Source organism: Haloechinothrix aidingensis, assembly GCF_013450155.1.
GTDB lineage: Bacteria > Actinomycetota > Actinomycetes > Mycobacteriales > Pseudonocardiaceae > Haloechinothrix > Haloechinothrix aidingensis.
In genome coordinates, this window is sequence record NZ_JACCKD010000004.1 from 57,672 (window position 1) to 283,494 (window position 225,823).

Annotated in this window: 242 protein-coding genes, 4 tRNA genes and 1 riboswitch (2 of these 247 only partly in view); of the genes, 76 read left to right on the plus strand and 170 right to left on the minus strand. The window is 69.4% G+C overall.

Translation table 11 applies throughout. The annotated features are described in order from the left end of the window. From H0B56_RS11590 to H0B56_RS11630, 9 genes are all read right to left on the minus strand, one after another. Positions 1 to 170: the beginning of a tripartite tricarboxylate transporter TctB family protein gene (locus tag H0B56_RS11590; protein ID WP_180893032.1), read on the minus strand. The gene continues 241 nt to the left of window position 1, outside the view; 170 of the gene's 411 nt are visible here — the first part of the coding sequence; it begins with the start codon at positions 168 to 170; its stop codon lies off the left edge, out of view. 105 nt (positions 171 to 275) lie between these two features. Continuing rightward, positions 276 to 1,316, minus strand: a complete 1,041-nt coding sequence (locus H0B56_RS11595) for a tripartite tricarboxylate transporter substrate-binding protein (RefSeq protein ID WP_180893033.1) — start codon at positions 1,314 to 1,316, stop codon at positions 276 to 278. Positions 1,317 to 1,558: 242 nt separating this feature from the next. Beyond that, on the minus strand, positions 1,559 to 2,275 hold the full coding sequence (locus tag H0B56_RS11600; RefSeq protein WP_246361099.1) for a hypothetical protein: 717 nt from the start codon (positions 2,273 to 2,275) through the stop codon (positions 1,559 to 1,561). A 75-nt stretch (positions 2,276 to 2,350) separates the two neighbouring features. Continuing rightward, a complete protein-coding gene (locus tag H0B56_RS11605; protein ID WP_343063860.1) occupies positions 2,351 to 3,964 on the minus strand; it encodes a PH domain-containing protein in 1,614 nt (537 codons plus the stop codon). Further along, positions 3,961 to 4,446, minus strand: a complete 486-nt coding sequence (locus H0B56_RS11610; protein WP_180893034.1) for a PH domain-containing protein — start codon at positions 4,444 to 4,446, stop codon at positions 3,961 to 3,963. The genes H0B56_RS11605 and H0B56_RS11610 overlap by 4 nt, the downstream gene beginning before the upstream one ends. A gap of 10 nt (positions 4,447 to 4,456) precedes the next feature. Then, on the minus strand, positions 4,457 to 5,326 hold the full coding sequence (locus tag H0B56_RS11615) for a class II fructose-bisphosphate aldolase (protein ID WP_180893035.1): 870 nt from the start codon (positions 5,324 to 5,326) through the stop codon (positions 4,457 to 4,459). Then, positions 5,304 to 6,272: a hexose kinase gene (locus H0B56_RS11620; protein WP_180893036.1), complete on the minus strand. Its 969-nt coding sequence runs from the start codon at positions 6,270 to 6,272 to the stop codon at positions 5,304 to 5,306. The genes H0B56_RS11615 and H0B56_RS11620 overlap by 23 nt, the downstream gene beginning before the upstream one ends. Then, on the minus strand, positions 6,269 to 7,180 hold the full coding sequence (locus H0B56_RS11625) for an ROK family protein (protein ID WP_343063861.1): 912 nt from the start codon (positions 7,178 to 7,180) through the stop codon (positions 6,269 to 6,271). The genes H0B56_RS11620 and H0B56_RS11625 overlap by 4 nt, the downstream gene beginning before the upstream one ends. A 29-nt stretch (positions 7,181 to 7,209) precedes the next feature. Beyond that, positions 7,210 to 8,106 (minus strand): SIS domain-containing protein, encoded by an 897-nt coding sequence (locus H0B56_RS11630; RefSeq protein WP_180893038.1) that lies wholly within the window; start codon positions 8,104 to 8,106, stop codon positions 7,210 to 7,212. 178 nt (positions 8,107 to 8,284) lie between these two features. Between H0B56_RS11630 and H0B56_RS11635 the strand changes: the two genes are divergently transcribed. From H0B56_RS11635 to H0B56_RS11660, 6 genes are all read left to right on the plus strand, one after another. Further along, positions 8,285 to 9,067 (plus strand): DeoR/GlpR family DNA-binding transcription regulator, encoded by a 783-nt coding sequence (locus H0B56_RS11635; protein ID WP_180893039.1) that lies wholly within the window; start codon positions 8,285 to 8,287, stop codon positions 9,065 to 9,067. 161 nt (positions 9,068 to 9,228) lie between these two features. Next, positions 9,229 to 10,464: an extracellular solute-binding protein gene (locus tag H0B56_RS11640; protein ID WP_180893040.1), complete on the plus strand. Its 1,236-nt coding sequence runs from the start codon at positions 9,229 to 9,231 to the stop codon at positions 10,462 to 10,464. After that, the gene (locus H0B56_RS11645; protein WP_343063862.1) at positions 10,457 to 11,404 is read left to right on the plus strand and encodes a carbohydrate ABC transporter permease; all 948 of its coding nucleotides are present in this window, start codon (positions 10,457 to 10,459) and stop codon (positions 11,402 to 11,404) included. Before H0B56_RS11640 ends, H0B56_RS11645 begins: the two co-directional genes overlap by 8 nt. Position 11,405: 1 nt before the next feature. Continuing rightward, a complete protein-coding gene (locus H0B56_RS11650) occupies positions 11,406 to 12,239 on the plus strand; it encodes a carbohydrate ABC transporter permease (RefSeq protein ID WP_343063863.1) in 834 nt (277 codons plus the stop codon). Positions 12,240 to 12,253: 14 nt separating this feature from the next. Continuing rightward, positions 12,254 to 13,354: an ABC transporter ATP-binding protein gene (locus tag H0B56_RS11655; RefSeq protein ID WP_180893041.1), complete on the plus strand. Its 1,101-nt coding sequence runs from the start codon at positions 12,254 to 12,256 to the stop codon at positions 13,352 to 13,354. 131 nt (positions 13,355 to 13,485) lie between these two features. Continuing rightward, positions 13,486 to 13,686: a DUF397 domain-containing protein gene (locus H0B56_RS11660; protein WP_246361100.1), complete on the plus strand. Its 201-nt coding sequence runs from the start codon at positions 13,486 to 13,488 to the stop codon at positions 13,684 to 13,686. Between the two features lie 29 nt (positions 13,687 to 13,715). Here H0B56_RS11660 and H0B56_RS11665 read toward each other — a convergent pair whose 3' ends face one another. Then, positions 13,716 to 14,441 carry an aspartate/glutamate racemase family protein gene (locus H0B56_RS11665; RefSeq protein ID WP_180893042.1) on the minus strand — a complete coding sequence of 242 codons (726 nt, stop codon included), beginning with the start codon at positions 14,439 to 14,441 and terminating at the stop codon, positions 13,716 to 13,718. Between the two features lie 266 nt (positions 14,442 to 14,707). Between H0B56_RS11665 and H0B56_RS11670 the strand changes: the two genes are divergently transcribed. Continuing rightward, positions 14,708 to 15,514: a TetR/AcrR family transcriptional regulator gene (locus tag H0B56_RS11670; protein WP_180893043.1), complete on the plus strand. Its 807-nt coding sequence runs from the start codon at positions 14,708 to 14,710 to the stop codon at positions 15,512 to 15,514. 86 nt (positions 15,515 to 15,600) lie between these two features. Here the strand turns inward: H0B56_RS11670 and H0B56_RS11675 are convergent, their stop codons facing one another. Then, on the minus strand, positions 15,601 to 16,251 hold the full coding sequence (locus H0B56_RS11675) for a TetR family transcriptional regulator (RefSeq protein WP_180893044.1): 651 nt from the start codon (positions 16,249 to 16,251) through the stop codon (positions 15,601 to 15,603). 152 nt (positions 16,252 to 16,403) lie between these two features. Between H0B56_RS11675 and H0B56_RS11680 the strand changes: the two genes are divergently transcribed. The 6 genes from H0B56_RS11680 to H0B56_RS11705 all read left to right on the plus strand — a co-directional run bounded on the left by H0B56_RS11680 (position 16,404) and on the right by H0B56_RS11705 (position 22,217). Further along, the gene (locus H0B56_RS11680; protein ID WP_343063864.1) at positions 16,404 to 17,330 is read left to right on the plus strand and encodes an alpha/beta hydrolase; all 927 of its coding nucleotides are present in this window, start codon (positions 16,404 to 16,406) and stop codon (positions 17,328 to 17,330) included. Then, positions 17,327 to 18,163 carry an SDR family NAD(P)-dependent oxidoreductase gene (locus tag H0B56_RS11685; RefSeq protein WP_180893046.1) on the plus strand — a complete coding sequence of 279 codons (837 nt, stop codon included), beginning with the start codon at positions 17,327 to 17,329 and terminating at the stop codon, positions 18,161 to 18,163. The genes H0B56_RS11680 and H0B56_RS11685 overlap by 4 nt, the downstream gene beginning before the upstream one ends. Positions 18,164 to 18,178: 15 nt before the next feature. Continuing rightward, on the plus strand, positions 18,179 to 19,105 hold the full coding sequence (locus H0B56_RS11690; protein ID WP_180893047.1) for a ferritin-like domain-containing protein: 927 nt from the start codon (positions 18,179 to 18,181) through the stop codon (positions 19,103 to 19,105). Between the two features lie 26 nt (positions 19,106 to 19,131). After that, positions 19,132 to 20,625 (plus strand): flavin-containing monooxygenase, encoded by a 1,494-nt coding sequence (locus H0B56_RS11695; protein WP_180893048.1) that lies wholly within the window; start codon positions 19,132 to 19,134, stop codon positions 20,623 to 20,625. Between the two features lie 84 nt (positions 20,626 to 20,709). Beyond that, positions 20,710 to 21,612 carry an RNA polymerase sigma factor SigJ gene (sigJ, locus tag H0B56_RS11700; RefSeq protein ID WP_180893049.1) on the plus strand — a complete coding sequence of 301 codons (903 nt, stop codon included), beginning with the start codon at positions 20,710 to 20,712 and terminating at the stop codon, positions 21,610 to 21,612. 23 nt (positions 21,613 to 21,635) lie between these two features. Further along, positions 21,636 to 22,217, plus strand: coding sequence for a peroxiredoxin-like family protein (locus H0B56_RS11705; RefSeq protein ID WP_180893050.1), 582 nt, complete (start codon positions 21,636 to 21,638; stop codon positions 22,215 to 22,217). A gap of 118 nt (positions 22,218 to 22,335) precedes the next feature. Here H0B56_RS11705 and H0B56_RS11710 read toward each other — a convergent pair whose 3' ends face one another. After that, positions 22,336 to 23,523: an IS481 family transposase gene (locus H0B56_RS11710; RefSeq protein ID WP_180893051.1), complete on the minus strand. Its 1,188-nt coding sequence runs from the start codon at positions 23,521 to 23,523 to the stop codon at positions 22,336 to 22,338. Positions 23,524 to 23,676: 153 nt separating this feature from the next. Then, positions 23,677 to 23,750 (minus strand) — tRNA-Ile (locus H0B56_RS11715). Positions 23,751 to 25,156: 1,406 nt separating this feature from the next. Between H0B56_RS11715 and H0B56_RS11720 the strand changes: the two genes are divergently transcribed. After that, on the plus strand, positions 25,157 to 25,639 hold the full coding sequence (locus H0B56_RS11720; protein ID WP_180893052.1) for a hypothetical protein: 483 nt from the start codon (positions 25,157 to 25,159) through the stop codon (positions 25,637 to 25,639). Positions 25,640 to 25,790: 151 nt separating this feature from the next. On the opposite strand, the gene H0B56_RS11725 is transcribed toward H0B56_RS11720, so the two are convergent. The 3 genes from H0B56_RS11725 to H0B56_RS11730 are packed head-to-tail and all read right to left on the minus strand — an operon-like array spanning position 25,791 to position 27,025. Then, the gene (locus tag H0B56_RS11725; protein WP_180893053.1) at positions 25,791 to 26,357 is read right to left on the minus strand and encodes a RipA family octameric membrane protein; all 567 of its coding nucleotides are present in this window, start codon (positions 26,355 to 26,357) and stop codon (positions 25,791 to 25,793) included. 1 nt (position 26,358) lies between these two features. Further along, entirely contained in the window at positions 26,359 to 26,739 is a 381-nt protein-coding gene (locus tag H0B56_RS23620) for a DUF7701 domain-containing protein (RefSeq protein WP_425484526.1), read from the minus strand. After that, positions 26,645 to 27,025: a TIR domain-containing protein gene (locus tag H0B56_RS11730; protein ID WP_180893054.1), complete on the minus strand. Its 381-nt coding sequence runs from the start codon at positions 27,023 to 27,025 to the stop codon at positions 26,645 to 26,647. Before H0B56_RS11730 ends, H0B56_RS23620 begins: the two co-directional genes overlap by 95 nt. A 223-nt stretch (positions 27,026 to 27,248) precedes the next feature. On the opposite strand from H0B56_RS11730, the gene H0B56_RS11735 reads away from it, so the two are divergent. Then, positions 27,249 to 28,079, plus strand: coding sequence for a helix-turn-helix domain-containing protein (locus H0B56_RS11735; RefSeq protein ID WP_180893055.1), 831 nt, complete (start codon positions 27,249 to 27,251; stop codon positions 28,077 to 28,079). A gap of 217 nt (positions 28,080 to 28,296) precedes the next feature. Here the strand turns inward: H0B56_RS11735 and H0B56_RS11740 are convergent. After that, positions 28,297 to 28,368 (minus strand) — tRNA-Asn (locus tag H0B56_RS11740). 140 nt (positions 28,369 to 28,508) lie between these two features. Between H0B56_RS11740 and H0B56_RS11745 the strand changes: the two genes are divergently transcribed. After that, a complete protein-coding gene (locus H0B56_RS11745) occupies positions 28,509 to 28,721 on the plus strand; it encodes a hypothetical protein (RefSeq protein WP_180893056.1) in 213 nt (70 codons plus the stop codon). 6 nt (positions 28,722 to 28,727) lie between these two features. Here H0B56_RS11745 and H0B56_RS11750 read toward each other — a convergent pair whose 3' ends face one another. From H0B56_RS11750 to dnaG, 3 genes are read right to left on the minus strand one after another with little or no spacing between them, the layout of a single operon-like run. After that, a complete protein-coding gene (locus H0B56_RS11750; RefSeq protein WP_180893057.1) occupies positions 28,728 to 29,489 on the minus strand; it encodes a trans-aconitate 2-methyltransferase in 762 nt (253 codons plus the stop codon). A 25-nt stretch (positions 29,490 to 29,514) separates the two neighbouring features. Next, a complete protein-coding gene (locus tag H0B56_RS11755; RefSeq protein WP_343063865.1) occupies positions 29,515 to 30,036 on the minus strand; it encodes a hypothetical protein in 522 nt (173 codons plus the stop codon). Beyond that, entirely contained in the window at positions 30,033 to 31,940 is a 1,908-nt protein-coding gene (gene dnaG / locus H0B56_RS11760) for a DNA primase (RefSeq protein WP_180893058.1), read from the minus strand. The genes H0B56_RS11755 and dnaG overlap by 4 nt, the downstream gene beginning before the upstream one ends. Before the next feature lie 111 nt (positions 31,941 to 32,051). Here dnaG and H0B56_RS11765 point away from each other — a divergent pair, with 111 nt between their 5' ends. Continuing rightward, positions 32,052 to 32,993, plus strand: coding sequence for an RNA polymerase sigma factor SigJ (locus H0B56_RS11765; protein WP_180893059.1), 942 nt, complete (start codon positions 32,052 to 32,054; stop codon positions 32,991 to 32,993). A 19-nt stretch (positions 32,994 to 33,012) separates the two neighbouring features. On the opposite strand, the gene H0B56_RS11770 is transcribed toward H0B56_RS11765, so the two are convergent. The 6 genes from H0B56_RS11770 to H0B56_RS11795 all read right to left on the minus strand — a co-directional run bounded on the left by H0B56_RS11770 (position 33,013) and on the right by H0B56_RS11795 (position 39,466). Next, positions 33,013 to 33,585 (minus strand): carboxymuconolactone decarboxylase family protein, encoded by a 573-nt coding sequence (locus tag H0B56_RS11770; RefSeq protein WP_180893527.1) that lies wholly within the window; start codon positions 33,583 to 33,585, stop codon positions 33,013 to 33,015. Between the two features lie 69 nt (positions 33,586 to 33,654). Further along, the gene (locus tag H0B56_RS11775) at positions 33,655 to 34,821 is read right to left on the minus strand and encodes a hypothetical protein (protein WP_180893060.1); all 1,167 of its coding nucleotides are present in this window, start codon (positions 34,819 to 34,821) and stop codon (positions 33,655 to 33,657) included. A gap of 46 nt (positions 34,822 to 34,867) precedes the next feature. Next, on the minus strand, positions 34,868 to 35,986 hold the full coding sequence (locus H0B56_RS11780) for a serpin family protein (RefSeq protein ID WP_180893061.1): 1,119 nt from the start codon (positions 35,984 to 35,986) through the stop codon (positions 34,868 to 34,870). Beyond that, entirely contained in the window at positions 35,979 to 37,253 is a 1,275-nt protein-coding gene (locus H0B56_RS11785; protein WP_180893062.1) for a deoxyguanosinetriphosphate triphosphohydrolase, read from the minus strand. The genes H0B56_RS11780 and H0B56_RS11785 overlap by 8 nt, the downstream gene beginning before the upstream one ends. Before the next feature lie 110 nt (positions 37,254 to 37,363). Continuing rightward, positions 37,364 to 37,987: a YdcF family protein gene (locus H0B56_RS11790; RefSeq protein ID WP_180893063.1), complete on the minus strand. Its 624-nt coding sequence runs from the start codon at positions 37,985 to 37,987 to the stop codon at positions 37,364 to 37,366. A gap of 78 nt (positions 37,988 to 38,065) precedes the next feature. Next, complete coding sequence (locus tag H0B56_RS11795; protein ID WP_180893064.1) at positions 38,066 to 39,466, minus strand: glycine--tRNA ligase; 1,401 nt, start codon at positions 39,464 to 39,466, stop codon at positions 38,066 to 38,068. A gap of 182 nt (positions 39,467 to 39,648) precedes the next feature. On the opposite strand from H0B56_RS11795, the gene H0B56_RS11800 reads away from it, so the two are divergent. Further along, positions 39,649 to 40,032, plus strand: coding sequence for an ArsR/SmtB family transcription factor (locus H0B56_RS11800; RefSeq protein WP_180893065.1), 384 nt, complete (start codon positions 39,649 to 39,651; stop codon positions 40,030 to 40,032). Between the two features lie 69 nt (positions 40,033 to 40,101). Further along, entirely contained in the window at positions 40,102 to 40,521 is a 420-nt protein-coding gene (locus H0B56_RS11805) for a Fur family transcriptional regulator (RefSeq protein ID WP_180893066.1), read from the plus strand. A 60-nt stretch (positions 40,522 to 40,581) separates the two neighbouring features. Here the strand turns inward: H0B56_RS11805 and H0B56_RS11810 are convergent, their stop codons facing one another. From H0B56_RS11810 to H0B56_RS11865, 12 genes are all read right to left on the minus strand, one after another. Continuing rightward, on the minus strand, positions 40,582 to 41,016 hold the full coding sequence (locus H0B56_RS11810) for a YbjN domain-containing protein (RefSeq protein ID WP_180893067.1): 435 nt from the start codon (positions 41,014 to 41,016) through the stop codon (positions 40,582 to 40,584). Positions 41,017 to 41,023: 7 nt separating this feature from the next. Continuing rightward, positions 41,024 to 41,857 carry an isoprenyl transferase gene (locus H0B56_RS11815; protein WP_180893528.1) on the minus strand — a complete coding sequence of 278 codons (834 nt, stop codon included), beginning with the start codon at positions 41,855 to 41,857 and terminating at the stop codon, positions 41,024 to 41,026. Between the two features lie 45 nt (positions 41,858 to 41,902). Then, the gene (gene recO / locus H0B56_RS11820; protein WP_180893068.1) at positions 41,903 to 42,688 is read right to left on the minus strand and encodes a DNA repair protein RecO; all 786 of its coding nucleotides are present in this window, start codon (positions 42,686 to 42,688) and stop codon (positions 41,903 to 41,905) included. A 66-nt stretch (positions 42,689 to 42,754) separates the two neighbouring features. Beyond that, positions 42,755 to 43,747, minus strand: a complete 993-nt coding sequence (locus tag H0B56_RS23470) for an RDD family protein (RefSeq protein WP_180893069.1) — start codon at positions 43,745 to 43,747, stop codon at positions 42,755 to 42,757. A gap of 217 nt (positions 43,748 to 43,964) precedes the next feature. Next, a complete protein-coding gene (era, locus tag H0B56_RS11830; RefSeq protein WP_180893070.1) occupies positions 43,965 to 44,873 on the minus strand; it encodes a GTPase Era in 909 nt (302 codons plus the stop codon). After that, positions 44,870 to 45,220 (minus strand): cytidine deaminase, encoded by a 351-nt coding sequence (locus H0B56_RS11835; RefSeq protein ID WP_180893071.1) that lies wholly within the window; start codon positions 45,218 to 45,220, stop codon positions 44,870 to 44,872. Before H0B56_RS11835 ends, era begins: the two co-directional genes overlap by 4 nt. A 79-nt stretch (positions 45,221 to 45,299) precedes the next feature. After that, positions 45,300 to 46,649 (minus strand): hemolysin family protein, encoded by a 1,350-nt coding sequence (locus H0B56_RS11840; RefSeq protein WP_180893072.1) that lies wholly within the window; start codon positions 46,647 to 46,649, stop codon positions 45,300 to 45,302. Between the two features lie 6 nt (positions 46,650 to 46,655). Then, positions 46,656 to 47,231, minus strand: coding sequence for an rRNA maturation RNase YbeY (gene ybeY / locus H0B56_RS11845; RefSeq protein ID WP_180893073.1), 576 nt, complete (start codon positions 47,229 to 47,231; stop codon positions 46,656 to 46,658). Beyond that, positions 47,231 to 48,298, minus strand: a complete 1,068-nt coding sequence (locus tag H0B56_RS11850; RefSeq protein WP_180893529.1) for a PhoH family protein — start codon at positions 48,296 to 48,298, stop codon at positions 47,231 to 47,233. Before H0B56_RS11850 ends, ybeY begins: the two co-directional genes overlap by 1 nt. Positions 48,299 to 48,429: 131 nt before the next feature. After that, on the minus strand, positions 48,430 to 48,783 hold the full coding sequence (locus H0B56_RS11855) for a histidine triad nucleotide-binding protein (protein ID WP_180893074.1): 354 nt from the start codon (positions 48,781 to 48,783) through the stop codon (positions 48,430 to 48,432). Between the two features lie 105 nt (positions 48,784 to 48,888). Continuing rightward, on the minus strand, positions 48,889 to 50,712 hold the full coding sequence (locus H0B56_RS11860; protein ID WP_180893075.1) for an AMP-binding protein: 1,824 nt from the start codon (positions 50,710 to 50,712) through the stop codon (positions 48,889 to 48,891). Then, positions 50,705 to 51,448 (minus strand): helix-turn-helix domain-containing protein, encoded by a 744-nt coding sequence (locus tag H0B56_RS11865; RefSeq protein ID WP_180893076.1) that lies wholly within the window; start codon positions 51,446 to 51,448, stop codon positions 50,705 to 50,707. Before H0B56_RS11865 ends, H0B56_RS11860 begins: the two co-directional genes overlap by 8 nt. A 294-nt stretch (positions 51,449 to 51,742) precedes the next feature. On the opposite strand from H0B56_RS11865, the gene H0B56_RS11870 reads away from it, so the two are divergent. From H0B56_RS11870 to H0B56_RS11900, 7 genes are all read left to right on the plus strand, one after another. Next, positions 51,743 to 52,579 carry an ATP-binding cassette domain-containing protein gene (locus H0B56_RS11870; protein WP_180893077.1) on the plus strand — a complete coding sequence of 279 codons (837 nt, stop codon included), beginning with the start codon at positions 51,743 to 51,745 and terminating at the stop codon, positions 52,577 to 52,579. After that, on the plus strand, positions 52,576 to 54,576 hold the full coding sequence (locus H0B56_RS11875) for an AMP-binding protein (protein ID WP_180893078.1): 2,001 nt from the start codon (positions 52,576 to 52,578) through the stop codon (positions 54,574 to 54,576). Before H0B56_RS11870 ends, H0B56_RS11875 begins: the two co-directional genes overlap by 4 nt. Then, positions 54,573 to 55,445, plus strand: coding sequence for a branched-chain amino acid ABC transporter permease (locus tag H0B56_RS11880; protein ID WP_180893079.1), 873 nt, complete (start codon positions 54,573 to 54,575; stop codon positions 55,443 to 55,445). The genes H0B56_RS11875 and H0B56_RS11880 overlap by 4 nt, the downstream gene beginning before the upstream one ends. 1 nt (position 55,446) lies before the next feature. Next, positions 55,447 to 56,499 (plus strand): branched-chain amino acid ABC transporter permease, encoded by a 1,053-nt coding sequence (locus H0B56_RS11885; RefSeq protein WP_180893080.1) that lies wholly within the window; start codon positions 55,447 to 55,449, stop codon positions 56,497 to 56,499. Positions 56,500 to 56,541: 42 nt separating this feature from the next. After that, positions 56,542 to 57,729 carry an ABC transporter substrate-binding protein gene (locus tag H0B56_RS11890; protein WP_180893081.1) on the plus strand — a complete coding sequence of 396 codons (1,188 nt, stop codon included), beginning with the start codon at positions 56,542 to 56,544 and terminating at the stop codon, positions 57,727 to 57,729. Positions 57,730 to 57,860: 131 nt separating this feature from the next. Beyond that, complete coding sequence (locus H0B56_RS11895) at positions 57,861 to 58,586, plus strand: ABC transporter ATP-binding protein (RefSeq protein WP_343063895.1); 726 nt, start codon at positions 57,861 to 57,863, stop codon at positions 58,584 to 58,586. Between the two features lie 12 nt (positions 58,587 to 58,598). Then, on the plus strand, positions 58,599 to 59,780 hold the full coding sequence (locus tag H0B56_RS11900) for a phenylacetate--CoA ligase family protein (RefSeq protein ID WP_180893083.1): 1,182 nt from the start codon (positions 58,599 to 58,601) through the stop codon (positions 59,778 to 59,780). A gap of 46 nt (positions 59,781 to 59,826) precedes the next feature. On the opposite strand, the gene H0B56_RS11905 is transcribed toward H0B56_RS11900, so the two are convergent. The 4 genes from H0B56_RS11905 to hemW form a co-directional block, all read right to left on the minus strand. Beyond that, a complete protein-coding gene (locus tag H0B56_RS11905) occupies positions 59,827 to 60,591 on the minus strand; it encodes a 16S rRNA (uracil(1498)-N(3))-methyltransferase (protein ID WP_180893084.1) in 765 nt (254 codons plus the stop codon). Positions 60,592 to 60,714: 123 nt separating this feature from the next. Beyond that, on the minus strand, positions 60,715 to 61,899 hold the full coding sequence (dnaJ, locus tag H0B56_RS11910; protein ID WP_180893530.1) for a molecular chaperone DnaJ: 1,185 nt from the start codon (positions 61,897 to 61,899) through the stop codon (positions 60,715 to 60,717). An 84-nt stretch (positions 61,900 to 61,983) separates the two neighbouring features. Continuing rightward, positions 61,984 to 63,009 (minus strand): heat-inducible transcriptional repressor HrcA, encoded by a 1,026-nt coding sequence (gene hrcA / locus H0B56_RS11915; RefSeq protein WP_180893085.1) that lies wholly within the window; start codon positions 63,007 to 63,009, stop codon positions 61,984 to 61,986. A gap of 94 nt (positions 63,010 to 63,103) precedes the next feature. Beyond that, complete coding sequence (hemW, locus tag H0B56_RS11920; protein WP_180893086.1) at positions 63,104 to 64,408, minus strand: radical SAM family heme chaperone HemW; 1,305 nt, start codon at positions 64,406 to 64,408, stop codon at positions 63,104 to 63,106. A 367-nt stretch (positions 64,409 to 64,775) separates the two neighbouring features. Between hemW and H0B56_RS11925 the strand changes: the two genes are divergently transcribed. Genes H0B56_RS11925 through H0B56_RS11950 form a run of 7 tightly spaced genes read left to right on the plus strand, consistent with a single transcriptional unit; the run spans position 64,776 to position 71,186 of the window. Further along, positions 64,776 to 66,455: a nitrite/sulfite reductase gene (locus tag H0B56_RS11925; protein ID WP_180893087.1), complete on the plus strand. Its 1,680-nt coding sequence runs from the start codon at positions 64,776 to 64,778 to the stop codon at positions 66,453 to 66,455. Then, positions 66,452 to 66,613, plus strand: coding sequence for an Insertion element protein (locus H0B56_RS22835; RefSeq protein WP_246361101.1), 162 nt, complete (start codon positions 66,452 to 66,454; stop codon positions 66,611 to 66,613). Before H0B56_RS11925 ends, H0B56_RS22835 begins: the two co-directional genes overlap by 4 nt. Next, on the plus strand, positions 66,610 to 67,311 hold the full coding sequence (locus tag H0B56_RS11930) for a phosphoadenylyl-sulfate reductase (RefSeq protein WP_180893088.1): 702 nt from the start codon (positions 66,610 to 66,612) through the stop codon (positions 67,309 to 67,311). Before H0B56_RS22835 ends, H0B56_RS11930 begins: the two co-directional genes overlap by 4 nt. A 12-nt stretch (positions 67,312 to 67,323) precedes the next feature. After that, a complete protein-coding gene (gene cysD / locus H0B56_RS11935) occupies positions 67,324 to 68,268 on the plus strand; it encodes a sulfate adenylyltransferase subunit CysD (protein WP_180893089.1) in 945 nt (314 codons plus the stop codon). A 2-nt stretch (positions 68,269 to 68,270) separates the two neighbouring features. Beyond that, a complete protein-coding gene (locus H0B56_RS11940; RefSeq protein ID WP_180893090.1) occupies positions 68,271 to 69,584 on the plus strand; it encodes a sulfate adenylyltransferase subunit 1 in 1,314 nt (437 codons plus the stop codon). Beyond that, positions 69,581 to 70,399 (plus strand): CbiX/SirB N-terminal domain-containing protein, encoded by an 819-nt coding sequence (locus tag H0B56_RS11945; RefSeq protein ID WP_180893091.1) that lies wholly within the window; start codon positions 69,581 to 69,583, stop codon positions 70,397 to 70,399. Before H0B56_RS11940 ends, H0B56_RS11945 begins: the two co-directional genes overlap by 4 nt. Positions 70,400 to 70,421: 22 nt before the next feature. Further along, positions 70,422 to 71,186, plus strand: a complete 765-nt coding sequence (locus tag H0B56_RS11950; protein WP_180893092.1) for an enoyl-CoA hydratase-related protein — start codon at positions 70,422 to 70,424, stop codon at positions 71,184 to 71,186. Between the two features lie 63 nt (positions 71,187 to 71,249). On the opposite strand, the gene H0B56_RS11955 is transcribed toward H0B56_RS11950, so the two are convergent. Both H0B56_RS11955 and H0B56_RS11960 read right to left on the minus strand, forming a co-directional pair. Next, positions 71,250 to 71,639: a barstar family protein gene (locus H0B56_RS11955; RefSeq protein ID WP_343063866.1), complete on the minus strand. Its 390-nt coding sequence runs from the start codon at positions 71,637 to 71,639 to the stop codon at positions 71,250 to 71,252. 64 nt (positions 71,640 to 71,703) lie between these two features. Continuing rightward, entirely contained in the window at positions 71,704 to 71,883 is a 180-nt protein-coding gene (locus H0B56_RS11960) for a hypothetical protein (RefSeq protein WP_180893094.1), read from the minus strand. A gap of 128 nt (positions 71,884 to 72,011) precedes the next feature. Here H0B56_RS11960 and H0B56_RS11965 point away from each other — a divergent pair, with 128 nt between their 5' ends. Both H0B56_RS11965 and H0B56_RS11970 read left to right on the plus strand, forming a co-directional pair. After that, the gene (locus H0B56_RS11965; RefSeq protein ID WP_180893095.1) at positions 72,012 to 72,977 is read left to right on the plus strand and encodes a zinc-binding dehydrogenase; all 966 of its coding nucleotides are present in this window, start codon (positions 72,012 to 72,014) and stop codon (positions 72,975 to 72,977) included. Between the two features lie 216 nt (positions 72,978 to 73,193). Beyond that, on the plus strand, positions 73,194 to 74,201 hold the full coding sequence (locus tag H0B56_RS11970) for an alpha/beta fold hydrolase (RefSeq protein ID WP_180893096.1): 1,008 nt from the start codon (positions 73,194 to 73,196) through the stop codon (positions 74,199 to 74,201). 11 nt (positions 74,202 to 74,212) lie between these two features. On the opposite strand, the gene H0B56_RS11975 is transcribed toward H0B56_RS11970, so the two are convergent. From H0B56_RS11975 to H0B56_RS11990, 4 genes are all read right to left on the minus strand, one after another. Next, positions 74,213 to 75,262, minus strand: a complete 1,050-nt coding sequence (locus H0B56_RS11975; RefSeq protein ID WP_180893097.1) for an NAD(P)H-dependent flavin oxidoreductase — start codon at positions 75,260 to 75,262, stop codon at positions 74,213 to 74,215. Between the two features lie 83 nt (positions 75,263 to 75,345). Beyond that, positions 75,346 to 77,214, minus strand: coding sequence for a translation elongation factor 4 (gene lepA / locus H0B56_RS11980; RefSeq protein ID WP_343063867.1), 1,869 nt, complete (start codon positions 77,212 to 77,214; stop codon positions 75,346 to 75,348). Positions 77,215 to 77,334: 120 nt separating this feature from the next. After that, positions 77,335 to 77,709 carry a VOC family protein gene (locus tag H0B56_RS11985; RefSeq protein WP_180893099.1) on the minus strand — a complete coding sequence of 125 codons (375 nt, stop codon included), beginning with the start codon at positions 77,707 to 77,709 and terminating at the stop codon, positions 77,335 to 77,337. Positions 77,710 to 77,755: 46 nt separating this feature from the next. Continuing rightward, positions 77,756 to 78,622: an EamA family transporter gene (locus H0B56_RS11990; RefSeq protein WP_180893100.1), complete on the minus strand. Its 867-nt coding sequence runs from the start codon at positions 78,620 to 78,622 to the stop codon at positions 77,756 to 77,758. Between the two features lie 232 nt (positions 78,623 to 78,854). Here H0B56_RS11990 and rpsT point away from each other — a divergent pair, with 232 nt between their 5' ends. Further along, a complete protein-coding gene (gene rpsT / locus H0B56_RS11995; RefSeq protein ID WP_180893101.1) occupies positions 78,855 to 79,115 on the plus strand; it encodes a 30S ribosomal protein S20 in 261 nt (86 codons plus the stop codon). Positions 79,116 to 79,208: 93 nt separating this feature from the next. Here the strand turns inward: rpsT and holA are convergent, their stop codons facing one another. Further along, positions 79,209 to 80,186: a DNA polymerase III subunit delta gene (holA, locus tag H0B56_RS12000; RefSeq protein ID WP_343063868.1), complete on the minus strand. Its 978-nt coding sequence runs from the start codon at positions 80,184 to 80,186 to the stop codon at positions 79,209 to 79,211. Between the two features lie 337 nt (positions 80,187 to 80,523). After that, positions 80,524 to 80,659: riboswitch (SAM riboswitch) on the plus strand. A gap of 12 nt (positions 80,660 to 80,671) precedes the next feature. Between holA and thrC the strand changes: the two genes are divergently transcribed. Beyond that, positions 80,672 to 81,949, plus strand: a complete 1,278-nt coding sequence (gene thrC, locus H0B56_RS12005; RefSeq protein WP_180893103.1) for a threonine synthase — start codon at positions 80,672 to 80,674, stop codon at positions 81,947 to 81,949. Here thrC and H0B56_RS12010 read toward each other — a convergent pair. Next, the gene (locus H0B56_RS12010; RefSeq protein WP_281373648.1) at positions 81,943 to 83,517 is read right to left on the minus strand and encodes a ComEC/Rec2 family competence protein; all 1,575 of its coding nucleotides are present in this window, start codon (positions 83,515 to 83,517) and stop codon (positions 81,943 to 81,945) included. The two genes, thrC and H0B56_RS12010, sit on opposite strands and share 7 nt — an antisense overlap. Before the next feature lie 127 nt (positions 83,518 to 83,644). On the opposite strand from H0B56_RS12010, the gene H0B56_RS12015 reads away from it, so the two are divergent. Continuing rightward, entirely contained in the window at positions 83,645 to 84,250 is a 606-nt protein-coding gene (locus H0B56_RS12015) for an SdpI family protein (RefSeq protein WP_180893105.1), read from the plus strand. A gap of 174 nt (positions 84,251 to 84,424) precedes the next feature. On the opposite strand, the gene H0B56_RS12020 is transcribed toward H0B56_RS12015, so the two are convergent. Both H0B56_RS12020 and H0B56_RS12025 read right to left on the minus strand, forming a co-directional pair. Further along, positions 84,425 to 84,601 carry a DUF397 domain-containing protein gene (locus H0B56_RS12020; RefSeq protein ID WP_180893106.1) on the minus strand — a complete coding sequence of 59 codons (177 nt, stop codon included), beginning with the start codon at positions 84,599 to 84,601 and terminating at the stop codon, positions 84,425 to 84,427. Beyond that, positions 84,598 to 85,440, minus strand: coding sequence for a helix-turn-helix domain-containing protein (locus H0B56_RS12025; RefSeq protein ID WP_180893107.1), 843 nt, complete (start codon positions 85,438 to 85,440; stop codon positions 84,598 to 84,600). The genes H0B56_RS12020 and H0B56_RS12025 overlap by 4 nt, the downstream gene beginning before the upstream one ends. A 143-nt stretch (positions 85,441 to 85,583) precedes the next feature. Here H0B56_RS12025 and H0B56_RS12030 point away from each other — a divergent pair, with 143 nt between their 5' ends. Both H0B56_RS12030 and H0B56_RS12035 read left to right on the plus strand, forming a co-directional pair. Continuing rightward, a complete protein-coding gene (locus H0B56_RS12030; RefSeq protein WP_180893108.1) occupies positions 85,584 to 85,760 on the plus strand; it encodes a hypothetical protein in 177 nt (58 codons plus the stop codon). A 566-nt stretch (positions 85,761 to 86,326) separates the two neighbouring features. Continuing rightward, a complete protein-coding gene (locus tag H0B56_RS12035) occupies positions 86,327 to 86,590 on the plus strand; it encodes a hypothetical protein (protein ID WP_180893109.1) in 264 nt (87 codons plus the stop codon). Positions 86,591 to 86,937: 347 nt separating this feature from the next. Here the strand turns inward: H0B56_RS12035 and H0B56_RS12040 are convergent, their stop codons facing one another. From H0B56_RS12040 to H0B56_RS12170, 28 genes are all read right to left on the minus strand, one after another. Further along, on the minus strand, positions 86,938 to 87,699 hold the full coding sequence (locus H0B56_RS12040) for a phage antirepressor (protein ID WP_180893110.1): 762 nt from the start codon (positions 87,697 to 87,699) through the stop codon (positions 86,938 to 86,940). Between the two features lie 413 nt (positions 87,700 to 88,112). After that, positions 88,113 to 89,054: a hypothetical protein gene (locus H0B56_RS12045; protein WP_180893111.1), complete on the minus strand. Its 942-nt coding sequence runs from the start codon at positions 89,052 to 89,054 to the stop codon at positions 88,113 to 88,115. Beyond that, positions 89,051 to 89,281: a holin gene (locus tag H0B56_RS12050; protein ID WP_180893112.1), complete on the minus strand. Its 231-nt coding sequence runs from the start codon at positions 89,279 to 89,281 to the stop codon at positions 89,051 to 89,053. The genes H0B56_RS12045 and H0B56_RS12050 overlap by 4 nt, the downstream gene beginning before the upstream one ends. A gap of 9 nt (positions 89,282 to 89,290) precedes the next feature. Continuing rightward, entirely contained in the window at positions 89,291 to 89,992 is a 702-nt protein-coding gene (locus H0B56_RS12055; protein ID WP_180893113.1) for a peptidoglycan-binding domain-containing protein, read from the minus strand. A gap of 1 nt (position 89,993) precedes the next feature. After that, positions 89,994 to 90,125 carry a hypothetical protein gene (locus tag H0B56_RS23240; RefSeq protein WP_281373642.1) on the minus strand — a complete coding sequence of 44 codons (132 nt, stop codon included), beginning with the start codon at positions 90,123 to 90,125 and terminating at the stop codon, positions 89,994 to 89,996. Between the two features lie 65 nt (positions 90,126 to 90,190). Further along, positions 90,191 to 90,478, minus strand: a complete 288-nt coding sequence (locus tag H0B56_RS12060; protein WP_180893114.1) for a hypothetical protein — start codon at positions 90,476 to 90,478, stop codon at positions 90,191 to 90,193. Next, positions 90,475 to 90,936 (minus strand): hypothetical protein, encoded by a 462-nt coding sequence (locus tag H0B56_RS12065; RefSeq protein ID WP_180893115.1) that lies wholly within the window; start codon positions 90,934 to 90,936, stop codon positions 90,475 to 90,477. Before H0B56_RS12065 ends, H0B56_RS12060 begins: the two co-directional genes overlap by 4 nt. An 11-nt stretch (positions 90,937 to 90,947) precedes the next feature. Next, positions 90,948 to 94,331, minus strand: coding sequence for a hypothetical protein (locus H0B56_RS12070; protein WP_180893116.1), 3,384 nt, complete (start codon positions 94,329 to 94,331; stop codon positions 90,948 to 90,950). Continuing rightward, on the minus strand, positions 94,331 to 96,004 hold the full coding sequence (locus H0B56_RS12075) for a phage tail tape measure protein (RefSeq protein ID WP_180893117.1): 1,674 nt from the start codon (positions 96,002 to 96,004) through the stop codon (positions 94,331 to 94,333). The genes H0B56_RS12070 and H0B56_RS12075 overlap by 1 nt, the downstream gene beginning before the upstream one ends. Positions 96,005 to 96,015: 11 nt before the next feature. Then, positions 96,016 to 96,309, minus strand: a complete 294-nt coding sequence (locus H0B56_RS12080) for a phage tail assembly protein T (RefSeq protein ID WP_180893118.1) — start codon at positions 96,307 to 96,309, stop codon at positions 96,016 to 96,018. Positions 96,310 to 96,329: 20 nt separating this feature from the next. Next, positions 96,330 to 96,734 (minus strand): hypothetical protein, encoded by a 405-nt coding sequence (locus H0B56_RS12085; RefSeq protein ID WP_180893119.1) that lies wholly within the window; start codon positions 96,732 to 96,734, stop codon positions 96,330 to 96,332. 25 nt (positions 96,735 to 96,759) lie between these two features. Further along, the gene (locus tag H0B56_RS12090; RefSeq protein WP_180893120.1) at positions 96,760 to 97,200 is read right to left on the minus strand and encodes a phage tail tube protein; all 441 of its coding nucleotides are present in this window, start codon (positions 97,198 to 97,200) and stop codon (positions 96,760 to 96,762) included. A 3-nt stretch (positions 97,201 to 97,203) separates the two neighbouring features. After that, on the minus strand, positions 97,204 to 97,626 hold the full coding sequence (locus H0B56_RS12095) for a tail completion protein gp17 (protein WP_180893121.1): 423 nt from the start codon (positions 97,624 to 97,626) through the stop codon (positions 97,204 to 97,206). After that, entirely contained in the window at positions 97,623 to 98,000 is a 378-nt protein-coding gene (locus H0B56_RS12100) for an HK97-gp10 family putative phage morphogenesis protein (protein ID WP_180893122.1), read from the minus strand. Before H0B56_RS12100 ends, H0B56_RS12095 begins: the two co-directional genes overlap by 4 nt. Further along, positions 97,997 to 98,242, minus strand: a complete 246-nt coding sequence (locus tag H0B56_RS12105; RefSeq protein ID WP_180893123.1) for a hypothetical protein — start codon at positions 98,240 to 98,242, stop codon at positions 97,997 to 97,999. Before H0B56_RS12105 ends, H0B56_RS12100 begins: the two co-directional genes overlap by 4 nt. After that, positions 98,239 to 98,565, minus strand: coding sequence for a phage head completion protein (locus tag H0B56_RS12110; RefSeq protein WP_180893124.1), 327 nt, complete (start codon positions 98,563 to 98,565; stop codon positions 98,239 to 98,241). The genes H0B56_RS12105 and H0B56_RS12110 overlap by 4 nt, the downstream gene beginning before the upstream one ends. Then, entirely contained in the window at positions 98,562 to 99,116 is a 555-nt protein-coding gene (locus tag H0B56_RS12115; protein ID WP_180893125.1) for a hypothetical protein, read from the minus strand. Before H0B56_RS12115 ends, H0B56_RS12110 begins: the two co-directional genes overlap by 4 nt. 16 nt (positions 99,117 to 99,132) lie before the next feature. Then, positions 99,133 to 99,432: a hypothetical protein gene (locus tag H0B56_RS12120; protein WP_180893126.1), complete on the minus strand. Its 300-nt coding sequence runs from the start codon at positions 99,430 to 99,432 to the stop codon at positions 99,133 to 99,135. Positions 99,433 to 99,503: 71 nt separating this feature from the next. Continuing rightward, the gene (locus tag H0B56_RS12125) at positions 99,504 to 99,890 is read right to left on the minus strand and encodes a hypothetical protein (protein ID WP_180893127.1); all 387 of its coding nucleotides are present in this window, start codon (positions 99,888 to 99,890) and stop codon (positions 99,504 to 99,506) included. A gap of 12 nt (positions 99,891 to 99,902) precedes the next feature. After that, positions 99,903 to 101,132, minus strand: coding sequence for a phage major capsid protein (locus H0B56_RS12130; RefSeq protein WP_180893128.1), 1,230 nt, complete (start codon positions 101,130 to 101,132; stop codon positions 99,903 to 99,905). Between the two features lie 109 nt (positions 101,133 to 101,241). After that, a complete protein-coding gene (locus H0B56_RS12135) occupies positions 101,242 to 101,892 on the minus strand; it encodes an HK97 family phage prohead protease (RefSeq protein WP_180893129.1) in 651 nt (216 codons plus the stop codon). A gap of 232 nt (positions 101,893 to 102,124) precedes the next feature. Continuing rightward, the gene (locus tag H0B56_RS12140; protein WP_180893130.1) at positions 102,125 to 104,113 is read right to left on the minus strand and encodes a phage portal protein; all 1,989 of its coding nucleotides are present in this window, start codon (positions 104,111 to 104,113) and stop codon (positions 102,125 to 102,127) included. Position 104,114: 1 nt separating this feature from the next. Beyond that, the gene (locus H0B56_RS12145) at positions 104,115 to 104,354 is read right to left on the minus strand and encodes a hypothetical protein (protein WP_180893131.1); all 240 of its coding nucleotides are present in this window, start codon (positions 104,352 to 104,354) and stop codon (positions 104,115 to 104,117) included. A 16-nt stretch (positions 104,355 to 104,370) separates the two neighbouring features. Beyond that, positions 104,371 to 106,131, minus strand: a complete 1,761-nt coding sequence (locus H0B56_RS12150) for a terminase TerL endonuclease subunit (protein WP_180893132.1) — start codon at positions 106,129 to 106,131, stop codon at positions 104,371 to 104,373. Then, positions 106,100 to 106,594: a phage terminase small subunit P27 family gene (locus H0B56_RS12155; RefSeq protein WP_180893133.1), complete on the minus strand. Its 495-nt coding sequence runs from the start codon at positions 106,592 to 106,594 to the stop codon at positions 106,100 to 106,102. Before H0B56_RS12155 ends, H0B56_RS12150 begins: the two co-directional genes overlap by 32 nt. Further along, complete coding sequence (locus H0B56_RS12160) at positions 106,584 to 107,036, minus strand: ATP-binding protein (protein ID WP_180893134.1); 453 nt, start codon at positions 107,034 to 107,036, stop codon at positions 106,584 to 106,586. The genes H0B56_RS12155 and H0B56_RS12160 overlap by 11 nt, the downstream gene beginning before the upstream one ends. A gap of 869 nt (positions 107,037 to 107,905) precedes the next feature. Further along, positions 107,906 to 108,277 carry a hypothetical protein gene (locus H0B56_RS12165; protein ID WP_180893135.1) on the minus strand — a complete coding sequence of 124 codons (372 nt, stop codon included), beginning with the start codon at positions 108,275 to 108,277 and terminating at the stop codon, positions 107,906 to 107,908. 36 nt (positions 108,278 to 108,313) lie between these two features. Further along, on the minus strand, positions 108,314 to 108,682 hold the full coding sequence (locus tag H0B56_RS12170; RefSeq protein ID WP_180893136.1) for a DUF6221 family protein: 369 nt from the start codon (positions 108,680 to 108,682) through the stop codon (positions 108,314 to 108,316). 60 nt (positions 108,683 to 108,742) lie between these two features. Here H0B56_RS12170 and H0B56_RS12175 point away from each other — a divergent pair, with 60 nt between their 5' ends. From H0B56_RS12175 to H0B56_RS12185, 3 genes are all read left to right on the plus strand, one after another. Next, positions 108,743 to 109,177, plus strand: a complete 435-nt coding sequence (locus tag H0B56_RS12175) for a hypothetical protein (RefSeq protein ID WP_180893137.1) — start codon at positions 108,743 to 108,745, stop codon at positions 109,175 to 109,177. A gap of 141 nt (positions 109,178 to 109,318) precedes the next feature. Next, positions 109,319 to 109,696 (plus strand): hypothetical protein, encoded by a 378-nt coding sequence (locus H0B56_RS12180; protein ID WP_180893138.1) that lies wholly within the window; start codon positions 109,319 to 109,321, stop codon positions 109,694 to 109,696. Positions 109,697 to 109,833: 137 nt separating this feature from the next. After that, a complete protein-coding gene (locus tag H0B56_RS12185; RefSeq protein ID WP_180893139.1) occupies positions 109,834 to 110,070 on the plus strand; it encodes a hypothetical protein in 237 nt (78 codons plus the stop codon). Here the strand turns inward: H0B56_RS12185 and H0B56_RS12190 are convergent, their stop codons facing one another. From H0B56_RS12190 to H0B56_RS12285, 21 genes are all read right to left on the minus strand, one after another. Further along, a complete protein-coding gene (locus H0B56_RS12190) occupies positions 110,071 to 110,772 on the minus strand; it encodes a DUF7341 domain-containing protein (protein ID WP_180893140.1) in 702 nt (233 codons plus the stop codon). 209 nt (positions 110,773 to 110,981) lie between these two features. Further along, on the minus strand, positions 110,982 to 111,218 hold the full coding sequence (locus H0B56_RS12195; RefSeq protein ID WP_180893141.1) for a hypothetical protein: 237 nt from the start codon (positions 111,216 to 111,218) through the stop codon (positions 110,982 to 110,984). Then, on the minus strand, positions 111,215 to 111,436 hold the full coding sequence (locus H0B56_RS23625; RefSeq protein WP_425484527.1) for a zinc finger domain-containing protein: 222 nt from the start codon (positions 111,434 to 111,436) through the stop codon (positions 111,215 to 111,217). The genes H0B56_RS12195 and H0B56_RS23625 overlap by 4 nt, the downstream gene beginning before the upstream one ends. Continuing rightward, positions 111,433 to 111,918 (minus strand): hypothetical protein, encoded by a 486-nt coding sequence (locus tag H0B56_RS12200; protein WP_180893142.1) that lies wholly within the window; start codon positions 111,916 to 111,918, stop codon positions 111,433 to 111,435. The genes H0B56_RS23625 and H0B56_RS12200 overlap by 4 nt, the downstream gene beginning before the upstream one ends. 339 nt (positions 111,919 to 112,257) lie before the next feature. Next, positions 112,258 to 112,398, minus strand: coding sequence for a hypothetical protein (locus H0B56_RS12205; protein WP_180893143.1), 141 nt, complete (start codon positions 112,396 to 112,398; stop codon positions 112,258 to 112,260). A gap of 14 nt (positions 112,399 to 112,412) precedes the next feature. Further along, positions 112,413 to 113,024: a helix-turn-helix domain-containing protein gene (locus tag H0B56_RS12210; protein ID WP_180893144.1), complete on the minus strand. Its 612-nt coding sequence runs from the start codon at positions 113,022 to 113,024 to the stop codon at positions 112,413 to 112,415. A 65-nt stretch (positions 113,025 to 113,089) separates the two neighbouring features. Next, positions 113,090 to 113,479 (minus strand): WhiB family transcriptional regulator, encoded by a 390-nt coding sequence (locus H0B56_RS23630; RefSeq protein ID WP_180893145.1) that lies wholly within the window; start codon positions 113,477 to 113,479, stop codon positions 113,090 to 113,092. 27 nt (positions 113,480 to 113,506) lie between these two features. Continuing rightward, on the minus strand, positions 113,507 to 113,698 hold the full coding sequence (locus H0B56_RS12220; protein ID WP_180893146.1) for a hypothetical protein: 192 nt from the start codon (positions 113,696 to 113,698) through the stop codon (positions 113,507 to 113,509). A gap of 652 nt (positions 113,699 to 114,350) precedes the next feature. After that, positions 114,351 to 115,262, minus strand: coding sequence for a tyrosine-type recombinase/integrase (locus tag H0B56_RS23475; protein WP_180893147.1), 912 nt, complete (start codon positions 115,260 to 115,262; stop codon positions 114,351 to 114,353). 263 nt (positions 115,263 to 115,525) lie between these two features. Further along, positions 115,526 to 116,251 carry a hypothetical protein gene (locus H0B56_RS12230; RefSeq protein ID WP_180893148.1) on the minus strand — a complete coding sequence of 242 codons (726 nt, stop codon included), beginning with the start codon at positions 116,249 to 116,251 and terminating at the stop codon, positions 115,526 to 115,528. Then, positions 116,248 to 116,784: a hypothetical protein gene (locus H0B56_RS12235; protein WP_180893149.1), complete on the minus strand. Its 537-nt coding sequence runs from the start codon at positions 116,782 to 116,784 to the stop codon at positions 116,248 to 116,250. The genes H0B56_RS12230 and H0B56_RS12235 overlap by 4 nt, the downstream gene beginning before the upstream one ends. Then, a complete protein-coding gene (locus H0B56_RS12240) occupies positions 116,781 to 116,930 on the minus strand; it encodes a hypothetical protein (protein ID WP_180893150.1) in 150 nt (49 codons plus the stop codon). The genes H0B56_RS12235 and H0B56_RS12240 overlap by 4 nt, the downstream gene beginning before the upstream one ends. Before the next feature lie 57 nt (positions 116,931 to 116,987). Further along, positions 116,988 to 117,233, minus strand: a complete 246-nt coding sequence (locus tag H0B56_RS12245; RefSeq protein WP_180893151.1) for a hypothetical protein — start codon at positions 117,231 to 117,233, stop codon at positions 116,988 to 116,990. Continuing rightward, positions 117,226 to 117,426 (minus strand): hypothetical protein, encoded by a 201-nt coding sequence (locus H0B56_RS12250; protein WP_180893152.1) that lies wholly within the window; start codon positions 117,424 to 117,426, stop codon positions 117,226 to 117,228. The genes H0B56_RS12245 and H0B56_RS12250 overlap by 8 nt, the downstream gene beginning before the upstream one ends. After that, positions 117,419 to 117,994 carry a 3'-5' exonuclease gene (locus H0B56_RS12255; RefSeq protein WP_180893153.1) on the minus strand — a complete coding sequence of 192 codons (576 nt, stop codon included), beginning with the start codon at positions 117,992 to 117,994 and terminating at the stop codon, positions 117,419 to 117,421. The genes H0B56_RS12250 and H0B56_RS12255 overlap by 8 nt, the downstream gene beginning before the upstream one ends. Further along, positions 117,991 to 118,206, minus strand: a complete 216-nt coding sequence (locus H0B56_RS12260) for a hypothetical protein (RefSeq protein WP_180893154.1) — start codon at positions 118,204 to 118,206, stop codon at positions 117,991 to 117,993. The genes H0B56_RS12255 and H0B56_RS12260 overlap by 4 nt, the downstream gene beginning before the upstream one ends. Further along, positions 118,203 to 118,760, minus strand: coding sequence for a hypothetical protein (locus H0B56_RS12265; protein ID WP_180893155.1), 558 nt, complete (start codon positions 118,758 to 118,760; stop codon positions 118,203 to 118,205). The genes H0B56_RS12260 and H0B56_RS12265 overlap by 4 nt, the downstream gene beginning before the upstream one ends. After that, a complete protein-coding gene (locus tag H0B56_RS12270) occupies positions 118,757 to 118,966 on the minus strand; it encodes a hypothetical protein (RefSeq protein WP_180893156.1) in 210 nt (69 codons plus the stop codon). The genes H0B56_RS12265 and H0B56_RS12270 overlap by 4 nt, the downstream gene beginning before the upstream one ends. Next, positions 118,960 to 119,121, minus strand: a complete 162-nt coding sequence (locus H0B56_RS12275) for a hypothetical protein (protein WP_180893157.1) — start codon at positions 119,119 to 119,121, stop codon at positions 118,960 to 118,962. The genes H0B56_RS12270 and H0B56_RS12275 overlap by 7 nt, the downstream gene beginning before the upstream one ends. Then, on the minus strand, positions 119,114 to 119,404 hold the full coding sequence (locus H0B56_RS12280; RefSeq protein WP_180893158.1) for a hypothetical protein: 291 nt from the start codon (positions 119,402 to 119,404) through the stop codon (positions 119,114 to 119,116). The genes H0B56_RS12275 and H0B56_RS12280 overlap by 8 nt, the downstream gene beginning before the upstream one ends. Beyond that, a complete protein-coding gene (locus H0B56_RS12285) occupies positions 119,404 to 119,679 on the minus strand; it encodes a hypothetical protein (protein ID WP_180893159.1) in 276 nt (91 codons plus the stop codon). The genes H0B56_RS12280 and H0B56_RS12285 overlap by 1 nt, the downstream gene beginning before the upstream one ends. A gap of 102 nt (positions 119,680 to 119,781) precedes the next feature. Here H0B56_RS12285 and H0B56_RS12290 point away from each other — a divergent pair, with 102 nt between their 5' ends. Continuing rightward, a complete protein-coding gene (locus H0B56_RS12290; protein ID WP_180893160.1) occupies positions 119,782 to 120,240 on the plus strand; it encodes a hypothetical protein in 459 nt (152 codons plus the stop codon). Positions 120,241 to 120,397: 157 nt separating this feature from the next. On the opposite strand, the gene H0B56_RS12295 is transcribed toward H0B56_RS12290, so the two are convergent. Together H0B56_RS12295 and H0B56_RS12300 are read right to left on the minus strand one after the other, a co-directional pair. Continuing rightward, positions 120,398 to 120,673: a hypothetical protein gene (locus H0B56_RS12295; protein ID WP_180893161.1), complete on the minus strand. Its 276-nt coding sequence runs from the start codon at positions 120,671 to 120,673 to the stop codon at positions 120,398 to 120,400. A 43-nt stretch (positions 120,674 to 120,716) separates the two neighbouring features. After that, positions 120,717 to 120,953 (minus strand): helix-turn-helix domain-containing protein, encoded by a 237-nt coding sequence (locus H0B56_RS12300; protein WP_180893162.1) that lies wholly within the window; start codon positions 120,951 to 120,953, stop codon positions 120,717 to 120,719. A 159-nt stretch (positions 120,954 to 121,112) separates the two neighbouring features. On the opposite strand from H0B56_RS12300, the gene H0B56_RS12305 reads away from it, so the two are divergent. Then, the gene (locus tag H0B56_RS12305) at positions 121,113 to 121,532 is read left to right on the plus strand and encodes a hypothetical protein (RefSeq protein ID WP_180893163.1); all 420 of its coding nucleotides are present in this window, start codon (positions 121,113 to 121,115) and stop codon (positions 121,530 to 121,532) included. Between the two features lie 743 nt (positions 121,533 to 122,275). Here H0B56_RS12305 and H0B56_RS12310 read toward each other — a convergent pair. The 18 genes from H0B56_RS12310 to H0B56_RS12395 form a co-directional block, all read right to left on the minus strand. After that, positions 122,276 to 123,718, minus strand: coding sequence for a recombinase family protein (locus H0B56_RS12310; protein ID WP_180893164.1), 1,443 nt, complete (start codon positions 123,716 to 123,718; stop codon positions 122,276 to 122,278). 30 nt (positions 123,719 to 123,748) lie between these two features. Next, a complete protein-coding gene (locus H0B56_RS12315) occupies positions 123,749 to 124,564 on the minus strand; it encodes a ComEC/Rec2 family competence protein (protein WP_180893165.1) in 816 nt (271 codons plus the stop codon). Next, the gene (locus tag H0B56_RS12320) at positions 124,561 to 125,568 is read right to left on the minus strand and encodes a ComEA family DNA-binding protein (RefSeq protein ID WP_425484531.1); all 1,008 of its coding nucleotides are present in this window, start codon (positions 125,566 to 125,568) and stop codon (positions 124,561 to 124,563) included. The genes H0B56_RS12315 and H0B56_RS12320 overlap by 4 nt, the downstream gene beginning before the upstream one ends. Before the next feature lie 131 nt (positions 125,569 to 125,699). Next, complete coding sequence (locus H0B56_RS12325) at positions 125,700 to 126,728, minus strand: hypothetical protein (RefSeq protein ID WP_180893166.1); 1,029 nt, start codon at positions 126,726 to 126,728, stop codon at positions 125,700 to 125,702. A gap of 4 nt (positions 126,729 to 126,732) precedes the next feature. Beyond that, complete coding sequence (locus tag H0B56_RS12330; RefSeq protein ID WP_180893167.1) at positions 126,733 to 127,020, minus strand: hypothetical protein; 288 nt, start codon at positions 127,018 to 127,020, stop codon at positions 126,733 to 126,735. A gap of 51 nt (positions 127,021 to 127,071) precedes the next feature. Further along, complete coding sequence (locus H0B56_RS12335; protein WP_180893168.1) at positions 127,072 to 127,737, minus strand: hypothetical protein; 666 nt, start codon at positions 127,735 to 127,737, stop codon at positions 127,072 to 127,074. Beyond that, the gene (locus H0B56_RS12340; protein WP_180893169.1) at positions 127,734 to 128,915 is read right to left on the minus strand and encodes a putative T7SS-secreted protein; all 1,182 of its coding nucleotides are present in this window, start codon (positions 128,913 to 128,915) and stop codon (positions 127,734 to 127,736) included. Before H0B56_RS12340 ends, H0B56_RS12335 begins: the two co-directional genes overlap by 4 nt. 87 nt (positions 128,916 to 129,002) lie before the next feature. Continuing rightward, positions 129,003 to 129,326, minus strand: coding sequence for a type VII secretion target (locus H0B56_RS12345; RefSeq protein WP_180893170.1), 324 nt, complete (start codon positions 129,324 to 129,326; stop codon positions 129,003 to 129,005). Positions 129,327 to 129,545: 219 nt separating this feature from the next. Then, positions 129,546 to 130,397, minus strand: coding sequence for a DegV family protein (locus H0B56_RS12350; RefSeq protein WP_180893171.1), 852 nt, complete (start codon positions 130,395 to 130,397; stop codon positions 129,546 to 129,548). 100 nt (positions 130,398 to 130,497) lie between these two features. After that, a complete protein-coding gene (gene octT / locus H0B56_RS12355; protein ID WP_180893172.1) occupies positions 130,498 to 131,229 on the minus strand; it encodes a diglucosylglycerate octanoyltransferase in 732 nt (243 codons plus the stop codon). After that, on the minus strand, positions 131,226 to 131,822 hold the full coding sequence (locus H0B56_RS12360; RefSeq protein WP_180893532.1) for a histidine phosphatase family protein: 597 nt from the start codon (positions 131,820 to 131,822) through the stop codon (positions 131,226 to 131,228). The genes octT and H0B56_RS12360 overlap by 4 nt, the downstream gene beginning before the upstream one ends. Before the next feature lie 59 nt (positions 131,823 to 131,881). Continuing rightward, a complete protein-coding gene (gene rsfS, locus H0B56_RS12365; protein WP_089301689.1) occupies positions 131,882 to 132,268 on the minus strand; it encodes a ribosome silencing factor in 387 nt (128 codons plus the stop codon). A gap of 183 nt (positions 132,269 to 132,451) precedes the next feature. Next, positions 132,452 to 133,048 carry a nicotinate-nucleotide adenylyltransferase gene (gene nadD, locus H0B56_RS12370; RefSeq protein ID WP_180893173.1) on the minus strand — a complete coding sequence of 199 codons (597 nt, stop codon included), beginning with the start codon at positions 133,046 to 133,048 and terminating at the stop codon, positions 132,452 to 132,454. Positions 133,049 to 133,249: 201 nt separating this feature from the next. Then, positions 133,250 to 134,383 carry a glutamate 5-kinase gene (gene proB / locus H0B56_RS12375; protein ID WP_180893174.1) on the minus strand — a complete coding sequence of 378 codons (1,134 nt, stop codon included), beginning with the start codon at positions 134,381 to 134,383 and terminating at the stop codon, positions 133,250 to 133,252. Then, complete coding sequence (obgE, locus tag H0B56_RS12380; protein WP_180893175.1) at positions 134,380 to 135,879, minus strand: GTPase ObgE; 1,500 nt, start codon at positions 135,877 to 135,879, stop codon at positions 134,380 to 134,382. The genes proB and obgE overlap by 4 nt, the downstream gene beginning before the upstream one ends. Positions 135,880 to 136,045: 166 nt before the next feature. Continuing rightward, positions 136,046 to 136,303, minus strand: a complete 258-nt coding sequence (gene rpmA / locus H0B56_RS12385) for a 50S ribosomal protein L27 (RefSeq protein WP_180893176.1) — start codon at positions 136,301 to 136,303, stop codon at positions 136,046 to 136,048. A gap of 19 nt (positions 136,304 to 136,322) precedes the next feature. Next, positions 136,323 to 136,637 carry a 50S ribosomal protein L21 gene (gene rplU / locus H0B56_RS12390; RefSeq protein ID WP_180893177.1) on the minus strand — a complete coding sequence of 105 codons (315 nt, stop codon included), beginning with the start codon at positions 136,635 to 136,637 and terminating at the stop codon, positions 136,323 to 136,325. 154 nt (positions 136,638 to 136,791) lie between these two features. Beyond that, complete coding sequence (locus H0B56_RS12395; protein ID WP_180893178.1) at positions 136,792 to 139,875, minus strand: translation initiation factor IF-2 N-terminal domain-containing protein; 3,084 nt, start codon at positions 139,873 to 139,875, stop codon at positions 136,792 to 136,794. Positions 139,876 to 140,860: 985 nt separating this feature from the next. Between H0B56_RS12395 and H0B56_RS12400 the strand changes: the two genes are divergently transcribed. Further along, entirely contained in the window at positions 140,861 to 142,258 is a 1,398-nt protein-coding gene (locus tag H0B56_RS12400; RefSeq protein ID WP_246361104.1) for a S8 family peptidase, read from the plus strand. A 60-nt stretch (positions 142,259 to 142,318) separates the two neighbouring features. Then, complete coding sequence (locus tag H0B56_RS12405) at positions 142,319 to 143,008, plus strand: endonuclease V (RefSeq protein WP_180893180.1); 690 nt, start codon at positions 142,319 to 142,321, stop codon at positions 143,006 to 143,008. Positions 143,009 to 143,080: 72 nt separating this feature from the next. Here the strand turns inward: H0B56_RS12405 and H0B56_RS12410 are convergent, their stop codons facing one another. The 13 genes from H0B56_RS12410 to H0B56_RS12470 form a co-directional block, all read right to left on the minus strand. Further along, positions 143,081 to 143,623: a DUF488 domain-containing protein gene (locus H0B56_RS12410; protein ID WP_180893181.1), complete on the minus strand. Its 543-nt coding sequence runs from the start codon at positions 143,621 to 143,623 to the stop codon at positions 143,081 to 143,083. A gap of 135 nt (positions 143,624 to 143,758) precedes the next feature. Continuing rightward, positions 143,759 to 144,598, minus strand: a complete 840-nt coding sequence (locus H0B56_RS12415) for an ABC transporter permease (protein ID WP_343063869.1) — start codon at positions 144,596 to 144,598, stop codon at positions 143,759 to 143,761. After that, positions 144,599 to 145,420 (minus strand): ABC transporter permease, encoded by an 822-nt coding sequence (locus tag H0B56_RS12420; RefSeq protein ID WP_180893182.1) that lies wholly within the window; start codon positions 145,418 to 145,420, stop codon positions 144,599 to 144,601. Continuing rightward, entirely contained in the window at positions 145,421 to 146,377 is a 957-nt protein-coding gene (locus H0B56_RS12425) for an ABC transporter ATP-binding protein (RefSeq protein ID WP_180893183.1), read from the minus strand. It abuts the gene before it with no gap. Between the two features lie 103 nt (positions 146,378 to 146,480). After that, positions 146,481 to 146,891 (minus strand): nucleoside-diphosphate kinase, encoded by a 411-nt coding sequence (gene ndk / locus H0B56_RS12430; RefSeq protein ID WP_180893184.1) that lies wholly within the window; start codon positions 146,889 to 146,891, stop codon positions 146,481 to 146,483. Positions 146,892 to 147,019: 128 nt separating this feature from the next. Continuing rightward, positions 147,020 to 148,297: a VWA domain-containing protein gene (locus H0B56_RS12435; protein WP_180893185.1), complete on the minus strand. Its 1,278-nt coding sequence runs from the start codon at positions 148,295 to 148,297 to the stop codon at positions 147,020 to 147,022. Continuing rightward, the gene (locus tag H0B56_RS23480; RefSeq protein WP_180893186.1) at positions 148,297 to 149,700 is read right to left on the minus strand and encodes a protein phosphatase 2C domain-containing protein; all 1,404 of its coding nucleotides are present in this window, start codon (positions 149,698 to 149,700) and stop codon (positions 148,297 to 148,299) included. Before H0B56_RS23480 ends, H0B56_RS12435 begins: the two co-directional genes overlap by 1 nt. After that, a complete protein-coding gene (locus H0B56_RS12445) occupies positions 149,697 to 151,889 on the minus strand; it encodes a serine/threonine-protein kinase (protein ID WP_180893187.1) in 2,193 nt (730 codons plus the stop codon). The genes H0B56_RS23480 and H0B56_RS12445 overlap by 4 nt, the downstream gene beginning before the upstream one ends. 160 nt (positions 151,890 to 152,049) lie before the next feature. Then, positions 152,050 to 153,021, minus strand: coding sequence for a glutamate ABC transporter substrate-binding protein (locus tag H0B56_RS12450; protein ID WP_180893188.1), 972 nt, complete (start codon positions 153,019 to 153,021; stop codon positions 152,050 to 152,052). Then, positions 153,018 to 154,409, minus strand: a complete 1,392-nt coding sequence (locus H0B56_RS12455) for a hypothetical protein (protein ID WP_219632691.1) — start codon at positions 154,407 to 154,409, stop codon at positions 153,018 to 153,020. The genes H0B56_RS12450 and H0B56_RS12455 overlap by 4 nt, the downstream gene beginning before the upstream one ends. Positions 154,410 to 154,840: 431 nt before the next feature. Beyond that, on the minus strand, positions 154,841 to 155,191 hold the full coding sequence (locus H0B56_RS12460; protein ID WP_219632737.1) for a DUF4233 domain-containing protein: 351 nt from the start codon (positions 155,189 to 155,191) through the stop codon (positions 154,841 to 154,843). A gap of 41 nt (positions 155,192 to 155,232) precedes the next feature. Continuing rightward, positions 155,233 to 156,717: a bifunctional folylpolyglutamate synthase/dihydrofolate synthase gene (locus H0B56_RS12465; RefSeq protein WP_343063870.1), complete on the minus strand. Its 1,485-nt coding sequence runs from the start codon at positions 156,715 to 156,717 to the stop codon at positions 155,233 to 155,235. Between the two features lie 45 nt (positions 156,718 to 156,762). Next, positions 156,763 to 159,411 carry a valine--tRNA ligase gene (locus H0B56_RS12470; protein ID WP_343063871.1) on the minus strand — a complete coding sequence of 883 codons (2,649 nt, stop codon included), beginning with the start codon at positions 159,409 to 159,411 and terminating at the stop codon, positions 156,763 to 156,765. A 253-nt stretch (positions 159,412 to 159,664) separates the two neighbouring features. Here H0B56_RS12470 and H0B56_RS12475 point away from each other — a divergent pair, with 253 nt between their 5' ends. Further along, on the plus strand, positions 159,665 to 160,672 hold the full coding sequence (locus H0B56_RS12475; protein WP_180893192.1) for a hypothetical protein: 1,008 nt from the start codon (positions 159,665 to 159,667) through the stop codon (positions 160,670 to 160,672). Between the two features lie 84 nt (positions 160,673 to 160,756). Here H0B56_RS12475 and H0B56_RS12480 read toward each other — a convergent pair whose 3' ends face one another. Together H0B56_RS12480 and H0B56_RS12485 are read right to left on the minus strand one after the other, a co-directional pair. Further along, positions 160,757 to 161,011, minus strand: coding sequence for a DUF397 domain-containing protein (locus H0B56_RS12480; RefSeq protein ID WP_180893193.1), 255 nt, complete (start codon positions 161,009 to 161,011; stop codon positions 160,757 to 160,759). 112 nt (positions 161,012 to 161,123) lie between these two features. Continuing rightward, positions 161,124 to 161,786 (minus strand): GOLPH3/VPS74 family protein, encoded by a 663-nt coding sequence (locus H0B56_RS12485; RefSeq protein WP_180893194.1) that lies wholly within the window; start codon positions 161,784 to 161,786, stop codon positions 161,124 to 161,126. 79 nt (positions 161,787 to 161,865) lie between these two features. Here H0B56_RS12485 and H0B56_RS12490 point away from each other — a divergent pair, with 79 nt between their 5' ends. Next, positions 161,866 to 162,696 carry a formate dehydrogenase accessory sulfurtransferase FdhD gene (locus H0B56_RS12490; protein WP_180893195.1) on the plus strand — a complete coding sequence of 277 codons (831 nt, stop codon included), beginning with the start codon at positions 161,866 to 161,868 and terminating at the stop codon, positions 162,694 to 162,696. A 36-nt stretch (positions 162,697 to 162,732) separates the two neighbouring features. Here the strand turns inward: H0B56_RS12490 and clpX are convergent, their stop codons facing one another. The 5 genes from clpX to H0B56_RS12515 form a co-directional block, all read right to left on the minus strand. Next, on the minus strand, positions 162,733 to 164,034 hold the full coding sequence (gene clpX / locus H0B56_RS12495; RefSeq protein WP_180893196.1) for an ATP-dependent Clp protease ATP-binding subunit ClpX: 1,302 nt from the start codon (positions 164,032 to 164,034) through the stop codon (positions 162,733 to 162,735). 219 nt (positions 164,035 to 164,253) lie between these two features. After that, the gene (locus H0B56_RS12500) at positions 164,254 to 164,910 is read right to left on the minus strand and encodes an ATP-dependent Clp protease proteolytic subunit (protein ID WP_089301796.1); all 657 of its coding nucleotides are present in this window, start codon (positions 164,908 to 164,910) and stop codon (positions 164,254 to 164,256) included. A gap of 35 nt (positions 164,911 to 164,945) precedes the next feature. Then, complete coding sequence (locus tag H0B56_RS12505) at positions 164,946 to 165,584, minus strand: ClpP family protease (RefSeq protein WP_180893197.1); 639 nt, start codon at positions 165,582 to 165,584, stop codon at positions 164,946 to 164,948. A gap of 214 nt (positions 165,585 to 165,798) precedes the next feature. Further along, on the minus strand, positions 165,799 to 167,304 hold the full coding sequence (gene tig / locus H0B56_RS12510) for a trigger factor (protein ID WP_180893198.1): 1,506 nt from the start codon (positions 167,302 to 167,304) through the stop codon (positions 165,799 to 165,801). A 246-nt stretch (positions 167,305 to 167,550) separates the two neighbouring features. Continuing rightward, positions 167,551 to 167,624 (minus strand) — tRNA-Pro (locus H0B56_RS12515). Positions 167,625 to 167,711: 87 nt separating this feature from the next. Between H0B56_RS12515 and H0B56_RS12520 the strand changes: the two genes are divergently transcribed. Beyond that, positions 167,712 to 167,782 (plus strand) — tRNA-Gly (locus H0B56_RS12520). Between the two features lie 111 nt (positions 167,783 to 167,893). Here H0B56_RS12520 and H0B56_RS23245 read toward each other — a convergent pair. Next, positions 167,894 to 168,565, minus strand: a complete 672-nt coding sequence (locus H0B56_RS23245; protein ID WP_219632693.1) for a class F sortase — start codon at positions 168,563 to 168,565, stop codon at positions 167,894 to 167,896. Positions 168,566 to 168,569: 4 nt separating this feature from the next. Next, positions 168,570 to 168,998: an excalibur calcium-binding domain-containing protein gene (locus H0B56_RS12530; protein WP_219632694.1), complete on the minus strand. Its 429-nt coding sequence runs from the start codon at positions 168,996 to 168,998 to the stop codon at positions 168,570 to 168,572. A 453-nt stretch (positions 168,999 to 169,451) separates the two neighbouring features. On the opposite strand from H0B56_RS12530, the gene H0B56_RS12535 reads away from it, so the two are divergent. Continuing rightward, positions 169,452 to 170,000: a MarR family winged helix-turn-helix transcriptional regulator gene (locus tag H0B56_RS12535; protein WP_180893199.1), complete on the plus strand. Its 549-nt coding sequence runs from the start codon at positions 169,452 to 169,454 to the stop codon at positions 169,998 to 170,000. Positions 170,001 to 170,040: 40 nt separating this feature from the next. Here the strand turns inward: H0B56_RS12535 and H0B56_RS12540 are convergent, their stop codons facing one another. The 11 genes from H0B56_RS12540 to H0B56_RS23250 all read right to left on the minus strand — a co-directional run bounded on the left by H0B56_RS12540 (position 170,041) and on the right by H0B56_RS23250 (position 183,098). Then, positions 170,041 to 171,681 carry a glycerol-3-phosphate dehydrogenase/oxidase gene (locus H0B56_RS12540; protein WP_180893537.1) on the minus strand — a complete coding sequence of 547 codons (1,641 nt, stop codon included), beginning with the start codon at positions 171,679 to 171,681 and terminating at the stop codon, positions 170,041 to 170,043. An 80-nt stretch (positions 171,682 to 171,761) separates the two neighbouring features. Further along, complete coding sequence (locus tag H0B56_RS12545) at positions 171,762 to 173,222, minus strand: FGGY-family carbohydrate kinase (protein ID WP_180893200.1); 1,461 nt, start codon at positions 173,220 to 173,222, stop codon at positions 171,762 to 171,764. Between the two features lie 9 nt (positions 173,223 to 173,231). After that, the gene (locus H0B56_RS12550; RefSeq protein ID WP_180893201.1) at positions 173,232 to 173,882 is read right to left on the minus strand and encodes a class II aldolase/adducin family protein; all 651 of its coding nucleotides are present in this window, start codon (positions 173,880 to 173,882) and stop codon (positions 173,232 to 173,234) included. Positions 173,883 to 173,949: 67 nt separating this feature from the next. Beyond that, entirely contained in the window at positions 173,950 to 175,026 is a 1,077-nt protein-coding gene (locus H0B56_RS12555; RefSeq protein WP_180893202.1) for an ABC transporter ATP-binding protein, read from the minus strand. 58 nt (positions 175,027 to 175,084) lie between these two features. Then, positions 175,085 to 175,849, minus strand: a complete 765-nt coding sequence (locus H0B56_RS12560) for a DeoR/GlpR family DNA-binding transcription regulator (protein WP_245818702.1) — start codon at positions 175,847 to 175,849, stop codon at positions 175,085 to 175,087. Between the two features lie 14 nt (positions 175,850 to 175,863). Then, complete coding sequence (locus H0B56_RS12565) at positions 175,864 to 176,979, minus strand: ABC transporter ATP-binding protein (protein ID WP_180893203.1); 1,116 nt, start codon at positions 176,977 to 176,979, stop codon at positions 175,864 to 175,866. Beyond that, positions 176,979 to 177,905: a carbohydrate ABC transporter permease gene (locus tag H0B56_RS12570; RefSeq protein ID WP_180893204.1), complete on the minus strand. Its 927-nt coding sequence runs from the start codon at positions 177,903 to 177,905 to the stop codon at positions 176,979 to 176,981. Before H0B56_RS12570 ends, H0B56_RS12565 begins: the two co-directional genes overlap by 1 nt. Positions 177,906 to 177,910: 5 nt before the next feature. Continuing rightward, the gene (locus tag H0B56_RS12575) at positions 177,911 to 178,864 is read right to left on the minus strand and encodes a carbohydrate ABC transporter permease (protein ID WP_180893205.1); all 954 of its coding nucleotides are present in this window, start codon (positions 178,862 to 178,864) and stop codon (positions 177,911 to 177,913) included. Beyond that, positions 178,864 to 180,315 (minus strand): ABC transporter substrate-binding protein, encoded by a 1,452-nt coding sequence (locus H0B56_RS12580; protein WP_246361106.1) that lies wholly within the window; start codon positions 180,313 to 180,315, stop codon positions 178,864 to 178,866. Before H0B56_RS12580 ends, H0B56_RS12575 begins: the two co-directional genes overlap by 1 nt. 330 nt (positions 180,316 to 180,645) lie before the next feature. Continuing rightward, positions 180,646 to 181,479 (minus strand): alpha/beta fold hydrolase, encoded by an 834-nt coding sequence (locus H0B56_RS12585; protein ID WP_180893206.1) that lies wholly within the window; start codon positions 181,477 to 181,479, stop codon positions 180,646 to 180,648. A 68-nt stretch (positions 181,480 to 181,547) separates the two neighbouring features. After that, the gene (locus H0B56_RS23250; protein WP_180893207.1) at positions 181,548 to 183,098 is read right to left on the minus strand and encodes an HD domain-containing phosphohydrolase; all 1,551 of its coding nucleotides are present in this window, start codon (positions 183,096 to 183,098) and stop codon (positions 181,548 to 181,550) included. 506 nt (positions 183,099 to 183,604) lie between these two features. Between H0B56_RS23250 and H0B56_RS12595 the strand changes: the two genes are divergently transcribed. Beyond that, positions 183,605 to 183,835 (plus strand): hypothetical protein, encoded by a 231-nt coding sequence (locus tag H0B56_RS12595; protein ID WP_180893208.1) that lies wholly within the window; start codon positions 183,605 to 183,607, stop codon positions 183,833 to 183,835. An 88-nt stretch (positions 183,836 to 183,923) separates the two neighbouring features. Here H0B56_RS12595 and H0B56_RS12600 read toward each other — a convergent pair whose 3' ends face one another. From H0B56_RS12600 to H0B56_RS12610, 3 genes are all read right to left on the minus strand, one after another. Continuing rightward, positions 183,924 to 184,880 (minus strand): type IV toxin-antitoxin system AbiEi family antitoxin domain-containing protein, encoded by a 957-nt coding sequence (locus H0B56_RS12600; RefSeq protein WP_180893209.1) that lies wholly within the window; start codon positions 184,878 to 184,880, stop codon positions 183,924 to 183,926. Positions 184,881 to 185,090: 210 nt separating this feature from the next. Continuing rightward, positions 185,091 to 185,666, minus strand: coding sequence for a hypothetical protein (locus H0B56_RS12605; RefSeq protein ID WP_180893210.1), 576 nt, complete (start codon positions 185,664 to 185,666; stop codon positions 185,091 to 185,093). 424 nt (positions 185,667 to 186,090) lie between these two features. After that, positions 186,091 to 189,096 (minus strand): BTAD domain-containing putative transcriptional regulator, encoded by a 3,006-nt coding sequence (locus H0B56_RS12610; RefSeq protein WP_180893211.1) that lies wholly within the window; start codon positions 189,094 to 189,096, stop codon positions 186,091 to 186,093. Positions 189,097 to 189,197: 101 nt separating this feature from the next. On the opposite strand from H0B56_RS12610, the gene H0B56_RS12615 reads away from it, so the two are divergent. Continuing rightward, positions 189,198 to 190,337, plus strand: coding sequence for a class I SAM-dependent methyltransferase (locus tag H0B56_RS12615; RefSeq protein ID WP_180893212.1), 1,140 nt, complete (start codon positions 189,198 to 189,200; stop codon positions 190,335 to 190,337). Positions 190,338 to 190,361: 24 nt separating this feature from the next. On the opposite strand, the gene H0B56_RS12620 is transcribed toward H0B56_RS12615, so the two are convergent. After that, a complete protein-coding gene (locus H0B56_RS12620; protein WP_180893213.1) occupies positions 190,362 to 191,873 on the minus strand; it encodes an aldehyde dehydrogenase family protein in 1,512 nt (503 codons plus the stop codon). Positions 191,874 to 192,136: 263 nt separating this feature from the next. Here H0B56_RS12620 and H0B56_RS12625 point away from each other — a divergent pair, with 263 nt between their 5' ends. The 12 genes from H0B56_RS12625 (at position 192,137) to H0B56_RS12680 (ending at position 202,933) form a co-directional block, all read left to right on the plus strand. Continuing rightward, positions 192,137 to 192,658, plus strand: a complete 522-nt coding sequence (locus H0B56_RS12625) for a cupin domain-containing protein (RefSeq protein ID WP_180893214.1) — start codon at positions 192,137 to 192,139, stop codon at positions 192,656 to 192,658. Positions 192,659 to 192,692: 34 nt separating this feature from the next. Continuing rightward, on the plus strand, positions 192,693 to 193,646 hold the full coding sequence (locus H0B56_RS12630; RefSeq protein ID WP_180893215.1) for a PDR/VanB family oxidoreductase: 954 nt from the start codon (positions 192,693 to 192,695) through the stop codon (positions 193,644 to 193,646). Between the two features lie 100 nt (positions 193,647 to 193,746). Next, entirely contained in the window at positions 193,747 to 193,977 is a 231-nt protein-coding gene (locus H0B56_RS12635; protein WP_180893216.1) for a recombinase-like helix-turn-helix domain-containing protein, read from the plus strand. Further along, complete coding sequence (locus H0B56_RS12640; protein ID WP_180893217.1) at positions 193,974 to 195,044, plus strand: aromatic ring-hydroxylating oxygenase subunit alpha; 1,071 nt, start codon at positions 193,974 to 193,976, stop codon at positions 195,042 to 195,044. Before H0B56_RS12635 ends, H0B56_RS12640 begins: the two co-directional genes overlap by 4 nt. A 21-nt stretch (positions 195,045 to 195,065) precedes the next feature. After that, positions 195,066 to 195,998 carry a VOC family protein gene (locus H0B56_RS12645; RefSeq protein WP_180893218.1) on the plus strand — a complete coding sequence of 311 codons (933 nt, stop codon included), beginning with the start codon at positions 195,066 to 195,068 and terminating at the stop codon, positions 195,996 to 195,998. After that, positions 195,995 to 196,777 (plus strand): aspartate dehydrogenase domain-containing protein, encoded by a 783-nt coding sequence (locus H0B56_RS12650; protein WP_180893219.1) that lies wholly within the window; start codon positions 195,995 to 195,997, stop codon positions 196,775 to 196,777. Before H0B56_RS12645 ends, H0B56_RS12650 begins: the two co-directional genes overlap by 4 nt. Then, positions 196,774 to 197,586, plus strand: a complete 813-nt coding sequence (locus H0B56_RS12655; RefSeq protein ID WP_180893220.1) for an alpha/beta fold hydrolase — start codon at positions 196,774 to 196,776, stop codon at positions 197,584 to 197,586. The genes H0B56_RS12650 and H0B56_RS12655 overlap by 4 nt, the downstream gene beginning before the upstream one ends. After that, the gene (locus H0B56_RS12660; protein WP_180893221.1) at positions 197,586 to 198,353 is read left to right on the plus strand and encodes an SDR family oxidoreductase; all 768 of its coding nucleotides are present in this window, start codon (positions 197,586 to 197,588) and stop codon (positions 198,351 to 198,353) included. Before H0B56_RS12655 ends, H0B56_RS12660 begins: the two co-directional genes overlap by 1 nt. 8 nt (positions 198,354 to 198,361) lie before the next feature. Further along, the gene (locus H0B56_RS12665; protein ID WP_180893222.1) at positions 198,362 to 199,150 is read left to right on the plus strand and encodes an SDR family oxidoreductase; all 789 of its coding nucleotides are present in this window, start codon (positions 198,362 to 198,364) and stop codon (positions 199,148 to 199,150) included. A 33-nt stretch (positions 199,151 to 199,183) separates the two neighbouring features. After that, positions 199,184 to 200,827 (plus strand): thiamine pyrophosphate-binding protein, encoded by a 1,644-nt coding sequence (locus tag H0B56_RS12670; RefSeq protein WP_180893223.1) that lies wholly within the window; start codon positions 199,184 to 199,186, stop codon positions 200,825 to 200,827. A 38-nt stretch (positions 200,828 to 200,865) separates the two neighbouring features. Continuing rightward, positions 200,866 to 201,501 carry a dienelactone hydrolase family protein gene (locus tag H0B56_RS12675; protein ID WP_180893224.1) on the plus strand — a complete coding sequence of 212 codons (636 nt, stop codon included), beginning with the start codon at positions 200,866 to 200,868 and terminating at the stop codon, positions 201,499 to 201,501. A 79-nt stretch (positions 201,502 to 201,580) separates the two neighbouring features. Continuing rightward, a complete protein-coding gene (locus H0B56_RS12680) occupies positions 201,581 to 202,933 on the plus strand; it encodes a DUF222 domain-containing protein (RefSeq protein ID WP_180893225.1) in 1,353 nt (450 codons plus the stop codon). Between the two features lie 33 nt (positions 202,934 to 202,966). Here H0B56_RS12680 and H0B56_RS12685 read toward each other — a convergent pair whose 3' ends face one another. Continuing rightward, positions 202,967 to 204,094, minus strand: a complete 1,128-nt coding sequence (locus H0B56_RS12685) for an FAD-dependent monooxygenase (protein ID WP_180893226.1) — start codon at positions 204,092 to 204,094, stop codon at positions 202,967 to 202,969. Between the two features lie 45 nt (positions 204,095 to 204,139). Continuing rightward, entirely contained in the window at positions 204,140 to 205,702 is a 1,563-nt protein-coding gene (locus H0B56_RS12690; RefSeq protein WP_180893227.1) for a sulfatase-like hydrolase/transferase, read from the minus strand. A 217-nt stretch (positions 205,703 to 205,919) separates the two neighbouring features. Here H0B56_RS12690 and H0B56_RS12695 point away from each other — a divergent pair, with 217 nt between their 5' ends. Genes H0B56_RS12695 through H0B56_RS22875 form a run of 4 tightly spaced genes read left to right on the plus strand, consistent with a single transcriptional unit; the run spans position 205,920 to position 209,475 of the window. Then, positions 205,920 to 206,984, plus strand: a complete 1,065-nt coding sequence (locus H0B56_RS12695) for an ABC transporter substrate-binding protein (RefSeq protein ID WP_180893228.1) — start codon at positions 205,920 to 205,922, stop codon at positions 206,982 to 206,984. A 34-nt stretch (positions 206,985 to 207,018) separates the two neighbouring features. Then, a complete protein-coding gene (locus H0B56_RS12700) occupies positions 207,019 to 207,834 on the plus strand; it encodes an ABC transporter ATP-binding protein (protein WP_180893229.1) in 816 nt (271 codons plus the stop codon). Beyond that, positions 207,831 to 208,685 carry an ABC transporter permease gene (locus tag H0B56_RS12705; protein ID WP_180893230.1) on the plus strand — a complete coding sequence of 285 codons (855 nt, stop codon included), beginning with the start codon at positions 207,831 to 207,833 and terminating at the stop codon, positions 208,683 to 208,685. The genes H0B56_RS12700 and H0B56_RS12705 overlap by 4 nt, the downstream gene beginning before the upstream one ends. After that, positions 208,678 to 209,475, plus strand: coding sequence for an ABC transporter permease subunit (locus H0B56_RS22875; RefSeq protein WP_180893231.1), 798 nt, complete (start codon positions 208,678 to 208,680; stop codon positions 209,473 to 209,475). Before H0B56_RS12705 ends, H0B56_RS22875 begins: the two co-directional genes overlap by 8 nt. Before the next feature lie 42 nt (positions 209,476 to 209,517). On the opposite strand, the gene H0B56_RS12715 is transcribed toward H0B56_RS22875, so the two are convergent. Beyond that, complete coding sequence (locus tag H0B56_RS12715) at positions 209,518 to 210,375, minus strand: adenylate/guanylate cyclase domain-containing protein (RefSeq protein ID WP_180893232.1); 858 nt, start codon at positions 210,373 to 210,375, stop codon at positions 209,518 to 209,520. 266 nt (positions 210,376 to 210,641) lie between these two features. Between H0B56_RS12715 and H0B56_RS12720 the strand changes: the two genes are divergently transcribed. After that, positions 210,642 to 211,394, plus strand: coding sequence for a hypothetical protein (locus H0B56_RS12720; protein WP_180893233.1), 753 nt, complete (start codon positions 210,642 to 210,644; stop codon positions 211,392 to 211,394). 40 nt (positions 211,395 to 211,434) lie between these two features. On the opposite strand, the gene H0B56_RS12725 is transcribed toward H0B56_RS12720, so the two are convergent. Beyond that, positions 211,435 to 212,244, minus strand: a complete 810-nt coding sequence (locus tag H0B56_RS12725; protein WP_180893234.1) for an Fpg/Nei family DNA glycosylase — start codon at positions 212,242 to 212,244, stop codon at positions 211,435 to 211,437. Between the two features lie 9 nt (positions 212,245 to 212,253). Then, the gene (locus H0B56_RS12730; protein WP_180893235.1) at positions 212,254 to 212,730 is read right to left on the minus strand and encodes a ribose-5-phosphate isomerase; all 477 of its coding nucleotides are present in this window, start codon (positions 212,728 to 212,730) and stop codon (positions 212,254 to 212,256) included. Positions 212,731 to 212,853: 123 nt separating this feature from the next. Between H0B56_RS12730 and H0B56_RS12735 the strand changes: the two genes are divergently transcribed. Together H0B56_RS12735 and H0B56_RS12740 are read left to right on the plus strand one after the other, a co-directional pair. Next, entirely contained in the window at positions 212,854 to 213,564 is a 711-nt protein-coding gene (locus tag H0B56_RS12735; RefSeq protein ID WP_343063873.1) for an MBL fold metallo-hydrolase, read from the plus strand. A gap of 10 nt (positions 213,565 to 213,574) precedes the next feature. Next, the gene (locus tag H0B56_RS12740) at positions 213,575 to 214,408 is read left to right on the plus strand and encodes an MBL fold metallo-hydrolase (protein WP_180893237.1); all 834 of its coding nucleotides are present in this window, start codon (positions 213,575 to 213,577) and stop codon (positions 214,406 to 214,408) included. Here the strand turns inward: H0B56_RS12740 and H0B56_RS12745 are convergent. Next, a complete protein-coding gene (locus H0B56_RS12745) occupies positions 214,389 to 215,822 on the minus strand; it encodes an aldehyde dehydrogenase family protein (RefSeq protein WP_180893238.1) in 1,434 nt (477 codons plus the stop codon). The genes H0B56_RS12740 and H0B56_RS12745 overlap by 20 nt on opposite strands. An 82-nt stretch (positions 215,823 to 215,904) precedes the next feature. Continuing rightward, on the minus strand, positions 215,905 to 216,531 hold the full coding sequence (locus tag H0B56_RS12750; RefSeq protein ID WP_180893239.1) for a mycothiol-dependent nitroreductase Rv2466c family protein: 627 nt from the start codon (positions 216,529 to 216,531) through the stop codon (positions 215,905 to 215,907). Between the two features lie 209 nt (positions 216,532 to 216,740). On the opposite strand from H0B56_RS12750, the gene pepN reads away from it, so the two are divergent. Beyond that, the gene (gene pepN, locus H0B56_RS12755) at positions 216,741 to 219,338 is read left to right on the plus strand and encodes an aminopeptidase N (protein WP_180893240.1); all 2,598 of its coding nucleotides are present in this window, start codon (positions 216,741 to 216,743) and stop codon (positions 219,336 to 219,338) included. 69 nt (positions 219,339 to 219,407) lie between these two features. Here the strand turns inward: pepN and H0B56_RS12760 are convergent, their stop codons facing one another. The 3 genes from H0B56_RS12760 to H0B56_RS23485 all read right to left on the minus strand — a co-directional run bounded on the left by H0B56_RS12760 (position 219,408) and on the right by H0B56_RS23485 (position 221,640). After that, positions 219,408 to 219,896 carry a DUF5130 family protein gene (locus tag H0B56_RS12760; protein WP_180893241.1) on the minus strand — a complete coding sequence of 163 codons (489 nt, stop codon included), beginning with the start codon at positions 219,894 to 219,896 and terminating at the stop codon, positions 219,408 to 219,410. Then, complete coding sequence (gene ctaJ, locus H0B56_RS12765) at positions 219,883 to 220,140, minus strand: aa3-type cytochrome oxidase subunit CtaJ (RefSeq protein ID WP_180893242.1); 258 nt, start codon at positions 220,138 to 220,140, stop codon at positions 219,883 to 219,885. The genes H0B56_RS12760 and ctaJ overlap by 14 nt, the downstream gene beginning before the upstream one ends. Positions 220,141 to 220,947: 807 nt before the next feature. Then, positions 220,948 to 221,640, minus strand: coding sequence for an HNH endonuclease (locus H0B56_RS23485; protein WP_343063874.1), 693 nt, complete (start codon positions 221,638 to 221,640; stop codon positions 220,948 to 220,950). Between the two features lie 131 nt (positions 221,641 to 221,771). On the opposite strand from H0B56_RS23485, the gene H0B56_RS12775 reads away from it, so the two are divergent. The 3 genes from H0B56_RS12775 (at position 221,772) to H0B56_RS12785 (ending at position 224,959) form a co-directional block, all read left to right on the plus strand. Beyond that, a complete protein-coding gene (locus tag H0B56_RS12775) occupies positions 221,772 to 222,737 on the plus strand; it encodes a mechanosensitive ion channel domain-containing protein (protein ID WP_180893243.1) in 966 nt (321 codons plus the stop codon). A 113-nt stretch (positions 222,738 to 222,850) separates the two neighbouring features. Then, a complete protein-coding gene (locus tag H0B56_RS12780) occupies positions 222,851 to 223,255 on the plus strand; it encodes a globin (RefSeq protein WP_343063875.1) in 405 nt (134 codons plus the stop codon). A gap of 90 nt (positions 223,256 to 223,345) precedes the next feature. Next, on the plus strand, positions 223,346 to 224,959 hold the full coding sequence (locus tag H0B56_RS12785) for an alpha-amylase family glycosyl hydrolase (RefSeq protein WP_343063896.1): 1,614 nt from the start codon (positions 223,346 to 223,348) through the stop codon (positions 224,957 to 224,959). Positions 224,960 to 224,998: 39 nt separating this feature from the next. Here the strand turns inward: H0B56_RS12785 and H0B56_RS12790 are convergent, their stop codons facing one another. Continuing rightward, positions 224,999 to 225,628: a DUF8010 domain-containing protein gene (locus H0B56_RS12790; RefSeq protein ID WP_180893246.1), complete on the minus strand. Its 630-nt coding sequence runs from the start codon at positions 225,626 to 225,628 to the stop codon at positions 224,999 to 225,001. A 129-nt stretch (positions 225,629 to 225,757) separates the two neighbouring features. Next, positions 225,758 to 225,823, minus strand: partial view of an NAD-glutamate dehydrogenase gene (locus tag H0B56_RS12795; RefSeq protein ID WP_180893247.1) — the final stretch only. The gene runs 4,899 nt beyond the window's last position; the window shows 66 of its 4,965 coding nt (coding positions 4,900-4,965); the start codon falls outside the window, past its right edge; it ends in the stop codon at positions 225,758 to 225,760.

The following is a 225,823-nucleotide window of genomic DNA, read 5'->3' on the forward strand; positions in this document are numbered from 1 at the left end:
CCGGCGGTGGGTCTCGCCGGTTGCCGCGCGTGCCGCTCGGCCACGAGGCCGCGAACCTCGCTCGCCAGCACCACCAGCGCCAGCAGAGTCGTCAGCGACCCCACGACCAGCGGCGCGGTCCCTGCCTTGCCGGGAAACCCCAGCGCCATCCCCGTCGCGGTAGCACTCACACCGGCGATCGTGGTGACCAGCAGCACCGGCGCCAGGGGCGGTACTGCCCGAGCTCGCCGCTGCTCCGTCCGGGATCCGTGTTCCACTCGCACCACCGGGTTCTCCTACTCGGCCAGCTCGTCGACCAGATCCTGGTACCGCTGTGGAACGTCGAGCAGGTTCGAAGTCAGGTCGACGACCTCGTCACCCTGGAGGTACTCGTTCTCCGGACTGACGGTCAGGCCGCTGTCGGCCAGCTCGGCGACGAACTCCTCGTCGTTGGCCACCGACCACACCGTCTCCCGCAGCTCCTCGAGCTCGGCGTCCGGCATCTGCGGTGGACCGATGAGGGTGTAGAAGGCGGCGGCCATGTCGAAGTGTGTCTGCAGCACCTCGCGGTCGTCGTCGTCGATCCCGTCCACCTCGGTGGCCGTCGGGACGTCCGGGAACTTCTCCGAACGCTCGTTCACCAGCCGGAGCACGGGTCGCACGTCGTCGAGCCTGCCGATGGTCTCGAACGTCCGTACCGGCCCGATGACCGCGTCCGCGTCGCCTCGCTCGATCGCGACCATCCGCTCGCTCTGGTCGTCGAAGCCGGTGATGAAGTCGGCGTCGAGCTCGAGAACGTCCGAAACGACCTGCTGCGAGGTGAAACCCAGCGAACCGCTGGTGCCCGAGGCGAACCGCACCTCGTCGGCGGAACGAAGGTCCTCGACGTCCTCCAACGGCGTGTCCTTACCCGAGAAGAGCATGTGATCCGCACCGCCGAAACTCCCGACGTAGGACAGGTCCTGCAGGTCGAAGCGCAGCTCCTCGGCGCCCTGCAGCTGCATGATCGCCAGCGGGCCGATCTGCCAGAGGACCAGCGTGGAGCCGTCGGCACCCTCTTTGATCATGTCGTTCAGCGCGACGAGCCCGCTGGCACCGGGCTGGTTGTCCACCACCACATCGGTGTCGAGTGCCTCGCCGAGCCGGGGGGCGATCGTCCGTGCCCAGGTGTCGAACGAGCTGCCCGGCGACGTGGGAACTGCGAGTGTGAGCCGCTCGCCGTCGAACGACCCGCCCTGGTCCTCCCCTTCCAACGCCGGGCCGCCTGCTTCGCCGCCGCAGGCAACCAGCACGAATGCGGCGGCTACGGCGGTGACAGTAGCTCTGGATACGCGCACGAGGTCTCCCTTCGGGCGACACCGCCTCCGGAACTTCCGAGGGGATCGCCGTGAGTGGTGCCACAGTCTGTTTCTGCTGGATCAGTGTCGGCCGCGCGTACCCGGGCGACAAGACATCCTTGCCGCTCAGTGGCAAACATGCAGTTCATAGCGCTACTACCTGGAGGCCGCCCGCTCGTCGACCCGCTGGGCGCGGCGCGAGCGGGCTTCGGCGTGCGGGACAGGGGGCAGTTACGCGGCCCTCAGCCCCCGCGCAGCTCGGTGGCCAGCAGCAAGGCCTCGTCGGTGACGTCCGCGAGCAGGGTGCCGTCCCGGTGGCCGTCGAAGAACGCGGCCTCGACGATGGTCACATCCGTCCCGGTCACGTCCGAGGCGTACTGACCACCTGCGACCTGGGGCGCGTCGTCGATCTCCGCAGAGCCGTCCCGGACCATGTCGGATACGTTCCCGGCTCCCGTGGTGTCGGTGAGCGCGCGCAGCTCGGCCGCACGGCGCTCGTCCGGCATCGTGACCACCACGACCGACACGAGCGCCCGCGCCCCGCCTGCGCTGGTCTCGTACAGCCCGCGGACGACGCGGTCACACGGATGCTCGGCGAGCCAGTCGCGCACGTCGCCGTAGGAGACCGCCGCGCAGTTCGTGCCGACATCCGGGGCGGTGGCCGAGTCGAACACGTACTCACCCACCCCGGTGGTCTCCTGCGTCGTGCTCGAGGTGTGCTCGGTGGTGGCTGTGGCCGCCGCGTCCGCGGGAGCGGGTGTCCCGCCGACATCGGCATGCGCACCCCCCAGGTCGTAGCGCACCAGCCACCACACGAAACCCGCCAGCACGGCCACAGCGAGCAGGCCGATACCGGCGAGCAGCGCGGACCCGCCGGTGGGTAGCGCCCGGGGTCGTGACCCGCCTACCGGGGCGCCACGAGCGCCGCCGGATCCGGCAGGGGTGTTCGCATCGCGCATGGTGGGCATACCGTATCGGATGCCCGAACCGCGAGACAGCGGACGCCCACCACCTCCGGCGCGTGGCACGGCGGCTCAGGACTGCGCTGTGCGCTCGACAAACGGGCCGAGCAGGTCCGGAACGGCCTCCTCGGCGAGGCGCAGGCCGTCCGCCTCGCCGACGTCGCGCACCTGGTAGCCACCCGACCCGGCCGCGGTCGTCGCGGTCACGGTCACCAGACCCACACGGCGCTGGAAGATCGACTGGCGCACGGTCCACCCGATGACCCCGCTGCGTTGCAACGCCACGGTGCTGCGGCGCGCGGCCCCGCCACGGCTGACGAGGTACCGCCCGGCAAGGGCATGGCCGAGGTTGCGGTAGGCGTCCCAGGCCACAAGCGCGGCGATCGGCACTCCGCCGAGCAGGCACAGCCACATCGCCGTACCGGCGAGATCGGCGCGCCATCCCTCGGTCAGCGACGCGGCCACCCCGAAGCCCGCGGCCACCACCAGCACCGGTGCCAGCGACCAGCGAAGCCTCCTGACCAGCGCGGCCCTGGGGTGCGCCGCCAGCGGCACCCCGGTCGGCGCGTTCGGTTCGTCGAGCACGGCCGATGTCACCCGGTGTGCCGTCCGGCGGGGCGCGGCAGGAAGCAAAGTCTTGTGGTCGGTTCGCTCCGATCCCCCGCCGTGCTGCATGCCGGTGGCGACGGCGTCGACGCGGCCGGCACGCGCCAGCCGAACCCCGGGTGCCTCGACGAACTCGACGCCCCGGAGCCTGCGCTCCTCGAGCGAGATGGATCGCGTGGTGAGCAGCCCCCGGCGTACCCGCAGCGTGCCATCCGCCTCCCGGTCCAGCCGGTAGCCCCACCACATCTCCACGAACAGCAGTGCGGCCCCGACAGCGCCGGCAGCCGCGACGAACAGCACCAGCGTCACCAGCGCCAGCACCACAGCCATCGTCGCGCCGACGGCCACGTCCGCGATCGCCTGCCGGGCACCGTCCCTGGCATCGTCGACGAGACCGCCGACCGGGCCGAACAGGCTGACCACGTTGGCGAGGAAGCCGATCACGGCCGCGCCGAGGGCGGGAGTCAGGAACGACAGCGGTGCGTACGCCGCCCAGCGCCAGTCCAGCGTCGCCAGCGGTGCCTGCTGCTGTTCCAGCTGCTGAGCCTGCTGCCGGGTCCGCGCCTCGTCTTCCGGCTCAGCCGCAGGCGTGCGCCGCAGCAGCTCCACCCGCAGTGCCTCGGCGCGCGTACGGGCCACCGGGTCGAGCTTGACGCCGGCCTCCCCGGAGGCGGCCTGCTGGCCTGTACCGATCACCACCGTCGCCAGGCCGAAGATGCGGTGTAGCGGGCTCGCGGTGATGTCGACGGTCCGGATCCGCTCGCGTGCCAGCGAGCGCCGCCGCGTGACGACCAGCTGGAATCGCCACTCGAACCGTTCCGGGGTCGTACGGAACCGGGTAGCACGCCACCGGAGGTACTCCCCGAGCATCGTGACGATCATGATCGCGGCGACCCCGCCCGCCAGGATGCCGAGCGTGCCGGGGATCGAGCGGCCTTCCGCGTGGATCCCCATTCCGGCAGGTACCGCCGCGATGAGCACGATGCCGGAGGTGACCAGCGTGCGCATCACCACCATGCGCCGGTCGAGCCGCTCGAACGTGCCCACCGCACGCACCCCCTGGTCCGGCCGTGCCGTCACGTGGCATCCCCCGGAGTCGCCTGCGTCGTCTCGGTGAGCTCCTCGGCGAGGGAGCTCGCCAGCTGCGCGTCCAACCCGGCGATCTCCACGGCACCCTTCGCCGATGCGGTCGTGACGGTGACGGTGGCCAGCCGGAACAGCTGCTGTAACGGCCCCCGCGCGGTGTCGACCGTCTGGATCCGCGACATCGGTGCCACGCGCCATTCCTGCCAGAAGTACCCGGTGCGGGTATACACCGCACGGTCGGTGACCTCCCAGCGATGCACCCGGTACCACCACGCGGGCAGGAGGACCGACACCGCCGAGCCAACGACCCCGATGGCCGCGGCGAGTATGAGCAGGGCGGGCACGAGCAGCACCCCCAGCACCGCCACCACGAGCGTCAGCGGGAGCACGACGAGCGCGAACCGGACCCGCCACCAGGCAAGGCAGCGGGGGTTCAGCCGGTTGGTGGGTGGCCTCAGGCGTACCGACTCCGTCATGCGCTCGACCCTATCCGTCCGGCGAGCCCGCCCGCCGCCGATCGGGGTCGGCGGCCAGCACACCGAGCAGGTGCTCGACCTCCTCGGCCAGTGCCCGGCGACCCGCGTCGATGTATCGCCTGGGGTCGACGGTGTCGGGATGCGCCCCGAGATGGTCACGCACCGCCGAGGTGAACGCGGCGTTCAGCCTGGTCGCCAGGTTGATCTTCGTCATGCCGTACGCGACGGCACGGCGCAGCCCCGCGTCGGGCACGCCGGATGACCCGTGCAGCACGAGCGGTACCGGCACGGCGGCGCTGATCGCGCGGATCAACTCGACATCCGGGTCGGCGTCTCGCGTGCGCATCGCGTGGCTCGTACCGACGGCGACCGCGAGCCCGTCGACTCCGGTGGCCGCGGCGTACCCGGCCGCCTGCCGGGGGTCCGTGCGCGCGCCGGGAGCGTGCACGCCGTCCTTGCCGCCTACCTCGCCGAGCTCGGCCTCGACCCACACGGCGCGTTCGTGACACCAGGACGCGACCCGCGCTGTCTCCGCCACGTTCACCTCGTACGGCCGTGCGGAGGCGTCGTACATCACCGAGCCGAACCCCAGCTCGACCGCCGTACCGACCAGGTCGGTGCCGGTGGCGTGGTCCAGGTGCACCGCGACGGGCACGCGCGCGGAACGGGCCACGGCGAGGGTGGCCGAGCCGATCGGCGCGAGCCCGCCGTGGTACCGCACGCAGTTCTCGCTGACCTGCATGATCACCGGCGTTCCCGCGGCCTCGGCACCGGTCGCGATGGCTTCGGCATGCTCGACCTGGATGACATTGAACGAGCACGCACCCCTCCCGCGCGCCCGCGCTGCGGCGACGAGCTCACCGGTCGGCGTCAGGGTCATCTCCGCACAACCTCCGTCCTGATCGGCCCGCGCCGCGCACGGGACGGATGCCGGTAACGAGATCGCGGTAGGTATCGAACTCGACCTCCCCCGCGACCGGGGACGCTACGGCGGCCGCCGACAGCGCCACCGCCTCGGCGAGCACGGCGTGCCACGGCCGGCCCAGCAGCAGCCCCGCGGTGAACGCGGCCGTGGCGGCGTCGCCCGCCCCTGTCGGGTTCCCGGCGACGGCGGCGGGCGGCGCGGCCCGCCAGGTCTCCTCGCCTGTGACGACAACGATCCCGTCGGTACCGCACGAGACGGCCACCCCGGCGGCGCCCGCGTCGAGGAGCACACGCGCCCCCGCATCCACCCCAGCCACGCCGGTGGCCCCGGCCAGCTCCGCGGCGTTCGGCGCGACCACGGCAGGCCCGCCGCGGCAGCCGAGGCGCAGCGCGGCCCCGCTGGTGTCGAGCACGGTGGCGACACCGGCAGCGGCCGCCCGCGCGGCGAGGCGCGCGTAGGCATCGTCGGCGACGCCGGGTGGCAGCGAGCCCGCCAGCACGACGGCACCGGCCGACCGGAGGTGCTCGTCGAAGCCCGCGACGAACCGGTCCCATTCCGGACCGGTCACCTCCGGGCCCGGCTCGTTGAACACCGTCGCGTCGGTGTCGACGACCGTGACCGAGCGACGGGTCTGCCCGGCGACCCGCGTGAGGTCCTCGTCGAGTCCCGCCGCGCGGAGGTCCGCGCGCAGCGCGTCGCCGGTCACCCCGCCCGCCGTGCCCAGTACGCGCACCTCGTGGCCGAGGGCGTGCAGCACCCGGGCGACGTTGACACCCTTTCCCCCACCGCGCGAGCGCACGCACCGCACCCGGTGGCTCGCGTGCGGCACGAGCGCGTCGACGTGGTAGGTGACATCGAGCGCGGTATTGAGCGTGACCGCGAGTACGGCTCCCGCGGTCACGGCCGCACCTGCCGGTCGAGGCGCTGCCAGGCCAGCAGTCCGGCGCCGATGCACCCCGCGAGGTCGCCGAGCTCCGGGGCCACCACACGCGGCCGCCTCTGGAACGTCAGGTGCTCGGACAGCCGGTCACGCAACGGGTCGAGCACGGCGCTGCCCGCACCGCCGAGCCCGCCACCCACGATGATCACCTCCGGGGCGAGCAGGTTGACCGCGGCGGCGAGCGCGGTGGCCAGTGCCTCGACGGCCTCTCCCCACACCTGTGCGGCCAGCCGCCCACCGCGTGCGGCCCGGGCTGCGACCTCCGCAGTGGAGATCGATTCACCGCTGAGCTCGGCATACCGGTCGGCGATGGCCGCGGCGGACGCGACGGTCTCCACGCAACCGCGGTTGCCGCACCCGCAGGCACGCCCGCCCGGCGCGACGACCACATGTCCGAGCTCACCCGCGTAGCCGCCGCCGGAGTGGAGCCTGCCGTCGAGCACCAGACCCGCAGACACGCCGGTCCCCACGGCCAGGAACAGCACATCCGCGACATCCCGCCCCGCGCCGAGGGCCCATTCCGCCCACGCTCCCACCCGCACATCGTGGCCGAGCGCGACCGGCACGGCGATCCGCTGTTCGAGGTACTCGCCCACCGGCAGGTCCCGCCATCCGAGGTTGGACGCCGTGATCACGCGGCCGTGCCGCTCGTCGACGATGCCGAGCACGGCGACGCCCGCGGCCAGCGGCACGAGGTCCCGTTCGGTGGCGGCGTCGATCATGTCGGTCACCACCCGCACGAGCTGCCGGAGCACGGCCTCGTCGCCGTCCTCCCGCGCCGTCGGCACGCGGCGCCGGTGCAGCAACGTCCCGCGCCGGTCGACCAGCCCGGCCTTGATCGAGGTCCCGCCGAGGTCGACAGCGACCACGCACTCAGCCATCGTGCTCGACCGCCCCTTCACCGGCCACGGCCGGGACCGGTCCCGAGAACCACCGAGCGGCTGAGGTTGCGCGGCCGGTCCGGGTCGAGGCCGTCGCGTCGTGCCAGCGCTACGGCGAGCCGGTGCACGCGCACCAGGTCGGCCAGCGGATCGCGCACGGAACACTCCCACCGTCCCCCGGCCGCGCGGACCTCGCCTGCCAGCCCGGCCGGGGGCTCGCCGAGCGACCACACCAGGCTCCGTTCGTCCGTCACGCTGATCGGCCCGTGCCGGTACTCCATCGCCGGGTAGGCCTCTGTCCACGCGAGTGCCGCCTCCCGCAGTTTCAGCGCAGCCTCGCGCGCCAGCCCCACCGTCCAACCGCGACCGAGGAAGGTGAACTGGGTGCACTCGGTCGCGCCGGCGGACAGTTCCGCGGTGAGCGCCTGATCCGCCGCCTCGGCAAGGCGGGCCGGTGACTCGCCGAGGTGTGCGCGCAGCAGCACGAGGGCGGTGGTGGCGAACCTCGTCTGCACGACCGCGCGCTCATCGGCGAAGTCGAGCACGACACAGGCGTCGGCGGCGCGCGAGACCGGGGCGTCGGCGACGCCGGTGATCACCACGGTGGGAACCCTGCCCCGCAGCTGGTCGAGCAGCTCGACCATCTCCGTCGTGGTCGCCGATCGGGACAGCCCGAGTACCCGGTCATAGCGCCGGTCGGGCACCTCCGATGCGGGGAACGCGTCCGTCTCGCCGTGCCCGCCCGCCTCCCGGAGCGCGGCGAAGGCCTGCGCCATGAACAGCGACGTGCCACAGCCGACGACCGCGACGCGCTCGCCGTCACGTGGCAGCACCGGTTCCCACCGGGAGTACTCGTCGAGCGCTCGCGCCCAGCACGCGGGCTGATCCGCGATCTCGTCCTCGACATGCGTCATCGAGCCACTCCCGTCTCGGTTCACCCGGCCTCCCCGCTCGCACACTACTGAGCGATCCTGCATGATATTTACAGAAACACGCAAATTCGCGCAAGTACCTGCCCGCGTGCTCGTTGTCCGGCCGCGCCGGACCGGGCATGCTTGCGCGCACCGGAAGAAACGAGGAGCGCCGTCCCGGATGAGCAAGAACACCCGCCTGAACACGCTGCTCGAGCTGCTCGCCGAGCGTGGGCAGCTCGACGTCGAGCAGGCAGCCACCGACCTCGCCGTGTCCCCGGCCACCATCCGGCGCGACCTCGACACGCTCGCGGAGCAGCAGCTGCTCCGGCGCACGCACGGCGGAGCGGTACCGAACAGCACAGCCTACGACCTGCCCCTGCGGTACAAGACCGCACGGCACGCCTCCGAGAAACGGCGCATCGCCGAGACAGCGGCTCAGCTGGTCTCGCCCGGGTCCATCATCGGAGCCAGCGGCGGCACGACCACGACCGAGGTCGCGCGTGTGCTGGCCACCCGGTCGGATCTGCAGGAACAGGGGGTCCCGCCGACCACGCTGGTCACCAACGCGCTCAACATCGCCAACGAGCTGACCGTGCGCCCGCACATGAAGATCGTGGTCACCGGCGGTGTCGCCCGGCAGCAGTCCTACGAGCTCATCGGCCCGCTGGCCCGCGAGATCCCGCAACAGCTCGCGCTGGACACGATGTTCCTCGGCGTCGACGCGATCGACGTCGAGCTCGGCGCATGCGCGCATCACGAGGGCGAGGCCAGCATCAACCAGCTCATGGCCTCGCGCGCACGCCGGGTCGTCGTGGTCGCGGACAGCTCCAAACTCGCACGGCACGCTTTCGCCCGGATCTGCGCGATCGAGCACGTCGACGTTCTGGTCACCGACAGCGGCGCGTCGACGGCCACCACGGATCGCTTCACCCAGGCGGGCGTAGACGTCATGGTCGCATGACCGTGCGGGGCCGCACGGCGATCGCAAACTGCCTGTTGATTTGTGCTTGATTATGCGTAAGACTGCTCAGAATCATGCACGCTGTGCGTGTTTCGTGCCCGTATCGGGGCACGGCACCTGACCGACAGGGACCTCTCGGGGAGAGAAAGGTGGCCGGCCGCATGAACCCTTCCTGGCGCAGCAGATCGAGGCCGTTGCGCGCGGCCGCTCTCGGACTCGGCGCGGCACTGGCGCTGTCCGCCTGCGGCGACGCGGACGACGGTGACACCATCACGTTCATCGCCGCGGAGTACAGCTCGGACACCGAACCGTACTGGCAGGAGCTCATCGCGGACTTCGAGGAGGCCAACCCGGGGATGAGCGTGGACCTGCAGGTGGTCAACTGGGACGACATCGACCAGCACGTGACGACGCTCGTGCAGAACAGGCAACAGCCGGACGTCCTCAACCTCAACAAGTTCGCGGGTTTCGCCGCGGACGGCCTTCTCCGCCCCGCAGAGGACGTCGTCTCCGCGGAGGTACGCGACGACTTCCTTCCCGGTTTCGCCGACAACAGCGTCTACGAGGGCACGCAGTACGGCCTGCCGTTCATCGCGAGCACCCGCCTGTTCTTCTACAACACCGATCTGTTCGACGAGGCGGGTCTGGACGGCCCGCCGCGAACCTGGGACGAGGTCGCCGACTACGCCGAGCAGATCTCCGAGCTCGGAGCCGTCGGGTACGGGCTCCCGCTCGGCCCGGAGGAGGCCCAAGCCGAGTTCCAGATGTGGATCAACGGTAACGGCGGGCACTGGACCGACTCCGACGGCAACTGGGCGATCAACAGCGAGGAGAACGTCGAGACCCTGGAGTTCCTCGCGGGCATGGTCGATGACGGGCTGACCCAACCCAACCCCGCGACGACCAACCGCGCCGATATGTTCAACGCCTTCGCCCAGGGCGACGTCGGCATGCTCAACGGTGCGGTCTTCCTGCCCGGCGTGATCGAGGACCAGAACCCGGACCTGAACTACGACATCGCCCCGATCCCCGGCAACGAGGGGCACGAGCCGAGCACGCTGGGCGTGCAGGACTACCTGATGGCGTTCGACAACCCCGGCAACGAGGAGGCGGTCAACGCGTTCCTCGACTTCGTCTACGACACCGACAACTACACCGAGTTCCTCTCCACCGAGCGCTTCCTTCCCGCGACCGACTCAGCGAGCGAGGCCATGACCTCCGACGCCGAGCTGGCACCGTTCATCGAGGCGCTACCCGAGGCACGGTTCTTCCCGACCACCCGGCCCGAGTGGACCGAAGTGGACGGTGCGGTGAAGCAGGAGATCGGCACCGCGGTGCAGGACGCCGAGCCGCGCGAGGTGCTCGACCGGCTACAGCAACGGGCGAGTGGTGAGTAGCTCCGCTACCCGGGTGCGGCCTTCGGCCACCACGACCGGGCGGGTACCGGCCGGGCGGGCACGGCCGCGCCGCACGGCCCGCCTTGAGCCGCTGCTGTGGCTCGGTCCCGCGCTCCTGCTGATCGGCGGCATCGTGCTGTGGCCGGTGGTGGAGATGGTGCTCACGTCCTTACGGGAGATCAGCAGGACGGGAGTACCCAGGGGCTGGGCAGGCGCGGACAACTTCAGCGCCTTGCTCGACCACCCCGAGCTCGTGCCGGTTATCGGCCGCACGATCGTGTGGGTGGCCGGGATCGTCGCCGTCACGGTGGCGCTCTCGCTCGGGCTCGCGCAGCTGCTGCACGCCCGGTTCCCCGGGCGGCGCCTCGTGCGCTGGGCCCTCATCGTGCCCTGGGCGGCATCGCTTGTCATGACCGCGATCGTCTGGCGGTGGATGCTCAGCTACTTCTACGGCATCACCAACCGCGTACTGACCGATCTCGGCGTGATCGACTCTCCCCGCGACTGGCTCGGCGACCCGACGATCGCGCTGCTGTGGATGATGTGGGTCGGCGTGTTCGTCTCGCTCCCGTTCACCACCTATGTCCTGCTCGCCGGGCTGCAGACGGTCCCCGACGAGGTCCACGAAGCGGCCAGAGTGGACGGTGCCTCCCGGTGGCGGACCTACTGGTCGGTGGTCTTCCCGTTGCTCAAACCCGCGCTGCTGGTGGCGACCGTGATCAACGTGATCAACGTGTTCAACTCGTTTCCGATCATCTGGGCGATGACCCGCGGCGGCCCGGGGAACGCGACGGACACGACCACGACCTTCATGTACAAGCTGGCGTTCGTGGACCAGAGCGTCGGCCAGTCGGCTGCGATGGCCGTCGTGAACTTCCTGATGGTGGTCGTGATGGTGCTGCTCTACCTGCGCGCGGTGCGCTGGAAGGAGATCGGCTGAGGTGACCGTTCCGGCAGCGATGATGCGCAAAGTGCTGCTCACCGCGTGTGCGTGGCTGGTCGCGCTGGTCGTCCTGGCCCCGTACGTGCAGATGCTGCTGACCGCGCTGAAACCGCACGAGGAGCTGTTCGCGTCCCCGCCGGGGTACCTCCCCGAGTCCTGGCAGTTCGGCAACTTCCTCGAGGTGTGGCGGGTGGCCCCGATCTGGGAGTACCTGCGCAACACCGTGCTCATCGCGGGGCTGTCCACCGTCCTGGCGGTCGCGGTCGCGTTGCCCGCCGCCTACTACACGGCGCGGCGCAGGTTCCGGGGGCGCCGGATGTTCCTGCTCCTGGTGCTGGTGACCCAGATGTTCGCCCCGACGGCCCTGGTGATCGGTATCCACAGGGAGATGCTCGCGCTGGGGCTCATCGACACCTACGCCGCGCTCATCCTGGTCAACGCGGCGTTCAACCTCGCGTTCTCCACGTGGATCCTGCATGCCTACTTCTCGTCCATCCCGGTCGAGCTCGAGGAGGCAGCGTGGCTGGACGGGTGCGGCACGCTGCAAGCGCTGCTCCGGGTGACGCTCCCGCTCGCGGTTCCCGGTGTGGTCACCGCGGTGATCTTCACCTTCATCACCGCGTGGAACGAGTTCGTCGTCGCGCTCACGCTGACCAGTACACCGGAGACCCAACCGCTGACCGTGGGGATCACCGCGTTCATCGGGCAGTACGAAGTGCAGTGGCAGTACCTGTTCGCCGCCTCGCTGATCGCGATCGTCCCTGTGGTGGCCCTGTTCGCCTACATCGAGCGATTCCTGGTCAGCGGGCTCACGGCGGGTAGTGTCAAGTAAAGGAGGATATGGCGATGGCTACGGTGCACTATGACGGCGCGACACGGTGGTACCAGGGAACCGAGCGACCCGCCGTGGACTCACTGGACCTGCGGATCGACGACGGTGAGTTTCTCGTCCTGATCGGCCCGTCCGGGTGCGGCAAGTCCACCAGCCTGCGTATGCTCGCCGGCCTCGAGGACGTCGACGCCGGGCGGGTGCGGATCGGCGAGACCGACGTGACCGCGCTGCCGCCGAAGCAGCGGGACATCGCGATGGTGTTCCAGAACTACGCGTTGTACCCGCATATGAACGTGGCGGACAACATGGGGTTCGCCCTGAAGATCGCGGGCAGGTCCAAGGACGAGATCAGGCAGCGGGTCCGCGACGCCGCGCAGCTGCTGGACCTGGAGGACTACCTGGACCGCAAGCCGAAGGCGCTGTCCGGCGGGCAGCGGCAGCGAGTCGCCATGGGCAGGGCCATCGTGCGCCAGCCCCAGGTCTTCTGCATGGACGAGCCGCTGTCCAACCTCGATGCCAAGCTGCGCGTGTCCACCCGCACGCAGATCGCCGCGTTGCAGCGCAGGCTCGGCACCACGACCGTCTACGTCACCCACGACCAGGTGGAAGCCATGACGATGGGCGACCGCGTCGCGCTCCTCGACGAGGGGGTCGTGCAGCAGTGCGGCACGCCCCGCGAGCTCTACGAGCGGCCGGCCAACGTGTTCGTCGCCGGGTTCATCGGCTCGCCCGCGATGAACCTGCGCCAGGGGCGCCTCACCGAGCACGGCGCCGACATCGGCGGCATGACGGTTCCGGTGTCCAGGCAGGCGCGGGCGACGGCGGCCTCCGACGGGGACGGTGCCGTCACGGTCGGGTTCCGCCCGGAGGCGATCGACCTGGTCGGCGAGGACGAGGGGGTCGCAGCGACCGTCACCCTCGTCGAGGAGCTCGGCTCGGACGCGTACTGCTACACCACGTTCCGGGAGCGGGAGTCCGCTCCCGGGGAGGTCGACGTCGTCGCCAGGATCGACCCCCGCAAGCCACCAGCCAAGGGTGAGACGGTGCATCTGCGCGTGCGCCCCGACGAGACGCACGTGTTCTCCACAGCCACCGGCGCTCGGATTCCCGGCTGACCGGGACTCGACGGGACGGGCACCCACGCGACGCAGCGTGACGTCCGCCGGCGCCACACCACACCTCCGGGGACTACGCTCGGTGCGTCATCGGGTGCACACTGAGCGTAACTACGCTGCAGGAGGGCATCATGACCTGGCATACGACGATGACCGGCTGGCGAACCTCCAGCTATACCCATCACGAGGAGAATGCCTGCGTGGAGGTCGGGCACTGCCCGGACCGGGTCGGCATCCGCGACACCAAGCAGGCGGCGGTACCGGAGGACGCCCGGCCCGTCCTCGTCCTGCCCCCGCGGGCGTTCCACGCCTTCGTCAGCGCGGTGCGCTGAGCGCACCCTGCCGCGGTATCGCGGCCCGTTCACCCCGGTGGGCCCCCGCGCCAGCCGGGTAGCTCGTGGCCGTCGGTGGCGACCCGCACGGCCGCACGCGCGAGGAGGTCCGTGGAGTCCAGTGTCGGCAGCGGTGCGGCCTCGGGCGGGACCAGCAGCGGAAACTCGGTGCAGACCAGGGCGACGGCGTCGCAGCCTCGGTCACCGAGCCTGTTGATGATCTCCACGAAGCGTTCCAGCGCCGCGTCCGTGAAGAGCCCGTTCACCAGCTGCTCGAAGGTGATCCGCTGGATCTCCGCACGGTCCTCCGCGGACGGCGCCCGGCAGCTCAACCCGTGCGCGGCCAGCACCCGTGGGTACAGCTCGGCCTCCATGGTCCAGCGCGTACCAAGCACCCCGACCGTACGGTGACCGGCGGTGGCGGCCCGCTGAGCCACGACCTCCGCGATATGCAACCCCGGCAGCGCCAGGTCCGGCCCTGGCCGCTCCAGCGCCAGGTGGGCGGTGTTGTCCGGGCAGACGAAGAACTCGGCCCCTGCGCTTGCCAGCCTGGCCGTGCTCTCGGCGAGCACGGTCCGGATGGTGTCGTACTCCCCGGCTTCCCAGGCAGGCATGCTGCGCCCCATCGGGATGCAGTCCAGAGTCACGTCGGGATGCTTGTGTGTCCCCATGACCTGCTGCCCGTGCTGGGCGACCGCCTGGAAGCACTGCGCGGACCCCGGAACGCTGTGGGCGACGATTCCGATATGGCGCATCTTCCGCTCCCCAATCCGTGTCTGTTCCCCGAGCACGCCGTGTCGGCCCCCCTGGCACGCCGCGTCGGGCCGTCAGGCACGTCGTGTCGGGCCGTCAGGCACGTCGTGTTGGGCGACTGCACCGACACCACCGTCCCAGACAATGCGCCGACGATGGGGCGGGCTGCCGCGTTCCGGTTGTGTCGCAAGCGGGGACGAGGCTCGTAAGGTGTACGAAACGGTGCGAGCCGATCGCCGAGCTACGGCACCAGCAGGAGGAGCAGCGCATGCCGGCATCGATCGAGTACAGCGGTGGTAGCGACCCGGATCGCATCCTGCCCATGCTGTGGCGGAACGTCGCGCCGGCGAGCGCCGCGGGGCCATCCGTGCACGCGCCACAGTTGAGTGTCGACGACGTGGTCACGGCCAGCATCGAGGTCGCCGATTCGCACGGCCTGGGGGCCGTGTCGTTGTCCGGCGTCGCGGCCGCGGTGGGAGTCGACGTCACGACGCTGTACACCTGCGTTCCGTCCACGGCGGACCTGCTCGACCTCATGGTCGACCAGGTACTGGGCGAACGCGCACTTCCCGCACCCGGCGAGCCCCGGCCGGACGGGTGGCGCGCTCAGCTGGAGGACTACACGCAGCGGACCCGTGCGATGTATCGCAGGCACCCGTGGCTACGCCACGTCTCGATGGTGCGGCCGCCGATCGGTCCCGGCATGCTCGCGGGTTCCGAGTACGTGCTGTCCGCGCTGGCCAGCACCGACATGACACCTCACCAGCTGGCTGACGCGGCGAACGCGATCATCGCGTTCGTCAACAAGGTCGCGGCAGCCGAGGCGGACAGCGAGCAGCTCGAACAGTCGTCCGGGCAGACGAACGACGAGTGGTGGGGCGAGCGGTCCCCGTTGTGGGAACGGTACTTCGACGCCAACCGCTACCCGACGATGACGTTCGTCTACATCAGCGGCGGGTTCGGCGACTCCGCCCTCGAGGCGACACCCGGCGCGCACGACTTCGGTATGCGGCGGCTGCTGGACGGTATCGAGGCGATGGTGCAGCGCGACGGACACGGCCCTGCCGCAGGCTGACCGGGAATCCTATCCGGCCGGTACCAGCGCGGCGCGCACCGTGTGCCGTGCCCGCCACCGCGGCGGAAGCCACCGGTCCCGCTGCCTCACTCGGCACGATGACCGGGAAGGTACTGGGCGCCGAGGGTCTCGCCGAGGCGTGCGGCCTGCTCGATGATCTGGTCGGCGTCGGCTCGGACGATACCGGCACGCCAGGCGCTGATGAGCTCGTAGAAGCCCCCGATCCCCATCAGGACGGTCATCCGGAACCCGTTCTCGTCGACATCCGCGCGCAGGAACGGCCGGGCCAGCTGGCCCAGCATGTCGGTGGCGCGCTGCAGCGTCTCCTGGCGCCGCTGTTCGAGTGCCGGGCTGCCTGCGTGCTCGCCGAAGATGATCTGCGCATGGCGGGGATGCTCGACGAGACGATGTACCAGCACCTCGATGGCGCTCCGGAGCTGGACGAGTGGGGGGTGGTCGGATACATCGGAGATCGATTCGAGCAGCAGCCCGAACATCTCGTCGCGCACCTTGTCCCATACCGCGACCAGCAGCTCGTCACGATCGGCGAAGCTCTCGTAGAAGTAGCGGTCGATCAGGCCGGCTTGGGCGCACACGCCCCGCATGCTGACGGCCGCCCAGCCGTGCTCCTGCCAGATCTCCAGAGCGGCGTCGATCAGCTTGCCACGGCGTTCCGCCCGGCGCTGCTCCGCAGTGCGCCCGCCGTAGATGCCTGACTTCGCTCGCGCTCCGGCCACAACTACATCTTGACAACGTCCGGAGTCACATTCAATCTGAGGGCATGCGACATCAGAGAAGTCATCCGCCCTCAGATATGCCCCGAGCGTGGTTCCGGGTGCCGAGCACGCGAAGCTCGCGACGGTCACGGGCGCTCGCCAGGATCACGGCGGTGACGCTGCGGCCGCTCACGTCGATCGTTCCCCTGAACGAGCGCGGGGTGCGGCTGTCCCGGCGGATCGTGGCAGGCGCGCTGGCACTGGTCAGCCCGGCCCTAGCGGGGACCGATCGGCGTGCCGTGGACGGATCGGCACCGGCCGGGGTGCGGGTGCGTGGTGAGTGGGTGCGCGCACGACGGACGTGCCGCGACGATGCGGTGATCCTGTACGTGCACGGCAGCGGGTACGCGGTCTGCTCGGCACGGACCCATCGCGGCGTGACGTCGCGGTTGTCGATGGCGACGGGGCTGCCGGTGTTCGCGTGCGACTACCGTCTCGCGCCACGACACCGCTTCCCTGCCGCCGCCCACGATGTGCGGGCGGCCTACGACTGGCTGCGCGCACACGGCTACTCGCCGGACCGGATCGTGCTCGCCGGGGACTCGGCAGGCGCGCACCTGGCCGTTGACCTGGTTCTCGAGCTCAACCGCGTCGGGCAGCAGGTTCCGTCGACAATGGTGCTGTTCTCCCCACTGGTCGATCCGACCCTGTCGCTGGCGCGGGAGCGGGAGAAGCTGCGGCGTGACCCGATGATCACAGCGGCCCGTGCCCGCCGGATCGTCGAGCTCTACACCCGCGATGCCGACCCCACCGACCCGCGACTCACACTGCGGTTCACCGAGGGGCAGGTGTTGCCGTCGACGCTGATCCAGGCAGGCGGCGCCGAGATGCTCGCGGACGACGCCGGTTCCCTCGCGCGCTCCATCCGGTCGGGAGGGGGAACCTGCGAGCTCCAGGTCTGGCCCGATCAGATGCACGTCTTCCAGGCGTTCGCGGCCGTACTCCCCGAAGGTCGCCGGGCCATGCGCGGTGCTGCGGAGTTCGTGCGCGCCGAACTGGGGCGCGCACCGCAGAAGCGCGAGCTGACGGAGTCCGCATGAGACGGCTGTTCGGTACGCGCCTGCGCCGCAGGAGCCACCACGCGCATGCGGTGGTGACCGGGGCGGGCAGCGGGATCGGCCGTGCCTTCGCGGTGGAGCTCGCCCGCCGCGGCGGGCACGTGGTCTGTGCCGACATCGACGAGGACAGCACCAAGGAGACCGTGCGACTCGTCGAGTCGCACGGCGGGCGGGCGCTGGCTGTGCACTGTGACGTGAGCATCGAGCGGCAGGTGTGGGACCTGTCGGAGACCGCGGAGGGCTGGCTCGGCCGCCCGCCGGACCTCGTTGTCAACAACGCGGGCATCGGGGCCGGTGGGCAGGTGGTCGGCGAGACGCCGCTGCCGGACTGGCGCCGCGTCCTGGCCGTGAACACCTGGGGGGTCGTGCACGGCTGTCACGTGTTCGTGCCCTGGCTGCGGTTCGCGGGCGACGGCGGGCTCATCAATGTCGCCTCCGCCGCAGGCTTCGCCGCCGCCCCGCGGATGGGTGCCTACAACGTCAGCAAGGCAGCGGTGCTGGCCGTATCCGAGACCGTGGCCGCCGAGCTGTCCGGCTCCGGCGTCGCGGTGACCGTGCTCTGCCCGACGTTCGTCAGCACCAACATCATCGGCAGCGAGCTCATCGACTCCACCGTGGCGAGGACCGCGGAACGCCTGATGCGACTCACCGGTGCGTCGCCGGAGCACATCGCCCGCCGCACCCTCGACGCCCACGACCGCGGCCGGCTCTATGTCGTTCCGCGGCTGGACGCCCAGCTGATCTGGCGAGCCAAGCGCATGCTGCCCGCCGCCTACACCCGTGCCGCCGGTCTGCTCGGCCGGCTGCCGGCCTGAACGAGGAGGACAACCATGGCCGTCGACTTCGAGGACATGCTGCGCACCATCAAGGACAAGCAATGGTCGCTGGCCGACATCGACTGGGACGCGCCCGGCGCCGAAACCATCACCGACGAGCAGTGGCCGAAGCTCAGGCAGTTCATGTCCGACCTGGTATGGATCGAGAACATCGGAGCCCGCGGGTTCGCCGCGCTGGCCAGGCAGGCTCCGAACGACACCGTCAAGGACATCTACACCTACTTCCACGCCGAGGAACAGAAGCACGCCAACGCCGAGCTCGCGCTGATGAAGCGGTGGGGAATGCTGGACGACGGCGAGACCCCCGCGCCGAACGTCAACATCCGGATGGCTATCCGGATGCTGGACCGCCACGGCGACCGCATCCCGCTGACCGGGCTGGCCACCCTCATCCCGATGCTGGAGTGCGCGCTGGACGGGGCGCTGGTGAAGTTCCTGCTCGAGGAGGTCGACGACCCGCTGTGCCACGAGGTGTTCCGGCACATCAACTCCGATGAGTCCCGGCACATCGCCGTGGACTTCCAGGTCCTCGACCTCGTCGGCGCGGGCCGGACGCGGCGCCTGCTGATCGAGGCCGCCGCGATCGTGCAACCGCACCTGCTGCTCGGGTTGCTTGTGGTCTTCGTGCCGCTGCTGAACAAGATGCGCGACAACATCGTCGCGATGGGCCTGCCCGAGCAGAAGCTCTACAACGCCGTCAAACGGTACGTCTCCAACGGCGACCGGAGCGCCAACACCAAGCGGATACCGGCGTATCACCTGTTCAAGCAGCAGGCGCGGATGGTCGTCGACCGCAGCCACCCGTACCACCGGTACCTCGCCGACCCGCTGGTCAAGGTCACCGGACGGATTCCTGACCGGCTGCTCGGCAAGAACCCGACCTGGTCGAAGGAACTGACCCACGAACCGGTGGACAGGTAACGACGACGAGAGCGAGAAGACCCACCATGACCACGTCGACCACCGTGCTGATCATCGGTGCCGGTTTCGCAGGCCTGGGCACCGCCATCCGTCTCAAGCAAGCCGGTATCACCGACTTCGTCATCCTCGAACGCGGCAGTGACGTCGGGGGCACCTGGCGGGACAACACCTATCCCGGTGCGGCCTGCGACGTACCGTCGCTGCTGTACTCGTTCTCGTTCGTGCCCAACCCGGACTGGCGCAGGGCGTACTCCGGCAGCCGGGAGATCCTGGAGTACATCCACCACATGGTGGATACGTTCGACCTTCGCCGGCACATCCGGTTCCACACCAACGTCACCGGACTCGAGTATCACGAGGAAACGGCCCTGTGGAGCGCACGCACCGAGGACGGCTCGAGCTTCACCGCTCGCGCGGCGGTGATGGCCACGGGCCCGCTGTCGAACGCCAGCCTGCCCGACATCCCCGGGATCGACACGTACCAGGGACACACGATCCACAGTGCCCGCTGGGACCATGACTACGACTTCACCGGCAAGCACGTCGCGGTGATCGGCACCGGCGCCAGCGGCGTGCAGATCATCCCCGAGCTGGCCGCCAGGGCAAGGAAGGTGAAGGTGTTCCAGCGCACCCCTGGCTGGGTGCTGCCCAAACCGAATCCCGGCCACCCCGCGTGGCTCACAGCGGCGTTCCGGCGAGCTCCCGTCGTGCAGGCCTTCCTGCGCCAGGCCCTGTTCTGGGGGCACGAGGCCATAGCGCTGGGCGTGGTGTGGGACTCCATGGCCACCACCGCACTGCAAGGTCTCGCCAGGACGTACCTCCGGCTGGCCGTCAAGGACTCCTGGCTACGGCGGCAACTCACACCGGACTTCCGGATCGGGTGCAAACGCATCCTCATGACCAGCGACTACTACCCGGCACTGCAACGGGACAACTGCAAGCTCATCACCTGGCCGATCTACACGCTCTCACCGAACGGGATCCGCACCGCCGAAGGCATCGAGCACGACGTCGACTGCATCGTGTTCGCTACCGGCTTCGATGTGTGCAAGACGGGAACGCCGTTCCCGATCACGGGTCCCGGCGGACGGTCGCTCGGCGACGACTGGGCCGCGGGCGCGCAGGCGTACAAGAGCGTCAGCGTCGCGGGCTACCCCAACCTGTTCTTCACCTTCGGCCCCAACTCCGGACCAGGGCACAACTCCGTGCTGGTCTACAACGAGGCTCAGATCGACTACATCGTCAAGGCCGTTGAGCTCATCCACGATCAGCACGTGCGGACCCTGGAGGTCCGCAAGGACATCCAGGACGGGTTCAACCACGACATCCAGAAACGCCTTGCCAGAACCACCTGGAACTCCGGGTGCACGAGCTGGTACCTCACCGAGGACGGGTTCAACGCCACCATGTATCCCGGCTTCGCCACCCAGTACGCCCGCCAACTGGCTACCCTCGACCTCGACGACTACGAGGTCACCCACCACCCAGTCAGCACAGGACCCGCACGCACGGAGATGTGAACCAGGTCACGATCCATCGTTCGGTGTCACGGTTCGGCCCCTGCAGTCCCTCTCAGGGTGTGAGTGCGGCAAAGGAGGCCAACCGTGTCCGACACGCAACCGGATGGCACAGCTGACGCGGCGACGCGCGTGTTCGTCGACCATCGCGAGCTGCTGTTCTCGATCGTCTACAACATGCTCGGCAGCGTCGCCGACACCGACGACGTGCTGCAGGAGACCTGGCTGGCGTGGGCGTCCAGGTACGGGGATGCGGGCGCCGAGCCGATCGACAACCCGCGCGGCTACCTCGTGCGGGTCGGGGTGAACCAGGCACTCGCCCGCCAGGCCGCCGTCCGGCGTCGCCGGGAGACCTACGTCGGCCCGTGGTTGCCGGAGCCGCTGGCCACGTCCGATGACACCACCGATCGCGGAGCCGGCTCCGAGCTGGTATCGATAGCGCTGCTGGTGGTGCTGGAGTCGCTCTCGCCGCTGGAACGCGCCGTGTTCGTGCTGCACGAGGTTTTCGGCTACAGCTATACCGAGATCGCGGGCACGCTCGCCCGCCGCCCGGCGACGATCCGCCAGCTCGGGCACCGTGCCCGTGAGCACGTGCAGGCCAGGCGCCCCCGGTTCCGAGCGGACCCGGCCGTGCAGCAGCACGTGACCGAACGGTTCATCGCCGCGGCGCTCGGCGGCGATCTGGCGTCCCTGCTCGAACTGCTCGCCCCGGACGTGACGATGTGGAACGACAGCGGCGGCAAGGTAGCCAAGGCATCGATGCATCCGGTGCACGGCCGCGAGAAGGTCTCCCGGATGATCACCGGATTCGCCCGCGCCTCGGCCGATCTGGGAGTCCATTATCGACAGGTCAACCACGACCCGGCTGCGGTCGTGTTCGACGGGGACGACCTCTTCGCCGTGATGGTGCTCAACCTGACGCCGGACGGCGAGCGGATCAGCGGCGTCTACACCGTCGTCAACCCGGACAAGCTCACCCACCTGGACTGAGCACGACCGAACGAGGAGGACTCATGCCGTTAGCCGGAAGCACCGCCCGCGTGTCACCGGGCGAGGTCGTCGAGCCGCGCGCGCTGACGACGATCAACTCGCAGCCCGTACGGGTACCCGCTGCCGATGCCCTCACCCATCTGCAGTTCCGGCGCTTCGCCGCATGCCCGATCTGCAACATCCACCTGCGGTCGGTCGCCCGCAGGCACGACGAGATCGTCGATGCGGGGGTCCGCGAGGTCGCCGTCTTCCACTCCCCCGTCGAAGCCATGCTGCCCTACCAGGGCGAGTTCCCGTTCGCCGTGCTCGCCGACCCGGACAGGGAGCTGTACTCCCGGTTCGGTGTGGAGTCCTCGCCGAAGTCGAACCTGCACCCGCGCGCGTGGTCGACGCCGCTGAAGTGGCGGTCCTGGTCCGTGGTCGTCCGCGCTGTGCGCGCCGGAGGGAAGGTGGGGCCCCAGGGCGAGAGCATGACCGGGCTGCCGGCGGACTTCCTCATCGACTCCGGTGGGCGCGTACTCGCGGCGAAATACGGCAGCCACGCGAACGACCAGTGGTCGGTCGACGAGCTGCTACGGCTGGCGCGAACGGCGCGGAAGCCGTGACCCCGCTGCCCGGCCGACCGGTCCGGTGCGCCGGACCGGATCGCACACCGGTTCCGTGGGCCTGTCTAGTCTCTGTTGATGGGTGACGGTTTGTGCTCGGTTGATCGTTGACAGGTTGTTAGGTGGGTGTGGGCTTGGAGGCCCGTTTCTTGCGAACGTCTCCTTTCGATTCGCGGACGACGGTGCGAAGCAGGTCGGGGCCGGACCAGAACTCGAGAACGCGGTCGGTGACGTGGACGTCGACGAGCTCGCCTCGACGATGCTTGCCGACGCTGACCTGTTGCCAGGCCACGCACACGATGCCGTTGCTGGCCACCCTGCGGGTGACCCAGTCATCCCCGTACCGACGCTGGCTCAGCGCCTCGAGATCGAGCGCGGGCCCAGGATCGGGACTGGCTGTGTGGAACCGCTCGGCCGGGGTGCAGCGGCCGAGCGCCTGGTGTGGGCGGTCGGTGTTGTACTCGACCACCCACGCGTCGATGGCCTGCTGCGCCTGCCCCACGGTCGCGAAGGAGCGCCCGGCCAGACACTCCCGACGTAAGGTGCCATGGAAGCGCTCGATCTTACCGGTGGTGGTCGGCGACCGCACCGCGGTCAGCAGATGTTCGATACCGTTCTCCCGGCAGATCCGGTCGAACAACACTTCCATCGGCCGCGCGGCATGCCGCCCGGTGAACACCTTGCCATTATCGGTAAGCACCTGAGTCGGAACACCATAGGTGCGCAGCGCCTGGGCGAACCCCGCGCACACCGGCCGCGACGTCGCCCGCTCGACCAGACCAGCGGACACGCACAAACGCGAGTGATCGTCCAACCCCGTCAGCGCCTTGAGCTCCCGACCGTCGTCGAGCAGCACCCCACCCATGACATCCAGCTGCCACAACTCCATCGGCCGGCCACGTTCCCACCGCCGGTAGGCTCGTTTACGCTGCCGCCGCCGAGCCGGCTCGACCAGCCCGAGACGCCGTAACGCCCGCCCGATCGCCGCTCGGCTCGGCACAGGATGCACGCCGTCACGTGCCAGCCGGTAGCGCAACCGATCCGGTCCCCAACCCGGATGCAGACGCCGCAGATCCACCAGAGCCACCTCAACCGCCGCATCCATCTGGTGCGGACACGAATGAGGCCGATGCGACCGCTCAGCCAGCTCCTCCAGACCACCAGCGGCGTACCGGGCAATCCAGCCATGCAGTGTCTGTCGACTCACCCCCGCTTTGGCGGCCGCATCGACCACCGACAGGCCATCCTCCAACACGGCCAAAACCGCATGATAACGCTGTTCAACCACAGAGATCTCCCTGAGCACAGCCCGCTCCTTCCGTCCACGGCATAGCCGAGAACGAAACGCAACGGGTGTCAAGGATCAACCGAGACCGACGTCAACCATCAGCCGAGACCACGTCAAGCCTCAACCGAGCACGATCAGACAAGCATCAACCGAGACCGCACACCGGTTCCGTGGGCCGGGCGGGACTTGAACCCGCGACCAATGGATTATGAGTCCACTGCTCTGACCGACTGAGCTACCGGCCCCAACGGTCCCATACCTTACGCAGTCAGGCCGAACGCCAGGTCGCTGGGCCGAGATATCGCGCGCGCCGCCCGGCCACCTCCCCGTGTCGGGCACTGCGGCACGCCATGTCGGGCCATTGAGCACACCGTGTCGGGTGTCGCTGCACATACCGGACAGCCAGCGCGCTACGCGCACGGCATCGCGGGTGCAGAGGGCGGCGCGACAGCGCCAGCCCCGCCTAACGAAAGTGAGTGGGTTTCCGGCAGATCCGTTCTGCCGACCCCCCGGAACGTAAGAATGCCGAGGCTTGTCACCTGGGCACCTGCTCCCCCGCTGGACTCGAACCAGTAACCCTGCGGATCTCTAACAACCCTTCCGGACACCTCGCATGCGTTCCGGTTAGGGCTATGACCTGCGTTGACGGATGTACTGACCTTCCGGTTGGTAGCGGTTGCGACCGGGTGACGGGCACCGAATTTCGACAGTTAATCGCCTCTCGACCCTGCCAACCGGTGCCCGCGGCGGGCGGGTGACCGGCACCAGGCCATGCGCCTGCATCCCCGCGTTCCTTGCCGCCTCATGGCCGCGCCGGGCGCGGTCAACCCTGTAACCGATCCCGCGTGACGGACGACATACACAGTGTGACCGTATCTACGCAAAGGGAGCAAAGCGCGGGATCGGCGCGTAGCGGGGCTGAGCGTGTCCGGCGCGGCCCTGATCATGCGGCGATCACGGGGACGGTGTCCCGCAGCGGCACCCGGTGGGTGCTTTGTCGTGTTCCGCCGGCCCCGCGCACCCGCCTGTTGGGGCGGCTTGACGACGTAGAGAAAGTCCCCACTAGCCGCCGATCTAGGAGCCCGCCCTGGTCACCAATAGCGTTGGATATAGGGGGTGCAGCTACGTGATCGAATAGATCTGCCGCAGTAACGTAACTAACTCCGTTGCACGGGCGAATCTGAGCGTAGCAGGTCAGGAAAGAAGCCAGCGAGAGGTGCGATCAGTGACTCTTATACCAGGCGCACGAGGCGTAGATGATCTACTTAAGAAACTCTTGGGACCTACGTTTGAATACTTGGGAAATCGCCTTTTGGAACACATTCAGGAGGGGAAAGCTGAAGCTAACACCACTCGGGTCGTAATGAAAGCCCTACGCAGGGCGAACTCTACAGGCGAGAATAAGCAAGCTGTTCCACCCAGGATGATCAAGGTCGTCTTGGAGGAAGCTCCATACTGTGATGATGAAGTGATGGCTGAGTATCTTGGCGGCGTTCTCGCTGCATCAAGAGGCGCTAGAAGCGATCGGAACGTTACTTACGTTGCTGCGATATCTCGGCTCTCGACCGTTAGTGTAAGTCTTCACTTTCTACTGTATCGAGCGTACACTGAACTCAGGCGCAATTCACCTGAATACTTTCACGATATAATTGTGAAATGGTCCGACCTATTTATTCCGCTATTTATCGGAAATAGTAATGCTGATATATCAGATGATTGGCTCCAGGAGGAACACGCAGAATGGTGTAGGGAAGAGTTTCTCCATGCGCAGAAGTCGCTTATACGAGAAGATTTGGCGAACCTCGACATTACATGTGCCAAGTCCTTTACGTTAGATAGATCAGAATTCAAAGATCCTGCTGTTGTATTCTCTCCCAGCGTGCTTGGTTCGCAGTTATTTGTGGCGTCTCATGGCGCAGTATCACAATCACTTGAAAAATTCATTAGAGATGAGGTGATCGGGTATGATGCTGAACTCCCGGCATTGAAGACTGCTCGTCCGTGTTCTTTTCGGGAGTCGCAGATTTTAGCTTTTGTTCGTGAGGGAGCGCCGCCAAGTGAAGCCGCGAAAATCACTGATCAAATCATTGCCGATCGAGACACAGAATCCAGCAAGGAAGATACTGGAAAATAGTGGGATGTTGAGGATTTAATTAGGTTGAAGTACCCCTGCTAATCACTAACTCGGAGGGGAAGCGCCAGCGAACGCATTGGAGTAACCTCATAGGGTACAGGCAGGGACGGAACATATCGCGCCATAACAAGGACGGTAAGGTAAGTTAGAATCAGAGTTGCTGCCATACCGTGATTGACCTTACGAGGTCAATCAACAGTGATAACGCACCGCTTCCTAAAAGTAGAGCAAGTAGCGAAGCGAAAACATGTAGAATGGTAAAAGCACGAGGCGCCCAAATTTCGCGAGATGTAAACGTTCGGTATGTCTTCGGATCGCGTCCTTCTTTCAGAGCTTTCCATTCGGCATGATAGATTGCTGCAGGGAGATGTTGTTCTATGCGGTTTATGACAGCAAACTTTCCTGAATTGAGTTGACCAAAAGAGTTTATAAGAGTGCACCATGCCCAGGATAATATTGCGCCTGTGCTTGTCAACACAAATATCCCAAGTGCTTGCAGTCGCCATTCACTGCCAGTGCTGACGATCAGGCCAATTGCGGTCAGTAGCGCTCCGTTTATTGTTAGGAAAAAGGTGTTGACGGCTTGACGACGAGAAACTAGCGATTCAGAACTCGTTATCATGATCTTATACATCTCAATTAATCGATCAAAATCGTCGTTGCTTGAAGGCTCCCCGTTAGGAAACAGTTCCCTATTGAGTGGATCCTCTGCCGACAACTCAGCGCTCCCCTGCTATTAGCCGTATCGTGTCCGCATACGGCTCGTCAGACGCAGCGATGTCACTAGGTAAGTCACTGAACGGCTTCAGAGATGGGTGGTTTGGATCACGAGAAGCCATCCATGCGACCCAAGCATTATGGACGTCTTCAGGTGTTACCGACTCACCTTTAGCTAAGAGTAGTACAGCGTAAATTCGAAACAAATCATAAGTATCGTCCGACGGCAGAGTACGTGTTGGCAACTTTCCGCGTATGACCTTTGCTAACTCGTCTATATAATTCAAATTATTCCCACGCTGAAAGCTTTCTAATGATATGATCAAAGTTCCATCGTATGACATCAAAACCTGACAAGCCATCGGGGATTCTGTGTGTGTCATTGCTGTTGATCTGAATTCCGAACATTCGATGCGCTTGGCGTTTAGTTTCCTCGATTTCCCATATAACCGCGTCAGACTTGTACGTGGTTTTTCCGACCAAGACGATAGTGCCTTTTGTTCGAGCTATTTTTTCCCGGCACTGGGTCTTCCATGAGCTATCGAAAGGATCCTTAACAGAATAGTCTATAAATTCAACATCGTTGCTCTTATCTTTCGCTTGCTGTACTAGAAAGTCACGCGCCCAGCTATCTTCCATCTCAAAACTAATGAACGCTCTTGGTGACACCTAAATCCTCCAAATAAAGTGTTGCCGCATCATGACATACCGGAATATGGCCCGATAGGCCCGAACGGGGGAACGTATGGGATAAACCAGACTTGCAGTCTAGGCTGCGCTCGCCCGCTAAACATGGCTGAGTGGACTACCTATTGGGCAAGCGTACTGTGTCGGCACTGTTGGCTAGCTGGGCACGATCTCAGGCATTGTTGAGGGCTTAATGACTTAAGCAATGTCGACCGGAAGTCGTCGATCTGTGAGAGAGTGCCTCTATGAAGGTGTACCGGTTCGGCTGACGGTCGGTGAGCGGATCGCCTGGTATCGGCGTCGACGGGGGCTGTCGCAGCGGGTGCTGGCTGACTTGATCGGCCGGACTGAGGACTGGCTGAACAAGGTTGAGAACAACCGGATCCAACTCGATCGCCTGTCGGTCATCAACGTTATCGGGCGGGAGCTGGACGTCACCCTGGGCGATCTGCTGGCCGAGCCGTCGTTGGTGGAGTGGTCGCCGGAAACGGGCCGCAAGACTGTCCCGGCACTGCGCGATGCGCTGCTGACGTATCGGCAGTTGATCCCGGGGCGTTCGGATGATCGGGAGCTTCAGTCACCGGATGCGCTGCTCACGCGGGTGAGCGCGGTGTGGGACGCCTATCAGGCCTCGCGCTTTGGCTTCATGACGGCCTTGCTGTCCGGTCTCATTGAGGATCTGGCATATGTGGTGGATCAGTACGACGGCCAGGAGAAGGTGCGGTGTCAACGACTGCTCGCGTTGACGTATCAGGCGAGTACGGCGGTGCTGACCAAGCTTGGCGAGACCGACCTGGCGTGTGTGGCCGCGCAGCGAGGCTATGATCTGGCCGAGCAAACCGAGGGGCGGGTGGTGCTGGCATCGCTGACCCGGTCGGTGTGCCATGCGCTGCTGTCAACCGGCCGCTACAACGACGCGGTGGGCCTGATCAGCGATGCACCGCGCAACCTCGGCGGACTGACCAGCGACTCCAGCCGTGCCTACGTGTCGGTGTACGGGACGATGTATCTCACCGGCGCAATGTCCGCCGCATGAGCCGACGACGGCGATCGCGGATCAGCTCGGCAACACTCGCGCGGTCGCGGAGAAGCACTATCGCAAGACGCGGGTCGCCAATCGGGCCAACGCGGACGTTCTGGAAGACATGCTCGGGAAGGCGAGGTGCCAGTGACGTTCCGCGACACCGGATCGCCCCTCGGCCCTGCCGACCCCCGGAACGTAAGAATGCCCAGGCTTGTCACCTGGGCACCTGCTCCCCCGACTGGACTCGAACCAGTAACCCTTCGGTTAACAGCCGAATGCTCTGCCATTGAGCTACGGGGGAATGGTCCCGCGCCGATCGATCTCGTCGGCAACCGCGTAACACTCTAGCGCATCGCTCACGTGGCCGTGTGGGCACCCTCGGTTCGCGGTGATGGTGAACAATGGGTGTTCACCAAGTCAACGACGAGGAGCCGTGATGCCATGACGAAGTTCCTGCTGGGAATGGCCATAGGATATGTGCTCGGCAGCCGGGCAGGGCGCGACCGCTACGAGCAGTTCGTGCGTGCCTACCGCCGGGTCGCCGACCACCCCGCCGTGCAGGGCGCGGCCGGAGTGGCTCGGGCCAAGGTCGGGGAGAAGCTCGGCGAGCGGATCCCGCTGTCGGCGCAGCGGTACCGCGACCAGCAGGCATGACGCGCGTCATACCTGCTGCGCTACGACGAAGACACGACGGAACGGGAACCAGGTGGTGCCGTCCGGCCGCTGCGGGTAGGCCTCCCGCAGGCGCGGCGCCAGTTCGGCGCGGAACGACTCCCACCGGGCGTCGTCCAGCACGGCCCTGACCGGGCGCAACGCCGTCCCGGTGATCCAGTCGAGAACCGGGTCGGCACCCTCGAGGCGCTGCAGGTATGTCGTCGACCACGCGTCGACCTCACAGCCCGCGTCGGCCAGTAGCGTGGCGTAGCCCTCCGGGCCGTGCACCGCGTCCTCCCCACGCAGCACCCCCGCCAGGTCCCCCGCCCATCGCGGCTGCTCGGCGAGCTCCCGGACGATCCGGTGGGACGGCGCGTCGAAGTTGGCCGGCACCTGCACGGCGAGCCACGCCCCCGGCGGCAGCGCCGCCATCCACTCCTCGAGCAGGCGATCGTGCCGGGGCACCCACTGCAGGACGGCGTTGCACACGACAACGTCGATGTCGCTGCTCGGTCGCCACGCGGACACGTCGCCCACCCGGGCGTCGATCCCGCGTTCCCGGGCCGCGGTAACCATCTCCGGGGCGGAGTCGATCGCCTCCACCACCGCGTGCGGCCATCGCCTGCCGAGTAGGCCGGTCAGGGTGCCCGGCCCGCACCCCAGGTCGACCACGCGCCGGGGCTCACGCGCGGCCACGCGGGCGAGCAGGTCGTGAAACGGGCGGGCCCGCAACGATGCGTAGTCGAGGTAGGTCGCCGGATCCCACATATCGCCTCCCAGTACGATCGTACTGCTAGGCCTGCTCCCCGGACAGCCGTTCGGCCGCTTCCCGCGCGATACCGGCGACGGCATCCCGGTCGGTTCCCGGCTCTGCAAGGGCCTGCAACACGACCCCACCGGTGCCCGGCACCTTGCGCTGGACGAACCACGCGCCACCGCCGGGCAGCTCCTTGTAGTAGCGGGACCGGATGGAGGCATCGACCCGCTCGCGGACCACCCTCGGCAGCTTCCCGGGACGGTCCAGCCGGACCCGTACCGGTTGCCGGTCACTGAGCAGCACGGCACCGCCGGGCCGGGCGATCTCCTCGGCCTCCACGACCGTCAGCACCGGTTCCGCCCAGGTGGCCTTGGCGACGACGTGCCACTCCACGCGCCGCGACCCGTCGCTGCCGGGCAGCCACACAGCCTGCGAGGTCGCCACGACGGGTCCCTGGTCGGACTCGCCCGACGCCAGTACGTGCTCGTCCGGGGCGAGCGTTCCGGTGAACCCCGCCGGCAACCGGTCGCCAAGGAGGCGGTGCAGCCACCCGATCACGACATCCCCCCGACAGCCTGCTCACGCAGCGCCTTACGGTACTGCTCCAGGGCGATGAGGTCACCGAACAGGGCCCGGTACTCCTCGACCTCCTCCGTGGGAGACACCCGCTGCAGTTTCGATTTCACCTCGGAGATCTGCCGCCCCACGAGCGCGGACTGCACCACAGCCAGCTCGGTGGCCACGTAGTCGGCGTCCACCTCGTCCTTGGCGTGCAGCGGCTCGACGGCGAGTTCGGAGAGTACCCGCCTGGCGGTCCCCTCCGGCGCGTGCTGCAACGCGGCGTCCAGCAGTGCGGGGCCGGTGAGGCCGCTGGCCGCACCCCCCGCCGCGAGCACCGCGCGATGCACCGCGACATAGGCCGGATGCGTGAACGCATCCTCGGACAGAGCATCGTAGGAGGGCCCGGCCAGCGCGGGCTCCTGCAACGCCGCCTTGAGGACCTCCCGCTGCGCGCGCAGGCGCGGGTCCCGGGGATCCGGGCGCGGCATGTCTGACTCGGCGTCGGCGTCGTTGTGCTGCCCCGAGCCCGCCGAACGTTGCCGTGCCTTACGGGTACCGTTACCGCCTCCTTGCGCGGTCTCCCGCACCCGGCGCACCACCATGGACTCGTCGTGCCATCCGGTCCAGAACGCGAGCTTGACCGCGTAGCCGTCCCGCTTGGCGGCATCCTTGATCTGCGCGACCAGTGGAACGGTGCGCTGCAGCGCGGCCACCTGGCCGTCCACCGAATCCAGGTCGTAGGAGCGCAGCATGCTGCGGATGGCGAACTCGAACAGCGGAACCCGCCGGGCCACGAGGTCGCGAACCGCGGCGTCGCCCTTGGCCAGTCGCAGCTCGCACGGGTCCATCGCCTCCGGGGCCACCGCGATGTAGGTCTGCGCGGCGAACGTCTGGTCCCCCTCGAACGCCTTCAGCGCCGCCTTCTGCCCCGCCTCGTCCGCGTCGAAGGTGAAGATCACCTCGCCCCGGAACGCGTCGTCGTCCATCATCAACCTGCGCAGGACCGCCATGTGATCGCTGCCGAAGGACGTCCCGGAGGACGCGACGGCGGTCGGCACGCCCGCGGCGTGCATCGCCATCACGTCCGTGTAGCCCTCGACCACCACGACCTGGTGACGTTTGGCGATCTCGCGCTTGGCCAGGTCGAGCCCGAACAGCACCTGCGACTTCTTGTAGATCGGGCTCTCGCTGGTGTTGAGGTACTTGGCCTCGATCGGGTCGTCGTCGAAGATCCGCCGGGCACCGAACCCGACGACGTCACCGCTGAGCTCCTTGATCGGCCACAGCAACCTCCTGCGGAACCGGTCAAGGGGTTTGCCGTGCCTGCTCTCCTTCGCCAGCTGCGCCTTGTACAGCTCGTCGACCTCGAAGCCCTTGCCCAGTAGATGCCTGGTGAGCTGGTCCCAACCCGCCGGCGCGTACCCGCAGCCGAACGTCTGGGCGGCCTCGCGGTCGAAACCGCGCTCCTTCAGGAACTCCCGTGCGGGTTGGGCCTCCGGGGTCATCAGCTGCTCGGCATAGAACTCCTGCGCCGCCCGGTGGGCCTCGACGAGCCGGGTGCGTGTCCCCCGGTCGCGCTGCACCGTCGTTCCCCCGCCGGTGTAGGTCAGCTGGATGCCTGCCCGGTCCGCCAGCCGCTCCACCGACTCCACGAACCCCAGGTGTTCGATCTTGGTGATGAAGGCGATGACGTCTCCGCCCTCGCCGCAACCGAAGCAGTGGAACGTCCCGTGCGAAGGGCGCACGTTCAGGGAGGGCGACTTCTCGTCGTGGAAGGGGCACAAGCCCTTCAGCGCACCGCCCCCGGCCCGGCGCAACGCGATGTACTCGCCGATGACGTCGTCGATCCGATTGCGCTCACGGACCTCCGCGATGTCGCTTTCCCGGATCAGTCCCGCCACGCCCCCGAGTGTAGTGCGCCCCCTTCGCGGACCGCGTGCGTGGTGAATGCCGCTTTCAGGTCCGTCCGTGGGACTGAAAGCGGCATTCACCACATCAGGCAGACTGGCGGGGTGACGCCTTCCGGGAACGATCTCGACGCGCTCGCCGCGGAGTTCTCCGCCCTGCGTGGCACGTTGCTGGCGACCGCGTACCGCCTGACCGGCATCCGGTCCGATGCCGAGGACGCCGTGCAGGAAGCGTGGCTACGGCTCGCCGGGCTGGACGAGGACAGCCGGAACGAGATCCGCGATCTCACGGCCTGGCTGGCCACCGTGGTCGGACGGATCTGCCTCGACCGCCTCCGCTCCGCGCATGCCCGCCGCGAGCACTACGTCGGCCAGTGGCTCCCGGAGCCGCTGGTCACCCAGCTCGACGCGCCGAAACGCACCGACCCCGTCGACGAGATCGTCCAGCGCGAGGACCTCCGGCTCGCGGCCATGGTCATCCTCGACACGCTCACCCCCGAGCAACGTGTCGCCTTCGTCCTCCACGACGCGCTGTCGCTGCCGTTCGACGAGATCGCCGCCATCCTGGAGTGCTCACCGGCAAGCGCCCGGCAGCACGCCTCCCGCGGCCGCAAGGCGCTCGCGGATGCCGACCCGCCACCGCGCTCCTCGCTCGAGGAACAGCGGCAGGTACTGGAGCGTTTCCTCGCCGCGATCCTCTCCGGCGACATCGCCACGATCACCGAGCTACTGCACCCCGACGTGGTCCTCATCGGCGACGCCGACGGCAAGGCCAGGACGGCCAGGCAGGTCATCACCGGCCCGGACAAGATCTCCCGGTTCCTGCTCGGCCTGCGCAGGCTGCACCCGGACGATGCGCTGACCGCGGCAACGTTCCTGCTGGTCAACGGCGATCTGGGACTGTACGTCCCGCCCCATCCCGGTTCCGCCGGATACCGCAGGCTCGACGCCCACCTGCAGGTGATGGCGCTACGGGACGGTCGCATCGCGGCGATCTACGACCAGGCGAACCCCGACAAGCTCGGTGCCGTTCCGCCCGCGTCGTGACGTCTGCTGCGGCGGCGCCTCACGAGCCGGGCGGCGGCAGGCGGCACGCCTCGCCGGAGGTGAAGCCCTGCGCCGGGATGCCCAGTGCCGCGTTGTTGCGCGCACGCATGTTCTCCAGGGCGATGTGGTAGGTCAGCTCCACCACTCCCCTGCGCCCGAACTCCGCTTCGAGCTCGGCGACCTGCTCGTCGGTGACGGCGACCGGGGTCTCGGTCATGGCGTCGGCGTAGGCGATGGCCAGCCGCTCCGTGCGGCTGAAGCGCGGGGAGGTCGCGTAGTCGTCGATCTGCTGCAGGCGCTCGATATCCAGGCCGTCCATGCGTTGCAGCATGGTCCCGAAATCGACGCACCACGAGCAGCCGAGCCGCACCGCGGCCCGGTACACGGCGAGCTCGCGTGCGCTGACCGGCACGGCGCGGCTGACCTTGTCCACGAGCAACTCGTGCACCGCGCCCGCCGTGAACAGTCCACCGTGGTGGGCCGTAACCGCGAACGGTTCGGGGACCGCGCCGTACCGCCTGCGCGCGAACCGGTACGCGAGCCTGCGCAGCAGCCCCGCCTCCTGCGGGGGCACAGCGGGAATCCGTGCCATCGTGGCCTCCTTCTCGTCGAGTCGGTCGGTCACCTTCACGACGGGACAGCGCGCACGGATGTGACAGCTTCAGCGCGGCGCCGGGGACGGGCGCGCCACCTCCAGGATCGCGTAGCCGGGCACTCCGCAGGCAGTAGGCCCGGAACCGTGCGGAAGACCCGCGAGCCACAACTCCCCTGTGGCGTCGACATACTCGGCGAGCTCGGGCCGAGCGTTGCGGACGACGACGTACCGGATCGAGCCGTCCGGCAGGCCAACTGCCAGCTCGAGGACGGCGAACCCCTGCCGGTTCGGCCGGTACGGCCGCGCCAGCCCCGCCGGAAGCCGCGTCCATGAACCGCGCCTGAGCAGGCGAGGCATCATCAGGATGTCGCGGACGTTGCGCAACCAGAAGCCCACGCTCGCGACTGCGACCACGAGCACCGCGGCGAGCATCATCGCCGGGCCCGACGGGGCGATCCCGGCCTCGGTCCGCAACCACACTCCCGCCTCGGTCGCGGTCACCAACCCTGCCATGTAGGTCGTCGCAACAGCCATGGAGAGCACGGTGACCACCAGGTTCCACCATGCTTGCGACCGCGCCCACCGCATGTACCCCGCGACGACCGGATCGTCCGCTGCCGTGCGGGCCGGGTCGAGCGCCGGCCGCGACACGCGCATCTGGCTGTCGCCGCGGCGAGCCCGCCGTCGCTTCCGAGCCAGCAAGGGCACGTGTATCCCGGCCAGCCGCAACCCGGCGCGCCCCTTCGAGTCGGGGCCGACCATCCACAACACTCCGGTACGACCGGCGACGTCGAACCACGGACGCAGGTTGTGATACACGCGGTACAGCCCTCGACTGCCATCGACGTCGGTGAGCTCCACGAGATACGTGCGCCGACCGCGAAATATCCGGTACACCGTAACCGGGCGCCAGGGTCGGGAGTCCATCATCGCGCTGACCGAGGACAGCATCGGCGTCCAGCGCACGAACGCCACGCCGGTCGATACGACGAGCAGCAGCGCGACCAGTGTCGAGAACACGACCAGCCAGCGCGGGGCCGGGACGGCGAGAACCAGAAGCGCACTGCTGACCACAGCGATGACGCTCAGGGTGCACATCCCACGCATCCCGCGGCGGAATACATCCATGTACATCCGCGAGTAGCCTGCCTCGGCGGCAGGCCTGTCCGTGGCCGGTGCCGGTACGTCCCGGCCGATCCCTGTAGCCGCACCCTGCTGCTGACCGCCCACCATGCGTGCCCCTCCTCCGGCCGTACGGGCGGGAGAGATTACCGGACACTCAGGACGGATCGGTCACGCGGGCGAGGAAGTACACCGCACCGGTGTCAGCGTGCCGGATCAGCAGCAGGAACGGCCGGTCGGCACGGAACTCCACGGGTTTGTCCGTCTCCATCGAGGTGAGCCGCATCATCACCGCCGTGGCGGCGGCACCTTCGAGTCCCTGCTCGTCCAGCTCGAGCACGGACTCGTGCAGCACGTCCGAGACCGTAAGGCGAGGATCGTCGGACAGCCCCGTGAGGTCGGCGGACTTGGTGAACAGCTCGCGCACCCCCAGGTCCCGCAGCGCCTCGACCAGCGAGGCGTTCAGCCTGACGGTGAGCTTCGGCATGCTCAGCGCCACCCGCCGCTTCGCGCGCCGGGTGAGCAGCTCCTCCAGCAGGTCACCGTCCAGGCTCGGCTCGGTGGTATCGAGACGCGCGTCGGGCAGCAGCACCACAGCCTCCACACCCCCGGAGGCGGGGAGCGTCACCGACTGCCACTGGCCGGCACGCGCGTACGGCAGCCGCTCCACCTGGTGCATCATCGGCACCCGGTGCGTACCGGCGGGCGCGTGGAACTCGGCGTCGCCGGTGTCGCGCTCGGCGAACGGGTGCCGCCACGCCGCCTTGAGGTAGAGCGAGTTGATCAGGCTCGCCACAGTGGACTCGTCCACGGCTCCCGCCGGGATCAGCTCCCGGATCAGGTCGCGCGTGAGGCGCGCCACGTCGGAGTTGATCGTGCGACGCGCCCCTTCGGGGTCGGTCACGAACGGCGCCGTCTCCAGCTTCGCACCGGGCCACGCCGCCAGGTCGGTCCGGAAGTCCGCGTTGAAGTCCAGCCCGTCCCAGATCCACAGCGCGTTGCACACCACGAGGGCCGGTTCCTCGCCCGAGTCCGCCACACGCAACGTGGCCGCGTCCCGCAGCAGCTCGACATGCTTGGCGATATCGGGCTCGGTCACCGACAGCAGCGCGCGCAGCTCCTCGGCGGTGGTCCCCCGCGCGGCCCGGTAGGCCATACCCAGCGCGCTGGCGACCGAGTAGGGAGAGAAGCAGGAGTCGCCACCCGGGGCGAGGCGGTGGTGCAGGTCGAGCGCGAAGGTCAGGTGGTCCCGGTAGCCAGGCCCTCGGTCAGCCATGCCGCCCAGTGTGCCAGGCATGCCACGCCGTGGCTTGCGCATCGGTCAACGAAGCCACCTGATCGATCACCACCCGCAGTCGCTCCCCGTCCCCCGAAGCGGCCTCCCAGGCAGGCAGGAACGCGCGGTCGAGCGCGCCGGGAGCGCGCCGGGACAGCACGTCGACGAGCTCGGCCAGCATCTGGCGCTGCCCCTCCTGCACGGCCAGCCGCCGCGCGTCGCTCATCACCGACCGCAGCGCCAGCGCCTTCAACAGCGCCACCTCCGCGGCGACCTGGTCGGGCACGTGTAGCGAGGCGGTATAGCGCACCAGGGGGCCGTCACCGTACACCGCCCGCGTACTCGCGACGGCCGCGGAGGCGAACCGGCCGACGAGCTCACTGGTCAGCCGTTTCAGCGCGACCTGCATGCCAAGGCTACCGTCGTAGGCGGTCTCCACGACCGAGCGCACCGTGGGCAGCTCGAGCAGGTCCACGGCTGCGGCTTCCAGCGCGGCAACGGACAGCTCGGAGAAGTGCTTGGCCGCGATCTCGGCCAGCGCCGCCCGTTCGGTCGTGTCGGTGAGCATGCGCAGCGTCAACCTGCCGGACAGCACGCCGTCCTCCACATCGTGCACCGAGTACGCGACGTCGTCGGCCCAGTCCATGATCTGCGCCTCGATACAGGCACGCCGGTCCGGCGCGCCGTCCCGCAGCCACCGGAACACCGGCATGTCATCGGGATAGACCCCGAACTTCCGCGTCCCCGGCGCGGACGGCCACGGGTACTTGGTGGCGGCGTCCAGGCACGCGCGGGTGAGGTTCAACCCGTACGAGCCCTCCTCCGCATCGAGCACCTTCGGTTCCAGCCTGGTCAGGATGCGCAGCGTCTGCGCGTTGCCCTCGTAGCCGCCGCACGCCTGCCCGGCCTCGTCGAGCGCGCGCTCCCCGTTGTGCCCGAACGGCGGGTGGCCGATGTCGTGAGCCAGCCCGGCCGTGTCGACGACGTCCGGATCGGCACCGAGGTCCTCGGCGATGCCGCGCCCGATCTGGGCCACCTCGAGGGAGTGCGTCAACCTGGTCCGGGGAACACCGCTGACCTCGGCACCCTCACCCGGGCCGACGACCTGGGTCTTACCGGCGAGCCTGCGCAGCGCCGCGGAATGGAGCACGCGTGCGCGGTCGCGGACGAACGGCTCGCGCTCGTCACGGCTCGTCGCGGTCAGCGCGCCCTTCGGCGGCTCGGCCATCAGGCGGGCACGGTCGTGCGCACCGTAGAACTCGCTCATCACCCGACAGCTTAGGGCAAGCAGACGACAGCGGTCTCCTTCTCCGGCCGCGGCCGCGCACCGTAACCGGGCACGCACACACCGCTCGCCGACCGGCGGGAGCACGCTGATCAGCCCAGGCCGGTGCCACCCAGCCGGTCAGCGGGTTCCGCGGAGATGCGGTAATACAGCAGTGCACCGGTCTCCCGGACGATATAGCGCAGCTGCGTTCGCCTGGTCTGCACCACCGGACCGGAGTGCGTCGGCGAGGTCCAGGCATCCAGGCCCAGATCGCGGGCCATCGTCCTGGCACGCAGCGAATGCCACGGGTCACTGACGACGACCACGGACTCCAGGCCACGGTCCTGCATCTCGTCAGCCGCGGCCTCGAGACTGCCGTAGGTGTCCACGCCCTCGGCGACGGCGAGCGTCGCCGAGTGGGGAACGCCCTGTTCACGGAGCCATCGCGCGCCGGCATCCGCCTCCGTGTAGGCATCCCCCGACCTGCTACCTCCGGTGGTCACCAGCAGCGGCGCGGCGCCCTCGTCGTACAGGTCCTTGGCATGCCCGAGGCGCGCCCGGAACACCGACGAGGGTGTCCCGTTGTACTGCGCGGCACCGAGCACCACGATGGCGTCGGCCCTGGTGCGGTCGTCGTCCCGTGCGACGTACCAGACCCGGAAGCCCGTCCCCGCTGTGACGAGCACCGCGATCAGCACCAGGCCGGTGAGCGCGCGCAGCACCCAGCGAAACATGCTGCTCCCGCCGGTCACCGGCCGAACACCCGTACGTTCACGCTCGCCCACTTCCTCCGCGCCACACTCTGCGCCGGGTCAACAGCCGATCAGCCGCGCGGCCAGGTAGGACTCGAGCTGGTCGATGGCCACGCGCTCCTGCGTCATGTCGTCGCGCTCGCGCACGGTGACCGCGTGATCGTCCAGCGAGTCGAAGTCCACGGTGACGCAGAACGGGGTGCCGATCTCGTCCTGCCTGCGGTACCGCTTGCCGACCGACGCCGCGTCGTCGAACTCCACGTTCCAGTGGCTGCGCAGGGTTGTGGCGATATCGCGTGCCTTGGGCGTGAGGTCGGAGTTACGGGACAGCGGCAACACCGCTACCTTCACCGGCGCGAGCCGCCGGTCGATCTTGAGGACCGCGCGCCGGTCCACGCCGCCCTTGGCGTTGGGGACCTCTTCCTCGGTGTAGGCATCGAGCAGGAACGCCATCATCGGCCGCCCCACACCGGCTGCGGGCTCCACCACGAACGGGCGGTACCGCTCACCGGTGGTCTGGTCGAAGTACGACAGGTCGACCCCGGAGTGGGTGGAGTGCGTGGTGAGGTCGAAGTCGGTGCGGTTGGCGATGCCCTCGAGCTCGCCCCATTCCTGACCGGAGCTGAACCCGAACCGGTACTCGATGTCGACGGTGCGCTTGGCGTAGTGCGACAGCTTCTCTTTCGGGTGCTCGTAGTGCCGCAGGTTGTCCTTGGTGATACCGAGTTCGGTGTACCAGCGGGTGCGCTCGTCGATCCAGTACTGGTGCCAGCCCTCGTCGTCGCCCGGCTCGACGAAGAACTCCATCTCCATCTGCTCGAACTCGCGCGTGCGGAAGATGAAGTTGCCCGGCGTGACCTCGTTACGGAAGGACTTGCCGATCTGCCCGATACCGAACGGGGGCTTGCGCCGCGCCGTGGTCACCACGTTGGAGAAGTTGACGAAGATGCCCTGGGCCGTCTCCGGCCGCAAGTAGTGCAGCCCCTCCTCCGACTCCACCGGACCGAGGTAGGTCTTGAGCAGGCCGCTGAACTCGCGGGGTTCGGTGTAAGAGCCGCGCACCCCGCAGTTCGGGCACGGCACGTCCGACAGGTCGGGCTCGCCGTCGACCGTGGCGACGTCCTTGCCGGTACGTCCGCCGTACTCCTCCGCGATCTGGTCGGAACGCCAGCGGCGGTGGCAGGACAGGCACTCCACGAGGGGGTCGACGAACGCGTCGACGTGACCGGAGGCAGCCCAGACCTGGCGCGGCAGGATCACCGAGGAATCGATGCCGACGACATCCTCGCGTCCCTGCACCATGGACTTCCACCACTGCCGCTTGATGTTGTCCTTGAGCTCGACGCCCAGCGGCCCGTAATCCCAGGCGGAACGGGTCCCGCCGTAGATCTCGCCGCAGGGAAACACGAAGCCACGGCGCTTGCACAGGTTGACGACGGTCTCAATGCGATCGGTGGGCACTCGAGGAGTCTCCGAACTTGTGTCGTGTTCCAAGGGTCTCGGTAGGTATCGCGCATCACAGTCACCAACGGCGACCGGAAACGCCCAGCTTAGCGCGCGTGCTCACAACCCTGACGGGCGGATCCTATGGTGACGCAGCGTGAGCTACGGCGAACGATCCGGTGAAATACTACGATGAAGTAATGCCGCAACTGGTCGACGACGCACGGAACGGTGACGTAGATCCCCCGCAACATTCCCGTTCCCGGTCCGCGCCGACACCCGCGCCGGTGCATCCCATGAGTACCCTGACGGATGCGGGCGAGCTGCTCCGTGCGCTCGCCGCCCCGGTCCGGATCGCGATCGTACTGCAGCTTCGGTTCGGTGAGCGGTGTGTACACGAGCTCGTCGAAGCGCTCGGGGTGACCCAACCGCTGATCAGCCAACACTTGCGGGTGCTCAAGTCGGCCCGCGTGGTACACGGCGAACGCCGTGGCCGCGAGGTCGTCTACCGGCTGGCTGACGATCACCTCGCACATATCGTGGTCGACGCCGTCGCCCACGTCAGTGAGACGGAGGATCGGTGAGTCCTGCCGCGCAGCGCGCGGTGACGCCGGTCCGGGAATCGAAACCAGGCACGAGGAGGACCAGCGGCGATGGCACAGTCGGTTCAGCAGTCGACCCCGGTACCTGGTCGTCGCTCCACCCGGCAGCGCACGGCCGTCGTCGAGCTGCTCAGTGAGATCGACGACTTCCGTTCCGCGCAGGAGCTGCACGACGAGCTGCGCAGGCGGGGCGAGGGGATCGGGCTGACGACGGTGTACCGGACGTTGCAGTCGCTGTCCGAGGCCGGTGTGATCGACGTGCTACGCACCGGGGCGGGAGAGGCGCTGTACCGGCGCTGCTCGGACCATCATCACCACCACCTCGTGTGCCGCGCGTGCGGCTACACCGTCGAGATCGAAGGGCCCACGGTCGAGCGCTGGGCGAACTCGGTGGCCGCGCAGAACGGGTTCTCCGACATCAACCACACCATCGAGCTCGTCGGCACCTGCTCCGGCTGCGCGGTGTCCTGAGACAACCCGCCCGCTTGCCATCCCGGTGCAGCGGGCCGGCATGCGGCGCGGCAGGGGCCCTCAACCCTGCTCGGACGCCTCCGGTGACTGCTCGAGGAAGTCCGTACGCAGCTGGGACGCCGTGGAGACCACGAGCATCAGCAACGTCCCGAGCGGAGACGGATCCATCCCCTCTGCGGGGAACGCGTAGCGCAGCGTCAAGTCGACCCCGGTCTCGGTGTGCACCACACCGAGCGTGCCGAACAGCCCCTGGCCCGCCCGTTCGGCGGCCGCGGCCGCGAGTGCGGGGTCGTCCGGAAGGTCCCACGCGACGACACACGTCAGGCTCAGCACGGTCAGCCCGTCCGCCAGCCGGATAGCCTGGACGGCACAGGGCACGTCGGCATGCGAGAACGTGAGCGCACCGTCGTCGTCGACGTGCACCTCCATGTAGCGTTCCAGCGCCGCACGCGCGCTGGCCAGTAACGATGCGGTATCCGCGGCCTCGGTACTCATGCGGTCGTCATGACTCCTTTCCCCGTGCATCTGGCTGCACGTCGTCCCGTGCCGATCCGAACCGCCTGTCGCGCTTGGCGAACTCGAGGCAGGCCTCCCACAGGTGCCGGCGATCGAAGTCCGGGAACAAGGTGTCCTGGAAAACGAACTCGGCGTAGGCGGACTCCCAGAGCAGGAAGTTCGATGTCCGCCGCTCCCCCGAAGGGCGGAGGAACAGGTCGACATCCGGCATCTCGGGTTGATACAGGTACCTGGCGATCGTGCGCTCGGTGACCCTGGCCGGGTTGATCTCGCCGTTCGCGGCGGCCGTGGCGATCCGCCGGACGGCGTCGGCGATCTCGGCTCGGCCGCCGTAGTTGACGCACATCGTCATGTTCAGCCGGTCGTTGGCCGCTGTCTTGTCCTCGGCCGCGCGCAGTTCCTTGATCACGCTGCGCCACAGCTTCGGGCTGCGGCCCGCCCAGCGGATCCGCACGCCGATGGAGTCGAGGTAGTCGACCTGGCGGCGGATGGTATCCCTGTTGAACCCCATCAGGAAGCGCACCTCCTCGGGACTGCGCTTCCAGTTCTCCGTGGAGAAGGCATACACCGACAGCCATTTGACGCCGAGCTCGACCGCGCCAGCGGCGACGTCGATCATCACCGACTCGCCACGCTTGTGCCCCTCGATACGGGACAGGCCGCGCTCGTTGGCCCACCGACCGTTGCCGTCCATCACCAGCGCCACGTGGTTGGGCACCAGCTCGGCGGGGATCTCCGGGGGCCGTGCTCCGGACGGGTGAGGCTCGGGCTCCCGCACGTCGCCCACCGGGCGCGCCGCGCTCCCCTGCTTGCGCCGCACATCCACCTCCGCTGATGTCGCTGACACGTACCGCGCCACCCCAACCTACTCGGTGGCCGGCACGGTCCCGGGACGTGTCTGCCCGTCGGAGTCCCGGCCACGACGTTCGACTAGGGGCAGCGAGCGAAGCTGCCGTTCCATGTGCCACTGCAGGTGCGCCGCGACGATGCCGTTGGCGTCCCGGCGCGCCCCCTGGCCGGACGCTTCGGCCACCTCCCAGTCGCCGTGCAGCAGGGCGACGAGCAGCGCCAGGGTCTCCGGGGAAGGGTGCACCGCTCCGGCTGTCCGGCACCGCCCGCACATCATCCCGCCCGCCTGGACGCTGAACGCGGGATGGGTACCGGGTTCGCCGCAGCGAGCGCACTCGGTGAGCGCGGGCGCCCACCCGGCGAACGCCATCGCGCGCAGCAGGAAGGCATCGAGCACCAGAGACGCGTCCCGTTCCCCGCCTGCCAGCGCCCGCAGCGCGCCGAGCACGAGCAGGTACAGGCGCAGGACGGGTTCGCCTTCCTCGGACACCAGGCGGTCGGCGGTCTCGGTGATGGCGCTGGCCGTCGTGTAGCGCTGGTAGTCGCTGATCAACCCGGCCGCGACGGTGTCGACGGTCTGCACCTGGGTGATCACATCCAGGGTGCGTCCCGGGTAGAACTGGACATCGACGTGACCGAACGGCTCGAGGCGCGCGCCGAACCGCGAGGTGGTGCGGCGTACACCCTTGGCAACGGCACGGACCTTGCCGTGCTTCTTGGTCAGCAGGGTGATGATCCGGTCGGCCTCACCCAGCTTGTGTACCCGCAGCACCACACCGGTGTCGCGATACAGGCCAGCCACCCCTCGATGATGTCACGTCCATCCACCGGCCCCGGCCCGGACATCATCGGGGTCGCGACGGCAGGCTCACTTGGTGGCGATCGCGATGGTCTGCGCGGCCTTGTCGTGCCATCCCTGCCGGCGGGCGCTGTCGAACAGGGGGGACAGGTAGCACAGCAGGAGGTACATCCCGCCGATGAACGGGATGGCGTAGGGGCCGAACATCACGCCGCTGCGTCCCGCGGCCTTGCCTGCCCCCGGCACCTGCCCCGTGGTGGCCAGCACGACCTTGACGCCGACGACCTGCTTGCCGAGGGTCTGCCCGCGAGGCCCGATCATCAGTGTCTCGTAGATCACGTAGGCGATCGCCATGAGTACCGGCATCAGCAGCATGAATCCCGCGAAACCGAACCCGCTGGTCTCGCCCCTGGCGATCTCGTCGGCACTCGGCGCCATGGCGAACACGATGATCATCATCACGATCGTCATCGGCACACCGATGATCAGCCCGTCCAGGAGGCGGGCGAGGAAGCGATTCCCCAGGGAAGCCAGCTTGACCGGCACACCGGTCGCCAGATGGGTGTACTCCCCCGGAGCGCCCGGCGGCATGCCGGGCGGGGCCGCGCCGTACGGAGGCTGCCCGTAGCCCCCCTGCTGCGCGTAAGGCTGGCCGTACGGATCACCGAACCCCGGCGGCTGCTGGCCCATCGGCGCGGGCTGGCCGCCGTAGGGGCCCTGCTGCGGCGGTCCGTACGGCGCCTGTGCCTGCCCGCCGAACGCGCCGGCAGGCGCCTGCCCGTGCGGCGGGAACCCGCCGGGCTGCTGGCCGGGCTGACCAGGAGCCTGCTGGCCGGGCATGGGCTGACCCGGCATGGGCTGGCCAGGAGCCTGCTGCCCCGGTGCCGGGAACCCACCGGAACCCGGCTGCCCCGGCATCGGTTGCCCCGGCGCGGGAACCCCGCCGGACGGTGGACCGTACTGCTGGCCGGCCGGCTGTCCCTGCTCGTAACCGTAGGGCTGGCCGCCGGGCTGTTCCTGGGGCGGCTGCTGGCCGGGTTGCGGCGGGTACGGTGTACTCACGGAAAGTCCCCTCAAGATCGCGTCGTCGTTCGCGGGAATCCGGCGCGGTGTACCGGCTGCTCGGCGCCCGAGCGCTGTAACCCGACCGATTCCGGACCGATTCCGGATCCTCGCAGAAGCTCCCCAGCGCCGACCGGTCGGGTAAACCACGAGCCAGGTTAACCGGGAGACCGTACCCGTGCCACTCCGGGCTCCTCGCCCGGCGCGGCCTGCCGCGTCAGAAGCCCAGCCTGCGTAGCTGCTTGGCGTCGCGCTGCCAGTCCCGGGTGACCTTGACGTGCAGGTCAAGGTAGATCTTGCTGCCGAGCAGCGCCTCGATCTGCTGCCGGGCCTGCCTGCCGACCACCTTCAGGCGTTCGCCCTTGTGTCCCAGGATGATCCCCTTCTGGCTGGGGCGCTCGACGTGCACGACAGCGTAGACATCGAGGATGTCGTCCCGATCCGACCGGGGCAGCATCTCGTCGATGGTCACCGCGATCGAATGGGGCAGCTCATCGCGCACCCCCTCCAGCGCCGCCTCCCTGATCAGCTCCGCGACCAGCGCCTGCTCGGGCTCTTCGGTCAGCTCACCGTCCGGGTAGAGCTGCGGCCCTTCGGGCAACCGCTGCACGAGGAGGTCGGCGAGCTCGCCGAGCTGGAACCCGTCCTGCGCGGAGATCGGGACCAGCTCGGCGAAGTCGAGCAACTGCTCCAGCGCGACGAGTTGCTTGGCGATCTGCTCTGGTTTGGCGAGGTCGGTCTTGGTCACGACCCCGATCACCGGCGTACGGCTCGCGACAGCACGCAGCTCATCGGCGATGAACCGGTCCCCCGGGCCGATCTTCTCGTTCGCGGGAACGCAGAAACCGATCACGTCCACCTCGGCCCACGTGGTGTGCACGACGTCGTTGAGCCGCTGGCCGAGCAGTGTCCGCGGCCGGTGCAGCCCCGGCGTGTCCACGAGGATCAGCTGCGCGTCCTCGCGGTGCACGATCCCCCTGATGGCGTGCCGCGTCGTCTGCGGCTTACTCGAGGTGATCGCGACCTTGCTTCCCACGAGCGCGTTGGTCAGGGTGGACTTTCCGGCGTTCGGCCTCCCGACGAAGCAGGCGAACCCGGACCGGTGCTCGGCGGACGGCCCGGTCACCCGAGCACCTCGCGCACCTCGCCGGACGGTTCCGCCACCAGGATCGGCGCGTCACCGGAGAGATCGCGCACCACGCGCGTCGACGCCTCCGCCAGCTCGTCGGCCGCGGTCACCACCGCGGCCGCCTCCAGGCCTTCCGCCCCGCTCGAGATCGCCGTCGCCACGGCAACCTGCGCCGCTGTCGCGGTGAAGGACGGCAGCGAGACCTCGGCCGCGGCGTAGGTACGCCCGTCCGTGTCACGGACAGCCGCCCCTTCCGCCGCCTGGACACGAGCCCGCGCCGAACGCGCGAGCGTCACCAGCTTCGCGTCCTCGGGGTCGAGGTCGTTGTCGGATACCTGCGCCATGTCGCCTACTCCTGTGTCGTGGTGGCCGGACACCCGGGTTCGTGACCGCCGTCCGTTCCGGTACCGCGGTCTACTGTGATCACGCGTGGTCCACGGTCCGGTCGGCTCGCCCGTCCGCTGCCGGTTCGCGCGTGCCGTCGTGCCGTGACCGGTCGGGAATGTCAGGGCCCGGTCGCACGACGACCGACCTGATCCGCATGCGCCCGCGGCGGTCCTTGCCACCCTCCGCGCGCAACCGCAGGCCCGCGATCTCCGTCTCGGCCCCTGGCAGCGGGACCCGTCCCAGGCGCTGGGAGAGCAGGCCCACGACCGTGTCGACGTCGTGCTCGGTGAGGTCGAGGCCGTACAGCTCGCCGAGCGTGTCCACGCCGAGCCTCGCGGAGACACGAGCCGACCCGTCGTCAAGGTACTCGATCGGCGGGCGGTCCTCGGTGTCGGACTCGTCTGTGATCTCCCCGACGATCTCCTCCAGGATGTCCTCGATGGTGAGCAGCCCCGCCGTTCCGCCGTACTCGTCCACAGCGACGGCCATGTGGTTACGCGAGACCTGCATCTGTTTGAGCAAGCTGTCCAGCCGCTTCGAGTCCGGAACGAAGGTCGCCTCGTTCATCAACTCCCCGAGCGGCGGCGGCGCGCCGCCCGCACCGTTCATCACGGCCTTCGCCAGGTCCTTGATGTTCACCAGCCCGATGATGTTGTCGACGCTCCCGTCGATCACCGGAATCCTGCTGTAGCCGGTACGCAGGGACAGTTCCAGGGCCTCGTCCGCGGTCCGCGCGCGCTCGATCCACACGATCTCGGTGCGCGGGACCATGACCTCACGCGCCACCGTGTCACCGAGGTCGAACACGGAGTGGATCATCTCGCGCTCCCCCGTGCCGACCACGCCACGCTGCTGGGCGAGGTCGACGAGCTCGCGGACCTCGACCTCGCTGGTGAACGGACCTTCGCGGAAGCCCCTTCCGGGCGTGATCGCGTTACCCAGCACGATGAGCAGCCTGCTCAGCGGGCCGAGGAGCAGGCCGAGCACCCGTACCGGGGCGGCAAGGGCCGCGCCGACCCCGTACGGGTGCTGCCTGCCGAGTGTGCGCGGGCCGACCCCGACAAGGACGTAGCTGACCACGAGCATGGTCACCGCCGCTCCCGTCACCGCGAGCCACTCCGGGGCGATGCTGCGCAGTGCCACCACCGTCACGAGCACGGTCGCGGTCAGCTCGCACCCCAGCCGCAGCAGCAGGAGAAGGTTGATGTGCCTCCTGCGCTCGTCGACGAGCACGGCCAGATGGCGGGCCCCGCCACGCCCCGCGCGCACCAGATCCTGCACGCGTGCCCGGGACACGGTGCTCAGCGCGGCGTCGGCCGCGGCGAACACCCCGCCGGCGAGCACCAACACGACCGCCAGAACGACCAGCGCCGTGGAGTTCGTCATGACCCGTCAACTACCTCGATGCCGATCCGCGCCGTTCCCGTCATCCGACCGGGCAGGCTCGTCCAGTCCGACGGCCCCGAGCACCCTGTCATCCGCGTTGCGCCGTCTGCTGCGCCGCTCCGCATCGATCGCGGCATCGGTGAACTCGGACAGGATCCTGCGTTGCAGGCCGAACATCTCGCGTTCCTCTTCCGGCTCGGCATGGTCGTACCCGAGCAGGTGCAGAACCCCGTGCACGGTGAGCAGCCGCAACTCGTCGTCGAGCCGGTGCCCCGCCTCGCTCGCCTGCCCCGCGGCGAAGTCGGGGCACAACACGATGTCCCCGAGCAACGCCGAGCTCGCCTCAGCCGCGTCCGGCCGCCTGCCGTCGAGCTCGTCCATCGGGAAGGCCATGACATCGGTCGGTCCCGGCAGGTCCATCCACTGCTGGTGCAGCTCCTCCATCGACTCCAGCGTCACCATCAGGACCGACAGCTCCGCCAGCGGGCTGACCTCCATCCGGTCCAGGGCGAAACGGGCGACGGAGACGATCGACTCCTCGTCGACGGCGACACCGGACTCGTTGACGATCTCGATACTCATCACTGCCCCCCGTGCGTGCCGCCACCGTCGTGGCCGGCCTGCCACTTCTCGTAGGCGTCCACGATATCGGTGACCAGCCGGTGCCGCACGACATCCTCGCTGGTCAAGTTCGAGAAGTGCACGTCGTCGACCCCTTCGAGGATCTCCCGGACCACGCGCAGCCCGCTGCGCTGGCCGCCTGGCAGGTCGATCTGGGTGATATCGCCGGTCACCACGATCTGGGAGCCGAACCCCAGCCGGGTCAGGAACATCTTCATCTGCTCCGGCGTGGTGTTCTGCGCCTCGTCGAGGATGATGAACGCGTCGTTGAGCGTGCGCCCGCGCATGTATGCCAGCGGCGCGATCTCGATCGTGCCTGCCTGGATCAGCGCCGGGATGGTCTCGGGGTCGACCATGTCGTGCAGCGCGTCGTAGAGGGGCCGCAGGTACGGGTCGATCTTCTCGTACAGCGTTCCCGGCAGGTAACCCAGCCGCTCGCCCGCCTCGACGGCAGGCCGCGTCAGGATGATCCTGTTGACCTCCTTGGCCTGCAGGGACTGCACAGCCTTGGCCATCGCGAGGTAGGTCTTACCGGTGCCGGCAGGGCCGATACCGAAGACCACGGTGTGGCCGGCGATCGCCTCGACGTAGTTCTTCTGGTTCAGTGTCTTCGGCCGGATCGTCCTGCCCCTGCGGGACAGGATGTTCATCCCCAGCACGTCGGCCGGTGACTCGGCGGTCCCGGTCGTCAGCATCCCCACGGTGCGCCGCACAGCGTCGGGACCGACCTGCTGGCCGTTCGTCGCCATCGACACCAGCTCGGAGAAGACCTGCTCGGCGAAGGTCACGTCGGCGCGCGGCCCGGTCAGGGTGACCTCGTTCCCGCGGACGTGCACGTCCGCGGACAGCAGCTCCTCGAGCACGAGGAGGTTCTCGTCCCCGGAGCCCAGCAGGGTCAGGGTGGCGGCCGAAGGAATCGGGAACCGTGACTCGGCCGGCTCGGTCGTCGCCAAGCCCGACGCGGTGTCCTGGGGTGGTTGCTCTCGGAAGTCGGAGCCCTCGGCTCCGTCGTGTGCGGTACCGGCCACGTGCCCTTCGGCCCTGCCTTCTGCAGTCGTCACTGCTCGTCGGTTGTTTCCACTGACACTTCGATGCTAGCCGCAATCCGCAGCTGTCCGCAGCCACGCCGGCCTGCCCCGGCCCTGGTGCGAGGCGGCGCTCACTTCGGGGGGCGCGCCTCCGGGCCGAGCGGGGAACCACCGAGCAGGTGCCCGTGCACATGGAAGACGGTCTGCCCGGCGTCTTCGCCGGTGTTGAACGTCAGCCGGTAGCCGGCGTCGGCGACACCCTCCAGCTCGGCGACCCTCGCGGCGGTGTTGACCACGTCGGCCAGCAGCCCGGGGTCGGCCGCGGCCAGCTCGGCGACGTTGCGGTAGCGGGTCTTGGGCACCACGAGTACGTGCGTCGTCGCCCGCGGGTTGATGTCCCGGAAGGCGATCGTGGTATCGGTCTCGTGCACGATGTCGGCCGGGACCTCGCGGTTGATGATGCGCTCGAAAAGCGTGTCACTCATGGACGCGAGCGTATCGGCACGGCGCAGCATCCGCGCACGGTGGCACCGGAGCCGTTCGGTGGAAGGTCGAATGACGCTGTCAGGCCTTCTCGTGGACGGAAAGCGTCATTCAGCGTTTCCGGTGGCCGCCGCGGCCGCGACGACCTGATCCCAGCTCAGCTGGAGGGGGTCGTCACCGACGCCTGCCATCAGCAACTCCAGGGCCCGACCGAGCTCCGTGGTGGACAGCTCGTCACCGAACCGGTCGATGAAGGCGAGCGCGCGGGGCCGCGCGAGCCCACCGAGCATCTCGCGGACCGTGTCCATCAGCTCGCGGGCCACGGAGGAGTCCGCTGCCACACCGTCGGTCAGCGCGACCACCGCGGCCAGCGAACGGCTCAACCGCGGGTCGGCCCGCTCCACCACCTCCACGGCGACGACGAACGGATGCTCGAGCAGCACTTGACGTACCTCACCGAGCGAGACCAGCTGGCCGGAGACGCTCACCACCTCATCCATGCGGCCGAGGAACTCGAGGGCACCGTCCGGTCGCCTGCGAGCCAGGTCGTGGGTGGAGTACAGGCCGGGCCGGTGCCAGTGGCGCTGCCGGACGTCCTCGGCACCGCCGCCCTCCATCGCGCGCAGCGTGCCTGCCCATGGCCTGCGGAGCACCAGCTCACCCCGCTGCCCGGCAGGCAGTTCCCGCCCGTCGCCGTCGACGATCGCGAAGCCCGGGTCGGGCAACGAGTCCGGCGCCACGGGGTTGTCGACCCGTACCACGCCACCGAGCTGGATCTGCCCCCAGCCGTCGCCGACCGTGATACGGCCACCGCCCACGTCGTGGGTCAGCCAGTCGATCAGCTCGGGCTCGACCGGCTCGGCCATCGTCACGATCCGCCGCAGGCACGCGATGTCCGCCTGCGCGGGCGGCCGCCGTGACCATCCCCGCAGCATCCGGACCACCGTCGGCGTCGTCAGCAGGGTCGATACCCCGTACCGCCGCACGATGTCCCACGTCCGGTGCCTGGTCGGCACGTCGAGCGTGCCCTCGAACATCACCGCGCTCGAGCCCGCGAGCAGCGGACCGTACACACCGTGTGCCTGCGCACCTGCCCAGGAGATGTCACCGGCGCACCAGAACACCTCGCCCTCGGCGACCCCGTAGCGGTGCACGGCCAGTGCCGAGGACGCCAGCGTCGCGGCCCCGTGCAGCACCGATACCGGCCGGCCCCTGCGGTTGGCCAGGTGCATGGCCATCACCGGTTGCTCCGGGTCGAGCGCCACCGGGTCGGCCTCCGTGGCCAGGTCCTCGCCCTCCGGGCCGGTAGCCAGCAGCTCGTGCAGCCAGCGGTCCCCCTCGAACCACGCGACGTCCACGCCGGTACGCCGGATCACCACCGTGTGCTCGACCCCGCCGAGCGCGCCGAGGGCCTCGTCGGCACGTGCCTTCAGCGGCAGGATGGCCCCGTGCCGCCACGCGCCGTCCTGCGTCACCAGCACCCGTGGCCGGAAGTCGTCGAGCCGCTCGGCGAGGGCCTCGGTCGGCAGTGCCACAGGCAGGATCGCGTGCACGGCCCCGACGCGGGCGCAGGCGAGCATCGCCACCACGGTCTCCGGCAGCCAACCGGTGTGCAGCGCGACGCGGTCGCCCACCCCGACTCCCAGGCTGCGCAGCGCCCTCGCCAGCCTGCGGACCTCGCCGTGCAGCTCGCGGTAGGTCAGGCCGCGCCGGTCCCCCGGCTCACCCTCCCAGAGAATCGCCGTCCGGTCGCCGTGCGCACGCAGGTGCCGGTCGACGCAGTTGACGGACAGGTTGAACAGTCCCCCACCGAACCAGCGGCCGTAGTCGCCCACCGGCTCGTACAGGCGTTGCCAGGGAGCCTCCCAGTCGAGCTCGTCGGCGATCGCCGACCATACCGCGACGTCCTCGGGAATCTCGCGATCAGCCATGACCCAGTGCCCTTCCCGCGGCATGCGCCGCACGGGACAGCTGGGCGGCGATCCTGTCCAGCTGCTCCTCCGAGGTCACCGGCGGTGCGGTCGCGGCAAGGGCGGCAACCGTGTGCCCGTGCCCGTCCACGATCGGGACCGCCACCTCACTCGGCTCCTGCGCCGAGCCTCCCTCGGTGACCAGGTACGGCGCCGCGCTCCAGCCGTCGCGCTCGGTACCGAGCCGGGACCGCTGCTCGGCGTCGACGGATTCGAGCGCGCGTCGCCAGCCGTCTTCGGTACCGCGTGACGCGAGGATCCGGCCCGCCGCCGTCTCCAGCGCGGCGTGCACCCGGTGGGTGTCCCGGTACAGCCCGCCGTCGGCTCCATCCACCCGGTCGACGTAGACGACGCTGCCGCGCACCAGCACGGCCACGTGCACGGTCTGTCCGATCGAGTCGCGGAGCGGTACGAGGTAGGGGGCCAGCGCTCCGAGTATGGGCTGGCGAGCCAGGTACCGCTGCGCCAGCCGGGCGACCTCCGGACCGAGCCCGTAACGCGACGACGTCGGGTCCTGCTCGACGAGGTCGGACAGCACCAGCGAACGCAGCAGCCGGTGCACCGTGGGCACCGACAGGCCCGAACGCTCGGCCAGGTCGGTCAGCTGCTGGAACGCGGGCCCTTCGGAGAGCAGCTCAAGCAGCAACACCGCGTTGCGCACCGTGCCGAGCGTTCCCCTCGCATCCGGCTCGCTCACTCGCCCCACCTTCGTCACGGCCCACCCGACTGGGACACCACTCACCGGCGCCACACCGCGGCGCCCTCGCCACCCTACACGGAGACGTACTCCGCACTAAGATAGTGACTTTCACATAATGCAACGATAACGCACGCGACCGTGCCGCGCCTCCCCCAGTTGGCCACCGGCAGTGCCGCGTCAGCCACTCGGGCCGTGCCCGGCTGCCGAATCTCGTTTCCGTAAATCGCTATTGCTTTTCACATAGTGCAATCTTAGAGTCGGCTGCACAGTCGAACTCGGAGGTGGCCGAAGGTGATCACGCGCTCCTACCGGCATCCGCTCAACAGCAGCCGACTGGAACCCGGAGAACCACTGCTCGAAGTGTCCGACATCCGGCTCCGGTTCGGCGGCATCACCGCGCTCGACGAGGTGAGCCTGACCGTGCGGCAAGGCACCGTGCATGCCGTGATCGGACCGAACGGGGCGGGCAAGTCCAGCCTGCTGAACTGCATCAGCGGGCTGTACCGCCCGCAGGACGGCACGATCGTCGTGCACACCCCCGCTGGTGCGCACGACCTGACGCGCAAGAAGCCGCACCGGATCGCCCGGCTCGGCGTGGCGCGCTCCTTCCAGAACATCGAGCTGTTCCGGCACCTGACGGTGCTGGAGAACCTGATGCTCGGGCGGCACATACACATGCGCAACCGGCTCACCCGGTCCCTCGTGTGGTTCGGTCCCGCCCGGCGGCAGGAGATCGCGCATCGTGAGCTCGTCGAGGAGGTCATCGACCTGCTGCAGATCCAGTCGGTACGGCACAAGCCGGTCGGCGCGCTCGCGTACGGGTTCCAGAAGCGTGTCGAGCTCGGCAGGGCACTGTGCATGCAGCCGGCCCTTCTGCTGCTCGACGAGCCGATGGCGGGCATGAACGCCGAGGAGAAGGAGGACATGGCCCGGTTCGTACTCGACGCTCACGAACTGGCCGGGGTCACCGCCGTCCTCATCGAGCACGACATGAACGTCGTCATGGACATCTCCGACCGGGTCAGCGTGCTGGACTTCGGCCGGCTCATCGCCGACGGCGCCCCTGAACAGGTCAGCAACGACCCGGATGTCGCCAAGGCCTACCTCGGCGAGGAGGTGCGGGCATGACAGCGCGTGCCGATCAGCGACCCGTGCCGTCGGACACCGGCGGCGACACCCGGGCGGACACCTTCCCGCGCCTGCTGCACGCGCTGGCCGACGAGCGGCCCGGCGACGTCGCGATGCAGGAGAAGCTGTACGGGATCTGGCAGCCCATCACCTGGTCCGAGTACGCCCGGCGGGTGACCGACTTCGCGCACGGCCTCGCCGCTCTCGGCGTCGAGCAGGGCGAGGTCGTCGCCGTCATCGGCGACAACCGTCCGGAGTGGCTCATCGCCGAGCTGGCGACGCAGTCGATCGGGGCCGCCGTCGTCGGCATCTACCCGACCAGCATCGGGGAGGAGATCGTGCACATCCTCACCGACGCCCGGGTACGGGTCGTCGTCGCCGAGGACCAGGAACAGGTCGACAAGATCATTCGCTTGAAGGACCGGCTCCCGTCGGTACACACCGTCGTGTACTACGACCCGCACGGGCTCGAGCAGTACCGCGAGCCCTACCTTCGCGCGTTCACCGACGTCGAGGAGTCCGGACAGGAATGGGGCGCGCAGCACCCCGCGTGGCTGACCGAACGGATCGCCGCGGGATCACCCGATGAGGTCGCCGTCATCTGCACCACCTCGGGGACGACGGCCCGGCCGAAGCTCGCCGAGCTCTCGCACGCCAACCTGCTGGCGATGGCCGGGCACCTCCAGCGGATCGACCCGCTGACACGCAAGGACCGCTACGTCAGCTTCCTGCCGTTCGCCTGGATCGGCGAGCAGATGCTCGCCGTAGCCTGCGGGCTCTCGTGGGGATTCACGCTCAGCTTCCCGGAGGACGCCGCCACGCAGCGGGCCGACCTTCGCGAGATCGGGCCGGACGTGATGTTCAGCCCGCCACGGATCTGGGAGTCCATGCTCTCCGACGTCCAGGTGCGCATCGAGGAGGCCGACCGGCTCAAGCAAGCGGTGTTCCGTTGGGGCTACCGGGTCGGCGACCGCTACGCGGAACGGCGCGTACGCGGTCAGCGCCCCGGGACGTGGCTACGGCTGACCCACCGGGTCGCCGACGCCGTCGCGCTGCGCCCCGTCCGGGACCAGCTCGGGCTGACACGGCTCAAACGCGGCTACACCGGCGGTGCGCCGCTCGGCCCCGACGTGTTCCGCTTCTTCCACGCGATCGGAGTCAACCTCAAACAGATCTACGGGCAAACCGAGATCTGCGGCATCGCTGTGACCCATACCGACACCGACGTGCGGTTCCACACGGTCGGCACGCCGCTGCCGGGTACCGAGCTGCGCATCGCCGAGGACGGGGAGATCCTGCTGCGCTCGGCGTCGGTCTTCCGCGGCTATCACCGCAACCCGGAGAGCACCGCCGAGACGGTCGACCCGGATGGATGGCTGCACACCGGAGACGCCGGGTACACGGAGGACGGGCATCTCGTGGTGATCGACCGCGCCAAGGATGTCCGCCGTACCGCGGACGGCCAGCTGTTCTCCTCGGCATTCGTGGAGAACAAGGTGAAGTTCAGCCCCTACGTCGAGGAGGCCGTCGTCTTCGGCGGCGAGTCCGGCTCGGAGGTGACCGCGATGATCATCATTGACCCCGCCACCACCGGAGCCTGGGCCGAGCACCAGCACCTCTCCTACACCACCTACACCGACCTCGCGGCCAAGGAGCCGGTCTACCGGCTGATCGCTGGCGCGGTGGCCCGCGCCAACGAGGACCTGCCGGAGAGCACCCGGATCAGGCGGTTCGTCCTGCTGCACAAGCAGCTCGACCCGGACGACGACGAGATCACCCGCACCCGCAAGGTGCGGCGCGGCGTCATCGCCGAGCGCTACGCCGACATCATCTCCGCCCTGGACCGCGGCGACGCCGAGGTCGTCGTCGGCAGCACGATCACCTACCAGGACGGCACCGTGGTGGACCGCAAGACGCCGCTGCGGATATTCCCGATGTCGGAGTTCACGGGCGACGACGTCACCGGAACGGCGACCGTCTGGGGTGATCGGCGATGAGCGACTTCCTTCAGATGACGCTGTTCGGCCTGTCCAACGGGGCGATCCTGGCGCTGGCCGCCCTGGGGTTCGTGCTGATCTACAAGGCGACCAGGGTCATCAACTTCGCCCAGGGACACTTCCTCCTGGTCGGCGCCTATGCCTTCTACGCGGCCATCGTCGTGCTCGGGCTGCACTGGAGCCTGGCCGTGCTCGTCGCGGTGGCCTTCGCCGCCACGCTCGGCGTGCTCGTGGAACGGTTCGTGCTGCGGCCGATGATCGGCGAGGAAGCCATCGCGGTCATCATGGTCACCATCGGACTGTCCTCGGTGCTCGGTGGCGGCGTACAGCTGTTCTTCGGCACGACACCGCGGGAGACGCCGCCGTTCCTGCCATCCGGCGCGCTCACCATGGCCGGGGCCACCATGCCGTGGAGCCGGGTGGCCGCGATCGGCATCGCGGCCGCGGTGCTCATCACGTTCTCGATCTTCTTCACCCGCACCCGGCACGGCATCGCGATGCGCGCGGTCGCCGACGACCAGCAGGCCGCCCTGACCATGGGGATCAGCGTGCGCAGGGTGTTCGCGCTGGCATGGGCGCTCGCCGCGGTCACGGCCGTTATCGGCGGGATCCTGCTGGCCGACCTCTCCGGGGTCTCCGCGGGGTTGGCGGGATTCGGGCTGATCGTGTTCCCCGTCGTCATCCTCGGCGGGCTCGACTCGGTACCCGGAACGATCGTGGGCGGGATCATCATCGGCCTGCTCGTCCAGTACACCGCCGGGTACGTCGGCGGAGGGCTGGAACAGGTGGTTCCGTTCATCGTGCTGATTCTCATCCTGATGGTCCGCCCGTACGGGCTGTTCGGCCAGACACGCATCGAGAGGGTCTGACATGGCTGCGACCTCGACCGGGATCCATCACCGCAGCTACGCGAGCGAGCTCGCCCTGCGGCACACCAGTGCCGAGAAGTTCCGGCTGGTACTCGTCGTGCTGGCCGTGCTCGCCGTACCGTTCGTGGTCAGCCCGTACTGGCTGACCATCGCCAACCAGATCGGCATCGCCGTGATCGGGGCGGTGGGGCTGAACATCCTGGTCGGCTACACCGGCCAGATCAGTCTCGGCCAGGGCGGGTTCCTCGCGGTCGGCGCCTACTCCTCGGCCATCCTGCACGTACGGGGAGACCTGCCGATCCCCCTGTCGATCCTGCTGGCGACGTTGACGACCGCGGTCATCGGCGCGTTCTTCGGCATCCCCGCGCTCCGCCTCAAGGGCCTCTACCTCGCGATCGCCACCCTCGCCTCGCAGGAGATCATCCTGTTCGCCGTGCGCAACTGGGACGCGGTCACCGGCGGTCGCGACGCCATCTCGATACCGCGCATGGAGCTCGGCAGGTTCGTGTTCCGGCAGGACTTCCACTGGTACTGGGTGATCCTGCCGATCGCCGTGCTCGCCGTGGTATCGGCCCGCAACCTGTTCCGGACCGGCCTGGGCAGGTCGTTCATGGCGGTGCGTGACCACGACATCGCGGCCTCGGCGATGGGGGTCGACGTCACGCGGACGAAGGTGCTCGCCTTCGCGGTGTCCTCGGGGTTCGCCGGCCTGGCAGGCGCCCTCACCGCGCACTACACCGGCATCGTCACCTGGGAACGGTTCACGCTCGAGGAGTCGATCCTCTACCTCGCGATCATCATCGTGGGCGGGCTCGGCTCGATCGCGGGAACCGTCTACGGGGCGATCTTCATGATCACCCTGCCGGCGCTGATCACCAGGGTCGGGCAGGACATGCAGGGAACCCTGCCCGGCATCGCCGAGAAGCTGCCCGCGGTTCAGGTCGTCGTGTTCGGCCTGGTCATCGTGCTCTTCCTGATCTTCGAGCCCCGTGGCCTCGCCCGCATCTGGCAACGCCTCAAGGACTACGTGCGCTTCTGGCCGTTCCGGTACTGACGGGAGCCCGTTCCAACCACCCACCGTGTCAAGGAGGACACCATGCACAGACGCGCATCCGCATCACTGGCCACCGCCGCGGTCACCGCATTGACCCTGGCCGCCTGCGGCGGCCCCGGAGCCGAGGAGGGCGGCGGTGACGGCCCCATCCCGATCGGGGTGCTCTCCGACCTGTCCGGCGCCACAGCCGATGTCGGCACCCCGTACAGCGAGGGCATCCGCGGCTACGCCGACTGGCTCAACGAGCAGGGCGGTATCGACGGCCGCGAGATCGACCTCAAGCTCAACGACTACGCCTACGACGTCGCGCGTGCCGAGCAGCTGTACTCGCAGTACGTCAACGAGGGCGTGGTGGCCGTCCAGGGCTGGGGCACAGGGGACACCGAGGCACTGCGGCAGAAGGTCGCCCAGGACGAGTTACCGTTCATGTCGGCCTCCTACGCCGAGACACTCGTCGACCCGGAGGAGTCGCCGTACAACTTCGTCGTCGCGGCGACCTACTCGGACCAGATGCGCGTCGCGCTGGACTGGATCGCCTCGGACTCCGGCGGCGACGGCACCGTCGCGGTGTTCCACCACGACAGCCCGTTCGGCACATCACCGGTAGCCGACGGGGAGGCGTACATCGAGGAGAACGACCTCGGCCTGGGGTACGACAACTACGCCATGCCGGAGGGGGCCACCGACTACGTCGCCCAGCTCAACCGCGCCGAGTCGGCAGGCGCCGAGTACGTCGTGGTGCAGAACGTCTCGAGCCCGGCCGCGATGCTGGCCAGCAACATCGCCCAGCAGAACCTCGACATGACGGTGGTGTGCCTGAACTGGTGCGCCGACGAGCAGTTCATCGATCTGGCAGGCGACGCGGCCGAGGGGCACATGATGGTGCAACCGTTCTCCCCGCCGTCCGACCCGGTGGACGGGCACACCGACCCCGCGGACTTCCTCGAGTCCCAGGGCGAGTCCCTCGAGGACAAGGGCCTGCACTACGTGCAGGGCTGGTACACCATGCACGTGATGGCCGAGGGCATCCGGCACACGATCGACTCCGGCCAGGAGGTCACCGGAAGCAACCTGCGTGACGCGCTGCGGAGCATGGATCCGGTGGACACCGGCGATGTGACCGTGCCGATCTCCTTCGACTCCGACAGCCACCGCGGCATGGACGGCACCGGGATCTACCAGGTGGACGACGGTGCGCTGACCGCGGTGGAACGGGGGGTCACCCCATGACATCGTCCGGTGACTCCGGCGGGCAGCCCGGGGTGCTGCCCGCCGGCCCCGCCGACGAGCGTGACGAGCCACTGCTCGCGGTGAACAACATCGAGGTGATCTACGACGAGGTCATCCTCGTGCTGCGCGGCATGTCGCTCGAGGTCCCCCGCGGAGCGATCGTGGCGATGCTCGGCTCCAACGGAGCGGGCAAGTCCACGACGCTGAAGGCGATATCCGGGCTGTTGCCCACCGAGCACGGCGAGATCACCGACGGGTCGATCACCTTCGCGGGCGCGGACGTCACCACGATGGACGCGGCCGACCGGGTACGCAAGGGCATGTCGCTGTGCATGGAAGGCCGGCGGGTGTTCGAGCACCTCACGGTGCGCGAGAACCTGGTCGCAGGCTCCTACACGCGCGGGCGCATCGGCGACAGCGACCTCGACATCGTCTACACCTACTTTCCCAGGCTGCACGACCTGCGCGGGCGCACGGCCGGGTACCTCTCCGGTGGCGAGCAGCAGATGCTCGCGATCGGGCGGGCGATGATGGCCGAGCCGACCCTGCTGATGCTCGACGAACCCTCGCTCGGGCTCGCTCCACTGCTGGTCCAGGAGATATTCGGGTACATAGCCAGGCTCAATGACGAGCTGGGCACCACGGTGCTCGTCGTCGAGCAGAACGCGAGCCGCGCGCTGCAGATCGCCCACCACGGTTATGTCATGGAGCAGGGCCGGATCGTGCTCGACGGCTCCGCTGCCGAGCTACGGGAGAACCCCGATGTCAAGGAGTTCTACCTGGGACTCGGCGACGAGGGCGGCAGGAAGAACTACCGCGAGGTCAAGCACTACAAGCGCCGCAAGCGCTGGCTCTGACAGGGGGTCGAAATGTCCGCATTGGACGAACGTGTCGGCGAGGTCGTCCGCCGGGCGGCTGCCCGCATCCCCGCGTTCGCCGCGCGGCTGCACGCGGCCGGGGTGCCGGCCGAGCGGGTACGGCGGGTCAGCGACCTCGACGAGCTGGCCGTGCTGACCAAGGACGACCTCATCGCGCTGCAACGCTCCGAGCCGCCGCTCGGCGGGATGCTCGACCCGGACACCGAGGTGTGTCGCTTGTTCTCGTCACCGGGGCCGCTCTACGAGCCACAGCTGGCAGGCGCCGACCCGTGGCGCTGGCAGGAGGCACTCCAGGCAGCGGGGTTCGGCCGCGGTGACGTGGTGCTCAACTGCTTCGGGTACCACCTCTCCCCCGCGGGCGCGATGTTCGACGAGGCAGCGCGGGCGCTTGGCTGCACGGTGGTGCCGGGCGGGACCGGCAGTCTCGACCTGCAGGTACAGGCGATCGCCGACCTGGGAGTCACCGCCTTCACGGGGTTGCCCAGCTACCTCAAGTCGCTGATCGAGCGCTATCACGAGGCCGGGCACGATGCCCGCGGCTGGCGGTTGTCCAAGGCGCTCGTGACGGCCGAGCCCCTCCCCGACTCGTTACGCGCGCTGCTGACCGAACACGTGCCCGTCGTCCGGGCCGCGTACGGCACGGCCGAGACCGGGCTGCTCGGCTACGAGATCGAGCCCGGTGCGGGCCTCCGGGTCCCCGACGGGGTCGTCGTGGACGTCTGCGACCTCGACACGGACCTGCCGATCGACAGCGGCGAGGGGCAGGTGGTGATCACCCTGCTGCGCCCCGAGTACCCCCTGGTGCGCTTCGGCACCGGCGACCTGTCCGCCTGGATCACCGGACCGGACGGCTCGGCACGGCTGGCCGGGGTGCTCGGCCGTGTCGGTGCCGCGGTGAAGGTACGGGGGATGTTCCTGCATCCCCGGCAGGTCGACTCGGCCATGCGCGACCTGGCGGGCGTGGCGGGCTACCGGTTCGTCGTGGAGCGTGCCGCGCACCGGGACGAGCTACGCTGCGAGATCGTCCCGTCGGCCGGGGTGGCCGGTGAGCAGGTCGCGGAAGCCGCCCGCGAGCGGATCAAGTCCGCGCTCCGCTTCAACACCCGCGTCGACATCGTCGACGACCTCAACGGCACCGACACCCTGGTCGACCAGCGGGATTGGGCTGAATGACGCTGTCACTCCACCCGGCGGACTGACAGCGTCATTCAGCCCACCGTCACGTCCAGCGGGACGTACGTGCGCCGAGCGCGCCGAGCGTCACCGCGGCGGCCGTGGACGCGCGCAGCACGGTGCCGCCCAACCGCACGGGTCGCGCGCCTGCCTCGCCGAGCACCTCGAGCTCGCGGCCGGCGAGCCCGCCTTCCGGTCCGACGACCACCACGAGCTCACCGGTGTCCGGGAGCGCGACCTCCCGCAACGGCACACCGGCGCCGGCGTCCAGTACCAGTGCCGCGTGTGCCCGGCCCACGAGGTCACACAACCCCGCGATGTCGACCAGCTCGGCGATCTCCGGAACCCACAGCCGCCGCGCCTGCTTGGCCGCCGCCCGCGCCGTCGACAGCCAACGCTCCCGGCCCTTCGCCGCGCGCCCTGGCTGGTCCCACCGCGCCACGCACCGCTCGGCCTGCCACGGCACGATCGCGTCCGCGCCCACCTCGGTCGCCAGCTCGACGGCGAGCTCCCCTCTATCCCCCTTCACGAGGGCCTGCGCGACCGTCACCCGCAGTGCGGGCGGTTCCTCCTGCCAGCGGTCCAGCACGGTCACCGCCAGCTCCGGGTGGCGTCCCGGCCGCACCTCGGCCGCGGCGCACGCAGTGGCACCGCCTCGCCCGTCGGTGAGCACCAGATGCTCACCCTCCCGGACCCGCAGCACGGTCACCGCGTGCCGGGCCTCGTCCCCCGTCAACAGTCCCTGCTCCCCGTCGGGAAGCGCATCGACGACGAAGAACGGGCGCGGACCGGCGTCCCTGGCCGCGCTCATCGCGGCACCACCGGGCACGGCAGCCGGACAGGGGCAGCGTGGCCCGCGAGGAGGGACCGCTCAGCGAGACCCGCGAGGACCGCGGGAACGCTGCCGCGCGCGGGCATCATCGGCGCCGCGGGCTCACCGGTTGCTTCTCGCACGCAGCTTGGAGAACAACCCGCTCACCCCGGACTGCCTGCTGCCATTGGTGGCCACCGACGTGTCGTCCTCGCCCCGCAGGTCGGCGAGTTCCCGCAGCAGGCGACGCTGCTCGTCGTCGAGCTTGGTCGGCACCACGACGTCGACGTGCACATGGAGGTCGCCACGACCTTCGACGCGCCCGGAGGAGCGCAGCTTCGGCATCCCCTTGCCGGACAGCACCAGCTCGGACTCGGGCTGGGTCCCCGGCTCGATCTCCACCTCGGTCTCCCCGTCGATCAACGTCTCGAGCGGGATGGGGGCACCGAGCGCGGCCGTGGTCATCGGGATACGCACATGGCAGTGCAGCTCGTGGCCCTGGCGCAGGAACACCTCGTGCGGCTGCTCGTCGACCTCCACGTAGAGGTCACCCGCGGGCCCGCCACCGGGGCCGACCTCGCCCTGGCCGGAGAGCCTGATGCGCATACCGTCGCCGACACCGGCGGGGATCTTCGCCGACACGGTGCGCCGGGAACGCACGCGGCCATCGCCCTGGCACTGCCGGCACGGGTCCTTGATGACCTCACCGACACCGTGACAGGCCGGGCACGGGCGCGCCGTGATGACCTGGCCGAGGAACGAACGCTGCACGGACTGGACCTCACCACGGCCCGCGCAGGTGTCACAGCTGGTGGTCGCCTTCCCAGAGGCCGAGCCGGCACCCCGGCAGTGGTCGCACAGCACGGCGGTGTCGACGGTGAGTTCCTTGGTCACACCGGTCGCGCACTCCTCCAGGTTCAGACCCACCCTGATCAGCGCGTCCGCGCCGGGCTGCACCCGGCTGCGGGGCCCGCGACCGCCGCCACCGGCCCCGGACGCCCCGCCGAAGAAGGCGTCCATGATGTCGCCGAGACCGCCGAAACCGGCGAACGGGTCACGCATCCCGCCTGCGCCCGCGGCGGAAGCGCCGTTGTCCATCGGGTCGCCGCCGAGATCGACGACCTTGCGCTTCTGCGGGTCGGACAGGACCTCGTAGGCTGTCGTGACTTCGCTGAATCGCTGCTGTGCGTCGTCGGACTTGTTGACGTCCGGGTGCAGCTCACGAGCAAGTTTACGGTATGCGCGCTTGATCTCCTGATCACTGGCGTCCTTGGAGACGCCGAGCGTCGCGTAGTAGTCCTTGGGCACCGTCTTGCTGTCCTCCTCGACGAAGTCTCGATGGCGTACCCCGTTCACGAACGCGGGGCACTGTCTCACATGCCAGTGTTCCGGTTACCTCCCGGCCAGGATCTGCCCGACGTAGTTGGCCACGGCACGGACCGCGGCGATAGTGGTCGGGTAATCCATCCTGGTCGGGCCGACCACGCCCATACCGCCGAGCAACGTGTCGTCGGAGCCGTACCCGATCGATACGACCGAGGTACTCCGCATCTGCTCGTCCTCATTCTCCTCACCGATCCGCACGGTTACCGCACCGGGTCCGCGGGTCGCGGCGAGCAACTTGAGCACGACCACCTGTTCCTCCAGCGCTTCGAGCACCTGCCGAAGCGAGTCGGGAAAGTCCGCGGCGTTACGAGTGAGATTCGCCGTACCGCCGAGCACGAGCCGGTCCTCCGGGTGCTCCACCAGGGACTCGACCAGCGAGGTGCACACCCGCGTCATCGCGTCCCGCAGCTCGGGAGGACACTGCTCCGGAAGCTCAGCGACGGCGGTGGCCGCGTCGGACATCCGCTGCCCGCTGATCGCGGAGTTCAGCATCTGCCGCAGCCGTGCCACATCCTCCTCGGTGATCACATCGCCCACGTCCACGGCGCGCTGGTCCACCTGCCCGGCACCGGTGATCAGTACGAGCATCAGCCGCGCCTCTGTCAGCGGGACGACCTCGAGGTGCCGCACGGTCGAGTTGGTGATCATCGGGTATTGCACGATGGCCACCTGGCGCGTGAGCTGGGCCAGCAGGCGCACCGAACGCCGCAGCACGTCCTCGAGATCCACGGCACCTTCCAGCACCGTCTCGATCGCCCGGCGCTCGGCCGGGCTCAACGGCTTGATCTCGGAGAGCCGGTCGACGAACACCCGGTAGCCCTTGTCCGTGGGGATACGCCCGGCGCTGGTGTGCGGCTGGGTGATGTAGCCGTCCTCCTCGAGCGACGCCATATCGTTGCGCACCGTGGCACTGGACACACCCAGGCTGTGCCGCTCCACGATCGCCTTGGAACCGACCGGCTCCTGGTGTGAGACGTAGTCGGCGACGATGGCGCGCAGCACCTCGAACCGGCGGTCGTCCGAGCCTGCCACCTGCTTACCTCCGTGTGGTCGTGGACATGGGCTACCACCCCCAGTTTACGGACCCTGCGGCACGCTCACCCCGTGCTCGGGCGCCGCACCACCGTCACTCCAGTAGCCGGCACACCACCCCGTCGGCCAGCAGCCTGCCACGCCTGGTCAGGACGGCACGCCCGCCGTCGAACGCCGCGGGGTCGAGCAGTCCGCCGGCGGCGGCCTCCGACGCGGCACGCAGCCCGGCATCACCGAGCTCGCCTGTGGGCAGGCCCTCCGAGGTACGCAGCCGCAACATCACGCGCTCGGTGCCGCGATCCTCCTCGGTCAGGCGCTCACCGTCCTGGACAGGCAGCAGCCCGGCCCCGAGCAACGCCCCGTACCGGGCCGGGTGCTTGACGTTCCACCAGCGGATACCGCCGACGTGGCTGTGCGCGCCGGGACCGGCGCCCCACCAGTCACCGTCGTGCCAGTACCCCAGGTTGTGCCTGCACCGGGCATCCTCGCCGGCCGCCCAGTTGGAGACCTCGTACCAGCCCATCCCTGCCTCGTCGAGGACGTCGTCGATCAGCTCGTAGTCCTCGGCGAGCGTGTCCTCGTCGGGTGGGGCCAGCTCGCCGCGCCGCACCCGCCTGGCAAGGGCGGTGCCGTCCTCGACCGTCAGCGCGTACGCGGACACGTGGTCCACCTCCGCCGCCAGCACCGCCTCGAGCGAGGCGCGGAGGTCCTCCTTGCGCTCGCCAGGGGTCCCGTAGATCAGGTCCAGGTTGACGTGCTCGAACCCCGCGGCCCGCGCCTCCCGCGCGGCCGTCACGGCGCGGCCGGGGGTGTGCTGCCGGTCCAGCACGCGCAGCACGTGCTCGGCTGCCGATTGCATACCGAGCGACACCCTGGTGTAACCCGCGTCACGAATGCCGGCGAAGAACTCCGCGGACGTCGACTCGGGGTTGGACTCGGTGCTCACCTCGGCGCCCGCTGCGAGCCCGAACGCGTCCCGCACGGCCTGGAGCACGGCGCCGAGACCGTCCGCCCCCAGCAACGACGGTGTGCCTCCCCCGACGAACACCGTCTCGGCCCGGGGAGGGTCGCCGAGCACGGCGGCAGCCCGGCCGAGCTCGGTACGCAGCCCTTCCAGCCAGCTCCGCATCGACGATCCCGCATCGAGCTCGTCCGGCGTGTAGGTGTTGAAGTCGCAGTACCCGCAACGGGTGGCACAGAACGGCACGTGCACGTACACGCCGAACGGCGCGCGTGCTCGCCCGCCGAGCTCCTCGGCCGTCGGGCCGGAGCCCGCCGGCTCGCCGGCGGTCGCGCTCCGGTGCGCGGGGTCGCCGTCATGTACGACGCTCGCGTGCGCGGGATGAACGCCGTCATGTACGACGCTCGCGTGCGCGGGATAAACACCGTCATGTGCCACACCTACAGTGTCCCGGACCGGGGCGGGAGCCGCGGCGGGAGGTACCGGGCGACCCGATCGAGTCGTGACCCTCCTCCCACCATATGGGCACAGCTAGACCGCATACTGGGCGACTGGCACCCTGGGAATCATGACTTCTCCCGGTATCGTCCTCGTGGTTCGCCGCCACGTCGACTACCGGCGTGTGTCCAGCGCCCTCTGCCGGCCGGCGGCCTGAAGTCGCTGGGGTATCCCCGCCCGCGGACGCATCCGATCTCTCACTGTGCGAGCAGCGCTGCTCCACCGTCCGGAGCGTGCGCACCGGCGACGGCCGACCCTGACCCACCTGCATCGCGTGCACGACATCGTTGTGAGACCGGAGGACGACGTGACATCTCCATCCGCCCCGAAGCGAACCAAGCAACGCCGGGGTGAAGGGCAGTGGGCTCTCGGGTACCGCGAGCCGCTGAACCCGAACGAGCGCTCCAAGAAGGACGACCACCCCCTCAACGTGCGCGCCCGTATCGAGAACATCTACGCCCACCGCGGGTTCGAGTCGATCGACCCGGGTGATCTCCGTGGGCGTTTCCGCTGGTATGGGCTCTACACGCAGCGCAAGCCGGGAATCGACGGTGGGCGCACCGCCACGCTCGAGCCCGAGGAGCTCGACGACTCCTACTTCATGCTGCGCGTGCGCATCGACGGCGGTGCGTTGACGACCTCGCAGCTGTCCCTGCTCGGCGAGCTCTCCCAGACCTACGCACGCGACTCCGCCGACATCACCGACCGCCAGAACATCCAGTACCACTGGATCCGCATCGAGGACATGCCCACCATCTGGGCACGCCTCGAGGAGGCCGGGCTGTCCACGATGACCGCGTGCGGCGATGCGCCCCGCGTGATCCTGAGCTCCCCGGTGGGCGGCATCGCCTCCGACGAGGTGATCGACCCCACACCGGCCATCGAGGAGATCCAGAACCGCTACCTCGGCGACCCGTCACTGGCCAACCTGCCGCGCAAGTACAAGACGGCGATCTCCGGGCTGCAGGACGTCGCACACGAGGTGCACGACATCGCCTTCGTGGGGGTCGAGCACCCCGAGCACGGCCCGGGCTTCGACCTCTGGGTCGGTGGCGGGCTGTCCACGAACCCGATGATCGGTCAGCGCCTGGGCACCTGGGTGCCCAGGGACGAGGTCCCCGAGGTGTGGGCCGGGGTGACCAAGCTGTTCCGGGACTACGGCTACCGCCGCCTGCGGCACCGCGCGCGCATCAAGTTCCTCGTCAAGGACTGGGGCGCGGAGAAGTTCCGCGAGGTCCTCGAGTCCGAGTACCTGGGCAGGCAGCTGGTCGACGGCCCGGCGCCGGAGGTCCCCGAGCAGCCGCGTGACCATGTCGGCGCGCACCGGCAGAAGGACGGCAACTACTACGTGGGTGCCGCCCCCGTCGCGGGGCGGGTGTCCGGCAGCACGTTGCTGGGCGTCGCCAAGGCAGCCGAGCGCGCGGGCTCGGGGCGCGTCCGGTTGACGCCCCAGCAGAAGCTCGTCGTGCTCGACGTCCCCGAGTCCGAGGTAGAGGGACTGCAGTCCGAACTGAGCACCCTCGGCCTGGACGCGACGGCGTCGCCCTGGCGCCGTGGCGTGATGGCCTGCACCGGCATCGAGTTCTGCAAGCTGGCGATCGTGGAGACCAAGGACCGCGCCAAGCAGCTCGTCGCCGACCTGGAGCAGCGGCTGGCCGACATCACCGACGGGATCACCACGCCGATCAGCGTGCACCTCAACGGCTGCCCCAACTCCTGCGCGCGCATCCAGACCGCGGACATCGGCCTGAAGGGTCAGATCGTCACCGACGACGACGGCAACCAGGTCGAGGGCTTCCAGGTCCATCTCGGCGGCGGCCTCGGGCTGGACGCCGGGTTCGGGCGCAAGCTGCGTGGCCACAAGGTCACCAGCGCGGAGCTGGGCGACTACGTCGAGCGGGTCGTCCGCACGTTCGTCGAGCAGCGCGAAGAGGGCGAGCGTTTCCCCCAGTGGGTGCAGCGCGCCAGTGATGACGATCTGAAATGAGTGAGCGTGCGACTCCGTTTCACTGCCCCTACTGCGGTGACGAGGACCTACGGCCCACAGAGGAGGCCGACACGCCCGGTGCGTGGCTGTGCGCCGCGTGCCGGCGAGTGTTCACGGTGAAACTCGTCGGACTGTCCTTTCCGGAAGGTGCGAGATGACAGCAGCAGACACCACGGAGCGTCTCAAGGCACTCGCCGAGCGGGGCGCGTCCGAGCTGGCCGAGGCCACCGCCGACGAGGCCCTGCGGTGGGCCGTCGAGGAGTTCGGCGAGCGCCTGATCGTGGCCTCCAACATGCAGGACGCGGTACTGATCGACCTCGCGGCCAACGTCAAACCGGACGTGGACGTGCTGTTCCTGGAGACCGGCTACCACTTCGCCGAGACGATCGGCACGCGCGACGCGATCGCCGCGACCTACCCGCGGATCCGCATCGTCAACGCCGAGGCCGAGCAGTCGGTCGCCGAGCAGGAGGCCGAGTTCGGCCTGCTGTACCAGACGCAGCCCGACAAGTGCTGCCACCTGCGCAAGGTCGTGCCACTGCAGCGCACCCTCGCCGGCTACGACGCGTGGGTCACCGGGGTGCGCCGTACCGACGCCCCGACGCGGGCGAACACCCCGATCGTGCAGTGGGACAGCCGCAACGGGCTGGTGAAGATCAACCCGATCGCGCCGTGGACCGACGAGCAGTTCAACGCCTACATCGCCGAGCACGGCATCGTGGAGAACCCCCTGGTCACGGCCGGATACCCGTCCATAGGCTGCCAGCCGTGCACCGCCAAGGTCGCCGCAGGGGACGACCCCCGCAGCGGGCGCTGGGTGGGTTCTGCCAAGACCGAATGCGGCCTGCACGCCTGAGGGAAGGAAACCATGACCGCTGAACACACCGCCGAGCCGGTCGCGCCCGGCTCGGGCCAGGACGCGGCGATCGACAACCTCGCCGCGCTGGAGTCCGAGGCGATCCACATCTTCCGCGAGGTGGCCGGGGAATTCGACCGCCCGGTGATCCTGTTCTCCGGTGGTAAGGACTCCACCGTGCTCCTGCACCTGGCCATCAAGGCGTTCTGGCCCGCTCCGGTGCCGTTCCCGCTGCTGCACGTCGACACCGGGCACAACTTCGACGAAGTGATCGAGTTCCGGGACCGGGTCGTGGAGAAGTACGGGCTACGGCTGGTCGTGGCCAAGGTGCAGGACTGGATCGACGACGGCCGCCTCACCGAGCGCCCGGACGGCACGCGCAACCCCCTGCAGACCACGCCGCTGCTGGACACCATCGGCGAGCACGGCTTCGACGCGGTGTTCGGTGGCGGCCGCAGGGACGAGGAACGCGCGCGCGCCAAGGAGCGCATCTTCAGCCTGCGCAACGCCTTCGGCCAGTGGGAGCCGCGCAGGCAACGTGCCGAGCTGTGGAACCTCTACAACGGACGGCACCGCCCCGGTGAGCACGTCCGGGTGTTCCCGCTGTCCAACTGGACCGAGTTCGATGTGTGGAACTACATCGCGCGGGAGAAGGTCGAGCTGCCGTCCATCTACTTCGCGCACCAGCGCGACGTGTACCTGCGGGACGGCATGTGGCTCACCGAGGGGCCGTGGGGTGGCCCGCGCGACGGCGAGGACGTGCACACCAGGACGGTCCGGTACCGCACCGTGGGTGATGGTTCCTGCACCGGCGCGGTCGAGTCCACGGCCACGACGATCGAAGAGGTCATCGCCGAGGTACAGGCCAGCAGGTTGACCGAACGTGGCGCCACCCGAGCGGACGACCGCATGTCCGAGGCCGCCATGGAGGACCGCAAGCGTGAGGGGTACTTCTGATCATGAGTTCACTGTTGAGGCTGGCCACGGCGGGCAGTGTGGACGACGGCAAGTCCACGCTTGTGGGCCGCCTGCTCTACGACACCAAGTCGGTGCTCGCCGATCAGCTCGACGCCGTGACACGTGCCAGCGTCGACAGGGGGCTGGATACTCCTGACCTGTCACTGCTGGTCGACGGGCTGCGCTCGGAACGCGAGCAGGGCATCACCATCGATGTGGCCTACCGGTACTTCGCGACCCCGCAGCGCTCCTTCGTGCTCGCCGACACCCCGGGGCACGTGCAGTACACCCGCAACACCGTCACCGGCGCCTCCACCGCCCAGCTCGCGGTGCTGCTCGTCGACGCGCGCAACGGGGTCCTCGAGCAGACCCGCAGGCACGCGGCGGTGCTCGCGATGCTCGGAGTGCCGAGGCTGGTGCTGGCGGTGAACAAGATCGACCTGGTCGACTACGACGAGAGCACCTTCGAGGTGATCGCCAAGGAGTTCACCGACCACGCCGTCTCGCTCGGCTACCCCGTGGGCGAGGTGCTCTCCATCCCGATCTCCGCCCTGCAGGGCGACAACGTCGTGACCCGCTCCGAGAACACGCCCTGGTACACCGGCCCGGCACTGCTGGAACACCTGGAGACGGTGCCGGTGGCGCCGGACCCGCACGACGCGCCCTTCCGGTTGCCCGTGCAGTACGTGATCCGCCCCCGAACCGCCGACTACCCGGACTACCGCGGGTACGCCGGGCAGATCGCGTCCGGCACGGTGCGGCCCGGTGACGAGGTCGTCGTGCTTCCGCAGGGGTTGCGCTCCACGGTCACGGGCATCGACACCGCGGACGGCCCGCTCGGCGAGGCGGGCTCGGGTAACTCCGTCACCGTGCTGCTCGACGACGACCTCGACATCGCGCGGGGCGACCTGATCGCCTCCGCAGGTTCGGCTCCCGAGCCGACCGACGAGCTCAGCGCGACCGTGTGCTGGCTGGCGAACTCCGCGCTGCGTGCCGGTTCGCGGGTGCTGCTCAAGCACGGCGCGAAGACCGTCCAGGCCTTCGTCGAGGAGATCGTCGCACGCTTCGACGAGCAGCAGCTGCGGGCCGTACAGGCCCCGGAGAGCCTGGAGCTCAACCACATCGGGCAGGTGCGGCTGCGCACGTCCGAGCCGCTGCCTGCCGACGACTACCGTACCTCGCCGCGCACCGGCTCGTTCCTGATCATCGACCCGAAGGACGGCGACACGCTGGCAGCCGGCCTGGTGGGTGTCGGGTTCCCGGCGCTGGGCGACGGGCAGGCCGCTAGCACCGACGGGCAGGGAGCCACGGGGTGAGCACACCGCCACTGGTCGCCGTCGCGCACGGGAGCAGGGACGCGCGTTCGGCGGCAACGGTGCGCGCGCTGGCCCGCGCGGTGCGGGACCAGGCACCGGACCTCGAGGTGCGCACCGCCTTCCTCGACCTGTCCGAGCCCACGCTCGCCGAGGTGCTCGGCGAGCTGCACTCCGCGGGGCACAGGGACGTCGTCGTCGTGCCGCTGCTGCTGGGCAGTGCCTTCCACGCCCGTGTGGACCTTCCCGAGCTCATCGCGGACATCGGCACGAGCATGCCGCTGTTGCGTGTCACCGTGTCCGGGGTCCTCGGCCCGGACCCCGCGCTCGAGTCGGCCGCACTCGACCGGCTGCGGCAGGCCGGTGCCGAACCCGGCGACCCCGAGGTCGGGGTGGCGTTGACCGGTGTCGGTTCCTCGCGCGAAGCCGCCAACGAGGCCGTGGCGACCATCGCACGGCGCTGGCACGGCAGCACGGGGTTCGCAGCGGTCACGCACGCCTTCGCCACCGCGCGGCCGGGCCCGGCCACCGCGCTGGCCAGGCTGCGTGCGCGCGGGGCGCGCAAGCAGGCGATCGCGCCATGGTTCCTGGCTCCCGGCCTGCTCCTCGACCGGATCGCCCTGGAGGCTCCGGACTGCCGCATCGCCGAGCCCCTCGGCGACCATCCCCTCGTCGCCGAACTGGTCCTGCGCCGCTACCACGCCGTGTCGGGCAGCACAGCACACCGTGTCGGGCACCGTGTCACGCCGAGTCGCGCGGCGTCGGCCCAGCCGGCACTGACACCGGCACTGCCTACCGCTGCCTCCCTCGCCGGCTGACCGTGCTTATAGCCTGGGGCGCATGGCAGACGAACTTGTGCACTACGCGGTCTCCGGCGGCATCGCGACCATCACCCTGGACTCACCACACAACCGCAACGCGCTGTCGGCGCAGTTGCGGCGCGAACTCGGCGCGGGACTGACCGCGGCGAGCGAGGACCCGGATGTGCGGGTCATCGTGCTCGACCACACCTCCGAGGTGTTCTGCGCCGGTATGGACCTCAAGGAAGCGCGGGACACGGACGCCTCGGAACAAGGCGTCAACGAGTTCCCCAACATCCTCACGCAGATCCTGACCAGCGCGAAACCGGTCGTCGCCAAGCTCGCCGGGCCGGCACGGGCAGGCGGCGTGGGCATCGTCGCGGCCGCGGACATCTCCGTGGCCAGCCGCGCGGCGACGTTCGCCTTCACCGAGGTACGCCTCGGTCTGGTACCCGCCGTCATCTCCGTGCCCATCCTGCCCAGGTTGCTGCCTCGCCAGGCCCGCGAGCTGTTCCTGACCGGGGAACGGTTCGACGCCGACCGGGCCGCACAGGTCGGTCTGGTCAACTCGGCGGTGGACCCCGAGTCGCTGGACGACGAGGTCGACCGGTACGTCACCGCGCTGGCGCGGGGCGGGCCGAACGCCCTCGCCGCCACCAAGCGGCTGCTGGACTCCCACGACGAGCTACCGCAGCGTTTCGACGAGATGCTGTCGCTGTCCGCGGAGTTCTTCGCGGGCTCGGAAGCGCAGGAAGGCATCGCGGCGTTCGCGCAGAAGCGCGCACCGGGCTGGGTCCCGGAGTAGGCCGCGTGCCGGCAGTGACGAGCGGCCCGCGCTCCCGCGCGGCAGGGAGCGCGGGCCGCCGCCTCAGCGTTCGGTGAGCACCACGGTGAACCTGCGACCGTACCCGGGCCTGCCCGCCGGGGCGAGCGCGCGCTGGGCGTCCGAGAGCACGCTGCGAATGGCCAGGTAGGCCTTGGGGTCCGCGTTGGCCAGGTCGCTCGCCGCGCTCCAGATCAGCACGTGCTCACCGGCCGGAAGCCAGGACAGGTCGGTCAGGCAGTCCCGCAAGGCATCCAAGCTGCGCTCGACACCGTCCGGAAACGACAGCGTCGTCGCGATCGCGTCGAGCACCGACGCGCTGTCCCGCAGGCCCGTACCGTCGAACTGATGGGCGTAAGCACCCCGCGCACGTGCCTCCGCGGCGGCAGTCACACCGTCGGGTGCCGACTCCTGCTTCACCACCGGATCACTCACTGGAGATACCTGCCGATCTGGATCGTTGTTGCTGGACGGATCTGTGCCGGTCATTGCCAGTTACTCACGTCACGGGGCCGCGCGCAAAGCCGGCCGCGGACCAGTGGGCCGCGGCCGGGAGCACCTCGGAGCTGTTCGCCCCGCCGGCTTGCTCGTCACCGAGTAGCTCGGAAGCGAGCCAGCCGGCGAGGACCAGGATGAGTAAGCCGACCAGTGCGATCGTGATCCGCCGTCTGGAGAACACACCGAAATGGTAGGGACCGCCTGATCGCTCGCCGTGACCGCCCCACTCATCGCCGCTGGACCACTCAGGTGATCGGCACGGCCACAGGGCTTACCGGCACTGCCGTACCGCGCGGTACGTTGGGCCCCATGTTTGCCGTATACGCTTCCGAGCCCAACGCCGACGACCCGCTGGCTTCCCTGGTCGCCGGTGACCGCCCCGCCGAGGACCCGCCGGACGGGTGGGTCTCGGTCACCGTACGAGCCGCCAGCCTGAACATGCACGACATCTGGACGCTGCGCGGCGTCGGGATCAAGCCGGACCAGTTCCCGATGATCCTCGGGTGTGACGGTGCCGGCGTCCTCGACGACGGCACCGAGGTCGTCCTCCACTCGGTCATCGGCGATCCGGCGTGGGACGGGGACGAGACGCTCGACCCGAAGCGCACGCTGCTGACCGAGAAACACCAGGGTACGTTCGCCGAGAAGGTCATCGTTCCCGCCCGCAACGCCGTACCGAAGCCGCCGGAGCTGTCCTTCGTCGAGGGTGCGTCCATGGGCACGGCATGGCTGACGGCCTACCGGATGCTGTTCGTCAAGTCCGGGCTGCGCCCCGGTCAGACGATGCTGGTCCAGGGAGCTTCCGGCGGAGTGGCCACGGCTCTCATCCAGCTCGGCCGCGCGGCGGGCCTGCGGGTATGGGCCACCGGCCGTACCGACGCCAAGCGCGAGCTCGCCGCGTCGCTCGGCGCGCACGAGACCTTCGAGCCCGGTACGCGGCTCCCCGAGCGTGTCGACGGCGTGTTCGAGACCGTCGGCAAGTCGACATGGTCCCACTCGCTGAAGTCCCTCAAGCCAGGCGGCATCATCGTGGTATCCGGCGCCACCAGCGGACCCGACGCAGCCGCCGAGCTGCAGCGGGTGTTCTTCCTGCAGCTACGCATCGCCGGCTCCACCATGGGAACGCGGGCCGAGCTGGCTGAGCTGCTCGAGTTCGTGCGGCTGACCGGGATCCGGCCGCAGATCGGCAGCGAGCTGCCGCTCGGCGACGCGGCGAACGGCTTCCGCACCATGCTGGACGGGGAGACCTCCGGAAAGGTCGTGTTCACCATCTGACGGACCGGTACGGCGACCGTCCGGGGGCAGCGTGTGTCTCGCGATCCCCTCCGTCGCGAGCGGGGATCGGGAGAGGCCCCTACTCCGATCAGCGGAGTCCGGCCCGGTGCACGACCGGGCCGGACTCGCAGGTCACAACCGTTCGAGCGAGTTGATACGGCTTCGTGACCGGGTATTTGCCCGGCATACCGGCACCGCGGTGCGTAGCCTGTGAGTATGACCACAGGACCGGATCAGGAGATGCCCGACCAGTCGGGCATCCGTGCCGGATACCAGCGGTTCGCCGGTATCCGCACGCGGACGCTCGAGGTCGGGACCGTACCGGCCGGGCCGGAACGACCGCGACACGGTCTGCTCCGCAAGGCGCGCACCGGGTCCAGCAGGCCACAGCGGCCCCGGTTCGTGCTGCTGCACGGCTACTGCGACAGCGCGGACACCTGGCGCGGCGTTCTCCGCAGGCTCGCCGCGGAGGGACACTCCGCCATCGCGGTCGACCTCCCCGGCTTCGGAGAGGCCGACGACCTGCGTCCCGGCCAGATCCTGCCGCAGCACGACGCGTTCCTGCGGTCGGTCATCGTCGAGCAGGCCGTGCAGGGTGACGTCGTGCTCGTCGGCAACTCGCTCGGCGGCACCGCGAGCCTGCGCGCGGCGCACGACGACTCCCTGCCCATCGCGGGCGTGCTGTCCATCGCGGCACCCGGCCTCGCCGACAGCCTGCTGGTCCGCACGGTCGCACGCAATCCCCTCCCGCTGCGGCTGTACGCATCGCTACCGGTCCCGGTGCCGAGCGCCATCGTGCGCACCGTGGCAAGTGCCGTCATCCCGCGGCTGCTCTACGCTGACCCCTCCGATGCCGACTCCGCCGAGACGGAGAGGTTCGCCCAGCTGGTGTCCGACTACGCGCGCACCAAGCTCCGGTTGGAGCAGGCGCGGCAGCTCGTTTCCGAGATCGACAACGCGTACCAGCTGGACAAGGTACGGGCCCCGTTGCTCGCGGTCGGATGCGGCAAGGACAGGCTCGTCAGCACGGCCGGCGCCAAGCGGCTGCACACGCTGGTTCCGCACAGCAGGATGCTGGTGAAGCAGGACTGGGGGCACTGCCCGCAGCTGGACGCTCCCGCGGATCTGGCCCAGCTCATCGCCTTCTTCGCAGCCAGCTGCCGCCGGAGCGCCTCGCGCGGCACTGTGCCGTCCCGCGCGACCCCGGACTCCATGGCCGGCTAGCGCCGTCGGGCTCACAATCGGTCACGTGCGACATCGAGGGCGTCCCTGGCCTGCTTGGCCAGCGACGCGATGATCTCGGCTGCCGGCTTCTCCTCCGCCAGCTGGTACGTACGTCCCGCCCACAACGACATGGCTTCCGGGTCCCCGGCCTCGGTAGCGGCGGCGCGGATCGGTTTGGTCATGTGGTGCAGCTGGGGGTAGGCCACCGGGGCGTACGCGGAGTGCTCGCTGATGAACCTGTTCATCAGACCCCGCGCGGGACGGCCGGTGAACGCGCGCGTGAACCTGGTGCCGCGACCCGCCTTCGCGAGCGCGTCCCGGTACACCGGTGACGTCCCGGACTCGGTCGCGCGCAGGAACGCGCTGCCCATCTGGGCCGCGACCGCTCCGGCGGAGAGCACCGCCGCGACATCGGCCCCGTTGACCAGTCCCCCCGCCGCGATGACCGGGATATCCAGCTCGGCACGGAGGTTGCGCAGGACGGCGAGCACCCCGTAGAGCTCGCCACCGGCCGCGTCGACACCCGAATCGGTGAACGTTCCCCGGTGGCCGCCCGCGTCGCAGCCCTGCACGCAGATCGCGTCCGCACCGAGCGCGGCGGCCTGGCGTCCCTCCTCCGGGGTCGCCACCGTGATGACCACGCTGCTGCCTGCTTTCTTGACGCGCGCGGTATCGGTCGCCGACGGCAGCTGGAACGTGAACGACACGACCGGAACGCGGCTGGCGACCACCGCATCCAGCTTGGCCGGGTAGTTGTCGTCGTCCCAGACGGCGCTTCCCGGCTCGGTGCCGTACCGCTGCCCCTCGGTACGCATCCGGTCCCGGTAGTCCGACATGTCGCGGGCAACCCGCTCGCGCGGCACGAACAGGTTCACCCCGAACGGTCCGTCGGTCAGGCTCCTGGTCCGTCCGATCTGGTCGACCAGCTTCTCGGGAGTGAGCATGCCGCCCGCGAGGAACCCGAACGCCCCGGCATCCGCCGCAGCGGCGACCAGCTCGGGGGTGGAGGGTCCACCCGCCATCGGGGCAACGATGACGGGTATCCGTAGGTCGGAGAACATAGCCCGAGCATAGGACCCGCGAAAGCGGCCACCCGGACGGGCGATGCCGTTCGCGCTCATACCCACGACCACACGCCGCGCGCCTACTTCTTGCCCTTGCTCTTGTCGCCGCCCTTGTCGCCCTTGTCGCTCGAGCCCTCCGTGGACAGCGCGGCAACGAAGGCTTCCTGCGGTACCTCGACCCTGCCCACGGTCTTCATCCGCTTCTTGCCTTCCTTCTGCTTCTCCAGCAACTTGCGCTTCCTGGAGATGTCACCGCCGTAGCACTTGGCCAGCACGTCCTTACGCAACGCCCGCACCGTCTCGCGCGCGATGATGCGCGAGCCGACGGCGGCCTGGATCGGCACCTCGAACTGCTGCCGGGGGATCAGCTCACGCAGCCGGGTGGTCATCTTGGTGCCGTAGGAGTAGGCGAAGTCCTTGTGCACGATCGCCGAGAACGCGTCCACCGTCTCGCCCTGCATGAGGATGTCGACCTTGACGAGGTCCGATTCCTGTAGCCCTGCGTCCTCGTAGTCCAGGGAGGCGTACCCGCGGGTTCGCGACTTGAGCGAGTCGAAGAAGTCGAAAATGATCTCCCCGAGCGGCATCTTGTAGCGCAGCTCGACACGATCCTCCGACAGGTAGTCCATCCCGAGCATCTGGCCGCGCTTGCCCTGGCACAGCTCCATCACCGCACCGATGAACTCGGCAGGCGCGATGACGGTCACCTTGCTCATCGGCTCGTGCACCTCGGCGATCTTGCCGGTCGGCCAGTCCGAGGGGTTGGTTACCTGGAACTCGCTGCCATCGGTGAGGTAGACGTCGTAGACCACGTTCGGCGCGGTGGAGATGAGGTCCAAACCGTACTCGCGTTCCAGCCGCGCCCGCGTGATCTCCAGGTGCAGCAGGCCGAGGAACCCGCACCGGAACCCGAACCCGAGCGCCACGGAGTTCTCCGGCTCGTACGTCAGCGACGCGTCGTTGAGTTGCAGCTTCTCGAGCGCCTCACGCAACATCGAGTACTCCGACCCGTCGATCGGGTACAGTCCTGAGTAGACCATCGGCTGCGGGTCCCTGTACCCGGGCAACGGATCCGAGGCGCCGTGCTTCTCCGAGGTGACCGTGTCGCCGACCCTGGACTGGCGGACATCCTTCACGCCGGTGATCAGGTAACCGACCTCGCCGACGCCGAGGCCCGTGCACGAGTTCGGCTCCGGCGAGATGATCCCCACGTCGAGCAACTCGTGCGTGGCCCCTGTGGACATCATCTTGATCCGCTGCCGCGGCGTGATCTTGCCGTCCATCACCCGGATATAGGTCACCACACCCCGGTAGATGTCGTAGATCGAGTCGAAGATCATCGCGCGCGGCGGCGCGTCGGCATCCCCGACCGGCGCGGGAACCTGACGGACGACCTCGTCGAGCACCTCCCGCACGCCGTCACCCGTCTTCGCGGAGACGCGCAGCACGTCGGCCGGGTCGCACCCGATGATGTGGGCCAGCTCATCGGCGTACTTGTCCGGCTCCGCGGCCGGGAGGTCGATCTTGTTCAGCACCGGGATGATCGCGAGGTCCTGCTCCAGCGCGAGGTACAGGTTCGCCAGGGTCTGCGCCTCGATACCCTGCGCGGCGTCGACCAGCAGGATCGCGCCCTCACAGGCGTTCAGCGCACGGGAGACCTCGTAGGTGAAGTCGACGTGCCCGGGGGTGTCGATCAGGTGCAGCACGTGCTCGGTGTCGTCGAGAGTCCACGGCAGCCGCACGTTCTGCGCCTTGATCGTGATGCCGCGCTCACGCTCCAGGTCCATCCGGTCCAGGTACTGGTCGCGGTAGGCACGGTCGTCGAGTACCCCCGTCAGCTGCAGCATCCGGTCCGCAAGCGTCGACTTGCCGTGATCGATGTGGGCGATGATGCTGAAGTTCCGGATTCGCTCCGGGGGTGTAAAGGTCGTATCAGCGTACGTGGTCACTCGGCGTCCTCGGAATGGTCGGGTGTGCGACCTCCATACTCCCATGTCGGCACGGGCTGCCGTGACGATGCTCCGGGTCCACCCACCGGAAGCCGCTGCTCTCGCCGCCGGTACGCGTACTCAGCGCGTGTCCACCCGCAACGGATGCCCTGCCGGGACCTCGACCAGCACGATGCGGGTGCCGTCCGGATCGGAGATCCAGGCCTCGACCAGCCCCCACGGCTCCTCCCTCGGCTGCCGGTCGACCGGCACGCCCCGTTCGGTGAGGCCGGTCACCACCTCGTGCACGTCGCGAACCTGCAGCCACAACGCGACATCCGGTCCGGGCCCCGTGCTACCGGTTCCCACGATCTCGAGGAATCCGCCCCCGAGGAAGAACACCGTCCCGCCGGGGAACTCCCGGTACACCGCCAGCCCGAGAGTCTCGGCGTAGAACGCCCGCGTGAGCTCCGGGTCCCGGGGTTTCAGCAAGACTCGGCTGCTGAGCACATCCATGACCCGTGCTTACCCGCTCCTCGGCCACGCACACAATCCCTGCTGGTCAGGCCACCGCGATGGCGCCGATACCGAGCAGCACCACAGCGGAGCCGAGCACCCGTCTCGCCGGGTCCGCCTCACCGAGCACGCGCCAGGCGAACAGCCCGCCGAGCACGATACTCAGCTCCCGCACGGGAGCGACCAGGCTGACCGGAGCCAGCCGCATGGCGAACAGCACGAGCAGGTACGCCAGCGGCGAGAGCAGGCCCACAGCCAGGACCTGCGCGCGGTGACCCGACCACAGCGCGGCCACCCGCTGCCGCTGTCGCAGCGCCACCGGAGCGAGCAGGGCGCCCTGCAGCGCGGCAGCCGACGCGAAGTACACCACGGGCGGCGCGGCCAGCACCGTCACCGCGTAGGCGTCCCAGAGGGTGTACAGCGCGATCGTGCCGCCGGTGAGGACGCCGTAACCGATCCCGGCAGCGGGCTGCCGGAGCCGGGAGCCCGCCGAGCGGGCCCGGCCGAGCACGAACACCCCCGTCACCACGAGCAACGCGCCTGCCGTGCCCCACAAGCCAGGGCGTTCGCCGAACGCGGTCACGGCCACGACCAGCACCAGCAGCGGGCCGGTACCCCGCGCCAGCGGGTAGACCACCGACATGTCGCCGACCGCGTAGCCACGTTGCAGCACCACCCCGTACACCACGTGCAGCACCGCGGAGACCGCCGCGGCGAGGAACCAGCCTGCGCGCGGGACCTCCCCGGAGCGGGCCAGAAGGAACGCCGCGAACGGGAAGCACGCCAGCGCGGATACGCAGAAGTAGAGGAAGACGAACGCGGCGCCACCACCAGCCACCCGCTTGGCGGCGAGGTTCCAGGCAGCGTGGGCGACGGCAGCGGTCACCGTGAGCAACAACGCGGTAACGCTCACGACCACCTCGACCGACAGGTTCCGCCGACTCGTACCGCGACGGACGCTACAGCACCGCGACCCCGCGGACCTACCTCGCACGGGAGCCGGAAACCGTGCCGTGTACCCTGGACCGTTGTTGCCGTGTGGCATTCCGCCAAGGAGGAAGCCTGTCGCCGCCTCACGCGCGGCAGGGCCGGAGACATCGCGGCACGCATCCCACCGATGATCGAGCAGACGAAGGAGCGCCAGCGTGGCCAACATCAAGTCGCAGATGAAGCGTATTCGCACCAACGAGGAGGCGCGCCAGCGCAACCAGGCCGTCAAGTCGTCGGTGAAGACCGCGATCCGCAAGTTCCGCGAGGCCGCCAAGGCCGGCGACAAGGACAGGGCGATCGAGCTCCAGCGCGCGGCGGCCCGGAAGCTGGACAAGGCCGCGAGCAAGGGCGTCATCCACAAGAACCAGGCGGCCAACAAGAAGTCGGCGATGGCCAGGCACGTCGACTCGCTCTGAGGCGGCTGCCCCGGCCGCTACGCGGCCCCGCCAGCACGAATCCCCCTGGTCCAGTGCCAGGGGGATTCGTGCTGTGCGGGCCGAGCGGGCCGGTCAGGTCTCGCGCAGTGCTGCGATACGCCGCGTAGCGCGTTCCAGCGCGTACTCCCCGTCCGCCGCGACTCCCTTGACCTCGGCGTTGAGCGTCGCGACGATCTCCAGCGCCGCGGTGAGCCCTTCCCGTGTCCAGCCGCGTGCCTGACCTTGCGCCTTGCGCACCTTCCACGGCGGCATCCCGAGCTGGCTCGCCATGGTGTTGGGATTTCCCCTGCCTGCCGAGGCGACGCGCGCGACGGTGCGCACCGCATCGGCGAGCGCGTCGGCGATGAGCACGTGCGCCACGCCGATGTGCAGCGCCCACCGCAGCGCGGACAGCGCAGCGGTGCCGTCACCGGCCACCGCCTTCTCCGCGACGACGAAGCCGGTCACGTCCGCGCGGCCGGTGTGGTACCTGCGAACGGCCTGCTCATCGATGTTCCCTCCGGAGTCCGCGACCAGCTGGCCCGCCGCGGCCGCCAGCTCCCGCAGGTCGGTCCCCACGGACTCGACGAGCGCCGTCACGGCAGCCGCGTCGATCGCACCACCGGCGCCACGCACCTCCGCCCGCACGAAGGCCTCCCGCTCGGCCGGTTTGGTGAGCTTGGCGCACTCCGTGACCGCGGCACCCGCGTTACGAAGCGTCGCGGGCAGCGCCTTACCTGCCTTGCTCCGCCCTCCGCCGCTGTGCACCACCACGAGCACGACACCGGGGACCGGGTCCTGTACGTAGTTGCCGATCGCCTCGGCTGCCTCGTTCGACACGTCCTGGGCCGAGTCCAGCACGACCACCCTGCCCTCGCTGAACAGCGTGGGGCTGACCAGTTCGGTCAGCGTGCTCACGGTCAGCTCGCTCGCCGGGATCCGGGTGAGCTCGGCGGACGGATCGGCTCGGCGGGCGGCATCCAGGGCGGCGGAGATGGCTCGTTCGATGAGCAGGGCCTCATCGCCCAGCACGAGCTGCACGGGCCGTGCCGCGTTCGCTGGCTCACTCACGCCGCCATCCTCGCACGTGAGGCGACCAGGACTCGCCGCGGCACCGTGACACACCGCACGCCCGCACCGGCCGTCACGGGCGTGCACCGCCTGCCACGAGCGGCGCCCGGCCATGGGCAGGCGGAGGGGCTCGAGGAATGTGACGCAGGTCTAGTCAGCACGCCAGCGCGTAGCAGCCCCCGCGCCCGTGCCGTACGGTGTAGTGCGGGTGGCCTCGTCTCCGGATATGTCCCCGGATACGCCACCAGGTAACCATGGAAACGAGCTGGGATACGGTAAGCGTGGAGCGTAGCGCGACCACAAGTGGACCCGACGATTCTGTGCGACAACTCGATAACGCTCATCCAGAGGGGCAGAGGGACCGGCCCGATGAAGCCCCGGCAACCGGCGTTGGCCAGTCATCTCGATCAGCGAGGTAGCCAGCGCACTCGGTGCCAATTCCGGCCCATGACTCACCGTGGGGCAGATGAGGAAAGGACCTCTCGATGACAGCAACGTTCGGTGCGACCTCGACCAGCTCTTCCGCTTCCGGAAGTATCGACCTGGGACCGGCCGCGTACCTGAAGTCGAAGGAAGAGGGCCACGAGCAGCCGCTCGCTCCGGACTTCGTTTCCGCGGACGACTTCTCCCCCCTCGAGGTGGCCTACGACTTCGGCACGGTGCGCCGGTCCGACATCGAGTCGGGCCCACGCAACATCTGGCGCTACAAGAAGCTCCTGCCCGTTCCGAGCAACGTCGACCAGATCCCCAACACCGAGCCCGGCTGTACGAAGCTGATCCGCGCCGACCGGCTGGCCCAGGAGCTGGGCGTACGCCGGATCTGGGTCAAGGACGACACCGGCAACCCCACGCACTCGTTCAAGGACCGGGTGGTGGCGGTGGCGCTCGCCGCCGCGCGCGAGTTCGGCTTCGACGTGCTCGCCTGCCCGTCCACCGGCAACCTCGCCAACGCCGTCGCCTCCGCCGCCGCCCGCGCGGGATGGGACTCCGTCGTGCTGATCCCGTCCTCGCTCGAGCAGGCCAAGGTGCTGACCACCGCGGTCTACGACGGCTCGCTGATCGCCGTGGACGGTAACTACGACGACGTCAACCGGCTGGCGACCGAGCTGGCGGCCGAGAACGAGAACTGGGCGTTCGTCAACGTCAACGTCCGGCCCTACTACTCCGAGGGGTCCAAGACGCTGGCGTTCGAGGTGGCCGAGCAGCTCGGCTGGCGCATTCCCGAGCAGATCGTCGTGCCCATCGCCTCCGGCTCGCAGCTGACCAAGGTCGACAAGGGCTTCACCGAGCTGAGCGAGGTCGGGCTCGTGGAGCCGTCCCCGTACACCGTGTTCGGCGCCCAGGCCACCGGCTGCTCCCCGGTGTCCTCCGCCTTCAAGTCCGGCCTCGACGTCGTGCAGCCGACCAAGCCGGACACGATCGCCCGCTCGCTGGCCATCGGCAACCCCGCCGACGGGCCGTACGTGCTCGACACCGTCAACCGCACCGGTGGCGCGATCGAGGACGTCACCGACGAGGAGGTCGTCGAGGGGATCAAGCTGCTGGCCCGCACCGAGGGCATCTTCGCCGAGACAGCAGGCGGGGTCACCGTGGCGTGCGCGAAGAAGCTCATCGAGGCCGGCAAGATCGATCCCGATGCGGAGACCGTGCTGCTGATCACCGGTGACGGGCTGAAGACGCTGGACGCCGTGCAGGATTCGGTCGGCCCGAAGGCGACGGTCACGCCGACGGTAGGCGCGGTGCGCGAGGCCCTCGGTCAGTAGCGACGCGCGATGACGATGCCGTCCCGCGCGGGCACGACAGCGATGTCGCCCGCGCGGTCGGTGCGCGCGATCCGCGTTCCAGCCCCGGTGAGCTGATCGACGACCGCCGTGTCCGGGTGATCGTGCTGGTTTCCCTCCCCCACGCTGATGACCGCGACGTCGGGTGCGACGGCCCGCAGAAAGTCGTCCCGCGTGTTCCCGCTGCCGTGGTGCGGCACCTTCAGCACGTCGGCGCGCAGGTCGTGGCCGGCAGCGAGCAGGTCGCCCTGTGCGGCCACCTCCCCGTCCCCGGGTAGCAGGATCCTGCCTGCAGGGGTGTCGGCGGTGACGGCGAGGGAGAGATCGTTGACAGCCGTCCCGCCCGGCTCGGCCGCCTGCTCGGCAGGCACGTGGCGCGGACCGAGCACCCGCAGGTCGAGCCGGGGCCAGCTCATCGCGTCCCCCGGTGCCAGCTCGACCAGCGGCACGTTCTCGTCCCTCGCGGCATTCACGACGGCGGTCCACGCGCGCTCCGGGGTACGCCCCGGTCCCACGGCCACCGCGTCGACCTGCGTACCGTCCAGCACCGCCGGTAGGTCGCCGTAGTGATCCTCGTGCAGGTGCGTGACGACGAGCAGCGGGACACGGTCCACGCCCACCCTGTCGAGGCATGCCACCATCCCGCTTCGTGCACTGCCGGTGTCGACCACCACGGCACTGCCTGCCTCGCCGGTCGCGAGCAGCAACCCGTCACCCTGGCCGACGTCGCAGGCGATAACCGCCCAGCTCGCGGGAGGCCACCCCGGTGCGGACAGGCGCGCGGCAGCCCACACCACCAGCGCAAGCACCAGGCAGGCCGCCAGCACGCGACGGGGCGTCCGGTACCGGCAGGCAAGCACGCAGGACAGCGAGAGCAGTGCCGCCAGCCCACCACCGAGCCAGCCATCCGGCCAGCCGAGCACGCCAGCAGGGACGTCCGCGGCACCTCGCGCCACGAGCAGCAACCAGCTCAACCCCGGCCACGCCGACCGGGCGAGCAGCTCACCGAGCCAGGGCGCGGCGCCTGCCGTCGCCGTGGCCAGCGCGCCGAGCACGGTCGTCACCGCGACGACGGGGGTGGCCAGGATGTTCGCCCCGACCGCGACCAGGCTGACCTCGCCGGCCATGCCCGCGATGAGCGGGGCTGTCGCGAGGAAGGCCACCAGCGGGACGACTCCCGCCGAGGCGAACCCGACCGGCACGCCCCTGGACCGGAGCGAACCGACCCACCGCGGCGCGAGCACGACCAGTGCCGCGGTCGCCGCCACCGACATGGCGAACCCGAACCGCACGGCCATCTCCGGGTCGTACAGCACGAGCACGCACACCGCGAACGCCAGCGCCGGCATCGCCGCGCGCTGCCGGCCGAGGAACAACGCGAGCAACCCCACGGCCGCCATCAGCGCGGCCCGCAGCACGCTCGGGGTGTAACCGACGGTGACCACGTACCCGGCGAGTACCAGCCCAGCCAGCGAGGCCGACAGGCGCGGGCCGCTTCGCACCCCCCGGAGCAGCAGGAACACGGCACCGCACACCACGTTCACGTGCAGGCCGGAGACGGCCTACTAAACATATGCAAACTCATCTCCGGTTCGTTGTCGACGGACGACCAGGTTGCACGTAACAGCAAGTCGATCACCGTCGACACACCTACTGAACACGACATAGGGAGAATGCATGACAACTGAGCAGCAAACACACAAGTTCAGCGGACTCGCCTGGACGGGACTCATCCTCGGCATCGTCGGCCTCGTCGGATCGGTGATCCCCATCCTCAACAACGTCACCGCCGTCGTCGCCGCAGTCGGGTTCATCCTCGGCATCATCGCCCTGTTCGGCACCCGCAAGCTGCTCGCGGGGATCGGTGTCGCGCTGTGCGTCGCAGCGATCGCCGCCACAGTGGCCGCCCAGCAGGCATTCGTGGACGAGCTCGAAGGGCCTGCTGATGTCACCGAGACCGACGAGAATGGCAACGGCAGCGGCGACGAGGAGAGCAGCTCCGAGGTCACCACATACGAGTATCGCGTCACCGGCGAGGGCGAAGTGTCGATCTCCTACGGCACGGTCTCCGGCGATGGGTCATCCACCTCGAGCACAGACACCACCCCACCGTGGTCCAAGACGATCGAGGTCACCGACGAAGGCATCATGTTCACCCCCACGCTGTCGGTAACGAGCATGAGCACTGATGGTCAGATCGCCTGCGAGATCGTCCGCAACGGCGAGGTGGTTACGTCGCAGGACGCCAGCGGAGACTACGCCTCCGTGCACTGCTCCGCCTGATACCTCCAAGGCTGGTGGATATCACTCTGCGCAAGTAGCAGCCCGGCCGATACGATGGCGCCCCCGCGTCCCGGAGGACACGGGGGCGCCATTCGTAGCGTCGCGCCAAGCAATCCGGCCGTGGACTTGCAGCGTGGCAGTGGTGGCCCTAGCTTGTTTGGCGCTTGGGTGCGTCTACTGCTCGCGTAGCTGCGTGGTAAACGCCTGCCACGCGGTGAACGGCACCTCGAGGGTGCCGCCGTCGCGGTCCTTCGTGTCGCGCACCCGCGCGCGAGCCGGTTCGAGCGCGAGCTCGACACAGTTGCCCTGGTTGCCGGTGTAGCTCGATACGCGCCAGCGTGTCGTATTCATGGTGTACGCTCCATCTCGTCGGCGGTTTCGGCGATGAGCCCCATACTCTCCTCGGGGCTCATCGCTTCCCGGCGGAGAGTATCCGCCGCGGTCTGGTAGTCCTGCACATCCCCCCGATCGGTGATCGTGGTCGCGCTTCGGTAGTGCTCGATCTGCACCACCGGGTCGTGCCGGTCGAACTCGATCAGTACGAACGCGCCCTCGAGACTCGGCAGGTACCCCTGCCGCTGCGGGATCACCTGCACAGTGATGTTGCTCGACTCGGACCATTTCTGCAGGTGACGCAGCTGCTCGACCATCACGTCTCGGTCACACGGCGCGTAGCGCAGGGCGGCCTCGCCGATCAGCGCGTCGAGCTGCACCGGTTTCCGCCCGGTGAGCACGTCACGCCGGCCCATCCGATAGGTCACCCGCTGGTCGGCCTCGCCACGAGTGGCTCCGGCCGCGACCATGATCGACCACGCATAGTCGGCGGTCTGCAACAGGCCGGGGACCATCGTGGGCTCGACGTTGGTAATGCGACTGGCGGTGCGCTCGTACTCCCTGAGTGCGGCGAGGTGTTTCTGCACGCCCGGACTGACCCAGTTCGGATCGCTGGCGTCGCGGGCGAGGTCGAGGATCCTGTCCCGCTCTGCACCGGTGACGCCGAGGATTCCGAGCACCGCTGCCGTGTCCTCCACACTCGGCGCGAGCCGGCCAGTCTCCCAGCGCGATATGTGGCTGTTCTGCCTGTTGAGCTGTGCGCCCAGCTGGCGTGTCGTGAGTCCGGCGCGCTCCCGCGCCTCCTTGAGTTCGGCGCCGAGGGCGCGGGCTCGCGGGGTGTTGGCGGTGCTGACCATGCATCACATCGTAGGCCGTAACCGACCGTAGTCGCATCACCGCACGATTGGAGCATTGCCACATTGGTGCATGAACCGCATGCTTGGTGCACACACCGATTAGCGATCGCTACATCGCAGCATACCTACCGCGGGGAGGCCTCGTGTACTGGCTCTGGCTCCTACTGCTGTTTGCGGTGCCGTTCCTTGCGGTGGTTCCGTGGGACACGGTGCGCGGCTGGCTGCTCTCCCGGAGATGGCAACACGACCCGCACGACCCGCGGCCGCGCATGATCGTCGACGACGGCGAGCCGTACCTCCGTCGGGGTAGCGAGCTATGACGACCGCCCCGATGCGCTGCCCTCAGTGCGAGCGATATCGCGCGTACCTCCACGAACGGATCACTGCGCTCTACGCCGGGCGATCCTTGCCCGATCGCGAACGCCCCCGGCCCTGCGCCGAGCTTGCGAGGCCGTCATGTGCTGGCACATAGACATGTTCGGCAGGGAGACAATCGTCGACCGCGACGGCACTGTCATCGTCACGGAGCCGGACGGCACCTCCCGCATCGTCCGGCGCGGCGACGGAAGCTCCGGACGCGTGCAAGAAGCCCGCGGCTCTTCTGCGCGCCCTACCCAGTGAGACTCCCGGGCGGTGCATGCAGCCCCCGACCATGCACCGCCCGGGTCCCCACCTGATCGGCGGGTGCCATCAGACACACCGATCGGCGACGCTCGACAGCGACGATACGGAGGTCAACAATGGCAGACGACGGTAGATGCCCGGCATGCGATCAGGTAGTCAACGCGCCACCCGGCGCAGCAGCTCCTCGGCATAGAGCCCCGGGCGAGCAGGGCACGTGCCCAGGCTCGGGCCAGCCCGTACAGCCTCGGTAGCATCACGCGACGTGACAGGAGACGCCGTGACCACGACCTACCCCACCTGCTCGACGCCGGGGTGTGACCAGGAGATCTACCTGCACCCGGGAGAGCGGACCGTGTGCGCCGGCTGTCAGCACCGGGGCGGGCCACCCCCACCCCCACCCGAGCCGGAGACACACGAGGTCGTGGTCGACTGGGGACCGGTCCCCTCCTGCCACTGCGGTCGCCCGGTCAGCCGGCCTGACGTGTCCGGCGACCGGTGCCTGCGCTGCTCGCGCGAGAACCGTTAGTCGCGTCCGAGCCACGACTGCAGCCAAGCCATGGGGCGCATGCCCGGCCGGGTGTAGGCATGCGTCGGCGTCGTCACGGCCTTCCTCTCTGCACTGTAGGCAGATCCACGACATGTGGCCGCCGTTGGTCGCGGCGGGGCACTGGCATGGCTGCCAGATCCTGCGAAACCTCCCTCCGTGCATGAGATGTCGGTAGGCACACATCCCAGGTTCCCCTGATTCGATCATGTGTTCGATTGTAGGTAATCGATCCGCTACCACCGCCGCTAGTCACACGCGTGGCCCCGACCCACCTGTTCTGGGTAGGCCGGGGCCAGTGTGCGCTGCGAGTTGCTGTACGTGCCCGCCTAAGCGGCGCTCTCCTGCAGCTTGAGCACCTTGCGAATGAACTCGACCCCGGACGGCTTCACGTAGGTGGTGTAGGTGGTCCGCTGCCGACCGCGACCGTCCTCGAAGTAGCGCGCCGCCACTCGGAAGTGGTGTACGTACTCCTGGTAAGGAGTGTTGTGCCGACGACCACCGGTGATGAGCACGCGCTCATATCGCAGTCGGGAGAACAGCCGGTTCTGTCCGAGCCCGAGAATCTGCGCCACCGTGGCTACGGGGTAGTCGCCCTCGGCGGTCATGAACTCGTCGTACGCCTCGGCCTTGGGCTCCAGCTCTTGATTGCGTTCCAGCGCGGCAACATACTTACGAGCCATCTCCAGCTCACTCATCGGTTTCTGCCGCGTGTCGACGTAGCCGTTCTGGCGAAGCTCACGCAGAATCCGCTTCACCTTGGCTTTGATCGCCCTCGCGACCGGGAGCGTGGAGCGGAAGATCAGCTCCCAGATGCCATCCTCGTAGATAACGGATACACGCTGGTCACCGCCAGGGGTACTCACAATCTGAGTACCCTTTTCTTCTTCGTCTAGCAGGCGTCCGGCGTTGGCAGCGTCTCGATACCCAAGCGCCCGGGCGAACGTCCCTGCAATCACGTACGGCGTGCCGTCCTCAGCGAGCCCGAAGTGTTCCGGTAACAGGCCGCTGTCCATCTGGCCGAAGAGATCCAGATCACTCGACTCGCCCCGCGGTGCTTCCCCAAAGAACCCGTCGTTGCTATGTTGCATCTGTCATCAGCTCCTCACTAGCTGGTGTCCACGTCTCGGCTGCGCAAACAGCGCGAGACAATTGAGTGCGCAGGGGCCGTGCTGATTGAGGCAGCACGGCCCCCACTTCTGGGCGACGCCTCCCGGCGTGGCCACCACGCAAGGTTACCGAGTCCATCCCCGAGGCGGGTGGTTTCGATACCGGCGTGTCTCACGATGCGCAACCATGCGCGATAGCGCAACATCCCCGACAGGGTGACACGCAGCCATGGACAGCGCGGGACGCGCCCCTCTCTAGCCACGCGGGTGACCCCGCGAAGGTCGGGGCTCTAGCACGGGTGCGCCACGTGCTCCGAGCAGAGCGAGACACGACGAACGCGCCCCCACCGTCCGCATGTGGAGGGTGGGGGCGCTCGTGTTCGGCCGGCTGGTGCCTATTCGGCCATGGCGATCCAGGGAACGGCCGGCGTCCAGCCGGACCACTGTGTCGCGTCGAGCGTATCGGGCAGGGCACCAGGGGTGATGCCGTCGCTGCGGCCGAGCTTGTGCACTCCGTGCCGGTTGACTTGGTCGACCGCGTCGATGTTTTTGCCCCGGATGTGGGTGGTGTCGCCGGTGTAGCTGATCGCGGCGACGTAGGCGACGACGTCGCCCTCCGACACCGTCACTGTGCTATCGAGGCCGAGCTCGTTGACGCCCACAGCCCAGGCGCCGACGGCCTCGGCCACCTTGGAGAGGTTCGTGTAGCTGTCGCCGAGGTACACACCGACACGCTGATCGGTGGCATCGCCGAGCGAGGAGATCATGAATCGCACGCGCGAGCCGGAGCCGTCGGCGGTGGCGACCATGGTCACCACGTGGCCCCAGTCGGATGCGAGGCCGGTGGTGGTGCTGGAGACCGACGTGTCCGGCACGCTCTGGTAGAGGTCCCCGTAATCATTCGTGGCGGTGACCGTCGCCGGCAGATGCTCCGGTGGCAGCACCCCGTCGCTATCGAGCGGCGCGACTCCGTCGGGCTCGCCGACCTCGGTGCGCGGCACGTACAGCGAGTCCGCCGAGGGGTCGGCCGGGTCGAGCGTGTCTGGGTCGACGATGATGTCCCGCAGCCACACGGGACCGTTGTCGGGCACCACGCAGTAGCTGGTGGCGTGCCGATGCTCCCGCACCTCGTAGTAGGTGTCGGTGACCTCGATCTCGGACTGCGGCGTCAGGTCCACGGACCACTGGCCGTCGTCGTCGGTAACGACGTGCACCGCCTGCATGAGCTGTCCGGTGGCGTCGTCGAGCCACGGGGCGCCCTCGAGGTGGATGGTGACCTGCTGGCCCGCGATGGGGGTGCCGTCGGGGCGCAGCAGGTGCGAGCGTACCTCCGTCACCGAGCGCGGTCCCGTGACAGCGCGGCCGACTCACGGTCGCCGATTGTTTTGGCGGCCAGCCCCTTGAGTACGGCGATGAGGCCGGCGCCCGCCGCGACACCGCTGATCATCGTGTAGTCGGCGTCCCACACGTTGAGGGTGTCGCCGCCGATGGCGGTGAGTGCGCCGGCCGCAGTTGAGGCGATGGCGCGCTCGGCCAGGTCGCGCCAGTAGCGTGCGCTCCACATGGTGTCCTCCTATCCGATTCCCATCTCGCCCCACGTCTGGGGGCCGACCTCGCCGTCGACGGCGATGCCGCGCATGTCCTGGTACCAGCGCACCCGGTCGTGGGTCTGGGGGCCGAAGTAGCCGTCGTCGGTGATGTCGAGCCACCGCTGCAGGTACTCGACGTCGCTGCCGCGCGACCACGTCGAGTATTTGTCGCGTCCTCCGTACAGCACGCGGCTACCGGGGCGTGCCTGCTGGTAGTCCTCGTACGGCCGCGCTCCTCCGCTTCCGCCGGAGGATCCGCCGAGCACGGCTTCGATCTGGTCGGCGGTCAGCGAGTTGGCGGCGTCCCACGTCAGTTCGACGTGCAGGTGGTCGTGATGTGGGTGGCTGCCGTTGTAGGTGCGCCACCCGTCCTGGCAGTAGCTGCCGGACCAGATACGCCGGTTCCAGATGATGCACTGCACCCCGAGGTCGCGGCTGTTACGGCGCAGCGCGTCGGCCAGGGTGGTGCCCCATTGCGCTCCGTGTGGCCGCACGCCGAGGTCGGCCGCGCGCCCTTCGCCGTGCAGGCTCGTGGTCGAGCTGCCGGCGACGGTGCGGCAGTTGTAGATGCCGGTGTTGACGCCGTCGCTGTAGGCGCCGAGGAACCACGCCATCAGCGCGCGAGCGCCGCTGGTGGGGCCGCTGGTGCACGAGCTGGCGCCCTGGTAGCTGCACAGGAGTGCCATGTCAGTTCTCCTTCACGGGTGTGGCGCCGTCGTACGGCTCGACGTAGTCGGGGTGGTCGGGGTCGGTGATCTCGACGGCGTCGGGCTCGTCGGTGTCGGGGTCGATCACGTCGTTCGGGTCGGGGTCGGGCATGGTGTGGTCCTCCTGACATGCGACAGCCCCGACCAGGTCAGGCCGGGGCAGCTGTGGGTGTGGGTCTAGGCGACGTCGTTTCCGAGCCTCTGCTCAACGGCGTCGAGTCGCTCGGTGAGTGGTCCCACCTGATGCTCGAGGTCGGTAAGACGGTCGGGGATGCCCGGACGCCGGTCGCGCTCCGGTACGTCGGCCCGCTCCTGCGTTCCCTCCCATTGGTCCAGGAATCGGGAGACGCGGCGGGCCATGCGCCAGGCCGCGATTCCCGGTTTGACGGCCAGTGTCGCGATCGCTGTGACCACGATCGCGGCGACCACGAGGGTGTCGATCCAGGGAATGCCGACGAGTCTCATGCTGGTGACATCACCGACACGCGTAGCCACATCTCGAATTCGGTTCCGCCGGAGCCGCGGAATTGGATGTCGCTGGTGGTGCCGCTCATGCTGGTGCGTGAGCCCATCAGCTGGACGGTGACGGTGCCGGTGGACTCGGGCACGAAGTGCGGCTCGACCGTGTACAGCGAGCAGGTGCGGGCAGTGGAGGTCGATTCGGGACGGTTCCGGGACACCGCGACAGGGGTGGTGTCGACGCGGATTTCGTTGTGGGCCTGCCCGTTGTTGTCGGCCGAGTCTAACCACCGTGCTCGGGAGAAGCCTTCGATGCGGTAGGCGGTGTCGGCCTCGAGGTGCACGTCGAGGGCGACGAGTTCGACATCGGTGTCGTTGGTGTCGACGGTGCCATCGTTGCGTGCCTCGCCGATCTCCTGGGGGAGATGGGCTGCGGTGATTCGCTGCCCGGCCTGCCACGGCATGCGGTACCTCCCTACAGTGGGGCGATCGTCGGGTGTGCGAGCCGGACGTCGGTGCCGGCGTCCCACCCGCGGGAGACGCCGTTAACGGCGCGCTGGACGGTGAACTGCTGCGTGGTGGGTACGGTCCAGTCGTGCCAGTGCAGCACCACCGGCAGGGTGTTGGTGTTGTTGGCCTCGAGCACGCAGCGCGCGCCGATCTCGCCGGCGGTGTCCAGGGCGTCGTCGGTGGTGCTGATCGTCCAGGTGTCGGGTTCGGCCTCGCTGTCTGGCCACAGTCGGGCGGCGAGGTCGGTGCCGTGGGCGCGGGCGCGCAGGTGCCACTGTTGGTCGGCGCTGTACGAGTCGATCTCGGCGCCGGTGAGCCAGCTCCATTGCCCGTCGACCTTGCGATGGATGGCCACGCCGATGTTGCTGGTGTCTTTGAACTCGACGAATACTGCGTAGAAGTTGTCGCTGTCGTGGTAGCGCATCAGCACGCCGGGCACGATCCAGTCGCCGTCGGCGACGACGGTCGTCGACACGGTGGCCAGGATCTCGAGGTTGGTGGCCGATACGGGCATTGTGATCACGCGCGCGTCCGAGACGGCTCCGATGGCGACCTGGCCGATCTCGTCGGTGTCGTCGACGGAGAACTCGCTGGCGGGCCCGTCGCGGATGATCCAGTCGGGTCCGATGGTGGGGCTGCCCCACCCGTCGGTCTCGGCGCGGGCGTAGAGGTCGTGGATGGTGTCGCTGTCGGTGACGCGCACGTCCTCGCCGCCACCGATGCGCACGTCGACGGGAAGGTCGTTGCCGTCGGTGGTCCATGCGGGTCCGTCGCGGGTGGCCACCAGCATGGTGGTGGCGGTGTTGTCGAGGTCGGCGGCGGTGTCCGAGCCGGCGGTGTCGGCGCGGATCGGCTCATCGGGCTCGGCGTCATCGACGGCTGTGGGCGCGAGGACGCCGACGGTCCACGGGGACGCCGGGGTGCAGGTGACGACGATGTCGTGGGTGGGCTGGCCTTTGTTCTCCTCGAGGCCCTGCACGATGACGTCGACCGGCTCGGGCAGCCACGCGGGTGTGTTGATGATCTGCATGCGGTCGCCCTCGGCGACGGTCTGGAGCTCGCTGTGCCGCGCGGCCATGCGGGGGTTGGCGAGGTCGACGCGCACGGTGGGGAATCGCGGCTCGTCGATGGTGCCCAGGTGCAGGCGCCAGCCGGCTTGGTGCGGTAGCTGCGCGTCGCCGGCGACGTTGACGTCGGGGGCGTCGTCGTAGCGGCCGACCCCGTCGGGTGGCGGCGCGACCGACAGGGGTCCGGTGCGCTGCACGGCCCGGTATTCGGACCCGCGGGGCCGGCTGACGGTGACGTCGTTGCGCAGCGCCTGGTCGTCTTCGACGGGCTCGAACGGGGCGAACACCTCACCCGAGGAGTAGTCGAGCAGCACCCGTGGTGTCTGGTTGTAGAGGGTGGCGCGGGGGCGCCACAGCAGGGCGAGCGCGTCGGCGCGTTCGCCGAAGTAGCCGAGGTCGGCGCCGGCGGCGCTGCGCAGCAGGGCCAGCAGGGACTCGGGGGTCTGCGCGCCGACGGCCTCGGTGTCCTCGCGGGTGGAGACGACCCGCAGCGGGATGTCCTCGTCGGCGGTGAGCCGCTGCAGTCGGTCGGTGGCTGACTCGCCGGACCAGGCGTCCATGGATCGTCCGATGACGTCCCAGATGCTGTGCACGTCCCCGTTCATCACCGCGATGTGGCCGACCGCGGTGCCGCCGAGATCGCTGCCGCCGCCGGGCGTGTTGATGCGTCGGATGCGCCCGTAGGTGTGGCCCGCGAGGGTGCCGTCGAGGACGCTGCCGGTGTCGGCGCCTGCCTCGAACACCCCTAGTTGCCAGTCGATGTCGGATCCCTGCTGCGATAGCCACAGGCTGAACATGAGGTCGGTGCCGTTGGCGTCGGCGGCGAACCAGATCGAGCTCAGCACTTGGTCGCCGCCCTCGGTGGCGTCGTAGGCGCGCAGGCCGAACGACCCATCGCTGTTGACGATCACGTCCCACCGCGCCACCGAGCCGGTGGTGGGGATGGTGAACAGGCGCTGTTCCCCGTCAACCCCGTTGTCTGGCAGGTGCAGCAGCGCGATGAGGCGCTGGTCGGCATCCGGGTCGTATTCGGGGATCACGGGACGCAGCCGGCCGGTGGTCAGCTGCGGTAGTGCCTCGGAGGACGGCAACCCCTCGTAGCTGGACAGGTCGACCTCGCCCTCGATCTCGGCCGAGGGCTGTCCGATGCCCGAGGCGATGCGGCTGGCATTCTCGCCGTCCTCGCACGGCCAGTATCCGACGATCTCACTGCGGCTGGACAGGTCGCGAAACAGTGATGAGCGCAGTGGTTTCGAGCCCTGCTGCAGCCGGTGCAGGATGCCCCACGCCTGGATCGGGGCCCAGAGGTCGTTACCCGAGAGGTCCCACCGCAGCGGCCATCGGGAGACCTCGCCGCTGAACCGCACCGCGCTGTCGGCCAGGACGGCGGCCTCGTGCAGTATCCACTCGTGACCGTCATCAGCGGTCCAGCTGGTACTCGTGAGATCGTCCTGGTCGGCGAACTCGGCATCGGCCACGAGCGTCCCGTCGACGCCGGCGCGAAGCTGGAACGCGTGGATGGTGCCCGAGAACGTGGCGTCGTCGGGGAATATCGCACCGCCGCCGGCGCCGGCCCCGATCTCGAGGGGCGCGTCGGAGGCGTAGATGCTGGTCGTGGCATCGTGGACTACGTCGTTGCCGAGCTGGCTCCACGTGTCGCCGATGCTGGCTGCGGTGTAGAACCGGGCGATGGCGTTCCCGTTTCCGTCGTCGACGATGAGGACGATGCGCAGCGCGAGCAGGTCGGCGTCGGCCGGGACGGGTGAGGTGGAGGTCGACTGCTTGAACGTGTTGAACGTGCCGTCCTCGCTGTGCGACAGGCGGAGCGTGCCGTCCGCCATGTGCTGCGCCATCCACGAGCGGTTGTCGCCGGAGATCTGGTATTTCGACGCGAGCAGCGTGTCGGCGTCGGGCCGCCACGAGGTGGGTGTGGCCTCGAAGACGATGTCGATGTCGCCGATGATGTCGAGCGAGGAAGCGTCCTCGGTGTGCGCGTACGATCCGTCCTCGCCCGGTAGCCACATGCCCTGCTGGCTGGGCCCGATCCGCACCCGCAACGGGGTGTTGCGGCCGACCTTGCCGAACAGTGGGCTGTGCGGGTTGCGGGGGCTGTAGCGGCCGTGCCGGTTGTTGAGCAGCATGCGGCAGCTGCTCGGGTCGACGTGCTCGGACCAGTCGCGGCGGCCCCGCTCGATGTGCACGTCCTGCCGGGGAGTGCGCACGTCGCTGGTGATGTCGTGCCACTGCCCGTCGTAGAACAGCTGCACGGCGAGGTCGGCCATCAGTTCGCTCCGGCGAACACGACGTCGAGCCCGCCTCGCGCTTTGATGCCGCGGCGGAACAGGCGGATGAGGTCCTCGTCGCCGTCGAGCTCGATGCGCAGGGTGCCGCCGAGCCCGCCGGCGCCGCGCTCGAGGGGGCTCACGCGTGCACCGCGCGGCAGGTCGAGCACCTCGGGCCCGCGCTCGCCGACCACGGCGCGGCCCCCGCCGAGGATGTCGCCGCCCTCGGCCAGCATCGGGATCGAGGGAATGTGCGGGATCGACACGCCCGGCACGCTGTTGGCCCCGTCGATCAGCGAGTTGATGCCGCCGATCGCGCCGTTGATCAGGCCAATCGCCCCGTTCACAGCACTGCGCGCGCCGGAGGTGACCCCGCCCCACATGCCGCCGAAGAACCCCTTGATGTCCGATATGGCGCCCCAGAACTTGTCACGCATCCAGTCCATTCGACCGGTGACCCAGCCGATGACCGAGTTGGCCTGGTCTCGGACCCATCCGAGCCCGCCGACGAACGCGTCGAGCGCGCGCTTGATGCCGCGCCGCCAGAACGTGCGCGTGAACCAGTCGGCGAACGCGGAGGCCTTGTCCCAGATCCAGTCCCACGCGGCCTGGAATGCTGCCTTGACCTCGTCCCAGTTCTTGATGACCAGCACGCCGATTGCGATCAGCGCGGCGATCGCGGCGATGATCAGGAAGATGGGATTGGCCAACATCGTCAGGTTCAGCTTGGTCTGCGCCAACGTCCAGGCTTTGGTGATGCCCACGATCGTCTTGCCGATCGGGCCGAGCGCCAGCAGCGCCGGCGCCACGGTGCCCGCAGCCTCGGCGAGCCCGCCGTAACGGAACATGAGATCGTCCACACGGTTCTGCAGGCTTTGCAGTAACGTGTCGTTGGTGTCGGCCGCGTCCGAGATCTCCTCGAGCGAGCCCGGCACCGCCTGGGACTCGTCCTGGTAGCGGGCCCACTCGTCGGCGGTGAGCCCGATCGATTCGAGGAAGGACTCCATGTCTCCCTCCGAATCGGACAGTGCCTGCTCGACCTCCTTGATCGCGCGATTGGCCTCGAACCCGCGGTCCTCGAATACCTGGATCGCCGCCGAGGTGTCCTCGAGCCCGAAGTTCAGCGCGTCGAGCTCGTCGGGCACGCGGTTGAGTACCCGGGTCAGCCGGCCGACACTGCCGTCGGCCTGGTCCATCAGCTGGAACAGCGCGTCGCCCTGCCCGGCGGCATCCTCCATGCTCATGCCCAGTGGGGTGAGCACGCTCTCGACGTCGCCGATCGCGCTGGGCAGGTCGGTGCCCATGGCGGTGGCCAGGTCGTCGATCGCGGGCAGCACATCGCGCATGCCCTCCTCGCTGGTGACCCCGGCCTGGGCCAGGTCCTCCATGGCGAACGCGAAGTCGCTCGCGTCACCCTGCCCCTCGGAGAGTTCGGTCGCCAGGCCGCGCACCGCGTCCGCGCTGAGTTCCGAGCGCACCGCAGTGACGTCCATGCTCGCGTTGACGTCCTGCTGCGAGCGGGCGAATGCCTCCATGGCCCCACCGGCCGCGGCCCCGGCCGCGGCGATGGTGGCGAAGTTGCGGTCGATGACCCCGGCCAGCCCGCCGAGCTCGGACTCGGCGTCGCTGGCATCGGCGCCGACGTTGATCGACAGCTCGTCCAGTGTGGCCACGCCTCACCTCCCTAGGAGGTTGTGCCGCTGTGCGTCCCGCCGAGTGCGGCGTTGATGCTGCTGACCTCGCGCAGCAGCTCGTGCGGAGTTTTGGGGCCGCGTCGCTGATCCCACTCGAGGAGGAAGTCAGTGACGCGTTTGGTGCCGCGTTTGCCGCCCAGAGCGCGGATGCTGTTGGATACCGTCGCCGCGACCAGCGCGGCGTGGTAGTCGCCCCGGCCCGGCCCGAGTGGCCCGTCGATGCGCTCGAACGCGCGCCATTCGGTCAGTTCCGCCGAGCTCGTCCGCGCGAGCAGCTCGGCCACGGTGCAGCCGAGCTGCGCCGCTAGTCGGAAGTAGAATCGTCGCTCTGGGCGGCTGCGGAGTTTCCCGCCATCTCCTCCACGGCATCCTTCTTGAGGCCGGAGAGCTCGTTGGCCTTGGCGAACAGGCGGCTGATCACGCCAGCGTTCTTCTCACCGAGCTTACGGGTCTGCGTGATCGAGAACAGCGGCTGGAACTGCTCGTCCACCAGGGACAGGGCCACGATCCGGATCTCGGTCTCGGCGATGGCGTCCGATTTGACCTGCACGTCCTGCCCTTTGATCGCCATCATGGTGCCGTTGACGCGGGCGCGTTGCGTTCCGGTCAGGCCCCGCACGCGCACCGTGCCGCCCCACTCGGGCACTTCGACGTCCTCGTACGGGATGTCGTCGGTGGCCAGGATCTCGTCGGCGGTCAGTAGGCTCATGGGCTCGCTCCGTGTCGCGTCGGGATCAGACACCGGTCAGGCTTAGGTCCGGCTTGCCCGTGATCTTGACCGTGACCGATCGTTCGGCTTTGTCGTCGTGCGGGAACTCGTCGCCGAGCGCGGTGATCAGCGCGCTGAACTCCCAGGTGTATTCCTCGGCGGTGCCGGGCAGGATCACCACCCGGTAGTCCCGTAACGAGTCCTCCTCGAAGTCGTCGTCGAGCAGCTGCTGGGTGGAGCTGTCCGGGTCGTAGTTGAGGGTGAGCTCCACGCTGCCGCCGTCCTTGAGTCCTTTGACGAACTCGCGGTACTTGTCGGGGCTGTCGTGGGCAGTGACCTCGATCTGTTCGCGTTCGCGGCTGGGCCCGGAAATGTCGGTGACGTTGGCGATCGTTTCGAACACCGGATCTGTTTCGGCCATGTCGGACCGTGCGAACTGGGTGCCGAACGCGTCGATGCCAGCCATGAGCTAGTCCTCCTGTGCGGTATAGATACGGAAGCGGTCCACGCGGTGGCGGATGCTGGGTTCGGGGTCACGCAGCTGTTGCGTGCTCTCGTGGGCGATGAGGTAGACGGCGTGCCCGGCGACGTGGGTATCGAGCGCGGCATGGTTGCGGGCCAGCAGCGCGACGAGGCGTTCGCCGATGCGGTTACCCGGGCGGCTGGAGCGGGCCCGGCTCCAGGTGTGGATGGTGTGCACAAGCTGGCGCCCGTGCCGCCCGTGGGTGTTGTCGGGGCTGGACTGCACGTCGCCGATGCGCACGTAGTCCAACTCGGCGTCCTCGGGCACCTCGTCATACACGCCGGTGACCAGGTCCATCAGCGCGGTGTCGCCGGTCAGCAGCGTGTACAGCCCGGCCTGGACCGCGTCCAGCGGGTCGGAGGCGGTCACCGGCTGATGTCCTTGAGCGCCGACTCCAGCTGCACCCGAACGCGCCGCGGCAGCCGGGTTCGGCTGCCCTCCACGGCCGGGGCGGCGAACGGCTGCGCGGCCATCTTCGAGGTGCCAAACTCGACCCAGATCGCGTGGGTGGCCGTCGCGGCCACGGTCCCAGTCAGACCGTCGACACGCGACTCGATCGAGTCGATCAACTCGCCGGTCTCGCCCCGCGGCGCCGTGTCGCGCATGTCGTCGGCCACGGCCTGGGTTTCGGACGCGATGGCCGACTCGAGCGCGGTGCGTACCGCCGGCGGCAGCTCGTCGAGCTTGCCCTTGAGGCGGTCCACACCGTCGATCGAGACGTGCATCCGCGCGCGTTTGCTCACCGCTGCCCCAGCGCGCGCTTGTGCCGACGGATGCGGCGCTCGAGCATCTGCCGCCTGGCGGGCGTTTTCGCGCGGGCGTGCAGCGCCTCGAGCCGTTCGATCTCGTGCCGCAGCTCGTCGTGACTGTGCGGCCCCCGGGTGCCGTCCGAGGTGGTCTCGGCTGCCGGTGCCGCGTCGGTGATGTCCTCGCCACTCGGGGTGGCCGTGTCGCCGGCGCTGCTGCTGGGCTTGTGCTTGGTCACGTTGGCTCCTCTTGGGTGCGTTCGGTGTCGCAGCGTTGGTAGGCCGCGATGGACGGGGTCACCACCGCCACGACTCGGTAGGTCAGGTCGCCGTCGCGGAGCTGGTCACCGCGGCGCACGTCGACGGTGGGCAGGACGTAGATCGCCTGTGTGTGCTCGGCACCGTCCTGATGCGCCACGAGCTGTTCACTGGCCGAGGGTTGCGGCAGCCGCGCGGCCACGTCGCCGACCTTGCTCCAGCTGTAGGTCTGGCCGCCGACGTCGTCGGTGCTGATGTCGCGGCGCCACACCGCCACCGTGCGGTTGAGCAGGTGGGCGATCACGGCCGGGCTCCGTAGGCGGAGATGGTGCGCAGCTCACTCGCGTCGAGCTGCGCGGCGGCCACGTTCTGGCTCCATTGGCGCATCCAGTCACCGATCTGCTCCTGCGTCTTGCCGTCCGGGTTGTCCCACACGCTGTCGGCCAGGCGCAGCGCGATGTGCTTGAGCGCCATCGGGATCGGGTCGTAGCCGGCGGTGTAGGTGACCTCGACCGCGGCCTCGTGGGCCGGCCAGGCGCGCGCACCGCGGCGGATGAGGATGCCCGCGCTCGACCAGGTGTAGTCCTCGGTGAGCCCTTCGGTGAGTGTGGTGCCGTCCTCGAGCAGCGTCACCGTGGCGACGTCGGAGACCGGCCAGCGCGGCACCAGTAGCCGCGCGGTGCCGCTGCCGTCCAGCGTGACCGTGTCGGTGGATTCCTCGAGCGGCTGCCGTGCCTCGTCCTCGATACGGCCGGTGGCCAGATCGAGCAGCAGCTCGGCGGTTTCGGTCTGGTCAGTGGTAAACGCCGGGTGGCGCATCCACAGCCGCAGATCCTCCGCACTGGCGAAGGCCATCACTCACCCCGCACGGTTACTGCTCGTCGCCCTCACCGGTGGATGCGTCGCCGTCTGCGCCATCGGCGGTCTCGGCGTCGCCCTCGGCCTCGCCGGTGGATTTGCGGCGGCTCGTCTTGCGGGACCGCCGCGACGGGGCCGGCGACTGCTCGGTCTGCTCGGTCTGGCCGGCCCGCTCCGCGGGGTCGTCGCCGGCGTCGACGGCGTAGCCGCGCGCGATCAGCCGCTGCGCACGGTCATCTGCCACCTGGTAGGTGCGGCCGGGTGCGAGCGTACGTTCCGGCAGGGCGCACAGCGCCTTCATCGTGATACGCATGGTTCTCCCATCGGGTCAGGCCGTGGGGCGGGGCACCCGGGCGGACCGGATGCCCCGCGCCACGGGTGGGGTTACGGCTTGGCGCGGCCGCGAGCGCGCAGCACGGAGACGCCGAACTCTGCGTCGCCGGTGCCGCCGTCGGTGGCCACCACCCGTACCCACTGCTTGATGCCGTGGTAGCCGACGACGGTGACCGTGTTCGCGTCCGGCGCATCGGGCGTGGTGCCGTCGAGCTCGTCGGCATCGACCTCCGCGTAGGCGTCGGTGGCACCGTCGTCGTCGGAGTGCTCGACGGTGAACGTCCACGAGTTGTCGGTGACCGCGCCGACGTCGAACACCATCGCGGCGGCGTCGTAGTTGGCCAGGTCCACGCCGCTGCCGGTCTGGTCGCCACCACTGTGGCTGCCCGGGACGATCGATTGGGCGATCGCCACGTGGTTCTTGATGTCCTGCCTCATGGGGTGTCCTCCTTATCGCGTGCCCGAGCGGACCTGCAGCCGCACGAACGGCTCCTCGAGCGTGGGCATCCCGTCCGTCTCCAGCCGGCCGATGAACCCGACCTGGTTCTTCTCGGCGTAGAGCTCCACGAGCCGCTGGACCTCCATGTCGAGCGCGTCGACGATCCAGTAGAACGAGAAGTCGCCGAGCATGCCCACGTACGCGTCGGACTCGACCGTGGAGGGAGCGAACTCGTTGACCAGGAACGGCAGCTCGAGAATCGTGTCGGGCCGGTCCCCGGACAGGCCGGGCTGCCAGACGTACTGGTCGTTGGCGTCCTTGATCTTGCGGACACGCTTGACGACGTTGCGGTGGAACAGCCACCGCGCCCGCCGGTAGTACTGCGGCTTGAGGGTGTACTTGGCGTCGATCAGCTCGTCGGCCACCTCGACGCCGGTACCGATGTCGCCACTGGCGCCGACCTTGACATCCCGGTTGGTCGAGATGCCGTCGGTGGAGGCGGTGAACAGGCCGAGCGGCTTCTGGTTGCCGTCCCCGGTCATGTAGGCCTGCTCCGTGGTGGTGGCGAACTTGTAGGACAGGCGGTCCCGCACGATCGCCTCCGGGCCGAGTGTGGCCCGCCGCAGCAGGGTGCGGCTCGCCTTGATCCGCTTGGCCAGCGGGTGCGGCCGCAGCTCGCGACGCCCGACCCGCAGGCTGTCGTCCTGCGACCCGGTCCCGACCTCGGACGTCCACTGGGCGTCGTCGAGATCGGAGTCCAGTGTGGGCACACCCAGCGATTCGGCCTCGCCGATGCGCTGCGTCGTGGCCAGACCGCGGATAGCCACCGCGTCGTCGACGGCCTGCAGCAGCGTCTCCACGAACTGCTGCGGGGCTACGAGGAACCCGCCCTCGGGGTCGTTGGCCATGTTCAGCGCCCGCTCCTGCTCGGCGGACAGGTTCGCCCGCCCACCCATCAGGTACGACCGGAACGCGGACTCGGCCGAGTTGTCGCGCCCACCGGCATCGGGGCCGTTGCCCTCGCCGCCCTCGGGGCCGGTCTGCAGGCGCCGCTCCTGCTCGCGCAGGCGCTCCTCGCGGTTGATGGCCTGCTCGAGCGTGTCGGCTTCAGCCATGAGCCGGTCGAACTGTTGCTCCTCCTCGCCGGTGAGATCGCGCCCGGCCTCGGACGCCGCGTCGAGGAGCGCCCGCGCCTGGGCGGCGTGCTGGGCACGCTGGTTGCGCAGGTCGTGAATCGTCATGATCACTCCTAGAGATTGCTGTGAGCAGCCGGCAGCCCAGGACCAGCCGGGGTCCTGCGTGGCGGCGTGATGGGTCATGCGATCGCCCGGCCGGGGGCGACCGTGGTCTTTACAGGCCGCGTTCGGCCAGCGCCAGGCGCCGCCGACGCAGCTCGGCCGGCGATGCCTGGTGCGTCGCACCGCCACCGGTGTCGCTGCCTGCGGCGTCGACGAGGTTGGACAGTGCCTGGATGGCGTCCTCGACCAGCTGCCGGTGCGACGTGGGCAGTCCCGTTCCGGCGCGCGTGTCGGACAGCATTCGCACCAGCGCCAGGGATCGCCCGTCGTCGGCGACCGCGTCGGGGTCCATCGGCAGCGGCACCACCGACACCTCGAACAGGCGCCATGTCGCGGGAACGCCGGCCTGGTCGATGTCGGCGGCGTCGAATCCCACGCTCACGGCGTTGAGGAATCCGTTGCGCACCTTGCGTTCGACACGGTCGGCGAACTCGTCCTCGCGGTCGAACACGAGCCCGCCCACCAGCCGACCGTCGTCGACGCGGGGCTGGTCGACGCGGCCGATCGGTAGGGCGTCGCGGCCCCAGTAGTCGTGCCCGTACCCGAGGATCGGGTTGTCACGGAACCGCTCCAGGTCGAGGTTGTCCATGCGCAAGTCGATGCCGTCGTCCTTGCGGCCCTCGGTGGCCAGCACGAACGGCACGGGCTCGTCCTCGCCGGTGCTGGTGTCGCGCACGGCATAGCCGCGCAGGTAGCGTCTCATCGATTCCTCCCGGGTCGTCGCGATCGGTCGCGCGGGCTGGTGGTCTGGCGTGGAACGGACCACGCCGGCGCCTCGTCCGAGTCGTCGTCCGCCTCGTTGGCCGGGCGCGCGCACGGCCGGTGGCGTCCCGCTCCGCAGGTGTCGCGCGCGTCGGTGCCGCCGCAGCGCGGGCACGTGCCGCGGTCGTGATCAGGATCCACAGCAGACCACCTCCCGTCCGTGTGGCTGTGGGCTAGTCGGGAACGATCTGGCAGTCGCACCCGGGGTGCAGCGGCGGGTGGAACGTGTCGCGGGCGATGTCGAGTTTTTCCTCCAGCCCGGTCACGGCGCTGTCCTTCTCGCGGAACGGCTGCTCGATGGCGACCACGGTGCCGTCGAGGCTGTCGCAGAACGGGCAGTCCTCGCCGACGGTGACCCACCGCAGCCGCCGTACTCCGGAGGAGCGCCACGCTTCGCGGGCGGCGCCGTTGGCGGCCTGGTTCGACTCCCACCGGGCAGTGCGTTCGGGGCGCTCGTCGACCCACTTGTCCAGCCGCTGGCGCACCGACTCGGTCGGATCGTCCGCGCCGGCGAGCTTGGCCAGCTGCCCGACCGCCGAGCCGATCCGATAGTCCACATGCGAGGCGACGTAGGAGGTGACCCACCGCTCGAGGTCGACGTCCTCGTCGCCGCCGACGTCGGCGACCGCGTCGGCGGCGACCTCGCTCACCAGCGAGGAAATGACCGGTGTGAACGCCTTACTGGTGCGGTCGGCGATGCGGTCCTCGTATAGCTCCCGGACGGCGGCGACGAACGCGTCGGCCGAGCGGGACCGCTCGAGGTGCTTACTCGCCAACGCGCCGACCTCGCTGCGCTCGAGCTTGGCGATGCGCTCGTCGGCGTCGGCGAGCATCGGTTTGAACGACTCGCCGATGCGGCGGCGCCCCTCGGTAGAGCGGGACCGCAGCTGGCGCGCCATGGCCGTGCTGGCCCGTCCCGGTTCCTCGGTCTGCTCCCCCGGGGCAGGCGCGGGCACCATGTTCAGCGGCACCAGGTACGTCTCGCCCCGACGGTCCGGCAGCGGGTTCTCGTTCTCCTTCTCGCGGATGTCGTCGGCCGACATCCAGCCCCACTGGCGCGCGATCGAGTAGGCCTGAAACCGGGTCTGGATGTCGCCGCGCAGCAGCCCGTCGACCAGGTGCTCGGCGAAGAACCGTTGCCGGTCGGCGGCCAGCAGCAGCTGGGTGTTGATGGCCTGCTCCCACCGGACCAGCCAGGAGCGCAGCGCGCTGGAGACGTAGTCGATCTGCTGCGACTCGATGTTGCTGAACGTGGCGCGTTCGAGGTCACCGATCTTGTGCGGCGGCAGCCGTAGCCACCGGGCGGCCTCGGTCACCTGCAGCCGTCGGGTCTCGAGGAACTGGGCATCCTCCGGCGGCACGCCGACCTGGCGCCAGGTCACCCCCTCCTCGAGGATCGCCACCCGCTGGGACCGGTCGAGCCCTTTGTGGAGGTTCTCCCAGTCTGTCCTCATGCGCTCGCGCGCCTGGTCGGTCACCCGGCCCGGGTGCTCGAGCACCCCGCCGGGGCGGGAGCCGTTGCCGAAGAAGCTCGCGCCGTAGCGTTCGGTCGCCATCCCGAGCCCGATCGACTGGCGCGCCAGGTGCACCACCGAGTAGCCCCGAATGCCGTCGAACCCGAGCCCGTGCACGTGCAGCACCTCGTCGGGCAGCAGGTCTGCCTGGATGTTGTTGACCGGGTCGCGGTAGCGGTAGAGCACCCTGATGCGGCCGCGCTGGTCGGTGGCGGTTTCGATGGTCAGCCGGTCGGGCCGTAGCGGCCACATCTCGGTGACCTGCCCGGACCCGTTACGCACCACATACGCCACGCCGTCACCCCAGGTCAGGGCGTGGCCCTGCAGGGTTTCGCGGAACTGCATCGAGCCCATCAGCGGGTTGGGCGCATCGTGCAGCAGCGGGTACAGCGGATGGTCCCGCGCGCGGCGTTTGCCGCGCGGGTCGAGCCGCTCGTACACCGGCAGCGGCAGCGACGCGATGTCCTCGGAGATCACCCGGAGGCCGGCGAAGAACGGGCCGTACTCCAGGGCGGTGCTCTGATCGACGCTGACGCCGGCGGCGGTGTCGGCGCCGCCGCGCAGCCAGTCCACCACCCACTGCTCGGGCGTGGCGATCCCGGAGGATCCGGAGACGGTGGCGCGCGCCACGGACCGGGCGAATCCCACGTCAGTCGCCCCTCCGGCCGGACGGCATCACGCTGGCCAGTTCGGCGCCGCGGGCGCCGGCCACGCCGGCGAGCATGCCGAGCACACCCATCACCACCAGCGCGATTCCGACACTGAACGTCAACGCCAGCCCGGCGAACGTCATCAGCGCCGAGAGCACGATCAGCACGTCCCAGCCGTCGAGCGCGGCGCGCAGCCCGCCCCATCCGGCGGGTTCGGCTGCGCTGGTGCGGCGGCTCATCCCACGCTCCTCGCTGTCACAGGCTCATCAGCCCCCGTTCCTCGTACACGCTCGGCGCGGGCTCGCCGCGCATCTGTCCGTCCTGGGCGAAGAAGATCGCCGGCATTCCGTCGATGCGCACCCCGACCCGGTCGCGATTCGGTTTGACCGGCCGCAGCCGCTCGGGATCGTCGGTCGGCGACTTCGCCTCGAGGTTGTCGGCCATCCACCGGGCGACCGGGTTGCCGTGGTGGGCGTACTCGCGCGCCTTGAGCCGGCGCATGAACTCCTTCATCGGCGGGGTCATGCGCTCGTAGGTCGTCGACGACTCGTACATCTCCAGACCGGTGCGCTTGACGATCTCCTGCCGCACCGGCTCACCGGACCACTTGTCGTAGGTGGCGTCGACGATGATGAACCGCTCGTGGTCGGCCTCGATGTCGTCGTAGATGCGGTCGTAGTCGATCGTGTCGCCCTCGGTGACGGTCACCCATCCCTGCTCGCACCACTGGCCGAACCGGTCACCGGTGTGCTCGTCCAGCAGCGGCACCACCGACTCGGGGCACCAGAACCGCCACAGCACCGAGCCGCTGTCGAACAGCAGACACCACGCGGTCAGGTCCAGCTTGCTGGACAGGTCCAACCCTGCCCAGCACTTGTGTCCCGACAGCTGGTCGGCCACCCAGCCCGGGCGGGTCGCGGGCTCGCCGCTGTTGTCATCCCACAGGTCCATCGGGATCCACCGGGTCACCTGCTGCACCCGCTGGTTGACCTGGTACTGGCGGAACTCGTTTTCCTTGGTGCGGTCGAGCTGGCCGTCGCTGGCCTGCCGGCGCATCGCCTCGCGGCTCTTGAACGCATCCAGCGCGGGGTTGGGCCAGCGCCAGTTCCGCTCGTCGAACGGATCCGTCGAGACCGGCAGGTCCGGGTGGCCGTCGAAGATGCGGTGCAGCCGCTCGAGCTGATCCGCATTGGACGGCAGCTTGCGCACGAACGTGAACGTGTGCGGCGCCCGCGACGGGTCCTCCTGCACCCGCTCGGCCTCGTTGATCAGCTCGGCGCCGAACGACGCGCTGTCGTTGGTCTCGGTCGTGGTCGCATAGCACAGCTCCTGCAGCCGGGCGCCGGCGGCGCTGGTCATCGCGCCCCACAGCGAACCGTCCGGCTGCGCCAGCACCTCGTCCAGGTTGAACGCGTGCGGGTTGTGCCCGAGCTCGCCCTGGGCGTCGGCGGTGAGGATCTCGTAGTGCGACCCGGTCTGCTCGTCGACCAGCCGACGGGACTGCTTGATGTGCCGCAGCCGCTTGGACAGCCGCGGCGACAGCTGCACCATCCGCAGCGCCGGCTCGAACACCTTGCCGGCCTGCTTGGTGTCCTTGGCCGCGCAGTACACCTCGGCGGCCTCCTCGTCGTCGCCGACCAGCATGTACAGCTGGATCCCCGCAGCCAGCTCGGACTTGCCGTTCTTTCTGCCGACGACGATGTAGGCGACCCGGTAGCGGCGTGCGTAGCACTCCCACTCGTGCGACCACTGCACCTCGCCGAACAGCGGACGCAGGATCTCGTGCTCCTGCCACGGCAGCGGCTCGAACGGCGTGCGCTTGAGCGGCCCCTTGGTGTGCACCAGCATCCGGGAGAAGAACGCCACCACCCGGTCGGCGCGCGGCTCGCAATAGTGCGCCCCGCGCTTGGTGCAGGTGTTGTCCCGGAACGTGTAGCGGCACGTGCGGCCGGTGCTGTCGTCGGGGCGCCACCGTGCGTCGTGGTCAACCGGTGAGGAGGTCGGCGTCCGGGTCACGGTCGGGCTCCCCGATGGTGAGGTCAGCGCGGTCGCTCGGCGTCAGCCCGAACCGCGCGCCGTAGCGCTGCACCTGCGCGTCGGCCTCGCGCAGCACCAGCAGCCACGGGTTCTTGCCCAATCGCACCCCGGTCTGCTCGCCGTTCTTGTTGAACACCGGAAGCTCGATGACCTCGCCCTGCCGTTCGAGCCGGCGCGCGGCGCGGCGCCGGCGCGCGGCCGCGTCGCAGAACGTCGCGAACATCTCGACGTCCCAGGCGGTGAGCACGTTCTTGGCGATCAGATCCGGCGCGTAGGTCTGCCACACGGTGCGCGCCGGCCGCGACAGCCACGACGGCGGCGTGATGTCCTGCTGCGACGGCGCCGGCTCCTGCGCGTTGACCCGCTGAGGGTTCTTCTTGTGATCGCCGTGCAGGTACGCCAGGTTCGTCGGCTTCTTGCCCGGCCCGCGCCTACCCACCATGCACCGCCAGCGACTGGTGCCGGGTGAACCAGGAGCGGATCACCGACTCGACCTCGGCGACATCGCGGCCGTCCGGATCGGCGTACAGCCGCCGCAAGCACTCGTCCATCGACGTGTCCATCACGTGATCGGTCCAGACCATACCGTGGTTGAGCGGCCACGTGGCCACGATCCAGGCCGACCGCGGCTCACGGCCACCGCGCCGCTGCCCGAGTCGACTGATCACCGCATCCCGAGCCGCAGCGACATAAGGGGCCAACACCGGGTCGTGGTGCCGGCTCGCCTGCCCGGCCAGCGCCATCATCAGCCGATCCCAGTCCACGACGAGATCGCCCGGCCGGCGCCGCTCGTCGACGAACGTGGACTTGCCCGAGCACGGAGGGCCGAACACCACGTGCACCTCGGTCTGCCCGTGGTCCTCGCAGTAGTCGGTGGTCGTCACCGACACCGAGCAGCCCGGCTGCAGACACCGACGACGAGCCCGATACGGCATGATCACCCTCCGTAATTGCCTCGTGGTTCCGCGCTGACTGCTGGTACGGCGGTATCCAATACCTGTGGACACAACAGCGGCCTCCCCCCCGCCGGTCTCGGCGCCCCGCTGCCAGGGATTACGACGCCCCTCCCCTGCGGCCACGGTCACCGGCAGGGTGGGTGGTGCCAGCCGCCAGGCTGACGCGCTGCTGTCTGCCGCGCGTCACAGCGCCGACACAGGCCACGCCCATGCGCTGGGTCGTTCGCGTCCTCGCCGGCGGCGACCAGTTCGTCCCGTGACCGTGGATAGTGATCGGCCACCACCGAGGCACGCTTGCCACACAGCACGCACGTGGGATCGCGGGCCAGCACTCCGGCGCGGAATCGGTCCCGGTGGTCGCGTCCATACCCCCGGGTCGCTGAACTAGCCCGGGGGGTGCGTTGCGAATGCTGGGGGCACTTCGTCTTGCCGGAGCTGGCCTGGCGCGAACAGCCGGAGGTGGTGCAGCGACGCGCGGCGCGACTCGGCATGGCTACCGGCGCCCGTCCGACCAGGGTGCGGTACCGGACTCGCAGCCCAGCGGCGCCGCCAGTCTGAGCTGGTCTGTATCGGGAGTGGATGGATACGGCATGGCGGGTGGTCTCTCCATGCGTCAGCCCCCGGCCGGATGGCGCGGGGGCTGACGAGCGGGTGCGTGTGCGATTCCTGGTAGTGGACACACTTCGCTTGAGCACCCTCAGTGTGCACGATCCTGATCACGGTTGTCCACCTGGGTCACTGTCCGCGTGTCACGGGTGCCCCTCGTCGGTCACGCCGACCGTGATCCGGTCACGGACTCACCGTGTGATGTCCTCCAGCTGCGCGCTCACGTCAGGCTCGCAGTCGCCGACGATCTTAACCCCGGCCGTGCCGTCAGGCGTGGTAGCGACAGTGTCGCCAGCCTCGGCATAGAGCTCGACCTCCTGCGGCGTGGTCATGATGACCGGAATCTGGCATGCGTCGCCGTAGGTGTAGCTGCCCTCGGTCTCGGTGGGCGTGAGGTCGAGATGCGTGGCGATCTGCTCCTCGGTCCAGGGTTCCGGCGCCTCGGATGTGGCAGGGGCAGGGTTGGTGTCGCCCGTGGAGTCGGTGTCGGCGGGTTCGTCGCTACTGCAGCCGGCGACGGCGAGCGCTGCGAGGGCGGATGCGGTGATGAGTGCGCGACGCACGAGGACCTCCTCTATGTCGTGTTTGTCGCATCTACCCTATCGATCTCCGCTTGCCCCTTCGACCGCGTGGGGCCGCCACTCCTCCCGGTAGCCCGGCTGGCCGGCATAGCTGTAGGCGACCGCGCGGGCAGCGACCGTCAACCCCCACAGCAGCTGCGCATGCTCCTGGTCCGGGTAGCGCCGGAACGACTCGGCGGCACGCTCGTACTCGCGCAGGACTGCACGTCTGCCCTCGATGTCGCGCAACACACGGGCACGATCGTGCCGCATCACGTGTCGTGCGTCGCCGAGCGCGGAGAATTGCCCCAACACCTCCGGGGTGAAGTAGTCCGGGCGAGCGGCTCGCGCGACGCGCTCATCCTCGTCGATCTGCGTGCGCAGGAACTCGGCCAGCTCATCCATCATCGACCTCCAGTGCCACTGTGTGCGCCCCAGGCTAGCGTCATAGCATGCGAGGATCACCGCATGAGCTCTGATCTGTTTGTCATCGTGCGCACGCTCGGCGAGGCGCCCGAACTGCTGGCCGCCTACAGTGACCGGGCCACCGCAGAGAATGCCGCTCACGAGCTGGGCGCTGGTCACCACGTCTCCCCTGTGCGGCATGCACCGTCGGACACGGGCCATGTGGCGCACGTATGGGAGTGCCGCGCCACCGTGACCGATGATCGGTACGCAGTCGAGGAGCCCGCGCGGCTGGCGGGAGCGTCACGCATCGTCCTCGATACCAGTGACATGCCCGCCGAGAACGTCTACGTCGACGAACAGGCCGCGAACCTCGAAGCCGCTGTACACGGCCACCGAGTCCACTATGTGCGCGCCTACGCCGCGCGCGCCGATCGAGCGCGCGAGCTTGCCGAAGGCAAAGCACGATCCTTAGCGGACACCCAACCAAATGTGTGATGTAGACGACACACTATCTACTTGCGTTAGTGAGTCGCTACGACGCATAATAGAAGTGTCCCGAAAGGCGGGGCGGCCCCCGGGAAACCGGGTGCTAGCACCACCCTCCGGGGGCCTAACTACAGAGAGGAAGGATCCGGAATGAACGACAAGTTCACCGATGACCGGTTCTACGGGGTTCGCTACCACGAAAGCGCTGGTGAGGACCTTTACCAAGTGGCCGGTCGAATCTTGAGCGATCTCAAGCTCGACCAGCACGAGGGCCGGTTGCCGAGCACTGTGGTCCTCGTGGTCGCAGTCTCCGGCAAGCTCATCACCGTTCAGGCTCACATCCAGGACGGCGACGAGTTCGCCCGGTGGGAAGCGGAGACGATCCGCAACAGGGCGACCACAGTCGCCGACCGGTACAACTGGCGGGGGGTGCACAACCGGAACGACGTCCGCTACGACTTCGCTTGTAGCGTGCGCGGAGTCCGGGGCCGGCTCGACGCCTGGTCGCTAGGCTCGATCATCGGGTGATCCGGAGCAGGGCGGCGGCAGCCAGCCGCCGCCCTGGCCTTCCCTCTCTGGGGATCCAAGAAATAGTCCCGGCGGCTCTAGCACAGCACGCCGGGACGAGGAAAGAATCCGTATAGCCAGGATACGAGGTGTCCAGGATGCCGCGCAAGCCCCTACCGGAGCCACGCGAGGTGGACCGCGTGCGTGCGCTCGCCGCCGAGCTTGCCGAGCTCGAGGAGCGTGTCAGGCAGCTGAGGGCGGAACGCAACAGCGCAATGGTCGACGCCAAGCTCGCCGGCGCTACCGGCGACCAGCTCGCCCGCGCGACCGGCATGACGCGCCGCAACGTCCACGGCGCGCTGCAGTCAGCAGGCTACGACTACAGCTCAGACTGATCACTCCTCGTCCGGCGACACATCGACGCTCTCTACAGGACCGGCAGCGCCTTCGGCGCCGCTGCGCACGCGTGCGGGCGGGTCGCGGCGCTCGGCGTACTCGATCGTCCGCCGCAGCGATTCGAGATGCTGCGGTGTCGACCATGTCTCGCCGCAGTGCAGGCACACGCACCCTCGGTCGTGCTCCATCGACAGGGCCGGTGTCTGGACGTTCTCACCGTCCTGGTGCCGCCACACCATACGGGTGCCGCACTCCGGGCAGGCTGCGGCGACGGTGATGTGCCGCTGCGGATCGAGTAACCCGCGGATCGCTCGCTTGAGGGCGCGCAGCTGCTCCAGCATCGTCGCGACAGCGCGCGGATCGGTCCAGCGACCGACGATGCCGGCGACAGCGCGGATGCGCTCCTCGGGCGTGACGGTGTCCTGCGCGAGCGCCTGAACGTGCATCGCTGCGGCATCGCGCTCAGCCTGCTGCAGCAAGGCGAGCGCGGCCAGGTCGGCCGGCGATCTTGTGGAGCTACGGCCACCAGCCTTACCGTTCTCCGATCCGGTCTCGACGGCCTCGCGCAGCTGGGCGAGCAGGGACGGTTCGGGGTGGATCGTGACGCCGCCATCGTCGCGGTCGGCGGCGCGGTGCACGGTGTCGGCGAGGTCGCGCACGGTCTGGCGTACGTCGTCATGCAGGTCGTGCAGCTCACTCATGCGGCGCTCCTGACAGGGGTGTCGGTGGGCGTTGGGTGACCGGGCGCGTCCATCGGGATCGAGGACCACACCACGGCGTTATAGGCGTACGACGGCGGTAGCCGACTGTGGTGCGGCAGCGGCTGGTGGGGCCACCAAGCGCTGCGTTCGATACCGGGCAGGTCGGTGGCGTCGAGCTGCCACGAGATTGGTCCGAGCATGGCGTCTCCTCAGCGGATGATCGGTGGCCACATGCGGCGCTCGCCGTAGGTGTAGCCCGGTGGCTCCGGCGTCGCCGCCAGCGCCACCTGGGGTGAGCCGCCCGGGCCCTCACGGTTGCGCAGGTGTCGCATGGCCTCGGTGTGCGACTCGTACGGCCCGAGCGGCTCGCGGGCGGTGAACCCGTACCGAGGTAACTCGATCACCCATCCGCTATCGCCCTTGGTGATTCGCGGCCTGCGCTTCACTGATCGCTCCTCTCCTGGTCGTAGCGTGCGTCGTGGTAGCCGGCGATGGGCCGGCGGCCGCCTCGTCGGCTGGGGCGGCTGCAGGGATGCCCCACGCCGGCGCCGCAGGTGGGGCATGGCCGGCGGCGCGGGTTGGGGCGGTTGGTTTCCGGCTCGATCCCGGTGGGTGTCCACCGCCACAGCCCGGGCCCGTCGCTGTAGCGGCGCCGGCGAGTCACGGCGGGTCACCCTTGACCAGCTGAAAGTCGTCGTCACGTGCGTAGCCGAGTAGGCGCTGCAGCCGGTAGCGCAGCAGGAACTCCCACGCCAGGTTCTCCGGCCCGGTCAGGCGGTCGACGGTTGCGTGCTCGCTCTCGTCCGCACGGAATCGGATCTCGGCGACGAGACCGCGGATCAGCTCCTCATCGGACTGGCGCTGGCGCTGCAACATCACGAGTGAGGAGCATTCGCGGTGGTAGAGCCCTGTCTCGCCTTGCCACCAGCGTCCGCGTGACCGATGCCACTGGTGGGACACGTTCGGCCAGTAGTAGCCGCGGCCGGCGATCGTCCAGAATCTCCGCCATCCACGCCACGGACGGCGCCATGTGGCGTGACTGTAGCGGGCCTGCCAGCGCGCCTCGCCGGGCTTGGCGTCAAAGCTACGATCGCGCCGGGGCCACGGTCGTACCACTTCGAACGCGACGGTGAGTGGTGAATGCATCACGAGCTCCTCGGTTTCTCCGGTTTGGGGCAGAGTTCGGTGTGGATGTGCGGGAACGTCGGCACACCACGTCGATGAGGTCAGCCGTCGGTTCCTCCTGATCCGGCCCTGGGATGGTGGCGCCAGCGCACACGGGTCCACCAGTGAGCCGGCATCCAGCGGCTGCTGACCTCGTGGTCAGCGAGCATGCACAGGTGGAAATGCCACAGGCGCCCGCAGTCGTCGCAGCGCCACAGGTCACCGACCTGCCCGTCGTGGACGAAGAAGTCTGCCGCAAAGCTGGAATGAACTTTGCGGGTCGGTACGGGGCACTCGTGTGGCTGCGGTGCAGGCTGTCGCTTAACCCACGTCATCGGACCGCTCCGCGCTGCGCAGGCCGGGGTCAGTGGCTCCCCGGTCGATCACACCGAGGCCGAGGTCGCGGCGTTCACACCAGGCGATGTAACCGACGAGGGCGGTGATGAGAAGCAGTATGAGCATCGTGGGATCTCCAGTCAGGCGGTTTGGGGCAGGGATTGTGGATCGTGGTCGGGTGCTCGCGCGCGCGGAAGCGACTCACCTTGGGAGGTCTCTACACGCATGGTCTTGGTAGGTGGGTGGTCTATGTGGGTGGTAGTAGGCCACCCAGGTGGCCTCCCGATCGTTGATTTTGGCCTCCCAATCGCCTCGGGGTGGTCGCTGTGTGGCCTCTCAATCGCGTCACCCGCCTCCGATTCAGGGGCCATCTGAGTGGCCTCCGGATTGGAGTTATCCACAGGCTCGTCCGGTGTGGACGAACTCGATCGGGAGGCCACCTGAGTGGCCTGTGATTGTGGACGCTCGTCAGGGTCGAGAACGGTGACGCGGTCGAGGAGATCGACGGGGATCGTCAGCTGATGCTCGGTGGTGCGGCCTTGCCCGCCACGGCCGCCGCCGCGCCGGGCGACGGTGAGGAGCCCGAGCCCGCGCAGCTCGGCCAGAGAGCGCTTCACGCTGCGCTCGGATTGGCCAGAGACCGACGCCAGCACGTCGAGCCCGGGTCGCACTCGTGACCCATCGGGATCGGCATAGGTGGCGAGGATGAGGGCGAGAAACTTCACGCGCACGGGCAGCACGACGCGGCGCATGACCCGCTCCCACTCGAATCGGCCGGCTGGCCGGGGCGGTTCGACGTGTTCCTGGTCGTGCGTTGTCAACCGACCCCCTCGCTACGGGCGCGTGAGCGGCGCTTCTGGATGCGATCGCGAATCCTGCGCACTTCTGGCTCGGGGCGCATGAGGTAGGCGGCCGACTCGCCCGGGGTGATGCCGCGGTCCATGAGCTCTGCGATGTGCGCCTCGAAGGTGTCGGAGACAGCGGGGTCCGGCCGGGACGGGTGCGGCAACTGGCGTCGCTCGTCCTCGGTGAGTCCGCCCCACACGCCGTAGCGCTGGCCAGTGTCGAGCGCGTAGCGCAGGCATCGCTCTCGCACAGGGCAGGAACCGCACACGCGCTTGGGCAGCTCGGCGTCGCCGGTAAACGGAAAGAATATCTCCGGGTCGTACTGCCGGCACAGCGCCTTGTTCCGCCAGGTGTCAGTCATGGGTCCTCCTCGGCTGCTGGGTGGTGGTCAATCGATGACGGCGCGCCACTCGTCGACCGAGGCGACGACCCCGCGGGCATCGACCGTCGCGGCGGCCGCAGCGAGGGTGGCGTGCACCTGCGCAGCCGCGAGCAGCTCGTGGACACGGCCCGCCCAGACGTCCATGTCGGACATGACGAGCATCTCCTCGGCGAGGCGGTAGTGCTCGGGACCGGTCATCGCCTCCTCCTACGGTGTCGGTCAGCGTCGGGGCAAACGGCGAAGTGGGCCGTATGCAGAGCGCGACCCTGGGCGCGGGCGCCGGCCGCCTGAGGCGCATTGAGTACGCCGGCGATGAGCTCGCGGCCGCGGTCAGCGATCAGCACGTTGCCGCGCTCGCTCGGGGTCGGGTCGACCGGCATCGACGCGCCGCGCGTGGTCACGGCCCACACGATCGGCCTGCCGCACGAGCTGCACTTGTCGCGCCACGGCGCCCACGTGTCTCTCTCCGGTGTGGTCATATCTCGCTCCTCGTGGTGTGGGGGTGGTGTGCGGCGCAGGTACAGCTCGCGGGGTGGGTTCCGTTCATGGCCGTCCTTCGCCACCGGTCTCGGCCGGGACCCAGCCTCCGGCAGGTGGCGTTGACGCCGCACACCACGACTCGGGGCGGCGCTAGTCCGCCGTGGGTGGTCGGCAGGTCGTGCACGCGCAGAGCAGCTGGCCGTGACTGTCGAGGCCGACGCCCGACAGCTCGCGGCGCCAGCGTCGCCGGCCGCAGAACGCGCACTGGAATCGCCAGCGACGCAGGAGCCGGCGTAGGTTTGCTGGCTCGACGACGTGGTGTGCGCCGCACGCGCCGCAGTCCCACTCGACGGGTACGTCGCTGGTCAGATCAATCTCCGGCATCGCGTGGTCCTTCCTGGTCGGTACCGAGGTCGTGCCAGACGGCCTCGGTGGCATCGCGTAGGGCGGTGACGTCCATGGCGGCGTAGCCCGACGTGGTGGATGGGCTCGCGTGCCGCATGAGTCGCTGGGTCGCGAGCAGGTCACGGGTCTGGCGGTGCACGCGGGTGCCGTAGAGATGGCGCAGGGAGTGAGCGCTGCCGGGCACGTCGTGCTCGCGCATGATCCGGCTGATGGCGTGGGAGAGCCCGTCCACGGTGTATCCTCGGCCGTAGCGACCGCGCACGGCCGGCGCGTCAGGCGGCAGCGCGCGCAGCCGGCGGGCTAGCTCGGGCGGGATCGGCACGCGCCACTCGCTGCTCCCCTTGCCGCGCATGCGCAGCACGTATCCCTCGTCGTCACGCTCGACGTGCTGCGGCTCGACACGGGCGATCTCATGCACCCGCAGCCCGGCGAAGACCGCCAGGGCGACCGGTAGCCACTCGTCGGTGCCGTCGAGCTCGGTCAGCATCCGCCGCACGGCCGCTTCGGGCGCCGGCCGAGGCAAGTTCGCCCGGACGCGGGGCGCGTCGAGCCGCCGTGTCGGATCGTCCTCGCGCAGATCCTCGCGCAGCGACCAGTCGTAGAACGTCCTCAGATGACTGAGGTAGCCGCGCCGCGTCGACGGGGCCCGGCCGACGAGGCCGCGCCACCACCGGCGCAGCTCGCGCTCGGCGACGTCCTCCAGCCGGTCGCCGACCTGGCGCTGCACGCGCGTGAGGAGCAGGTATTTCGATCCGAGCGTGGACGGTGCGGCGCCACGGTCACGGCACGCGGCCAGGTGCGCCGCGATCGTCGCCGTCTGCTCATCCTCGGCGAGGCCGCGCAACCACTCACCTACCTTCGCGGGGACGAATGCCACTCGGTCACCTCCTCGGGGTGGAGCGGGACGAGTCTCCCGACGGGAAACAGGAATTCATCGGTCTGAGCGACCGGCGCTGGCAGCGCGGATCGTTGCGGGTCTCGGCATCGGCGGCAGCCGGCGCGCGGCGCCGCACTCCCACACCGCCACGACTTCGTACACCCACATCCGCTCCGACCGGCCGCACGCCGGGCACCGAGTCGGCGGCCGGTCCACGGTGTGGAGCAGTTCGCCCCACCATTCGCTCGCTCCCTCCCTGCCAGTCATGCCCAGCCCGCCAGCTCGTCACGGATGCGGTCCCACATTTCCTCCGGCTCGGGTCGCGGGTCGTCGCGGCGGACGCGGTCCCGCGGGTATGTGGCGCCGCAGTCGCACGGCTCCGGCGGCCGCGACGGATCCGGCCACGGGTAGAAGTGCCGATGCCGGGCGGTGTCGGCGGTCGCGGCCTCCAGCTCCCGGCGCACCTGCGCCAGCTCGTCGGCCAGCGCGGCATTCTCGTCCCGCAGCTCGTCCTGCTCGGCGGTTAGTTCGCTTACCTGCGTAGCGAGCGCAACAATGCGTTCCTGCCGCTCGTCGCGATCCGCCTCGAGCCGAGCGACCGCCTCCTCGCGCAGCGCCTCCTCGGCGTGCCACAGGCGATTGAGGTCCTTGGCGGCGTCCCACCACGACGCAGCCCGGTCGGCCGCGCGGCGCAGAGTCGCATTACGCGTCCGCACCTGATCGCGGTCCTGGGTCACTCGCACGAGCTGGTCCTCGAGCTCGTCGTACGCCCGGCGTAGCCGCTCCAGCTCGGCGCGCGACTCCTCCCCCTCGCCCAGCGACGCCTCGCCAGCCGCCGGGCGAGGCGTCGCCATCTGCGCCTGCGCCGCCTGCGCGAACGCCTCGATCACATCCCGCGGCGTCGGATCCTGACCGTCCCGCTGCATCCGCGCGTCCGCACGCTGCAGCGCAACCAGCACAGGAGACCGGTCGGTGTGCATCGCAGTCACGGAGCACCACCGCCCCCCTCCTCGAGGCGGATGCGCGTGCGGTCCCATGATTCACACGCCCGGCGGTGCTCCTCCTGCAGATCCTGGAAACGCTGCCGCAGCGCGTCGAGCTCGTCGCGCTGGGCCTGCACGAGGTGCGCGACGTGCGTCCACGCCACGGTGTGGTTGATCTGGCCCGTGTCGACCCCAACCGTGCGGGCGATGCGCATGAGCGTGTCGCCGAGCAGCTTGTTCTCATGCTGCGCGATAGCGAGCCGGGTGAGCCGCTCGGTCACGGTCTTGCTGGTTTCGCCGTGCACCTCGCCACCGGGGTGGTAGTGCGGCCCGAAGTTGGGTTGCGGGTTGTCGCCGACGCAGTAGCACAGCTGGTCTTGCGCCGGGTGGTCCGGCTCGGGCGGTGTGTCGAGCAGGCCAGCTTCGTCAAGCGCGCGGGCGAGCCGCCGGTACGGACCGCGCTTGTCGACACCAGTGGGCTCGCCGTCAGCGCGCCACATGGCCCATGTCGCCTGCTCGACCACGTCTCGGTCAGTCATCGGTCACCTCCCCCGAGGCAGCCCTGGCACAGGGTCTGGCCGTCGTGCTCGTCGAACATCGCTTCCGCGGCTTCCTCGGTGCTGAGGCCGAGTTCTTCGATCGGCAGGTCGCTGACGGTCACTCCGCAGCGCTCGCATTCACTCATCGGTGTCTCCTCGCCTGGCACGGATAGCGGCACGGGCCCGGCCGGTGTGCGTCTTGGTCACGGAGCACCACCGCCCGACGTGCTGGTGTGCTGCCGCATCGTGTGCCCCGGCCGCGGCCCGCAGTCCGGGCAGTACCAGCGGCGGTCACGGCCGACGAATAGCCGCCACCCGCGCGACTCGGCGACATCGGTGTAGTAGTCCCTCCCCTCCAGCCTGGGGATCTCGACGCCCTCTATCCGCTCGTCGCAGCGCGGAGAGTCGCAGGCAACGCCCTTGCAGTAGTCCGTGTACAACTCACCCATCGCGCATCGCATCCTTCTCCCACTTGGCCGCGACGTACCGCAGCACTTCCGCCGCCTCGGCTTTGCTTATCCCCTGCGCGTTGGCCTCGATGACGACCCCGTCCCCGTTCTCCTTCGGACGGACGATCACCGCCGCCAGAGCTTCCCGACCATCGACGAACACCATTCCGCTCGCGTCGCCCCTGTCACTCATCGCGCACCGCCGAGGCAGGAGCGGGGAGGGCCGCGATCGCGCGCAGGCACGCGGCGGTGGCGCGGGCGTCGCCGAGCGCCGTGTGTGGCGCGTCGTTCTGGACGCCGAGTAGCCCGCATACGCGGGACATGCTCGGTAGCTCGCTAATTGGTATGCCGAGGGTGCCGGCGGCGTAGGCGGCGAGGTCGGCGAGCCGGTGGTGCCACGGCTCCAGCGGGGTACATCCGGTGCGGTTGAACAGGATGCGCAGCATGTCGGCGTCGAACGCCGGAGACGCGCCGGCCAGTACCGCGCCGCCGAGCCGCTCGTGTAGGTCCTTGGCCGCGATCAGCGCGGCGTGGTCGGTGGGCGCGTCAGCGAGCCGCTGGTAGTACCCGTTGATCTCCAAGGCCTCGGGCTGGGCGCGGGATATGTCCTGCCGCGTGTGCCACGGGATCCACGCGTTCTCCTGCCCCGTGGCGAGGTCGACCCACGCCACCTCGATAGGCACATGCCGGGCACGGTCGAGCCCGGTTGTCTCGGTGTCGACCACGATCACAGGTCGCTCGGTAGATGCCTCGTTGCTCATCGGTCGTCTCCTCTCCGGCGCTGCTCGCCGTCAGCTAGCTGGTCGAGCCACGCCGCCGGATCGCGCTCGTCCTCGGTACGGTGATCGATCACGTCGCGCCCGTCGGCGCGGTCGTCGAGGATCGGCCGGACGTACTTGTGCCACAGCAGCAGCCCGGCGAGTCCGGCCAACATGACCAGGACGGCGCCGAACAGCACGTAGAGCGAGGTCATGTCGCATCACCCCTTGCGCGCTCGGCCGCCTGGCGTAGATGTGCCGCGTGCCGCACGGCGTCGAGCTGCTCGGCGTCGGGCGCCACCCCGATGGCCTCGTGTAGGGCGGCGATGTAGGTGCGTAGCTGACTCACCGTTCCTTGCGCCTCGACCTGGATGCGTCGCGCCTCGTCGAACTCGTCGATGAGCCGCTCGACGACGTCGTGCGCGTCCTCGTCGCCAGCTCCGAGCCGGCGGCACACCGCCTGGCGCTCGCGGTGCAGTCGCTGCGCATCCTCGATAACCCGCTCGTCGTCGGCGTAGTCCACGAATCCGAGCGACTCCCGCACCGCCGACAACACGGCGGTTGTGGCGACGTGCATGTCCACGGCACGATCTCGTTGTGCGCGTGCCGCATCCCGCTCGGCGACGAGTCGGCCCACGTCGTTGTGCATGTCGCTGACGACGTCCTCGACGTCCGGGTCCGCGTCGGTGAGTCCGAGCTCACGGCGCATGCGGGCGATCGCCGCGACCGCAGCGTCCGCCGCGGCCTTGTACCGTTCTACGTCGGTCATGCGGTGACCTCCTCGCTGATAACGCGCACCAGGTGCTCGGCCACGACGAGCGGTAGCGCGAACTGGTCGGTGGCGATCCAGACGATCCGCCGGTCGCGGGCGGTGTCGGTGTGCGTCACTCGGCCCGTGTAGAGGCCGACGAGCCGTTTGCCGACGTACACGTCGGGCCGCACCTGCACGCGGTGTCCTCTCTGTACGGTCACCATGGCCACACCTGCCCGATGAGTTCGGCGAGCTTCCATGAGGCGTCGGTGATCGCTGCGATCGCGATCACGATGACGGTGAGGATGCAGCCGCCGGTGATCGCGGCGACCTGGATGTCCTCGACGGTGTCGCCGGCGGTGCGGGGTGGGCTACCCATCGCCGACCGCCCCCCTCGGTATGACGGTCGGCGATGGGCTGTCAGTGGATACCTCGACGACCGGCGAGCCTGGGATGGGCTCGGCCTCGGGCTCGGCGGCTGTCGTCGCGCCGGCCAGCAGGTGCAGCCCGATCGCAGTGAGCACCGCAGCCACCGCCAGCAGCGCCGCGCGGACGAGGCTCACCGAACAGCCTGCGCCGTCGTCGGCCGGTGACCGCCCGTCGACGCGGTCCGTCATCCGACCGAGCCGGCGGCCCGGCGCCCTGCGATGTCGGCCACCCATCAGTCATCACCTCCATCACGCGGCTCGGGCAGCGCCCGGTCGCGGTAACCGCACATCCACGCCTCATGCAGGAGCGGCTGCGTGGCCGCGTCGTACGGCGGCACACCGGCGGCGTCGTACCCGGCGAGGTCGCGGTCGTCGGCACCTTCAGCCCACGCGCGATACTGCTCGGGCGGCCGGCGCAGCTCACCGAGGTCGGTGATTGGCTCGCTGAACGTCCCCGCCGTCGTCTCGCCAACGTTCCTGCGTTGTCCGGTACTCTGTTGCGTGTCCACGGATCGGACCTCCATTTCTGTCCGTGGGCGTCGCGCCTCGGTGATGCAGCACCGGGGCGCTTCTACTTGTGATCGATTCCAAGGCAGTGCTTGGATGCCGGAATGGACATAGCTGGGTTCGTGGTGTCGCTCGCCGCTCTACTGATCTCGGCTGGCGCGCTCTGGTACTCGCGAGGACAGAAGCTCGCAGCGGACCGTTCGGCTAGGGCTGCAGAAGAATCGGCTACCGCGGCTGCTGAAACCGCGGACATCGACAAGGCGAGACGCGCGGAGGAACTGGACAATGCCGAACGCAACCGGGTCGTCTGGCGCCTCGAGCACACGGGCGATATGTGGTATCGGCTCATCAACTGCGGAACCGAATCTGCGTACGGGGTGCAGATCGACGCAGGGGAATTGATTGTGGAAGAAGCTGGCCCCTTCGGCGAGATAGCATCAGACGGCGCCGAACCTCTTCTGCTTGCGCGCTCGTGGGCCAGCAACGCAGATCGAATCGTCGTCACGTGGCATCACCAACCCGACCTGAGCGATGAGCCGCGGTATCGCGAACTGCTTGTCTAGCGGCTTCGACACGAGTGAGTGCGGATTCGGCTGACGGTTGGTGCTGTCGGGTATGCCGCGCATAGTGCACAGTGCCCAGCGCAAGTAACGTGGTCAGTAGTGACATGGTCCAAATTGCGGCCTCGGTCAAGATCATTGGCGTGACTTCCCTTCTGGTTCACGCAGCCGCGTCGGCACCCCGGCGGCGACGCGGCTGCGTGCGCTTGACCAGGTCCGGCTCGATCAGGCGCCGCAGCTCGGACCACACCTCAGGGCTGAACGGCGGGGCGTCCGCCACAATCTCGTCGATGTAGGCGAAGTCGGCGTCGCTCAGTCGAGCTCGGCGAGATTCCAGATCTCCCCGTACCCGCGACAGTTCGGGCACGTCGTCTCCGGTTCGCGCCTGTCCTTCTTGCCCCTGGGAACCCTCCCCCTGCCCTGGCACATGTCGCACCGTTGGCTCCTGCGCTTGGGGCCTTTCTTGCTGGTCGGCGACATCACGCGGCCTCATCGCGATCACCTTCATCGAGCAGGAGTGAGGACGGATCGACCTCAAGGAGCTTGCAGAGCCGCTTGAAATGGCGTCCGAGCGGCTGCCGACTGGGGTCGGTGCTCTCCCAGTGCGCGATGGCCGAGCGGTTGAGCTCGAGCCGCTTGGCGATGGACTCCTGGGTGTACCCCGCTAGCTCGCGGGCCTGTCGGAGCTTGTCGCCATCGACCTTGGCTGTCCTCATGGATACTCACGTTAGATAACGTTTCATCACGTGTCAACGGCTTAACCAGGGATAACGTGACTAAACGTTAGCTGTAACGCGATCATCAGCTAGAACGATGAAAATATTAGCCTTGCCTAAGCTAGACAGCTAACGTTTAGTCACGCGATGATTGAGCCCATGGCGTACGACGAGGGCACGCTCGGCTGGTGGATGGACCAGCGCCGAGGGGAACTTGAGCTGACCTGGGACCAGGTCGCCGAGCGCGCACGACTATCTACTCAGACCCTGTACGAGGCCGCTGCAGGCAAGCGGAACCTCCGCACCGTCAACCGACGCAAGGTAGAACGTGCACTCCGCTGGGATACCCGCAGCATCGACGCCATCCTCCGCGGCGGCGTACCGGTTCCGGCAGATCCTGATCTTGATGACGACGAGATGATCCCCCGCGACAAGACGGAAGAGATGATCGTGACCCACGAGTCATCGACGCGCGCACAGAAGCTGCGGGCACTGCGGGACTACCGTCGCCAGGTTGCCGCTGCGAAGAAGGCGTTACAGGAACGCTCAAATAACCCACCGAAAGAGCAATCTGGGTAACGGATCAGTTGCAGTGCGTGCATTTCGCCTGGTTGAGCCATTAGGTCTGGAGAAATGCACGTTGCCCTGATCGTGGGGCTCGTGGCGATCGCAGGGGTATTCGGGGGCGCATACTACCTTCGCAGACGCGCACGAGCTGCCCGAGAACTCAATGACATCGTTGAACGCGGTCTGCGAGAGCGGCACTATCTAAGGCCGTATCGGCATCCTCACCTGCAAGCCGTGCGATTCAACGAGACCAGCCACCGCCGCCGTTGGGAGCGCGGCGTGGTGCGGTCGGTGCATTCGGCAGCCGTTCTCGCGACGTGCAGCGGCCTCATCGCAGCCGGGCTGGTGTACACAACGCCAGACAGGGACACCAACGAGCCGCCGGAGGCTGACGAACGACGCGAGCCGCGGCTGACAATCACTGCCACCACAAGCAGCACCACCGCGCGGCCACAGACACCGCCACAGGGACAGGAGCCGAGGACCACCCAACCGTCGCCAGCCCCGACGACGCAGGACACCGAGCAAAGGTCACGGCAGCCTGAACCAGAGCCGGAACCTGTCGAGGAGACGCCTCCGGGCGAACCATCGTCGAATGAGCAAGTTGAAGAGTCGCCCGACTCGCAGACAGAGAACCCACCAGACGAGACGAGCGAGGACGAAGATGACGGTCAACGCTCCGGACCGGGCAAAGCTCCAGTCGAAGTCAACGTACCCGACCACGTCACAGGGGTGATCTATTTGATCCGCATACGCTAGTGCCAGGTGAAGGTGATCCGACTCGGGTCCCACTTCTTCACGTCCGAGCCCGGGACCTTCGGCAGAATCCGTACCGTGCACACAGCTCGGATGGCCGCGCGCTTCTTGTGCAGTGGCCACCGGTCCCACAACTCACGGGGGCTATTCGCCTGCAACAGCTCCGTGACCTCCGACGAGACCGTTTTGGGGCGAAGCTGTTCGCGCAACTCGCGGATACGTGGCTGCAACTTCGCCTCGATCCTGGCTAGTGAATCCGGGCTGATGCTGCCGTCGGCCGCCTGATCGGCGAACGACTCCAGGCGAGCCTCGAGCGTACGCAGTTCATCAGCGAGCTGATACTCCTCGCCATTCTCGGGTGGGGCGAACAGCTGAGCGGCATCGGAGCGCTCGAACCTGCGCAGGATCGTTTCCTCGACGAACGCGTCCGACTTCGCCTGCTGCCGCGACACGTGGTAGCGGACACTGCAGATATATGACGGGCAGCCACGGTTTTTGATGCGGTGCATCCGCGCGTCGCACACCTGTCCGTCGTCGAACACGAATCCACATAGCGCGATTCCGACCAGTAGGTGCTTCGGCGTGTAGTCACGAGTCGTCCGGCGGGTCGGGTCGTTCAACTTCGCCACGAGCACCTCGTGGTCACGGTCGGCCACCAGGCGCGGCCAAGTGCCATCCGCAACGACTTGCCCGTGGTGCACGCGCTGGCTCGCGTAGTACGGGTCGATGGCGATGCGTCGAATCTGCGTGCGCACCCACTTGTACTGCTGGTACTCCAGCCCGAGCCGTTCGCGGCGGAACATCTCTGGCGTCGGCACCTCGCGCCGGTTCAAATCATCCGCGATGCGGCTGGTCGGCTCACCCTCGAGGCAGCGCTGCACGATCTCGCGCACGATCCACGCCTCGTCTTCGTTGATCTCCTGACGGAGCAGCTCGCGAGTGTGCTCGTCGTAGACGCGCCGGTATCCGAACTTCCACTTTCCGTGCGGGTTACCTGCCACGGCTTTGGCATGCAGGTTGCGCTTGAGCCTCTTGCTGGTGACGCCTGACTCCCGCACCGCAAGCGCCGCAGTCAGGTCAAGGATGAACGCGTCGTCCGGGTCGTGGAGGTCGTGCAGCCGGCCACCGATACCCAGCTTGACCCCGGCCTCCTCGCATGCTGCGAACAACGCCGCGAATACGCGTCGGTCGCGCGAGGCGCGGCTGATCTCCCACACCAGCAGCGCGTCGATCTCGCCAGCCTCGATCGACTCCATTACGCGCGGCCACTCCTCGCGGTCGCGGCCTCGTCGATATCGGGAGGCGGACACGCCGTCATCACGGCGGTTGAAGACAGTGTGCCACCCCTCGCGGTCGGCCCATTGCTGGGTGGCGTTGAGCTGCGAATCGACCGAGAGCTCGTTCTGGTGGCTGGCGCGGGCGTAGTGCCCGACGCGAACCACCCCTTCCCGCGCTGTAGTCACATCTGTATTCTAAACATTCATACCGGAGACGGCGACCAGGTGCGACATCCCGGCAGCGCGGAACTCGTCGAGCACGCGGCGAGGCAGGCCGGAGGTGTCCCCGACCACCAGTCCCGGGAGCAGCCCTGCCGCGTCCTCGGGCAGTACCGAGCTCGCCGCTCGCAGGTCACGGCGCAGCGCGGCGCCACCCCGCTGCCAGGAGGGTGCGTCGCTGAGCGTGGTTGGAGGCACATCGCCGGGCACACGAACCGTCGCGACCGCGAGCCTGCCGTCCCGCGGCAGCGCGAGGGCACCGGAGAGGGCGACCGTCTGTCCGGGCAGTAGCCGTGACCAGTGCTCGGCAGGCGCGAGCAGCACCACGCGCCCCGTGCTGTCCAGCCGCTCGCCGTGCACGACCGCGGCCTCCACCTGAGCAGTGAGCAGCACTGTCCCGGTTCCGTTCCGCTGGTGCGCCGCGCTGCCGGACCGGACGGGGCGGGGCCGCTCGCGGACGGTGACCCGCGCGTGGACGGTCGCGGAGCGCTCGGCCTCGGCGTGCAGGGAGTCGTGTGTCGCCCCGTGCAGCCGGATGCCGAGCAGCACGGCGCTCAGCGCGCCGGCGAGCAGCAGCGCGACGGCCCCCGCGACGGCCCTCCCGTGCCGGGGACGTCGAGCCAGCACGGCGGCGGCCACGATCGCGGCGAGTGCGCCACACACCAGGGCCCACCACCACGCGATCCGCAGCCCCAGCAGCGCGGCCAACCAGATCGTGCCGGCTGCGGGGACCAGCCGGAAGTCCTGCGCGGTGTGATCCGGGGCGTCCGCGGCGGCAGGACCGCCGATCATTCCACGGTGACCCTGTCCCGCAGGCTGTCCAACGTGCTCTCCCCGATCCCCTGAACCTCCCGCAGCTGCTCGACGGTGGTGAACTCACCATGGCGCTCACGCCACTCCACGATCCGGCCCGCGGTGACCTCTCCGACGCCCGGCAAGGTCTCCAGCCCGGCGGTGCTCGCGCCGTTCAGGTGGACCGGGCCGGATTCCTGGCCCGCCGTCCGCCGTCCGGGAGCGCTCGGTTCCGGCCCCATGCCGGGCGGGGTGGGCACCCCGACGTAGATCTGCTCACCGTCGGTCAGCTGCCGCGCCAGGTTGATGTCCATGAGGTCGGCACCGGCTTCCTCGCCTCCGGCAGCCGCGACGGCGTCCGCGACACGTGACCCGGCTGGCACGGTGACCAGTCCCGGCTCGGCGACCTCCCCCACCACACTGATCACCAGGTCGGCCGCGCCGTCCCGGGGCTCGTCCCCGCCCGCACGCGCGTCGCGGTCCTCTGGAGTCCGTGCAGGCGAGGTCGGTACTACCTCCGCAGGACCATCACCCACGACCTCGCCGGGCCCGACCTCGCCGGGCCCGGACTCGCCTGGCCGGGACTCGACGTGCGCGGGAACGTGCTCCTGGCGCTCCTGGCCGCCGGACAGGGCCCACGCTGTCACGCTCAGCGCCCCCGCGACGGCCACGACCGGGAGCAGCACGACCAGGACCGACGGGCGCCGCGGGCGGGAGCGCGGCGGCTCGGCGTCGGCGGAACCGCTCCCTCCCGGTGCCTGCCCGGCCCTGTCCCCGTTCCGTTCCCGGGAGCCGGACGGTATCCAGCGCTGCCGCGACCGCGTCGCCCATCGCGACACCAGGAGCGCGAGCCTGCCCGGCATCCGTGGGGTGACGAGTGCTGTCGCGGCGTCGGCATGCGTACCTGCCGGGTCCCGGCGCGGGGGCCTGCCGGTCAGTGCGGCCAACCGCTCTGCGGCCAGCTCGGACTGCGCGGGCGTACGTGGCGACGGTCCTGCTGTCATCTCGGGCACGGGCACGACAGTAGGCCGCGCCCGGCCCGCTACCCATCGGCTTCCGCCGCGCCTGTGGACAACCCCCACCCCGTGGACATGTGCTGAATGACGCTGTCAGTCCACGAGACGGCCTGACAGCGTCATTCAGCACGAAACCAGTGTGCGAGCTGGGCGTGGTCGGATGCCATGTTCCGCAGCTCCTGGTAGGCGCGCATCGCGGGGCCGAGCTCGTCGTTGCGCCGTTTGACCAGGATCAGGCACCAGATCAGCGACGCAAGGCAGGGAACCGCGGCGATCCCGCTCACCGCGAACACGATGTGCAGGCTCTCGTCGAAGTGCCCGTACAGCAGCCAGGCCAGCGGAGGAGTCACCACGACGAGCAAGGACAGCGCCGACACGTTCGCCAGGATCTTGATCCGTTTCTGCCAGGCGAGGTACCGCTCGCGGACGCGCCGGAGGTTCGTCTCGTCCAGCGGATCGAAACCCAGCCTGCGGTGCAGCTCGGCGGCGCGGTCGGCCACACGCCGGTACGAACGCAGCGCATCGAACCCGCCCGCGTCACCGGGTCCGGCCATTGTGGATCCCGATCCGGGGCCGCGCCCCTCGAGAAACGCGCCGTCGCTCGGCTGGACCGCGGCAACCCCCTCCGGTTTGATGATCATGCCGTTGCGCGGCGCGTCGAACGCCGTCCCGCACACCTGCCAGCCGGCGGCGTGTACGTACGCGCCGATCTCCTCGGCCGGGACGTTGATGTAGTCGTTGACGTCGAGCCAGTACGTGCCGTTCACGCCCGGACGCGCGGCGGCGAGCTCGTCGCGCAACCGTGTCCGCGCATCGACCGCGCCTCCCGCCTCCGCCGGTGCGGCCCTGCGGAAGCGCAACCGCCACACGCTCGCGTCGACGTGCTCGTCGACGTAGCGCCACCCCTGCCTGCCGAGCAGTTCGATCAACTCGTACCTGGGCACCTCCCGGTAGGCGACCCGGTCGAGCTCCAGGAGCGAACCCTGTGCCTGGCCGTGCACCGACCACAGCGACTCCAGCTGCCGCGTGCGGGCACGCCGGCGTGCCCGCACGCCACCGTCACGTCCGGTGGCACCGAGATGGAACAGGGCACCCAGAGACACCGCGTTCAGCGTGACTGCCACGCCGAGCAGCACTGTGTAGAGCATCCCGTCACCCGGCCCGGTCCGGCGCGAAACCCATGGGGCCGAGGCGCCGGTGTCCCGGCGCACGCCCCGTGTAGCGCAACCCGCGGCTCGCCGCCAGTTCCTTGACCATGTGTTCGGAGAGCGGGTAACACGACGCCACGTCCACCGCGCACCCCGACGGTCGGTACTGCTCCTCGAACGCGGCGAGCCCCGCCCGCAGCGACCGCCTACGCAGCCGGTACCTGTCGATATAGCCGTACAGGGCGATCGCTGGTAGGACCGCGAAACCCAGGACGGTCAGGACCGCTTCCACAACCTCACCTTCCTGCCGTTGTCGCACATCGCGCTGCCCGCTACCGCCGGCTCAGCCGAGCACGGCCGCGATCGGCGAGCCACCGTCCTCCGAGGGCGCCGTGAACGACACGCTGTGCGCGACATCGTTCAGCACCGCAGCGTAGTAGCTCCATTCCGGAAGGCACTGGCTCGATATCCCGAACACGGCGATCTTCCGGTTGCCCGGTAACGGCAGGACGACCTGGGCCTGCCGTACCCGGTGGGACCGCGGTCGGCTCCGGCCGTCCACCGTGTACGGCAGGTGCACGTCGACCTCTTCGCCGACCAGTACCGCCCGACCCGCGGGGAACTCGGCGAAGGCCACCTCACGCGGCGAGCCGGGCATCCGCAGGCCGTCCGCGACCGCGATCAACGGCTGCTCGGCATCGAGGTTGGCTTCCCGCACGCACACGGTGAGCTGGGCCGTGCTGAGCCGCGGGGGTTCGGTCTCCGAACGCACGAGGCAGGTGGCGGCATAGATCGCACCCTGTTCCCGCAGCTCACCGATCATGACTTCCTGTTGCAGGACGAGGTTGCCGCACTGTTCCGGCGTCGCTCCCCGCAACGTCGAGGTGAACCGGGCGAAGGAGCGCCGCACACGCTCCGCAGGGTCACCGTCCAGATCGATCTCCTGGAAGACCTCGGGGACGGAGAAGTAGAGAGGGGTCCCGCCCACCTCGCCCGTCGCCCCCGTCACCGCGCCGCTCCGATCCCGTTGAGTATCGCCGCGGACACCTTTCCGGTGCCGTCCACGGTGTCGTCGTCACTGGCTCCGGCACCGGCAGCAGGCACCCCGAGCGCGGAGACCGCCACGTCGACCTTGCCGTCCGGCAGCGCGTCGTCCGCGACGGCCTTGAGCGCACCGCGCATGCCGCCTGATGCATTGACGGCGCCGTTCGTCGGGAGGCTGCCTGCCGCGTCGAGTCCTTGGGAGAGCGTTCGAGCGCCGTCGGTTGCCGCGTCGGCCGTCCGGAAGACACCCTTGGCCCCGCGTACCGCGGCACCGACGCCGGGCACCATGCCCAGCGCGTCGCCACCAAGACCGACCCAGGCCATCGGGTCGTCCCAGCTGCCGTTGAGCGCCATGTCGGTGGCGTTCGCCGCGAGCGCGACACCACCCGCCACCAGAGCCACCGGCCCCATGACCGGTGCGAGTACCGGAATACACGCGAGCAGCCCCGCGACCGCGGCGACGATGCCCGCGATATCGCCGACCGCGCCGATCACATCCTTGAACGCGTCACCCAAGCGTTCGAATCGGCCGACGTCCGGGGCGATCGCTCCGGCATCGTTCAACGCCGCCGCGCACCGCCTGCCGTCCTCGCGCCAGCTCTCCAGCACATCGTCCCTGGCTTCCTTGCGCAGGTCCTCGATGCGGTCCGCGAGGTCGTCGGCCTTCCTACGCGCGTTCTCGTACGCCCCGCCGGCCGCGCTGTCGTGCGGGTACGCCCGCCAGTCGTGCCACGTTCGCCTGACGTCGTCGTTGGCGATGTCAAGCTTGCCAAGCAGGTCCTGTATCGCGCGCTCGATCTCGGCACGCCGGCGCTGGTGTCCACGGAGCTGGTCCGCCCAGACGTCCAGCGCGTTGCCCGCCTTCTCGAGTGATTCGCGCGCCTTGTCGAGGTAGCCGGGCAGATCGTCCAATCTCTCGGTGAAGGCGTCCGCGGCTTCCCCACACCACACGCCCTCGCGGCCGCGAACGATCGAGCTCAACGAGTCGTAGGCGCGTCCGGCGCATTCGGCCGTGTCGAGAATCTGCCGTGCGAGCTCACCGACCACACCCACATCCCCGTGCGCCGGGTCGAACCCGATCCCGGGGTAGTCATCTACGTCGAGTGGCGTTCCATGAGGACGCTGCCCGGGCGAAAGAGTCATACTGCTCCGCGTTTCGTGCTCACTGGTACGGTGCCGGCGTCAGGCCCGTACCGTCGTCGGATCAATGGACATGCCGCACACGTACCGTCAGCCGAATCCCGCGGCCGTCTCGTCCAGGCTGGACGAGAGTTCCTGCTCGAACTCCGCGTAGGTCTGCCTGGCGTCCTCGAGGCCCTTCCGCACGCCGTCGAGGGCCTTGTTGATCTTGTAGAGACCGTCCTCCCAGTCATCCTGGAAGTCGTTCGCAGCGTCGTTCAGCTCCCGCGGACCGAGCGCGCCCTCGCCGGTACCCATATAGCCCGCGCCGTGCTGCGACAGCCGGGCCGTCGCGTCGTCGATATCCTCGACGACACGATCGAGGTCATCGCCCAACCGTGCGAGCCCCGTGATACTCACGCTGATATCGACCACAAGCCCTCCACCATGCATACCCGTGCTGGCGCTACCCCGGCTCGATGCTGGAAACGCCCGCAGGCGACGGACATCCGCCGGATCGATCCGCGAGAAGCTCCCCACTCGGCGCGGCGCGGATCGAACCTTAGCATGATCATCTTCCGCGCACGCCGCATTCGCCGACAATCGCCCGCGCTGAATGACGCTTTAGTCCATCTCGTGGGCTGAGAGCGTCATTCAGCGGTCCTCGTGGCGCTGCACGACTATACCGAGCGCGCCGGGGCCGGTGTGCGCACCGATCACCGCGCCGAGTTCGGTGACCACACAGCGCTCCGCGTTCGGCAGCCGTTCACGGAGCTGCCGGGCCACCTGCTCGGCGCGTTCCGGGCGGGCGAGATGGTGCACGGCGAGCTCGACACGCCCCGCGCCCGCCGCTTGGGCCGCGAGGTCCACCAGCCGCGAGACCGCCCTTCCCATGGTGCGCACCTTCTCCAACGGCACGATCCTGCCCTGCTCGATGTGCAGCAGCGGTTTGACGGCGAGCGCGGTCCCGAAGAACGCCGCCGCGGAGCCGATGCGGCCGCCCCTGCGCAGGTACTCGAGCGTCTCGACGGCGAAGACCGTGCGAGACCGGTCCGACGTCGACACCGCGGCGGCCTCGACGCCCTCGGCGTCTTCCCCGGCAGCGGAGGCTTGCGCCGCCGCGATCGCCGCGAAGCCCAGCCCCATCGCCGTGGTGCGCGCGTCCACGACCCGGACCCGATCCGGATCGACCTCGCCCGCCGCGCGGACAGCCGCACCCCACGTCCCGGACAGCTCACTGGAGATGTGCACCGAAACCACCGCGTCCGCACCACCGTCCAGGGCCTGCCGGTACACGCGGGCCAGTTCCTCCGGCGTGGGCATGGACGTCGTGACGGTGCTCTTCCGCCGCAGCGCCGCGACCAGCTCGGCCGAGCCGATATCGTGCCCGTCCAGCCAGGACGCATCGTCGATGAGCACGTAGAGCGGCACGACCGTGATGGCATGGTGCTCCGCGAGCTCCGCTGGCAGGTGGGCTGTGGAGTCAGTAACAACGGCGACCGGCACGTGGTGAGCCTAGTAGCCGGCGCTGGAGGCCGGGAACGGTCGGGGCACCCGTGGTCGCCGCATCCGCACCGGCCCGGGAGGAAGCGGGCGGAACCAGCACTCAGGACGGATCGGGCACACCGATCTCCCTGGCCAGCAGCCGCCCCACCGCGGCTCCCACCATCTCGTGGCCGTCCCAGCCCCAGTGCATGCCGTCCGGGTTGCCCTGACCGCGACGCACGTGGTCGCCGATCAGACCAGGCAGGTCGACGAGGGGTACCTCTGCGCGCTCGGCCCATGTGGCCACCGCTCGCGACGTGGCGTCACGCACGGCGTGCACGTAGCCGTACGAGGGAGCGTGGTGCGGCGCGGGCACGATGCCGAGGATCGGCATACCGGGCCGCAGCACGCGCATCGCGCTGGTGCACCGGTCGAGGTACCGCACGGTCAGCTTCGTCGGCAGGGCCGCGGGCCTGCCGCGCAACGCCACGGCCAGGCGCGGTTGCACCGACCGGTACGCCACGCGCGTCGCGCGCCGTAACCCGTCCGGGCGCAGGTAGCGCAGCCCGGTACGCAGGTAGGTCGGTAACGGGGACGGCAACGCGTCCATGCTGCCGACCGCGAGCACCACCGCGTCGACCCGTCGCAGGTCCGCCCAGACCCTGGGGTCACTGATCAGCGCCCACCACGCGTCCCGCGCGGTCCACCCGCTGCGCGCGACGATGTCGGCGGTACCGCCGACATCGCGGGCGGCCACGTTCGGCCACAGCCGCGGTTCGTCGGCGGCATACGCGCGGTCGGGGCCGTGAAACGTCAACGAATCCCCGAGTACGAGAATCCGCCGAGACGTCATTCCGGGCCCGCGTTGTACGCGAGCAACCGCCACTGCCCACGGTCCCGGCCGAGGTCGACCCAGTGGCAGTTACCGATACCGGTGAAGATCGGCCACAACGACAGCGGCAGCCCGAGCAGGCGCGCGGTGAGCGCCACGATGAGGCCGCCGTGGGCGACCAGCATCACCGCGGCGTAGGGACTCTCCTGCAGCTCGGCGACCACCTCGTAGGCGCGCTCGGAGACGTCCTCCCTCGACTCGCCCCCGGGCGGTGACCAGGACGCGTCCCAACGCCAGCGCTGCCGTTCCCCCGGCCAGCCCTCGTCGACCTCGGCTGAGGTGAGTCCCTGCCACTGGCCGAGATGTGTCTCCCGCAGCCGCTTGTCGACTTGCAGCCCCACTCCGATGGCCTCGGTGAACACGGTCGCGGTGTCGTTGGCCCTGCGCAGGTCCGAGGAGACCACCAGATCGGGCGCGAAACGTGCCAGGCGGGGCACCACGAACCGCGCCTGGTCCCACCCGACCGGCGTCAGTTCCGTGTCGATCTGGCCCTGCATGCGCCCGGCGGCGTTGTACTCGGTCTCACCGTGCCGCCAGAGCACCAGCCTGCGCAGGCCACCGGCGCCCGGCCCCGCAGGTGGGGCCGTCCCCTCCTCCGGTTGGTCGGTCGCGCTCACGGCTCCTCGCCGGCCTCGTTTCGCACCAGACCCGCGATCTCGATCTGCGGGCAGTCCTTCCACAAGCGCTCAAGGGCGTAGAACGAGCGCTCCTCATCGTGCTGTACGTGTACGACGACGTCCACGTAGTCCAGTAGCACCCAGCGGCCCTCGCGCGCGCCCTCGCGGCGGGTCGGCTTGCTCCCGGCCTCGCGCAGCTTCTCCTCGATATTGTCCACGATCGCGCCGACCTGGCGTTCGTTCGGCGCGGAGGCGATAACGAACAGGTCGGTGATCACAAGCTGCTCGGAAACGTCGAGCACGACGATGTCGGATGCCTTCCTGTCCGCCGCCGCGTGAGCGGCGGTCTCGGCGATCCGCTGTGCGTCCGACGTCGCTGTCACTCTCACTCCTCACACCGTGTTCCTGCTGCCCTGCGCACGGAACCCGCCCCGGGCACTCGTCCGAGCCTACCGGCAGCGACCCGACCGCGCCGATCGCCCGTCAGCCTCCGGCGCGACGGGCACCGTGCCGGAGGTTCCGGTTCGACCCGGCGGAGCGCTCGCCGAGGTCCGCCCGGCAGCGCATCACGAGTCACCACGGTAGAGCTTGCGCTTGTCGATGTAGCGCACGACCCCGTCCGGCACGAGATACCACACCGGCTCCCCACGCGACACACGCTGCTTGCACGATGTCGACGAGATCGCCATCGCCGTGACCTCGACCAGACTGACCTTGCCGTGCGGGAGGTGGTGGTCGTTGAGATCGTAGCCGGGCCGGGTGACACCGATGAAGTGCGCCAGCTCGAAGAGCTCCTCGACGTTGCGCCAGGTCAGGATCTGTTCGAGGGCATCGGCCCCGGTGATGAACAGCAGCTCGTCCCGCGGGTACATCTGCCGCATCTCACGCAGCGTGTCGACGGTGTACGTCTCGCTGCCCCGATCGATATCGATCCTGCTCACCGAGAACACCGGGTTCGAGGCCGTGGCGATCACCGTCATCAGGTACCTGTCCTCGGCATTGCTGACGACACGTCCCACCTTCTGCCACGGCTGTCCGGTCGGCACGAAGATGACCTCGTCCAGGCCGAACCGCGACTGCACTTCACTCGCCGAGACGAGGTGCCCGTGATGAATGGGGTCGAAGGTCCCGCCCATGATTCCGATTCGACGCCGCGCTGGCATACCTCAGCAGCGTACGGGAGCGAGATCACCCGTTCGCAGGCGGTGCGCGGGCAGCACCCGCGACTCCCCGTGAGGTGCCCGCTTCCGCGCACCGCCCACGCCGGCGACGCACCGCCACCGGGCACCGAACCTCCCCCGCGAAGGTCGGTGCACTTGCGGGACGAGCCCGGCATGGGAACATGATACAAGGCAAATAGTGACTTACGTCACATCATGTATCGATCGCGTGATAGGTACGAGGTCATCGGCGTGCACCACTTCGCGCCGCAGGTGTTCGGGCAGCTCCTCGCTCGTGCGGCCCAGCATCGCCGGGAGCTCTCCCGCGTCGAACGCCACGACGCCCCGCGCCACCACGCCCTGCGCCGGATCCACCAGCTCCACGACGTCGCCTGCCAGGAAGTCACCGTCCACACCGGTCACCCCGGCGGCGAGCAGGGAGCGGCGGCGGCCGACAACCGCCGCCACTGCTCCGTCGTCGAGGTGCAGCCGACCCGTGACACCTGCCGCGTAGCCGAGCCAGAAACGGCGCGCCGACAGCCTGGAGTCCGCGGCCTCGAAGGCGGTCCCGACATCGGCACGTTCCAGCGCACGTACCGCGTCGAGCGCCCCGGCGAGCAACACGGGTATCCCGGCAGCCGCGGCGGTACGCGCGGCGGCGAGCTTGGACACCATCCCTCCGGTGCCCAGGCCGGAGCTGGACCTGCCGATCTCCAGCTCCGCCACGTCCGTGACGCTGGTCACCTCCTCGACCCTGCGGGTGCTGCCGCTGCGCGGGTCACCGTCGTAGAGCGCGTCCACGTCGGAGAGCAGCACCAACGCCTCGGCCCCGATCAGGTGGGCCACCAGCGCGGCCAACCGGTCGTTGTCGCCGAAACGGATCTCCTCGGTGGCCACCGTGTCGTTCTCGTTGACAACGGGCACCGCACCCAGCGACAGCAGGCGGGTGAACGTCCGCTGGGCGTTGCGGTAGTGCGCACGGCGGGCGACGTCGTCCGATGTCAGCAGCACCTGCCCCACGGTGAGGCTGTGCCTGGCGAACGACTCGGCGTAGGCGTGCGCCAGCGCGAGCTGCCCGACGCTCGCGGCGGCCTGCTGGGTAGCGAGGTCCTCGGGACGGCCTCGCAGCCCGAGCGGGGCGATCCCGGCCCCGATGGCCCCGGACGAGACAAGCACTACCTGGACGTCCCCCGCGACCCGAGCCGCGACGGCGTCCACGAGCGCGTCGAGACGTGCGGTGTCGAGGCCGTCCTCCGTGGATGTCAGTGCCGAGGACCCGACCTTGACGACGAGGCGCCTGGCGTTGGCGATGTCGTTGCGGACGTCGGAGGAGGTCACACGTGTTCCTCCCCGCTCGCGCCGCCGTCCTCCTCGGGATCCTGCTCCCCGCTACGGCGCAGGTCACGAGCATGCTTGCGTTCCGCGGCCGTGACCCTGGGATGATCGGACAGCCGCGCATCGGCCCCCCGGTCGCCCAGCCTGGCGGCGACGCCGGCCGGAGTCGACGGCTCCCACTCGAAGGTCACCCCGCCGATCGTGACCGGGGACCCCGGAACGGCCCCGTGCCTGGCGAGCTCCTGCTCCACGCCGAGCCGGGCCAGCCGGTCCGCCAGGTAGCCGACGGCCTCGTCGTTGTCGAAGTCGGTCTGGGCGATCCACCGTTCCGGTCGCCGGCCGCGCACCACGAACCCCTCCGGGTCCTGCGGGTCGCGTTCCACCGTGAACCCGGTGTCGTCCACGGGCTTGGGCCGCAGCGTGACGCGCTTCGGCTCGGCGGGTGGCTGCTGCGCACGGTCCTGCTCGACCTGCCTGCCCAGCGCGAAGCTCAGCTCCCGCAACCCCTGCCTCGTGGCCGTGGACACCTCGTACACCTCGTAACCGCGCGCGGCGAGGTCCGGGCGCACCAGCTCGGCCAGCTCGGCGGCGTCCGGTACGTCCACCTTGTTCAGCACGATCACCCGGGGGCGCGAGGCCAGGTCGCCACCCAGCTGCGGGGTGTACTCGGCGAGCTCCGCCTCGAGCGCGTCGACGTCCGACACCGGGTCCCGGCCCGGTTCGAACGTCGCGCAGTCCACCACGTGCACCAGCACCGCACACCGCTCGATGTGCCGCAGGAAGTCCAGGCCGAGCCCCTTGCCCGCGCTCGCACCAGGGATCAGGCCGGGCACGTCGGCGACGGTGAACACCGTCCCTGTCCCCCGTGCGCCATCGTCAGCCGACTCGCCCGCGGTGACGACACCCAGGTTCGGGGCGAGCGTGGTGAACGGGTAGTCGGCGATCTGCGGTCGCGCTGCCGAGAGCACCGAGATCAGCGAGGACTTGCCAGCCGAGGGGAAGCCGACCAGGCCCACGTCGGCGACCGAGCGCAGCTCGAGCACCAGGTCGCGCGCCTCGCCCTCTTCCCCGAACAGCGCGAACCCCGGCGCCTTGCGCGCCCGGGAGGCCAGTGCCGCGTTACCGAGCCCGCCGCGCCCGCCTTGCGCGGCGACGAACCGGGTTCCGGCCCCCACGAGGTCGGCCAGCACCTCACCGTCCTCGGTGAGCACCACCGTGCCGTCCGGTACCGGCAGCTCGAGCGAGTTGCCTGCCGCACCCGCACGGTTACTGCCCTGGCCCTGCTTACCGTTACCGGCTCGCAGGTGTGCCCGGTAGTGGAAGTCGAGCAGCGTGTGCACGCCCGGGTCGACCACGAGGACCACGTCACCGCCATTGCCGCCATTGCCGCCGTCCGGCCCGCCGAGCGGCTTGAACTTCTCCCTGCGGATCGATGCGCAGCCGTTGCCGCCCTTGCCGGCGGTGAGATGTATCACCGCACGGTCAACGAACCGGGCCATGACTTCTGCCTCTCCTGCTTCGCGCTACCCCGCCGCGGCCACGACGCCTCGTGGCACCGTTCGCTGCGCGACCGCTGTAACACAGCGTAAGGGGCGGGCCGAAGCGCGTTCGGTCCCGCCCCTTGAGGATGCTGTAAACCTTCGGGTCCCCGCCCGATGGTCGGGGTCAGTCCTCACCCGGAACGATGTTGACTGTCTTCCTGCCACGCTTCTGGCCGAAGTGCACGGAGCCTGCGGACAGCGCGAACAGCGTGTCATCGCCACCGCGCCCGACATGCGCGCCCGGATGGAACTTGGTGCCACGCTGACGCACCAAGATCTCGCCCGCGTGCACTTCCTGACCACCGAAGCGCTTGACCCCGAGCCGCTTGGAGTTGGAGTCGCGCCCGTTCTTCGAGCTGGATGCGCCCTTCTTGTGTGCCATGGCTCGTCAGGTTCCTTACCTAGCTGTTGATGCCGGTGACTTCGACGCGGGTCAGCCGCTGACGGTGACCCTGCCGCTTGTGGTATCCGGTCTTGTTCTTGAACTTGTGAATGCGGATCTTGGGGCCCTTGGTCTGTTCGACGACCTTGCCGGTAACCGAGACCTTCGCGAGCGCGTCAGCGTCCGTGGTGACAGCGCCGTCGTCAACCACGAGCACCGCGGGGAAGGTGAGTTCGGTACCCGGCTTGCCCTCGAGCTTCTCGATATCGAGGACGTCGCCGACAGCCACCTTGTACTGCTTGCCGCCGGTCTTGACGATCGCGTACGCCGACACGGATGCTCCTGCTTGCTCGACAGTGGATGGGAACGTGCGCTCCGGGGCGTCCGCCCGCGAGGCGCGCACGATGCCCGCACTGACTGCGGGCCGACCTACAGGTTACGTGGCACCCCGAGTCGCCGTTGCACCGGGGTGGGGCCAATACCGATCATCAGCTCTCCTCCTGGCCCGACGTCGTCGAGGTCGACGCGCCGACCGGCGGTCCGGCCGGCCGGGAGGCAGCACGCCGCGCGCGCCTGCGCACCGAACGTTTCGCCGGCGCGGGAACCTCAGCGACATCGTCGTCATCGCCGGTCACACTGCCCGCCTCCGCGGCGGATGCCGGCGGCTGTGCTGTTTCGGTCTGCGTGTCCGAGCCCGTCGCTGCCGTTTCGTCCTTGGCGTGCGCGCCCGTCACCTCCGCCGCCCCGGCGGGCGCCTCCGGCCGCGCCGGTGCGCTCGCCTCCGCGGACGTCGTCGTCGCCTCCGCAACGGCCGACGGTCCGGTACCGGCCGGGCCCTCAGCGCCTGCAACGCCCTCGTGCGCGGCCGTGCTGTCCGTGCCACCGGTGGGGTCACTGGTCTGGCCACTGGTGGAGCCGCTCGCTGGGCCGGTCGCTGGGCCACTCGCTGGGGCACTCCCGGACTTGTCCGCGGCGGCCTTGGAGGCGCTGGCCATCGCGTGCACGGCCGAGGCCGCGGACTTCCGCTGCCGTCCCGTCTGCTCCGCCGGGGCCGTGTCTCCTCTGTCTCCTCTGTCTCCTCTGTCCCCTCGCGAGGTGTCCTCGCCCTTGCGCTTGCCGCGCTGCTTGCCCTGCCGGCTCCCGTCCGGCGGTGGTCCGCCGTGAGCGTGGGACTCCGTACCGACGACGACACCACGCCCCTTGCAGTGCTCGCACGAGTGCGAGAACGCCTCCAGCAGGCCGGTGCCGATCCGTTTACGGGTCATCTGGACCAACCCGAGCGAGGTCACCTCGGCGACCTGGTGGCGGGTCCGGTCCCTGCCCAGGCATTCGGTGAGCCTGCGCAGCACCAGATCACGGTTGGACTCCAGGACCATGTCGATGAAGTCGATCACGATGATCCCGCCGATGTCCCGCAGCCGTAGCTGCCGGACGATCTCCTCGGCGGACTCCAGATTGTTCCGGGTGACCGTCTCCTCCAGGTTGCCGCCCGATCCGGTGAACTTGCCGGTGTTGACGTCGATCACCGTCATCGCCTCGGTGCGGTCGATGACCAGATAGCCCCCGGAGGGAAGCCATACCTTGCGGTCGAGCGCCTTGGTGATCTGCTCGTGGATGCGGTAGTCCTCGAAGACATCCCCGCTGCCGACATAGCGCTCCAGCCTGCCGGTGAGGTCCGGCGCCACGTGCTGCACGTAGGCGTCCACCGTCTCCCAGGCCACCGACCCCTGTACGACGAGCTTGCCGAAGTCCTCGGTGAACAGGTCACGCACGACCTTGATGAGCATGTCCGGTTCCTCGTACAGCAGGGCCGGTGCGCCGCCCTTGTTGCCGGAGGAACCGCGCGCGCTCTGCGACTTCTCCTTGATGACCTCCCACTGCGCCTGCAGCCTGCGCACGTCGCGTTCGATCTCGGTCTCGCTGATGCCTTCCGAGGCGGTCCTGATGATCACACCGGCATCGTCCGGGACCACGCGCTTGAGGATGTCCTTGAGCCTGCGCCGCTCGTTCTCCGGCAGCTTGCGGGAGATGCCGGTGGCACCGCCGCCCGGCACGTAGACGAGGAACCGGCCGGGAAGCGAGACCTGGGTGGTCAACCGCGCACCCTTGTGACCGGCTGGGTCCTTGGTGACCTGTACCAGCACGCTGTCGCCGGTGTTGAGCGCCTGCTCGATCTTGCGGGACTTGCCCTCGAGCCCGGCAGCGTCCCAATCGACCTCCCCCGCGTAGAGCACGGCGTTGCGCCCACGACCGATATCGACGAACGCCGCCTCCATGCTGGGAAGCACGTTCTGCACCCGGCCCAGGTAGACGTTGCCCACGATCGAGCCCGACCCCGCCGAGGTCACGAAGTGCTCGACGAGCATGTTGTCCTCGAGCACCGCGATCTCGGTCGTGCGGTGGTCCTTGCCGGAGCCCTTGCCGTTACCGCCCGCGGCGCTTTCCTTGACCACCATGGTCCGCTCGACGGACTCACGCCGCGCGAGGAACTCCGACTCCGACAGCACCGGAGCACGCTTGCGGCCGGCTTCCCGGCCGTCCCTGCGCCGCTGGCGCTTGGCCTCGAGGCGCGTGGAGCCGCGAACACTCCGCACCTGGTCATCACCGGTGTCCGAGTCGCCACTTCCGGACTGCTTGTCCGAGCTATCGTCCGCGGACCCGCCGTCATCGCCGCCCTTGCGCCTGCGTCGCCTGCGACGGCGGCGCGTGGAGGCCTCCCCGGCGTCGGCTCCGCTGCCATCTCCCGAATCGGCGTCGTCCTGCTGGCTGTCCCCGTTGTCGGCGGACTCGGAGGCTTCCGCCTTGGAGCCGCCCGCTGCTGCCTGCCCGCTCTGTCCGGCCTTGCCGGCCTGTGCCGCCTTCCCGGACGTGGCCGCTTGCTCGTCGGGCTGACCGGCACCGGACGTGCCGCCGGCCTCGTCCTCACCGCCCTTGCCACGGCCGCGACCCCGGCGCCCGCGCCTGCGCCTGCGTTTCGCTGCGGCGTCGTCGTCTCCAGCGTCGCCGGAAGCGCCCTCGGATGTGCCCGCGGTGCCCGTCCCGTCCTCGACCGCCTCCGTGACCTCGGTGGCCGGGTCCTGCTCGGGGGCCTCCGTGGTGCCGGCGGTCCCAGCCGGTTCCGGTGCCGGCTGCGGTGCGGGTTCCGGTGGCAGGAAGACCGGGGGCGGCGGGGTGAACTGGGGTGCCTGTGGAGCGGAGCCACCAGCAGGCTGCTGCTCCGGCTCGGCTGACTGCTCCGGCTCGGCTGACTGCTCCGGTGCGTCACCGGCGGCCTCGTCCGTGGCGGCCGTGGAGCCGGGCCCGATCGGCTGGGCGCCCGTGCCCGCTGCTGCCGCGGGCGTACCCACCGCTTCGGCGACCCGGACGGCCACCTCCCGGGATACGCTCGACTGCGGGCTGCGTGCGCTCTCCCCGAGCTCACTCAACGTGCCGAGCACCTTCTTGCTGGTCGAGCCGAGCTGCTTCGCCAGTGCGTGCACCCTGATCCGTTGAGGCAGCGTCGCTGCCCAATCGGACGCAGGTGTGCCGGTATCCCCGCCAGTCGTCTCGGCGGGACCTTCCGTGTTCGTCATGTGTCTCCTCCGCCCCCGGGCGCACCTGGCTGTCGACACCGCGGTGTCGACGTGTCTCCAGGTGCGGCCGCTCAGGGGCACCTTTCTGCGTCCCGTGCGAGGCATGCGCCCACCGCCCGATTTCGGCGGTGACCACACACCCCCTGCCTGTGTTCACCGGTAAGGCTGTATCACCTCGGCGACGTAGCCGTCATCGCTGCCGTCCCCGCGCAGCCACCTACCGCGAACCGCCCGCTCACCCCCGGTCACTACCCCCACGATGTCGCTACGCGCTGTCGTGGTCGTGTCCGGACGACGGGCGGATGGCCGCGTTCGCTGGCTCGTGAATGACCCTCCCGTGCGCTTTTCCCTTGGTCCAGTTACTCATCATCCGCGACAGTGCCCGCTCGCGCGCGGCACATGCTTCTCAGCCGTCGCGAGCCGCCCCGTGACGTGGTACGGCCGCACCGGCTGCCTGATGAACAACCTTCCCGGCATGCGTCGTTCTGTTGTGTACCGCTGTGGTGTTCGCCACAGCGGGAATCCTGCGCCCTGCCGGTCACTGGCCGTGAAGCCGAGTGACCGGCTTTTCTTTTCGGCGACTCCCCGCCCTGGCTGAAGGCGGTCGGCCTCGTACCGCATCGTCGAGCCACCCGAGGTGGCGACGACGCGGCGCTTCCTGCACGAAGCCGCCAGATCCCCGGACCGTACCGCGCCACACGGTCTAGCTGCCGGAGGCACGTTGGCTCGGCGACCTCCACCAGTATCCCACACTGCCGCGCCTTCGGGTGTCACTCGGTCGATCCGGTACCCGCCCATCCATCGGCACCGGTCCGGTCTGTTCGGCCGAGTGCAGCCTTCCGTGTGCGGCCAACTTGGGCTACTCCCTTGTCGCAGGGCAGGGGACTGGCTACGGTGCGCAGCTATGGCCCTCGCGAGGTTGTCGACGCGCGTGCCGCGTGGCATCGGTACCGTTGTGATCAGCGCCACGATCACACTAGCCCCCTTGAGTACCGCTGTCGGCGTGTCGGCCGATCCGCTGTCCACTTCCGCGCCGGCCGCCGACCGAGCCGCGTGCGCGAGCACCGGCGGGACTGTACGCCATCTCGTGGTGTTCGACGAGGGGACACGGGAGAGCGACGCCACCGAGCGCATCGACGCCGCCTGCGGGGACACCGTCACCTACTACCCCGAGATCGCCGTCGGGGTCGCGACCAGCCAGGACTCGAGCTTCACCGAACGGCTGGGCGATGCTCGTTCGTTCAGTGCCCAGCAGCGCCGCAACGCGGCCGGGTCGAGCGCGGAGTCGCGGCACGCACCGCGTGCCGGACCGTCGACGCTGGCACCGACCGATCCCGGGATCGTCCCGTCCGCTGATCGGTCGGATGAGCAGTGGGGGATGCGCATGCTCGAGGTGCCACGCGCCCGGTCGGTGAGCGCGGGCGACCCGGACGTGGTCGTCGGCGTACTCGACTCCGGCATCGACGCGGCGCATCCGGAACTGGCCGGGGCCGTGCGGGCCGACCTGTCGGTCGGCTGCCTGTCCGGGAAACCGGATCCCTCGGCCGGGTCCTGGTCGCCGAGCACCTCGGGGCACGGCACGCACGTGGCGGGGACCATCGCGGCCGCCGAGGACGGCACGGGCATCACCGGCGTCGCCCCGGAAGCGTCCGTCGCATCGATCAAGGTCATCGACGACCGTGGCTACGCCGACCCGGAAGCCGTCGTCTGCGGCCTGATGTGGGCGGCAGCCAACAGCCTTGACGTGACCAACTCCAGCTACGTTGTCGACCCGGGGTCGCTGTCCTGCGTCAGCGGCACGGAGCTGGATGTCGCGCGGGAGGCCATCGCCCGCGCCGCCGACCACGCCACCGCCGAGGGGACGCTGAACATCGCCGCGACGACGAACGACGGGGTGAACCTCTCCCCCACCTCAGCGGATGGCCGGGGTGACGGGTGCCACGCGCTCCCGGCGAGCCTGCGGTCCATGCTGACCGTCTCGGCCGTCGACAGCGACGAGCGCAAGGCCACCTACAGCTCGTACGGGCTCGGGGTCGTGTCCGTCGCGGCACCGGGAGGCGAGGCACCGCGGTGCGTGCTGTCCGCGGCTCCGGGTGGCTACACCAGCACCTGTGGGACGTCCATGGCCGCGCCCTACGTGTCCGGCGTGGCCGCACTGGTCGCGTCCGCCAACCCGGATCACGGTCCCGAGCGGATCGCCGACACGCTCACCTCGAGCACGCGCAACGTGCCGTGCCCAGCCGACTACGACATCAGCGGGGACGGCAAGCAGGAGGGGTACTGCAGCGGCTACAGCGGGTACAACGGCTTCTACGGGCACGGGATCGTGGACGCCTACGCGGCAGTCGCCGGCGACGTGGAGGGTGCCCCGTCCCTGGAGTAGGCACGGGTGGACCGAGCTCCGGTCTGGCGCGCGGTTCGCGCGGACCGGCAGCATCGTCGCATGGCGGAACCGACGGCCGGATGGCCGGGCAGCGTGGCTGAGCTGGTCGCCGAGCAGCGTGCCCTGGCGGCGGAGCGGCCACGCCGATGGCACCCCACCTCGGATCCGCTCACGGCGGGGTGCTTCGCGGCGTTCCCCAGAGGTCACTCCGGGAAGGGCTCCGCGGGCGATCCGGCGTGGGCCGGTGCGGCCGCGTACCGGCGCAGGCGGTGCCGTGCGCGGGCAACGACGTCGGGTCGTGCCGGGTGGGCGTACGAGCCCGGCCTGCTCGCGATGCGGGTCGGACCGGTGCTCGAGGCGGTCGTGCGCGCCCTGCCGGTACGCCCGGACGTGCTGCTTGTGGACGCGACCGGACGTGATCACCCCCGGCGCTGCGGGCTGGCCGTGCACCTCGGTGCGATGCTGGACATCCCGACCGTGGGTGTGACGCACCGGCCGCTGCTGGCCACCGGTGCCTGGCCGGCCGATCGGCGAGGCGCTGCCAGCCCGCTTCTGCTGGACGGCGAGCGCGTCGGTGCCTGGCTTCGCACCCGGCAGGGCCGTAGGCCGGTGGCGGTACACGCGGGGTGGCGTACGGATGCGTACGTGGCTGCCCGCGTGGTACTCGGCAGCGGCAGGCACCGCACGCCGGGGCCGATCCGTGAAGCGAGGCGGCTCGCGAGGCAGGCACGGGCGTCGACACCGCGCTGAGGGCGATAGCGGAGTGACCGCGCCGGCGCCCGCCGTGACCCTCGTGCGACGAGGCGATGCCGCGATCGCACGTCACGGGCTCAGCGGCGGCTGGCCGGCGTCGTAGACGAGCACACGCTCCCCGGGCATCACCCGTGCTTCCTCACTCGGCCGGTGCCGCTGAAGCGTGCCGTCGTGCATCAGGTGATCCACCGGAACGTCCCTGGCCAGCACCAGGAAGTCGGCGATCATGCGCCGGTGGCAGCGCCACCACACCGACTCGGCGCACATGACCGCGGTGCGTTCCCGCTCGGCTCCCGACAGCAACGCGTCGATCGCCGCGCGGAACTCCGCGGTACGCATGTGGCCCGCGTACCCGCAGAAAGCCCGGTCGCGCAGCGCCGTGTCCGGCGTGCCGGCTGCCACCTTGCGCCATCCGCCGAGGCGCTCCTCCCAGCGGTAGTCGATGCCCGCGGCGGGAAGCCAGCTCGACATCTCGTCACGCGCGAGCGCGGGGTCGCGCCTGCTGCCCGGTGCCCGGCGCACGTCGACGAGACGCTCGACCCCCGCCTCACGCAGCAGCCGCGTGATCTCGGAGGGTCCCGCCGTGCCGTGGCCGAACGTCAACAACCGCATCACGTCTCCCCGCCTCTCGCGTACCGCCGGCCGCTCCGGACCGCTTCGCGTGGGAGCCGAAGGTGACAGCGGGTTCTTCTAAGGAGCCGGATGTCACATTCGGCTCCCTGCCGGCGGACCGTGCCGGTGGCGGCGCTACCGTAGCAACAGTCCGGCCAGCCGGCGTGACGTCACCCAGAGCCCGAGTGCCGCCAGCGCGGCCAGGTAGCCGACGTGCCCCAGCATCGCCGGCTCGACCACCCCCACCGACAGCTCCCTGGCGAGCTCGATCCCGTGATACAGCGGGGACAGCTGCACCACCGGCCGCAGCGGCTCCGGGTACACCGACAACGGGTAGAACGTCGCGGAGAACAGGAACAGCGGCATGACAGCCAGCTGGATGTAGTCGAACTGCGAGACCGTCCGGATGAAGGTCACGCACGCCATACCGAGCGCGGCGAAGGTGAATGCCACCAGCAGCGCCACCGGCACGAGCAACACGACCCACGGCGAACCGGACAGCCCGAGCAGCGTCATGATCGCGAGGAAGGCCACCGCGTACAGCCCGCCGCGCAACATCGACCAGCTGATCTCGCCCATGGCGATGTCGACGGGGCCGACCGGTGTGGCCAGCATCCCCTCGTAGGTCCTGGCATGCCGGATCTTGAAGAACACGTTGAAGGTCGCGTCGTAAACCGCGCCGTTCATCGCCGAGGCCATCATCAGCGCGGGAGCCACGAAGGCGGCATAGCTCATCACCTCGCCACCCGGCCCCACGACCTCGGTGACCAGCCGCCCGAACCCGATCTGGAAGGCCAGCAGGTACACGGCCGGTTCCACGATCCCGGACAGGAACACCAGCCACATCTTCTTCGACACCAGCAGGGAGCGTTCCAGCACCTTGCTGGCGCGCCCGGCATACAGCCCCGGTGGCAGGATCCGCAGCGTGGCTGCCCGCGAGCGCGCTGCGCCGGTGATCTCGGTGTTCGCGGCCACTCACACCACCAGCCTGCGGTAGAAACGGCTGCGTGCGAGCAGGCCGCCGCCGAGCAGCAGTACCACGAGGAACGCGCCGTGTCCCGCCAGCGGCAACCATTCCCCGCCACCGAGCGCGGCAGCCCGGGCCAGCTCGTTGCCGTGCCACAGCGGGGATATCCACGCCAGCATCCGCGCGGGTACGGGTATGTAACTGATGGGGAAGAACGTTCCGGAGAACAGCATCACCGGCATCACCACGAACCGCAGCAGCGCGCTGAACGCGTTGCTCGGGTTGCGCACGGTCGCCGACAGCGCCATGATCGGCGCCGCGCAGGCCAGCCCCGTCAGCACGCCGACCAGCACCACCAACAGGGCACCGGGTCCCAGCCACGCGCCGAGCGCACCGGCGACGACCCCGTACACGACCGCCGAGAGCAGCAGCCGCATCCCTACCCACATCAGCTCACCGCCGAACACCTGCCCGGGGGTGATCGGGGTGGAGATCACCGCGACGTACTGCCGCTGCCACTGGAAACCTGATGCGACCTTCCAGGTCGACTCGAACACGGCGATCATCATCGCTCCCGACACGAGCAGGGTCGGGGCGACGAAGTGCAGGTAGTCCACCCCGCCCGTGTCGGGGCCCGGCTCGACCTGGGAACCGAAACCGAGTCCCATCGCGGCGAGGAACAGCAGCGGCTGCAGCCCTGACGAGTACAGATTGGACCGCCAGTACCTGCGGTACCACATCCACTGCCCCTCTACCCGCAGCCAGGCAGCTCGCAGCGGGTGGACCACGCGTCCAGGGGACTGCTGCGCGACGGGTGCCGGCGTGTCCATCTAGTCGACCAGGGTCCTGCCGGTCAACCTGAGGAACACGTCCTCGAGCGTGCTGCGCCGGACCAGGCAGGACAGCGGCCGCACCCCGCGCGCATGCGTGGCGCTCAGGGCCGCCTCACCGTTCTCGGTGTAGAGCAGCACCCGGTCCGGCAGCACCTCGACCCGGTCGGCCAGGCCATCCACAGTGGAGGCGACGTCGCCGGACTCGCCCGGCGCGAACCGCAGCTCGAGCACCTCCCGGGAGGAGTAGCAGGCGATCAGCTCCGGCGGCGAACCCTCCGCGACGATCCGGCCGTTGTCCATGATCACCAACCGGTCGCACAGCTGCTCTGCCTCATCCATGTAGTGCGTCGTGATGAGCAGGGTGACGCCGAGCTGTTTGAGCCGGAACAACCGGTCCCACAGCAGGTGCCTGGCCTGCGGGTCCAGGCCCGTCGTCGGTTCGTCCAGCAGCAGCAGGTCCGGGTCGTTGACCAGCGACCGGGCGATGGTCAACCGCCGCTTCATCCCCCCGGACAGCGTGTCCACCTCGTCGTCGGCACGCTCGGTGAGCTGGGCGAACTCCATCAGCTCGGTCGCCTTGGCCCGGACGTGCGCCCGGGACAGCCCGAAGTAACGGCCGTAGACCTGCAGGTTCTGCCGGATGCTGAGCTCGGTGTCGAGGTTGTCCTCCTGCGGCACCACACCCAGTCGTGCACGGATACTCGGACCGTCGACCTGCGGGTCCATGTCGAGCACCCGCAGATCGCCGTCCGACCGGGGGGACACGCAGCCGACCATACGCATCGCGGAGGACTTGCCCGCGCCGTTCGGGCCGAGAAACCCGAACGCCTCGCCCTTGACGACCTCCACGTCGATGCCGCGCACGGCCTCGAACTCGCCGAACCGCTTGACAAGCGCCTTCGCCGAGACCAGCGGGCTCGGTTCCCGCGCGGAACGCTCCCCGACAGCAGCCATGCCTCCACCTTGCACCTTCGAGTTCAGTGGAGGTCAAGGAACGTCACGTTCGCGCACCTCCACGCGTGGAGACCCTAGCCCCGGGGACCGACTGCGCGCTCCCTCAGTAGTCCGGGAACCACAGCTTGATCTCGCGCTCGGCCGACTCGACCGAGTCGGAGCCGTGCACGAGGTTGTACTGCACCTCGAGGCCGTAGTCGCCGCGCAGCGTGCCGGGGGCGGCCTTGTCCACCGGATCGGTGCCGCCCGCGATCTGGCGGAACGCAGCCACGGCGCGCGGCCCCTCGACGATCGCGGCCACAACCGGGCCGGAGGTGATGAACTCGAGCAGGTCCTCGTAGAAGGGCTTGCCCTGATGTTCGGCGTAGTGCTCCTCGGCAACCGACCGGGAGACCGACCGCAGTTCCAGCGCGGCCAGGCTCAGGCCCTTCTTCTCGATACGCGAGATGACTTCTCCAACAAGGCCCTTACCGACGCCGTCGGGCTTGACCAGCACAAGCGTGCGCTCGTTCACGATAGTTCGTTCCTTTTCGTTCCCGTCGGATGTTCCCCCGCAGCTTACGACGCGGGTACCCGGCTCCATGCCGAGAGGGTCGGGTTACCGCCGGTCCCGATGCCGCCGCGGACGGCGTGCGCGTCACGTCAGGACCGTCCGTGCCTGCGAGTCGTCACCACCGAGCGGGTGTCCAGCGTCATGTGGTCGAGCTCGTCGACAGTGTCCTTCAGGCGTACCCGGCCGGTTTCCGCTTCCTCGACGTCCACCACCTTGGACAGCAGCTTCATCGTCTCGGCGTGCTCGGACTGCGCCGCGAGCGCGACCGCCCGGCCCAGCTTGTGCGTGGCAGTGTCCAGGTCACCGGACCGGCGGGCGTCCAGCCCGTGCTGGATGGCCGTCGCCAGCTCGACCTGCCCCGTGTAGTGGGCCACCTGCGGATCGAGGGCACCGTAGTAGGCGGGGTCATCGGTCCATGTGGCGAGGACCTTGCCGCGGCCGAGTACCTCACCTGCCGCGTCGACGACGCTGACCCGGCACGCGAGCATGGTGTCGCCGACCCCGGCCGAGGGTACGGCGATACGCACCTGGAAGGCCCTGGTCTCGAACTCCCACGCGCCTGTCGCGTAGTCGCAGGCCTGAGCCTGGGCGTTCTCCTGATGCGCGGTCAGGTCGAGCACGGCAGGGTCGACCTGCCGGACGGCGGTGACGGCCGCTTCCTTCGGGGTCCACAGACGTAGCGTGACGTCGGGGACGGACTTGCGCATCGCCCGCTCGATCATCGCGGCGAAGTCGGTGACCAGCTCGTCGGGCTCGGCCACGATGTCGACCGTGCCCAGCAACGCCTCCGATATCTGGCGAAGCTCGCTGACCAGCCAGTCCGTGCCGACACCGCGGCAGTCGCAGCGGAACGTGTCCTGCAGCTCCGTCAACGCCGCGGAGACAGCCTCGGGCTGTTCCGAGGTGTTGCGTCCGTCCGTGAGCAGGATGGCGTGCCGCAGCTCGTACCGGCTGCCGGCGAACAGCGCTCCCGCCGCGCGCAGCCACCTGCTCATCGCGGTTCCGCCGCCGGCACTGATCTCGTCCACGGCGCGCTTGGCCTCGTACCTCGTGGCCTCGCCTGCCACCGCGAGCTCCGAGGATTCCGGATAGATCATGGTCGCCTCGTGCGTTCCGGCGACGATGGCGAAGCCCGCCCCGTCACGCAGGCTGTCGATCGCGGCGTGCGCGGCGCGCTTGGCGGCGGCCAGCTTGCTCGGCCGGTACATCGAGGCAGAGCAGTCGAGCAGGATCACCACCGCGACCGACGGCCGCAGCTCCTGCGCGGGCGGGTGCGCGGTGACCGTCACGATCGCGTCGACCGTGTCCGCTCCCCGTGGCAGGTACCGGTTCTGCGCGACCTCGACATCGAAGTGTGGCTGCTCCATCACGGCCACCTTCTCCCCGCTGGGAAGGGCACGGCAATCACGGCGACGTTGTCGCGCCCGCCCTCGGACAGCGCATGCCGCACCAGACCGGACGCCGCATCTGCCGCACTGGCGTGCGTCAGGACCTCGGCCGCGAGCGTGCCCGGGTCGTCCAGGTACCCCCACAACCCGTCGGTGCACAACACGAGCACGCCGGCACGGTCCGGGCGGACCGTGCTGACCTGCGGGTCCGTACCGTCGGAGTCGGCACCGAGCCACCTGGTCAGGGTGTGCGCGGCCCGCATGCCATCGGCGAGGTAGGTGTTGCGCACCGTATGGTCGATGGTCAGGCAGGTGACCCCCTCGCCGGGAGCACCGTGCGCGCCGGGAGCATCAGCCCGCGCACCAGGGGCCACCCAGTACGCCCGGCTGTCGCCCAGCCACGCCACCGTGACCTCGGCCGCGGTCACCACGGCGGAGACGTACGTCGTCGCGGGCGTGTCCTCCTCGGCGAGCCGGGGGTCGGCGAGGGCGTTGACCGCGTCACCGGCCGCCGCCATCGCCATGGTGCTTGCCTTGCGCGCGTCCAGCCCGTCGGCCAGACAACCGAGCAGCTCGGCCGCCCCGGCATCCGCGGCGTCCTGCGCCGCCTGACCGGCTTTCGCGCCGGAACCGACCCCGTCGCAGACGACCGCGGCGACGTACTCCGGCTGCGCGACGTCTCCGGTGAAACCGAACGCCATGGCGTCGGCGTTGGACTCGCGCACCCGCCCCCTGTCGCTGACCCCGGCCACGACGCCGAGGTCATCGGCCATCCGGTCCCTGCCGGTCGGCCGGCGAAGGCCGCACCTCAGGCAGTACCCGTCCTCGTCCAGGTCACGGTACTCGCAGTGCACGCAGCCATCCCGGCCGTCCCGCACGGAACCGCCGACCGGCGTCACGGTGAAGCGGGACCGGGCGTCCGAGGACCGCACGGGCGCCTCGTCCAGTGCGGCCTCTCCGGGCCAGACCGGGTCCGCCTGCGGCGCGGGCTCGTCCACCGGCCAGGCAGGCTCGGCCGTCGCGGTGGGCGCAGCGGGCGCGACGGGCCCGCCCGGCACAGCCCTCGTGGGCGACTCGCCGACGGGCCAGACCGGGATGGCCCTCGTCGGGGGGTCCGCGATCGGCCACGCCGGATCGGCCCTCGTCGGAAGGTCGGCGACGGGCCACTGCGTCAGAGCCCTCGTCATGGGCTCCGCCGCGAAGGATTCCACCCGCGGTCCGGTACCCGGCTGCTCGCTCGGCCCGGCCGCGGTCTCCGCGGGCGCCTCGGCCGGTGCCACAGCGCCCGCGGTGGACTCGCCGATCCGGCCCCCACAGGCCTCACAGAACACGTCATCGAGCCATGCCAGCTCGCCGCAGGAAGGGCACCGTGTCGTCGTCACAGCTGAGTCCATGGACGTACCTGGTTGGCCCGATCGACAAGCGCGTAGCGTTCGGTCAGGCTACTCGCGTGCCGAGCGAGGACGCGGTAACGGTACTCGAGAGCGAACCGCAGCGGCTCCTCCGTCAGTGCGCACCCCAGCACCTCGCCCGCCTGCCCGTCGTCCCCGGAGAACGACCACTCCAGCGCGGCCTCCAGCAACTCGACCTCCAACTGCACCTGCCCGGCCTCGTCCATGTCGAGGTCCGCTATCCGCTCACCGGCACCCGACAGATCCTCGGCGGTCAGCGACTCGGGTTCGGCTCCCACCGTGCCCACCCGCACGGCCGCGACCTGGGCGGAGAGGTGGTGTGCCGACGTCGGGGGAACCGAGCCGAGCACGGCAGCCGCCTCGGCCCGTTCACCGCCGCGCAGCAACACCCGGGCCAGCCCGAAGGCCGCGCTGACGAACGACCGGTCGGTCCGCCATACGATGCGGTAGTAGTGCTCGGCGTCGACGAGATCGTCGAGGAGCTCGGCGCACACGGCCAACCCCAGCTTGGGCGCCAGCTCCCCGGGCAGCATGCCCAGCACCGAGTCGAACTCGCCGCGCGCCCGCACCGGGTCGGCGACCGCCAGCGCGGCCAGCGCGACGGCCCAGCGCGCACGCCAGGTCCCGTCCGCGTCCGCCGCGTCGGCCTCGTTGCGGACCTCCTGGCGATCGCCGAGCTCGATCAACGCACGAATCCTGCGTAGCCGCACCTCGGTCGTGACGGGCACGTCGCGCAGCGACGCAAGCAGCTCCGTCGGAGACGCCGCCGCGAGAGTGGTCAACAGGTCCGCGGCGGGGTCGGCCGTGTCCACCCGAGGCACCGGCAGCTCGTGAGCGACCTCGTCCAACCCGACCGGCCGCAGGGCCGCCTCGGCCGACCCGGCGGTGGCGAACCCGTGCAGTTCCGGCCCGAAGTGCGTGGAAGCGGCCTGCCGGGGCTGCCCGTCGGAGGCCGCCATGACCTCCCGGAGTACGCCGGTGAGCTGCTCGGCCATCTCGGGTGCCGAGCCGAACCGGCGCGCCGGGTCCGGATGGCAGGCCCGCAGCAGCGCCCGGCGGAACGACTCGTGCTCGGCCAGCAGCGGGGCCTCGGACGGGGGTGGAAGCCGCGTGGCATAGCTGCCTGTGAAGTCGAACGGGATGGTGAGCACGGCCAACGTCCGCCCCATGGCATACAGGTCCGAGGCCACCGACGGCCCCTGCTCGGTGACCTCGGGCGCCTGGTACCCGACGGTGCCGTAGACAGCGGCCGAGACGTCGTCGGCGTGCCGCACCGCCCCCAGGTCGATCAGTTTGAGCAGCTCCTGGGTCTGCACCATGTTGTCCGGTTTGACGTCGCAGTACAGCAGGCCCTCGTCGTGCAGGTAACCGATGGGGCGCAGCGCCTCGATGGTGTAGGCGAGCGCCTGCTCGATCGGCAGGCTCGCCTGCCTGTCGCCCTCCCGTCGCCGCTGTTTCACCAGGTCCTTCAGCGACTGCCCGCCCACGTACTCCATCACGATGTAGCCGGTGCTGCCACCGTCGGACTCGCTGTGCTGGACGAAATTGTGGATCTTGACGATGTTCGGGTGCTCGACCTTGGCCAGGAAGTGCCGCTCGGCGATCACTGCCGCCGTGGCGTCGGCATCGGCGCTGTCGATCAAGCCCTTGAGCACCACCCACCGATCCGACACGGCGCGGTCGCGGGCGAGATACACCCAACCCAGCCCGCCGTGGGCCAGGCAGCCCAGAACCTCGTACTGGTCGTGCACCACGTCCCCCGGCCCCATGGCCGGTGTGAACCGGTAGCGCTGGCCGCACTGCGGGCAGAAACCGTCGGAGCGTGCGGGGCGTCCCGTGCGGGAGCGACCCACCTCACTGCCGCACCGCGCGCAGAAGCGCTGGTTCTCGGGAACTCGCGGGTCGGTGATGACGACTTCCGCGGGATCCCGGTACGGCACCGGCGGCACGTCAACCAGACCGGCACCGAGCATTCCCCGGCCGGATGTGCCCGGACGCGAGGGCGCCGAGCCGGTCGTGACCGACGGACGCGACCACGTCGTCACGCTGTCCGTGCGGGTGGAGGGGCGACTTCCGTCCTCGGCCTGCAGCCCACACGACTCGCAGAAGCCGTCCTCGTCGATCACTCCCGCGCAGCCGACGCGCGGGCACCAAGTCATGCCGCTCTCCCCTCTTCGCTACATCCACATCGCGGGCACACATCGGGCGAATCTCAAGTCTAGGTGCGAAACGACTCCTTCCCCACGTACTTCGCTCGTCCGGCAACGGGGTCGACCGGGCCGGCGGGACAGGGACCATCGAGACACCGGATTCCCCTCCCTACCGGTACGTCGGTTCCGGCGGCTCGGCCGGGCCGAGGGCCGGTTCCAGCCAGGTGGCGTACAGCTGGGACCATCGCTGCTCGCGGAGCTCCTCGAGGAAGGCGTTGACGTAGCGCACCATGTCCTCGTTGCCCTTGGGTATCCCGATGCCGTACGGCTCGCTGCTGATCGGCTCCCCGACGATCTCGGTGGTCGGGTCCTGCTCGGCCATCCCGGCGAGGATCGTGTCGTCCGTGGAGATCGCCTCGACCTGACCCTGCTGCAGCAGCACCAGGCAGTCCGAGATGCTGTCCACCTCCACCAGCTCCGGCCTCGGGTCGGCGGCGTCGACGTTCACCGACGAGGTCGACCCGCGCGGGGCGCAGACCGGCTCACCCCCGAGATCGGCGAGCGAGGAGTAGTCGGAGTCCTCGCGAACCAGCACTCGCTGCCCGGCGACGTAGTACACGCTGGAGAAATCGATGTGCTCGCGCCGCTCGCAGTTCATCGTCATCATGAAGACCACGACGTCCACCGCGCCCTCGGTGAGGGCGGGGATACGGTCCGCGACGGACACGGCCGTGAACTGCACTTTGTCCGGGTCACCCAGCAACGCGTCCGCCAGCTCACGCGCGATGTCGATATCGAAACCCTCCAGCTCGCCCGTGGTGGGGTCACGGAACCCGAACAGGTGAGTATTCTGGTCGACCCCGACGATCAGCCTGTCCCGCTCGATGATCTCGTCCATCGTGGAGCCGTCCGGCACGTCGGTGCCGCCCGGCGGCAGGCTCGCCGCGGGGTCGCCGCAGTCCTGTTCCGCACCCTCCTCGGGCACATCGTCCTCATCGGGCAGCTGCTCGGTCACCCCGGCGTTGGCGGGCATGGGACGCTGCGCCGGTTCGACGGGTACCAGCGTCCGGGGTTGACCCACCGGGCCACACGCCGCCACCAGCAGCCCGAGTACGGCGATCAGGACCGTTGGACGTCTCATCGATACTCCCTGAGGCGCTGTCTGATGCCGATCACGACCCCGCCGGCTCCGACCGCGGCCAGCGCCAGCCACCCTTCGACCAGCCCGGTCAGCGCACGCTCGCCGGTAACCGTCGAGGTCACGAATTCCTCCCGCCCGGCCTGGATCGCCTCGGCCAGGCTGCTGTCGAGCCGCGCGAACGCGGTCCCGCTTCCCGTCTCGGACCCGGTGTCCACGGCCAGTTCGACCGCGTCGTTGTAGTCGCCGCCGTCGGCGAGATCACGCAGCGTCTCGTGGGTCCGCAGCCACCCGGTCGCACTGGCCACGGCGTCCTCGACCGGGCCGGAGAGCTGCGCGGATGCCGTGTCGCGCAACTCGCCCAGCCTGCCACCTGTGCCGTCCTGCCCGGCGATCTGCTCGGCCAGCTCGGCGAACCTGTCCTCGTATGCCTCACCGTCTCCGCGCGCGACCAGTGCGAGCAGCTCATCGGCCCTGGCCTGCAGAGCCGCGATCCTGGTCTGCACGAGCACGTCCACCTGACCGGAGCCGTCACGCTGCCCCGACGTGACAAGCGTGCCCTGCACCGACAGCGCGACCGCGCTCCAGATCAGACCGACGACCAGCGCCACGGTCGCCACGACGAGACCGATGTTGTAGCGGCGCTTCACCAGCCGCCTGATGTGGGCCTGCGCGCGCAGCAACCCCACCAGCGCGACGGCCAGCAGGCCGATCGCGATGAACGGCACGCTCGTCGTCGCCGACTGCGCCTGCACCAGCCGCTCGCGCTGGATCCGGTACAGCTCCTCGACAGCGGGCAGGACCCGCTCGCGCATGAGATGGGAAGCCTCCCGCAGGTAGGCCGCTCCCACCGGTAACCCCTGGCGGTTGTTCGCCCGCGCCGTCCCCACGAGCTCGGAGTAGACGGGGACCTGCCGCACGACCACCGAGACCTGGTGCGCGGCTTCCTCGCCCGTCACCGCGTCGAAACCGGCCAACGCCAGCGACGGCCCGACGACGGCGATGTCGTCCTCGTAGCGCACCCGCAGCTCTTCCGGCTCGTCGCCCGCTGCCAGGAACGCCATCGCCGCGGTCGCGTCGGCATCCGACAGCGCGCGGTACACCTCCTGCACGGTCGCGGCCATCGGCTCCTGGCGATCGACAAGGTTCGCGGTGGCCTGGGCCCGACCGCTGACCGACGCGGAAGCCCCGACGCCGGCCGCGAGGATGACCGCGACCAGCGAGACCGCGATGATCGAGAGCCTGCCCGGCGTGGTCGACCAGCTCCGCTGCCCTCCCGCGAAGGCCTGCCGCACGGCAGCGCCCGCGCGGCCGAAACGCGACCGACGACCCGCAGCGGCCGACTCGCCGGGCACGTGCTCATCGGGTTCGTGAGGCTGCGCTGTACTCACCTGCTTACCGCTTCTCCTGCTCCTGTCCAGGGCTAGGTCCACTCATCTGGTCACTCACCCGCTGCTCGCTCGCCCACGCCACGCACAGCCCCCCCCCAGCAGGCAGCCCCTCGACCGGCTCGTGAACAACCCTCCGTGCTCTCCGGCAACGTCGCGCCGTGCACCGGGCACGCCCCTCAGGACGCGCGTGCATTACGGACGGCTGTCGCGAGCCGCCCGCCGGTCACGTGGTGAACAACCCTGTAGCACCGCACCTAGCCGCGTCACACTAACAGGTGACGTCCGGATGAAGCAGGGGTAACGTACAGATTCGTCCAATCGCGAAAAGCGCCCGGTTTGACCGGGGACCTCCCCCGCTCGGGCGAGATCGCAGGTCGCGAGCGATACTCGCGATGACGCTCCGCTACACCTGCTGGGCTACAGCTGCCGGGCTACGCCTGCTGGCCCGGTAGCCTGCCCTCGGCCATGCGCCTGGCCACCTCCCGGCGCAGCCACAGCATGTAGATCCATACCCCGAGGAACACCACCCCGACCACCCCCACGGCCGGGAGCGCACCGAAGAACGCGATCAGCGCGCCCTGCAGCAGCAGGACCACCGGAACGGTTCCCCGGTGGCGCAACACGCCGCAGCTGGCCAGGAGCGCGGCGATGACCCCCATGAGACTCCAGCCTTGCCAGCTCGTGACACCCGCACCGAGGTCGGCCACGACCAGCAACGCGAGACCGAGCACGATCGCCTGCATGATCAGCGCGCCCGCCATCACCCCGCGAAACCCCTTCATCGGGTCGTTCGCGGGTGGCGGCGGGGTGCCCGCATCACCTGTCACGCCGGATCCTTACCGAACAGCGCCCTGGCCTCGCCCGCGGTGACGACCGAGCCCGTGATGAGCACACCGCCGCCCGCGAGCGGCTCCTCCGGGTCCTCGGTGTGCTCGACGAGCGCCACGGCCGACTCCACCGCCAGGTCGAGACGCGGGTGCACGTGCACACGGTCCTCACCGAAGATCGGGATCGCGATCTCGGCGAGTGCCTCGGGCTCCAGCGCGCGCGGTGACGCGTTGCGCGTCACCACCACATCCGACACCACAGGCTCGATCGCCTCGAGGATGCCGTGCGCGTCCTTGTCGTCGAGCACGCCGATCACCGCGACGAGCCTGCGAAATGCGAACTCCGTGTCCACCGTCGCGGCGAGGGCCTGCGCGCTGTGCGGGTTGTGCGCCGCGTCGAGCAACACGGTTGGCGCGCCCCGGACGGGTTCGAGGCGGCCGGGCAGCGCGAGGTCGGCGAACGCCTCCCGGACGGCCTCGACCACCAGCTGACGATCGGGTCCCGCGCCGAAGAACGCCTCAACGGTGGCGAGCGCGAGCGCGGCATTGGCGGCCTGGTGCTCGCCGTGCACCGGCAGGAAGACGTCCTCGTAGACACCGCCGAGGCCCTGCAACTTCAGCTGCTGGCCACCGACGCCTTTCTCCCGTTCCAGTACACCGAACTCGTGCCCGGCCCTCGCCACCGTGGCATCGACCTCCACCGCGCGCTCCATCAGCACGTGCAGGACCTCGGGGTCCTGCTCGGCGAGGACCGCGACGCCGTCCTTGCCGATGACGCCCGCCTTCTCCTTGGCGATCGAGGCGACATCCGAGCCGAGGTACTCGACGTGATCGCGGCTGATCGGGGTGATCGCGGCGACCTGGGCCTCCCCGACGTTCGTGGCATCCCACGTGCCGCCCATCCCGGTCTCCAGCACCGCCACCTCCACAGGGGCGTCGGCGAAGATCGAGAACGCCAGCGCGGTCAGCACCTCGAACTTGGTCATCCTCGGAGCGTCCGCGGCCCGCGCCTCGTCCACCATGGACACGAACGGGAGCAGGTCGGCGTAGGCGTCCACATAGGTCGACGCGCTGACCGGCGAGCCGTCCACGCTGATGCGCTCGGTCACCACCTGCAGGTGCGGGCTGGTGTAGCGGCCCACCCGCAGCCCCATCCTCGTCAGCAGCGCATCGACCATCCGCGCGACCGAGCCTTTGCCGTTGGTTCCGGCGATCTGGATCAGCGGGTAGGTCGCATGCGGCTCGCCCATCATGTTCAGCAGGGCCGTGATGCGTTTCAGGGTCGGCGCGATCTTGGTCTCGCCCCACCGCTGGTTCAGCTCCGCTTCCACCCGCAGCAGCTCTTGCTGCGCGCGGCGCTCCTCCTCGGGGTCCGGCTCGATCGGCTCGTCACCGGCCTCGGGGGTGTCCGGCATCGGTCCCGCCGCGAGCTGCTCCTCGGACAGCTCGTCGAGAACCTCGTCCTCGCGATCATCGTGCACGGGGTGGTACTCCCAACGCGTTCGACCCCGGAGGGTCATTCATCACTACGAGCTCGGTAGCGACGCCAGGCGCGACTCGATGCGCTCGATCTCGGTCTCCGCCGCCTGCTTGCGTGCCCGCATCTTCTCGACGACCTCGGCGGGCGCCTTCTCCACGAAGGAGGGATTGGCCAGCTTCTTCTCCGTCTGTTCCAGCTCCTTGCGCGCCGCGTCCAGATCCTTGTCGAGGCGCTTGCGCTCGGCGGCCACGTCGACGGCCTCGGACAGGTCGAGTTCCACGGACGCGTCACCGAAGCTGAGCCCCACCTCGAAGGACACGCTCGGGGAGAACGCCTCGCCTGCCCGGTTGAGCCTGGTGAGCGTGTGGATGGCCTCCTCGTGCCCGTCCAGCTCCGCGAACCCCGCACCGGACAGGCGGGCCGCGACCCGCTGCCCGGGCTTGACGCCCTGGTCCGAACGGAACCGCCGGATCTCGGTGACCAGCTTCTGCATATCGGCGATCCGGCTGGTGGCCGCCGCGTCGGCGTAGGCGGCGTAGGCGGCACGCTCTCCGGGCCAGTCCGCGATCACCAACGACTCCCCGCCGGTCAACGCGGTCCAGAGCCGCTCGGTGACGAACGGGACGAACGGGTGCAGCAACCGCAGCACCGTGTCGAAGACGTGCCCGAGAACCGCACGGGTACCCGCTGCACGTCCCCCGGTGATCTGCACCTTGGCCAGCTCCAGGTACCAGTCGCACAGCTCGTCCCACGTGAAGTGGTACAGCGCCGAGATCACCTTCGCGAACTGGAACTCCTCGAACCGCGCGTCCACCTCGCCGACGACCTCACCCAACCTGCCGAGGATCCACCGATCCGCCTCGGTCAGCTCGCCTGCCTCCGGCAGCGGCGTGTCGACGGTAGCGCCGTTCATCAGCGCGAACCTGGTCGCGTTCCAGAGCTTGGTGCAGAAGTTGCGTGCCCCTGCGGCCCATTCCTCGGCCAGCGCGATGTCACTGCCCGGGCTGGCGCCCCGTGCGAGGGTGAACCGGGTGGCGTCGGCACCGTAGTCGTTCATCCAGTCCAGCGGGTCGAGCGCGTTGCCCTTCGACTTGGACATCTTCTTGCCGCTGGCATCGCGGATGAGGCCGTGCAGGTAGACGTGCTCGAACGGCACCGCACGGCCGGGCTCACGGTCTCCCATGGCGTAGAGCCCGAACATCATCATCCGGGCGACCCAGAAGAACAGGATGTCGTATCCGGTGGACAGCACGCTCGTGGGGTAGAAGGTGGCGAGGTCCCTGGTGTCATCGGGCCACCCCAGCGTGGAGAACGGCCACAACCCCGAGGAGAACCACGTGTCCAGCACGTCCGCGTCCTGGTACCAGCCCTCTCCGGACGGCGGCTCCTCGTCGGGTCCCACGCAGACGGTCTCGCCGTTCGGGCCGTACCACACCGGGATGCGGTGGCCCCACCACAGCTGGCGCGAGATCGTCCAGTCGTGCAGGTTGTCCACCCAGTCGAAGTACCGCTTGGCCAGCTCCGGCGGGTGGATCACGGTACGACCGTCCCGCACGGCCTCGCTCGCCGCCCGCGCGAGCGGTCCGACCCGCACCCACCACTGCAGCGACAGCCGCGGCTCGACGACCGTGTCGCAGCGCGAGCAGTGGCCGACCGCGTGCTCGTACGGGCGCTTCTCGGCGACGATGCGTCCCTGCTCGCGCAACGCGGCGACCACCGCTGGGCGTGCCTCGAAGCGGTCGAGCCCCTCGAACGGTCCGGAGGCCGTGATCACGGCCGACTCGTCCATGATGGTCAGCATCGGGAGCTCGTGGCGGGTGCCGATCTCGAAGTCGTTCGGGTCGTGCGCGGGCGTGACCTTCACCGCGCCGCTGCCGAACTCCGGGTCGACATGGTGGTCGGCGACGACCGGGATGTGCCGTCCGGTCAGCGGGAGCTCGATCTCGGTACCGACCAGGTGCGCGTAGCGTTCGTCGTCGGGATGCACGGCGATCGCGGTGTCGCCGAGCATGGTCTCGGCCCGGGTGGTGGCCACCACCACGGAGTTCTCCCCGTCGCCGTAGCGGATCGAGATCAGCTCGCCCTCGTCGTCGCTGTGGTCGACCTCGATGTCCGACAGCGCCGTGCGGCAGCGCGGGCACCAGTTGATGATGCGCTCGGCCTGGTAGATGAGCCCGTCGTCGTAGAGGCGCTTGAACATCGTGTGCACCGCGCGGGACAGACCGGCATCCATCGTGAAGCGTTCCCGCGACCAGTCGATGCCATCACCGAGCCTGCGCATCTGGTCGAGGATCATCCCCCCGTAGGTTTCCTTCCACTCCCAGACACGCTCGATGAACTGTTCACGGCCCAGGTCGTGGCGGGAGACTCCCTGACCGGCGAGCTCGCGCTCGACCACGTTCTGGGTGGCGATGCCCGCATGGTCCATACCGGGAAGCCACAGCGCCTCGTAACCCTGCATCCTGCGGCGCCGGACAAGGGCGTCCATCAGGGTGTGGTTCAGTGCATGGCCCATGTGCAGGCTGCCGGTGACGTTCGGAGGCGGCAGCATGATACAGAACGGCGGCTTGCCCGAGTCGGGGTCGGCCGTGAAGTAACCCGCGTCTACCCAGCGCTGGTAGAGCGCGTCCTCTTCCTCGGCCGGGTCCCAGCTGGACGGGAGTTCGGTCACTGCCTGCGCTGCATTGTCTGTCACAGCTTGCCAGTCTACGAACCGCACGTCGCGGGGGTTGACACGGGCCACGTGGGGGCGAGCCGAAGGACTCCTCAGGTACCACATATGTACCGACGGAGTCCTTCGGCTCGCCCCCACCGGGCCTCGCGGGCGGGCCGGACGGCGAACATGAACGGGCAGGAGTAACGGAGCGGGCAATACGGTTGGATCATCATCAAATACTCGATAGTCTCCAATCCGCACGTAACGCTCGGATGTTCTAGGGGACTCACCTGTGCGCGATCGCGATGTCGGCGGCCACCCGGACCCGGGTGGCCGGAACCAGTCGGCCTGGCGGGGTTTCCGGGCTCGCAGGCACGCCAGGCGCACGGCACGCCAGGCAGGCGAGCAGTGGCAGCCCGGCCGCGGTTCCGCCCGCGCCCGCACGGTCGCCATGCTCGTCGCCGCGCTCACCGTGCCGCTACTCGTGGCCGGGCTCGCCACGCACTGGGACACGGTGCTGGCACTCGCCGGAACCGACGTGGAGGACGAACCGGTGCCGCGCGAGCCGCCGGAGCGAACGGCGCAGACGCGGGTGCCCGAGCCCGCCGTCGACCTGCATCAGCCGTTCGCCGGCACGCCGGCGGCCGGCTGGGACGACGGGATCGGTGGGATCGATGTCGCCGAGCCCGAGGCCGTGGGATCGTTCACCGCCGGGGAGGTCGCCGAGGCCACCGAGCAGGTACTCGACACCATCGAGGCCGCCTACCTGAACCGGCGTGTCATCGCCGAGCACGACGCCGGGCCGTACCTGGCGACGCTGGCCCCGGACGTGCGCGACGAGATCGAGGCCGAGCTCGCCGACCCGAACCACGCGTCCGGCTACGTCACCCGGATCGCGGAGAGCTTCGAGCTTCTTCCCGCGCAGCACAAGGTGAACGGGAGCCTCGCCGTGGAGCCCGGCGGGCCGGGCGAGCTCGCCTTCGAGGCATCGTTCTCGGTCGCCTACGCCTTCGACACCGACGAGCCCGACCGGCTCCTCGACCCGCTGGACATCGTGTCGCTGCGCCGCATCGAGGAGCAGTTCTCGGTCGTGTCCGGGGACGGGTTCGCCCGGAGCAGCCACGGCGTGTGGCCCGAGGAGCAGGAAAGCGTCTACTACTCCATGAGCTGCGAGGCACTCGAAGACGGCTATCTCGCCCCCGCCTTCAGTGAGCGTAGGCGGGACGCCCAGGGGGCGGAACACGACGACGAGTACTACTTCGATCCCGATGAGCCGCTCACCGACGAGGACGGATGCTAGCGCGGCGTCGCGTCACCGGGTGAGCCGTGCGCGAGCCGGCACCATCCGGCCCCGCGAGCAGGCACGGCAAGCGGGCACGGCCGGTCACCGCAGCCCGTCCAGGAAGGCGTTCCACGTCCGGGATGGCAGCACGAGCGAGGCACCGGACGGGTCCTTGGAGTCACGCAGGCTGACGGACCTCCCGGCCACCGCCACCTGGACGCAGTGCCCGTCCTCGTCGGTGTCGTAGCTGCTGCTGCTCCACCGGGCTGGCGAGAACGCCACCTCGACGCAGCGTGCCGCGTCCCCGCTGTAGCTACTGCGTTGCCACCGTGCGGCGGTGAGCTCGGGCCCGGCCATGCATGCTCCTTCGGTCTTGTCCGGCGCGCAGGCAGCAGCCCGATGCCGCATCCGGTACCGCACGTGCACCGAACGCGGCATTCGGCTCCGCACCACAGCCATCGTGGGTGCGCTACTCGCTCTCCGTGATCATCGTCGGCGCCAGGGCCGCGACCATCACCATGGCCGTGATCTCCTCGATGGCCCGCGCGTTCCGACCGGTTGCCCACTGCCCCTCGGCGATGGACTTGGCGCGTTTGCGCATCGCGGCACGATCGACACCCTCCGCGACGCGCGGCACCGCGTCGATCGCGGCGAGCAGCGAGATCAGCGCGGCGGTCCGCTCGTCAGGCTCCTCGTCCTCGAGCAACGCGCGACGCAGCCGCGCGCGAACGTCGTACTCGTGGCTGGACTCCTCGGAGGGCCACCGGCTCACCGGGAGGATCGCGGGGGGTGCGTCACCGTCGGCACGCGCCACACCGCGCTCGGCGAGCCCGTCGAGCAGTCTGGTCGCCAGCACGCCGCTCAGCCCGAGGATCACGTCCTTGGGCTTGCGCCCGTCGAGCTCGGCGACCGTGTCCAGGATCCCGGCCAGGAAGTCCTCGCCGGGAGGAGCGCCGTCGCGGACGGTGAGCCGCACGGCAGCGTCCTCGTCGTCGGCGACATCGACCCGTTCCAGCCCTACCAGTTCGATAAGCAGGGCACCTGCCAGCGCGTACTCGAGATTGTTCATCCCGATCCTGCGGCCCGTATCGTCGTCGGAGGCGAGCAGCAACAGGTCCTCAGCGAGCATCATGACCGACAGGCTATCTCTGGCCGATCGCTCGCGCTGGCGAGGTCCTCGGTTCAGCGACGACAGGCAGGAGCAACACCACGTGGGCAGGACCGCCGTACGAACCCCGGTACGCCGCATCACGGACGGGTCGTCCCGGAACCGGCAGCACACCCTCGCGGCCGAGGAACCCCTCGTCGTGCGGGTAGCCGGGCGCACCGTCGCCGTCCCGCTGCGCACGCCGGGTCAGGACGTGGAGCTGGCCCACGGGGTCCTCCTCGCCGAAGGCGTGATCGGTTCCAGGGCGGACGTGCGGACAGCCCGCTACTGCGCCGGTACGGACGATCAGGGGCACAACACCTACAACGTGCTGGATGTCGCTCTGGCGCCGCACGTACCGCCGCCGGAGCCGGGCGCGAGCCTTCCGGTCGACCCCGGCGATTCCTGCGCGGTCACCAGCACCGCGGCCGTCGACGCGGTCCGCGTGCATGCCCGGCACGACCCGGCGAACGCGCCGTTCACCGCGCGCGCCGACATGCTGGCCACGCTCCCGTCCGCGGTGCGGTCCCGGCGGCGCACCCCGGCGGCAACGGGCGCGTTGCCAGCAGCCGCGCTGTTCGACGACTCCGGCGCGATCATCGCCGTCCGCGAGGACATCGACCAGCACAACGCGGCCGACAAGCTACTCGGGTGGGCGGTGATGCGGGATCGGATGCCTGTCTCGGCCTACGGCACCGGAATGCTGATCACCGGGCGCGCCACGTTCACGCTGGCACGCAAGGCGGTCCTGGCAGGCGTGCCGCTACTGGCCACCACGCAGGACCCGACCTCACCGGCTGTGGACCTGGCCGAGGCGCACGGCATGACGCTCGTCGGTTCGCTGGCGACGAACGGCGTCGACGTCTATACCCGCGGCGACCGCGTACCGGAGTGACCCCGGAATGAACCCGGAGTGAACACAGCCGCGCCCTTACGCGGACTTCTCGCCACGCTCCCCGCTGCTGCGCTGCCTGCGTGATGCCTGGCGGGACACGATCGTGGGGTTCACGTTCTCCCGCACGGTCTGCTCGGTGATGACCACCTTGGCGACATCCTCCCTGCTCGGGATGTCGTACATCACCTGCTGCAGCACCTCTTCCATGATGGCGCGCAGCCCGCGCGCCCCGGTGCCGCGCAGGATCGCCTGATCGGCGATCGCCTCCAGCGCCGTATGGGTGAACTCGAGCTCGACGTTGTCCAGCTCGAAGAGCCTCTTGTACTGCTTGACAAGCGCGTTGCGCGGCTCGGTCAGGATGTTGACCAGCGAGGGCTTGTCCAGGTTCGTCACGCTGGCCACGACCGGGAGCCTGCCGATGAACTCCGGGATCAAGCCGTACTTGATCAGGTCCTCGGGCATGGTCTCCGCGAAGATGTCCCCGTCGCGGGTCTCCGACCTGGTGTGGATGTCCGCGCCGAACCCGATGCCGCGGCGCCCCACCCGCTCGTTGATCACCTGGTCGAGGCCCGCGAACGCGCCCGCGACGATGAACAGCACGTTCGTCGTGTCGATCTGGATGAACTCCTGGTGCGGGTGCTTCCTCCCGCCCTGCGGGGGTACCGAGGCCGAGGTGCCCTCCAGGATCTTCAGCAGGGCCTGCTGCACACCCTCGCCCGAGACGTCCCGCGTGATCGAAGGGTTCTCCGACTTGCGCGCCACCTTGTCGATCTCGTCGATGTAGATGATGCCCGTCTCGGCACGTTTGACGTCGTAGTCGGCAGCCTGGATGAGCTTGAGCAGGATGTTCTCCACGTCCTCGCCGACATAGCCCGCCTCGGTCAGCGCGGTGGCGTCGGCGATCGCGAACGGCACGTTCAACATCCTGGCCAGCGTCTGAGCCAGGTAGGTCTTGCCGCAGCCGGTGGGGCCGAGCATCAGGATGTTCGACTTGGCCACCTCGACCGACTCGCCCTTCGAGTCCGACGGCCCGGCCTTGTTCTCGGACTGGATACGCTTGTAGTGGTTGTACACCGCGACCGACAGCGAACGCTTGGCGTCTTCCTGCCCGATCACGTACTGCTCGAGGAAGTCGTGGATCTCGGTCGGCTTGGGCAGCTCATCGAGCTTGACGTCACCGGCCTCGGCCAGCTCCTCCTCGATGATCTCGTTGCACAGGTCGATGCACTCATCACAGATATAGACGCCTGGCCCCGCGATGAGCTTCTTCACCTGTTTCTGGCTCTTCCCGCAGAAAGAGCATTTGAGCAGGTCCCCGCCCTCGCCGATCCGTGCCATGGCCGCTGACCTCTGTCCCCTCCGGTGCCCCGGAATCCGGCGCACCTGACGTGTCGTGATGAGCTTCGCGCTGGCGTCCTGGTTCGTCGTGTGCCTAAGTCGACCGTACCCCTCGTAAGCGCCCAACGGGAGCAGCGCGAACGAAAGGCCGCCGCGAGGTCACCCTAGACGCGTGCGCCGGGTCGTGTCCCCGGCGACACGCGTCTCGGGATCGAACTGTTAGCTCGCCGGGGTTCCCTTGCGGTACGGGAGCACCTCGTCGATCATCCCGTACTGCAGCGCCTCCTCGGCGGTCAGGATCTTGTCGCGCTCGATGTCCTTACGGACCTCGTCCGCGGACTTGTTGGTGTGCGTCGCCAGCGTGGTTTCCATCAGCCTGCGCACGCGCTGGATCTCGTTGGACTGGATCTCCAGGTCCGACACCTGCCCGTAGCTGCCCTCCGTCGCCGGCTGGTGGATCAGCATCCGCGAGTTCGGCAGCGCCATGCGCTTGCCCCGCGTGCCGGCAGCCAGCAGCACCGCGGCGGCGGATGCGGCCTGCCCGAGGCAGATCGTCTGGATCTCCGGCTTGACGAACTGCATCGTGTCGTAGATCGCCATCAGCGAGGTGAACGACCCGCCCGGCGAGTTGATGTACATGGCGATGTCCCGGTCCGGGTCCTCGTGCTCGAGGTGCAGCATCTGCGCCATGACGTCGTTCGCCGACGCGTCGTCGACCTGAACGCCCAGGAAGATGATCCGCTCTTCGTAGAGCTTGTTGTACGGGTTGGACTCCTTGACACCGTAGCTGGTGCGCTCGATGTAGCTCGGCAGAATGTACCGGGACTGGGGCAGCTGAGAGGGGAGCTGGGACCCGCCGGAATGGGGAAGCTGCAGTTCACTCACGATTGTCTCCTGTACCCGCTCGTTGGTCAGCTGTTCGATTCCGCGCTGCCGAGCTGGTTCTCACGGCTGAGCACGTGGTCGACGAACCCGTATTCCTTGGCCTCTTCCGCGGTGAACCAGCGGTCCCGGTCACCGTCGGCGATGATCTGCTCGACGGTCTGGCCGGTCTGGTCCGCGGTGATCTTGGCGAGCTCGTGCTTCCACTTGCCGTACACCTCTGCCTGGATCGCGATATCGGAGGCCGTGCCGGTGACCCCGGCGGAGGGCTGGTGCATCAGGATCCTGGCGTGCGGGAGCGAGTAGCGCTTGCCCCGCGCACCCGAGGACAGCAGGAACTGCCCCATCGACGCGGCCAGGCCCATCGCGTAGGTCGCGACCTGGGGCTCGATGAGCTGCATCGTGTCGTAGATGGCGAAACCCGCCGTCACCGAACCGCCGGGAGAGTTGATGTAGAAGCGGATGTCGGACTCGGAGTCCTCGGCCGCCAGCAGCAACAACTGGGCCGTGATCCGGTTGGCCACATCGTCGTTGACCTCGGAGCCGAGCACCACGATGCGCTCCTGCAGCAATCGTTCGTACATCGAGTCGGTCAGATTCATTCCAGCGGTGGTCGTCCGCATGCTGGAAGTCGCGTCGTGCGTCACGTCTGCCTGCCTTCTTGCCATGATGACCCCGGCCGTACCGGGGTCATCTGCGGCTACCGTTCTCGTGCCGTTGTCGTGCCTGACCGGGACAGGCATGCGTCCCGGTGTTGATGTCTACCCTGGTCGGTCGCTTTGTCGGTCCCTGTCTCGCGCCCTCGTCGCGAGATCATGTCACCGACCCTAACGAACGTGGGCGGCGCAGAATGCCTGACACCGCCCACGTTCGCTGAGAGCTTCACCGATCGTTCGAGGCCTCGCCGCTCTCCTCGGACCGTTCCCCGGCCTCGCCGGCGTCGGTGGCCTCGCCCGCGTCCGCGACCGCACCCTCGACCTCGTCCGGCTGTACCACCTCGGTCGCCTCGGCCGCGTCGGACTCCATGGCGTCGGCGAGCTTGGCCGCCTCGTCGCCCGCCTGCGACTCCTCCGAGCCGAACAGCGCCTCGAGGTCGACGGGGTTGCCGGACTCGTCGGTGACCGACGTCCTGCGCACGACCGTAGCCAGCGCCTTGCCCCGCCGCACGTCGGAGTAGATCGCGCCGAGCTGCCCGGACTGCTGGGCGCGCTGCACGTACTCGTCCGGGCTGATGCCGAAACGCTGCGCCTGGTACATGATCCGCTCGGTCAGCTCGGCCTCGGACACCTCGGTGCCCTCCTGCTCGGCGATCGTGTCCAGCAACAGCTGCGTGCGCACGGACTTCTCGGCCTCGGCACGGGTCTCCGACTCGAAGTCCTCGAGGCTCTTGCCCTCGGCCTCAAGAGCGCGAGCCAGAGCGTCCTCGTCGTCGCCGACCTGCTGGAGCATTTCCTGCTTGCGGCCGTCGACCTCGGACTGCACGACCGACTCCGGCAACGGCACCTCGGCACGCTCGAGGAGCTCATCGAGCACCTTGTCGCGCGCCTGCACGCCCTGCTCCATCGACTTGGAGCGGCTCATCCGCTCACGCAGGTCGGCGCGCAGCTCCTCGATCGTGTCGAACTCGCTGGCCATCTGCGCGAACTCGTCGTCGGCCTCGGGAAGCTCACGCTCCTTGACGCTCTGCACGGTCACCGTCACCTCGGCGTCGTTGCCCGCGTGCTCGCCTGCCAGCAGCTTGGTGGTGAACGTCGTGGTGCCGCCTGCCTCCATGCCGATCAGGGCGTCGTCGATGCCGTCCACGAGGTCACCCGAACCGACCTGGTAGGACAGCCCGGACGTGCTGGCGTCCGGCAGCTCCTCGCCGTCCACGGTCGCCGACAGGTCGATCGAGACGAAGTCGCCGTCGGCGACCGGCCGCTCGACCCCGGTAAGGGTGCCGAACCGGGCGCGCAGCTCGTCGAGCTGCTCGTCGACATCGCTGTCACTGACCTCGACGTCATCCACGGTGACCGCCATGCCCTCGACATCGGGAACGGTGATCTCCGGGCGGATGTCGACCTCCGCCGTGAACTCCAGGACGTCCTTGTCCTCGATCTTGGTGACTTCGAACTCGGGACGACCGAGCGTGCGCATGTCGCTGGACTGCACGGCCTCCATGTACTTGGCAGGGATGGCCTCATTGACCACCTCGTCGAGCACCGGAGCTCGACCGATCCTGCTCTCCAGCACGGGAGCCGGGGCCTTACCCGGCCGGAAGCCCGGGATGCGCACCTGTTGCGCGATCTTCTTGTAGGCGCGGTCGAAGTTCGGCTTCAGCTCGTCGAACGGCACCTCGACATTGACCTTGACGCGCGTCGGGCTGAGCTGCTCGACGGTGCTCTTCAACGTTTGCTCCTCAGCGTTTGCAATACCTTCAACTGTTTTCGTCTGTCCTCGTCTGCCTTCGGCACAGATCGGGTTCCCGCTCACGGTTGCCGCTTCAGCCGAGCGCGCCGCTCCAACCGGCCGAGCAGACCTCTCGCCCACTACCACTCGACCGGGATCGTCGACACCGGTACCGGGCAGCACCGAGCACGGTGGTGGCTCGAGCACCGGGTCACCGAGGCATCGCGCCGCGGCGACCCGGATCCGTCGGGGTGACAGGATTTGAACCTGCGACCCTCCGCTCCCAAAGCGGATGCGCTACCAAGCTGCGCTACACCCCGCAGCACAGCCACATACCCGGGCCGTGCACAAAGAGCCTAACCCCACCCGCTAAGCTGGGTGCGCGCCGGTCGGCATACCGGCCGCACGCGGGTGTAGCTCAATGGTAGAGCTCCAGCCTTCCAAGCTGGCGGTGCGGGTTCGATTCCCGTCACCCGCTCCGGACCACGACCGCATGCCGAAGGCGTGCGCGGTTCTCCGCCGTCGGACGCGGGAGTGATCGCGTACCGGTCGTGCGCGGCTGGACGAGCGGGACGCCGCGCCCGTGAAGTCAGCTCGATGCCGTTCGCACCAGGCTCGCGTAGGCGATGACGTTGTCTTCGTAGCTGTCGGCCTCGCTGTCGAACGCGCCACCACACGTGATCAGCCGCAACCCCGCGTGATCGATGTCGCCGTAAACCTGCTCGGTCGGGAACCGGTCCTTGGCGTACTGCTCGACACGATCCACCTGGAACACGGCTTCCGTGTCGTCGTCACGCACGACGACAACGCGGTCCCCCGGCCCCAGCTCGTCGAGAGCGGCGAACGGCCCGTCCTCGCCCTCCCAGTTCACATGCGCGGCAACGATCGCAGGCCCGATCTCACCGGGCACAGGCGCGCCGGTATACCAACCGGCCCGTTCCGCCCCTGGCGGAACTTCCAGCGACCCGTCCGCCTGCAGCCCGAGGTCCATGATGGGAGCGGCGACACCGAGCGAGGGAATCTCGATCCGTTCCGGCCCCACCGTCGCCGCGGTCCCGGGCGCCGCTTGCGAGTCCGGCGCCGTCGTTGGTCGCTCCGTTACCGCGCTGCCGGCGGAAGGTGTGGTGGACGCGTCGGAGCCGCCGAGCACTCCGATGGCGACCGCCGCGATGCCGGCCACGGCAAGTACCGCAGCTACCCCCGCCGAGACCACCAAGGTCGTACGCCGGGGGTAGCTACGCGCACCTTTGTCGCCGACCACCTGATCAGCTGTCCTGACTCGCGCGACGAACGACTACAGCCGTTCCCCCGGCGAAGGCCAAGGTCACCAGGCCGCCGAGCAGCAACCCGAGGTCGTAGTCCGCGGGACCACCGCCGGTCTCGACGCCACCCGCGGGTACCTGCTCCACCTGGTCGTCGCCGTCCTCCTCGGCCGGCGGCTGCGTACCGTCTCCGTCGCCGTCCGAACCCGAGGTGCCGTCCCCGCTCGGCAAGGTCTCACAAGCGACACCGTCATCATCTCTGTCAAGATCGTTCGGATCGCTCGTGTCGGAGTCGTACACTTCTTGCGCTTCTTCTTGCGTCTCGAAGTCATCGCAATTGTATTGATCTTGAGCGAGCGCCACACCGGCGAACGGCAGGGTCATGCCCGCGGCGAGTACGGCACCAGCCATCAACGTGCGGATTCGAGACATTGGTGATCCTTCCACTAGACGACGGCAATCCAGAATCTGGAAGTAAGGAGACATACCAGACACGCGGTACGTCGGTGAACGTGCACTCGGTGTTACTGACGGGCGCCAAATTCCTTCAACTATCGTGTTCGGGTCGCATAGCCACGACCCGTCTCGAATCTCAGAGTCACGGGACGGACCGTCGGTGCGCGATCTAGCCACACTTGCGGGCGAACTGCCTCCCCCGGCCGATCGACATCCCTGTCCCTACATCCACGCGCGCACCCGGAGATGACCTGGACGGACCAACGGGCAACACACCCGCCCAACGGCCGGCATGCCGGCGGCCGAACCGGGGACCGGCTGCGCGCACGGGAGATACGCGGGAGCGGGATCGAGCCGTCATCGCTCGATGAATCATGATATTTTAGTAGCGATATTCTTAACGATGAACATTAAACCTGTGGGGCGGTCATGACGCGACGAGCGAACTCCGAGCCGGACGCGGTCGACCTCATGCTGGAGCAGTGGCGGAGGGAACGGCCCGACCTCGACACTTCCGGGTTGGCCGTCTTCGGCCGCCTGCACCGTGCGTTCAACCGGTACCAGGCTCACCTCACCGAGCTGTTCAACGACTACGACCTGAGCATCTCCTCGTTCAGCGTGCTCGCCGCGCTCCGGCGCCTCGGGCACCCCTACCGGTGCACCGCGGGCAAGCTCGCCGATATCGACCTGGTTTCGACCGGGGGTATCACCCAGCGGGTCGACAAGCTGCAGACCGCGGGCCTGGTCAACAGGGAACGCGACCCCGAGGACCGCCGGATCGTCTACGTCGAGCTCACCGAGAAGGGGCTGGCCGTTGTCGACGAGGTCGCCACCGCGCACTTCGCCAACGAGGCCGGGATGCTCGGCGGGCTCACGCACAGCGAGCGCGGTCAGCTCGCGCGCCTGCTCAGCCGCCTCGAACGCTCGCTCGACCTCGCCGACATGCGTTCGCTCGCGGCGGACAGCGAGTCCCAGTGATTCCCGCCGTGACCGACCAGCGGTAATCCGGGAGGGCTCCTTACAGGCGGGGGTCCCGTGCGGACAGCCGGGCGGCGCTGGCCGCCTCGTCGGTGTCGGCCAGCTGTGCCAGCCGTTCGGCCTCGCTCCTGCGCGCGTACCGCTCGATCTCGCGCGAGGTAGCCCCGGCGTCCCATCCCAGTACGGGGGCGATGACCGGCGCCACGTGCCGCGCGGCGCACACCCCGCGGTCGGCGGTCTCCATACCGACGTGCAGCCTGCGGCACAGCACGTCGTCCAGGTGCTGCGCCCCCTCGTGGGTCGCCGCGTACGCCGCCTCGACCATCAGGTAGTCCTCCGCACCCGGGATCGGCTCGCCCCACTCGGGGTGCTCGGCGAGCTGGTCGAGCAGCTCCTCGACAAGGGAGCCGTAGCGCCCGATCAGCCGCTCGACCTGGTCCACCGGCAGGCCCGAGCGTTCGAACAGTCGGTGCCTGCAGTTCCAGACGGCCTGGTAACCATCGGCACCGAGCAGCGGGACCTCGGCCGAACACGACTCCGGGACGGTCCCTGCCGCGTTCCGCAACGCGGCGTCCACCGCGTCAGCGGCCATCACCCGGTAGGTCGTGTACTTGCCACCGGCGATGACGGTGAGCCCTTCCCGCGGGCACGTGACAGCGTGCTCGCGGCTCCACGCGCTCGTGCTGCCCGCATCGGCGGTAAGCAACGGCCGCAGCCCGGCGAAGGCACCCACCACGTCGTCGCGGGTGAGCCTCGGCCGAATGGCCCGGTTGACGTTACGCAGCAAGTAGTCGACATCCGCCCCGGTAGCCGCAGGGTGGTCGAGATCCTGCTGCCACGGCGTGTCCGTGGTGCCGATCAGCCAGTGCCTGCCCCACGGCCGAACGAACAGCACGCTGTCCTCGGCGCGGAGCAGGATCGCGGCCTCCGAGCGGATCCGCTCGCGTGGGACCAGCACGTGCACGCCCTTCGAGGCGCTCACCCGTAGACCCCCGGTGGCTGCAGCGCGTGCGCTCAGGGTGTCGTTCCAGACTCCGGTCGCGCTGATCACCTGGTGCGCACGCACCGGCAACTCGTGCCCGGTGTCGCTGTCGCGTACCAAGACCCCGCTGATGCGCTCGCCCTCGGTAAGGAAATCGACGACCTTGGCCCCGGAGGCGACGACCGCCCCGTAGGCGGCCGCGGTGCGCGCCAGGGTCACCGTGTGCCGTGCGTCGTCGACCTGCGCGTCGGAGAAGGTGACCGCGCCGGTGAGCCCGTCACCGCCGAGGTCGGGAGCCAGGCGCTGCGCCGCCCTGCGGCCGAGGTGCCGGTGTCGGGGCACGGCCCCCGCTCCCCCGATGCTGTCGTAGAGCATCAGGCCGGCTCCCACGTATGCCCGTTCCCAAGCCCGGTGCCGCAATGGGTAGATGAATCGCACGGGCCGCACCAGGTGCGGGCACAACCGCTCCAGCATCAGCGCCCGCTCGGTCAGCGCCTGCCGCACCAGGCCCAACTGGCCCTGCTCGAGATAGCGCAGTCCACCGTGGATGAGCTTGCCGGAACGGCTCGACGTGCCCGACGCGTAGTCGCGCATCTCCACGAGCGCGACAGACAAGCCCCTGCTCGCGGCGTCGAGTGCCGTGCCGCAACCCGTCACACCACCCCCGACGACCACGACGTCGAAGGTCTCCCGAGCCATGCGTTCGAGCGCGCGCACGCGCTGCGCCGGATCCAGCCGGGTGGCCTCGGTCGTGCTGCCGCGTGCGTTGTTTCCGGTACTCACGAGCTCCTCCACAACGGTCGTGCAGCCTCGCGGTGCTGCGTGAAACGGGCGAACCCACGCTCGTAGCTCTCGGCGAGCCGCCGGTCCGGCTCGACGACGTCCCCGGGCGGCAACCACGCACGCCGGTCGACCGCGTGCCCCGTTGCTTCCAGGCCGCTGAGCACGGCCCCGCGCGGCCCGACGTTCGGATCCGGGGTCACCGTCAACGGCCGCTGCAGGACATCGGCGAAGACCTGCAGCCACCGCCGTGACCGCGCCCCACCGCCACACACGACGAGCTCCCCCTCCAGCGGCGTCGACGCGAAGCAGTCGCGCGCCGCGTAGGCGATCCCCTCGCAGGTCGCCCGGACCATGTCCGCCGCGGACGCCGTCAGCCGCAGCCCGGTGAGCTGCCCGCTGGCCCGCGCGTCGACGAACGGCGCACGTTCCCCGGAGGGCGACAGGTAGGGCAGCATCTCCACTCCCCCGGCCCCGGCGACACTGCCCGCGATCGCCGCGTCGAGGTCGTCGTGGTCCTTGCCGAGCATGCCAAGGACCCAGTCCAGACTGGCGCTGCCGACCATGGCCGGCAGCACGCGCAGCCAGCGGCCGGGCCGGGTTGTCGCCAGGTGCATCCCTGTGGCGCCGGCCCGGGTCTGGACGTCGACGGCGTCGGTGACGACCGTGCAGGCGAGTGTCGTACCGATGATCAGCAGGCCGTCGCCCGGCTCGGTGACGCCGGCGCCTGCCGGGCAGGCGGACAGGTCGAAAGGACCAGCCGTCACCGGCGTACCTTCGGCGAGCGTGGTCAGCGCGGCACCGGCCGCGTCGAGCGGGGCGACCGGCACCGGCCCGGTGACCGGCGGGAGCAGCCCGGCCCGGTGATCCAGCCGGCACAGCTTCAGTGCCTGCTCGGAGTAGCCCGCACCGTCGGGTCTCCCGAACGGCAGCGACGCGTCCGACGGATCGGTGGCGCGCACGCCGGTCAACCGCTGGAAGATGACGTCCTTGCAGTACGTTGCGGTGCTCGCCCTGTCGAGCGCGTCAGGCTCGTGCCGGTCCAACCACCGCAAGATGCAGGCCTGCGCGCCGGGGAACAGCGCGTTGCCGGTCACCCGGAAGACACTCTCCGCCGTACCATCGCGTTCCCACTCGGCGAGCACGCCGCTCGACCGAGCGTCCATCCAGGACACCGCCTTGCGGGTGGGCCACCCACGCTCGTCGACGAGCCAGCACCCGTCACCCTGGCCGGTGATGGCGAGCAGGCTCGGCGCCTGCCTCGTGCTGCTCCGGAGCAGCTCGGCGATCACCTCGGCCACGCTGGCCAGGACCTCCTCCACATCCTGCTCGACGCGATCCGGTGCGGGTTGCTCGAGCCGCGTGGCCCGCTCGACGACCGAGAGGCTCGTGCCCGCCTCGTCGAAGAGCGTGGCCTTGGTGACGGTGGTGCCTACGTCTACACCGAGAAAAGTCTCCATCGCCCGCCCTTACGTCGTGGATGGCTCGACCGTCTGCCCGTAGGTGGTCAGCTTCCCGCCGACACGGTCGATCTCGTCCTCCGGCAACAGGCGCGGCCGGCCGAGCAGGCGCGCCTGGTAGTACATCTGGCAGACCCACTCGAGGTAAATGCTGCGGCTGTAGGCCTTGCGCAGGCTCTCCCCGTAGGTGGTCGCCCCGTGGTTGGCAAGAACGACACCGTACCGGTCCTTCATCGCGTGTACGCTGTTCTCGGCCAACTCCGGGCTGCCGAAGGTGGCATAGGGAGCCACCCGCACGGGCCCGCCGAGCAGGGCGATCATGTAGTGCACCGGCGGGATCTCATCGAGCAGTGTGGACAGGGCGCTGGCATAGAGCGGGTGGGTGTGCACGACCGCGACCGCGTCCGTGTGCTGGTAGACCTTGGTGTGCATGGGCACCTCCGAGGAAGGCTCCAGCTGCCCGTCCACGTGCCTTCCGGAAAGGTCGATGACGCTGATCGACTCCGGCGTGAGCTCGTCGTAGGCGGCCCCGCTCGGGGTGATGGCGATCAGGTCGCCACTGCGGATGCTGATGTTGCCCGAGGTTCCTACGGTGAGGTTGTCGGCCTGCATCCGCTTGCCGTAGTCGACAAGCTGGCGCCGTTCGTCGTTCAGAAGCATGATGGTATTCCCTTCGTTTCCCGTGTTGTTCAGTCCATCGGGTGACGCACCGGCCGGAGCTGCCCGCTCAACGAACTCTCCTGCCGGTCTCCGCGCTGAACAGGTAGGTGCGATCACGGCGCAGGGCCAGTGACACCTCGCGGCCCGGTTCCAGACCCAGCCCCGGAGCTGTCTGGGCGACGATGCGCTCCTCGGCACCGGGCAGCTCGACCGTGAGCAGGCCGTGCTCGAGCAGGTTCTCGTAGACCACGACAACGCCGCTGACGTCCGCGTCGGCCTCACCGGCGAGCACGACGTCCTCCGGTCGCACGCCGAGCACGACCGGCCCCACCGCATCCGGTACGTCGCCGACGGCCACGCGGGTCTCCCCGGACAGCCGGACAGTGCCGTCCGCCTGGTGGGCGCCGTCGAGCAGGTTCATCGGCGGTTCCCCTACGAACCGGGCGACGAACAGGTTCATCGGGTCGTCGTAGATCTCGTCCGGAGTGCCGACCTGCTGCACGACACCGTCGTTCATCACCACGACTCGGTCGGCGAGGCTCAGCGCCTCCTCCTGGTCGTGGGTGACCAGGATCGTGGTGTATCCGAGCTCCTGCTGCAGGTGCCGGAGCTCGCGCCGCGTCGTGTCACGCTGCCCGGCGTCCAGGTGCGACAGTGGCTCGTCGAGCAGCAGCACATCGGGCCGCCGGACGATCGCTCGCGCCAGCGCCACCCGCTGTTTCTGCCCGGAGGACAATCCCACCGGTGTGGCATCCAGGATGTCGGTGAGGCCGATGCGGTGCGCCACATCGGCGACCCGCTTCTTGCGGTCGCCCTTCCCGCGAGCCCGCAGGCCGAACGCGATGTTCTCCGAGACACTCAGCGGCGGGTACAGGGCGTAGTTCTCGAACGCGACACCGATGTTGCGCCGCTGCGGGGGCAGCCCGACGACCGAGCTGCTGCCGACCCGGATGTCGCCGCTGGTGGCATCCTCCAGCCCGGCGATCATGCGCAGGGTAGTCGACTTCCCGCACCCGGACGGCCCGAGAAGGCCGACCAGCTCGCCGCTGTCTACCTCGAGGTCGAAACCGCGCACCGCGTGAACCTCCGGACGCCCCTTGGTCCGGTAGGTCTTGCGCAGATCCCGTATCGCAAGGTCACTCATGGTTTCCACTCCATCTCCGGTGAATTGCCCCGGTGAGTCGCTGATCGTTCGGGTGCGGTCACGACGCGAGTTCGTAGGCGACGTCCCGGCGCGCCAGCTCGGCCAAGGCGTGCTCCGGGGCGCCGGAGTCGACGATGACCAGGTCGAACTCGGACAGCGAGACCAGCCGCCGCAGAGCCACCTTGCCGAGCTTGCTGTGGTCGACCAGCAGGTATCGCCTCGCCGCGACCTCGAGCATCTTGCGCTTCACCGCGACGATGCGATCCTCCTGATGGAAGCTGTACTGGCCGGACAGCGCCGAGGTGGACATGAACACAGCGTCCACCCGGATCGACTCGATGCACTCCAGACAGGTCTCACCGAGAAACGAGTCGTGCAACGGCTCGTAGTCGCCACCGAGCGCCATCAACGCGACCTCACGTATCTGGCTCAGCTGGCGCATTCCCTCCAGGTAGTTCGTCGCCACCCGCAGGGGTGTGAAGCCGGCGAGGTGCGGGATCATCTTGGCGGCCGTGGTCGCGTCGTCCAGCATGATCGACATACCGGGCTCGACGTACTGCAGCGCGTGCTTGGCGATCGCTTCCTTCTCCGCGCGCATCGCCTTCTGCCGGTACGCCACGTTGGACTCGAAGACACCGGATGGCAGCGCCGTGACGCCACCCCGGTACTTGCGCACGAACCCTTGCCGTTCGAGCTCGTCCAGGTCCCTGTGGATGGTCATGACGCTGACATCGAACAACGTGGCCAGCTCCTGCGCGGAGAGACTTCCGCGTTCCAGCACGAGATCAGAGATCTCCTTCTGCCGACCTTCCGGACTTCGCACGATCCTGCCCTCCATTACGATGAGATCCGCCTCTCGTCCTCTCCCCGCGCGAAGACGTGCACCGCGCACGGGTCGAGCGACAGCCCCACCCTGTCGTCTCTGGCGAGGTCGGGGACATCCTCGCGCGGCACGACCACCGACAGCAGCGCCGTACCGACCTGGACGGTGACCTCGGTCTGCCTACCGAGGTGTTCGAGGACGTACACGACCCCGTTCACCCACACCCGGCCCGCGGGCACGTCCTCGGCACCGGGATGCAGCTCCAGGTCGTGCGGCCGGACACCGATACGCACCGCCTCACCCGCGGTCGCCTCGACCCCCGGGACAGGCACCTCGACGGCGCCGTCCGAGCTGACGAACCGGAGCCCGTGCTCGCCGTCGACGAGGCCTCCATCCACGAAACTGATCCGCGGCTTGCCGAACGCCTCGGCGACGAACGCGTTGCACGGCCTGTCCCAGATCTCCTCCGGGGTGCCGACCTGCAGGATGCGGCCTTCCCTGAGGACACCGATGCGGTCGGCCAACGACAGCGCCTCCACGTAGTCGTGCGTGACGTAGATCGTGGTGGTGTTCAGGTCACCGTGGCTGATGCTCTTGAGTTCCGCGCGCATGGCCGTACGCAGCTTCGCGTCCAGGTGGGCGAGCGGCTCGTCGAGCAGGTACGCCTCCGCGGGCCGGACGAGCACCCGGCCGAGGGCGATCCGCTGCCGCTGGCCGTTGGACAGCTGATCCACACCGCGGTGGAGCAGCTGTGCGACTCCGAGCATCTCCGCCGTGCGGCCCACCCGCTCGCGTGTCTCGTCGTCGGACAGCCGGAAACGCGGCGAGCGCAGTGGGGAGGCCATGTTGTCGAAGACGTTGAGCTGCGGGTAGAGCGCGTAGCTCTCGAAGCACATCGCGAGGTCGCGATGGTTCGGCTCGACGTCTCCCACGTCATGGCCGGCAAGGCGCACGGTACCTTCGTCCGGCCGGACCAGGCCCGCGACGCTCTTGCACGTGGTCGTCTTACCCGCACCGGACGGCCCGAGGAGGCAGAAGAATTCGCCGTCGGCCACCGAGAACGACACGTCGTCCAGCGCGACAAGCTTGCCGAACTTCTTCCGTACGCCCTGTACCTCGATCGCTGCCATCAGCTTTTCACCGCCCCGAAGGATAGGCCGCGTACCAGGTAACGCTGGATGAACAGCGCGAGTACAAGCGGCGGGAGCGCGGCCATGACGACTCCCGCCGCGACAAGGTTGAACTGAACCTGATTGCCCCCGAGGAAGGCCAGCGAGCTCACCGTCACGGTCTGCGCGTTGCTGGATGTCAGCGTGAACGGGAAGATGAAGTTGTTCCAGGCGAAGATGAACGCGAGCAGCGAGACCGCGGCGATGCCCGGGCGCACCAGGGGAAGGACTGTCTTGAAGAAGGCTTGCCGCCGGGTGTAGCCGTCGAGTAGCGCGGCCTCCTCCAGCTCGGCAGGCAGATCCTGGAAGAACGAGCGCAGGATCCACACCACCAGCGGCATCGTGACCAGCTGAAGTACCCAGATCATGCCGACGAACGTGTCGTACAGCCCGAGCTGCTGGTAGATGACGCTCAGCGGGATGATGACGGCGAGCTCCGGCGCGAAGCGGAAGCTCAGCAGCGTGAACAGCAGGTCCTCGCTGCCACGGAAGCGGTACCGCGCTGCCGCGTACGCCGCGGGGATGCCGATGGCAAGGGAGACGAGCACCGCACCGACCGAGGTCACCAGGCTGGCGAGGAAGAAGCGTACGTAGGACGAACCGCCGTCACCGATACCGAGCACGGTCCGGTAGTTCTCGAGCGTCGGGGTGAATGCCAGGTAGGTCGTGGTCTGGTCCGCATTGGACTTCAGGCTCAGCGCCAGGATGAACACGATCGGGATCAACGAGAAGGCGAAGTAGGCCGCCAGCGAGACGTTCGCGAGCGACCCGGCGAGCGCCTTGCGCCTGCTGGACCGCAGCTCCGGCCGCGGCCGCGCGGGCGCCACGTCGCTACCGGCGGCGGTACTGCCGCTCGGGTCTGCCGTTTCGGTAACCGTTGTGGACATCGACATCACACTCCCGCGGCGCGGTTCTGGACCCTGCGCAGGTAGCGGACCAGGATCATCAAGGTCAGGAACACCAGCGCCCACAGCAAGATCATGTGGGTGAGGCCTTGGCTGTACCGCGCGTAGCTGATCGCGTCGAGGTAGGCACTGATCTGCAGGGTGGTCGTCGCGTCGCCGGGGCCGCCCGTGGTGAGGCCGAAGATGACGTCGAACATCTTCAGGTTGTCCATGAGCCGGAAGATCACCGCGACAAGCACGTACGGCCAGATCATGGGCAGCGTCAGCCTCCGGAAGGTCAGCCACCAGCCCGCCCCGTCGACCGCTGCCGCCTCGAACGGTGAGCGCGGCAGCGAACGGAGCCCGGCCAGCGCGATGATGGCGACGAACGGGGTGAAGATCCAGGTATCGACGACCACGGACCAGGCGAACGCTCCCACGGGAGAGTCCGTCCCCGTGTAGTTGCCGATGCCCACGGACTCGGCGATCGGGCTGACCCAGCCGACCTCCGGAAGCAGGAACAGGCGCCACATGATCGCGGCAAGGATCGGCGCCACCATCAGCGGCGCGATCAGCGCCCGCTCGAAGATCCGGCCGATCAGGCTGCTGCGGTTGAGCAGCAGTGCCACCCCGATCCCCAGGACCGTCTCGACCGCGGTCGCGGCCAGCGCGAACAACCCGGTGACCCGGGCGGAGTTCCAGAACGCGTCGCTGGAAAGGATGTTCGCGAAGTTGTCGAAACCGATGAAGTCCGGTTCGGGGTTGGTGGCGGAGAAGTCGAAGAACGTGTACGAGACACCGAGGACGAACGGGTAGAGCACGCCCACACACAGCAACACCGCCGGGACGACCAGGATGTAGGGGCGCATGGCGCGGCGCCGCCTGGAGACGGTCGGCGCCGCGCGCAGCGACGGCTGGGCAGCGCTGAGCTGCCGGTCTTCGGAATCGACGGGCGCCGACATCACTGGTTGACCGTCCTGTCGAGGTCACTGGCCAGACGGTCGAGGGTCGACGCCGCGTCGTCGCCACCGTAGATCTGCTGCAGCGCGGCAGCCCACGAGGTCGTGGCGTCGAAGAAGCTGGTCTGCGGGGTGAACTGGATCTCGGTGTGCGGCATGACCTCTTCGAACGTCTCGATGAACCCGGTGTGCTTGGACAGCATGTCCTTGTACTCGCTCGAATCGGCGATCGACCGACGGACGGCGTCGATGTGCTGCTTCTCGGTCGCGGCGAACTGCAGGTGCTCCTTCGACGTTGCCCACTGGAGGAACCACCACGCCGCCTCCTTGTTCTCGGACGCGGCGTTCATCCCGAGCGACCAGATCCACATGTTCGTGTCCAGCGAGCCATCGGGCCCCTTTGGCCCCGGGTACCAGGCGATCTTGCCTTCCGCGGCGGTGTCGGTGTTCTGGAAGTACGACGCGATATCGGCGTCGAAGAGCATGCCCGCCTTGCCCGCACCGAGATCGCTGGAGGCCTGGTACCAGGTGTAGGAGGTCCACCCGGACGGCCCCGAGTCCCGGACCATCCGGGCCCACTTATCGGTGAACTCGACCGCCTCCGGCGAGTTCATCTTCGGGACGAGCTCGCCGCCCGAGAAGTCGAAGTCGGTCAAGCCCATCCGCGAGTACATCGTCATGAAGCCGGGATGGATGGTCGCCCATTCCTTGGAGCCGCGCACCGCGATGCCGTACATGTCGCCGAAGCCCGCCGCCGGGGCCTTCTCGGTGATGGCAGCGGCGACCTCGATCAGCTCGTCGAAGGTCTCCGCGGGTCGCAGGCCGAGCTTGTCGAACACGTCCTTGCGGTAGGCGACGGTGTTGGTCTCGAATCCCCACGGCAGCATCCACTGCTGCTCGCCGCCCAGTGGAGCGCCCTTCTCGAAGTTCCACTGCCCCGCGGTGAGCAGGTTGGGGAAGAAGTCATCCGGGTCGAACTCGGCGTGCGTGGCCGACGAGTTCTGGATCCACGGGTTGAGGTCCTCGAGGTAGCCGGGTGGACCGTACTGCCACACCATGTACGAACCCAGCATGAAGGCGTCATAGTTGCCCTGCTGGGACTGCAGCTCCAGCGTGAGCTTGTCGAAGTAGTTCGCCTCGGGAAACTCGTCGACCTCCAGGTTGATGCCGGTCCGCTCCTCGAACTCCTTCCGGTTCGCCTTGAGTGCGTCGGTGTACGGGTGCTTGTTCATCAGCAGCCGCACGGTCGTGCCTTCGTGCTTGCGCCAGTCGAACGAGCCGGTGACAGCGTCCGCCTCGGAGCCGCCGCTCTGCCCCCCGGCGCCGCCGAAGCCGCATGCCTGCAATATCGGTGAGCCGGCGGCGACGGCTGCCGCGGTGCCGGCGATGCGCAACATGCCCCGTCTGCTGATCCCCCTGCTCGCGAGACTGTCGAAAAACTGGTTGTGGTCCATGGTGTTGACGAAACCTCCGAATGATCGGCGCGCAACCACGCGAGTCCCCCGCGCTGCTCGGCCAGGAGCCTTCGCTGTCGAGCAGTGCGGTCCCCGACCCGGGACAACACCCTCGTGGTGGTCTGTGTCACAGGAGTCTGCCGCTGTTTTAACATCAAGTCAAGTGTTCTTCACATAAATTATCGTTATTAACGTGAAGATGGCACACTCAAACCCTGTGACATGCAGCTATGAAGCGCTCCGGTCGACCGTGTCGATCTCAGAGATAACGAACCATGATGTGCTCATTACGAGCAGCTGGCACTGGCGCCCCGGACGCCCCGCGACGGTTCAGCCGTGTCGCAGGCCCGAAGCCTCGCGGAGACGCACCAGCTCGGCAGCGACCGGCTCGGGTTCGATCTCGGGCCCGAGGTGACCGACGCCCGCGATCTCGCGTACCCGGCAGTCGGCGATTCGCCCGGCGAGGTCGGTCACCACCCCGGTGTAGAACGGGTTGGTCCGCGAGCCGTGCAGCAGCAGCACCGGCATCGTGACCCGTTCGAGTAGCGCGAGGTCGGTGAGCCGGGGAAGGCCGGACTGCTCCTGTTCCTCGAGGACGACGGGGACGAGCGGCGCCATCTCCCGGACCGCGTCCACCTCGGAGAGAATCGCCCGCTCGGTGTCGTTGGCCATGGCAAGCTCCTCGAGGAAGATCCAGGCCCCGTCGGCCGGTCTCCCCTCGTCGACGGCACGGCGTACCCGGGCGAAGGCGTCCGAGAACCGTGCGGGCACCTTCTCGTCGGCGAGCTCGGTGAGCGTCGGCTCGTAGAGCGCGAGCGCGCCGACCGCCGAGGTGTGTGCCGCTGCCTCCAGGGCGTGGGTCCCGCCCGCCGAGTGGCCGAACAGCAGCACCTCGTCGCCGATGCTCTCGACGAACGCGACGACATCGGCCACGAGGCGCTCGCGCGAGTGGTCGGGGTGGTCTCCGCTCAGGCCGCGGCCACGCGTGTTGATCGCGTAGCAGGTGAAGTGCTCCGACAGGTGCGGAAGCAGCGCCGGCCAGGCGGTCTCGCCGTCGGCCGGGCCGCCCGGCACGAGTACGAGCGGCGGTCCGTGGCCGTGCACACGTCCGGCGATCTCAGTGCCGTCGGCCGAAATGGCTCGGTGAATGCGGCAGGTGTCCATGTGCGGCTCCTTCCCGGTGGGTTCTTCCCGAGCCTGCACCGGCCGCGGCGGAGCGCGGATCAGTAGAACTACCGGTCCTGGCCGTCGAGCAGGTCGTGCTCCATGGCGAACATGGCCGCCGCCGCCCTGCTCGACGTGCCGATCTTCGTGTAGATCCGCTGCACGTGGAACTCGGCCGTGCGCCTGGAGATCGCCAGCCGCTCGGCGATGCGCTTGTTGCTGCACCCTCCCGCGACCAGCCGCAGCACCTCCACCTCACGGTTGGTCAATCCCGCGGGTAGCTCCCGCCGGACCGCCGCGGTCGTGTGCCCGGCCGCGGCCAGCACGGCGGCCACGGCATCCGCGTCGAGCCGGCCGCCCGCCACGTCGTCGCGCAGCCGCTGCTCGGCCTGCTCGGGCGCCAGCGCAGGCCGGTGCGCCCGCTGCTGGGTCATCGCCTGATAGGCGTCGGCCACCGCCAGCACCCGCGCTGCCATCGTGAGTTCGGTGGACGCGCAACCACGGTGATAGCCGCTCCCGTCGCACCGTTCGTGATGCGTCCCGACCAGCCGCGCGAGGGGTGCCAGCTGGTCCGAGCCCGACAGGATCCGCTCGGAGTGATAGGCGTGCAGCCGTACCTGCTCCCACTCGTGCGCGCTGAGCCGGTCCGGTTTCTCCCAGATGGTGGTGGAGACGGCGACCCGGCCCACATCGTGCAGCAGTCCCGCCACCTCGAGGTCGGCGACCTCGTCCGGGCCCAGGTTCAGCCCCTGCCCGGCCGCGCGGGCCAGTGCGGCCACCTCGCGCGAGTGCCCGTGCGTGTACGGCGTCTTGAGGTCGGCAAGGTCGCCGAACACCCCGGCGATGTCGACCAACCGCCACTCGGGTACCGACACCACCGGTCCGGGCTCGGCCTCCAGCACCAGGTCGCGGGGGTCGGTGGCGTTGACCTTGCCCAGCAGCGCCGCCGCCCGGCCGGTGAAGTGCTCGGCGAGGTGCGGATCCACCATGCCGCCGCCGCGGCGGCGTACCGCGTCGACTGCCGCTTCGACCCCACCGATGGTGTCGAACAGCACCGCGATGCCGGTGAGCATGGCGAGTCGGGCCGCGACAGGGATGGCCTCGCCTGCCAGACCGGCAGGCGAGCCGCCTCCGTTCCACCACTCGGCGGAGTGGTAGATGCTGTGCTGCACCCCGTCGGGCAGGCCGAGGCGCCGCGCCGCGTCCCGCCCGACCTCGCACGAGGCGGTGTCGTAGGCGGCGCCGAAACGCTTTCCCCTCGTGAGCGAGGTGACGGCCAGCTGTACCCGCCGCAGCGGCGGGCGACCCCGTGTCACCGCCGGAACGATCGTCGCCGCGACGTCCCGCGGGTCCGCCAGATTGGACTGCTCCGCGGCCATGTTCACGACGAACTCGTTCCCGAACACCCGCGCGGTCTCGTGCGCGTAGCCGACACACCCCACGTGGAACAGCAGTCCCGTGTACATCGCCGCCCGGATGTCGTCGTCCGGCAGGTCCAGCGAGCGGCCCAGCACGGCAGCGAGTGCCGACGAACGCAGCGACTCACCGGCCTGCAGCCCGAAGCCCAGATCACCCAGCCGCGACAGTCCCGTCAACAGCTCCGCCAGTCGCACCGACATCCTCCCAGCTTCCTCCTGAGAACGTTGATCCGAAATGACCGGATGGCTGCCCGTGGTCGTTCCGACCGGCGGGGACCCTGCTGAAAGAACCAACGGGCTCGGGCGTAGCGGACACGTTCCGGGTCCGCGAGCAGGGTCGGTGATCACCGCTCCCCCGACCACGCCGCCGATGAGGTAGCCGAGCTGCGTCGTCACCGTCCTGGCGGCCATCATCGCGCCGGGGCGTCCGGGAAGCTGTCGGAGCGCATGGCCGGCGGAAGCCGGTGTACGGATCCCGGCCGCGAGCCCGGTCAGGCAGAACGGGCCGACGGCTGCCGCGAAACCCGATCCCCCACCGGCCCCCCTGTACGAGGGGGACGTTCCCGATGCCGGTACGGCCCGGCCCACCGCATGCTCGAGACATTCGATTCCCGGACGGGTATCGGCCGCACCGTTACCGGAGTCCGGAGCCCGGCCCGAGAGAGGAGGATCTGATGCTCCCCCCGACGACTCCGCAGGCTCGCCCGATGAGCACGCTGTCCGAACTGACCTGCCTCGTACTGGGGCGCCCCGGCCCACACGCGAGCGAGGAACAGCTGGCCGGCTACTTCGAGAAGGTCGCCACGGTACACAACCGGCTCGCGAAGGAAGCACGAACCGTCACCGAGCGGGAGACGGAGCTGGCACTGGCCGGGCGCATCCGGGACCGCGCAGCGCGACTGTCGGCATCGGCCATGCCCGTAGTCGCGTCGCACTGAGCACCACCGGCGCGACCCTGCGCGTAGTGCCACCTATACCGGGCAAACCGGACACGTGGTGGGCGTACCGGCAGGGTCTGTGATCAACTCACGCCGCGCCGGGCTGCTGGCGACCGCGCTGCCGCTCGGCCCCACGCGAGAAGGCCGCCCGGAGCCGCCGTGCCAGCCGCGGCGGGTCGTTTGCGTCCTCCCAACCCCAGCGCAGCACCTCGTAGCCCGCGTCGGCGAGCCACTCGTCCCTGCGCTTCTCCGCACGAAGCACATCACGTGCGGAGCGGCCATAACCCGGCTCATACTTCCCGAGCCCGTCAGCCTCCCCTACCACGCGGACGTCGTCCCACAGGAAGTCGACGCGGCAGCGCGGGCCATGATCATCGCCGAGCGTGACCTGGGTGCGTGGTGCGGGCAGGTTCTGCTCGTGTATCGCGATCCGGGACAGCGACTCCAGCACCGACTCGGCCAGCGGATCGGCGAAGCCGACCACCCGGCGTGCCCGAGTCGTACCGGACCACGTCGAGCACTCCCCGAGCAGAGCGCGCAGCTGGGCGATCGACACCAGACCCTTCCGCAGTGCCGAGTCCGCCGCCACCACACCATCGGCGAAGGACCGCGTTCGCGCCAGGTCCACCACGGTGCGCGCGGCGGATGTGATCGGGACGCCGTGTCTGGTCGCCCGGTGGTGGCCCGGTAGCGCCGCCGAACGCAGCACGTAGCCGTTGCGGTGCGTGCCCTTCACCGCCGGTGCATCGGTCAGCAGGACGGGCTCCGAGGAATGTGGGGTGAGCAGCTCGATTCCGAGTATCCGGGCGGCGGAGTTCCCGCCAGCCACCGCGTCGAAGCCGAGGACAAGCCGCACCGCCGCCACGTCGATGGCATGGCGCCTTTCCGCGCACCCCGCCACAGCGGCGAGCCGCGCTGCCTCGATATATATCCCACGCCGCAGCGCGACCCACTTTCCGCTACGCAGCGCACGCCGGATGGCCGCTCTATCGCAGCCTGCCGCACGCGCCTGGGCCACGGTGAAGGGCGTTGCTGCGTCGGGCACGATGTCCTCCCCTCGTCGGAAAGCACGGTATGCCGGAGGTACGACACAGATCGGGGACCCTGCGCGCAGTGTCACCTATACCGGGCAAACCGGACACGTGGTGGGCGTACCGGCAGGGTCGGTGCCGGCAACGGCACGGGTGGCTCGCTGCGCCACCGATGCCCACTACCGCACGACACGGCAGGTGCTTGCCGCCCGTCCGCGGCAACCTCAGCAGCTGTCCACCTCGCGGAGCGCGGCGACCCGCTCGAGCGGGATCACCGCCGGGCCGTCGGCGGTGTTCACCCGGACCGCACCGGTCGGTGCGTCCCCGAGCCTGCCGCACCATGCCTGACCGCCGGCGTCGCGCACCTCGACCGCTCCACCGCCGGAGGTATCCGGCCACCATGCGGTCAGGGTGGCGACAACGACCAGCAGTAACGCGAGAAGGCTCAGGCGGACACCGCCGCGGAGGCGGCCCCACATCCGGGACCGCGCGTCGTCGCCCGGCCCCGCAGCGAGATCCGGTTCCCGTACCGGGTACGCCACCCGCGCAACCAGGAAGATCGCCGAGCCGCCGAGCACGACGGCCAGCACGGCCAGCGCCGCGGCGAGCCACTGCAACCACGCCGGTCCGGCCGGCTCTCCGGTGGCCCACAGGGCGCCGCACAGCCCGACGAAGCCGACGACCGCGAGCTGCACGCGCAACCAGCCATGGGCCGAGGTCGCGAGCTCACCGCGCGGGCGCGTGTCTGCACCGGATGCAGCCACGCCGCGTGCGGGGCCGGCCTCGTCGTGTGGCGACATACCCCTGTCGTACCGCAGCCAGGACTCACACGCCACACATCCCGAACGATCCCTGCCGGCAGTGCCACTTGTGCCGGGTGAACCGGGCACGTGGTGGGCCTACCGGCAGGGGCCCAGTCGGGGGGCCGGTCGGGGTCCCTGCGACGGGCCGGCCTCACGGCCGCGCTTCGAGCACCATGAACGCAAGAGTCTCGGTCGCCCTGCGGAAGCGGGTGAGGCGGCATCACCGACCACAGCGGCCGGCCTGGCCTCGCCTGCCTGCGCGCCGAGCGCGTCCGTCGCGCCTCGGGACAGGGCGCTGGGGGTACAGACCAGTGTGGACACCGAGTGGAAGGTGCCGCGAAACCGCCCGAATCAGGCAATCAGGGCGCCAGCACATCGGGGCGTGGCCCTGGAGATCGACCGCGCCGGGGCGCGGGAGCGTTCACCGGCCCGACAGCTCGGCGCACGTATCCAGCGCGAAGTCCACGACGTCGTCTCGGTCCATTCGCTGACCTCGCCGGAACGCCTCCTCGGACCGCTGCTCCCCCAGGCGGGCGCGAGCCGTGGAGAGGGCCTCGCTCAACCGGTCGAACTCCACCCCGAAGCTCGGTTTGGCCGTCTCGTGCGCTTCCGCCCCCGCGATGACGAGCGCCGGTTCGTCGGCGGCCAGCCGCACGAGGAGCTCGACGAAGTTGCGCAGGGTGGTCCACTGCTGGGTCCAGTGTCCGCTGCGGCGCCAGTGCCGGAGCAGGTCCGCGTAGGCGGGCACGGCGCGCGCGGGTTCACCGTGGCGGCCCCGCAGGCTGGCTGCCGTGAGCCGGGCGACCCCCTCCACGAACCATGCCTGGCAGTCGTGCGCGAGCGCGGCGGCCTCGTCGGCCAGAGCCATGGCGTCCCCTGGTGCGGTCTCGGCGCGGCACTCGCCTTGCGTGTAACGCGCGAAGGCTTGCGCCGTGGGTCCGGCCCGGGTGGCTGCGCGGCCCGCGGCGTCCGCCTCCCGAACCGCGTCGGGAACGCGTCCCATGCAGGCCAGCACGATGGCGACACTGGTACGCCCCAGCGTCTCGCCGTCGGGGTCACCGCTGAGCGTCGACAGCCGGACGACCTCACCGAAGGCGGCCTCGGCCTCGGGCAGTCGCCCTTCGAAGAAGACCGCGTCACCGAGCGCCTCGTAGGCGAGCGTGCGCGCCGGGTCATCCGGTCCGGCGCCGAGCCCGGCGCCGCGCGTCGCGAGCCGCTGTGCGCGCTCGAGATCGCCCCGCATCCACGCGGCGGCCGCCGCGGCCGCGTGCATCTGGGGAGCCGTGGGCTCCTTGTCGGCCCCCGCCATCGTGAGGGCCTCGTCGGCCCATACGCCGAGCTCGGCGACCGTTCGCCAGTACGAGTACCGGTACAGCGCCGCCACGAGCCGGCCCAGCAACGCGAGATCACCGGTCCCCCATGCGCGGCGCCGCACCTCGCGCAGGTCGTCGAGCGAGGCGTCCAGCCTGCGCCGGCCCTCGTCCGTCATCGGCGGACCCGCTGCTCGTTCGGCGTACTCGGTCAGCACGGCCGCGTGCCGGTCGAGGGTCGTCTCGAGCCCCCCGTGCTCGACCAGCCGCTCCCGGGCGAACCGCCGCACCGGGCGCAGCATCCGGTACCGGTGATCTCCTCCCGCCGGTTCGGCGTGGCTGAGCAACGAGCGCTCCACGAGTGCCGCCACCTGCTCGACGGTCACCGTCCGGCTCTGCACGTCGGCGCCGCTCACGGCATGGGCCTGGTCCAGGGTGAACGCACCCGCGAACACGCTGAGCCTCTCGAACAGGCGCTGCTCACCCGCGTCGAGCAGCTGGTAGGACCATTCCACGACGGTACCGACGGTGCGGTGCCGTCCCGGCTCGCTGCGCCGGTAACCGACGGTGGCCGACGCGCCGTCCCGCAACGCGGCGCACAGGTCCTCGACCGGTAGCGAGGCGGTACGGGCGGCGGCCAGCTCGATCGCGAGCGGCAGCCCGTCCAGCTGCAGGCAGATCTCGCGCACCGCGGGCAGCCGGTCGGACAGGTCGCTCCCCCCGGTGACCGACGCCGCGCGGTCGAGGAACAGCCGCACCGAATCGGCGCGGTCCGCACCGCCGGTAGCGGTGCGGGTGGACAGCGGAGCTATCGGCTGCACCTGCTCACCCTCGATGGCGAGCCGTTCGCGGCTGGTCGCCAGCACCCGCACCCGTGGGCACCGTTGCTGCACCTTGTCGACGACCGACGCGATCGCGTCCAGCAGATGCTCGCAGTTGTCCAGCACCAGGACCAGCGTGCGGGCCGCGAGCGCGCGCAGCAGGGCCGCCCGCGGCGACGGCCCCGCGGACACGTCGACGCCGGTGGCGGAGGCGAGAACGTGGTCGAGGGCAGCCGGGTCGGACACCGGGGCGAGCTCGACCCACGCCACCTCGTAGCGTGCCTCGCTGTGCACCGCGCCCGCGACCTCGGCGGCGACCCGTGTCTTGCCGACACCACCCGGGCCGGTGAGCGTGACGACAGGATGCCGGTCGAGCGCGGTCCGCGCCTCGGCGATCTCGTGCTCACGCCCCACGAGCGACGTGGTCGCGACCGGCACCGCGGGTGCCGCTTCCGCGACAGGCCGACGTGTGTCCGGCTCCTGCCGTGCTGCCGGCCCTGCCGCCGATCCGGCGAGCTCGCCTCGCATGATCCGGCCGTGCAAGTCGTCGAGTGAGGGGGACGGGTCCAGCCCGGTCTCGTCGGCGAGGCGCTCCCGGTAGCCGCGGTACGTCGCGAGCGCCTCGGCCTGCCGGTCCACAGTGGCCAGCGCACGCATGAGGAGCTCGACGAACCGTTCCCGCAAGGGGTGCTCGACAAGCAGCGCCTCGAGCTCGGCGACCGCCTCGCGCGGCTCACCGAGCGCGATGCGCGCTTCCGCGCGTTCCTCGATGGCGACCAGCCTGCGCTCGGCGAGCCGCAACGACTCGCCCCGCGCGAATCCGCCTGCGAACTCCGAGTACGCCGTGCCACGCCACAGCCCGAGCGCCTCGTCCAGCAGCTCCCGCGCGAGGGGCGGCTGCGCGCGCTGTTTCTGCGCGCGCGCGAGCAGCCGCTCGAATCGCAGCGCATCCACCTGGTCGGGTTCGACGTGGAGTGCGTAACCGGGGCTGCGTGTGACCAGGCGAACCTCGCTTCCCAGCGCCTCACGCAGCCGCGCCACGTACGTCTGGATCGCGTTACGCGGGTCCGCGGGCTGGTGATCGCCCCACAGCGCCGCCGCGAGCGTCTCGACGGGAACCACCCTGCCCGCATCGACCAGCAGCGCGGCCAGCAGCGCCCGCTGGCGGCTGCTGCCGAGGGCGACCGCCGTTCCCTCGCGGTCGGCCTCCAGTGACCCGAGGACCCGTAGCCGCATCACCCGCGCCCGCTTCCCGAGTTCGCCCTTGCCGGCGGTTCCGGCCTGTCTCGCGACCACCCTAGCTCGACACTCCTGACGCGTACGCCATCTGTAACCGAGCCGCAAGCGCGACCGCGCACCCTGTAGCCGACACACCCGAACGAGAGAAAGGGGCACGCATGAGTACCGCAGCGACCAGCGCCGGGACCACGGACGAGCAGCATGCGACCGGGACGGTTCAGCCGAGCGGCGCCGTCGACGAGCAACGGGTCGCCGACTTCGAGGAGCGGGTCGTCGACATACTCAACCACGGGGCCCTGTCCTTGATGCTCTCCGCGGGGCACCGCACGGGTCTGCTCGACGCCATGGCCGAGACCGGTCCCGCCGGTATCGAGGCGATCGCCGAGCACGCGGGCCTCAACCAACGCTACGTCACCGAGTGGCTGGGAGCGATGACCGTCGGGGCGATCGTCGAGCACGATCCGGACACCGGCACATACACGCTGCCCGCCGAGCACGCCCAGCTGCTGACCCGCGTCTCCGGCGGGGACAACCTCGCCGCCTTCGCCCAGTACATCCCGCTGCTCGGCGGGGTCGAGGACCGCATCGTCGAGTGCTTCCACCGCGGCGGTGGCGTGGACTACGCGGAGTTCGGCCGCTTCCACGAGGTCATGGAGGAAGACAGCGCGCAGACCGTCCTCTCGGCGCTGCGCGAGCACATCCTCCCGCTCGTACCGGGGCTCACCGAACGGCTCACCGACGGCATCCGCGTGATCGACGTCGGCTGCGGCCGGGGCCGGGCCCTCAACGATATGGCGAGCTGGTTCCCGCGCAGCACGTTCGTGGGCTACGACCTCTCCGCGGAGGCGATCGCCTACGCCCGCGACACCGCGGCCGAGCGCGGGCTCGGCAACGTCTCGTTCTCCGTGGAGGATGCCGCGCGCCTGGCCGAGGTCGAACCAGCGGGTTCGGCCGACCTCGTCACCACCTTCGACGCCGTGCACGACCAGGCCGACCCGTCCGCGGTGGTGCGGGGCATCCGCCACGCCCTCGCCGAGGACGGTGTCTACCTCGCCCAGGACATCGACGCGAGCAGCACCCATCACGGCGATCGCGAGCACCCGCTCGGACCGCTGCTCTACACCCTTTCGTGCCTGCACTGCATGACGGTGTCCCTGGCACGGGGCGGCGCGGGCCTGGGCGCGATGTGGGGCCGCGAGCGGGCCCGCGCGATGTTCGAGTCGGCAGGCTTCACCGACGTCCAGATCCACACCCTCGACCACGATCCGCAGAACGCCTACTACATCTGCAGGCCGTAGGGATGTGGGAGGCAGCAGCCGTGCCTACCCCTGCAGGCCCGCCCACGGGATGGGGTCCGGGTCGAGGCCGAAGTAGACACTCTTCTGCCGCATGTAGGCCTTGATGCCCTCTGTCCCCTTCTCCACGCCCACACCACTGGCCTTGGTGCCACCGAAGGGAGTGGCGATGCTGAACTGCTTGTAGGTGTTGATCCACACGGTGCCCGCCTCGATGCGCCGGGCCAGCCGCCAGGCGGTGCGGTAGTCCCTGGTCCAGATGCCGCACGCGAGACCGTAGACGGTGTCGTTGGCCTGGGCCACCAGATCGTCCTCCCCGCCGAACGGCAACACCACACCGACGGGACCGAAGATCTCCTCCTGGCAGGTCTTGGCGTCGTTGGCAAGACCTGCCAGGAGGGTCGGCAGGTAGTAGGCTCCCGAGCCCAGCCTGCCCGTCTCGGGGATGTGACCACCGCACAGCACTTCGGCGCCCTCCTCACGGGCGCGGTCGACCATGGCTGCGACCCGGTCGCGGTGGGCCGCGGTCACCAGCGGCCCGACCTGGGTCGCGGGATCGGTGCCCGGGCCGACACGCAGCTGCCGTGCCGCCGCCACCAACCGGTCGGTGAACTCCGCATAGACCTCCTCGTGCACGAATATGCGGGAGCCCGCGACGCAGCTCTGCCCGCTCGAGGAGAAGATGCCGAACAGCACACCAGCGACCGCCTGGTCGATATCGGCGTCGGCGCACACGATCGTGGGTGACTTGCCGCCGAGCTCGGTGCTCAGCGGCATGACCTTGTCGGCGGCGACCCGGCCGATCGCCCGGCCGGTGCTGGTGCCGCCGGTGAAGGACACCTTCCCCACAAGGGGATGGCGTACCACCGCGTCACCGACCACCGAACCGGGCCCCGGCAGCACCGACACCAGCCCCTGCGGCAGCCCGGCTTCCTCGAGCAACCGCGCCAGCGCCAGGGACACCAGTGGCGTGACCTCCGCGGGCTTGAGCAGCACGGCGTTGCCCGCGGCCAGCGCGGGTGCCAGCTTCTGCGCGTCACTGGCGATCGGCGAGTTCCACGGCGTCACCGCACCGACGACGCCGATCGGCTCGTGCACGCTCAGCGCGAGGTGCTGACCCCGCGGCGGGGTCACCACGCCCTCACTGGTCTCCAGCGCCGCAGCGTAGAACCGGAACGTGCCGGCGGCACTGGCGACGAGCGCGCGGGTCTCGGTCAGCGTCTTGCCGGTATTGCGGGTCTGCAGCAGCGCGAGCTCCTCGCGGTCCCGCTCGATCAGCTCCGCCACACGGGCGAGTAACCGGGCGCGCTCATGGGGCAGCATGTCGCGCCACCCTGGTTCCGCGGCGACCCGGGCTCCGCAGCGCGCCGCGGCATCGACATCCGCGGGATCGGCTCCCGCGACGGTGGCGATGACCCGCCCGCTAGCCGGGTCGACGCACCGCAGCCGCTCTCCCCCGCCCGCGCGCCACTGACCCGCGACCGGAATGTCCTCGGCCCGCCGGGTCCCCGCGCCGCTCGTCGTGCTGCTCGCGCTCACGTGAAGCCTCCTCGTTTCCACCAGAACTAATTTAGCAGTAAGAGAATTACCTGGCCAGCGCGCGGGAATAACCGCTCGCTGACCAGCACCGGGACACCCGCGAACGAAACACCCGCGAGATGCTAGTTGACCTGCGAGACAACAACGCTCCACGCGCGGACCTCACCTGGTTGCACCCTGCCGCGGTCGATGCTATAACACTTAGCAGTAGTTCATTTATCGCTAAGATTTATTCACATGCCAGAGTGCGAGGTGCTGACCGGATGAGCCCCACCGAGACCGCAACGACCGAAGCGCTGAACCAGCTGATCGACAGCTGCATCGCGAGCAGGGACACCCGCGACGAGGACTGGGACACCCTCGGGTTCCAGGCGCAGGCCGGTGAGCAGTTCAAACGCGCGCAGATCCGCTACATCGGGTCCGGCGCGACAGGCGACCACGACACCGACAACCGCATCCTGCCCTCGGAGAACTTCACCTTCTCCAACATGCGGCTGCCCGTCGGCGCGATCGGCCCGGAGCACACCCATCACGACGTCGAGGAGGTCTTCTTCGTCCTGGAGGGAACGCTCGAGGTGACCGTGCACGACAGCGACGACGGCACCGAGACGGCCAGCCGCGTACTCGGCTACCGCGACCTGATCCGGGTCCCCGCGGGGGTGCCGCGCAGCCTGCGCAACGTCGGCGACACCGACGCGCTGTTCTGCGTGATCATCGGCGCGCAACGGCCCGAGCTGCCCACCTACCCCCCGACCTCGCCGATGCACGGCGTGCAGCGGAACTGAGCCCACCAGCCACCCGCGGACCGGTGAGTACATCATGACCACGAAGGTGCAGGTACACCAGACGACCTGGGTCGCGTCGGGAGTCGTCCAGGTCGTGCTACGCCATATCGACGGCGCGGCGCTGCCGTCCTGGGAACCCGGTGCGCACATCGGGCTGCGTCTTCCCAACGGCCTCGTCCGCCAGTACTCGCTGTGCGGCGACCCGGCCGACGACGCGAGCTGGACGGTCGCGGTGCTCCGGGAGCCGCGCTCGCGCGGCGGCAGCTCGTGGATCCACGAACGCCTCACCGCCGGTACCGTGCTCGAGGTCGACGGCCCGCGGAACAACTTCCCGCTGACCGGCAGCGAGAAGTACCTGTTCATCGCGGGCGGCATCGGTGTCACGCCGCTGCTGCCCATGGTGCGCGACCTGGCGGCCGACCCCGCCCGCGCGGGCTCCTGGCACATGCTCTACTGCGGCACGTCACGGGAACGGATGGCATTCCTTCCCGAGCTCACCCGGCTCGGGCAGGAGCAGCTCACCGTGCACGCCGACGACGAGCACGGCGGCCCATGCGACATCGCCACCCGGCTGGCGGCCGTCGACCCGGGAACCACCGTGTACTGCTGCGGCCCGGAGCCGCTGATCAGCGCGGTCGAGCACGCACTGCCCGAGGGGGTGGACCTGCGCGTCGAGCGGTTCCGCCCCACGGAGGACACCCCAGCCGGCGGGTCCGACGACGGATTCGACGTGATCTGCGCGGGCTCCGGGACCCGGCTGCGGGTCGAGCCGGGCACCTCGGTCCTCGACGCCCTGCACGGCGCGGGAATCGACGTGCCCTCCTCCTGCGGGGAGGGCGTCTGCGGCACCTGCGAGACCCCCGTGCTCGACGGCGAGCCGGACCATCGCGACTCGGTGCTCAGCGAGGACGAGCGGGCAGGAAACTGCACCATGCTGGTCTGCGTCTCCCGGTGCCACTCCCCCGAACTCGTCCTCGATGTCGGCTAGTGGCCGGCGGTTGGTCCGTCATGAACATGCCAGCAGAGCCCCTCGGACCCCGGGTGCGACCACGACAGCCCCGGCGCCGGGCAGAAAGGTAAGGAGTCCCATGACCCTGCGCTTGCAACCGGTACAGAGCCGGACCGCCCGCACAGCCAGCTATGCCGACGCGCTCGCCGACGAGCTCGAGGCCATCTACGGCCGCGGCATCCACGACCTGCCCGGAGTGGTCGCCGCCCTCAACGAGTCGGGGGTGCGCCCGCCGGACGGTCGGGAATGGACCGAAACGACATTCACCGCCCAGCTCGCCGAGCTCGGCGCAAAGGAGGTCCAGTCATGACGGCGCCCTCGACCCCGCGCACCGCCGAGGATCTCGTCAGCCTCGGGTTGCGTGATCACTGGTACGCCCTGTGCCCCTCCACCGATGTGCGCGCCGGGGAGCTCACGCGCCTCGTGCGGGCAGGTGAGCAGCTGGTGTTGTGGCGCGACGCCGCGGGCACGGTGCACGTCCAGGAGGACCGGTGTCCCCACCGGGGTGCGCGCCTGTCCCTCGGTGTGCACATGGGTGACCGGCTCGCCTGCAACTACCACGGCGTCCAGGTCGACGCCGACGGCGTGGTGGTGTCCGTGCCAGGGAGCCCGGGATGCTCGCTCGAGGGGCGCCGGGCCCTGCGCACCTTCCCCGCCGCCGAGCACGCGGGCGCGGTGTTCGCCTGGTTCGGCCTGGACGAGCCGGACGACGAGGGTCCCCCGCCGCTGCGACTCCCGGAACCCATCGCCGGCGGCGACTGGGAGCACTTCCTGTGCTACGTGGAGTGGGACTGCCCGTACCTCTACTCGCTGGACAACCTCCTCGACCCGATGCACGGAGCGTTCCTGCACCGCAACAGCCACACCATGTCCGGAGGCAGGCGCGAGGCGCAGTTCCAGATCCGCGACACCGACACGGGTTTCGTGTTCGAGAAGACCGACCAGCGCGACGTCAACTTCGACTGGGTGGAGTGGACCGACACCGGCCTCCAGGCGGTGACACTGGACATCCCCTACCCCGACACCGCGGGTCCCGGCGGCTCGTTCACGATCGTGGCCACCCTCACCGCGATCAACGCGACCCAGCACGCCGGCTTCTTCTGGCGTTGCCGCAAGGTCACCGGCTGGGAACGGGACAGCTGGCGGTTCCTGTACAAACACCGCCTGGAAGCGAGGCACTGGCGGGTACTGGAGCAGGACCGGGCCATGGCCGAGGTCATGCCCGCGGACGCCTGGCAGCGCGAGAACCTCTACCAGCACGACATCGCGCTGGTCCGGATGCGGCGCAAACTCAAGGCGGAGGCCGCGCGCCAGGCCGAAACCCTCTCCGAACGCGGTGGCAACCGCGGCCGGACCGCCGCAGCCACCGCCCGCTGACTCACTCACCGGAGGCAGACCATGCCCGAACACCACCCCCCGATAGCGCGGCTACGGTCGCTGCGCTCGGTGGCGCTGCGTACCACGCACTGCGCCGAGTCGGCCGAGTTCTACCACGAGGTCTGGGGCCTGCGCCCCGTCGAGCAGGAACACGGCGCCACGTGGCTGCGTGGCACCGGACCGGAGCACCACGTGCTGCAGTTACAGCAGGCCGCGCAGAACGCGCTCGGCAAGATCGTGTTCTCGGTGGCCACCCCCGCCGAGGTCGACGAGGCCGCACGGAGGCTCGACGCGCACGGCATCGCGCTGGTCACCGAGCCGGGCAAGCTCGACCAGGTCGGCGGCGGGTACGGCCTGCGGTTCGGCGACCCGGAGGGCAGGCTGGTCGAGCTCACCGCCGACGTCGAGGCTGTCGTCCCCGATGACCCGGACGGGCATCCGGCCGTTCCGCGCAAGCTCGCCCACGTGGTGCTCAACACCGCCGACATCGACACCGTCTGCGAGTTCTACACCCGCGTGCTCGGCATGCGCGTGTCCGACTGGTCCGAGCATCAGATGGCGTTCCTGCGCTGCAACTCCGACCACCACGTGATCGCCTTCAACCAGGCGCCGTTTCCCTCGGTGAACCACGTGGCCTACGAGATGCCCTCCATCGACCACTTCATGCGCGGCATCGGCAGGCTCCGGCATCACGGGATCACCCCACTGTGGGGGCCGGGCAGGCACGGCCCCGGCAACAACACCTTCAGCTACTTCGCCGACCCCGGCGGCCTGGTGTGCGAGTACACCTCCGAGGTGGAACAGGTCGTCGAGGACGCCTGGCTGTGCCGCGTGTGGCGGCGCACGCCCGAGCTGTCCGACCTGTGGGGCACGGCGGGCCCGCCATCCAAGGACGTACGCACCCACATGGCCGGAGTTCCCGATCCCGGCTACACCGCGTGGTGGTACGGATGAAGGTCGGCGTGATCGGAGCGGGGTCGATCGGCAGTGTGGTCGCCACCCGGCTGCGTGCGGGCGCTGTCCCCGGCGTGCGGCTGACCGGCGTGGCCCACTCCGATCCGGCCGACCCGGACGGCGTGCCCGTGTTGCCGTTCGACGAGCTCGTCGCCGAGTCCGAGCTCGTCGTCGAATGCGCCGGTCAGCAGGCACTGGCCGCGCTCGGGCCACGCGTGCTCGACGCGGGCCGCGACCTGCTGGTCGTCTCCGTGGGCGCGCTGGCCGACCAGCACCTGCTCGACACGCTGCTCGCCGCGGGGCCGGGGGCCGTGCACCTGTCTACAGGGGCGATCGGCGGGCTCGACCTGCTCGCCGCGGCCGCCGCCATGGGCCCGCTCGAGTCGGTCGAGATCGTCACTACCAAGAAGCCGGCAGGCCTCGTCCAGCCGTGGATGCCGGAGGAACAGGCCAACCGGCTCCGGGAGGCCGACGCCCCGGTCGAGGTGCTGCGCGCTCCGGCCCGCACGGTCACGGCCGCGTTCCCCGCGTCCGCCAACGTGGCCGCGTCGGTGGCGCTGGCCGTCGGGGCGTGGGACACCGTCGAAGCAGCCGTGGTGGCCGACCCGGGCGCGGCACGGACCTCGCACGTGATCACCGCCGAGGGACCGGCAGGTACCTACCGGTTCGAGATCAACAATCACCCGTCCCCGCGGACGCCGACGAGCAGCCGGATCGTGCCGTACGCCGTGCTGTCGGCGATCGGCGGGCTCGCCAACCCACGAGGGGTGTTCCGATGACCACGAGCGACACGCTCATCACGGCACGCGGCGTGCGGCTGCGCTCGGCGGGAGCAGGCGGCAGCGCCGTGCTCCTGCTGCACGGCATCGGTGGGTCCGGCGCGTCGTTCGAGCATCAGCTCCCCGCCCTCGCCCCGGCCCACCGCGCCCTGGCCTGGGACGCCCCCGGCTACGGGGGCTCCACCGACGAGGTTCCCTCCGGTATGGCGGGCTATGCCGACCGGATCGCGGGGATCCTGGACGAGCTGTCCGTCGACCGGGCCCACCTGGTGGGCGTGTCCTGGGGCGGGGTGATCGCCACCCGGGTGGCCCTTCGCCACCCCGGCCGGGTGCGCTCGCTGGTGCTTGCCGACTCCACACGCGGTTCCGGCGGCTCGGACGAGGCGGCGGCGCGCATGCGGCAGCGCGCGGAGGCGCTGCGCACGCTGGGAGCCGTGGAGTTCGCCCGCAGGCGCGGCCCGAACCTGACCGCGCCGGGCGCGGACCCCGCCACAGTCGAGCGGGTCGTGACGATCATGAGTGGGCTGCGAGAGACCGGTTACGCCGCGGCAGTGGGCTCCATGGCCGAGATCGACCACACCGCGGAGCTGGCGGGCATCGCCGTGCCCACCCTCGTCGTTGTCGGCGAGCAGGACCGGGTCACCGGCATCGCGGAGAGCGAGGAGCTGGCCCGCCGCATCCCCGGTGCGACACTACGCGTGCTCGGCGGCGGGCACGCCGCCAACCAGGAACACCCCGGGCGGTTCAACGCGATCCTCACCGGGTTCCTCGCGAGCGTGGACACCGGAGCACCGGCGGGAGGTCACTGATGTCGCACACGGGAACGGACGGCCTGCGGGACAGGCGGTTCGTGGTCACCGGCGCGGGCAGGGGCCTCGGCTACGCCATCGCCCGCGGTATCGGCGCGGCAGGTGGTTCGGTGGTTCTCGCCGAACGCGACCCCGACATCGCTTGCCGCGCCGAGCGTGACCTGCGCGCCGGGGGCACCATGGTGACGCGCGTCGACACCGATGTCGCCGACCCGGACTCGGTTACGCGGCTGGCCGAGCGCGCCTCGGCGACCGGTCCGGTGCACGGCCTTGTGAACAACGCCGCACTCGCCGACGGGGTCGGCGGAAAGCACTTCGCGGACATCGCCGTGTCCGAATGGGACAGGATCATGACGGTCAACACGCGCGGCCCGTGGCTCGTCGCCAGGGCGCTGTACCCGCAGCTCGCCGCATCCGGCAAGGGCCGCGTCGTCAACCTCGCCTCAGATGCCGCCCTCTACGGCTCGCCGCGCCTGTCGCACTACGTCACATCCAAGGGTGGGGTCATCGCGATGACCAGGGCGATGGCCCGCGACGCCGGTCCGGACGGGGTCACCGTCAACGCGGTGGCTCCTGGACTGACCGAGGTCGAGGCCACCGAGGCCGTGCCCCGCGAGCGGCACGAGCTCTACGCGCGCAACCGGGCACTGGACCGTCCACAGCAGGCCGACGACATCGTCGGCACGGTCACCTTCCTGCTCTCGGATGCCGCGTCCTACATGACCGGTCAGACTCTCGTCGTCAACGGCGGCTTCGTCTTCACCTAGGAGTACGCATGGATCTCGGGCTCGGCAACCGCACCTTCGTCGTCACCGGTGCCAGCTCCGGCGTCGGCCTGGCCACCGCGTCCGCGCTGCTCGCCGAGGGCGCGCACGTGGCAGCCTGCGCCCGCGACGCGGACCGGCTGGATGCCGCGCTCGCGGGCGTCCCCCGCGCCGACGGCGCCCTGCTGTACACCGCCGCGTGCGACGTCCTCGACAGCGACGCCGTGGCGACCTTCATCGAGGGGGCCACGCACGCGCTCGGCGGCGTCGACGGGGTGGTCAACAACGCGGGCCGGTCGCTGCTTGCCCGGCTCGCCGACACGAGTGACGAGCAGTGGCGTGACGAGCTGGACCTGAAGGTATTCAGCGTGCTCCACACGGTGCGGGCCGCCCTGCCGTGGCTGCGGCGCTCGGACAGCCCGGCCGTGGTCAACATCAACGCCATCCTCGCCAAGCAACCCGAGACCGAACTGGCAGCGACGTCGGCGGCACGGGCCGCGCTGCTGAACCTGTCGTCCACACTGGCCACCGAGTACGCTCCGGACGGGATCCGGGTCAACTCCGTCTGCCTCGGCCTGATCGACACCGGGCAGTGGCGCTTGCGCTACGAGCAGTCCGGTTCGCCGCTGAGCTGGCAGGAGTGGTCGGCGGAGCTGGCGCGCGACCGGGGTATCCCGCTGGGCAGGCTGGGTACGGCCGAGGAGGTCGCACACCCGGTACTCATGTTGCTGTCCCCGCGAGCCTCCTACATCACCGGAACGTCCGTCGACGTCGGCGGCGGCATCGCCCGCTACGTCTAGGAAGCCTCACATCGAGCGGAAGGGATCGAACCCATGCCGGAGTCCCGAGGCGGCGACCTGCTGGTACGCCTCATGCGCGAGCACGGGGTGGACACCGCGTTCGGTGTCGTCAGCGTGCACAACCTACCGCTCGTCGAGGCCGTGGCCGAGCAGCTGCGCTTCGTCCCGGTGCGGCACGAGGCCGCGGCCGTCAACGCCGCCGACGGCTACGCGCGCTCCCGCGGCGGGCTCGGTGTGGCGATCACCAGCACGGGCACCGGCGCCGGCAACGCCGCGGGAGCCATGGTCGAGGCGCGCACGGCGGGAAGCCCGGTCCTGCACGTCACCGGCCAGATCGACATCGGGTACCTCGGACAGGGGCGCGGGGTCATCCACGAGACCACCGACCAGCTCGGCATGCTCACCGCCGTCTCCCAGTACGCCGCCACCGTCACCTCGGCGGCAGGCGCCGGGAAGGTGCTGCGCGAGGCCGCCGCCTCGGCGTTGACGACGCCCACCGGCCCTTCCAGCGTGGAATGGCCGATCGACCTGCAGTACGCCCGTCAGAACCGCGCGGCGGCGACCACGGAACCCATCGCGACGCACCCCGCCCCGGCCTCGGACGCGGTCGAACTCGCGGCCTCGGCGCTGGCCGCCGCACGCAGGCCCGCCATCTGGGCCGGAGGCGGTGCGACGGCCGCGCGCGAGCAGCTGCGCGAGCTGGCCGAACGCACCGGTGCCGCGGTGTTCACCAGCAACTCCGGGCGCGGGAGCCTGCCGGAGGACCACGAGCTGGTCGTCGGTAACTTCGCCACCAGCGCCGAAGGTGCCCGGTTGCTGGCCGATGCGGACCTGCTGCTCTCGGTCGGTACCCACTTCCGCTCCAACGAGACCCAGCACTACGCCCTCCAGCTCCCGCAGCGCCACATCCAGGTCGACATCGAGGCCGACGCGATCGGCCGCGTCTACCCGGCGACCGTCGGGCTGCACGGACCGTCCGATGTGGTGCTCTCGGCGATCCTGGCGCGGTTCGACGAGCGACCACCGGCACCGGAGCCCGCCTGGCGCGGCCGCGTCGTCGAGACACGGAACGCGGTGCGCGAGCAGCTACGGGAGGCGATCGGCCCGTACGCGGTGATCTGTGACGAGCTGCGCGACCGGTTGCCGCGCGAGGCACCGATCGCCCGGGACGTGACGATCCCGTCGAGCCAGTGGGGAAACCGGCTGCTCGAGATCTACCGGCCGGAGACGAACCTGTTCCCCGTCGGCGGCGGCATCGGCCAGGGGCTTGCCACCGGCATCGGCGCGGCGATCCAGCGGCCCGGCACACCGACCGCGGTCATCGCAGGCGACGGTGGCCTGGCCGTGCATCTCGGCGAGCTCGCGACGCTGGCCCAGGAGCGGCCCTGGCTGGTGCTGCTGGTGTTCAACGACGGCGGCTACGGGGTGCTGCGCAACATGCAGCAGGCGCACAGCGGCCGGAGCAGCGGGGTCGACCTGTTCACCCCGGACTTCGGCCGGTTGTGCCGGTCCCTTGACCTGCCGCATGCCCTGGTGAACAGGGTCGAGAAGTTTCCCGACGCCCTGGCAGACGCTCTGGACCGCCGGGGACCGTCCGTGATCGAGGTCGATGTCACCGCGCTCGGCCCCACACCGGTGCCGTTCGTGCCCCCGGTGCACGTGCCCGACGACTCCTGACCCGACCCGCTCCGTCCCAGGTTCCCGAGGAGGCCGTAGTGACGCACGCCCCGAACGTGAGCGCACCGCACCACCACGCGCACGGCCCGCCGAACCGGAGACGGCGGGTTCTGGACACCGCGGCTCCCGTGTTCGTCCGGTTCCCCCGAACCGTCGCATCCACCGCGGTGATCGTGCTGCACGACGTCTCCGGGCTGACCGATCCGGCCGAACGCGCGGCGCGCGAACTGGCACGGCGTGGCCACCTCGCGGTCGCGCCGATCCTCTACCACGACACAGGTGGTCGCGTGCTCACCGGCACGGCCGAGGAGGCCGCCGATACGCTCGCGACGCTGCCGTTGGCGCGGCTGTCCGACGATGTCGCGGGCGCGCTCGACTACGTGCACCGGCGGTGCGGCATCCCGGCCACGGGCACAGCCCTGCTCGGACTCGGCTCCGGCGGATACCTGGCTGCCCGGGCCGCATGTGAGCACGAGTTGGCCGCCGCCGCCGGAGTGCGGCCGTGGCATTCGACCCCGCAACCCGGTGCGCGCCCCTTGGATGAGCTCACCGCGGCCGCCCGGACACCGTGGCTGGCGGTCGCCGGGACCGGGGCCCCGTACCAGGACGCCGACCCCGCCGAGGACGAGGCCGTGCACTTCGTGGAGAGCGCGTTCCGGAGATCCGGCATCTGACCGCCTGGTTCCGTACCACCCGCGCAGCGCCCGCGTGTTGTTGCGGGGCGGTCGAACGTGTGTGCGATATGCTGTGAGTGTGTCGGAGTTCGTGCAGGTGGTTGGTCCGGCCGGGGTGATGTTCGTCCCGGCCGGGCAGGCGCCTGCGGTCGCGTTCACACCGGAGGAGCAGGCGGAGATCCGGTGCCGCACGTTCACCGGCGAGCAGGTCGGTGAGTTGAGTGCGGAGCAGGTGATCGAGACGCTGGCGGCCGCGCGGCGGATTAGGGCGCATACCGATGCGATCGAGGCGCACGCGCTGGCCCGGCTCGACCAGCTACGCGGTGGTGACCGGTATGTGGCCGACGAGGCCGCGCTCGAACTACGGGTGTCGCGGCATACGGCGGCGCTGCGGCTGCACCGGTCCCGCCAGCTCACCCAGCGGATGCCGCGGGTGCTGGCGGCGATGGAGGCCGGGCAGATCGAGGCTCACGCCGCGGGGCGGGTGGTCGAGGCGACCGACACGGTGGAGGACCAGCGGGCCCGCCAGGTGGACACACAGCTGGCCGAGAAACTCGACTCCGGCCGGGTGAGTGCGACGAATCCGGCCAATCTGGCCCGGGCGGCCCGCAGGCTCGTGGAGCAGGCCGACCCGGAGGGGCAGGCCACCCGTGCGCGGCAGGCCCGGGCAGGCCGGAAGGTGGAACTGCTACCCGGCGAGGACGGGTTATCGACCCTGGCGGCGGAGTTGCCTGCCGAGGTGGCGGCCTCGGCCTACGCGCGGATCGACGCGATGGCCCACCGGGCCCGCCACCACGGGGACGCGCGCACCCTGGACCAGTTGCGCGCGGATATCCACGCCACCCTGCTGCTGGGGCAGGATCCCGACGTGGCCGTGCCGGAGGCGGCGACGGTGTTCCTGCACATGCCGGTCGATGCGGCGCTGGGCATGACGGATACGGGCTGCGAACTGTCCGGCTACGGGCCGCTGCCCGCACCCATCGCCCGCCAGATCATGGGTAGCGAGGACAGTGTGTGGCGCAAGGTCCTTACCGACCCCGCCAGCGGCGCCGTCTTGGACGTGGGACGCAGGCGTTACCGGCCCACCACCGCTATCCGCGACCTGGCGGCCGTGCGTGACGCCGAATGCACCGCACCCGGCTGCCACCGGCCAGCCCAGCACAGCGACTACGACCACCTCCACGGATGGGGACGCGGCCAGAACGGCAGCACCGCCGAGGCCAACGGCGGCGCCAAATGCCGCTGGCACCACCGGATGAAGGACCACCCCCACTGGACCCTCCACCACAACCCCACCAACGGCACCAGCACCATCACCACCCCCACCGGACGCCGCTACACCCACCACCGGCACCCACCAACCGCACCAGCTACACCCACCCAGCCCCCAGAACCCAGCGGCACCGACCCACCCGGCGACCCACCCTTCTGAGCCCCGGAGCGGCGACTTGGCCGGTCACCAGGCTCATCCGAGCGGCACGGTCCAGGCGTCGTAGCCGTAGACCCAGTCCGCGTCGGTGGAACTTTTCAACCAGGTGTTGTCGCGCGAGGAGGCCTGGATGCGGCTGGTGCGTTCCTTGCGCGCGCTCTCGTAGCGCTTCAGCGCGACCGGGATGTCCGCCACGTCGTGCTCGTCCAGTGCCCGCGCCAGCACGACCGCATCCTCGATGGCCATCCCGGCCCCCTGCGCCATGAACGGCATCATCGGGTGGCAGGCGTCGCCGAGGAGCGTCACCGCGCCGCTCGACCAGTGCGGCAACGGCTCGCGCACGTACAGCGCCGACTTCATCACCTCGTCGCAGGCATCGAGCAGGGCACGGGCTTCCGGATGGAAGTCCTGGTAGGCGGCACGAAGCTCATCCACGCTTCCCGGCATCGTCCACGACTCGTGCAGCCAGTCCTGCTGCGGTGTCGTGGCGAACACGAAGGTGTCCTGCCCGCGGTTGAGCGGGAACGTCACGATCTGCGTGTCGGCATCCGGACCCCACCACTTGGTGAACACTCCCGTGTCCGGCACCGACAGGCGCGACGCCGGGATCACGGCCCGGTAGGCGACCACGCCGGTGAACGTGGGGTGCTCGGGGCCGAGCAGCGCCGTGCGCACCGCCGAATGGATCCCGTCCGCGCCGATCACGACGTCGGTCTCGGACTCGCTGCCGTCGGCGAACCGCAGGACCGGGCAGGCACCAGCGGTGTCGATCCCGGCGAGACGCTTGCCGAACCGGACCGTGCCCTCGGGAAGCGCCGACTCCAGCGCGGACAGCACATCGGCCCGGTGCATCGTCAGCTGCGGGGAGCCGTAGTGCTTCTCCGCCGCCCCCGACATCTCCAGCCGGGAGGTCTCCTCGCCGGTGTCCCACATCCTGCTGATCCGGTGCGTCGGGCGCGCGGCCGTCTCGCGCAGCGACGCGCCGATCCCGAGCCCGTCGAGCGCCCGCACGGCGTTGGGAGTCAGGTTGACATCGGCGCCTACTCTGGCGAACCGTTCGGCCTGCTCGTAGATCTCCACGCGGTAGCCTGCCGCACACAGCGCCACCCCGGCGGCCAGCCCCCCGATACCTCCACCCACGATGCCGATCACTCGAGAACTCATGTCACCTTCCCTTACCGGATTGTCTTGCGTCGCCGACTCTGGTCGTCACGCGGTGTGGGTCGGGGCCACACCATCGTCCATGTAGGACAGAATGGACTGGTTGAGCCGCTCGGCCAGCTCGGCTCGCATCGACCGTGCGCGGTCCCGGTCCCAGAGGTTGTTCATCTCCAGCGCGTCACTGTCGAGATCGAACAGCTCGCCACCCTGCTGCCCGGCATAGGTGGTCAGCCGCGCGTGCTCGGTGATCAACGTGCGCATCCGGATCGGGCCGGGCAGCCCGGACAGGCCGAAGACCTCGTCCTCCTCGACGAGCAGCGATTCGCGCAGCCGACCGGCAGGTTCGGTCAGCAGCGGGACGAGCGAGCGTCCCTGCATGCCCCGGTAGGCGTCACAGCCGCACAGGTCGAGGATCGTGCTGGCGATGTCCAGCGAGCTCACCAGCGAGTCGCAGGCGCCTGCCGGGTAACCCGGCGCGCGCACGACAAGGGGCACGCGGGTGCATGCCTCGTAGTGCATCGCGTGCTTGAGCATCAGGCCGTGGTCGCCGAACATGTCCCCGTGATCGCTGGTGACGATCACGACCGTCGACTGGTCGAGACCCTGCCGGCGCAGCGCGGCCAGAATCCGGCCCACCGCCTCGTCGATCATGGTGATCATCCCGAACTGCACCGCGGCGGCGACCCGGTACTGCTCCTCGGTCACCGCCCAGCCGGTGAACGGGCCCTGCGGCTGACCGCGCCGGGCGACCATCGCCCGGTAATGCGGCAGCGACCGCTCGTGCGTGTCCCCGAACGACTCCGGAACCGGCACGTCGTCCGGCGCGTACATGTCGTAGAGCCGCTCCGGTGGCGCGAAGGGGTGGTGCGGGTCGGGAAACGAGCACCACAGCAGGAACGGGCGGTCGTCGGTGGACCGGTGCTCCAGGAAGTCGACGCACTCGTCGGCGATGTAGTTCGTCGGGTAGAGGTCCTCCGGCATCGCGGTCTGCCACACCTGTTCCCAGGAGGCGTACGCGCGGGAGGCGTTCGCACGCCCCTGCAGCCTGGCCGGGTCCACACCCTGCTCGAGCAGCCACTGGTAGTAGTGCCCGGTGGCACTCGCGGAGTTACCGCCGGTCAGCCGGACGTGGTCGAAGCCGTAGAAGTCGGGCGGGACCGCCACGTACTCGGCGCGGTGTCGCTCGACGTTCTCCCAGCGGTCCCACCCCTCTTGCCGGGATCGCCGCACCGCGTCCCCGGAACGGTGGTCGAGCCACGCCCCCACCTGCTCGCTGCCGTGGCCGAGGTTCTGCAGGTGTGACTTGCCGACCAGGCCGGTCCGGTAGCCCTCGGCGCGCAGCGCCCTGGCGAAGGTCATGGAGTCGGGGTCCAGGGATATCCCGTTCACGCGCGTGCCGTGGACCGAAGGCACACGACCGGTGAGGATCGAGGACCGGTTGGGCATGCAGATGGGGTTGGCCACGAACGCCCGGTCGAAGCGCATCCCGCCTGCCGCGAGCGCGTCCAGGTTGGGCGTGTGCAGCAGTGGATGCCCACCGAAACCGACATGGTCGGCGCGCTGCTCGTCGGTCATGATCAGCAGGATGTTGGGGGTGTCCTGGTTATTCATGTGTTCCTCCGTGGGGCCGCCACGTCGAGCGACCCGTCCCCTGGCCGTCACCGGGACGCTGTAGTGGCCGTTGTCACACTATAGATGCAACACTCATATCGTCTGCAGTAACAAACTCGCTCGCTTCGGCTCTATGTGAAGTAAGCCTCTTAGTGCTAAAGTTCATAGCGCCAAGATATTTCACCGTCGCCAGCAGCACAAGAAGCAGGAGCCAGATATGCCTCGATCGCGACGCCCCCGTGCCGTCTCCGCCGCACTGGCCGCGGGAGCACTCGCCCTCGCCGGGTGTGGTGCGGGCGCGGATGAAGCAGCAGCGCTCGACGAGACCCCGACCTGCGAGGAGGTGGACCTGTCAGAACCACCAGCCGAGCCGGAGCAGATCCGGTTCGGCGCGCAGCCCGCCAACCAGGAGCCCGCCGCCCTCCAGTACGCCGACCCCGAGTTCGCGGGCGCCGAGCACTACGGCTCCTGGTACACCATCGACGCGGAGATCTACCCGCCCGCCGACCGGCTGGATGCCTTCCAGGCAGGCCAGCTCGACGCGGGCACCGCCTCGGTCCCGCAGCTGGTGCGGGCGGCCGCCCAGGACCTGCCACTGCGCAGCGTCGCGTCGACCACCCTCGAGGCCGGTGACGGTTTCGCCACCGCCTTCGCCGCTCTCGAGGGAAGCGGCATCGAGGGTGTGGGAGACCTGGAAGGAAAGAAGATCGGCATCCTCGATCCCGTCACGTCGACGGCATACTGGGCGCGCAGCGCGGTCTCGTCCGCGGGCCTGGATCCCAACCGGGACGTGGAGCTGGTCTCGCTTCCCGTCGCGGAGCAGGAGGAAGCGCTGCGCTCGGGAACCATCGACATCGCGGTGCTCCCGCAGCCGTTCTACGAGATCGCCGACAGCGCGGGCGGCATCGACGTCGTCTTCGACTCCCGCACCGGGCCCGGTATGGACCAGGAACTGATCCAGGTGTTCTTCGGGACCGAGTTCATCAGCGAGCACCCCGAGGCCTACTGCGCGTGGCGGGAGGACTACCAGGCCGCGGTGGACGCCTACTCCGCGGACCGTGCCGGCGCGCTGCGGGCGATGCACGAGGCCGAGGCGATCCGGGTTCCCGACCTCGATGCGCTGATCGACGCGCAGGACTACGCGCGGCCCGAGGGCGGCGCCATCGACGTCGACAACCTCGATGCGCTGATCGACAACATGGCCGAGGTGGAGTTCCTCAAGCCCAACCAGTCGATCCCCGCTGACGAGCTCGTCCTGGAGGGATTCTCCCTTGTCCGGTAACATCCACGCCCCGCTCACGTCAGGCACCGCAACCATGGACCCACCGGCCGACCAGCCCCAGCTACGGGTCGCGAGCCTGGGCAAGACGTTCAGCCGCAACCGCAAGACCGTGCACGCCTTGCAGGACGTGTCCTTCGACGTGCCACGCGGTCAGTTCCTCAGCATCCTGGGACCCAGCGGGTGCGGGAAGAGCACGCTGCTGCACATCATCGGCGGCTTCGAGCAGGCGAGCTCGGGATCGCTGTTGCTGGACGGGCGGCCGGTCGCCGGCCCCGGCAGGGATCGCGGGATGATGTTCCAGCAGGCGACCCTGTTCCCGTGGAAGACCATCGAGTCCAACGTGGCGTGGCCGTTCATCGTGGACGGCCACAAGCGCGGCGAGGCGCGCGAGCGCGCCCACGAGCTGCTCGCCACCGTGGGGCTGTCCGGTTTCGAGCGGTCCTATCCCGCCGAGCTTTCCGGCGGGATGCGCCAGCGCGCCGCGCTGGCGCGCACGCTCGGCCTGTCGCCCGACATCCTGCTGATGGACGAGCCCTTCGGCGCGCTCGACGCCCAGACGCGCGAGCTCATGCAGGAGGAGCTCACCCGGATCTGGGAACACTCCGGGCTCACGGTCATCTTCATCACCCACGACATCGACGAGGCGGTGTTCCTCGGTGACCGGGTACTGGTGATGGGCGCGCGCCCCGGGCGCATCATCGCCGACGTCGACGTCGAGCTCGGACGCCCGCGCGGCACCACGACGAAGAAGGACCCGCAGATGGCCGAGTACCACTCGCACTTCTGGGAGCTGATCCGGCAGGAGGCGGGCCCGCAGGCCGACCGGAATGGCGGGAGCGATCGGTCATGACCGGCACCGCGCTACACCAACCGCAGGCGGTCGAGCACCGGCAGGCGCGGCAGGGCGTGGCGGCGTCCGAGTGGATGCTGGAGCGCCGCTGGCCGGTCGCGCTCGCCGGGGCGGTGACCCTGCTCGCGCTGTGGCAGCTGTACGGCAGCACGGTCGGCCTGCCCGAGTACATCCTGACGCCGGTGGAGATAGCCCGGTCGGCTGCCGAGCTGACCGCGTCCGGCAGGCTCGTCGAGCTCGCGTCGGCGAGCCTGCGGAGGCTGGTGTTCGGGTTCACCATCGGCACCGCCACCGGCGTGCTGCTCGGGCTGCTCTCCGGGGTGTCCCGCAAGCTCGGCGACCTGCTCGACGGGCCGGTCAGCCTCACCTACCCCATTCCGAAGATCACGTTCCTGCCCATCATCGCGATCTGGCTGGGCTTCAGCGACCCGGCACGCATCATCGTCATCGCGGCCGCGTGCTTCTTCCCCGCCTACCTCAACGCGCACGCGGCCACCCGGTCCGTCGACCAGTCGCTCGTCTGGGTCGCGATGAACGCCGGAGCAGGCAAGCTGCGCACCCTCATGCAGGTTGTGCTACCCGCGGCGCTGCCACGCACCGTCGCGGGCATACGGCAGGCCCTTGCCCTGGCGTTCATCTTCATGTTCGCCACCGAGGCCATCGGTAGCGGGACCGGAACCGACGCGGGGCTGGGCGGCGAGATGTTCGCGGCCCGCACCACCGGGGAGTACGAGGTGCTGTGGGCCGCGCTCGCCACGGTCGCACTGCTCGGTGGGACCGTCGACGCCACGTTCCGGTGGCTGGTCGGCAAACTCATGATCGGACAGGAACTGGAGGCAGGCCGTGGCTAACCCGACAGCGACCGCGACCGCGGCGATCCGCAACGCCTCCCCCGGTCCCAGCCTCAGGCGGCTGCTCGGCATCGCGCTGCTGCTCGCCGTGTGGGAGCTCGTCGCCAACACGAGCGGGACACGCCTGACACCGACGCTGCGCGAGATCGGCACCCGGATCGCGTTCGACCTCGAGACGGGCATGCTGTGGTTCCACGGCAGGCTCACCCTGATGCTGGCGTTCTCGGGGCTGCTGATCGCGGTCGTCATCGGGTGTGCGACGGGGCTGCTGATGGCCCGCAGCCGCTGGGCCGAGGCGATGATGCAGCCGCTGCTCGGCGCGACCTACCCGATCCCGCGCCTGGCGCTCTACCCGATCCTGATCCTGCTGTTCGGCCTGGGAGCGGCACCCAAGGTCACCCTCGTGGTGCTGGAATGCCTCTACCCCATGGCACTCGGCACCTACGTCGGGGCCCGTTCGGTCACCAAGGACCAGCTCTGGTTGGCGCGCAATGTCGGGGCGGGGTGGTTGCGCACGCTGCGCGACGTGACCCTGCCCGCCGCGCTGCCCGCGATGCTGACCGGACTGCGGGCGGCCGCGCCGATCATGCTGATCGTCATCGTGGTCACCGAGATGATCGGGGAGAACCGGGGGCTCGGGTACATGCTGATGCTTGCCCGCGCCAACTTCGAGCCGGACGGCGTGCTCGCCGTCGTGGCCGTACTCGGCGTGCTCGGGTTCCTGTTCGACCGGCTCATCGCGCTGCTGAGCAAGCTGCTGGTGTTCTGGGAGCGGGGCGTGCGGATGTGAACGAACCGGGCGTGCCGGCGAGCAGCGCACGGGAGGCAGCGCCTACCGCAGGCGCCGCTCGGCAGGCTCGCCGGCGCGCACCCGGTACACCGACACGGCGTGGTCGACCCCCTTCACACGCTTGCGCGCGGGCTTGGACAGCCGCAGACCCGGCAGCTCCCCCGCTGCCTCGATGGCCTCGTCACTGGCCAGGACCTGGTTCCCCTTGGCGAGGTCGGTAATCCGCGCACTGACGTTGACGACATGACCGACTAGGTCGTCCCTGGTCACCACCGCGTCGCCGGTGTGCACACCGGCCCGTACCTTCAGGTCCGCTGGCCGCTCCTCGACCAGCTCCACCGCGGCCCGCACCGCGTAACCCGGGTCGGCGAACGTCAACATCAACCCGTCCCCCAGCCGCTTCACCACACGGCCACCCCAGCGGCGCACGATCGGACCCACCACCCGGTGATGCTCGTCCAGCAGCGAGCGCGCAGCCTCGTCCCCGTTCGCGGAGGTGTAGCGGGTGAAACCCTCGATGTCGGTGAACACCACCGTCACGCGCGCCTGCCTGCCGGAGCCGCCGATCGCCGCGCCATCCACCGACAGCACCTGCAGGGCATTGAGCCCGAGGCGGGCAAGGGCCGAGGGCCGCCGCTCCACCGAGCGCTCGAGGAACCGGCGCATCACCTCGACCGGCGCCACCCTGGAGATGGGGCGTGCAGCCGGGTCCTCCAGCCACTTGTGGTCGATCACGCCCATCTCCAGCGCCTGATCGCGGAATTCCGGGTCCTGCTCGACGAGGTCGGCCAGCCGCACGGCGACCACGGTGTTCAGCGAGGCGATCGTGGAGGGTACGACGGAGCTGGCGCGCCGGAACCTGCGCACACGAGCGGGGCGGGACGACCGGAACTTCCGCATGGCTACGACCGTAGCGTGACACGCCGCGCGCCGCGTCACGTCCGGGCGACCCCGGCACGTGGTGATCACCACGTGCGCCGCGCAGAACGGCTCACGGGCCGCTACCCGGACGGTACGATGCAGGAAAATGTGTGGCACGCCACATCGGGTTCCGCAGGCGCAACACGGTACGACCCACGGTCGGCCGGTCGGCGCGCCGGAACGGGCCCGCGGTCGACGATGTTCGCGTGCCGGGATGCAGATGCGAAGCAAGCCGGGAGTGCCACATGAACGAGCTGTTGATCGGTGTCGTCGCCTTCGTCGCACTCGTCGTCGCCTGGGTCTACCTCTCCGGTCAACGCAGGAACCGGCGTGAGCGGGAGCTGGAGGACGCCAAGGCCGAGGCACGACGCTGGGTCGAGCGCCTCGGCGGCCAGGTCCTCTCGCTGACCGGTACCGACATCGCCTCCCAGCAGGCGATCAGCGACGCCTCCGAGCGCTACACGGCGGCGGGCGCACAGCTCGAGCGCGCGGAAAGCCTGCATCAGGCCAGGCTGGTCACCGACACCGCGGTGGAAGGCCTCTACTACGTGCGCGCGGCGCGTACGGCGATGGGCATGGACCCCGGGCCGGCCCTACCCGACGAGGCGGAGCGCGCACGCGCGGGCGCGGTTACCGAGACCCGGGATGTCGAGGTGGAAGGGCATCGCTATGCGGCAGCACCCGGCCCCGGCGAGGACACCCCGCACTACTTCCCCGGTGGCCGTGTCGCGGGCAGGCCCGTGCCCGCCGGGTGGTACAGCGAACCGTGGTGGAAACCCGCGCTCACGGCGGGCGCGTGGGGAATGGGGTCGGTGTTGCTGTTCAGCGCCCTGTTCTCCGGTATGGGCGGGATACCCGGCGCGCAGGCGTGGGAGGCAGGCTACGACGCGGGCCAGGAAGGCGCGCTCGACGGCGGGTCCGGTAGTGACGCGGGCGGCGAGCCCGGCGGTGGTGAACCCGGCGGCTCCGGGTTCGACATCGGCGACATCGGTTTCTGACCAGCCGACCTCCGTCACGCCGCTCGGCACGCGGTACCGGTCACGGTCCCTGGCAGCGCGGGCACCAGTACAGCTTGCGCGCGGCCAGCTCGCGGAGCGCCACCTCGCTCCCGCAGACGTGGCACGGCTGGCCCGCCCTGCGATAGACGTACACCTCGCCACCGTGACGGTCGCGTCGCGGCTGCCGGCCGGTGACCTCCGGCATGTGCTCCGGCCGCACCGTGTCGATCCGGCCGGTCCGTACGCCGTGGCGCATCAGCTCCGCCAGATCGGCCCACATTCGCTCCCAGCGACGCTCGGTGAGCCGCTCCCCCGGCGTCGCGGGGTCGAGGCCGTGCCGGAACAACAGTTCGGCGCGGAAGACGTTGCCGACGCCCGCGAGGACCGACTGGTCCATCAGCAACGCGGCGATCGACGTGCGGGACCGGGAGATCCGCTGCCACGCATCGCCGGGGTCGGAGTCCGCACGCAACGGGTCGGGCCCCAGGCCGGTCAGCAACCGGTCCAGCTCGCCGGGGTCGACGAGCTCACAGCGGATCGGGCCGCGCAGGTCCGTCCAGTGCGTCGGGCCGATGATGCGCATACGCACCTGGCCGACGGGCTCGGTCTCGGGTCGTTCGGCTTCGCTGAACTTCCCGTACAGCCCGAGGTGCACGTGCACAGAGGCGCGCTCACGATAGTGATGCACCAGGTGCTTGCCGTAGGCCTCGGCGCGCAGGAACTCCGCACCGTCCAGCTGTGCGGCCTCGCCTGAGAACCGGCCTTGCGGGCTGGACACCGATACCCGCCTGCCACCGAAACGACGGGTGTGCAGCTCCGCGAGCCGATGCAGCGTGTGGCCCTCCGGCATCGGGTCGTGTCAGGAAGGATCCGGCAACGCGGGCGCCTGACCGGTGCGCTCGTAGGTCAGCAGCTGCTCCACCCTGCGGGCGTGGCGGGCGTCGTGGTCGATCGGCGTCGCCAGGAAGGCTTCCACGATCTCGGTAGCCTCCGCGGTCGAGTGCATCCGCGCGCCGATCCCGATGAGCTGGGCGTGATTGTGCCGGCGAGCCAGCTGGGCCGTCTGCACGCTCCACGCGAGGCCCGCTCGCGCGCCGGGCACCTTGTTGGCCGCGATCTGCTCACCGTTTCCCGAGCCGCCGATCACGATCCCGGCGCTGCCCTCGTCGGCGACGACCCTGCGGGCCGTCTCGATGCAGAACGGGGGGTAGTCGTCGACCGCGTCGTAGACGTGCGGCCCGACGTCGACGACCTCGTGCCCCTGCCCCGACAGGTGCTCGGACAGGTGGTTCTTCAGCTCAAAGCCTGCGTGATCGGCTCCCACATAGACGCGCACGGAAACGAGTTTGCCATCCCGCCCCTGGCGCCCGGGACACGGCCCAGGGGTGTGCTGACTGACGCTTTCAGTCCGTCTGGTGGAGTGAAAGCGTCGTTCAGCACAACACGGTGGGGTGCGATGGTGAGTGAGCACGGAGCCTGGCGTGAGGTCGCCGACGGGGTGCTGGTGCGCCGGTATGCCGAGCTGGAACAGGCACTCGGGCTGGTGATCGGCACGCGGCGATGCCTCGTGATCGACACCGGCCGCGACGAGGTGCACGGGGCCGAGTTCGCCTCGGCCGTGCGCGAGGTCACCACCGTGCCCTGGAGCGTGGTACTCACGCACGCCCATTTCGACCACGCCTTCGGCACGGCGGCGTTCACCCCGTGCCCCGTGTGGGCGCACGCGCGCTGCGGCACCGCCCTGACCGGGACCGCCGAAGCGCAACGCGCCGAATGGACGCGGCACTACCGGCACGAGGCCAAACACGCTTTCGCCGAGGCTCTGCAACGCGCGCGGCTCGAGCTGCCGACGGACACGTTCACCCGCGGCGCCACGCTCGATCTCGGCGATCGGCAGGTGAGGCTGCTCCACCCCGGCCGCGGCCATACCGACCACGACGTGGTCATCCACGTGCCGGACAGCGGTGTCGTGTTCGCGGGCGACCTCGTCGAGCAGAGCGCGCCACCGTCGGTCGGCGAGGACTCCCACCCGGCGGACTGGCCTGCCGCGGTGGACGCCGTCCTCGCCCTGCGGCCGCGGATCGTGGTACCCGGTCACGGCGACCCCGTAGGGCCCGGGTTCGTCGCGGCGCAACGCGCGATGCTGGCCGGTGAGTCCCGCGACACGTAATACTCGGGGTGTGACCGATCCGGCGATGCGTTTCCTCGGGCACTCGACCGTGCGCATGGACCTCGGGGGCACAACGGTGCTCACCGACCCCGTACTCACCGGACGTGTCGGCCCGCTGAGCAGGGTCACCCCGAACCCCGACGCTGGCTCCTACGCGGGTGTGGACCTGGTACTGATCTCCCACCTGCACGCCGACCACCTCCACCTGCCCTCGCTGCGCCTGCTCGGTGCGGACGTGCGGATCGTGGTGCCGCGCGGCGCAGGCACGTGGCTACGCGAACGTGGCTTCCGCCGGGTCGAGGAGCTGGACGTCGGTGGGCAGCTGACCGAACGGGACGTGCGCGTCACGGCGACCCGCGCCGTGCACTCCGGGCATCGCTGGGGACCCCGGCTCACCCACGGGCCGCAATCCCCCGCGATCGGGCACCTGCTCGAGGCGAACGGGTTGCGGATCTACCTCGCGGGCGACACGGGCCTGTTCGACGGGATGTCCTCGCTGGGACCGGTGGACGTGGCGGCGCTGCCGGTCTGGGGCTGGGGCCCGACGCTGGGGCCCGGCCACCTGACCCCGCAGGACGCAGCCGTCGCCGTCGGCAGGATCCACCCCCGCCTCGCGGTACCGGTGCATTGGGGAACGCTGGCCCCGGTGGGTCTGCCCCGCGCCCCTGGGCGGCTGGGTAACCGGATGCGAAGGGCACTGGTCGAGCCGCCGCGCGAGTTCGCCGCCGCGGTACGCCGGGCGCGCACGCCGGGCCGGGTGATCATCCGCGAGCCGGGTGAGCCGGTGCCGGTGCCGGACCCCGGCACCGGCCCGACCTCCGACGTCACCGCTGGATGGACTTGATCTCGCAGAACTCCTCGATACCGTACTTGCCGAACTCGCGGCCGGTACCGGACTGCTTGTACCCGCCGAACGGCGCGAGCGGGTTGAACGCGCCACCGTTGATGTCCACCTGACCGGTGCGCATCCGCCGCGCGACCGACAGGGCGCGCTCGTCGGATCCGGAGAACACCGCGCCCGCGAGCCCGTAGACGGTGTCGTTGGCGATCCGGACCGCGTCGTCCTCGTCGGTGTACGGGATCACACACAGCACGGGGCCGAAGATCTCCTCCTGCGCGATCGTCGCTTCCGGCCGTACCCCCGTGAACACGGTGGGCCGGACGAAGTACCCGGTGTCGCGGTCATCGGGCCGCTCGGGCCCGCCGAACGCCAGGGTCGCCCCGGACTCCACGCCGGAGCGGATGAACCCGACGACCTTGTCCCGCTGGGTCTCCGAGACCAGCGGACCGAGCCGGGTCGAGCCGTCCGCGGGATCACCCGGCTCGTACTTCGCCGCGGCCGCGCACGCCAGCGAGACCGCCTCGTCGTGCAGCGACTCGGGCACGAGCATCCTGGTCCACGCGTTGCAGCTCTGCCCGCCGTTGAGGAACGCGTTCGCCACGCCAAGCTTGACCGCCTTGCCGAGGTCGGCGTCGTCGAGCACCACGTTCGCCGACTTGCCGCCAAGCTCCAGTGCCACCCGCTTGATCGTGTCCGCCGCTGCCGCCGACACGGCCCGCCCGCCACGTGTCGAGCCGGTGAACGACACCATGTCCACGTCCTCGTGCGCCGCGAGCGCCGCCCCGACCTCCGGGCCGGTGCCGTGCACGATGTTGACCACACCGGCAGGAACACCCGCCTCGGTCAGCACGTCGACCAGATGCCGCGTGCACATCGGTGCCACCTCGCTCGGCTTGAGCACCACGGTGCAGCCGGCAGCCAGCGCGGGCGCGATCTTCGCCATGATCTGGTGCAGCGGGTAGTTCCACGGCGTGATCGCGGCGACCACACCGACCGGCTCCCGCTCGACGAGCGAGTTGCCGATCTCCTCGCGGAACGCGAACTCGCCGGAGGAGAGCAGGTCGGCGACCGCTTCCGAGGTCGCGGCAGGCAGGGCGGCCTGCACCTTGGTCGCGAAGGTGATCGGTGCGCCCACATCGGCCGTGATGTCGGCCGCGATGGCGTCCCGCCGTGCCGCGATCCCGCTCGAGATCGCGCGCACCACCTCGGCACGTTCGGCGACCGGACGCGCGGACCATTCCGGGAACGCGCGACGTGCGGCGGCGACGGCGGAGTCGACCTCCTCCCGCGTCCCGGCAGGGACCGATCCGATTACCTCCTCGCTCGCGGGGTCGAACACATCGATGGACTCGCTGGACTCGTACCGTGTCTGCCCGTCGACGAAATGGCCGATCCGCGTGGTCGCTGGCGCCGCCACAGGGCCTCCTCGTGCCTCGTTGATCCCGACTTCGGATACCACCTTGGCACAACGAGCTGGTCCGCGTCAGCGACTACGGCGATCAGCTGAAGTCGAACTCGCCCGTGCGGGTCCGTTTGAGCTCGAAGAAGTCCGGATAACCTGCCAGCAGCCGCGCGCCGTCGAACACCCGCGCCGCTTCCTCACCACGCGGGATCGAGGTCAGCACCGGGCCGAAGAACGCGACGCCGTCGATGTGGATGGTCGGGGTCCCCACGTCCATCCCGACGGGATCCATCCCCTCGTGATGGCTGGTGCGCAACCGCTCGTCGTAGTCGGTGCTCTGGGCGGCCTTGGCGAGGTCATCGGGCAGGCCCACCTCGGCGAGCGACTCGGCGATCACGGCGTCGAAGTCCTGCATCCCCCTGTTGTGCAGGCGCGTTCCCATCGCCGTGTACAGGTCGCGCAGCACCTCCTGCCCCGCGTGCTCGGCCGCGGCGATCGCCACCCGCACCGGACCCCATGTCCGGTCGAGCAGCGCGCGGTAGTCCTCCGGCAGGTCACGCCCCTCGTTGAGCACGGCCAGGCTCATGACCCGGAACCGCAGATCGAGGTCGCGGAGCTGCTCGACTTCCAGGATCCATCGCGAGGTGACCCACGCGAACGGGCAAGCCGGGTCGAAGTAGAAGTCCACCCTGGTCGGGCTCTGCGCATCGTGTTCCGCTGTCAACGGTTCCCCTCTCGGGATCGTGTATACGTCTGATCGAGCGTCCAGAAGTGTCAACACCGCCGCGGGCCGTTGTGTTCCACGAGCGCGACGCGCGCGGCCGCGGGTGGCTGCCCGCGCCGCATACCGGCGTGCGAGGCGTGATGCACATGCATGATTGGATGCGAGAACGACCCCCGACAGTTCGATCCATACCGTGAACCGAGGTGCTTGTGGCCGCTCCGAACCTGACCCGTGACCAAGCCAAGCAACGTGCCCGCCTTCTCGAGGTCGTTTCCTACGACATCGAGCTCGACCTCACCGACGGTGCAAGCGAGCCGGGCTCGGAGACCTTCGACTCGCACACCACGGTGGCGTTCACGGCAGCCGAGGCAGGCACGAGCACCTGGATCGAGATCGTGGCCGCCAGGGTGCACTCCGCGACCCTCAACGGCACCAAGCTCGACGTCTCCGGCTACACCGAGGAGAAGGGGCTAGCCCTCACCGACCTCGCCGAGTACAACGAGCTCACCGTGCATGCCGAGTGCCGGTACATGAACACCGGCGAGGGCCTGCACCGCTTCGTCGACCCGGTCGACGGCAACGTCTACCTCTACACCCAGTTCGAGACGGCCGATGCCAAGCGGATGTTCGCCTGCTTCGACCAGCCGGATCTGAAGGCGACGCACCGCCTCGCGGTGACCGCCCCGCGCGACTGGAACGTGATCTCCAATGCCCCCGCAGCCGCGCGGGAGGATACGCCGGCTGGCGCGGTGCGCACGGTGTTCAGCGAGTCGGAGCGGATCTCCACTTACCTCGTCGCGCTGATCGCGGGCCCGTACGCCGGCTGGCACGACACCTACGTCGAGGATCCCGACCACGGTGCCCCGGCGGATGCCGGGTCCGTCCGCATCCCGCTCGGTATCTACTGCAGGGCGTCGCTGGCCGAGTACATGGATGCCGAGCGACTGTTCGCCGAGACCAAGCAGGGCTTCGACTTCTACCACCGCAACTTCGGGGTGACGTACCCGTTCCGCAAGTACGACCAGCTGTTCGTCCCCGAGTTCAACGCGGGCGCCATGGAGAATGCCGGAGCGGTGACGTTCCTTGAGGACTACGTGTTCCGGTCCAGGGTCACCCGGTACGCCTACGAGCGGCGCTGCGAGACGCTGCTGCACGAGATGGCACACATGTGGTTCGGCGATCTGGTGACCATGCGCTGGTGGGACGACCTCTGGCTGAACGAGTCCTTCGCGACCTTCGCCAGCGTGCTGGCCCAGGCCGAGGCCACCGAGTACACCCACGCGTGGACGAGTTTCGCCAACATCGAGAAGTCCTGGGCGTACCGCCAGGACCAGCTACCGTCCACCCACCCGATCGCGGCCGACATGGTGGACCTGCAGGCGGTGGAGGTGAACTTCGACGGGATCACCTACGCCAAGGGCGCCAGCGTGCTCAAGCAGCTCGTCGCCTACGTCGGCCTGTCGAACTTCCTGTCCGGGCTCAACGTCTACTTCGACAAGCACGCCTGGGACAACGCCACGCTCGGCGACCTGCTCACCGCGCTGGAGGAAGCCTCGGGCCGTGACCTGTCCTGGTGGAGCGCGGAATGGCTGGAGACCACGGGGCTCAACGCCCTGCGCCCCACGTTCTCCGTCGACGAGCACGGGAGGTTCACCGACTTCGCGATACTGCAGTCCGGGGCCCAACCGGGCTCGGGTGAGCTGCGCACGCACCGGCTGGCCGTGGGGATCTACGACGAGGACGGCAGCGGCGGCCTGGTGCGCACCCACCGGGTCGAGCTGGATGTCTCCGGGGAGCGTACCCCCGTCGACGAGCTGGCAGGCGTGCCACGCGGCAAGCTGGTACTGGTCAACGACGACGACCTCACCTACTGCACCATGCGCCTGGACCCCGACTCGCTGGTGACGGTGATCGACAGGATCGCCGATATCGGCGAGTCGTTACCTCGCACGCTGTGCTGGTCGGCCGCGTGGGAGATGACACGGGAAGCCGAGCTCAAGGCACGTGACTTCGTGACCCTGGTGACGCGCGGCATCCACCTCGGCGAGGAGGTCGGCGTGGTGCAGCGCGTGCTGCTGCAGGCCCAGACAGCGCTGAGCTCCTATGCCGACCCGGACTGGGCGAGCCAGCACGGCTGGCCGATGTTCACGGCGCGGTTGCGCGAGCTCGCCGCAGCGGCCGAACCCGGGTCGGACCACCAGCTGGCCTTCGTCAACTCGCTGTCCGGGGCGGTGCTGGACGGGGACTCCCTGGCGATGCTCGCCGGGCTTCTCGACGGGTCCGCTCCGCTGCAGGGCCTGGTCGTCGACACCGATCTGCGGTGGCGGTTGCTGCACGCCCTCGTCGCGCACGGCAAAGCAGGCGACGCCGAGGTGGAGGCCGAGCTGGAGCGGGACAACACCTCGACCGGGCGCAGGCACTACGAGCGCGCGATGGCGCTGCGCCCCACCGCCGAGGCCAAGGCGCGGGCTTGGGAGCGCGCCGTGCACGACGACGAGCTACCCAACGCGGTCAATGACGCGATCATCTCGGGTTTCGGCCATCCCGCGCAGAAGGACCTGCTCGCAGGCTACGTGGACACCTACTTCAACGAGATCGACACGGTGTGGCAGCGGCGGTCGAGCGAACGCGCCCAACCCATCGTGGTCGGGCTGTACCCGTCGTGGTCGGTGGACCGGCGCAGCGTGGAGGTCGCCGACACCTGGCTCGCCGGGGATCACCCGCCCGCGTTGCGCAGGTTGGTCTCGGAAGGGCGTGCCGGCATCGTCCGCGCGCTGGCCGCCCGCGACTTCGATCAGGGTTCGTGACCCCGCGACAGCCCGCACCCGCTCGCGTCGAGTGGTGGGGCGTGTGCCCCACCACTCACGGCGTGCCGGTCAGGACGAGACCCTGCCGGCCTGGTCGGCGAGCATGCGCAGCCCGGTGACGATGCCGCGGCAGAGATCGCCTTCCTTGAACGAGGCCACCATGCTCATCACGGCGAGCTTGAGCGCGCGCTGCGAGAGTCGGCTGGTGGCGATCTCCCCGGTGACGATCTCCACGACGCGTTCACCCGGAGAGATCGCGATCAGTACCGACACGTGCTCGCGCTCACCGATCCGGTCGAACAACCGCTCGGCGCCCGCGCGGCTGTCCTCACCGAGCTCGCCGAGATAGACACTGAAGTCCAGGCCGGTGTCGCGGCTCGACAGCGTCAGCGCCTCGTCGATACGGGCAAGCTGCCACGGCTTGAATGGGCCGGATGGAGCAGTCTGCTGGTACTCCCTGGCGACAGAGACGCGTCCACTCGCCGTAACGACCGAACCTTCCTGCAGCTCGGTCTCACTGACGGTTTCCGCCGGGCGGGCCAGTTCACCAAGTGCCACGGGCACCTCCCCGTACGCGTGCGGTTTCCTGCCGTGCGGGTCCGCGGGACTCGGCGCCGTACTCGGCGGACGCGCCGACCCCTTCGGGGTTGGCGCTCCACCACACCGGCGGGTACTCCCATTCCTGACCAGGTCGGTAGCGCGCCGTGGACGCGAGTTTGGACCGCAGGGCGGCCAGGCTGATCAGCCCGTAGATGGCCCCGGGAATAACGATTAGGTACAACACTGTCTCGAGCACACTCACGGTGTGAGCGTATCCGATGAGGCGCTCGTCGCGGCCACGCCGTCCCCGCGTCCAGCCGGTCATCGCACGACAAACACCGTCCGCCGAGTGTCGCGGGACCGTCTCCGACGATGAGCCCAAGAGCGTAGCGCGAACGTTGGCAACTGAGCGTGGATAACCCCGCACTCGTCGCTAGCACCTTGTTCACCACACGCATCCCTCGTAACTTTTCACCTGTACGGGGGTTGCACTACGCAACCTGATCGTCGACATGTACACGCCGCAACCAGAAGGACACGCTCATGCTCAGCACGCCTCTCGCCCCTGAGACCACCGACGTCACTCGCGGCACCCGCGTCACCGCCGGTACCCGCGTCACTCGCGGCACCCGCGTCACCGCCGGAACCCGCGTCACCGCCGGTACCCGTGTCACCGCCGGAACCCGCGTGACCGCCGGCACTCGGGTCACTCGCGGCACTCGCGTCACCGCCGGTACCCGCGTGACTCGCGGCACTCGCGTCACCGCCGGAACCCGCGTCACTCGCGGCACTCGCGTCACCGCCGGAACCCGCGTCACCGCCGGCACTCGGGTCACTCGCGGCACCCGTGTCACCTGCGGTACCCGCGTGACTCGTGGCACTCGCGTCACGGCCGGAACCCGCGTCACCGCCGCCTGAGCGTCGCGACTCCGGCATCCGGCAGGCCGCTGCTGCCGGGCAGCAGCGCGACAAACACATCAGCACACCAAGCTGCGCACCTGAGCGACCCGCGTGAGCCTGGACGCGGGCGTAGGAGTGCGCGCCGGGTAACGCGTGTGCGCTAGGCCGATTACGCGGCGGGCGCTCCCAGATAGGGACGCCAGTCGGCGTCCCGGTCGTTGATCTGTGTCAGCAGCCGCCAGTACGGACCGCGCGGGGCCTCCGGAACCGTACGCAACGTCCACCCCAGCTCGGCGAGCAGCCGATCGGCCTTGCGGTGATTGCACTTCGAGCAGCAGGCCACGCAGTTCTGCCAGGTGTGCGCTCCTCCCCTGCTGCGAGGGACCACGTGGTCGACCGTTGTTGCCTTGCTGCCGCAGTAGGCACAGCGACACCGGTCGCGATGCATGATTCCCGCACGCGTCAGCGGCACCTGGGCACGGTACGGTACCCGTACGTAGTTGCCGAGCCTGATGACGGAGGGGACGGGAATCGCCGTACGTGCGGAGTGCAGCACGAACCCCGAGGGGTCGTTGTGCACGATCTCCGCCTTGCCACACACGACCAGCACGATGGCGCGTTTGAGAGGCAGCGCCGTCAGCGGTTCGAAAGTGGCGTTGAGCAGGAGAACCCTACTGCGCGCCCAACCAGGGGGTGAACCGTCGGACTCCCGGGATCGCGCATGCTTGTGCCCGCCCGACCTGCGTCCGCCCCGGCGAGCCTCCTGCGCACCCCGGGGCGTCGTGCCGCGCTCGCGTACCGATACGTCCCCGTTCCTGTGTGAAACGGGGTCGGTTATCGGGACCGGTTCTCGCTCCCGCACTCGACCACCTCCATCGGTGCAGTCTTAGTCGACCACACCTTGCCCCTCAATAGCACGTCGATTGAGGGTCGTGTCACGCGCATACTCATTAGCGACCACGTTATCCGACGACGATCAAGGACGCACCGATCGTGAACGCATTTCTGAGCCAACCCGAGTGCGCGAAGGAGACCGGTACGTGGTGCGCGAATGTCTACCGGCTGACCGGGAACGACTGGATCGCGGCCTCGGCGGACTGGCTGGTGGCCAAGCCGCTGAAGATACTGGTCGTCCTCGCCGCCGCGCTCGTGCTCCGGTACCTGCTGCACAAGCTGATCAACAGGGTCACCCGGCTTCCCCGGGAGAACAACGGCAAGACACCGGCGCTGCTGCGTCCGCTGCGGGAACGCGCTCCCGGGGTAGCGGGCACCACGCTCATCGAACGCAGGCAGCAACGTGCCAAGACCCTCGGCTCGGTCCTGAGGTCGATCACCAGCTTCGTGATCTTCGGGATCGCCGGGCTGCAGATCCTGGCCGAACTGGGCATCAACCTCGGCCCCCTGCTGGCCTCGGCCGGTGTCGCAGGTGTCGCGCTCGGCTTCGGCGCACAGAACCTCGTACAGGACTTCCTGTCCGGCCTCTTCATGATGGTCGAGGACCAGTACGGGGTGGGCGACTATGTCGACGGGGGTGAGGCCGAAGGCACGGTGGAGGCCGTCGGTATGCGCGTCACCACCCTCCGCGACATCAACGGCACCGTCTGGTACGTCCGCAACGGCCAGATCATGCGGATCGGCAACTACAGCCAGAGCTTCGCCGTTGCCGTCGTGGACGTGCCCATCGCCTACAACTCCGACGTCGAGCGCGCCAGTGAGCTGCTCGGCACCGTCGCCGCGCAGGTGACAAGCGAGGATCCGGTCCGCAGCGAGGTGATGGAACCACCCGAGGTGCTCGGGGTGACCGCCATGACACCGGAGAACATCCAGCTGAGACTCACCGTGAAGGTGAAGCCGGGAAGCCAGTGGATGGTCCAGCGGGCACTGGCCGGCAAGATCAGCACAGCACTCACCGAGGCCGGCTTCGAGCGCCCACTCCCCCGGCTGTTCGGGCACCAGTAGTGGGGCGCCGGTAGACAGCGCCGTGCCCACCCCGCATGGCAGGCACCGCCCACCGGGCACCCCTCCGCCCCGCCGGGTCGCACGTGGCGGCGGCGATACGTCAGGATGGACACGTGAGTACAGCACAGCCGGAGCAGCAGACCCCGCAGACCCTCTACGAGGCGATCGGTGGGGAGCCGACCTTCCGCAGGATCGTCTCCCGCTTCTACCAGGAGGTAGCCGCCGACGAGGTGCTCCGCCCCATCTACCCCGAAGAGGATCTCGGCCCTGCCGAGGAGCGCCTGCGCCTGTTCCTCATGCAGTACTGGGGAGGACCGCAGACCTACTCGGAGCAGCGAGGCCACCCCAGGCTCCGGATGCGGCACGCGCCGTTCTCCATCGGACCGATCGAGCGGGACGCGTGGCTGCGGTGCATGCGTATCGCCGTCGACGAGGAAGGCATCGCCGAGCCGTATCGCCAACGGCTGTGGGACTACCTGGAAATGGCCGCCCACAGCATGATGAACAGCTGGGTGTGACAGACCTGGCCCGTACTACCCCACCCGTGCGGCGGGATGGCAGGATGGTTTCTCATGCGACGAGGGGTGAGAAGCGATTCGCCTGGCGTGGTGGAGGCGACCCGGGAGTCACGCCAGGAGGCGTCCACGGAGACCGACCGGCAGGCTGCCTGGTGGCAGGACGCCGTCGTGTACGTGGTCTACGTTCGATCTTTCGCCGACTCCGACGGTGACGGGATCGGCGACCTGGACGGCGTCCGTTCGCGCCTGGGCTACCTTGAACTGCTCGGGGTGGACGCACTGTGGTTGACGCCGTTCTACGTCTCACCGATGGCCGACGGCGGTTACGACGTGGCCGACCCCCGCGCGGTCGATCCCGTCTTCGGAGACCTCGACACCTTCGACGCGCTCGTGCGCGACGCCCATGCCCACGGCATGCGGGTGATCATCGATCTGGTGCCCAACCACACCAGCGACCAACACGAGTGGTTCGTGCAAGCGTGCGCGGCCGGGGCAGCCGGCCCGGAACGGGACCGCTACATCTTCCGGTCCGGCAGCGGCCCGGACGGGCAACAGCCGCCGAACAACTGGGTCAGCGCGTTCGGCGGGCCCGCATGGAGCAAGATCAGCGACGGCTCGGCCGGTGAAGCCTCCCAGTGGTACCTCCACCTGTTCTCACCCGAACAGCCGGACCTGAACTGGAACAACAGCGAGGTTCGTGAGGACTTCGCACGCACCATGCGCTTCTGGCTCGACCGTGGCGTGGACGGCTTCCGCATCGACGTCGCGCACGGCATGGCCAAGCCGGCCGCTCTCGAGAACATGGACCCGCGGGCGGCTGAGTCGGCCGATACCAGCGCCTACTTCGACCCGCGCTTCGACAACGACGGGGTGCACGACATCCACCGCCACATCCGGGCCGTACTCGACGACTACCCGGGCCGGATGGCGATCGGTGAGGTCTGGACGTTCGACGAGGACCGGTTCTCCCGGTACCTCGCTCCCGACGAGCTCCAGCAAGCGTTCAACTTCCTGCTTTCGCAGGCCCCGTTCGACTCCGACGCGATCCAGGAGGCGATCTACCGGACCCTCGACGCCGCGGGCCGCGCGGGCAGGTTGCCGGCATGGACACTGGCCAGTCACGACCTGTCCCGCCAGGTCACCCGGTACGGCGGCGGTGCGGCCGGGGATCGCCGGGCGCGGGCGATGGCACTGGTCCAGCTCGCCTTACCCGGTGCGGTGTACCTGTACAACGGCGAAGAGCTCGGCTTGCCGGACGTGGATCTCCCTCCGGGGGTGCTCGCCGACCCGATGACGCGTACCCGCACCGACGCGCGGGGGCGGGACCGCGCGCGGGTTCCGATTCCGTGGGAGGGCACGGAACCGCCGTACGAGTTCTCCGCAGCTGAACAGGCCTGGCTGCCGATGCCTGCTGACTGGTCCGACCGCACCGTCGCGGCCCAGCTGGAGGACCCGGACTCCGTCCTGTCGCTGTACCGCTCGGCGATCGAGCTGCGGCGCACCGTGCTCGACTCCACCGACGGCACGCTCGAATGGTCGACAGCTCCCGCAGGGTGCCTCGCGTTCCGCAGGAGCGGCGGCCTGGTGTGCGTGCTGAATGCCAGCGGCGCACCGGTGCCCCTTCCCGAAGGGGAGGTGCTGCTGGCCAGTGCCGCGGTCACCGACGGCACGCTGCCGACCGACGCCGCGGCGTGGATCCGGTAAGGCCCGGCTACGCCCCCGACGACCGGCTCGGGACTACGCTCAGAACAGCAGGGGAAGCAGGCTACGGCGCTGGCGCAGCACGGCGCCGTAGCGGGCGTCCAGACGCAGCCACCCGCTGTTGGCGCTGACCCGAACGCGATCGTCCTCGGAACCGGTGAAGCCCATGCCTGCCAGCGCGAACAGGCACCGCAGCGAGATCTTGAGCTCGGTGTTCTCGTCGCTGACGGTGAGTACCTCCTGATCGAGCAGCGACGTGGGCGGCGTGCCCTTCGGGCCGAGGTTCTCCCGGGCCACGCCGAGACCGCGCTCGGTGACGCCGGTGACGACGTGCACCGGCAGTTCCTCCACGAACCGGAACTCCGCCCCGCCGGGGAGCTCGGAGCGCCACATCAGGTCCTGGGGGCGGCCAGGGTTCATCAGCTCGCCACCGGCCACCGACAGTGCCGCGAGCAGCTCGTTACCGGAGACCGTGAGGTCGCGCGGATCGACCTCACCCACGACGCTGCGGGTGGCGAGCACGTCGAACGGCGTCTTCGCCCACGCGTCGACGACGCCGTCGCCACGCGCGCGCAGGCGCACGACGGCCTGCCCGTCGAGGCGGACGAGCCGCGCGACGAACGTGCCCAGGCTCTCCCGCTCAGCGACGTCGGGAACTTGTAACTTCGTCACGTCAACAACCGTACGCGTGGGCGTGTTGGGCAATCGGGCACCCCGTGTCGGGTCGTTGGGCACCATGCCTCCCCAACACGGGGTGCCTCACTGCCCGACACGGGGTGCCGAACGACCCGACACGGTGGGCTATCCGGCCATGCTGCGCATCTGGCGCGCGGCGACCGACAACGTGGCCAGGTCGAGCCTGCCGGA

Coding starts and splice junctions, on each gene's coding strand:
- H0B56_RS12660 (WP_180893221.1), top strand. CDS start 197,586: ATGTCGCACACGGGAACGGACGGCCTGCGGGACAGGCGGTTCGTGGTC.
- H0B56_RS11690 (WP_180893047.1), top strand. CDS start 18,179: ATGGCCGTCGACTTCGAGGACATGCTGCGCACCATCAAGGACAAGCAA.
- octT (WP_180893172.1), bottom strand. CDS start 131,229: ATGACGTCTCGGCGGATTCTCGTACTCGGGGATTCGTTGACGTTTCAC.
- H0B56_RS11670 (WP_180893043.1), top strand. CDS start 14,708: ATGCCGGCATCGATCGAGTACAGCGGTGGTAGCGACCCGGATCGCATC.
- H0B56_RS12240 (WP_180893150.1), bottom strand. CDS start 116,930: ATGAGTGAATGCGAGCGCTGCGGAGTGACCGTCAGCGACCTGCCGATC.
- H0B56_RS12250 (WP_180893152.1), bottom strand. CDS start 117,426: ATGAGTGACAGGGGCGACGCGAGCGGAATGGTGTTCGTCGATGGTCGG.
- H0B56_RS12325 (WP_180893166.1), bottom strand. CDS start 126,728: ATGCTCTACACAGTGCTGCTCGGCGTGGCAGTCACGCTGAACGCGGTG.
- H0B56_RS11600 (WP_246361099.1), bottom strand. CDS start 2,275: ATGCGCGATGCGAACACCCCTGCCGGATCCGGCGGCGCTCGTGGCGCC.
- H0B56_RS12655 (WP_180893220.1), top strand. CDS start 196,774: ATGACCACGAGCGACACGCTCATCACGGCACGCGGCGTGCGGCTGCGC.
- H0B56_RS22835 (WP_246361101.1), top strand. CDS start 66,452: ATGAGTGAGCGTGCGACTCCGTTTCACTGCCCCTACTGCGGTGACGAG.
- H0B56_RS12020 (WP_180893106.1), bottom strand. CDS start 84,601: ATGAATACGACACGCTGGCGCGTATCGAGCTACACCGGCAACCAGGGC.
- H0B56_RS12260 (WP_180893154.1), bottom strand. CDS start 118,206: ATGACCTCGCTCTACGTGCTGTTCGGCGCCGTCCTGGTCATGTTGGCC.
- H0B56_RS12700 (WP_180893229.1), top strand. CDS start 207,019: ATGGACCCACCGGCCGACCAGCCCCAGCTACGGGTCGCGAGCCTGGGC.
- H0B56_RS11810 (WP_180893067.1), bottom strand. CDS start 41,016: ATGAGTACCGAGGCCGCGGATACCGCATCGTTACTGGCCAGCGCGCGT.
- H0B56_RS23630 (WP_180893145.1), bottom strand. CDS start 113,479: ATGACTGACACCTGGCGGAACAAGGCGCTGTGCCGGCAGTACGACCCG.
- H0B56_RS11970 (WP_180893096.1), top strand. CDS start 73,194: ATGACCACAGGACCGGATCAGGAGATGCCCGACCAGTCGGGCATCCGT.
- cysD (WP_180893089.1), top strand. CDS start 67,324: ATGACCGCTGAACACACCGCCGAGCCGGTCGCGCCCGGCTCGGGCCAG.
- H0B56_RS11905 (WP_180893084.1), bottom strand. CDS start 60,591: ATGAGCGCGGCCAGGGACGCCGGTCCGCGCCCGTTCTTCGTCGTCGAT.
- H0B56_RS12665 (WP_180893222.1), top strand. CDS start 198,362: ATGGATCTCGGGCTCGGCAACCGCACCTTCGTCGTCACCGGTGCCAGC.
- H0B56_RS12595 (WP_180893208.1), top strand. CDS start 183,605: ATGAGCACGCTGTCCGAACTGACCTGCCTCGTACTGGGGCGCCCCGGC.
- ybeY (WP_180893073.1), bottom strand. CDS start 47,231: ATGAGTATCGAGATCGTCAACGAGTCCGGTGTCGCCGTCGACGAGGAG.
- H0B56_RS12615 (WP_180893212.1), top strand. CDS start 189,198: ATGAGTACCGCAGCGACCAGCGCCGGGACCACGGACGAGCAGCATGCG.
- H0B56_RS12125 (WP_180893127.1), bottom strand. CDS start 99,890: ATGAGGCAGGACATCAAGAACCACGTGGCGATCGCCCAATCGATCGTC.
- H0B56_RS23250 (WP_180893207.1), bottom strand. CDS start 183,098: ATGTCGGTGCGACTGGCGGAGCTGTTGACGGGACTGTCGCGGCTGGGT.
- H0B56_RS11840 (WP_180893072.1), bottom strand. CDS start 46,649: ATGACGAACTCCACGGCGCTGGTCGTTCTGGCGGTCGTGTTGGTGCTC.
- H0B56_RS12320 (WP_425484531.1), bottom strand. CDS start 125,568: ATGACAGCAGGACCGTCGCCACGTACGCCCGCGCAGTCCGAGCTGGCC.
- H0B56_RS11655 (WP_180893041.1), top strand. CDS start 12,254: ATGGCTACGGTGCACTATGACGGCGCGACACGGTGGTACCAGGGAACC.
- H0B56_RS11895 (WP_343063895.1), top strand. CDS start 57,861: ATGTCGCTCGAGGTCCCCCGCGGAGCGATCGTGGCGATGCTCGGCTCC.
- H0B56_RS12135 (WP_180893129.1), bottom strand. CDS start 101,892: ATGAGACGCTACCTGCGCGGCTATGCCGTGCGCGACACCAGCACCGGC.
- obgE (WP_180893175.1), bottom strand. CDS start 135,879: ATGGCCCGGTTCGTTGACCGTGCGGTGATACATCTCACCGCCGGCAAG.
- H0B56_RS12575 (WP_180893205.1), bottom strand. CDS start 178,864: ATGTCGGCGCCCGTCGATTCCGAAGACCGGCAGCTCAGCGCTGCCCAG.
- H0B56_RS12460 (WP_219632737.1), bottom strand. CDS start 155,191: ATGAAGGGGTTTCGCGGGGTGATGGCGGGCGCGCTGATCATGCAGGCG.
- H0B56_RS12055 (WP_180893113.1), bottom strand. CDS start 89,992: ATGGCACTCCTGTGCAGCTACCAGGGCGCCAGCTCGTGCACCAGCGGC.
- H0B56_RS11665 (WP_180893042.1), bottom strand. CDS start 14,441: ATGCGCCATATCGGAATCGTCGCCCACAGCGTTCCGGGGTCCGCGCAG.
- H0B56_RS11750 (WP_180893057.1), bottom strand. CDS start 29,489: ATGTGGGATCCGGCGACCTACCTCGACTACGCATCGTTGCGGGCCCGC.
- H0B56_RS11965 (WP_180893095.1), top strand. CDS start 72,012: ATGTTTGCCGTATACGCTTCCGAGCCCAACGCCGACGACCCGCTGGCT.
- H0B56_RS12180 (WP_180893138.1), top strand. CDS start 109,319: ATGAACGACAAGTTCACCGATGACCGGTTCTACGGGGTTCGCTACCAC.
- H0B56_RS12670 (WP_180893223.1), top strand. CDS start 199,184: ATGCCGGAGTCCCGAGGCGGCGACCTGCTGGTACGCCTCATGCGCGAG.
- H0B56_RS12190 (WP_180893140.1), bottom strand. CDS start 110,772: ATGAGTGAGCTGCACGACCTGCATGACGACGTACGCCAGACCGTGCGC.
- H0B56_RS11785 (WP_180893062.1), bottom strand. CDS start 37,253: ATGAGCGAGTTCTACGGTGCGCACGACCGTGCCCGCCTGATGGCCGAG.
- H0B56_RS23240 (WP_281373642.1), bottom strand. CDS start 90,125: ATGCCCGACCCCGACCCGAACGACGTGATCGACCCCGACACCGACGAG.
- H0B56_RS23620 (WP_425484526.1), bottom strand. CDS start 26,739: ATGACACACACAGAATCCCCGATGGCTTGTCAGGTTTTGATGTCATAC.
- H0B56_RS12235 (WP_180893149.1), bottom strand. CDS start 116,784: ATGACTGACCGAGACGTGGTCGAGCAGGCGACATGGGCCATGTGGCGC.
- H0B56_RS11660 (WP_246361100.1), top strand. CDS start 13,486: ATGACCTGGCATACGACGATGACCGGCTGGCGAACCTCCAGCTATACC.
- H0B56_RS12725 (WP_180893234.1), bottom strand. CDS start 212,244: ATGCCGGAGGGCCACACGCTGCATCGGCTCGCGGAGCTGCACACCCGT.
- H0B56_RS12580 (WP_246361106.1), bottom strand. CDS start 180,315: ATGGACCACAACCAGTTTTTCGACAGTCTCGCGAGCAGGGGGATCAGC.
- H0B56_RS12090 (WP_180893120.1), bottom strand. CDS start 97,200: ATGGCTGGCATCGACGCGTTCGGCACCCAGTTCGCACGGTCCGACATG.
- H0B56_RS11685 (WP_180893046.1), top strand. CDS start 17,327: ATGAGACGGCTGTTCGGTACGCGCCTGCGCCGCAGGAGCCACCACGCG.
- thrC (WP_180893103.1), top strand. CDS start 80,672: ATGACAGCAACGTTCGGTGCGACCTCGACCAGCTCTTCCGCTTCCGGA.
- H0B56_RS12585 (WP_180893206.1), bottom strand. CDS start 181,479: ATGGACACCTGCCGCATTCACCGAGCCATTTCGGCCGACGGCACTGAG.
- H0B56_RS12650 (WP_180893219.1), top strand. CDS start 195,995: ATGAAGGTCGGCGTGATCGGAGCGGGGTCGATCGGCAGTGTGGTCGCC.
- H0B56_RS11805 (WP_180893066.1), top strand. CDS start 40,102: ATGGCACAGTCGGTTCAGCAGTCGACCCCGGTACCTGGTCGTCGCTCC.
- H0B56_RS12640 (WP_180893217.1), top strand. CDS start 193,974: ATGACGGCGCCCTCGACCCCGCGCACCGCCGAGGATCTCGTCAGCCTC.
- H0B56_RS11875 (WP_180893078.1), top strand. CDS start 52,576: ATGACAGCGCGTGCCGATCAGCGACCCGTGCCGTCGGACACCGGCGGC.
- H0B56_RS12435 (WP_180893185.1), bottom strand. CDS start 148,297: ATGGAGCAGCCACACTTCGATGTCGAGGTCGCGCAGAACCGGTACCTG.
- H0B56_RS12450 (WP_180893188.1), bottom strand. CDS start 153,021: ATGAGACGTCCAACGGTCCTGATCGCCGTACTCGGGCTGCTGGTGGCG.
- H0B56_RS12265 (WP_180893155.1), bottom strand. CDS start 118,760: ATGACCGACGTAGAACGGTACAAGGCCGCGGCGGACGCTGCGGTCGCG.
- H0B56_RS12070 (WP_180893116.1), bottom strand. CDS start 94,331: ATGGCCGACCTCGCCGTGCAGCTGTTCTACGACGGGCAGTGGCACGAC.
- H0B56_RS11745 (WP_180893056.1), top strand. CDS start 28,509: ATGACGAAGTTCCTGCTGGGAATGGCCATAGGATATGTGCTCGGCAGC.
- H0B56_RS12210 (WP_180893144.1), bottom strand. CDS start 113,024: ATGCGCCGCGTCGTGCTGCCCGTGCGCGTGAAGTTTCTCGCCCTCATC.
- H0B56_RS11950 (WP_180893092.1), top strand. CDS start 70,422: ATGGCAGACGAACTTGTGCACTACGCGGTCTCCGGCGGCATCGCGACC.
- H0B56_RS11880 (WP_180893079.1), top strand. CDS start 54,573: ATGAGCGACTTCCTTCAGATGACGCTGTTCGGCCTGTCCAACGGGGCG.
- H0B56_RS11775 (WP_180893060.1), bottom strand. CDS start 34,821: ATGGTGGGCGGTCAGCAGCAGGGTGCGGCTACAGGGATCGGCCGGGAC.
- H0B56_RS12570 (WP_180893204.1), bottom strand. CDS start 177,905: ATGTCCACAACGGTTACCGAAACGGCAGACCCGAGCGGCAGTACCGCC.
- H0B56_RS12040 (WP_180893110.1), bottom strand. CDS start 87,699: ATGCAACATAGCAACGACGGGTTCTTTGGGGAAGCACCGCGGGGCGAG.
- H0B56_RS12245 (WP_180893151.1), bottom strand. CDS start 117,233: ATGGGTGAGTTGTACACGGACTACTGCAAGGGCGTTGCCTGCGACTCT.
- H0B56_RS12170 (WP_180893136.1), bottom strand. CDS start 108,682: ATGATGGATGAGCTGGCCGAGTTCCTGCGCACGCAGATCGACGAGGAT.
- H0B56_RS11860 (WP_180893075.1), bottom strand. CDS start 50,712: ATGGCTGATCGCGAGATTCCCGAGGACGTCGCGGTATGGTCGGCGATC.
- H0B56_RS12480 (WP_180893193.1), bottom strand. CDS start 161,011: ATGGCCGGGCCCGAGCTCACCGCCGCACGGTGGCAACGCAGTAGCTAC.
- H0B56_RS12340 (WP_180893169.1), bottom strand. CDS start 128,915: ATGACTCTTTCGCCCGGGCAGCGTCCTCATGGAACGCCACTCGACGTA.
- H0B56_RS11640 (WP_180893040.1), top strand. CDS start 9,229: ATGAACCCTTCCTGGCGCAGCAGATCGAGGCCGTTGCGCGCGGCCGCT.
- H0B56_RS11630 (WP_180893038.1), bottom strand. CDS start 8,106: ATGACGCATGTCGAGGACGAGATCGCGGATCAGCCCGCGTGCTGGGCG.
- H0B56_RS11695 (WP_180893048.1), top strand. CDS start 19,132: ATGACCACGTCGACCACCGTGCTGATCATCGGTGCCGGTTTCGCAGGC.
- H0B56_RS11735 (WP_180893055.1), top strand. CDS start 27,249: ATGTCGACCGGAAGTCGTCGATCTGTGAGAGAGTGCCTCTATGAAGGT.
- H0B56_RS12280 (WP_180893158.1), bottom strand. CDS start 119,404: ATGGGTGGCCGACATCGCAGGGCGCCGGGCCGCCGGCTCGGTCGGATG.
- H0B56_RS12300 (WP_180893162.1), bottom strand. CDS start 120,953: ATGAGGACAGCCAAGGTCGATGGCGACAAGCTCCGACAGGCCCGCGAG.
- H0B56_RS12275 (WP_180893157.1), bottom strand. CDS start 119,121: ATGGGTAGCCCACCCCGCACCGCCGGCGACACCGTCGAGGACATCCAG.
- H0B56_RS12130 (WP_180893128.1), bottom strand. CDS start 101,132: ATGACGATTCACGACCTGCGCAACCAGCGTGCCCAGCACGCCGCCCAG.
- H0B56_RS11930 (WP_180893088.1), top strand. CDS start 66,610: ATGACAGCAGCAGACACCACGGAGCGTCTCAAGGCACTCGCCGAGCGG.
- H0B56_RS12065 (WP_180893115.1), bottom strand. CDS start 90,936: ATGCCGTGGCAGGCCGGGCAGCGAATCACCGCAGCCCATCTCCCCCAG.
- H0B56_RS11615 (WP_180893035.1), bottom strand. CDS start 5,326: ATGACCCTGACGCCGACCGGTGAGCTCGTCGCCGCAGCGCGGGCGCGC.
- H0B56_RS12395 (WP_180893178.1), bottom strand. CDS start 139,875: ATGACGAACACGGAAGGTCCCGCCGAGACGACTGGCGGGGATACCGGC.
- H0B56_RS12060 (WP_180893114.1), bottom strand. CDS start 90,478: ATGAGACTCGTCGGCATTCCCTGGATCGACACCCTCGTGGTCGCCGCG.
- H0B56_RS11780 (WP_180893061.1), bottom strand. CDS start 35,986: ATGGCTGACCGAGGGCCTGGCTACCGGGACCACCTGACCTTCGCGCTC.
- H0B56_RS12185 (WP_180893139.1), top strand. CDS start 109,834: ATGCCGCGCAAGCCCCTACCGGAGCCACGCGAGGTGGACCGCGTGCGT.
- H0B56_RS11940 (WP_180893090.1), top strand. CDS start 68,271: ATGAGTTCACTGTTGAGGCTGGCCACGGCGGGCAGTGTGGACGACGGC.
- H0B56_RS11635 (WP_180893039.1), top strand. CDS start 8,285: ATGAGCAAGAACACCCGCCTGAACACGCTGCTCGAGCTGCTCGCCGAG.
- H0B56_RS12015 (WP_180893105.1), top strand. CDS start 83,645: ATGACAACTGAGCAGCAAACACACAAGTTCAGCGGACTCGCCTGGACG.
- H0B56_RS12625 (WP_180893214.1), top strand. CDS start 192,137: ATGAGCCCCACCGAGACCGCAACGACCGAAGCGCTGAACCAGCTGATC.
- H0B56_RS12505 (WP_180893197.1), bottom strand. CDS start 165,584: ATGGCAAGAAGGCAGGCAGACGTGACGCACGACGCGACTTCCAGCATG.
- H0B56_RS12025 (WP_180893107.1), bottom strand. CDS start 85,440: ATGGTCAGCACCGCCAACACCCCGCGAGCCCGCGCCCTCGGCGCCGAA.
- H0B56_RS12685 (WP_180893226.1), bottom strand. CDS start 204,094: ATGAGTTCTCGAGTGATCGGCATCGTGGGTGGAGGTATCGGGGGGCTG.
- H0B56_RS12705 (WP_180893230.1), top strand. CDS start 207,831: ATGACCGGCACCGCGCTACACCAACCGCAGGCGGTCGAGCACCGGCAG.
- H0B56_RS12645 (WP_180893218.1), top strand. CDS start 195,066: ATGCCCGAACACCACCCCCCGATAGCGCGGCTACGGTCGCTGCGCTCG.
- H0B56_RS12315 (WP_180893165.1), bottom strand. CDS start 124,564: ATGATCGGCGGTCCTGCCGCCGCGGACGCCCCGGATCACACCGCGCAG.
- H0B56_RS12155 (WP_180893133.1), bottom strand. CDS start 106,594: ATGGTGGGTAGGCGCGGGCCGGGCAAGAAGCCGACGAACCTGGCGTAC.
- H0B56_RS12540 (WP_180893537.1), bottom strand. CDS start 171,681: ATGGCTCGGGAGACCTTCGACGTCGTGGTCGTCGGGGGTGGTGTGACG.
- H0B56_RS12425 (WP_180893183.1), bottom strand. CDS start 146,377: ATGGCTGCTGTCGGGGAGCGTTCCGCGCGGGAACCGAGCCCGCTGGTC.
- H0B56_RS11855 (WP_180893074.1), bottom strand. CDS start 48,783: ATGAGTGACACGCTTTTCGAGCGCATCATCAACCGCGAGGTCCCGGCC.
- H0B56_RS12085 (WP_180893119.1), bottom strand. CDS start 96,734: ATGAGCCTACTGACCGCCGACGAGATCCTGGCCACCGACGACATCCCG.
- nadD (WP_180893173.1), bottom strand. CDS start 133,048: ATGCCAGCGCGGCGTCGAATCGGAATCATGGGCGGGACCTTCGACCCC.
- H0B56_RS12720 (WP_180893233.1), top strand. CDS start 210,642: ATGAACGAGCTGTTGATCGGTGTCGTCGCCTTCGTCGCACTCGTCGTC.
- H0B56_RS11835 (WP_180893071.1), bottom strand. CDS start 45,220: ATGGCGCAGGTATCCGACAACGACCTCGACCCCGAGGACGCGAAGCTG.
- H0B56_RS12485 (WP_180893194.1), bottom strand. CDS start 161,786: ATGATGCTCGCTGAGGACCTGTTGCTGCTCGCCTCCGACGACGATACG.
- H0B56_RS11900 (WP_180893083.1), top strand. CDS start 58,599: ATGTCCGCATTGGACGAACGTGTCGGCGAGGTCGTCCGCCGGGCGGCT.
- H0B56_RS12305 (WP_180893163.1), top strand. CDS start 121,113: ATGGCGTACGACGAGGGCACGCTCGGCTGGTGGATGGACCAGCGCCGA.
- clpX (WP_180893196.1), bottom strand. CDS start 164,034: ATGGCACGGATCGGCGAGGGCGGGGACCTGCTCAAATGCTCTTTCTGC.
- H0B56_RS12530 (WP_219632694.1), bottom strand. CDS start 168,998: ATGTCTCGAATCCGCACGTTGATGGCTGGTGCCGTACTCGCCGCGGGC.
- H0B56_RS12550 (WP_180893201.1), bottom strand. CDS start 173,882: ATGCTTCTGAACGACGAACGGCGCCAGCTTGTCGACTACGGCAAGCGG.
- H0B56_RS11885 (WP_180893080.1), top strand. CDS start 55,447: ATGGCTGCGACCTCGACCGGGATCCATCACCGCAGCTACGCGAGCGAG.
- H0B56_RS12715 (WP_180893232.1), bottom strand. CDS start 210,375: ATGCGGAAGTTCCGGTCGTCCCGCCCCGCTCGTGTGCGCAGGTTCCGG.
- H0B56_RS12605 (WP_180893210.1), bottom strand. CDS start 185,666: ATGTCGCCACACGACGAGGCCGGCCCCGCACGCGGCGTGGCTGCATCC.
- H0B56_RS12535 (WP_180893199.1), top strand. CDS start 169,452: ATGACGCGACGAGCGAACTCCGAGCCGGACGCGGTCGACCTCATGCTG.
- H0B56_RS11800 (WP_180893065.1), top strand. CDS start 39,649: ATGCCGCAACTGGTCGACGACGCACGGAACGGTGACGTAGATCCCCCG.
- H0B56_RS12630 (WP_180893215.1), top strand. CDS start 192,693: ATGACCACGAAGGTGCAGGTACACCAGACGACCTGGGTCGCGTCGGGA.
- H0B56_RS11705 (WP_180893050.1), top strand. CDS start 21,636: ATGCCGTTAGCCGGAAGCACCGCCCGCGTGTCACCGGGCGAGGTCGTC.
- H0B56_RS12200 (WP_180893142.1), bottom strand. CDS start 111,918: ATGCATTCACCACTCACCGTCGCGTTCGAAGTGGTACGACCGTGGCCC.
- H0B56_RS12445 (WP_180893187.1), bottom strand. CDS start 151,889: ATGACTTGGTGCCCGCGCGTCGGCTGCGCGGGAGTGATCGACGAGGAC.
- H0B56_RS12115 (WP_180893125.1), bottom strand. CDS start 99,116: ATGGCCTTCGCCAGTGCGGAGGATCTGCGGCTGTGGATGCGCCACCCG.
- H0B56_RS11975 (WP_180893097.1), bottom strand. CDS start 75,262: ATGTTCTCCGACCTACGGATACCCGTCATCGTTGCCCCGATGGCGGGT.
- H0B56_RS11890 (WP_180893081.1), top strand. CDS start 56,542: ATGCACAGACGCGCATCCGCATCACTGGCCACCGCCGCGGTCACCGCA.
- H0B56_RS11770 (WP_180893527.1), bottom strand. CDS start 33,585: ATGGCACGGATTCCCGCTGTGCCCCCGCAGGAGGCGGGGCTGCTGCGC.
- H0B56_RS12695 (WP_180893228.1), top strand. CDS start 205,920: ATGCCTCGATCGCGACGCCCCCGTGCCGTCTCCGCCGCACTGGCCGCG.
- H0B56_RS12690 (WP_180893227.1), bottom strand. CDS start 205,702: ATGAATAACCAGGACACCCCCAACATCCTGCTGATCATGACCGACGAG.
- H0B56_RS12205 (WP_180893143.1), bottom strand. CDS start 112,398: ATGCTCATACTGCTTCTCATCACCGCCCTCGTCGGTTACATCGCCTGG.
- H0B56_RS11610 (WP_180893034.1), bottom strand. CDS start 4,446: ATGACGGAGTCGGTACGCCTGAGGCCACCCACCAACCGGCTGAACCCC.
- H0B56_RS12270 (WP_180893156.1), bottom strand. CDS start 118,966: ATGGTGACCGTACAGAGAGGACACCGCGTGCAGGTGCGGCCCGACGTG.
- H0B56_RS12405 (WP_180893180.1), top strand. CDS start 142,319: ATGGCGGAACCGACGGCCGGATGGCCGGGCAGCGTGGCTGAGCTGGTC.
- H0B56_RS12175 (WP_180893137.1), top strand. CDS start 108,743: ATGAGCTCTGATCTGTTTGTCATCGTGCGCACGCTCGGCGAGGCGCCC.
- H0B56_RS12410 (WP_180893181.1), bottom strand. CDS start 143,623: ATGCGGTTGTTGACGTTCGGCCACGGCACGGCGGGACCCTCCGAGATC.
- H0B56_RS11985 (WP_180893099.1), bottom strand. CDS start 77,709: ATGGATGTGCTCAGCAGCCGAGTCTTGCTGAAACCCCGGGACCCGGAG.
- H0B56_RS12545 (WP_180893200.1), bottom strand. CDS start 173,222: ATGGAGACTTTTCTCGGTGTAGACGTAGGCACCACCGTCACCAAGGCC.
- rpmA (WP_180893176.1), bottom strand. CDS start 136,303: ATGGCACACAAGAAGGGCGCATCCAGCTCGAAGAACGGGCGCGACTCC.
- H0B56_RS12290 (WP_180893160.1), top strand. CDS start 119,782: ATGGACATAGCTGGGTTCGTGGTGTCGCTCGCCGCTCTACTGATCTCG.
- H0B56_RS12635 (WP_180893216.1), top strand. CDS start 193,747: ATGACCCTGCGCTTGCAACCGGTACAGAGCCGGACCGCCCGCACAGCC.
- H0B56_RS12050 (WP_180893112.1), bottom strand. CDS start 89,281: ATGTGGAGCGCACGCTACTGGCGCGACCTGGCCGAGCGCGCCATCGCC.
- H0B56_RS12220 (WP_180893146.1), bottom strand. CDS start 113,698: ATGACCGGTCCCGAGCACTACCGCCTCGCCGAGGAGATGCTCGTCATG.
- H0B56_RS12120 (WP_180893126.1), bottom strand. CDS start 99,432: ATGCGTATCACGATGAAGGCGCTGTGCGCCCTGCCGGAACGTACGCTC.
- H0B56_RS11790 (WP_180893063.1), bottom strand. CDS start 37,987: ATGTTTCGCTGGGTGCTGCGCGCGCTCACCGGCCTGGTGCTGATCGCG.
- H0B56_RS12565 (WP_180893203.1), bottom strand. CDS start 176,979: ATGGCAGCGATCGAGGTACAGGGCGTACGGAAGAAGTTCGGCAAGCTT.
- H0B56_RS12145 (WP_180893131.1), bottom strand. CDS start 104,354: ATGAGCCGCCGCACCAGCGCAGCCGAACCCGCCGGATGGGGCGGGCTG.
- H0B56_RS12420 (WP_180893182.1), bottom strand. CDS start 145,420: ATGGACACGCCGGCACCCGTCGCGCAGCAGTCCCCTGGACGCGTGGTC.
- H0B56_RS12555 (WP_180893202.1), bottom strand. CDS start 175,026: ATGAGTGACCTTGCGATACGGGATCTGCGCAAGACCTACCGGACCAAG.
- H0B56_RS12255 (WP_180893153.1), bottom strand. CDS start 117,994: ATGAGCAACGAGGCATCTACCGAGCGACCTGTGATCGTGGTCGACACC.